This window comes from Sphingobium fuliginis (genome assembly GCF_015074805.1).
GTDB classification, from domain to species: Bacteria; Pseudomonadota; Alphaproteobacteria; order Sphingomonadales; family Sphingomonadaceae; genus Sphingobium; species Sphingobium fuliginis.
The window spans coordinates 2036133-2260489 of sequence record NZ_CP060035.1; the positions used below are offsets into that span (position 1 = coordinate 2036133).

A 224357-nucleotide genomic window follows, 5' to 3' on the forward strand; every position below is an offset into this window, starting at 1 on the left:
CTGGGCAAGGCAAACGCCCTGACTGACAAGGTCGTTTTTTCCGAAGAAACAGGACAGTTTATCATCTACTTTTCCAGGGTTCGGAAATAGCGACAGTGGATGTTTCCTGATTTGCGTCAGCATCGCATATCCGAAGGAACTTCGCTCCATTTGTAGAGGCCGCCTCTATAAATGCAGGTGGTAGCGCGCCCAACGACCCCCGTCCGACATGGCGCCATGGCCGATGCAACCTTATACCGCCGTTGATCTGTCGCGCCTCGGCGCACGGGCACCGGCTCCCGTGGTGGCGCTACCCAGCGGTGGAGCCTGGACTTCGTCCATGATCAGCTGGCTACGGGACGCTGGTTCCGGGTGCTCAACATCATCGACGATGTAACCCGCGAGTGCCTGCGCGCGGTGCCGGACACTTCGATCCCGGGGCGTCGGGTGGTGCGCGAGCTCAGCGATCTGATCGCCCAACGCGGCAAGCCTGGGATGATTGTCAACGACAACGGCACCGAACTAACCTCGAACGCCGTCCTCGCCTGGTGCGGGGAAGTCGGGGTGGAATGGCACTGTATCGCCCCGGACAAGCCGACGCAGAATGGCCATGGCGAGAGCTTTAACGGCCGCATTTGCGACGAGCTGCTCAACGAGACCCTGTTCCTGAGCCTGGACCATGCCCGCATGGTGATCTTCGCCTGGGCAGAGGACTACAACCAGGAGAGGCCGCACTCATCCCTTGGATACCAAACCCCTGTGGCCTTCGCCGCTGAACTGCGCAGGCCATTGCTCAACCCGCGCTCATGCGCAACAAAGCTGCCCGGCTCCAACCCGCGCTGATGGAAACCTGGGGGTCACCTCAAGAGCGCCAAGGCCACGCACGCCGCCCGAGCAGAAATACAGCGATCGCAGGCTTAGCTCGCGACGCTGAGCCGGAAGCTGGGGATCAACCCAAGACGGTGGCGAAGTAGCGTAAGCGGAAGACGGTCGAGGATTTGAAGACCAAGCCGAAAGCCCCTCATTCAACAACCCTGACCAAGGCGGAGGAAGCGATAGTGGTCGCGTTCCGGCGCGACACGCTGCTGCCGCTGGACGACTGCCTCTATGCGCTGCAACCATCGATCCTGCACCTGACGCGATCTGCATTGCACCGCTGTCTCCAATTTCGGTCGCAGGCTCAAGACCCCCAGTGATCTCACACCCCACGAATATATCGCCAAGATCTGGACTTCAGAGCCAGACCGCTTCATCCTCAATCCGAGCCACCAGATGCCGAGACTGAACGCCTAGAGGCGCAGCGGCATGGACATGACGGACACGATCTGCTCCATCGTATCTTCAAGCGCCTCCGCGAACGTCTCGCCGAATATCTCCTCTTCGGCGCCATGATGGCGCACCAATATGTTGAGGAACATGAGGCTGATGCTGATCAGCCGTCGTTGAGCGACATAGGGCGGCAGATAATCGACCCTGTCGCGCAACAGGCGAAGCGCGCGCGTGAGATTGGGCGGCTCCGATCCGCTGAAATCGCCGAATTCGGGCGACCGGCTTTGCAACAGATATTGGCTGAGGAAGCTTGCATAGCTGTGGTTCCCGTCCGCATCCTGCAGATCAAGCTGGGGAAGCAGCACGATTTCAAGCAAGGTGCGCGCATCCTTTAGCCGTCCGGCCACCTCCGCATCGCGTAACATCGCACCGCGCGCCTCTTCCATCTGCTCCATGCGATAGTCGAATATGGCCCGCACCAGTCCTTCTCGCGAACCGAAATGATATTGCACCGCCGCATGATTGCCTTGCCCGGCTTGCGCCGCAATCTCGCGCATGGATGCGCCATGGATGCCGCCTTTGGCGAACAGCCGCTCCCCGGCCAGAATCAGCCGCGTTTTGCCGTCGAGAGTCTCCGACGGTTCATGTTCAAAGCACTCATCCACCATTGAGCAACGATCCTAAATGTTACAATTGTTTTAAAATTACCTTCTCGCTCGAACGAGATCATTTGCATGAGACATCGGCTTCTCAGGCAACCTTTTCCGCCAAAGTGACGGTTTTACACAGAATTCGCAAGCGGGAAGGATGAAGTTTCCGATGACACCCCTTTCCCCAAAGCAGGCCTGCCTCCGCCGATCTGGCGGTTGAGGCCGTGGAAAAAATTTACACTTGACTTAAAATCTACTGCGCCGCTATTCCCTAATCACCATTAGACAGCCATCGGCTCCTATGCCGCGCAAAGACGGCGGCCATGGTTCTATACTGCAAGGAGAGACTTTCATGGCGATGGAAACCGGGCTTATCTTCCACCCCTATATGCGGCCGGGGCGCACCGCCCGGCAGACGTTCGAATGGGGCGTCCAGAATTCGGTGGCCTGCGACAAGGCGGGCTTCACGTCGATGATGATCTCTGAACATGCGTCGCAAATCTGGGAAAATATTCCCAATCCCGAATTGATCATGGCCGCCGCGGCGCTGCAGACCAAGAATATCAAATTCGCACCGATGGCGCACATCCTGCCGCACCAGCATCCTGCCAAGCTCGCGATCATGGTCGGCTGGCTGTCGCAGATCCTGGAAGGCCGCTATTTCATGGGAATCGGCGCCGGCGCCTATCCGCAGGCATCCTATATCCACGGCATCAAGGACGCAGAGCCGCAGATGCTGAACGATATGGTGCGCGAGTCGCTGACCATCATGGAAAAGATCTGGAAGCGCGAACCCTTCTTCTATGAAGGTAAATATTGGGATGCGGGCTATCCCGAAGAGGCCCCCGCAGAAACCGAGGACGATGAACAGCATATGCTCGCCGACTTCTCGCCCTGGAACGGCGCCTTCCCCGAATTCGCCGTTACCGGCTTCAGCCAGAATTCTCCATCGATGAAACTGGCGGGCGAGAAGAATTTCAAGCCGGTGTCGATCTTCTCCGGCCTTGACGCGCTCAAGCGCCACTGGGAAATCTACTCGGAAGCCAATATCAAGGCAGGCTTCACCCCGGATCGCCAGCGCCACGCCGTCTCACAGACCGTCTTCTGTGCCGACACCGACGCAGAGGCCAAGCGGCTCGTCATGGAAGGTCCAATCGGCTATTGCTTCAGCAAGTATCTTATCCCGATCTGGCACCGCTTCGGCATGATGGATGGTTTCGCCAAGGATGCGGGCATCGATCCCAAGGACGCGGATCTGGAATTCCTGGTCGACAATGTCTTCGTCGTCGGATCGCCCGATACGGTCGTCGACAAGCTCAACACGCTGTTCGAACAATGCGGCGGTTGGGGCACGCTCCAGGTCGAAGCCCATGATTATTATGACGACCCGTCGCCCTGGTTCTATTCCCTCGAACTGCTGGCGAAGGAGGTCGCCCCACGCGTCAAGCTGCCGGGCACGCGGGAGGCCGTTCCGGCCTGACCCAAGGTCGCATCCAGCCTATTATAGACAAGGGCGGAGGATCGTCGATCCTCCGCCCTTTTCCTTGAAACCGACTAGCGAAAAAGCACGGGTCATGGCCGCTCGGCGGCAAACCCGTTGAGCAGAAGGTCGGCGGCCTGTTCCGCGATCTGCATGGGGCCGAGCTTGCCGGGACGATACCAAGACGCGCAGGAATCAAGCATGGCGATCAGGAACTTGCGCACAACCGTGGCGTCCAGCGCCTGGCTCGCCGATCCGTCCGCCTGCGCGGCGACGATCAGGTCGCGCCAGTAATTGTCGAAGCTGGAATAGGCGGCCAGCACCCGCTTGCGCATCTCTTCAGGCAAGTCGTCGAAGATGCGCGATACCGCCGATGAATAGTCATCGCCGGTCAGCAGGAAGTCGACATGAGCGACGATCGCCGCGCGCAGCCGCACAATCGGCGCGGTGGCGGCGCCCAGCCCTTCGACCCGCGCCATGATGTGACGATTGTTGCGGTAGATACCCTCCATCATCACCTCCTCGACCAGATGGTCCTTGGACGGAAAATGATGATAGATGCTGGGCGCGAGCATGCCTGCGCGCTGTGCGATCTCGCTGAGCTTTGCGCCTGCAAGCCCTTTTTGCCGAAGAACTGCGGCGGCCGAATCCAGAATGCGCGTTCGGCCGTTATCTGCTTGTGCCATGCGCCCTCTTTAGCTGGATCGGCGGGGAAGAAAAGCCCTCGCGCAACAATCGCCTAACCGGCGAAAGGCACGGTCGGCGCGCCCGCCGCAGGCGGATCGAGGATTTCGAACAGTCCGCCGGCCAACGGCTCGCGCGCAAAGGCCTCCGCGCCATAGCCCTGAGAGCCGGTGATCAGGAACAGGCGGCTATGGTCCGTCCCCCCAAAGGCCGGACGCAGGCCGCGCCGCACCGGGAGCTTGCGTTCCTCCATCAGGGTCGCGTCGGGCGCGAAGCGGCGCAGCATCCAGCTTTCGTAGAAGGCCATCCAGATGCAGCCTTCCACATCCACCGCCATCCCGTCGGGATAGCCGTCCTCCGGCCTGAAGGTCAGGAAGTCGCGGCGATTGGATAGCTGCCCGTCCTCCGCCACGTCATAGACCCAGCTGACCAATGGCATGCTATCGTTGACATAGGCGGTGCGCCCGTCCGGGCTGAAGGCGGGGCCGTTGGCGGTGACGATATTGCGCTCCTGCGTGCTGACGCTGCCGTCCGCGTCCAGCCGGTAGAGTTCGCCCGTGCTGCGCGTGCCGAAGTCGCCGAGCGTGCTTTCCTTGTCTTCCGCCGTGGTACTCTCGTCCCACTGGCTCGAATCGCAGGAGCCCGACCAGTAGCGCCCCTTGCGATCGGTGACGCCGTCGTTGAGCCGCGCAACCTTGGGATTGGAAATGGGGTGGACGATCGGCCGATAGACCTGCGCCCCGGGATCGACATGAGCGAAACCGTCCGCGCAGGAAGCGATAAATCCGCCGGACGCGCGCGGGGCGATCGCGCTGATCCAGGTGGGCGCCGTCCAGCTTCCCTTGGCGCCGCTGTCGAGGTGATACCAGTTGACGCTGGGTGCTTCGATATCGACCCAATAGATGCAGCCGTCGCGCGCATCCCAGATGGTGCTTTCGCCCAGGATTGCTTTGGCGTCCCACAAGCAGCGCCAGCCTTCGCCTTCCATCATCGCTCCATCCTCGCCCTATAGTTTCACGACCGGATCGCCGAACGGTTCGTCCCGCTGACGCACCGCTTCCTTCAGCCCCTGCGTGCGCACCGTTTCGTTGAACTGGCTGCGGCTGGCCGACAGATGGCCCCGCGCGTCCATTTCCGCCGCCATGCGCTGGATGGTGCGCGCGCCCATCAGTTCGAGGCCCAGATTGACGATCCGCTTGTTGGCGCTGAGCAGATCGGCGTCGATCAGCGCCAGCCGCGCCGCCAGCGCCTCGACTTCCGCGTCCAACTGGTCGGCGGGCACGGCCTTCATCGCAAGGCCGATCTTCACGGCATCGTCACCCCGAATGGAATCGCCGGTCAGCAGCAACCGCTTGGCCCATTGCGGCCCGACCAGATAAAGCCACATATGGCTGGGCAGCGACCCCTGCGAACGCGCCGGCGGAAAACCGAACAGCGCGTTGTCCGCACAAATCACCATGTCGCACAGCAGCGCCAGATCGGTGCCCCCGGCCAGACAGCGGCCATGCACCTGCGCGATCACCGGCTTATGCATGTCGAACAAGGCCATGCGCAGCCGCTGCGCCCGCTCCTGATGCCAGGCATCGTCGTCGAACTTCGCCCGGCCGCGCCGATGGTCTACTTGGCCCGGGATCGGCTGGTCATATTTCTGGAGGTCGTAACCCGCACAGAAGTCCGGCCCTGCCGCGCGCAGAACGACGGCATGGACGCGATTATCCTCGTCCGCCTCCCACAGTCGCGCGTTCAGCTCCTCCTGCAAAGGCTCGCTCAGCGCATTGCGCTTTTCCGGTCGGTTCAGCGTGATCCAGGCCGTTCCATCGCGCACCTCGTACAGAAGCAATGACGCCTCGTCCGTCATGCCGCCCTCCTCTCCCTATGCCGGCTTGAGCCGATCCTCTCAGGCCACGGTCTGCACGCCCATGGGCGGCGCGACCGGCGCAGAAACGTCGATATCCTTGAGATGGGGCAGCACCTTGCGCGCGAACAGTTCGTAATTTTCGCGCCCCACCTCGAAGGGCATGTCGCCGAACTGGGTGTAAATGATGAAGCTGCCGACGTCGAACCGTTCGACCATCGATTTCAGCTTTTCCAGCACCTCTTCCGGACGCCCCCATATCTGCAGGTCGGCGAGGAAGTTGTTGAACTTGTCGATGCCGTTCTTCTCGACGCTGGCGGCCAGTGCGCCATAATATTCATAACCTTCGATCGACGCGAATTCCTTGTTGCCGAACTGGTAGAAGGAGGATGTCGAGCGGGCATATTCGACCAGATATTTGTCGCGCATCTCCTGTGCCTTGGCCGCATCCTCATGGACCGCGCAAAAGGCGACGACCACGGGCTTGGGCGCGGGCCGCCCCTGCATCGCGAAGAAGCGCTCGCGATAGCTGTTGATGTCTTCCTCGACCCGGTTCCAGGGCTTTTGCGCGATGATCATCAGGCCGACATCCAGATTGGCCATCAGCTTGACCGATTCCGGCGACACGGCCGACGCGAACACCCGGCCGCGATAGCTGGCATAGGGGCGTGGACGCAGTTCGACGCGGGGTTGCTTGAGATAGGCGCCGTCATATTCCATGACGCCGGTTTCCAGCGCATCGAGCAGCGCCTCGGCATATTCGCGGAAGCGCTGGCGCGCTTCGCCCATGGGCACGCCGAAGCCATCGAACTCCTCCTTGCCCAAGCCCCGGCCGATACCCAGGATCGCCCGGCCTTCGGACAACTGGTCGAGCAGCAGGAAGCTCTCGGCGATCCGCACAGGATTCTGCCAGGGCAGCACGGTCACGGTCGTGCCCAGCTTGATCCGCTGCGTCTTGGCCGCGACCCAGGACAGAAACTGCGGCACGTTGGGCGTCATCATATAGCCGGTGAAATGATGCTCGGGCGTCCATACGGAATCGAAGCCCTGATCCTCCGCGCGGGCCGCGAGCGACAATTCGTGCCGAAACACATCGATATCGCTGACCCGGTCCTTCAGATTCTGGAACGTCAGTCCCAATCCCACGTCCATATTCGCCTCCAACAAGCATCGCTTAAGCGCAGACTAATTGTAATTAGGTTCATTTGGCAAGCCCTTCGCTTCAGTTCCTCCCCAAAAATAGGTCGCGGCACTCGGTCGCAATGGCGGATAGCGGGAATGAATAAAACTTAAACTGTTGTAAGTTAATGATATATTCCTTCTTCTGATCAGTGAACAACGGCACTTAGCCGAGCATGGCGAAAATGGAAAATTCCGGGAGACTTGACGCCGATCAAACAAATTTGCATCATAATAAAAATTAGGCAGAGGAGAATCTGAGGGGTGAACGACAGCATTGCGGTTCGGCGCCAAGCCATGGCCGACCGGCACCCAGCCTGGACCGAGATGACGCTCGACGCCTATCTGACCCGGATTCAGGCCGATTTTGCAGCGCGTCCCTTGGTCATCACTGACGCGCAGACCCTGACCTATGGGGACGTCGAGGCGCAGGCGACGCGCATAGCGGGTGGCCTGTCGGCGCTCGGCGTGGGCCATGGCGACCGGGTTGGGCTTTTGATGGCCAATTACCCCATCACCGTGCCGCTGCTGTTCGGCATCTGGCGCGCGGGCGCGGTCGCCGTGGCGATCAACACGCTCTACGGGATCGCGGAGGTCGATTATGTACTGCGCGAGTCCGGTTGCTCCCTGCTCATCAGCATGGCGGCTTTTGGATCGCGACGGTTCGATCGCGATCTCGATGCACAGCTGCCCGGTTGGCGTGAAGGGCGATGCGCGGTGCTACCGGAACTCAAGGCTGGCTTCATTTATGACGACGCTGAGCCATCGCTTTTTCTCGCCGCCCTGCCGCATGGGACGGCGCCGGCCAATCCGGCGCAACCGCATGATCCGGCCGTCATCATGTTCACCTCGGGCACTACGGGATCGCCCAAGGGCGTCATGCAGACGCACGATAATCTCCTGCGCGCGGCTTATGCCGGCGCCTATCATCAGGCTTTTGCGGACGGGCGACGCGCAGTCTTCTCGCTGCCGCTCTACCATGGGTTCGGGCTCGTCGTCGGGCTGCTCTCCGGCATGGTCGTCGGCGGTTCCATCGTGCCATTGCTGCGTTTCGATCCGCATGCGCTGCTGACCGCCACCGAGCGGCACCGCGCCACCTATCTCATGGGCGTGCCGACCATGACGATCGCGATGATGGAGCAGGCCAAGCAGCAATCCTACGACCTGTCCTCCCTGACCGCCGTACATAGCGCCGCCGCGCCGACGCCCAGTTGGGTCTGGCGCGACATCCAGCAGACCTTTGGCTGCCAGGAAATATTCACCAGCTACGGTCAGACCGAAGTCACGGCGACGATCGTCTGCACCCAGCCGGGCGATCCTATTGACGTGGTGGCTGAAACCCAGGGTTGCATCGTCATGGCGGGCGTTGCCGGCCTGCCCGAGCAGGATGGCCGCATCTGCGAATTCAAGACGATCGACCCGGAAACCGGCGCCGACCTTCCCCATGGGGCATCGGGCGAACTCTGCACGCGCGGACCGATGAACAGCCTGGGCTATTTCCGCCGCCCCGAGGAGACAGCGAAGCTGTTCCTGCCGGGTGGCTGGATCCGCACCGGCGACCTCGGCCAGTTCCGCCCCGACGGCAATCTGTTCCTGACCGGCCGGTCGAAGGAACTGTACAAGAGCCGGGGCGAACTGGTGTCGCCCAAGGAACTGGAACAGCTCGTCACCACCCATCCCGCGGTAGCGCAGGCCTTTTTCATCGGCATGCCCGACGACCGCTGGGGCGAGACCGGATGCGCCTGGATCGTCCGCACGGAGGATGGCGCAGTCGACGAAAAGGACTTGCGCGACTGGCTGGCCCCGAAGCTCGCCGGCTACAAGATGCCGCGCGACATATGGTTCATCGCGGAAAGCGATCTGCCCAAAACCGGCACCGGCAAGGTGCAGAAGAACATATTGAAGGAGATGGCGCTCGCGATGGTCGCGGCGCAGGCGGAATGACGGAAAAGAGAAGAACCATGACGACCGACGGCATTTCCTCGATCGAGGACATCATCCAGGACGCGATCGACGGCCTGCCCTACATTCTGGTCGACGCCGACGACCGGGAGAATGAAGGCGACGTCATCATCCCCGCCCAATTCGCGACCCCCCGCCAGATCAATTTCATGGCGAAACATGCGCGCGGCCTCATCTGCCTCGCCATGACGCAGGCGCGCGCCGAGCAACTGAAGCTGCCGCCGATGACGGTCAACAACCAGTCAGGCCACGGCACCGCCTTCACCATTTCGATCGAGGCGCGCGAGGGCGTGACCACCGGCATCTCGGCGCAGGACCGGGCTCATACGATCGCCGTCGCGGTCGATCCGACCAAGACGGCGGATGATATTGTTTCCCCCGGACATGTCTTTCCGCTGACGGCGCGCGACGGCGGCGTGCTGGTGCGCGCCGGGCATACCGAAGCGGCGGTCGACATCTCCCGCCTCGCCGGCCTGACCCCGGCAGGCGTCATCTGCGAGGTGATGAACGACGATGGCACCATGGCGCGCCTGCCCGAACTGCTCATCTTCGCGAAGGAACATGGCCTCAAGGTCGGCACCATCGCCGACCTCATCGCCTATCGCCGCCGTTCGGAAAAGCTGGTGCGGAAGGTGGCGAGCGCCCCTTTCCACAGCTTCTATGGCGGCGAGCTCACCATCCATGTCTATCGCAACCAGATCGACGGCGGCGAGCATGTCGCGCTGGTCAAAGGCGAGGTACGGCCCGACCGCGAGACGCTGGTGCGCGTCCATCAGGTGGACATGACCGCCGACATGCTCGGCTGGTCGCAGGCCCATCCCGAATATGTGCCGCAGGCGCTTCAGGCGATCGCTGCACATGAGGGGCAGGCTGTCGCCGTGTTCGTGCGCGATCCGAGCCCGGATTCCATCTCGAAGCGGATCGAGGGGGGACGCAAGACCTATCACGACACCAACGCGACGCGCGACTACGGCATCGGCGCACAGATACTGCTGGACCTTGGCGTGCGCGAGATGACGCTGCTGACGTCGAGCACGGCGAAGTTGGCGGCGCTGGAGGGGTTCGGCCTGTCGGTGGTGGGACGTCGCCCCTTGCGCGATCCGGTCGAGCAGCGGGAAACCGTGGCTTTTGCCGAATAAGGCCTGCCCGTGCAGCAGCCGCGTCGACCGGCACACCGGCCGTTCAGGGCGGTTCTTGTCACGTCTTCAGCATGGCACAGGAGATATCGTTCATGCAGCTGGCTAATAGGAAAATCATCGTCACGGGCGCTTCGCAGGGAATCGGCGCATCCACGCTTCGCGCCTATGTCGCAGCGGGCGCGCGGGTCTGCGCCATGGATATCGATGTCGAACGCGGAGCGGCCCTCGCCGAGGAAGTGACAGCGACCGGCCCCGGATCGGCATTCTTCCTGCCCTGCGATGTCGGCAACCGTCGCGACGTGGATGCAGCCTTTGATGAGGCGGCGGAACGACTGGGCGGCCTTGACGTGCTGGCGCATATCGCGGGCGTTCATCGCCATGCCGAAACGCATGCCGTGCCCGATGACACGCTTGCATGGCTGATGACCATCAATGTCAACGGCACGATCTATACCAATGGCGCAGCCTATCGCCACATGCCCGATGGCGGCGCGATCATCAATTTCGGATCGGAATCGGGACTGACCGCGGAGATCAACAACGCCGTCTACGGCGCGTCCAAGGCGGCGGTACATACATGGACCCGGAGCGTGGCGCGCGAATGGGGGGCGCGGGGTATCCGCGTCAACGCCGTGCTGCCATATATGGTCACGCCCATGTACGAGCGCTTCCGCGAGGCGCTCACCCCGGAGGATCTCGCCGCGCACGACAAGGCGACGGCGGAGCAGATCCCGCTGGGCGGCAAGTTCGGCAATGCGGATCGCGACTTGGCCCCGGTCATGGTCTTTCTGGCGGGCGAAGGGTCCCGTTTCATCACCGGGCAGCTACTTCCGGTGGATGGAGGGCTTGTCTCCGTGCGCTGATCGGCGCGCGACCCTCCGCATCGATCCTAGCGCCGCGCCGCCTATTTCGTGGAAGGCGCGGCACTGGGGTTTGAAGTGCTTGCGATGATATCCGCGTCTAAAGCGGCGTCACCCGGCCATAGCTGCCTTTGTGGAACAGCAAGGGCGCGCCGGGATGATGCACGTCCAACGCATGGACCGCGCCCAGAACGATATGATGGTCGCCCGCATCATGCACCGCATGGATGGTGCAGTCGATCCAGGCGAGCGCCCCGTCCAGCACCGGCGATCCCAGCGCGGACAGATGGTGCGGTACATTGTCGAACTTGTTCGCGTCCTTCGACGCCAGCACCCGGCACAGCCCTTCCTGCGCGTCGCCCAGCACATTGACGCAGAAGCGCCCCGCCGCTTCGATCTTAGGCCAACTGGACGATCCCTTGTCCGGGAAGAAGGCGACCAGCGGCGGATCGAGCGACACTGACGTGAACGATCCCACGATCATCGCCGCGGGGTTGCCGTCCGGTTGCACGGCAGTGATGGCGCAGACGCCGGTGGGATAATGGCCCAGGATCTGACGGAAGGCGGCCGGTTCGATGGCGACGGTCATGACAGTATCAGGCTTTCCAGACGAGTGGGATATTTTCCACGGCGGCGACGATGCCGGAATGATAGATGGGCGCCGCGCCCTCCGCCAGCTCGAAGACGGGGATGCGCGCCAGCCACTCCTGCAGCGTCACCAGCACCTCCATCCGCGCCAGGTGCATGCCGGCACAGCGATGCGGCCCCTGCGCAAAGGTGGAATGGGCGGCGACATTGCGGCGCGACAGATCGACCTTCATCGGATCGACATGCTGCGTGTCGTCGAGCCCATGCAGCGCAGTGGGGAGCAGGATCAGGTCGCCCGCCTTCAGCTGCGCGCCGTGAAATTCCATGTCCGTCACGACATAGCGCGCGTCCGATACCACCGCGAAACGGCGGAACAGTTCCTCGACGCCCCGCTGCAGCTTCATGGGGTCGGACCGCATCTCCGCGACCGTTTCGGGATGGCGTGCCAGATAGATCATCATGAAGCTCAGGAGGTTGACCACCGTGTCCAGTCCGCCCAGCAGCAGCAGCGAGACCAGCCCCAGCATTTTGTCCTGCGGCATCGGCGCACCATCGATCTCGGTGTTGACCATCATGGTGATCAGGTCGGTGCCGGTTCCGCCGCGCCGCGCCGCGATGATCGGCGCGACATAGTCGAAAAAGCCCTTGTTCGCGGCCTGAAGCGAACGCCCCTGCTCCTCGGGCGTGTCGCCCGATGGCCGCGTCATCTCCTTGGCCAGCGCGTTTAGCATCGGCGCGTCATCCATCGGCAGCCCAGCGAGCGCCAGGAACACCTTGACGGGAAAAACGCCAGCGAAATCGCGTGCGAAATCGCACCCGCCCCTGTCCGCGAACCCTTCGATCAACTCGATCGCGACGGCGCGGACCTCGCCTTCGATCTTGCGAATCTGGGCCAGGTTCAATCCCTTGTCGATCGCCTTGCGATAAGGGGTATGTTCAGGCGGATCCATCTTGGTCGGGACCATTTCATAGGCTTCGCCTGCCTCGCGAGGCACCCAGATCACCCGGCTGGAGAAGCGGTCGGGGTGGCGGTAGACCTCGTCAATCACCACACCGCGCGTCGCCACCCAATGGCCGCCGGTCAGCGGCGTCCATACCAGCGGCGGCGTGTCGGGCGTCTGCACCCGCTTCCAGGCTTCGTGGAAGCCCTCCTCGATACCGTCCAGGGCATAGATGTCGATCTCCCGCACCTGATCCGGCGCGACATGGTCCGGCAGCGCGGCGCGCGGCTTGGCGGGTGGTGGGGTCAGCGTATCCGTGTTCATGGGTGGCGCTCCTCCTTCAGCGGATGGTGGGATCGATCACTGCCTTGGTGGCGGCCCCGGTCTTCGTGACGTGCAGCGCCTCGGCTGCCTGGTGGATGCCGAAACGGTGGCTGACCAGCTCGGCAAGCGGCACGTCGTCCTGCACCCGGGCAGCGAACTGCATCGCCTGATAATAGTTTTTCGGCGCCGGGAAGGACGCCCCGCCGATCGTGAGATTCTTGAGCGTGAGGTCGCGTGGGCTGATAGGCTGGGTCCCGATCGCACCCCACAGGCCAAGGATGATGTAGCGGCTGTGAATGCCGCTGATGTCCACGCCCTCCGGGAAAGCCGGCAGCGCGCCCGCCGCCTCGATCACGATGTCGGGGCCTTGCCGGCCGATCCGATCGTAGATCGTCCGCTTGCGTTCCTCTGCCGGCAAGTCGAGCGACACCGTCGCGGTCGCGCCGAGCTTCACCGCCGCGTCCAGCCGTGCCGGCGCGCCGTCGATCACGATCACCTCGCGCGCGCCGGCCTGTGCCGCTACCAGCACGGATGACAGACCGACCGGGCCGGCCCCCTGCACCACCACCGTGTCGCCGAACCGCACCGGCCCGCAGCGATCGAAGCCGCGGAGCACCGTGGGCAGCGCGCAGCCCAGCGCTGCGACTGCCTCGGGCTTGGCATGGTCGGGCAGACGATAGAAGGGCATGTCGTTGGGCAGCCAGGCAAAGTCGGCATAGCTGCCCCAGTTGGGCTTGGCTGCATCCTCGAAATATCGGCTGTTCTCGCAAGGTGTCTGCTCCAGCACGGTGCAGCTATAGCAGCGGTGGCAGAGCGCGATCGGGGACCAGACGACCAGGTCGCCCGGCTTCACCGGTACGCCGGCATAATCGGTGGAAACCCCCGCACCCAGTTGCTCGATCTGACCGACGCCCTCATGACCCAGGATGATCGGGAAGGGCATCTCGCCCGCCTCCCCGGTCATGATATGCACGTCGCTGCCGCACACCCCACCCAGGATCGTGCGCACCAGCGCGCCGCCCGGTTCCGGCGCATGGATATCGACGTCCCATGTTTCCAGCCGGTTCTTTTCCACCAGCACGGTCGCCCTGCCTTGCATATTTCATCCTCCGCCATCGTCACGCGCTGCCGATTTTCGGCAAACTAATCACTATTAGCCTATCGGCGCAACCCATCACAGCGATCCGATGCCTTTTTCCGAGTCCTCGAGGATCGCAAACATCTCTTCATATCGTTGATTTTAGATATTTTATTACTAAAATTAGATTTGCTATCGCCTCATGAACGAGCCTCGATCGGCCGACATCTATTGACAGGATCGACCGAAGGATATTCAATAATCTCTATTAGGTTGTGATCATGAACATGTCCAAGGAGAGAATATGGGCCGTCTTGCAGGCAAAGTTGCCATCGTCACCGGCGCGGCACGCGGCATGGGCGAATCGCACGCGCTGACCTTCGCGCGGGAAGGCGCCAAAGTCGTCCTCACCGATCTCAACGCTGAAAAGGGCGAGGCGCTAGCCAGGCAGATCGGCGACGCGGCGATCTTCATCACCCACGATGTCACGAAGCCCGACCAGTGGGCGACCGTTGTGGAAAAAGCCGTGGCAACGTTCGGCACCATCGACATCCTCGTCAATAATGCCGGCATCCTGGGGCCGATGGCGAACACCGTCGACCTGACGGAAGAAGGCTATCAGCAGGTCTGCGCGATCAATCAGCATTCGGTCTTCTACGGCATGCAAGCCGTGCTGCCCACCATGGTGAAGGCCAATAGGGGTTCGATCGTCAACATCTCGTCGATCGCGGGCATGGCCGCCAATTACGGCTTCCCCAGCCTCGCCTATGTCGCCAGCAAATTCGCGGTGCGCGGCATGACCAAGGCGACGGCAATGGAGTATGGCAAGAACAATATCCGTGTAAATTCTGTGCATCCCGGCTTCATCCAGACGCCGATGATGGTCGAGGCGACCGACGAGGTCGGCGGCGAAGCGCTGGCGCAGATCCCACTCGGCCGCATCGCCGATCCGGTCGAGGTATCCAACCTCGTTCTGTTCCTGGCGTCGGACGAGTCCTCCTACATCACCGCTTCGGAACATCTGGTGGATGCCGGCATGCTGGCGCACTGATCGGGCGCGGTGATGGCCCAAATCGAACCGGCCCCAGTCGAACTGGACATCCGCGGCCATGTCGCGCGGGTTCGGCTGAACCGGCCCGCCGCGCTCAACGCCATCGACCGCGAGATGGACCGGGCGCTCGGCCGAATCTGGACGCAAGTGGACGACGACCCGGAGATCCGGGTCGTCATTCTATCGGGCGCCGGCGACCGGGCATTCTGCGCGGGTGGCGACATGAACGATCCGCCGACCGGCCATGACGGCCTGTCCTTCGGCGGCGGCCTGACCGGTATCGGGGGGCAATGGCGTCCTCTGCGCAAGCCGATGATCTGTGCCGTGCATGGGTATGTCCTGGGCCTGGGCTTCGAACTGGCCATGTGTGCGGACATCGTCCTGGCCGCCGACGACGCGATATTCCGCCTGCCCGAGGCGAAGGCCGGCGTGATCGACCATTGCGGCGTCGTGCATCGCGCCATCCGCCAGCTGCCCTATCATGTCGCGATGGCGATGATCGTCGCCAGCGAGCCGCTAACCGCTCAGGATGCGCTACGGCACGGCCTGGTCAACGCCTGTTTCGCGCGCGCCGATCTGGCGAAAGGCGTGGACCAGTGGATCGATAAGCTGCTGGCCTGTGCCCCCTTGGTATCCCAGGCGGCCAGAGCCGCGGCGCTCGATGGTCTCGACAGACCGCTGGGCGAAGCTTTGGCCGCCTCCTACCCGCTGATATCGGCCTATCGCGACACCGCCGACCAAGCGGAAGCGCGAAGCGCATGGCGTGAGCGGCGGGCGCCGCTCTGGTCCGGCCACTGACGCAGCGCTCCTGAGGCTCTTCCACCGCGCCCATCTGCCTCCCGATCCCTATCACCGTCACCGGACACGAAAAAGGGCATGAAGGTCGCCCCTCATGCCCTTTTCGCAATGTTCCACCTTAGAATTTATACGTCACTTCCGCCCCGAAGGTCTGCGGCTCGCCCCAGATGGCGGTGTTGAAGCCGCCGCTCGCCCCCTCGACATAGCCGGAGTTGTAATAGAGCTTGTCGAACAGGTTCTTGGCATAGGCGGCAACGCTGAAGTTGCTGCCGCTGATATTGTCCCAGCTCAGCCGCATGTCGACCGTCACATAGCCGGGCAGCTGGGTACGCGGCGTGATCGAGCCTTCATTGTTCGAGAAATAGGTCCTCTTCTGCCCGAACACGTCGGTACGCAGTTTCACTTCGCCCAAGTCCTGCGGCACGGGCAGGCTGATCACCGTGTAGACCGAACCCGCCCATTTGGGCGCGTCCGTATAGGTATCGAACGGGATGGTCAGCCCGGCCACACCCGTCGCGGCGGACAGGTCCACCACATTCTTCGTGAACTTGGCGTCGGTATAGGCGCCCGAGAAGCCGAATTCGAACCAGGGCGCCAGCTGGAAATTGCCGTCGAATTCGACGCCCTGGATCCGCTTCTCCGGCACATTCACGGTGAACGCCGCCGGATTTCCATTGACCAGCGCATAGATGGAATGCTGCGCATCCTTCACGATCTGGCGATAAAGCGCGATGTTGAACCGGGACCGTACATCACCGAGATTGCCGGCGAACTTGTACCCTAGCTCGAAATCGTAGGTGGTTTCGTTCTTGAAGAAGTTGGTGTCGTTGAACGGAACCACCGCGCCGTTGAAACCGCCCGCGCGGAAGCTGCCGCGCTGCGCGAAATAGACCATGTTCTGCGGATCGATCTGATATTGGATGTTGAAGGTCCAGCTCGGGTCGTGCAGCTTGGCCTTCTGCTTGAGGGGCATGCTGCCGTTGAGGTTGAACAAGCTGCCGGTAATCTGGTCGAGACCCGCCGTCTCCCAGGTATAGCGTCCGCCTGCCGCGATCTTCAGCTGGTCGGTGACGTTGTAGGTCAGCTGCGCGAACACTGCCTTCGATTCAGAGCGCTGATGGTAGAAATAGGCGATGTCGGCCAGCGGCGGGGTCAGTTCGTCACCCACGATGACCGGGATATATTCCTTCTTCCTCGTCTTCGAATAGAAGGCACCGACGATATATTCCAGCGCGCCGGACTGGCCCTGTAGCTGGATTTCGTTGGAGACCGCCTTCGTGCTGAACTCCTCGCCGCCCGGACGGCCATTGCCCAAGCCCGTGCGGTTATAAAGGTTCAATGAACCGAAGGGCGAGCCCGACAGGATGCCCGGCGTGCGGGCGAAGGCATCCGCATAGTTGAAGATGTTCTTGAGCTTGAGGTCGTCGCCCAGTTCGATCTCGGTCGTGTTGGTGACGAATGCGGCATGCGCCTTGTGCGGCAGGTCATAGCTCAGCCAGACTTGGTAAGGATGCTGCTGTTGCCAGGCAAGATAGCCCGGAACCGCCCCCGGCCATGTTCCAGGCCCCATGGGGCCATCGCCCAGCGTCGGCGCGAACGGGCTGTTCATGCCGTAGACGCAATCGAGCGTCGCAGTCAGCGTGTAGCCATTATTGGTCTCGCCGCAGGCATGGTAGGAATAAAGCCCCCCCGCCCCTTCGGTGCCCCCGAAGTCGCTATATTGCGCGACAATGCTATTCTTGAACGAAGAGGAAGGTTCGAAGACGACGGTGATGCGCCCGGACAGCGCGTCCGTATCGCCCAATGTATTGCCGGTATTGGCATTGCGGATATAACCGTCCTGCTTATTGTAATCGCCGGTAAGGCGAATTTTCAGCGAATCCGAAACGGGGATGTCGATCGCGCCCTGGACCTGGATATAGTTGCGCTCGCCCCCTTTGACCGTGAGGTAGCCGCCATAGACGTCGCCGGGTTTGGTGGTTTCGTACAGGATTGCGCCGCCAGTCGCGTTGCGCCCGAAGAGCGTGCCTTGCGGCCCCTTCAGCACCTGCACCGAACTGAAGTCGAAGAAGGCGGTCGAGGTATTGCCGGCGCTCTGCGGCGCTTCGTTGATATAGGTCAGCACGGCCGGGCTGGAACCGGAGAAGGGATCGAGCGTCTGGCCACGTAGGGTGAAGCTGATCTGGTTGGAATTCTGGCCGCTCTTCACGATCAGACCGGGCACTAGCGCTGCAAGATCCTGCTCGCTCGACACGTTGCGCTCCTGCAGCATGTCGGCATTGAAAGCCGAAACCGACACCGGCACCTTGGACAGGGATTCCGAACGACGCTGCGCTGTCACGATGATGTCATTGTTGTTCGACGGGCTATCCACGGACGTACCGCCGGACTGTTCGGCCGCATCCTGTCCGAATGCGGGCATTCCGGCGGCAAGCGCCATAACCCCCACGCCGACCGCTAGATGCCGTTTCAGATTCATCGCCTTCTCCCATGTGCTTGCCCACCGCTCAGCCGGTGATTGCCCCATCAAACTAATTATTATTAGGCTGATGTCAAGCCGCAGGATCGGCAAATCAGTACCAGTGTCACAAACGCCGATCGCGATTCATATTCAATTTATATACATGATTTTATTCAATATTATTATTTTACGTTCCCGATTTGTTGCACACAGACTTGGCTAATCAGTAAGATGAAAGACGCATGCCGCGCGCCTGCCAATCATCTAATTATAATTGAAATTAGGCAAATTTGGCGATCATCGAAAATAATTCCGCGCTGCGGCCGGGGCTGCATTGAACGGAAGAAAGCGGCAGCCAGTTACCAAAAGAGACAGCCTCATTTTGATGAGAAAATGGCTTGCCGGTTCCGGCACAGGACGAATTCGCTATCGAGCCGCCACCAGAATTCGCGTCCGATCGCGTCCCGCCGATAAACTGTGCTAAATTCAGCAACGCAGATGCGGTGATCCAGCTTGCCAAGCGCGTGTCTCACTTCGACACTCCCTCATCCGTCATGGAGCGGCAAAATATGAGGAGGGATGCATGCAGATCACCGTTCTGCGATATTTCCTGGAGGTCATCGAGCAGGGCTCGGTAAGAGGCGCAGCCGAAAGGATGAACATCACGCCTTATGCCATAAGCCGGCATATCGGCATATTGGAACGCACCGTGTCATAATCGATGGGCAGCACCGCTGGGCGGCGGCCACCATGCGAGGTGATCTGCTCCAGCTTCCATGTTGCCTATATTCCTACGATAGCCTTGAAGAAGAAGCCCGGATGTTCATCGTCGCCAACCGCGCGCGGAAGGCTATGAACCGGCTGGATGACTTCCATGCAGCTATTGCCGCAGGCGATGAGGACGCGCTGGAGATACGCGCATTGTTGAATGACGCTGGCTTGTCCGTGGCGCGGGACACCTCCAGTGGGGCGACCACGCCGGGTGCAGTAATGTTCACAGCCGCGCTCACGTCGGCACTTCGCAAACATGGCGCGCCGATCGTGTCGGCTGCGTTGACTAACATTGCAGAGGCTTTCCCCAATCAGCGTCTCACCTCAGGCGGTGCTATCTTCTCAGCATTGGTATCGATCTTTGCTCATCCTCCTGCTGAGTTTGATCCGGATGAACTGGTCCCTGCGCTCAGGACGTTCGACGTCGCAGGATGGGGTGATTTTGTTGCCGGAATAAAGGGTGGGGAAAGGCGCGGTGCGGCGATGAAGTCGGCGATACTAGAAGCCTTGTCTGGGCCGATTCTCGCGATCCCCGGCAAGCTTACCGAGAAGCGCGAGGTCCATTTTCTGTCGCGCCCGGAGATCGACGCGATCCTCGCCGCGCCCGATCGAACAGGCTGGCTGGGCCGCCGCGATCATATGCTGCTGCTCTTCGCGATCCAGACGGGCCTGGCGGGAAAGCTCCGGCAGGCGGGGATCGGAGGGACTGACAAGAAAGCCCCGAGCCTCAGCCAGGAGCAAGGATTCTTCAGTCCATTCTTCCAGGACGCCTTCAAGGTCCCCGCTGGCTTTCAGAGCCTTGCGGGAGGTCAGCGCGGCCTCTTGCGTTTCCCTCGTCTTTGCTGCCCAGCGCGAGCGCTCCGAGCCTGCCCAGGAGTTCACCCCTCCGGCCTCATCCACGCGGACGGCGATGGCCTTGAACTGCTCCCGCTCCTCGGCATCCCACCGGGCCTGATCGTCCTCCTCCAAAGCCTCAGCGTAAAAAGCGGCCGCAAGGTGCAGTATGGTGGGACCGTCGAGGGCCACAAAGGCCCCCGAGTGCTTCCTTTCTGCAAGTGCGACGTCTTCCTCCCATTGGCGAGCTGCTTTGGCATACCGCTCGTGGAAGTCCGGCGAATCAGGGCGACCCAAAGAGACCCTCAATTGCGTCCCAGAAAGATAAGGACGGAGGTGCGGAGGGTATTGACGGCGGAAGGATTTTCTGCCTCCCGGATGTTCCTGGATATGCTTCACGAGCCATCCCATAGCAGCTTCCTTGTACCCATGCCATGTACCTTGGCGGGCACTGAAACCGCAGAAATCCGTGTTTTCCTGAAAAAATCAACCCCTTAGAGGGGGCTGGTGCCGCTTACGTGACTCGAACACGTGACCCTCGCATTACGAATGCGATGCTCTACCGACTGAGCTAAAGCGGCGTTGGGGCGGGCAGATAACAGCGCTTGGCGGGAAGGACAAGCGGGCAAATGCGATTTGCCATGCCCATCCAGCGTCAAACCGCTTCGGATCATCATTTCACCCCGCCTTTACGCCATCTTTACCATCCAATGGCACTGTCGATTCTCAAGGAAAAGCTTTTACCTGAACCAAGGACCGATGGGATGGACACTCTGCGGGGGCATGAAATCGCCGATGACGAGGACGATTTCGGTCCGGCCGACGATGCAGCGATCGAGACGCCGCCGCTTGTCGGCGCCGATGAGCGCCGGATGCAGGTGCGTGCCTATAATTATTGGGCGTCCCTGCTGGGCGACCGCAGCCTGCCGTCCATTGAGGATCTGGCGCCCCAGGATCTGGAAGATTTCGGCCCCTTCAGCGTCCTGCTCGACTTCAGCACCGGGCTGGAGAATCCCGCCATCGTCTATCTTGGCACCGCGCTGCGCGAAGAGTGTGAGATCGACGGGCCCATCCAGTATATCAACGACGTCCCCGCCCGCTCGCTGCTGTCGCGGCTGACCGACCATTATCTCCAGATCATCGCCAATGCCGCGCCGATCGGGTTCGAGGCGGGCTTCGTCAACCAGCGCGACGCGGAAATCCTCTATCGCGGCATTTTGATGCCCTTCTCCTCCGATGACGAGACGATCGACTTCGTCTTCGGCGTCATCAACTGGAAAGAAGCGGCGAGCCAGGCCGTCACGGCGGAGATCGACCGGGAGGTGGAAGCCGCCCTGCTCTCCAGCCCCGCCGCGCCGCCCGTCGCGCCGATCTGGGCGGACGGTCCGGCGGTCGAGGATTTCGACACGCTCGACCTTGGCGGCATGGAAAGCCCTGATGAGGACGCTCCGCTGGCCGATTGGCTGGCCCTCGCCCGCGACAGCGCGGAGCAGGCGCGCACCAGCGAAGCGCGCAGCCATGCGGCGCTCTATCGCGCCATCGGGCTCAGCTACGACTTCGCGCTGGTTACGCTCGCCCGGCCGGAGGAATATGCCGAACTGCTGGAGAATAGCGGCCTCAAGGTCCAGGCCCGAGCGCCGATGACCGCCGTGGTGAAGCTGGTCTTCGGCTCCAGCTACGACAAGACGCGCATCACCGAATATGCTACTGCGCTGGATCATGCCCGCGCCAACGGCATCGCCCTGGGCAGCTTCGGCGACTATCTCGCCAATTATGACGGCGGGCTGAAAGCGCTGGTCCGCGACGAACGCGCCCAGCGCCGCACCGACGGCCCGGCCAAGCCCGATCGCCAGCAGACCGCCCGCGCCGCGATGAAGGCGGCCGCCGCGCTCGATCCCTTCACTGTCGCCACCGATGGCGACGGGCTGGCGGTGGTCATCGCCCGGCGGGAGAAGGACGGATCGCTCGCCATTGTCGGCGCGCTGCCGGAAGGGTCGGAAATCGGCCAGAGGGCGATCGTCGCCGCTGCGAATTAGGCGTTGTCGCCCGGCCTGCTCCCGCGCGGGAGCAGGGTGCATTCAACCGGGGCGCATCCTTAATCGCGGCCCAGGCCCCTCCCATCGGCAGAAACGGCCGCGCCGGATTGACAGAACGGGATCATGGGCCGATTTCGTGGCTTACTCTCCAGGGCGTTCGTCCCATGCTGCGCTGCATCATATTATTTCAATTTTACGTAACTTTATTTCCCATTCTGGGTTGAGCCTCAAGACGCAGTGGCGCATAGTGGACGGCATCGGTTTGAGAAGTCGCGTGGCGGTTCTCCGGCGCCTTCTCCGTTCACAGAAGCGGGGCTGAACCCGCGGGCAAGAGGCAGGCGCATGACGGCATTGGCTGAATCGAGGCAAGTTGACCACAGCATAAGCGAAGCGCTGGAGGCGGCGCTGGCTCGGGGCGCCCTGCCCGGCGAAAGCGAAGGATTCGACCAGAAGGCGATGCTGGCGGCGGCGGCCTTCATCGCCGGCACCGCCGCGACCCGCCGGCCCGGCCATGTCGCCATCGCCATGGAAACGCTGGGCGAAGGCGCGACGGGGCGCTACATGCGGATCGCCATCGTCAATGACGACATGCCCTTTCTGGTCGATTCCATCGCCAATGCGCTGGCCACGGCCGACATCATCATCCATCGCCTGCTTCATCCCGTCCTGTCGGTCGAGCGCGACGGCGATGGCCATTTGAAGGCGATACTCGACAATGAAGCCGCCGGGGCGCGCCGGGAATCGATGATCTATATCGAGGCGGACCGCGCCGACGCCAAGGCCCGCCGCGCGCTGGAAAAGGCGCTGGAGGAAACGCTGGCGGACGTCCGCGCCGCCGTGTCCGACTGGCCGAAGATGCGGGAGGCGATGGCGGCCGATGCCGATGCCGTACCCGACGAGGAAGGGGCGGCGCTGCTGCGCTGGTTCCTGGCCCGCCACTTCACCCAGATCGGCCATGAGGTTCGCCACCGCGACGGAAAGGCGGACGCCGGCATCGGCATCTGCGGCCTGCGCGACCAGCCCCTGCTGGCCCCCGCGACGCTGGAGGCGGCCTTCAACTGGTTCGAGGAAGGCAAGCGCACGCCGCTCATCATCAAGTCCAACCGCCTCTCCCGCGTCCACCGCCCCGTCCTGCTGGACCTGATCATCGTGCCGGTCCGGGACGGCAAGCAGGTGACGGCGCTGTCCATCCACGCCGGCATGTGGACCAGCGCCGGGCTGGCGACCACGCCGGACAGGGTGCCGCTGCTGCGGTCTGCGCTGTCGGCGCTTATGGACAAGTTCGATTTCGATCCGCACGGCCATGCGGGCAAGGTGCTGACCCATGCGCTGACCGCCCTGCCCCACGACATCCTCATCGGCTTCGACCGCGAGACGCTGGAGCGGCTGGTGCTGACCTTCATGTCGCTGACCGACCGGCCGCGGCCGAAACTGGTGCTGGGCACCAGTGCGCTGGCCCGCCATCTCTATGCCTTCGCCTGGCTGCCGCGCGAGGAGCTGACCACGGCGCGGCGCGTCGCGGTGCAGGACATGCTGAGCCAGGCCTGCAACGGCCCGGTGCTGAGCTGGTCGATCGCTCTGGAGGAAAGCGGCCTGGCGCTGCTGCGCATCACGCTCGACCTGCGCGACGGCGGCGTGGTGCCCGATGAACAGCCGCTCGACCGGCAGTTGAAGCAAATGGTGCGCGGCTGGCTGCCCGCTGTCGAGGAGGCGCTGGCCGAAAGCGAGGAGGCCGGCCGGGCCGCGACGCTGGCGCAGCGCTACGCCCCCGGCTTTCCCATGGGCTATCGAAACGGCGCCGGCCCGGCCGAGGCGGCGATCGACATCCGCCTGCTGCACAGCCTGTCCGCCCCCGGCGACAAGTCGATCCGCATCTATCGCAACGAAGAGGATGCGCCCGAACGGCTGCGGCTGAAGCTCTACAGCCATGACGCCATCGCCCTGTCCGAAGTGGTCCCCGCCTTCGAGAATTTCGGCTTTCGCGTGATCGACGAGATGCTGACAGCGGTCGAGGCCAGGGGACAGGCGGGGGCGCTGGGCCATGTCCAGCGCTTCGTCCTGGAACTGCCGGCGGGAGGCGATGCCGAAACCGTGATTGCCCGCGCCAACATCGTGACGGAGGCGATCGCGCAGGTCACCGAAGGCGTGGCGGAAAATGACCGGTTCAACGAGTTGATCGTCACCGCCGGGCTGGACCAGCGATCGGTCGTGCTGCTGCGCGCGCTGTTCCGCTATCTGCGCCAGACCGGCATGGCCTATGGCATGGCGACCTTTGCCGAAACGCTGCGGCGTGAGCAGGGCATCGCCCGCCAGCTCATCGAGCTGTTCGAGGCGCTGCACGATCCGGAGGCCAAGGATGGACCGGCGCGCGCCGCCGCCGCGCAACAGGCGATCGAGGCGGGGCTGGAGAAGGTCACGGCCATAGACGAGGATCGCGTGCTGCGCCTGCTGCGCGCCGTGATCACCGCGACGCTGCGCACCAATTTCTACAGCCCGGCCGCGCAGGAGGCGCTGGCCTTCAAGCTGGACAGCGCGCAGGTCCCCGGCCTGCCCGCGCCGCTGCCATGGCGGGAAATCTGGGTCTATTCGCCCCGCGTCGAGGGCATCCATCTGCGCGCGGGGCCCGTGGCGCGCGGCGGACTGCGCTGGTCCGACCGCCGGGACGATTTCCGCACCGAAATATTGGGCCTGATGAAGGCGCAGCGAGTGAAGAATGCCGTCATCGTGCCGACAGGCGCCAAGGGCGGCTTCTATCCCAAGCAGCTTCCCAACCCGCAGGTCGACCGCGACGCCTGGTTCGCGGAAGGCACGGAAAGCTACCGCATCTTCATCCGCGCCCTGCTTTCGGTCACCGACAATATCGTCAAGGGCAAGGTGAAGCACCCGGCGCAGGTCGTCATCCACGACGGCGACGATCCCTATTTCGTCGTCGCCGCCGACAAGGGCACGGCCACCTTCTCCGACGTCGCCAACGCCCTTGCACTGGAACGCGACTTCTGGCTGGGTGACGCCTTCGCCAGCGGCGGCTCCCACGGCTATGACCACAAGGCGATGGGCATTACCGCCAGGGGCGCGTGGATCAGCGTGAAGCGGCATTTCGCGGAAATGGGCGTCGACGTGCAAAGCGAGCCGGTGCGCGTCGTCGGCTGCGGCGATATGTCGGGCGATGTGTTCGGCAACGGCATGCTGCTGTCGAAGGCGATCAAGCTGGTCGCCGCCTTCGATCACCGCCACATCTTCCTCGACCCCAATCCCGATCCGGCGAAAAGCTGGGAAGAACGCAACCGCCTGTTCCAGTTGCCGCGCTCAAGCTGGGACGATTATGACAAGACGCTGATCTCCAGGGGCGGCGGCGTCTTCCCGCGCAGCCTCAAGAGCATCCGCCTCACCCCGGAGGTGCAGGCGATATTGGGCGTCACCGACACCGAAATGGAGCCGACCGCGCTGATCTCCGCGATCCTGAAAAGCCCCAACGACCTGCTCTGGTTCGGCGGCATCGGCACCTATGTGAAGGCCGCCGCACAGAGCCATGGCGATGTGGGCGACCCCGCCAACGACCGCCTGCGCGTCAATGCCGAGCAGCTTCGCGTGAAGGTGGTGGGCGAAGGCGCCAATCTGGGCGTCACCCAGGCGGGCCGCATCGCCTTCTCCCTGCGCAGCGGGCGGATCAACACCGACTTCATTGACAATTCGGCCGGCGTCGACTGTTCGGACAATGAGGTCAACATCAAGATCGCGCTCAACAAGGAAATGGCGGAAGGCCGCCTCTCCTTCGACGACCGCAACAGGCTGCTGGTCGGCATGACGGACGCGGTGGCCGACATCGTGCTGGAGGACAATCGACTCCAGGCGCTCGGCCTTTCCATCGCGGAGGCGGGCGGCGCGGCGGAACTGGCGAGCTATGTGCGGCTGATCGAAACCTTCGAGGAGACAGGCCGGCTCGACCGGCAGGTGGAAGGGCTTGCCGCCAACGACCAGTTGCTGCGGCGCGGTCAGGAGGGGCTGGGCCTCACCCGGCCTGAACTCGCGGTGCTGCTGTCGACCGCCAAGCTCGCCTTGCAGGACGCCATCGAGCATGGCGACCTGGCCACCGACCCCAGCATGGACGACGAACTCGCCCAGGCCTTCCCGCCCGCGATGCGGAAGAAGGAGGCCGACGCCATCGCCGCCCATGCGCTGAAGAGGGAGATCATCGCCACCAAGGTCGCGAACCGCATTGTCAACCGGCTCGGCCTGATCCATCCGTTCGAACTGGCGGAGGAGGAGGGCTGCTCGCTGGCCGACCTCGCCAGCGCCTTCCTGATCGCGGAAAGGCTCTACGACATCCGCCGGCTATGGGATGACATCGACGCGGCGGAGATGTCCGAAGCCGCCCGGCTCGCCCTGTTCGGGGACATCGCCAACGGCATGCGGGCGCAGATCGCGGACATATTGCGCAGCCTGCCGTCCGGCACGCTGCCGCAGGCGGGCCATGGCGCGCTGGCCAAGGGCGTGGGCATGCTGGCGAAGCAGGTGGACGACCTGCTCACCAGCGAGGCGCTGCGCCGGGTCACGGCCGCGACCGACCGGCTGCTGTCGCTGGGCGCGCCGGAAGCGCTGACCCGCCGGACCGCCGGCCTGTTCAAGCTGGACGGCGCGGTGGGCATCGCCGCGCTGGCCGGGCGCCTGTCGGTGGATGAAGTCGCCCTGACCCGCGCCTTCACCCATCTGGGTGAAGCGGTCGGCATCGACTGGGTGCAGTCCACCGCCGCGCGCATGGCGCCGTCCGATCCGTGGGAGCGGCTGCTGATCTCCGGCGTGGCGCGCGACATGCAGCAGGTGCGGCTCGACTTCCTGGCGCAGGGGACGGGCAAGGACATCGCCCATCATGTCGAGGCATGGCTGAAGGAAAGGGGCGCCCGCATCCAGCAGTTCCGCGCCCTCGTCCAGCGCGCCAAGACGGCGGCGACGCCCAATGTCGCGATGCTGGCGGAGATCGCGGGTCAGGCGCGGGGATTGTTGGGGCGGTAGGAGGCTTTACGCTCTCTCCAACCCCCGTCATTCCCGCACAGGCGGGAATGACGATTATGGGGTGGGGGTGGAAATCGGCTCCGGCGCAGGGACCGTTTCCGGCGGCGGCGCCTTCCCCAGCCCCGGCCCATAGACCGGCGTCACCGGTTCCTCCACCGTGCGTCCGTGCAGCGCCTCGATCTCCGCCTTGCGCTGTTTCAGATACAGCTCGCGATAATAGGCATAGGGATTTTCCTCGCTGCGGATCTGCTGGATCGTCTCGTCGAAGGCGGCGCGTTCGCCCAGCTGGTTCAGGATCGTCGCGGGAATCACATATTTCGGCTCGTTGAACGGCTTGCCGACGGCGAAGGGCACGACCAGCTTGTCCACCGTATCCCCCACAATGTCGCGCAGCGTCGTCGGCCCGACGATCGGCAGATACATATAGGGGCCCGGCCCCACGCCATAATAGCCCAGCACATTGGCAAGGCCGTTGGGCCGATAGGGCAGGAAGAAGGGCTTGCGCTTCGCCACGTCGAACAGGCCGGCCACGCCCAGGGTGGTGTTGATGGTGAAGCGTCCGACCGTCTCCATCGCCTTGCCCGGCTTGAACTGGAGCATATAGGCCAGGAAGACCACCGGCTCCTGCAAGTTGGAGAAGAAGTTGCGCAGCCCCTTGCGCGCGGGCTTTGGCAGACCCTTGTTATAGGCCTTGGCGACCGGTTCCAACACGGCCTTGTCGACCGCCTGCACCGTCTGGAAACTCTTCTCGTTCAGCCGCTCCAGCGGATCGCCCGGCGGCGGGCGGCTATGGCCCGTCACGACGATCTCGCCCGGTTGCGGCGCGGCAGCCGCAGGCGCGTCCGTGCCCGGCAGGTTCGGCATTACCGGCGGCGGCGGGACGACCAGCACCTGCGGCGTTCCTTCGGCGGCGGCCTGCGGAGCGGCAGGCGCATCGGGCGCTGGCGCGGCAACGGCGGCAGGGTCGGACGCCGCCGCCCCCTCCGTTCCCGCTTGCGCGCCCATCATCAGCATTCCAGCGGCTATGGCCGGCGTCAGCATATCGTCATTCCTTGCAGGCAGGCCCTTTGGAGCGGATGACATTTTCATGTCACGCCCGTTTCATTAAGGCGGCTAATTGCGATGGGGTCACCCGTCAATAGCATGACGCCGCCATCCTGCGCCGGCCGCCGCTCCATGGAAACGATCCGGCTTTGCCTCGCATATTTTGATACAAATTTTGCAACGCCCATAGTTTGCAATTGCGAGTCGTTCGCGTTATGCAGCCTGCCTCATCTCCCACAGGACTCGTCCCGCTTCCGATGCACGCCCCCGCCCGCACCCAGCCGAACAACAGGAAGAAGAGCCCGAAGGCCTTCTGGCTGAAACAGCTCCATACCTGGCATTGGGTGAGTTCCGCGATCAGCCTGATCGGCCTGCTGCTGTTCGCCTTCACCGGCATCACGCTGAACCACGCCGCCGATGTCGAGGGTTCGCCGCAGACGGTGACCAGGTCCGCCACCCTGCCCCCCACCTTGCTGAAGCAGGTCGCGGCGGACGAGGCGCCCGACGCCAAGAGGCCCCTCCCCGCCCCGATCGCCCGATGGGTGGAACAGGAAATCGGCCAAAGCGGCGCGGGCGAAGCGGAATGGTCGGCGGACGAGGTCTATCTTGCCCTGCCCCGCCCCGGCGGCGACGGCTGGGTATCGATCGACCGGCATAGCGGCGAAGTCACCAGCGAGGCGACGAGCCGGGGCTGGATCAGCTATCTCAACGACCTGCACAAGGGCCGCAACGCCGGCAATATATGGAAGTGGTTCATCGACATCTTCGCCGTCGCCTGCTTCCTCTTCGCCTTCACCGGCCTGCTCCTGCTGTGGCTCCATGCCAAGAAGCGCCCGACCACCTGGCCGCTGGTCGCCGCGGGCCTCGCCATACCGGCCGTCCTGGCCATCATCTTCATCCATTAAGGGGGAATTCTTCACCTCATGCAGATCAGCCACAAGATCGTCCTGACCGGCGCGGCTATGGGCGCCAGCGCCGTCGCCATGCCCGCCACGGCCCAGACCCTGGACGTCACGCTTGCCCTGCCGCGCCTGTCGGTGGCGGAATATCACCGTCCCTATGTCGCGATCTGGCTGGAGAAGGAGGGCGCGCCCGCCCGCACTTTGTCGGTTCTCTACGATGTCGACAAGCGCAACAATGGCGGCGTCAAATGGCTGCGCGACATTCGCATGTGGTGGCGCGCCTCCGGCCGCTCGCTCGCCCTGCCCGCCGACGGCATTTCCGGCGCCACCCGCGCCCCCGGCACCCATAAGCTGAGCTTTACCGCCGGCAAGGGCGGCATGCCGGTCCTGACCCCCGGCAAATATACGCTGGTGGTGGAGGCTGCGCGTGAATCCGGCGGGCGCGAGGTGGTTCGCGTGCCGCTCAACGTAACGGCGACCGGGGCCAGAGGCAGCGCCGGCGGCCAGTTCGAACTGGGCGCGGTCAGCGCCGTGCTGTCGCGCTGAGGAGGGAAGCCATGATGACGTTCCGCAAGACGCTGGTGCTGCTCGCCGCCACCGCTGCCATGGCTCTGCCGCAAATGGCGGGCGCGGCGCGGCCCTGGATGCTGCCGTCCGAAACCATGTTCGCCGGCTCCGGCAATGAATGGCTGACGGTGGACGCCGCCATTTCCAGCGATCTCTATTATTTCGACCATCCGGGGCAGGACTGGCAGCCGGTCGTGACCGCACCGGACGGCAGCACGGCGCAGGTGGAAAACCGCGCCATCGGCAAGCTGCGCCAGACCTTCGACCTCGGCATCAGGACCAAGGGCACGTACAAGATCGCCATCGTCAACGAGATGCTGATGGGCAATTACATGCTGAACGGCGAGCGCAGGATGCTGCCGCGCGGCACCACCGCCGCGACGCTGGCGACCGCCGTGCCGCAGGGCGCGACGGACGTGCAGACAGCGACGGCGCGCACCCGGATCGAAACCTTCGTGACGGCGGGCGAGCCGGACCGAAAGGTCTTCACGACCACGGGCAAGGGGCTGGAGATGGTGCCCGTCACCCACCCCAACGACCTTGCCGTGGGCGAAGCCGCCACCTTCCAGTTCCTGTTGAACGGCAAGCCCGCGGCAGGGCTGGACGTGGTCGCCATCCCGGGCGGCATCCGCTACCGGTCGGACCTCAAGCAGATGGATGCGAAGACCGATGCCGAAGGGAAGGTCAGCTTCACCTGGCCGGAAGCGGGCATGTATTGGGTCAGCATCAGTTCCGGTGGGCGGCGCGGACCGGGCGGCGAAGGCCCCGGCGGTGCGCCGGGCGCAGCCGGGCCCCAGGGCCAGCCGCAGGGTGAAGGCGGGCCCCGTCCGCCCATGGGTCCGCCCCAGGACCGCGCCACCTATGCCATGACGGTGGAGGTGCAGGGCTGACCGCCCGCCCGATCCGCATCGCCATCCCGCCCTGCCTCTCGCCCGACATCTTCGGGCCAGACAAGCAGGCGGGCAGGATCAGCGACTTTGGCGGTCCGACCATGGGCACGAGCTGGTCCGCCCGCATCGTCGACGCCCCGCCCGGCAGCGCGGCGGCGATGGAAACGGTGCTGGGCCGCATCATCGCGCAGATGAGCAATTGGGAAGCGGCTTCCGCCATCAGCCGTTTCAATGCCGCGCCGGTCGGCCAATGGATGCCGCTGCCCGGCGAGATGCTGACCGTGCTGCGCGCCGGACTGGAGATGGCCCGGCTGTCGGGCGGCGCGTTCGATCCGGCGGTGGGCCGGCTGGTGGCGAAATGGGGCTTCGGTCCGGACGGGCTGACGGGCCTTTCCGAAGGCCCCCATCATCCCTCGCCCTGGACCGCCATCGCGATCGAGGGCGACCGCGCCCGGCGCACGGCCGACGTGACGCTGGACTTTTCAGGCATCGCCAAGGGCTTTGCCGTGGATGCAATGGCGGCCGCCCTGCGCGGCCTCGGCGCTGCGCATTTCCTGGTCGAGATCGGCGGCGAATTGCAGGGGCAAGGGGTCAAGCCCGACCTCCAGCCCTGGTGGGTGGACGTGGAGGCTCCGCCGGGCCTTGCGCTCCCTACGCTCCGGATAGCGCTTTGCGGCCTGTCGGTCGCGACATCCGGAGACTATCGCCGCTTCCGCCAGGAAGGCGGCGTCCGCCTTTCCCACAGCATGGACCCCGCCACTGGCGCGCCCATCACCAACGATGTGGCTTCCGTAACGGTGCTCCACGAAAGCGCGATGCTGGCGGACGCCTGGGCGACCGCGATCACGATAATGGGGCATGAACGTGGCATGGCCCTCGCCACACGGCACGGCATTGCCGCATGCCTGATCCGGCGGGTTGATGATCGCGGGCAGGAATATATGACGCCTGCCCTGGCCGCGATGCTGGATTGAACCCGAACGGGTGGCGAGCGGAAGATCTGCCCCGCACGCCTGCGAAGGCAGCGGCTTGGCGTGCTGGCAGCGGCGATTTGGCCACCCAAACCGCGCCTCAACCCCAACCGCGCCTCGACAGCCGAGTATCGATAGGCCAAAGGCGAGCGCATGATCGCTGCCATGGCTTCCCTTCTCTTCGTGCTGATCTGGTCGACCGGCTTCATCGTCGCGCGGGCGATGGTGCCGCATGCCGCGCCGGAGCTGGTCCTGGCGGTGCGGCTGGCGCTGACGACGACCTTGCTCGCCGGGGCGGCGCTCTATGCGCGGCAGGCGCTGCCGCGTGGACGGCGGCTGGGGCTGCATCTGGCGGCTGGCGCGATGCTGCATGGCTTCTACCTGACGCTCAGCTGGTGGGCGGTGAACAACGGCATGCCGGCGGGCGTCATGGCGCTGCTGGGTTCGCTGCAACCGCTGATGGTGGCGGTGGCGAGCGTCGCCTTTCTGGGCGACCGGCTGCCCGGACGCGCCTGGGTCGGTCTGGCGATCGCGATCGGAGGGGTCGGTTGCGTGCTATTGCCGGCGATCGAGCGGTCGGGCGCCGGATCGATCGCGACAGGACCGGCTCTCGCCGGCGTGCTCGCCGTGCTCGGCATGGCGGGGGGCACGCTGATCCAGCGCGGATCGATAGCAGGCGACGGCATCGCGATTTCCGGGGCGGTGCAGAATGGGGGCGGCGCGCTGCTCGCCATCGCGGCCACGCTGTTCGCCGGGGAATATCGCTGGGACGGCACGCCTGTGCTGTGGATCGGCCTCGCCTGGTCGGTGCTGGGGCTGTCGGCGGGCGGACTGTCGCTGCTGGTGTGGCTGGTGCGGCATCAGGGGCCGACGCGCATGTCGATGCTGTTGCTGCTGGTGCCGCCGCTTGCCGCGGTCGAGGCATGGCTGCTGTTCGGGGAACGGCTGGGTCCGGTGCAGCTCATCGGCTTCGGGCTGGCGCTGGGTGGGGTGATGCTGGGCCGGTCGACGCAACCGACGCGCAATCAGGACATCGCCGAACTGGCCTGAACTCAGCCCTGCCTTTCCCGCAGCCGTTCATGGTGGCGGATGACCTCATCGATGATGAAGCGCAGGAATTTCTCGGTGAAATCGGGGTCCAGATTGGCATCGGTAGCAAGCTGGCGCAGCCGGGCGATCTGGCGTTCCTCCCGGCCGGGATCGGCGGGAGGCAGGTCGTGGGTCGCCTTATGCTCCCCGACGGCCTGGGTGATCTTGAACCGCTCCGCCAGCATGAAGACGAGCGCCGCGTCGATATTGTCGATGCTCTCGCGATAGCGCTTCAGGGTCTCGTCCACTTTGGTCCTCCGCAGAGCATCGCCGGCGAAAATGGACGCGGGTTTTGCGCCCTGACGATGCGTCGATCAAATATCGCGCGCTTTTTGCCGCTTCCGGACGCCCGCGCAAGCTATTCCCGCTTGCCTTTAGCATTTTGCGCCGCCACATGGCGCTTGTCATGACAGCATCCGCCACCGGCAATGTCCACCCCATCGGCCGCGCCAGCAGCGCGCCTTCGCTCGCCCCCATGATGGCGCTGGTCGCTGAGGGCATGAATCAGGTGAACGCCGTCATTCTGGACCGGATGCAGTCGCGCATTCCGCTGATCCCGGAACTCGCCGGGCATCTGATCGCGGGCGGCGGCAAGCGGATGCGGCCGATGCTGACGCTCGCCTGCGCCGATCTGGTCGGTTATGCCGGGTCGCGCCATTACAAGCTGGCCGCCGCGGTCGAATTCATCCACACCGCGACCCTGCTGCATGACGATGTGGTCGACGGATCGGGGCTGCGCCGGGGCCGCAAGACCGCCAATATCATCTGGGGCAACAGCGCCAGCGTGCTGGTGGGCGACTTCCTCTTTTCCCGCTCCTTCGAACTGATGGTCGAGGCGGAATCGCTGAAGGTGCTGAAGATCCTCTCCAATGCGTCCGCCGTGATCGCGGAGGGGGAGGTCAACCAACTCACCGCCCAGCGCAAGATCGACACCAGCGAAGAGCAGTATCTCGACATCATCGGCGCGAAGACCGCTGCCCTGTTCGCCGCCGCCTGCCGCATTTCCGCCGTGGTCGCCGACCGCACGGAGGCCGAGGAGCAGGCTCTGGACGTCTATGGCCGCAACCTCGGCATCGCCTTCCAGCTTATCGACGACGCCATCGACTATGAATCGGACGGCGCGACCATGGGCAAGGATGCGGGTGACGATTTCCGCGACGGCAAGGTGACGTTGCCCGTGATCCTCGCCTATGCCCGGGGTTCGGAAGATGACCGCGCCTTCTGGAAGCAGGCCATTGCAGGCAACCGGGTGAGCGACGAGGATCTGGCGCATGCTACGGGCCTGCTGCGCAAGACGGGCGCGATCGCGGATACGCTGGCGCGGGCGCGGCATTATGGGCAGAGAGCCATCGATGCGCTGGGCATGTTCGACAATGGCAAGGCCAAGGCCGCGCTGACCGAAGCGGTCGGGTTCGCCATCGCGCGGGCTTATTGAGGGTCTGGCAGGCCGGTTCGTTTCCATCGTCGTGTTCGTGCGCAGACAGGTGCACTTAGCGCTTCCTTCCGCCAAGACCTCCTGCCGATCATGATCCCTTCTCCTGAAACCATCGCCTTCCTCATGGCCGCCGCGCTTATGGCGGGATGCATCGACGCAATGGCGGGCGGCGGCGGGCTGATCGCCCTGCCTGCCTTGCTCGCCGCCGGAATCCCGCCCGTTCCGGCGGTCGCCACCAACAAGCTGCAATCCTCGCTCGGCACCTTCGGCGCCTGCGTCGCCTATGCGCGGGCGGGACATATGGATCTGAAGGCCTATCGCTGGCCGATATTCGCCGCCTTCGCAGGATCGGTCGGCGGGGCGTGGCTGGTGCAGCGGGTCGATCCATCCATCCTCGCGGGGCTTATGCCTGCGCTGCTGATCGCGCTGGCGGCCTATTTCACCTTTTCGCCCAAGATGAGCGAGATCGACCGGCACCAGCGCATCGGCATGGTGCTGCTGAGCCTGCTGATCGGCGTCATCGGCTTTTACGACGGCTTTTTCGGACCGGGTGCGGGCGCCTTCTACACCAGCATCTTCATTGCGCTGGGCGGCCTGGGCCTCGTGCGCGCCACCGCGCAGACCAAGGCAGCCAATTTCGCCAGCAACCTCGCCGGCCTGCTTACCATGATCGCGGGCGGGCATGTGATCTGGATCGTCGGCCTCGCCATGGCGGTGGGCAGCATCGCCGGCGGGCAGATCGGATCGCGCCTCGCCATGCGCTTCGGCAGCCGCCTGATCCGGCCGCTGCTGATCGTCATGTCGCTGGCGCTGACGGCGAAGATGCTGCTCGATCCTGAAAACCCCATCCACGCGCTGCTGTTCGGCTGATCCTTGCACTCGGCCGGGAATGGCGCGAGAGGGACAGCCATGACTGCCCTGCCCATCGATGCCGTGCTGCCCGACCTGCTTGCCGCCCTGCGCGAAGGCAGCAACGCCGTGCTGGTGGCGCCGCCGGGCGCGGGCAAGACGACGGCAGTGGCCCCGGCGCTGCTGAACGAACCCTGGTGCACCGGGCAGGTGCTGCTGCTCTCCCCTCGCCGGCTTGCGGCCCGCGCAGCGGCGGAACGGATTGCCGAACTGATGGGCGAACAGCCCGGCGGCACGGTGGGCTATGCGACGCGGATGGATTCGCGGATGTCGGCCCGGACCCGCCTGCTGGTCCTGACCGAAGGCATTTTCGTGCGGCGGATCCAGGACGATCCGGAGCTTTCGGGCGTTTCCGCGGTCCTCTTCGACGAAGTGCATGAGCGCAGCCTGGACAGCGATTTCGGACTGGCGCTGGCGCTGGACGCCCAGGGCGCGCTGCGGCCGGACCTGCGGATCGTGCCGATGTCCGCGACCCTGGACGGAGCGCGTTTTGCCGCGCTGCTCGCCCATGGCGGGAAGGACGCGCCGGTGGTGGAGAGCGAAGGCCGCATCCAGCCGCTGGAACTGCGCCATGTCGGACGCGCTGCCGAAAAGCGGATAGAGGATGCAATGGCGGCCACCATCCGCCGGGCGCTCAACGAAGAGGCGGAAGGCGACCTGCTCGCCTTCCTGCCCGGCGTGGCGGAAATCGAACGGACGGCGGAACGGCTGGAGGACGCCGGGGCGGAGGTTCACAAACTCCACGGGTCGCTCGATCCGGCGGCGCAGCGCGCGGCGATCCGCCCCTCGCGGGAGGGACGGCGGAAAGTCATCCTCGCCACCTCCATTGCGGAGACCAGCCTGACCATCGACGGCGTGCGGATCGTGGTCGACAGCGGGCTGGCGCGGCGGCCACGCTACGACCGGGCGGCGGGGGTGACGCGGCTGGTGACGGAGCGGGCGAGCCAGGCGGCGGCGACCCAGCGGGCGGGGCGGGCCGCGCGGCAGCGGCCGGGTGTCGCCTATCGGCTATGGGAAGCGGCTGCGACGGCCGGGATGCCGCCCTTCGACCCGCCGGAAATATTGGAGAGCGACCTGTCGAGCCTGATGCTGGACTGCGCGCTTTGGGGGGTGAGCGATCCGGGCGAGCTGCGTTGGCTGGACCCGCCGCCCGCTGCCGCCGTGGCGGAGGCGCGCAAGCGGCTGACGGTGCTGGAGGCGCTGGACGAGGGTGGACGCATCACCGCCCATGGCAAGACGCTCGCCACCCTGCCGCTGGAGCCGCGCATCGGCCATATGCTGGTGCGGGCAGGCGGAATGGGTCTGGCGGAGATCGCGGCGGAGGTTGCCGTGCTGCTGGGCGAGCGGGGAATCGGCGGACAGGACACGGACCTGTCGCAGCGGCGGATGCGCTGGCGGCGGGAAAGCGGCAAGCGCGCCGATGCGGCGCGGGCGATGGCGAAGCGATGGGCGAAGCTGGCCCCTACGGATTCATCCGGCGCAATCCCTGTCAGTGCGGCGGGAGGCCATGAAACCGGCCTCTGCCTTGCCCTCGCTTTCCCGGACCGAGTCGCAAGGCGCCGCTCTGCGGACGGAGCCGATTGGGCAAGCGTCGGGGGACGCGGCTTCCGGCTCGACCCGCTCAGCCCCCTGGCGCGGGAGGAATGGCTGGCGGTGGGCGAAGTGCAGGGCAGCGCCGCGGGCGCCCGCATCCTTTCCGCCGCACCGGTCGGCGAGGCGGAGGTGATCGCCCTGTTCAGCGCTCGCGTCGCGGAACATCGCACCGTGCGCTTCCGGGCCGCCAATGGCGGGATAGAGGCGCTGCGCGAAAGGCGGTTGGGCGCGGTGCGGCTCTCTTCCGGTTCCGACGACCGGCCCGATCCGACCGCCGTGGTCGCCGCCCTGACCGACGGCGTGCGGCAGGGCGGGCTGGACCTGCTTCCCTGGTCCGACGCCGCGCGGTCGCTCAGGATGCGCGCTGCCTTTGCCGGGGTGGAGGCGCTGTCAGATAGCGCGCTGATGGAAACGTTGGACGAATGGCTGCCCCCGCTGCTGCAGGGCAGGCGCCGCCTTTCCGACATCGACCGCTCGCAGCTTTCTGGCGTGCTGGAAGGGCTGATCGGCTGGGACGGGAAGCAGCAGGTCGACCGGCTGGCCCCGCCCGAATTCCGTTCCCCCGCCGGCAGCGGCCATGAGATCGACTATGCGGCGGAGGGCGGCCCCCGCGTCGAACTGCGCGTCCAGGCCCTGTTCGGCCTCAACGAGCATCCGGTGGTCGGCAGCGGGCGCATTCCGCTGGTCCTCTCCCTCACCTCGCCCGCCGGCCGGCCGATCCAGACGACGCGCGACCTGCCGGGCTTCTGGAAGGGCAGTTGGAGCGCCGTGGCGAAGGAGATGCGCGGCCGCTATCCCAAACATCCCTGGCCGGACGACCCGGCAGCCGCCGGCGCCACGCTGCGCACGAAACGCGCCGACGCCAAGGGGAAGCCTTGACTTCGATCCAGTCGCTGGTGCAACGCAACCCGATCTTCCCTCAGGAGTCTCTATCGCGATGAGCGCGCGCATCTATCAGATCCAGAAGAACGCCCTGCAGTCCGGCAAGGCGCTGACCCGCAAATGGGTGCTGGAATATGTGGCGGCCGAAGCGAAGAAGCCCGATCCCCTGACCGGCTGGGCGGGTTCCGGCGACACGAAGCAGCAGATCAGGCTGACCTTCTCCTCCGAGGAAGCCGCCCGCGCCTATGCGGAGCGGGAGGGGATTCCCTATACGGTCATTCCGACCGCGCCGAAGACGCTGAAGATTCAGGCTTACGCGGACAATTTCCGCTAAGCCGCCCGGCAGGACAGGCCTGCGCCTTCAGCGTCACCTGAGCGCCAGATCCGCCATCAACGCCGCGAAACTCGCCACCACGCCTGCCAGAAACAGCCGGTAGGCATAGCCCAGCCAGCGATATTTCCGCCGCTGGAGCACCTGCCCGTTCTGGTACATGTCGCGCAGCATCGCCCGGCACAGCGCGTCGTCATCCGCGACAAGCCGCATCATCCGATCGCTGAACTCCACTTCGCCGAGACTGGTGAAGACGCCGAAGAACAAGAGATTATCCCCGTCTCCCACGCCGCCGCGTGGCTGGCTCACGCTCGGCAGCACCGCCAGGATCGCGCAGGTCGCGGCCAGGAACACGCCCACCGCCAGCACCGCCACCGGCCAGACCAGCGCGCCCGAGCGCAACTGCGCGACGCAAAGCGTGAAGATCACCATCGACGCGCCGATCAGCATGTTCGCCTTCTGGTCGGCCATCTGGCTGAGTTGCATATTGGTCTGCACCGCCGTGCGCAGCAGGTGGATCGCATTGGGCACCGGCGCATTCGCCCCATCGGCCATAGTCCCCCTTCCCCTTTTTTCGCGACAGTCATGCCCGATTGCCGCCTTATTCCCTTGCCAAAGAGCGACGCTTAAGGGCAAAAGCCGCTCTTTCACGGAAAGCACCACGGATAATGACGGATCGCCAGCCAATTTTCGACAGCGTTTTGAGCCAGATCGCGCCTTTCAACAAAAAGGGCATCGAACTGACCGAAGCCACCACCTTCGCCGGCGATCTGGAATGGGACAGCCTGACGGTGATGGATTTCGTCGCCGCGATCGAGGATGAGTTCGACATCATCATCACCATGAACATGCAGGCTGAGATCGAGACCATCGGCCAGCTCGTGGACGCCGTGGCGAAGCTGAAGGGCTGATCCGCCTGAGACTTTAACCGCCGTTCGGGCTGAGCGAAGTCGAAGCCCTTTGCTGAGCCAGGGCGAAGCATGGAGCCGCGGCTCCGCTCGGCAAGAAGCTTCGACTTCGCTCAGCCCGAACGGTTTTGGGACGATTGAGACAATGACCGACGCCACGCAAGCCCGCGACCTCTTCTCCAAATTCGATGCCCTGATCGCAGAGCGCGAGGCGCTGCTGGCGACCGGCGTGCGCGATCCCTTCGCCATCGTGATGGACGAGGTGAAGTCCCCGACCCAGGCGGTGATCAAGGGCAAGGACACGATCCTGCTCGGCACCTATAACTATATGGGCATGACCTTCGACCCGGACGTGGTCGCCGCGGGCAAGAAGGCGCTGGACGATTTCGGCGCTGGCACCACCGGCAGCCGCGTGCTGAACGGCACCTATCAGGGTCACAGGCAAGTCGAGGAAGCGCTCAGGGACTTCTACGGCACCAGCGGCGCGATGGTCTTCTCGACCGGCTATCAGGCCAATCTCGGCATGATCTCCACCCTCGCGGGCAAGGGCGACTATGTCGTTCTGGACGCCGACAGCCACGCCTCCATCTACGACGGCTGCTTCCTGGGCGATGCGGAGATCGTCCGCTTCCGCCACAACAGCGTGGAGGATCTGGACAAGCGCCTGGGCCGCCTGCCCGCCGACGCGCTGAAGCTGGTGGTGCTGGAGGGCGTCTATTCGATGCTGGGCGACGTCGCCCCCCTGCCGGACATGGTGGCGGCGGTCCGCAAGCATCCCAATTGCATGATCCTGGTCGACGAGGCCCACGGCATGGGCTTTTTCGGCCCCAACGGCCGCGGCGTCTATGAAGAGCAGGGCGTCGAGAAGGATGTGGACTTCGTCGTCGGCACCTTCTCCAAGTCGGTCGGCACGGTGGGCGGCTTCTGCGTCTCCAACCATCCGAAGTTCGAGGTGCTGCGCCTCGTCTGCCGTCCCTATGTCTTCACCGCGTCCCTGCCGCCCAGCGTCGTCGCCACCGCCGCGACGTCGATCCGCAAACTGATGCATGCCGGCGAGAAGCGCGCCCATCTGTGGAAGAACAGCCAGCGGCTGCACAAGGGCCTGACCGACCTCGGCTTCAGGCTGGGCACGGAAACGCCGCAATCCGCGATCATCGCCGTCATCCTGACCGACCAGACGCAGGCGGTCGCCATGTGGCAGGCGCTGCTGGAACTGGGGCTCTACGTCAACATGGCGCGCCCCCCGGCAACTCCCGCGGGAACCTTCCTGCTGCGCTGCTCGCTTTGCGCGGAACATAGCGATGAACAGGTCGGCCAGATCATCGCGATGTTCGAGGCCGCGGGCAAGGCGACGGGGGCGATCGGCTGATCGCGCCTTCCCGTCGCCGCCGCGACCGGACGGGCATTTAACGCGACGGAATTTGCGGCGAAATCGGAACCTTTCACCTGCGGCATTTCTCCATTAATATTGTTCATCTAGTGTAACTGTCGATGGCGGACGGGTTTTTCATGGATGAACATGCGACAGGGTGGCGAGCGTTCGTTGCACGCTTCCTGCCGCTGGTGCTCGTCGTCCTGCTGGTGGGTTCTCTCGGCACGCTGCTCTACAGCGCCAGCCATGCGGCCCGCGACCATGAGCGCGCGCTGAAGGAACAGCGCCGCAGTTTCGAGATCATCGCCCTCGCCCGCGCGTTCGAGGCGAAGACCGCCCGCGCCGAAGTGACGCTGGCCCGCTATGTCATCAGCCTTGACCCCGATACCGGCCGCCTGTTCCAGGACCAGTGGCGCACCGCCGCAAGCCAGCTCAAGACGCTGAACTACACCACCCGCCATTCCGACTGGCAGCGCGGCAACGTCATGGCGTTGCAGGCGGCGTTCGACCAGCGCGGCAAGACGCTGAGCGAGATCGGCCTGCGTACCACCTACGACCAGAAGATGGCGGCGCTCGCGCAATTCCATCAGGCGGGCAGGTCCCGCGACCTGATGCGCATCACGGCGCTGCTGGACCGCGTCATCCAGGCGGAGAATGCCCGCTTGCAGGAGCGCAGCCAGGCCGTGTCGCTGGCCGGGGATCGCAACGCCTGGTTCGGCAAGACATCGCAGCTTTTCGGGCTGGTGCTGCTCGTCTGCGTGCTGTTCGCGCTCTGGTTCGCCAATGCCGCCTATAGCGAGCGGCGCAATGCCCGCAGGCAGGCGGATGACGAGGCGGAGCGCGCCGACCGGCTGGAGGAGGCCGTCGCCACCCGCACCGCCGAATTGTCGGACGCCTATGAACGGCTCAAGAAGGAGACCGCCGAACGCGCCGCCGCCGAGGAAAATCTGCGCCAGATGCAGAAGATGGACGCCGTTGGCCAGTTGACCGGCGGCATCGCCCACGACTTCAACAACATGCTGGCGGTGGTGGTCGGCGGTCTGGAACTCGCCAAGCGCAAGCTGCGGCTGAAACCGCAGGAGGCGAACCGCCATCTCGACAATGCGATGGAGGGCGCCAATCGCGCCGCCGCGCTGACCCGCCGCCTGCTGGCCTTCGCCCGGTCGGAACCGCTGCTGCCCAGCCCGGTCGATCCCGATGCGCTGGTGGCCGGCCTGTCCGACCTGATCGACCGGTCCATCGGGGACCAGATCACCATGGCCTTCGAAAATGAGGCGAAGGGCTGGCGGATCTTCGTCGACCAGCATCAGATGGAAAATGCGATATTGAACCTGTGCGTCAACGCCCGCGATGCGATGGACGGGCGGGGTCGGCTGATCATCAGGACAGGGCAGGCCGAACTCGCGCAGCATGAGATCGGGGAATGCGCCGGCGGGGAATATGTGACGCTCAGCGTCAGCGACGACGGCTGCGGCATGACGCCCGACATCCTCTCCCGCGTGTTCGAACCCTTCTTCACCACCAAGCCGGTCGGCAAGGGCACGGGGCTTGGCCTCAGCCAGATTTTCGGCTTCGTGCACCAGAGCGAGGGAGAGATCCGCATCGAATCCGAACCCGGCAAGGGCACGAGCGTCCACCTCTATCTGCCCCGTCATATCGGTGCGGAAGGCGAAGACGCGATGGATGCGTCTGCGCCGGACCGGGAACCCGTTCTCCACCCGCCGATGCGCATCCTGGTGGTGGAAGACGATCCGCGCGTCCTCAACCAGACGATGGCGGCGCTCTCGGAACTGGGCCACCTGCCGGTCGCCTGCGATCATCCGTCGAAGGCGGCGAAGCTGCTCACCAGCCATCGGGACATCGGCCTGATCGTCAGCGACGTGCTGATGCCCGACATGACCGGGCCGGAGATGATCCGCACCCTGCCCCCCATCTATGCGCATCTGCCGGTGCTGTTCGTCACGGGCTATGCCGGCGATACCGCTGAAAGCGCCGATTTCGGGGGTCATGAGGTGTTGCGCAAACCCTATACGCTGACAGGGCTGGCACAGGCGCTGTCGAATGCGCTCAGCGGATCGCACCACCCCGGAACAGCCGCGGCAGCAGAGTAAGCGCGCCGATCAGCGGCCAGCGGCGCTGCCAGGGCTTGATCTGGATAGCGGTGCCGGCGTGGCGGTTGATCTTCCAAGCCAGATAATCGATGCCGCCGGCATAGGTGAAGCTCGCCTTGGCGAGGCGGACGATCGACAGCCATTTGCCGCGCCTTTGCAGCCGCCGCCAGAGGGCGGCCGCCTGATCCGGCTCCGGCGACGGGGGCAGGCCCTGGGCCAGCGCGGCTTCCCCGAAGCGCCGGTAACGATCCGGATCGGCATCGACGATGGAAAGGGAGCGGCCCTTGCGCTCGGCCCGCAGTTCCGCGCCATAGGTCAGGGTGAAGCCGGTCTTCCACAGCGACAGCGCGTCCTGCTCCCGCACCATCGGGCGAGCGAGCGAAAGCAGCGTCGGGGCGGCGCCGGCAACGGCGGCGATGGCGCGCTGGCGGGCAAGGTCGTCCGCCGCCCAGAGCAGCCGCGCAGGCTGGGCAAAGCGCGCCCAGACCGACACATTGTCGGCGGCAGGGCTGTTGAGGCGCGCGAAGTCGGCCTCTGAAAGCACCGCATATTTGGCGATCAGGCCGTTATGTTCGAAGGGAAAGACATTGGGCGGGATCAGCCGGTTGGCGGTCGCGAGCCAGCGCTTTCCATAAGCTGTGCGATAGTCCGATACGATCAGGTAGAAATCCAGCATCAAGCCGTCGAGATTCTCCTCCCGCAGGCAGGAGCCGTAGAAGAGCACCGCCCGCGAAGCGTCGGGATATTGGGCCGCCAACGCGCCCGCCATCGCCGCCGCGCGCGGATCGGCGGGCGCGGCCAGTTCGGCGGTGACGAGGGAGAGGAGAGTGTGGGGCATCGGTCCTTGGGCTCCCCCTTCGCAGGAGCGCGGCAGTCTTTCAATCCCGCCGCCGGAATATCAAGGACAGATTGTTCGCGGGCATTTCGACCAGTCGCTGAAATGCCAGCCCCTCGCCCTCCGCAATCGCAATGACATCCTCGACCCGACGCAGGCCCCACTCGGGATCGCGCGCCCGAAGGGATGCGTCGAAGGCAAGATTGCCTGGCGCGGTTTCGACATCCTCCCGCAGATAGGGCCCATAGAGATAGAGCAGGCCACCCGGCGGCAGCGCGGCCCCCGCCGCCTTCATCAAACCGAGCGTCGCTTCCCAGGGGCTGATGTGCACCATGTTGATGCACAGGATCGCGTCCGTCCTTTCCACCGGCCAGCCGGCGCTGGCATCGAGCCTGAGTGGCCGACGCACATTGGGGAGCCCCGCTTCCTGCCGCCACGCTTCTATGGATGCCAGCGCAGCCGGATCGGAATCGCTCGGTTGCCAATCGAGCGCGGGCAGGGCGGCGGCGAAGTACATCGCATGCTCGCCGCTGCCGCTCGCCACTTCCAGCACCAGGCCGGAGGATGGCAGTTCCTCCCGAAGCACCGCCAATATGGCGTCGCGATTGCGCTCCGTCGCGGGGGCGTGGCGCTTGCCCGCGGCGGCCAGGCCGGAACCGGGTTCCCACGGCTCCGGCCCGTCCGTCATTCGGCCGCTTCCGCCAGCGCCGGCTCGGTCCATGTGAGGACCGGCTTGCGCGCAGCCAGCGTTTCGTCCAGGCGGCGGCGCGGGGCGAAATAGGGCGCGCCTTTCAGCGCCTCGTCACCTGCCTTGGCGCGTTCGGCCAGGCTGCGCAGCGCCAGGATGAACTGGTCGAGCGCGGCCTTGCTCTCCGTCTCCGTAGGTTCGACCAGCATCGCGCCATGCACCACCAGCGGGAAATACATGGTCATGGGGTGGAAGCCCTCGTCGATCAGCCCCTTCGCGATGTCGAGCGTGGTGAAGCCTTCGGCCAGCCCCTTGTCGCTGAACAGCGCCTCATGCATGCAGGGGCCGCTGTCGCCGAAGGGCGCGTCCAGCACATCGTCCAGGCTGCGAAGGATATAGTTGGCGTTCAGCACCGCATCGCTCGCGACCTGCCGCAGGCCGTCCGCGCCATGGCTGAGGATGTAGGTCAGGGCGCGGGTGAACATGCCCATCTGGCCATGGAAGGCGACCATGCGGCCAAAGGTCTGGCCGTGATGGTCTTCCGCCGTCTCTTCCTCGACCAGCACGAATTTGTCGCCCTGCTTTTCGACGAAGGGCAGCGGCGCGAAAGGGGCGAGCGCTTCGGACAGCACCACCGGGCCGGAGCCGGGACCGCCGCCGCCATGCGGCGTGGAGAAGGTCTTGTGCAGGTTGATGTGCATCGCGTCGACGCCCAGATCGCCGGGGCGGACCCGCCCGACGATGGCGTTGAAGTTCGCGCCGTCGCAATAGACGAAGGCCCCGGCGGCATGCACCGCGTCGGAGATCGTCTTCATGTCCCGCTCGAACAGGCCGCAGGTATTGGGATTGGTGATCATCACCGCCGCGACGTCGGGGCCGAGGCGGGCCTTGAGCGCTTCCAGATCGACCCGGCCGTCCGGTGTCGCCGGAATATCCTCGACCTTATAGCCGCAGAAGGCGGCGGTCGCAGGGTTGGTGCCATGAGCGCTTTCCGGCACCAGGATGACGCTGCGCGCATCGCCCCGCGCTTCCAGCGCCGCGCGGATCGCAAGCAGGCCGCATAATTCGCCATGCGCGCCCGCCTTGGGGCTCATTGCGACGGAATGCATGCCGGTCAGAGTCACCAGCCAGGCGGCCAGTTCATGGATCACCGCCAGCGCGCCCTGCACCGTCGATTGGGGTGCAAGCGGGTGAAGGTCCGCGAAACCGGGCATCCGCGCCACCTTCTCGTTCAGGCGCGGGTTATGCTTCATCGTGCAGGAGCCGAGCGGGAACAGGCCAAGGTCGATGGCGTAGTTCTGGCGGCTGAGACGGGTGTAATGGCGCACCGTTTCCTGCTCCGACAGGCCGGGCAGGCCAATGCTGTCAGTGCGGGCCAGATCGCCGAGACGGCTGGCGACCTCCGGCGCTTCGGCAAAGTCGACGCCAGTTGTCTCGGTCGAACCGATTTCGAAGATCAGCGCTTCCTCCAGCATCAGCGCACGGTTGCCCGTGGCGGTCGCGGGCGCGCTGTCGGCTTTAGTCAGAGCCTGCGGCGTGGTCGGCCGGCCTTCCTTGAGCATGGTCATGCCAGTTCCTCCTCCAGCGCCTTCGCAAAGATTTCGATGTCCTCCACCGTCACGGTTTCGGTGACGGCAACGACCAGTCCGTTGCCGATTGCCGGCGCGTCCGGGAACAGGCGACCGAGCGAGACGCCGCCCAGCACGCCCTTGTCCGCCAGGTTGCGGACGACTTCGCGGGCGTCCTTCGACAGGATCAGGGTGAATTCGTTGAAGAAACTGTCGTTGAGCAGCGTGACGCCGGGCACCTGGGCCAGCCGGTCGGCCGCCTGAACGGCCAGCCCATGGTTGAGCGCCGCCAGTTCCCGCAATCCCCTTTCGCCCAGCAGCGTCATATGGATGCTGAACGCCAGCGCGCAGAGGCCGGAATTGGTGCAGATGTTCGACGTCGCCTTTTCACGGCGGATATGCTGCTCGCGCGTGGAAAGCGTCAGCACGAAGCCGCGCTTGCCCGCCGCGTCCACCGTCTCGCCGCAAAGGCGGCCCGGCATCTGGCGGACATATTTCTGCTTGCACGCGAACAGGCCCAGATAAGGCCCGCCAAATTGCAGGCCGACGCCGATGGACTGCCCTTCGCCCACGACGATGTCCGCGTCCATATGGCCCGGCGCCCTGATCGCTCCGAGCGCGACGGGTTCCGTCACCACCGCGACCAGCAGCGCGCCCGCCGCATGGGCGGCATCGGCCAGCGGCGTCAGGTCGGCGATGCGGCCGAGAATGTCGGGATATTGGACGACGACGCAGCTTGTATCCTTGTCGATCCCGGCGATCAGCGCGTCGATGTCGGTGGCGGCGTCCAGCGTCGGCGCCTGATGCACGAGCGCGTCGCCGGTGAATTTCGCCATGGTGTTGGCGACCGAGACATAATGGGGGTGCAGGCCGGAGGACAGGATCGCCTTGCCGCGCTTGGTGATGCGGCGGGCCATGCCGATCGCTTCCCAGCAGGCGGTCGACCCGTCATACATGGAGGCGTTGGCGACGTCGCAGCCCAGCAGGCGCGCCACCTGCGTCTGGAATTCGAACAGCACCTGCAAGGTGCCCTGCGCAATTTCCGGCTGATAGGGGGTGTAGGCCGTCAGGAACTCGCCGCGCTGGATCAGATGATCGACGCTGGCGGGGACATGATGCCTGTACGCGCCCGCACCCAGGAAGAAGGGCGCTTCCCCCGCCGACAGATTCTTCCGCGCAAGGGCCGCCATGTGGCGCTCGACCGCCAGTTCGCTGGCATGGTCGGGCAGGCCGGCGATCTTGTCCGAAAGGCGGGCCTCGGCAGGGACGTCCACGAACAGGTCGTCAATGGAGGACGCCCCGATGACGGACAGCATGTCCTGCCGGTCGGTGTCGGTAAGGGGTAGGTAGCGCATTTTACATATCTCCTCTCCCCTCCCCTTCAGGGGAAGGGCCGGGGGTGAGGACTATCCACCAGACGCGGCGCCTGGGGCGGTCCCCAACCCCTCCCCCGAAAGGGAGGGGCTATTGGCTTCTCAAAGGCTCGCGACGAACTTCTTATAGGCGGCTTCGTTCATCAGGCCTTCCAGTTCGCTGGCATCCGTGACGCGCAGCTTGAAGAACCAGCCATCCTCCTCAGCATCGCTGTTCACCAGCGCAGGCTCGTCTTCCAGCGCGCTGTTGGTTTCCACGACCTCGCCGGAAATCGGCGCATAGACGTCCGAGGCGGCCTTGACCGACTCCACCACGGCCGCGTCGTCGCCCTTTTCGAAGGTCGTGCCCTCCGCAGGCAATTCGACGAAGACGATGTCGCCCAACTGCTCCTGCGCATAATCGGTGATGCCGACCGTGGCGATCTCGCCCTCGACATCGATCCATTCATGTTCGTCGGTGAAATAACGGCTCATAAATCAATCCCCTTCCGAAAAGGACTCAGGCTTTGCGGCGATAACGGTGCGGAACGAACGGCATCGGCGCAACCTCCGCCGCGATGCGCTTGCCGCGCACTTCGATTTCGAGCGCCGTGCCGATCGCGCTGTGGGGCAGGCTGACCCAGCCCATCGCGATCGGCGCGCCCACCGTGGGCGCGAAGCCGCCGGACGTGACCTCGCCCACCTGCGCGCCGCCGGCATGGATCGTCGCGCCCTCCCGCGCCGGCAGGCGGCCCTCGATCCTCAGGCCCACGCGCTTCGAACCCGGTCCGTCCGCCAATTCCTTCATCACCCGCGCATGGCCGATGAAGCCGCCTTCTTCCCGCCTGCGCTTCTGGATGGCGAAGCCCAGATCGGCGCCGATGGTGCTGACGGCAGGCGTCAGGTCATGTCCGTAAAGCGGCAGCCCGGCCTCCAGGCGCAGGGAATCGCGTGCCCCAAGGCCGATCGGCTTCACCTGCGGCAACGCGCAGAGCGCATCGGCCAGCAGCGTCACATCCGCGGCGGGCACGCTGATCTCGAAGCCATCCTCGCCGGTATAGCCCGACCGGCTGATCCACAGCGGAACGCCGCGCCAGGTGAAGAGGCCGGACTGCATGAAGATCAGATCCGCGGTTTCCGGGACCAGCGCGGCCATCGCCTCCCCCGCTTCCGGCCCCTGCAAGGCGAGCAGGGCCTGATCGTCCATGTGATTCATCACCACTTCATCGGGCAGATGCTCGATCATCCAGCCGATGTCGTCATATTTGGTCGCGCCGTTGACCACCATATAGATGTCCGCGCCGTCGAAGGCGCCGTCCCCCAGGCGGGAGACCATCAGGTCGTCCAATATGCCGCCTTCTTCATCGAGCAGCATCGAATAGCGCTGGCGAAAGGGCTTCAGCCCCTTGATGTCGCTCGGCAACAGGATTTCCAGCGCGTCGTCCACGCCTTCGCCGGAAAAGCCGATCTGGCCCATATGGCTGACGTCGAACAGCCCGGCATGTTCGCGGGTCCAGGCATGTTCGGCCATGATGCCTTCATATTGGATCGGCATGTGATAGCCCGCGAAGCCGACCATGCGCGCGCCCCTGGCGCGGTGCCAGCCATCCAGCGGCAGGTCCTGCAACGGCAATTCTTCTTCGAGATGGGCGATGTCGTCATTGCCGGACATGAGGGGCGGCCTTTCCGTGCGAGGGTCATTGGCGACAGACGCGCCCGTCCGGAGTCGGACTCATCGCGTTTGCCACCCCCTCTGTCACGGAACCTGAGAGCTTTGACCACCAGTCAGGCGACCAGATGGCTTACCCCTTCGGTGGGACGGCGCGAACCGTCCGCTTTCCAGAGTGCCTGCCCATGATGCGGTCCTTTGGCCTGAGAGATTCCGGGGCGGTTGCTCCTTCGGCGACGGGGTGGCCTGAAAGGCTTCCCATGCTCTCCCGCATCAAGTCCGATGACCGAATCCACGGCACCGGCGACAGTTCCGCATTGCGTGAAACGCGCCGCGCCGTCAATCGCTCAATCGGCGCCTTCCTCTTTTGCCAGCCGTTCGGCCAATATGCGCGCGGCCTGCCGCCGTTCGATCAGCCGCCGGTTGGCCGATGCGTCGTTCAGGACCAGGGCGCCAAGCCCCTCCTCCCCTTCGAACAGGCGCAGAAAGCGTTCGACGCCGGCGAAATTGGAGTCCGCGACCAGATGTCGCACCAGGTCGATCCGCCCCGACCAGAGCCGGTCGCCCTGCGCGCGCAGCAGGTCGGCAAGATCCTCAAGCTGGGCCGCGAGCGCGGCGATCTGCGGATGAAGGGCCATGACCCGATGCGTAGAGCGGTTTCAGGGCAAAGGGAATGCCGGACCGTCGCGAATCTCCGGACAATGGCTCAGGCCAGCGCCAGTTCACCGAAAATCTCGGCATGCCGCTTTTCGGCATAGCGGTCGGTCATGCCCGCGATGAAGTCCGCTATATGGCGGCTGCGCCTGGGTTCCAGCGTCGCGCAATCGTCGCGCCACTCCTGCGGCATCAGTTTCGGGTCCGCCTGATAGGCGCGAAACAGATCGGTCACGATCACGCGCGCCCGGTCGGCGGCCGCCAGTTGCGATGGGTGGTGATAGAGCGTCGCATACATGAACCGCTTGAGATCGCGCTCCTGCGCGGCGAGTTCGGGCGAGAAGCCGACCAGCGGGCGTCCGGCCCGGCGAACGTCGTCGGCTGTCTCCACGCCCGCCGCAAGGATGTTGGCGCGGGTGGCGGCGATCAGGTCGTTCGCCATCACGCCGATCTGTTCCCGCACCAGTTCGCGCAGCAGGCGATCCTCCGGCACATCGGGATAGCGCGCGCGAACCCGGTCCCAGCAGCCTTTCACCAGCGGCACGCCCAAAAGCTGGTCCAGCGTCAGCAGGCCCGCGCGCAGCCCGTCGTCGATGTCGTGATTGTCATAGGCGATGTCGTCCGCGATCGCCGCGAGCTGCGCCTCCAGCGAGGCATGGCTGGCAAGGTCGAGCGGGAACAGCGCATCCACCTCCCGCATGGCCCAGCCGGGCCGCGTGACCGGGCCATTATGCTTGGCCAGCCCCTCCAGCATCTCCCAGCTCAGATTGAGGCCGCGGAACAGCGGGTAGGGACTTTCCAGCAGCATCAGCGTGCGCAGCGTATGCGCATTATGGTCGAAGCCGCCATGCGCGTCGAGCGCCGCCTCCAGCGCATCCTCCCCTGCATGACCGAAAGGCGGATGGCCGATGTCGTGCGCCAGGCAAAGCGCTTCGGTAAGGTCTTCGTTGAGGCCCAGTGTCCGCGCCGTCGTGCGGCCGATCTGCGCCACCTCCAGGCTGTGGGTCAGCCGGACGCGGAAATGATCGCCGTCGGGCGACACGAACACCTGCGTCTTGTGGCGCAGGCGGCGAAAGGCGATGCTGTGGATGATGCGGTCGCGGTCCCGCTGGAACATGTCGCGGGGCCCCCGCACCTCCCCGCCGGGTTCGGCATGGAGGCGGCCCCGGCTCCGGCCGGGATGCGAGGCATAGGATGCAAGCAGCGTCATGCCGCGCCCTTTAATGCCGTTTTCGACCATTGCCGAGTCGTTCGATGTTCCGATCGATGGGAAATCGCCCTATTTCGCCGGAAGCCGCTCAACCACTTCCCCGGCATCGCTTTTCCAGGCGAACACGTCCGCGCCCGCCGCCTTCAGCTTGTCCTCCAGCGCCCTGGCCCGCGCGAAGCTGCTGAACGGCCCGACAAGCAGGCGATTGGTGCGGCCCCAGCTCGCCACCCAGGCGTCCTGCGGTTCGAGCGAGTCATATTTCTTGCGCAATCCCTTCATGGTGAAGGCCAGTGCGCCCTTGTTCGCACCCGTACCGACCTGAAGCCAGTTGCGCGAGGGATTGGCGGCAAGGCGGGCCTTTTCCTCGGCCGCCTTCTTCTTTTCCTCGGCCAGTTGCCTGGCCTTGGCATCCGCTTCGGCCTTCGCCTTGGCGGCGGCGGCCTTCTTCGCCTTTTCCGCGGCAGCGGCGGCGGATGCCTCCCGCTCCGCGCGGCGGGCGGCCTGAATCCGGGCGACCTCCGACAGGTCGACCGCGACGACGCTCGACTGGCGTTCGGATTCCGGCACATCGATGGCGTGGATGATGTCCGCCAGCGAATGGGTGACGGCCGGATCGATCTGCTGCTGCGGCGCAGGCGTTGCGGTTGGTGGCGGAGCGGCCGGCTGAGCCGACGGCGCGTCCACCCCGCCCTGTGGCGGGCTGGACGTGGGGGGCGCCGATGCCTGCGCCAGCGTGATCGCGTTGAGCTGGCTCGGCGGCGGGCTGGCGGGCGCCGGGCTTTGCGCCGGGACGGATTCGAAGCCGGGCGCCGGCGGGCCCTGCACATTGGAAGTGGCGGGAGCGGCGGCGGAGGCGGCAGCTTGCGGCGCGCGCTGCGGCGGAGGCGGCGTCTGGGTCTGGGTCTGTGGAATGGTGGAGGTGGGAACGGGCTGACCTGGCGCTGGCACGTTACGGGCCGGCGCTTCGGCCTGCGCAAGCCTCGTGGCGGTTTCGGTACGGCGCGAACGACGATCCTGCTGCGCGGATCGGGCCGGCGGCGGCGCCCCCGCGGCGGGTTGGCTGGCCGGCGGTGCGGCAGGCGTGGCGGCCGCGAAAGCGGGCGGCGTGGGCGTGATGGCGGCGACGGTCGAACCGACATTGGCCGGGAAATGCCCGAAATGCACCGCCGCCGCCTTCTGGGCAGCGGTCAGATAGGGCATTTTCTGCATATAGGGCAGGATCGCCGTGGCAAGCTGCGACGGCATGGTCTGCTCCGCGATCTTCCTGGCGTCGGCCTGTCGGTTGTTCATCGCCAGGATGAACGCCCGGTAGCGCCAGGCCGCCCGGTCGCTCTTGTAGAGCAGCGGTTTCAGCACTCGTTCCGCCGCGTCGACCTGGCCGGAAATGCCAAGCGAGGCGGCATAGCGGTGCGTGAGTTCGACATCGTCCGGTGTCCGCTGGAGCGCCGCCTGATAGTCGCGCTGCGCCCCCGCCTGATCGCCGGTCATATCCTTGGCAAGGCCCCGGTCGGACAACAGGGTCGCTTCGGGAAAGCCCAGCCGCGTCGCCTGATCGAACAGGCGCAGCGCTTCGGCGGGGTTCTGGTTCTTCAGCATGACGCGGCCAAGGCCCGCCTTCACCTTGCCGTTGTTCGGCGCCAGCGTGTCGGCCCGGGCAAAGAAACCCGCCGCCGCCCGCGCGTCGTCCATGTCCAGCGCAGCCTCGCCCGCGCCGATCAGCGCCGTCACGTCACGCGGATTGGACGCCAGCCGCGCCAGATGATTGTTGAGGTTTTCCGCGCTGGAGGGACGCATCGCCTGCACCTGGGCGGGCTGCGCCAGAACCGGTTGCGCCAACGCGGTGCCCGCTAGAAGCAGTCCGCGGAGAATCCATATGTCATAACGTCTCACAGACAGCCCTTTAGCGGATGGAGGCGGGACAAGGGAATATGTCGAAAGAAAAAGCGCGCCCGGTTGCCCATGGCAGCCGATGGCGCGCTTATCAGTATGCCCCGGGGCGAACCCCGCAGCCGATTACTGGTTGCTCTGGCGGTTCAGGAAACGCGGAATGTCGGGCGTCGGCGCGCCCTCATCGCTGGCGGCGGCGCCCTTGTCGGCGCCGCGGGTCAGGCCCGCCATCCGCTCGAACAGCGTGCCACCGGTGGCGACGCGCGGCGCGGCCTGCGGCGCCGGAGCGGGCTGAGCCGGCGCTTCTTCAGCCGCATCCTCACCCAGCAGCAACTCGTCCTGCGAAGGGTCTTCATCCGAAAACACTGCGGCAGGACGCTGCGGACTGAAAGGCGCAGGCTTCGCCGCCGCTGGCGCTGCGGCAGGCGGGGTCAGCGGAGCCGGGGCCGGCGCGGCGGGCACGTCGAGTTCCAGCGTTTCAGGCTCGGCTTCCGGCGCGGGCGCAGGAGCCGCGACCGGAGCCGGCGCAGGCTGCGGCGCGGGCTTGGACGCGGCGGCGGTCGGCACCGCGACGGCTGGACGGCTGGCGAAGCTGAACGGCTGGGTCAGCGGCGCGGCATTGGCTCCCGCATCGCTGTCGATGCCGGTGGCGACCACCGATACGCGGATCTTGCCGTTCAGATTGTCGTTGAAGGCCGACCCCCAGATGATGTTCGCATCGGGATCGACCAGTTCGCGGATGTGGTTGGCGGCCTCGTCCACTTCCATCAGGCGCATGTCGTCGCCGCCCACGATGGAGACGATCACGCCCTTGGCGCCACGCATCGACACGCCGTCCAGCAGCGGATTGGCGATGGCCTTTTCAGCAGCCTGCAGAGCGCGGCCGTCGCCTTCGGCTTCACCGGTGCCCATCATCGCCTTGCCCATTTCGCCCATCACGGAACGGACGTCCGCGAAGTCGAGGTTGATGAGGCCCGGCATGACCATCAGGTCGGTGATGCCGCGCACGCCCTGCTGCAGCACCTCGTCCGCCATCTGGAAGGCTTCCTTGAAGGTGGTGTTCGGGTTGGCGATCAGGAACAGATTCTGGTTCGGGATGACGATGAGGGTATCGACATGCTTCTGCAGTTCCTCGATGCCCGCCTCCGCCGACTTCATGCGGCGATTGCCCTCGAAGGTGAAGGGCTTGGTCACCACGCCGACGGTCAGGATGCCGCGGTCGCGGGCGGCCTTGGCAATGACCGGCGCGGCGCCGGTGCCGGTGCCGCCGCCCATGCCGGCGGCGATGAAGCACATATGCGCGCCGTCCAGCGCCTGCTCGACCGAGGCGATGGTCTCTTCAGCGGCGGCCTTGCCGATTTCCGGGCGAGAGCCGGCGCCCAGCCCTTCGGTGATCTGCGGGCCAAGCTGGATGCGCCGTTCCGCGGGCGAGGCATTCAGCGCCTGCGCGTCGGTATTGGCGACGATGAAATCCACGCCCTCGACGGAGGCGGCGATCATGTTCGCGATGGCGTTGCCGCCCGCGCCGCCGACGCCGATCACCGCGATGCGTGGCTTCAACTCGTCCACATGCGGCGGGCTGATTTCAATGCTCATAAATTCTAGCTCCCTCCAGCTTCGGTGACGTGAGCGAAACTGTCATCGAAGGTTAATGCAACAGATGATGGCGTATTTCACCAGTAAAATTCGTCTGACCTGTGTTTATTTCAATAGTTCGTCTTCATCGCCTTCACCATTCTCTGCCACCATGCTGGCGCGCCGATACGATGAACGGTCTGGGGAGCGGGCGCTATCGTTCTAAGATCAACCGGGTTCGAAGCGCCGTAAAGCGCAAGTCCGGCCAGCGTCGCGAAGGCCGGGCCGCTATGCGCCTCCGGCATCGCGGCCAGGCCGCGCGGCCGTCCGATCCGCACCGCGCGGCCCAGCGCGCCCTGGGCATAGTCGGCAATGCCCTTCATTTCCGCGCCGCCGCCAGTCAGCACGACCTGCCGTCCGGTAGGCGTGTTGAAGCCCATGCCGGCGAGCGCCGCATTCACCTCCACCATGATCTGGTTCAACCGTTCGCAGATCACCGCCACCAAAGCGGCGCGGGTGATCTTGCCGCCATCGGCATTGGGGCCGGCGCTTTGCCCCGGAATGGCGACGTCGCCATGGGGCGCCGCGATCTCTATCATGTCGCGGAAGTCGCGGCGGTTCTGCATGGCGGACCCATAGAAGCATTTGATCCGCTCCGCCTGGCTGCGGCGGATGCCGAAGGCGGAGGCGATGTCGTCCGTGATGTCGGACGCGCCGATCGGAATGCTGTGCAGCCCGACCAGCATGCCGCCCGCATAGAGCGAGACATTGGTGACGCCGGCGCCCAGTTCGACCAACGCCACGCCCAGGTCCCGCTCCTCTTCCGACAGGCACGCGAGGCCTGTGGCAATGGGGGAAGCCACGATGGAGTTGACGTTGAGATAGGCGCCGCGCACGCAGAGGTCGAGATTGGCGAGCGGCGCCCCGTCTGCCAGCACGACATGGATGTCGACGCCGAGCAGGTCTGCATGCATGCCTAGCGGCTTCTTCACCGGCACGCGGCCGTTGATGGTGAAACAGGTCGGCTGGGCATGCAGAACCACGCGCCCGTCCGGATCGATCCCCTGCTGGCCGGTGGTCAGAAGGTCATCGATGTCCGCCTGTTCGACGCGATAGCCGCCCATGTCGCGCTCGACCGTGACGACATCGCTGACCAGCGAGCCGCCGGAGAAGCTGACCCACACATCCTCGATATTCGTGCCCGCGACGCGTTCCGCCTGCTCCACGGTTTCCCGGACGGCGAGTTCGGTCCGCTCCATGTCCGCGATGAAGCCGCGCCGCACCCCCCGGCTTTCGCGCTGGCCGGTGCCCAGGATCGCCAGTTCGCCATTTTCGGTGCGCCCCGCAATCAGCGCGGACACCTTCCACGATCCGATGTCGATCGCGGTGACGAACTTCTCGACCTTGGGTTGAGCCATGGGGGTTCAGCCTTCCTCGCCCTTGGCGGGCGCTTCGGCGCTCGCATCGGGCTTGTCGCCGGACGAACCGCTTCCCTGGCCCTGCGGCAGGCGCAGCACGAAACGGTCGGGATCGCGCATGTCGAACTTGACGATGCCCCGGCCCAGCAGGCGGTTCACCCCGTCCATCCGCGCGAAGTTGACCAGCGCCGTGGCCGACGGCTTGTCGCCTTCGGGCAGGGAAAGCGTCTCCCCCGACTGAAAGCGCAAGTCCCAGCGCCGGTTCCCGACCCAGGTGGCGCCCGCCAGCATGGGTTTGAGCGCGGGCGCATTTTCCATCAGCCTGTTGAGGCCCGCGGTCTGGCGATTGGCGTTGGGACCGACCACAAGCGGCAGGTCCGGCATCGCCCCGGCGGACACCGATTGCAGCACCACGCCGGCCACGTCGATCAGGTGAAGCTGTCCATCATGCTGCCACACCGCGACAGGATCGCGTTCGACGATGTCGACCACCAGCGTATCGGGCAGGCGGCGGGAAATGCGCGCATCCTTGACCCAGCCGAGCTTCAGCATGTCGGCCCGCACCTTGGGCAGGTCGAGCGAAAGCATGGACCGGCTCACCTGGCCCAGGGCGATATTGTAGATGGGCAGTTCGTCCATCCGCTCGACGCCGCGCACTTCGACCTTCTCGACTTCGAAACCGGCCTGGGCGGCAAGTTCGGACGCCTTCTGCCCGGCCATGGCGGGAACGCCCATCAGCATGGCGATGCCGACCAGCGCGGCCAGCACGATGCCGACGATGGTCCAGCTCGCCATGCGCTGGAGCGTTTCCTCGCTTACCGGCAGCAGGTCGATCAGGCCGTCGATCCAGCTCCGCTGCTTGACCGAACGCCCTCGCCCCCCGCTGCGGCCGCGCGCGCCGGTCGTTCGCGTCAGCCGCGCCGTTCCGCCACGCCGGATGCGTGCTTCAGCCATGCTTCGCCCCCCCATTGGCTGCAATTCGGGCGCCGTTCAGCGCGTCCTCGACTATACGCTCCACCAGCTCGGCATAGTCAATGCCCAGCCTGGCCGCCTGTTCGGGCACGAGGCTGAGCGGCGTCATGCCCGGCTGGGTGTTCACTTCCAGCAGGAACAGCCCGTCGATCCCCTGTTCGTCGTCCCAACGGAAATCGGCGCGCGACGCCCCCTTGCAGCCCAGCAACCGATGCGCGCGCAACGCGATTGCCTTGCAGGCTTCGCTGATCTCCTGCGGAATATCGGCGGGACACACATGCTCGGTCATGCCGTCGGTATATTTGGCGTCGAAATCGTAGAAGCCGCTTTTCGGGCGCAATTCCGTAACCAGCAGCGCTTCGTCGCCCAGCACGGCGGTCGTGAGTTCCCGGCCGCGAATATAGGGCTCGGCCAGCAATTCCTCGAAATGCAGCCACGGTCCCTCGACATCCCGGCCGATGGGCGATCCATAATTGCCGTCCCGGGTCACGATGGCGACGCCGACCGAACTGCCCTCATTGACCGGCTTCACCACATAGGGGCGCGGCAGGGGATCGCCCTCGAACAGGCTTTCGCTGGGCACGATATGACCGCCGGGCATGGGGATGCCATGGGGCACCAGCGCCTGCTTGGTAAGCTGCTTGTCGATGGCGATGACCGAGGTGGCTAGGCCGGAATGGGTGTAGGTGAGGCCCATCAGGTCCATCATGCCCTGCACCGTGCCATCCTCGCCGGGCACGCCGTGAAGGGCGTTGAACACGACATCGGGCCTGGCCTCCGCAAGGCGCAGCGCGACGTCGCGGTCCATGTCGATCCGCGTAACCCTGTGGCCGCGGGATTCCAGCGCCTTGGCGACACCCTCGCCCGACGAAAGCGAAACAGGCCGTTCGGCGGACCAGCCCCCCATCAGGACGGCAACATGCCAGGGGCCACGAGTCATGTATCTGTTCCTTCAACCAGCTGAACGCCCACCCTTTGAATTTCCCATTCGAGGTCAATGCCGCTCTTTTCCTTCACCCGGCGGCGTACCTCCTCGCCCAGCGCCTCTATATCCGCGCTGGTCGCATCGCCCAGGTTGAGGAGGAAATTGGTGTGCTTTTCCGAAACCTGCGCGCCCCCCCGTTGCAGCCCCCGGCACCCGGCCTCATCCACCAACTGCCAGGCCTTGTGACCGGCCGGGTTCTTGAAGGTGGAGCCTCCGGTCTTGCTGCGGAGCGGCTGGCTTTCCTCACGGGCGGTCGCGATGCGGTCCATCTCCGCCTGGATGGCCGCGGGCTCGCCGGGAAAGCCCCGGAAAACTGCGCTCACCACGACAGCGCCGTCGGGAAGAGTGCTGTGGCGGTAAGTGTAGCCCAATGCATCGACCGGCAATGTCACCCGCTCGCCGGACCGCAGCACAACCCCGCATTCCACAAGAATATCGCAGGTCTCACGACCATAGGCGCCCCCGTTCATCCGCACGAAGCCGCCGACCGTGCCCGGAATGGAGCGCAGGAATTCAAGCCCGGCGATCCCTGCATCCCGCGCGGTCGATGAAACGAGGATGCCCGAGGCCCCTCCCCCGCAGCGCAGGCTGGTCGCATCGACCTGCTCCACCTTGGCAAAGGGCTTGCCAAGACGCACCACAACGCCCGGAACGCCGCCGTCCCGCACGATCAGGTTGGAGCCGAGCCCCAGCGCCATCACCGGGATCGCCGGGTCCAGCCGGGTGAGGAAATCGGAAAGATCGTCCGCGTCCTTCGGCTCGAACAGCCATTGCGCGACGCCGCCCGCCTTGAACCAGACGAGCGGCGCCAACGGCGCATCGGCCTTGAGCGAACCGCGAACCGGAGGAAGGGACGTCGCCGCCAGCGTCAATCGCGCATCCCCCAAAGCCGCATCCAGCCCTTCATCGCCTTCATGCCCGCCTCGCCCGCGCGGGTCGCGGCGAGGCCCGCATCCACATTGCGCTGGGCGGCGTCGACCATCTGCTGCGCCGCTTCGACGCCCTGCATCTGGATGTCGATCATCCGTTTCTGCATTTCCAGCCCGACATTGAGCAGTTCGAACATCAGGCGGCTTCCCTCTCCGCAACGGCGGAGGCCAACCCCGCCGCCCATTTGGTAATATCGCCCGCGCCCAGGCAGATGATCATGTCATCCGCCTGCACATCGGCGGCGATCAGGCGGGCAAGATCGTCCGCGCCCTCGACCGTCGCGGCGTTGCGATGGCCCCGGCGCTTGAGGCCCGCGACCAGTTCCGCGCTGTCCACGCCCTCGATCGGCTGCTCGCCGGCTGGATAGACCGGGGCGGCATAGACGATGTCGGCATCGTTGAAGGCCTGCTGGAACTCGTCCATCAGGTCGCGCAGGCGGGTGAAGCGATGCGGTTGCACCACGGCGATGACCCGGCCTTTCGCCCCTTCGCGGGCGGCAGCCAGCACCGCCTTGATCTCGACCGGATGGTGGCCGTAATCGTCGATCACCGTCGCGGCGCCGCCACCGACCGCGATTTCCCCGACCTTGGTGAAGCGCCGCTTGACGCCGCCGAACTTGGCGAAGCCGGTCTGGATCGTCGCGTCATCGATGCCCATCTGCAACGCCACGCCGATCGCCGCCATGGCGTTCAGCACATTGTGGCGGCCCGGCATCGGCATTTCGATACCCTCGATCCGGCGGAGCGAACCGTCGCGCTCCCGGATCTGCACGTCGAAGCGGTTGCCGCCGGGAATCGGCTGCACATTTTCGCCGCGAATATCGGCCTGGGCGGAGAAGCCATAGGTGACGATGCGCCGGTCCTGCACGCGCGGCAGGATCGCCTGCACCTCCGGATGATCGAGGCACAGCATCGCCGCGCCGTAGAAAGGCACATTCTCGACGAATTCGACGAATGCGTCCTTCACCTTGTCGAAACTGCCATAATGGTCGAGATGCTCGGGATCGATATTGGTGACGACCGCCAGCGTGCCGTCCAGGCGCAGGAAGCTGCCGTCGCTCTCGTCGGCTTCCACCACCATCCATTCGCTATTGCCGAGGCGGGCGTTGGAGCCGTAGCTGTTGATGATGCCGCCATTGATGACGGTCGGGTCCACCCCGCCCGCATCCAGCAACGCCGCGACCATCGATGTGGTCGTGGTCTTGCCATGCGTGCCCGCGACCGCGACGGTCGATTTGAGGCGCATCAGTTCCGCCAGCATTTCGGCCCGGCGGATGACGGGGACGCGGCGCTCCAGCGCCAGATCGACCTCCGGATTGCCCTTCTTGATCGCGGTGGAGGTCACGACCACGGCGGCATCGCCCAGATTTTCAGCCTTGTGGCCGATCATCACGGGGATGCCCTTCTTGCGCAGCCCCTCGACCACATAGCCTTCGGCGACGTCGCTGCCCTGAACCCTGTAGCCCAGATTATGCATCACCTCAGCGATGCCGGACATGCCGATGCCGCCGATGCCGATGAAATGGATCGTGCCGATGTCGGTGCCGACACCCTTCATGCGTGGGATTCCTTGCTGACAGAATAGAGAGAGCCGTGGGGGGAGAGTTTGGCGTTCTTCATGCAGGAACACCCTGCAAATTGAGGCTGGTGGGCGTCGGGCCGACACGCAGCGGGTCATTGATGATGGGCGCCGGGCCAATGCTTTCCAGCAGATCGGCCATGTCTCGGGCCGCATTCGGGCGACCGCAGGCGCGGGCGCGCTTGGCCGCATTCTGGAGCGCCCCGGGTTCCAGCGCCATCTTCTGCATCTGCTTGGCAAGTTCCACAGCCGTGAAGCGCGCCTGCGGAATGGTGCGGGCGCCCCCGGCCTCGGTCATCTCGCGGGCATTGGCGGTCTGGTGGTCGTCCATCGCGCTCGGCAGCGGTATCAGGATCGCCGGACGCCCCGCACAGGTCAGTTCCGCCAGCGTCGAAGCGCCCGCCCGCGCGATGACAAGATGCGACCAGCCCAGTTTTTCCGGGACATCGTTGAAATAAGTCGCCAGGTCCGCCGGGATTTCGAGATCGGCATAGAGCCGGCGCACCCGCTCAATATCCTCCGCCCGGCATTGCTGCGTCACCTGCAGGCGCCGGCGCAGGCTGAGCGGCAGCATGCCCAGGCCATCGGGCACGACGCTGGAAAGGATCGTCGCCCCCTGGCTGCCGCCGATGACCAGCACACGGAACACGCTCTCGTCGGTCAGCGCGGGAAAATCCTCCTCGCGAAGCTGCTTCACCTCCTCGCGCACCGGATTGCCGACGAGGTGGACCTTGCCGGCATATCTGTCCTTGAGCCGCTCGACATCCGGATAGGCGGTCGCGATGGCATCCACCCGTCCCGCCAGATAGCGGTTCACCCGGCCAAGCACGGCATTCTGTTCGTGAATGGCGGTCGGAATGCCATCGGCCAGTGCGCCCAGCAACGCGGGCATGGCCGGATAGCCGCCAAAACCCACAACGGCCGTCGGGCGGAACGTCTCGTTCAGACGCCGCGCCATCGCCCGGCCCGCCAAAATCGCCTTCAACGCGCCCGGCCAGCTCCTGGGATTCCGGGTCATCCGCCCGGCGGGCATGACATGGACCTGTGCCCGGTTGTCAGGGGCCTTGTCGAAAATGCCAGGTATCTTGGCGCCGCGCTCATCCGTCACCAGCGCGACATGATGGCCGCGCAGCATCAGCTCTTCAGCAACGGCATGCGCCGGAATCATATGACCACCCGTCCCGCCGGCGGCGAGGACGAAGTGTCGGGAAATGCTCATCGACCACTCCATTTGACGACCGTGTGCCGACCCATGAAGGGGTTGCGCCGCGTGAATGCGAGCAACAGGCCGACGCCGATACAAAGCGCCAGCATAGAGGAGCCGCCATAGCTGATAAAGGGCAGCGTCATGCCCTTGGACGGAAATATCTGGGCGTTGACGCCCATGTTGATGATCGCCTGAAGCCCGAACTGGGTGGTAAGACCCGCCGCGGCGAGAATGGTGAAATTATCGTCCTCGTCCAGCATGCGCAGGAACACCCGCACGACGATCGCCAGATAGACGCAGGCGATGCCGATGCAGGCGAGCAGGCCGAACTCCTCCCCGATGACCGAGAAGATATAGTCGGTATGCGCTTCGGGCAGGCGGAACTTGTTCTGCCCGCCGCCCGGCCCGACGCCTAGGAAGCCGCCATGGGTGATGGTGCGGAAGGCCAGTTCGGTCTGGTCCGGCCCGACATCCTGCGCAACGCCGATGCCCAGGAAGTCGTTGATGCGCTGACGCCCGTTCTCATAGAACATGTACATCAGCACCAGCCCGCCAAGCCCCGCGCCCGCCATCCCGCCGATGAAGCGCATGGACACGCCCGACAGCAGCAGCAGGCCGCCCCAGCAGGCGAGGAAGATCACCGTCTGGCCGAAGTCCGGCTGCTTCATCAGGATCGCCGCGATCAGCAGCGTCAGCACGCCGGTCAGCGGGATCACGGGCAACGTCATGTCCTTGCCGCGCAGCGACAGCAACCAGGCCATGGTGACGACATAGACGGGCTTGAGGAATTCCGACGGCTGGAACCGGAAACCCGGCAGGTCGATCCAGCGCTTGGCGCCGTTCACCACCGAACCCAGCACCGGCACCAGCAGCAGCGCCACGGCAAAGACGATGCACAGGATAAAGGCCAGCCGGCGCGCCTGCGTCCGGGGCAGCATGGAAATAACCAGCATGATCGGCAGGCCGATGAACACCCACATCAACTGACGGTAGAAATAGATGAGCGGCGTCACCGAAACCGTGCTGGTCGACCGGTCGATCGCCGCCACCGGGGAGGCCGCCGCCACGGCGACCAGCCCGATCGCCATCAACGCGACGATCAGCGACAGCAGCACGCGGTCGATTTCCCAGAACCAGATAGCCAGCGCCGTACGCTCACGCGGGACGGTGCGGTTCCTGAACTCCTTTACAAGATCGCCTGCCCTCGACATGCCCCCCAAAGCTCCTCCGATTCCCTTTATTCCAGCGCGGCGACGGCAGCGGCGAAGGCATCGCCCCTCGCCTCGAAATCGCGGAACTGGTCGAAACTCGCGCAGGCTGGCGACAGCAGCACCACGTCACCCGGCTGCGCCACCCGCGCAGCGCGGCGAACGGCGGCCGATAGCATTTCCGAATCGTCCACCGCCATATGCGGGCGCAACAGCTCAGCGAACATGGGGCCCGCTTCGCCGATGGTATAGGCCTGGGCCACATTGGCGAACCAGGGCGCGCACTCGTCCAGATTGTCGGTCTTGGCCAGGCCGCCGACGATCCAGTGCAGCCGCTTGCGGCCATCGACCGGCGGATAGGCGGCCAGCGCCGGCGCGGTCGAGGCGGCATTGGTCGCCTTGCTGTCGTTGACGTAGAGGACGCCGTTCAGTTCCCGCACCCGCTGCATTCGGTGGGGAAGGCTGGCATAGCTTTGCAGGCCCTGTTCGATTGTCGCTTCGCCGATACCCAGCGCGCGGGCGACCGCGATGGCGACGGCAGCGTTCTGGGCGTTATGCGGGCCTTGCAATGCGGGCCAGCCGGCCTGAGCGGAGGGAGCGATGTCGCCCGATCGCACCTCCACAACCCCGTCATTCCCGCCTTGCCGGGAATGACGGACGGAATAGAATATCCCCCGGCTCGGCTCATCTTCCGTCGCGATTACCGCGACATGCCCGGCCGACTGCATCGCGAACAGCCGCGCCTTGGAGGCTACATAGCCTTCAAAGCCATTATAACGGTCGAGATGATCCGGCGTGATGTTGAGCAGCACCGCCACATCGCAATCCAGGCTGCCCGTCAGGTCGATCTGGTAGCTCGACAGCTCCAGCACATAGACGCCGCCCTCCGGCAACGGGTCCTGTCCCAGGATCGGCAGCCCGATATTGCCGCCCATCCGCGTGGGAATGCCCGCCGTCTCGACGATATGATGGACCAGAGCGGTCGTGGTGGACTTGCCGTTGGTTCCGGTGATCCCCACCACCCGATGCCTGGGCAGGCTGGGCCGGGCGAGCGCGAACAGCTCTATGTCGCCAATGACCGGCACCCCCGCGAGCTTCGCATGCATGGCGATGGGGTGCTTGTTGAGCGGCACGCCGGGCGACACCACCACGCCGTCGAAGCCCTTGAGGTCGATTTCGGTGGGATCGGCCAACTCCGCCTTGCCCTTAACGGAGGCGCGCGCCTCGTCCCGGCTGTCCCATGCCACGACCTCAGCCCCGCTCGCCGCCAGGCACTCGACCGTGGCGAGGCCGGACCGCGCCAGCCCCAGCACCGCATATTTCCTGCCTGCAAAGACGTCGGAAACGATCCCCATGGCGCTCACCGCAGCTTCAGCGTGGCGAGGCCGGCCAGCGCCAGCACGAAGGAAATGATCCAGAAGCGGATCACGACGGTCGGCTCGGCCCAGCCCAATTGTTCGAAATGATGGTGGATCGGCGCCATCTTGAACACGCGCTTGCCGGTGCGCTTGTAGAAGAAGACCTGGATGATGACGGACATCGCCTCCACCACGAACAGCCCGCCGATCACGCCCAGCACGATCTCATGATGCGCGGTGACGGCGATCACGCCGATCGTGCCGCCGAGCGCCAGGCTGCCGGTGTCGCCCATGAAGACGGCGGCGGGCGGCGCGTTGAACCAGAGGAAGGCGAGGCCCGCCCCGATGATCGCGCCGCACAATATGGTGAGGTTGCCCGCCCCCGGCACATGCGGAATGCCAAGATAGCCCGCAAAGTCGGCGCGCCCGACCAGATAGACGATGGCCATGAACGCCATGCAGGCGATGATGACCGGCATCGTCGCAAGCCCGTCCAGACCGTCGGTCAGGTTCACCGCATTGCCGAACGCCACGATCACGAAGGCCGCGAAGAGGAAATAGAACGGCCCCAGTTCGATGGCCGGACCGTTGTAGAAGGGCACGTACAGCGCGGTATTGCCATGCTGGCTGACGATCAGCCACGCCGCGAAACCGGCGATCAGGAACTCGAAGGCCAGGCGCATCTTGCCCGAAAGCCCCTTGTGGCTGGCTTTCGTCACCTTGTCATAATCGTCGAGGAAACCGATGGCGCCGAAACCCAGCGTCACGAACAGGCAGGCCCAGACATAGATGGAGGAAAGGTCCATCCACAGCAGCACCGACGACACCATGGACGTCAGGATCATGAGGCCGCCCATCGTCGGCGTGCCGCGCTTGGCGAGGTGCGTCTGCGGGCCGTCGTCGCGGATCGGCTGCCCCTTGCCCTGCCGCACGCGCAGCCATCCGATGAAGCGCGGCCCGATCAGCAGGCCGATGATGAGCGCGGTCGCGATCGCCGCGCCCGCCCGGAAGCTCAAATAGCGGATGAGGTTGAACACACCCGCGAAATCCATGGTCTGGGCAAGCCAGTAGAGCATCAGTTCTTTGCTTCCTGTAGCGCGGCGACGAGGCGCGAGAGGCCGATGCCGTTCGATCCCTTCACCAGGACCGCATCGCCCGCGCGTATTTCATGTCGAATGAGGTCGGTGGCGCTGGCTGCGTCGGATACATGGTCGAAGGCGATGACGCCGCCCAGCGCCTGCGCCAGCGGCTCCATCTCCTCGCCCACCAGCACCGCATAATCCACCTGGCCCGCCGTCAGCGGTTCGACCAGCCCGGCATGCAATTCGCGGCTGCGGTCGCCCAGTTCGCGCATCCCGCCCAGCACGGCAATGCGGCGCTCCGCCTGCTCCCGGCCCAATTGCCTGAGCGTCGCCGTCATGCTCAACGGATTGGCGTTATAGCTTTCGTCGATCAGCAACGCCTCGCCGCCCTCGACAGGCAGGATGCTCCGCTGACCCCGACCCGGAAGGCCCGGCATTTCCGCCAGCGCCAGTCCCGCCGCCGCCAGATCGCCGCCCAGCGCCTCCACCGTCGCCAGCACCGCCAGAGCGTTGGAAACCCAATGTTCGCCCGGAGCCCCCACGGTGAAGCACAGTTCGACGCCCGGCAGCGCCGCCGTTACCAGCGTGCCGCCGCCCACCGCAGGCACGGTTTCGCGGGCGCGGACATCGGCCTCCGGATCGAAGCCGAAGGTCAGGATTCGTGCCGCATGCTTCTCCGCCTTGGCATAAAGGGTCGCGACATGCGGGCTGTCATAGGGGATGACCGCCGTGCCGCCCGGCTCCAGCCCCTCGAAAATCTCGGCCTTGGCCTCCGCGATCTTCTCCTCGGTGCCGAAAAATTCGATATGGGCCGGCGCGATGGCGGTGACGATGGCGACATGAGGCCGTACCTGCCGGGTCAGCGCCGCCAGTTCGCCGGCATGGTTCATGCCCATTTCGAACACGCCAAAGGCGGATTGGCGCGGCATGCGCGACAGGCTCAGCGGCACGCCGACATGGTTATTGTAGCTCTTGACGGAGCGGTGGACCTCCCCCGGACAGATGCGGTCGAGCGCATGGAACAGCGCCTCCTTGGTGCCGGTCTTGCCCACCGATCCGGTGACGCCGACCACCTTGCCCTGCATCCGCGCGCGGGAGGCGCGACCAATATCCTCCAGCGCCGCCGCGCTGTCGGGGACCAGCACATGCGGCTGCGCGATCGGCTGGCTGACGATGGCGCCCGCCGCGCCCTGACAGAACGCCTTGTCGACGAAGCGATGGCCATCCGTGGCCTCGCCCTTCATCGCGACGAACAGGTCGCCGCCCGTCACTTCGCGGCTGTCGAACGCCACGCCAGAAACGGCGAAGGGCGCCGAAGCGACGCCCCCCGTGGCCTGCGCAATCTCTTCGGAGGTCCAGAGTGCGCTCATCCGGCGCATTCCCGCGCCACGGTCACATCGTCGAAGGGCAGCACCCGGTCCCCGATGATCTGGCCCTGCTCATGCCCCTTGCCTGCCAGGAGGACAATGTCGTCCGCGCCTGCCTGAGCGATGGCGGCGGCGATGGCGGCGCGGCGACCGCCAATCTCCTCCGCGCCCGGCGCGCCCGCCATGACGGCGGCGCGGATGGCGGAGGGCTCCTCCGAACGCGGATTGTCGTCGGTGACGATGACATGGTCGGCAAGGTCCGCCGCCACCTTGCCCATTTGCGGCCGCTTGCCCGCGTCGCGATCCCCGCCCGCGCCGAACAGCGCGATCAGCCGACCCCGCGTATGCGGCCGCAGCGCCTCGATGGCGGCACGCAACCCGTCGGGCGTATGGGCATAGTCGACATAGACCGGCGCGCCCGTCCGGGTGATGACGGCCCGCTCCAGCCGCCCGCGCACGGGCTGCACCCGGCCCAGCAGTTCCAGCACCTTGCCCGCATTCTCGCCGCCGGCAATCACCAGGCCGGCGGCGGTGAGCGCATTGGCCGCCTGATAGGCGCCGATCAGCGGCAGGTTGACCTTGTGGCTTTTGCCTTCAACCTCGACGTCCAGCGTCTGGCCCAACTGGGTCGGGGTGCGGTTGGCAAGGCGCAATGCCTGCCCCTGCACCCCGACGCTCAGCACACGAAGCCCCCGCTTCGTAGCCCGCTGGATAACCTTTTCCGACCATGCGTCATCGGCCCAGACGACCGCCGCGCCCTGCGGCTCGACCACCTCGTCGAACAGCCGCATCTTGGCATCGAAATAGCTGTCCATGTCGCCATGATAATCGAGATGATCCCGCGACAGGTTGGTGAAGGCTGCTGCCGACACGGGCAGCCCTTCAGTGCGATATTGCGCCAGCCCGTGGCTCGACGCCTCGAACGCGGCATGGGTGATGCCCTCGCGCTTCAGGCCCGACATGTTGGCGAGGAAGGTCACGATGTCCGGCGTGGTGAGCCCGGTGGAAACCTGATCCACGGAGGTGGTCACGCCCAGGGTGCCGATGGAGGCGGATTTATGCCCCAGCATCCGCCAGAGCTGCCGGGTCAGTTCGACGGTGGAGGTCTTGCCGTTGGTCCCGGTGACGGCAACGGTCACCTCCGGAAACGGCGCGAAATAGCGCGCGGCAAGCTGCGCGAACAGGCGGCGGGGGTTGTCCGAGGCGATATGGATCGCGCCGTCCACCCGCGCCTCCGGCCGGGCGACGACCGCCACTGCCCCTGCCTGCACGGCGGCGGGAATGAAGTCCTCGCCATTGACCCGCGCTCCCTGGAAGGCCCCGAACACCGTGCCCGGCGCGACCTTCCGGTTATCGATCGCGAAGCCCGATACCGGCAGGTCCAGCGACGCGCCTGTATCGAGCTTCGCATCCAGCCCCTCGATAAGCGACCCGAGGCGCATTATTCTTTCTCCTTGTCGCCGTGCAGCAGCGGCATGAGGTCGGAAATGTCGACGTCGCGCCGCTCGTCGGGCAGCACGCCCAGCATCGGCCCGGTGCGTTCCACCACCCGCTTCACGACCGGCGCCGCCGTCCAGGCGGCCGTGCGCAGGCCATATTGACCCGTCGCCTCGTCCATGGTGACGAGGACCACATAGCGCGGATTGTCCATCGGGAAGGCAGAAGCGAAAGTCGTCACCAGCGAAGTCTTGTTATACCGGCCCTCTTGGGGCTTTTCGGCGGAACCCGTCTTGCCGCCCACCCGGTATCCCTTGGCGTCGGCGCTGCGACCTGTACCCGCCGCCACGATCATGCGCAACAGTTGGCGCATGCGCGCGCTGGTCGCGGCGGAGAAGACGCGGCGGCCCTCCGGCACCTCGTCCGCCTTCAATTTGCGCAGGGTAGCGGGCCGCCACAGTCCGCCGTTCACCAACGCCGCATAAGCCGAAGCGAGATGCAAAGGCGTTACGGCGATGCCATGGCCATAGGAAACGGTCAGCGTCGTGATGCGCCCCCAATTGGCCGGCCAGAGCGTGCCTGCCCGTTCATTGAGCTCGATCGGCGCGCGCTGATCGAAGTGCAACTCCCGGAAAAGATGCTGCAAAGGCTCCGCGCCCATCTGGTCGGCGATCCGCGCCGTACCGATGTTGGAACTGTGCACCAGGATTTCCGGCACGTTGATCCAGCGGCCGAGCGGATGGTCGTCCTTGATCCGGAAGCCCGCAATGGCGAGCGGCGCCGTCGCGTCATAGGTCTTCGACATGGAAGTGACGACGCCGCGATCCATCGCCGCGGCGATGGACAGCGGCTTGAACGCCGATCCCAGTTCATAGCGCGCCTGCACCATATGATTGCAGAGCGGCGATTCGCTGCAACTCTTGCCCGCATAATTTTGCAGCTTGTTGGGATCGAACACGGGAATCGACGCCATGGCGATCACCTCGCCGGTATTGGCGTCCAGTATCACGCCGCCCGCCCCCTTTGCGCGGGTCTGGACGAGCTGCGCGTACAGCTCGCTTTCCAGCGCGCCCTGCACGCGGCTGTCGATGGACATGGCGAAGGGCTGACCGCGCAGCGCCGCATCGGTCAGCCGGTCGTTGAACGCCGCTTCCACGCCCATGCCGCCCTTGCCGTCCGTATTGGGCGCAAAGCCCATCACATGCGCCGCCAAGGTGCGCTGCGGATAGAGCCGCTCCTTCTCGCGCGGGAATTCGATGCCGATCTCGCCCAGGGCGTTCACGGCCGCCACCTCTTCCGGCAACGCGCGACGGCGCAGATAGGCCCAGCCGCGCCCGGTCAACTTCTTGTGGAAGGCGGCTTCCGGTTCGTCGGGGAATATCTCGTGCAGCTTGCGCGCCAGTTCGGACGGGTCGCCGATCAGCCGCGAAGGCCGCACCGCAATCGAATAGGCATCCATGGTGCGTGCCAGCGGCACGCCGTTGCGGTCGACAATGTCGGCCCGCGCAGGAAGGCCGCCCATCGCGTCGCCGCCCCGCCCGTTGCCGGCGAAGACCCCCACCCAGGTCAGGCGCAGGATCAATACCGCCGTGATCGCCATGAACAGGATCAGCAGCAACATCAGCCGGTTATGCGCGATCGCCGTCAGGTCGACGCGCTGCTTGCCCGCTCTCGCGCCGCCCGGCTGAACGATGATCGTCGCCATCTAGCGATCCCCCTTGGCGCGCTCGCGCTTCGCCTTGGCGCTGATGTCCCCCAGCGTGCTGTCGTCGAGCAGCTTCGCGTCCAGCATCGCCATCCGCTCCGCGCGGCGGGCGACAGGATTGGGCTTCGTCGTGTCGGCGTCCTCCTTCGCCTTTTCCTTGGGCGTCTTGACGGGCGGCGCCTTGGCGATCTTGTCGACATTGTCCGCCGCATGCGCCTCCCGGATCACGGCGATGTCGCTGCGGATCTGGGTCGGCGCGGGGCTGGCGGGTGCGGCCTGCGGCGCCGACGGAAGATCGGCGGGCGTCTGCACCATCGCCACCATCACCGGCGGCGCGACATAATCGGGCCCGTTGGGCTGCACCCCGTCGAGATGCGCCAGCGCCCGCTCGCCCGCCAGATATTGCTGGGCGGTGGGCGTCGCATACATGAAATCGTCCTGGTTCCAGCGCTCAAGCTGCCGCATGTTCGCCCGCGCGCTGAACTCGGTCTCCAGATAGCGGATGTCGGCCTTCGCCCGCGCAATCTGCGCCCGCACCTTCATCAACTCATTACGCTCGGTCGCGACCTTGAGCGACACCAGATAAGCGCCCAGCGCCCCCAGCGCGACCAGAAGGATCCAGATCAGGCTCTGCAATCTCTTGACCGCGATCATGAGCGGGGTTTCCTGTCTTGGGTTCGGCGGGGGGAAACAGGGGCGGACGTGCGAACGGCGCTGCGCAGCGTGGCGGATCGGGAGCGGGGGTTGCGCGCCAGTTCCGCCATGCCGGGCCGCACCGCCTTGGCTGGCCTTTCGAAAGTCGGCGCGGGACCGGACTGGAGCTGGGGCAAATGGCGCGATCCGCTCGCCTCGCTGCCGCTGCGGTTGCGCAGGAACTGCTTGACGATGCGGTCCTCCAGGCTGTGGAAGGTGACGACCGCCAGCCGGCCGCCTTCCTCCAGCATCGCCTCGGCCGCTTCCAGCCCCCGCTCCAGTTCTTCCAGCTCGCGATTCACATGGATGCGGATCGCCTGGAAGGTGCGGGTCGCGGGGTCCTTCTTGTCATGCGGCTTGTGGCCAAGCGCCTTGCGCACGACGCCGGCAAGCTGCCCGGTACGCTCCAGCGGCCGCGCCTCGACGATCGCCTTCGCCACGCGGCGCGAGCGGGGCTCCTCGCCATAGCGATAGAGGATGTCGGCAATCTCCTGCTCGGGGGCATTGTTCAGGAAATCGGCGGCGCTCATCCCGCTCTGGCTCATCGTCATGTCGAGCGGCCCGTCGCCCTGAAAGGAAAAGCCCCGCTCCGGCCGGTCGAGCTGCATGGACGAAACGCCGATGTCCAGCGTGACGCCGGAAACCGATGTCACGCCCCGGTCCGCCAGCAGTTGCTCCATCCGCGAAAATTCGCCCGCTATCAGGGTGATGCCCTTTGCGTCGGCCAGCGCCTGCCCTTCGCGAATCGCGTCGGGGTCGCGGTCGAAGGCGAAGACCCTCGCCCCCTTGTCCGCCATGGCGCCCGAATAGCCGCCCGCGCCGAACGTGCCGTCGACATGGACCTCGCCGGGGTTGATGGCGAGGGCGTCGAGCACTTCGTCGATGAGCACCGGAATATGGCGCTCGGGGTCCTTGGCATGATCGGCGGAAGCGCTCACCTAGCCCCTCCAGCCGTCCGCTGGTCCAGCCAGCGGCGAACCTTGTTGCGGATCAGTTCCGGCCGGTCCTTGCTGTCGACCAGCGTTTCCGGCTTCCAGATCTGGATGTAGCGACCCACGCCATAGAAGAAGACGGCGTCGGCGATGCCATATTCCTCCTTGATGTCGGGATGCATGGCGAAGCGGCCGCCGTCATCGAAATTGACCTCCTCGATCGTGCCGAGGCGGCGCTCCAGTTCCAGATCGGCATCATAGTCGCGCCCCGCGGCGCGCGCTTCGCGGGCCAGTTCCTCGACTTCGGTGAACAGATGGCGGCGGTGCGATTCGCCAAAGCCAGTGGCGCAGGGGTTGCCGCCATGGACCGAGAGGAAAAGCCGGGTTTCATTGCCGCTGGACAGCTTGACCTGCCGGCGCATCTCCAGGGGCAGCACGAAACGGCCCTTGCCGTCCGCGACGCTGAATGCGTTGCCCGTATAGAGAATGACTTCCGACACTTTTGGACTGCTGCCCCTCTGTTCCCGGGGCGCAGGCTATCGCCAGCCGGATTCGCGCAGAGACGAACCGGCTCACAGGACTAGCAAAGCCTGACAAACCCCTATGGCTTTCAAATACCAAGCCACGGGGTGCAAGAAAAGGGATATTTTGGGAAAAGCCGGGAAATCCTGTTTTGTTCTGGTAATTAACCCTCTTTAAATGGCGTTGGCCGGGCAGGACGTGGCGAAGAAAGGTCCAAGGGAGCCGCCCCGCGCCGCCGGAAAAACACGGTTCCCAAGGCCGCCCAGAAAATCCCGACGAGGACCGCCCAGCGAACGGCGTTGACCAGCGCGTCACCCGACCGGACCCAGCGCCGCCCTGCCGGAAGCGTGGCGCCCAAAGCTTCCGCCACGAACTGCGGGGTATCGGCGGTCCATTGTCCGGGCTCCAACGACGCGGCGGCATCCGCGAGCCAGAGCCTATCGTCGATCAGATCGGCATCCGCGACGATGGTTACGCTGCCCTTCCCCACCATGCAGCGCGCCACCAACCCCCGCCCCACGATGCGGCACTCCGGCCCAGCATCCTCGAAACCGGAGGCGGAATAGACGGTCAACACCCGCCCATCGCCCAGAAAATGACGCTTTTCGCCCGCGCTGGGGGGCGTCAGCCTGACGCCCCAATATTCGATCATCGCCGCGAGCAAGGTGACGGCCGGCGGTCGCCGCCGGTCGCCCAACGGCAGGTCCATCGGCCAACGCAGTTCCGGATCGGCCAGGACCAGCGCCTTGCCGCCCCGGCCGATCCATCCGTTCAACGCGACCAGTTCATCCATCGAAAAAGCCCGCGGCTGGGCGAGGAGGAGCGTCTTGGCAGGGCTGTTTTCCAGAACGAGCGGCGAATCGAGGGGGCTCAGGTCGAATCGCTGGCGGAGGACGGTGACGATGGGCGCATCCACCTGGGCGCCATCGCGCCAGAACAGCGGCAGTCCGGTGATGATGGACAATTTGGGAGGATGAGGCGCGCGCTGAACAGCCGGCTCCTGAGCCAGCCAGCACGCCGCGAGAGCCAGCAAGGCCAGGCCCATCGCAGCAATCCGCCCTGTTCCTGCGAAGGCAGGAACCCAGTCCCGCCATTTGGACGGGGCGGTCGCAAGCCATTCGTCTCTCTCAAGCGCCTTGGTGGGAACACGGAACATCAATCCCGCAAACGTGGCCGCCAGCACCACCGCAAGCAACCAAAGCACGGGCAGCAAAGCCGGCACGCGCCAAGCCGCCAGAAACGCGCAGGACAACACCGTCCCAACCGTTCCCAGCCCGGCCCACCACGCCGCCCCGTCCCCCCGCCGCGCCTTCAGCACAGCGGCCATCGGGATCGCCAGCAATGCCGGAACCATCCAGCCCCGAGGATCGACCTGCCCGGTCCGCAGCAGCGCGGGCAACCCGCCGAGCAGCACCAGGAGCCCGGGCAGAGCCAGCATCAAAAATGTCCGAAGCGCAGCCTTCAAGCCGAACCCGCCAGCATCAGCGCGAAGCCGGCGGAATCTCGCGATCCATGGGTTTCTTGAGATTGGGGTCGGGTTGCAGGTCCGGCACGATCGGCGCCTGCTCCGGCGCGGGCTGCACGCCCAGTTCCGCCAGCGGCTCCTTGGGCGATACCGCATTCACGTCCAGCGTGGGCACGGTCGGCGGCGGCACCGCCGGATCGTCTATCCGCGCCTTGTCGATCACGATATTCGCCAGACCCACGAGCAACACCACGCCCGCCAGCCCGGTGAGGCCAATCTGGACACGCTGCAACCCTTCCTGTTGGCGGGGTGTTTCAGCCATGAAGCGCTCTTTTTTATCGCCGCCGCGACCTGTGTCGGCGGTCAACGAGTTTGCGCGAGCCAGGGGAAGACAGTCAAGCCCTTCAATTCCAGCCATTCGCGATTATAAAGCGTTGAAAGATAACGAAATCCGGTATCGCACAGGATCGTGACGATCCGCTTGCCGGGCCCAAGGCGCTTCGCCAGCGCCACCGCGCCCGCGACATTGATGCCCGACGACAGGCCCAGGCACAGCCCTTCCTCGGCCAGCAGACGCCGTACCCAGAGCAGCCCTTCCTCATCGGAAATGCGGAACTGGGTATCGATCGGCGCGCCCTCCAGATTGGCGGTGATGCGTCCCTGCCCGATGCCCTCGGCCACCGAAGACCCTTCCGCCTTCAGCTCGCCATGGGCATAATAATTGTAAAGCGCCGCGCCATGCGGATCGCTGAGCGCGATGGTGATATTCTCGTCATGCGCCTTCAGGCCCAGCCCCACGCCCGCGATCGTCCCGCCCGTGCCCGCCGCGCAGGTGAAACCGTCGATCTGCCCGTCCATCTGGGTCCAGATCTCCTCGGCGGTGCCAATGATATGCGCCTTGCGGTTGGCGATATTGTCGAACTGGTTGGCCCAGATCGCGCCTTCCGTCTCCTCCGCCAGGCGGCGGGAGGTGTGGACGAAATGGCCGGGATTGGAATAGGGCGCCGCCGGCACCGTCACCAGCTCGGCGCCCAGCGCGCGCAGCGTGTCCATCTTCTCGCGGCTCTGCGTCTCGGGCATGACGATGATCGTCCGATAGCCCTTGGCGTTGGCAACCAGCGCCAGCCCGATGCCGGTATTTCCCGCCGTCCCCTCGACGATGGTGCCGCCGGGCTTCAACAGCCCCTTTTCCTCCGCATCGTTGACGATGAACAGCGCCGCGCGATCCTTTACCGAAGCGCCGGGATTGGCGAATTCGCATTTGGCGTAAATGTCGCAACCCGTCTCTTCCGAAGGGCCGGCAAGGCGCACCAACGGCGTGTTGCCAATCAGGGCGAGACTATCTTTCTGAACCAGCATGGCTTCCGCATAGCGGACCAGATACGCGCTTGCCAAGCAACGGATTGATGGCCGCACGAAAGTCGGGATTGTCGCTGGACTCGTTAAGCTTTGCATCCTCCACCGTCTCAGAGCGGGACAGGCCGGATTCCGCGGGGGAACTGGCGAGGCTTTTCCCCTATGATAAGCGCCAACATGCGGATTTTCGGGGGAAACGGGGCTTTGAAGGGCCAGCGGACAGGGGTGAGGCACGGTGTCGTCGCCGCGCTGGCGCTGCTCGCCCTCGCCGCGCCGCGCCTGATCACAGCGGCACCGCTTGACCTGCTGGCCGCCAACCATGCGCAGGATGATCCCGCGGAGAAGCCCGGTGAGAATTTCCCCGGATCCGCCTTCTTCTTCGCGCAGGGCGCCTTCGATCCCGCGCCCGGCGCCGCAACGCTGCGAAGCGAGCATGTACTTGGGCTTGATGCCGTGCAGGCTGCTCCCGCCATGGCTTTCCGGGGCCTGACCGCGCTCGACAGCTATCGGGCGCTCAACTGCCTGACATCCGCCGTCTATTATGAGGCGGGGAGCGAGCCGGAGGACGGGCAACGCGCCGTGGCGCAGGTGGTGCTGAACCGCGTCCGCAACCCCGCCTGGCCCAAGAGCGTGTGCGGCGTCATCTACCAGGGGTCGGAACGCACCGACTATCGCTGCCAGTTCACCTTCAGCTGCGACGGCTCCATGGCGCGCGGCGCGAGCGCGGACGGATGGGCGCGCGCCCGCCGCATCGCCGCTCAGGCGCTTTCCGGCATGGTCTATCGGCCCGTCGGCCTTGCCACCTATTATCATACGCTGGCGGTGCGACCCGAATGGGCCGGCGCGATGCGGCCGGTTGCCGTGATCGGCGCGCATATCTTCTACCGCCCGCCCGGTGCCGGTGGCACGGCCGCCGCTTTCCGCATGGCTTATTCGGGGCGCGAAACACAGTCGGGGCCTGCCCGACTGGCATTGACCGCGAAGTCCCCGATGTTCGATCCCATGGTGGCGGAACCCGTCACGGCATCCCCCGCGCCCGCCGTGCCCGTCACCGGGCCTTTTGTCCCTCTGTCCCCCGATGCGCCGGGCCTTCCCCAATCGACGATCCGCCCCGAATATCGCAACAGCGGCCGACCGCTGATCTGACGAGCGTTTTTTGCGGAAAAATGCCGATTATTTTATGGTTACCGTTTTAGAAACCAATCAAACCGTTGAAAAATAACGAAATAAATTTCTCATCATTTTTTCGGACCTGGGGAACCTAATCCTTCCTTCATGGGTTCTGCACTGCGGATAGCAAATCTTTTGCCCCCCGCTCTTGCTATCCAAAAAAACATGAGCCCGGAACGCATCTCCCCCCCCCGACGCGTTCCGGGCTCAGAATTTTTTAGCCAACTCCCGGAAATCAGAGATATTTTCGCTCTCGGAACGCTTTTCCGGGCAGCGGGTTGTTCAGTGGTCACCGGCATGACGCCCGGTTGAAGCATTTCCTGCCAGCTATGCAGGACAAAGGCTCTGAAAAGGAGACGATGATGACCAGGAAGATATTGGCCGCCCTTCTATTGACCGGTTCGTTGATGGTCGCGGCCTGCAACACGGTCGAAGGCGCCGGCAAGGACGTGCAAAGCGCCGGCCAGGCGGTCGAAAACGCCGCCAACTGATCCGATGGAAAGGCTCGCTTCACAGCGAGCCTTTTTTCAACCCGCAGCGTCCGCCGCTTCGCTGGTGGCCAGATCCTTGGCCTGCTTCCGGTCGGTGAACCAGATGGCGACGATGGTGATTTCATAAAGCGCCAGCAGCGGAATCGCCAACATGAGCTGCGAGACCACGTCCGGCGGCGTCAGCACCGCCGCCAGCACGAAGGCGGCCACGATCATGTAGCGGCGCAGGCCAATCAACTGCGCCCGGCTCACAAAACCGGCGCGGTTGAGCAGCATCAGCAGCACCGGCATCAGGAAGCTGATGCCGAAGGCGAGGATGAACTGCATCACCAGCCCCAGATAACTGTCCGCGCTCGGCAACGCCTCCACCTGCAGGCCGCTGCTGTTGCCCTGAAATTCCAGGAAGAAGTGGAAGGCCGTGGGCATCACCACGAAATAGGCCAGCGATGCGCCCATGGCGAAGAGGAAGGGCGTGGCGATGAGGAACGGCAGCAGCGCCTTCTTTTCCTTCGCATAGAGCCCCGGCGCGACAAAGGCCCAGAGCTGGTTCGCGATGATCGGAAAGGACAGGCAGAAAGCGCCGAAGACCGCGATCTTCACCTGAACGAAAAAGGCTTCATACAGCTTGGTGTAGACCAGCCGCCCGCCATCGTCGCCAAAGGCTTCCTTCAGCGGATGGACCAGGATCGCGAACAACTGCTCGGAGAAATAGAAACAGATCGCGCCCGTTATGAACAGCGCATAGACGCATTTGAGCAGCCGTCCGCGCAGCTCGATCAGATGGTCGAGCAAAGGCGCCTTGCTGTCGTCGATGTCCTTCATGCCGCCGCGTCGTCCTTCCGCACCGGTTCCTGCGCCACATAGGGCGGTCCGTCCGTCGCTGGCGGGGCGACATAGGGGGGCGCTTCGCTCGCCGGGGCCGATTCAGCGACGAAGGGCGGCACCTCTCCGGCTGCCGCTGCGGCGGCGGGTGCCGGCAAGGCTCCGGTTTCACCGGCGGTTTCAGGCGCAAGCGTCTCCGGCGGATGCTCTTCCATGATCCGCTTGTTCTGCGCGGCCCATTTCTTCTCCAGTTCCTCCAGCTCCACCTCGCGGACCATCGCATCGATGCCGGTGCGGAAATGGCGCGCCATGGACTGCGCCTTGCCCACGATCTGCCCCACCTTGTAGAGCGCGCGCGGCAGGTCCTTCGGGCCGATGACGATCACCGCGATGATGACGATCACCAGAAGTTCAGACGAATCGATACCAAACATGCGTGCCTACCGCCCCGGCCGAAGGAAAAATCAGGCCTTGGTCTTTTCTTCCGTCGCGGTGGGCGCGTCCTGTTCGGGCACGCGATGGCCCTCGATACGCGTGGCGGGCTTGGTGGGCACGTCGTCGTCCTCCATGCCCTTCTTGAAGCTCTTGATGCCCTTGGCAACGTCGCCCATCAACCCGGAGATGCGGCCGCCGCCGAACAGCAGCATGACCACCAGGAGAACGATGACCCAGTGCATCAGCGAAAAGGAACCCATTTGAACACACTCCTGAAACTGCGTCTTATCTAGAGTGATTTCGCGTGAAATGGAAATATTTCACGGCCCGGAAATCACGGCGAACAAACCCGCAGATCATGTTTCGGCCCGGCAGGGGCCCAAGCATGATCTAGGCGTCTTCCTCATCATTTTCCACAACGGATTGGGCGCCCAGACCCTCAAGCGCCAAATCGACGGGATCGAGCAGGCCGGCGGCCCGCAAGTCGTCGATACCCGGCAGGTCCCTGCGGCTGCTAAGGCCGAAATGTGACAGAAATTCTACCGTGGTGGCGTAGATCAGCGGCCTTCCCGGCACCTCCCGGCGTCCGGCGGGCCTGACCCAGCCCGCCTCCATCAGCACGTCCAGCGTGCCTTTCGCCACCTGAACGCCGCGAATGGCCTCTATCTCGGCCCGGCTGACAGGCTCATGATAGGCGATGATCGCCAGCGTCTCCATGGCGGCGCGCGACAGCTTGCGCGTCTCGTCCTTCTCCCGGCGAAGGATATGGGAAAGGTCGGCCGCCGTCTGGAAATGCCAGCGCCCGCCCCGCTCGACCAGATTGACGCCGCGCCCCGCATAATGACCGCTGATCGTCGCCAGCGCGGCGGCAAGATCGCCCGCCTCCCCCACATGCAGCTTGATTTCGCCCAGGGTCAGCGGCTGTTCCGATACGAACAGCACGGCCTCCACCGCACGAAGGAAATCGTCCTGTTCCTCGATCACAATAGGCGCCCCGCATTCGGTTCCGGCACGGCGGCCCGCAGGAAAATGGGTTCGAAAATCCCGTCCTGCTGGATTTCCAGCCGCCCCTGCCGCGCCAGTTCCAGCGCGGCGACGAAACTGCTGGCCAATGCCGATCGTGCCATCGGCCCATCCTGCCCGCTCGGCAGGAAGGCTTCAAGCGCGGTCCAGTCGATCGCCGCCCCCACCAGCGCGCCGACGCGCTGTATCGCCTCGTCCAGGGTCATGACCGGCCGCACCGCGACCATATGCACCACCGGCTGCGTCCGCGCACGGACCTGGCCGTAGGACTGGATCAGGTCGAACAGGCTGGCCGCCCATTTCGCCTTGCGGACGAGGCGCAGGCCTTCGGGCCTTTCGCGGACGAACACGTCGCGGCCGATGCGGTCGCGCGCCATCAGCCGGGCGCCCGCCTCCCGCATCGCCTGAAGCCGCTGGAGCCGCAATTGCAGACGCAGCGCCAGTTCCTCGGGGCTGGGTTCGGGCTGCGCCTCCCTCGGCAGCAGCAGCGAGGATTTGAGATAGGCCAGCCACGCCGCCATCACCAGATAGTCGGCCGCCAGTTCCAGCTTCAGCTTCCGCGCGCCCTCTATATAGGCGAGATATTGTTCGACCAGCGCGAGGATGGAGATTTCGCGCAGGTCGACCTTCTGCGTCCGCGCCAGCGCCAGCAACAGGTCGAGCGGCCCCTCCCAGCTTTCGAAACTGACGGTCAGCATGTCGGGCCGGGCCGCGGCGGCAGGGGCGAAGAGGTCGTCCATCGCTAGCAGGGCGCTTTCCGGCAATCGGCGCCCCGCCTCACGCCGGCACCATCGCCAGCAAGGCGTCGCGGGTGGCGAGCAGTTCCTCCAGCGGCGGTCCCCCGGGCGGTGCGCCGCTCGACGCCATCGCCCGGTCCAGCCTTGCCTTCGCCTCGGTCCCGATGTCCGGCAGCAGGCGGGCAATGCCGACCATATCGTCCATCCGCCCCCAGCAATTGAGCGCCAGATCGCAGCCTGCCGCCACCGTTGCCGCCGCCAGTTCCGGGATGCTGCCCTTCAACGCCTTCATGTCCAGATCGTCGGACATCAGCAGCCCGGCGAAGCCGATCCGCCCACGGATGATCGTGTCGATCACGGAACGGGAGAGGCTGGCCGGCAGGTCGGGGTCCCAGGCCGTATAGACGACATGCGCCGTCATCCCCATGGGCGCATCCTTCAACGCCTGGAACGGCGCCAGATCGATCGCCAGCGCATCCTCGTCGGCGGTGACGATGGGCAGTTCATGATGGCTGTCGACCATCGCCCGGCCATGCCCGGGCATATGCTTGACGATGCCGACCACGCCGCCATCGGCCAGCCCTTCGATCACCGCCCGCCCCAGCGCGGCGACCCGCATCGGCTCCGCGCCAAGGGTGCGGTCACCCATGATGTCGCTTGCCCCTTCCTGCCGCACGTCGAGCAACGGCAGCGCATCGACGGTAATGCCGACTTCCGCCAATGTGATGGCAATGGCCCGCGCATTGGCATGGGCCGCCGCGATGGCGCTGGACGGAGCGATTTCGTAGAGCTTGTCGAACACCGCGCCAGGAGGAAAGCTGGGCCAGACCGGCGCCTGCATCCGCGCGACCCGGCCGCCTTCCTGATCGATCATGATGAGCAGATCGTCCCGGCCATGCAGCGCGCGCAGATCGTCGGTCAACGCGCGAAGTTGCCCCCGATCCAAGATATTGCGGCGGAAGAGGATGTAACCCGCCGGATCGGCCTCCGCGAAGAAGGCGCGTTCATCGGAAGTCAGTGTCTCGCCGGAAAGGCCGAAGATAACGGGTTTCATGCGGAGCGATGGTAGCGGCTGAAAGCGGCTCTGTCGAAGGGGTTGTTCCGGCCTTGCCGCAGGATCGGTGGGATTTGGCCGAGGGACATAAATGGGCGGGTCCAAGACATTCCCCCTCCCGCCTGCGGGAGGAGGAATGCCTCAGGACGGCCATTCCCGGCCAAGTCCCCATTCCCCTAATTCACCACCATGCAGCTTTCGCCCGCGACCTTGAGCTTGCCGCAGAGCGTACTCGCCTGCCCGCCCGCCGCCGCGCGCAGGCGGTAGACGGTGCTGCCGCCCACCTCGGCCTGCTCGATCGACATGGGCAACGGCTCCAGATAGGTGAAGCGCTTGGACAGCCGCTTCCATGCATCCTTGGCGAAAGCCTGGTTGCCATAGGCGCCAAGCTGGATCATGCCGCCGCCCGCCGGCCGGGCCGCCGCCGTCGCCGGCCTGGCGCTGGTCTCGTCCGCCACGCGCGCCGTGACGCTCTGCGACGGCTTGCCTTGCACCGCAGGGCGCGCATTATCCGCTGTCCCGGTCGGCGTGATCGGCGCCTCCGGCACGCGGGTCGGATCGATTCGCCCGTCACGCGCCACGCCCTCGCTCGCGGCATAGCTGGCATCGCCCTCACCATCGAACTTCTTGGCGTCGGCTTCCTTGGCCGGAATCTTATAGTCGCCGGCAGGCGCGGCGATCAGCTTACCCTCGCCCCCGGCGCCGCCCGTCCGGTTCTGGATCAGCCAGACCCCCGCGACGACCGCGCCGATCAGCACCAGGCCAAAGAGAATGAAGCCCAGCAGCCGCAGCGGCGACAGCCCCGGCTCCTCCTCATCCTCGATGGCGGGTTCCAGCCAGGGCAGACGCTCCTCATCGTCCAGGTCCAGCCTTCCCCGCGCATAATCGCCCATCTCGATCAAACTCCGCCGGTCATTGCATCTCGTTCAGGGCCGCAACGCCCATCAGCGCCAACCCGTTGCGGATGATCTGCCCGATTCCCCGGCTCAAGAAAAGCCGCGCGGAAGTGGTGGCCGGGTCGTCCGTCAGGATGACCCGCGCCCGCGGATTGTCGTTGCCCAGATTCCACCAGCTATGGAAGGCCGAAGCCAAGTCATTGAGATAGAAGGCAATGCGATGCGGTTCACGGGCCGAAGCCGCCCCCTCCACCACACGCGGGAACTGCGCGGCGAGCTTCACCAGCCCCAGCTCCTCCGTCCCAAGGCGGGACAGGTCGGGCACGGGCAGGTCGATCCCCGCCTCCTCCGCCCGCCGTCCGAGCGAGGAAATGCGCGCATGGGCATATTGCACATAGAAGACCGGATTGTCCTTCGACGCCTCCACCACCTTGGCGAAGTCGAAGTCCATCTGCGCGTCGGCCTTGCGCGTCAGCATGGTGAAGCGGACCACATCCTTGCCCACTTCGCGAACCACATCGGCCAGCGTCACGAAATTGCCGGCGCGCTTGGACATCTTCACCGGCTCGCCGTCGCGCAGCAGGCGGACCATCTGGATCAGCTTGACGTCGAAGCGCGCCTTGCCCTCCGTCAGCGCGGCGACGGCGGCCTGGATGCGCTTCACCGTGCCGCCATGGTCCGCGCCCCAGATGTCGATCAACTGGTCGGCCGTCTGCGCCTTCTGGAAATGATAGGCCATGTCGGCGCCGAAATAGGTCCAGCTTCCGTTCGACTTCCTGATCGGCCGGTCCTGATCGTCCCCGAATTTCGTCGAGCGGAACAGCGGCAGTTCGACGGGCTCCCAATCCTCCGGCGTCTCGCCCTTGGGCGCTTCCAGCACGCCGTCATAGACGAGGTCGTGCGCCCGCAGCCATTTTTCGGCCGCTTCGGGCTTGCCTGCCGCCTGCAACTCGGCCTCGGAAGAGAATATGTCATGATGGATGCCCAGCAGCGCCAGATCGCTGCGGATCATCTCCATCATCGCCGCGACCGCTCTGGTGCGGAACGGCATCAGCCATTCGCTTTCCGGCGCACCGACATATTTGTCGCCATATTCGGCGGCCAGCGCCTGCCCCACCGGTACCAGATAATCACCGGGATAAAGACCCTCGGGAATCTCTCCTACCGCCTCGCCCAATGCCTCGCGATAGCGCACATGCGCCGACCGGGCGAGCACGTCCACCTGCCCGCCGGCATCGTTGATATAATATTCGCGGATCACCTTGTGCCCGACATGCTCCAGCAGCGTGGCGAGCGCGTCGCCCACCACCGCGCCCCGGCAATGGCCCATATGCATCGGGCCGGTCGGATTGGCGGAGACATATTCGACGTTGACCGTCACGCCCTCGCCCGTCGAGGAGCGGCCATATTCCTCCGCCTCCGCATGGATCGCGGCGAGTTCCGCCCGCCAGGTGGCGTCGGTCAGCTTCAGGTTGATGAAGCCTGGGCCGGCAATCGATGCGCTCTCTACCTCGTCCAGCCTTTCCAGGCCCGCGACGATCTTCTCCGCCAGTGCGCGCGGATTGCTGCCGGCGGGCTTGGCCAGCACCATGGCGGCGTTGGTGGCAAGGTCGCCATGGCCTGGATCGCGCGGCGGTTCGACCGTCACCGGCTTGCGGTTGAGGCCGGCGGGCAGCGTGCCGTCAGCCTCCAGCGCGTCGAGCACGGCATCGAGATGGGCGGTGAAGCGGTTGTAAAGAGACACTGGGCGAACTTTCTACCAGGACCCGTTCACCCTGAGCCTGTCGAAGGGTCGCCCTTTTTCTTCAAGAAACAAGGGCTTCGACAAGCTCGGCCCGAACGGGGAAATGAACTGAGCTAAGCTTAGCGGGTCGCGTTGTAACGGAGCTGATCCTGGGTCAGGTTGAAACCCACGAGCAGCTCGAAGCTGGTTCGCTGCAAGGCCGCCTTGACGTCCGGCTGCGCGAAGGGGTCGATCGCCGCGTCGGCATCCCCCGCCTTGCGCTTCTCCGTGATCTTGCGCTGGATGTCGGCCGGCAGCGTCGCGGCGGCCCTGTTCACATAGGAGCCGGCCTTGGCGGTCGTGGTGGCGCGATATTGCCCGGCCGGAAAGTCGAGCACCACCTGGCCCACACGCTTGGCGACGACGGCGTTGCCGCCCCGCACCACGGCGGAATAATAAGGCAGCGTCACCTGCCGCGCCGCGCCCGCATCGCTGCGGCGGGCGTTCACGGTGAAGGTCGCCTCCGTGTAAAGCTGGTCCCCTTCCGAGCAGGTGGAGCGCAGGTTGGTGATCTCCGCCACCACGTCGATCGCACGGGCATCCGTGCTGCCCGCCGGATTGAACAGGGTGACGTCGCCGGTCTGCGCCGGGATCGCCGCGACGGGACAGGCCGATCGCACGGCCACGATGCCGCCGGTGGGATCGATTTCGCCCCGCTGGGAACAGCCCGCAAGGGCCATGGCGATCATTCCGGTCAGCGCAAATCGAGAAAAGGTCACAGGCAATCCCTTGGGAACAGGCGTTGGGCTTCTTATCCATAGCCCGTCCCCCACGCAACTCAAACTGCACAGGGCGGCAAGGAAGCGGCTTTCCTCCAAAGCCACATTGGCCTAAGCGGCAGGCATGACCGATCTTCCGCCCATGAAGCTGCTGATCGCCGCCCCGCGCGGCTTTTGCGCCGGTGTCGACCGCGCCATCGTCATCGTCGAAAGGGCGATCGAGAAATATGGCGCGCCTGTCTATGTCCGGCACGAGATCGTCCACAACAAATATGTGGTCGACGGGCTGAAGGCGAAGGGCGCGATCTTCGTCGAGGAACTGGACCAGGTTCCCGACGGCTTGCCCGTGGTCTTTTCCGCCCACGGCGTTCCCAAGACGGTCCCGGCCAAGGCGGAGGAGCGCGGGCTCGACTATCTGGACGCCACCTGCCCGCTGGTCAGCAAGGTCCACCGCCAGGCCGAACGGCAGGTGGAAGCGGGGCGCCATATCCTCTTCATCGGCCATAAGGGCCATCCGGAGGTGATCGGCACCTTCGGTCAGGTCGAGGCGGGGCATATGACCCTTGTCGAAACGGTGGAGGATGCAGAGGCCTTTACCCCTGCCGATCCCGACAATCTCGCCTTCCTGACGCAGACGACGCTGTCCGTCGACGACACCGCCGCGATCGTCGCCACGCTCCAGCGCCGCTTCCCCACCATTCATGCGCCCAAGGGGGAGGACATCTGCTACGCCACCTCCAACCGGCAGGCGGCGGTGAAGGCCATTGCCGCCCGGTGCGACGCCGTCTATGTGATCGGCGCGCCCAACAGCTCCAACTCGCTGCGGCTGGTCGAGGTTGCGGAGCGCGAAGGCACGCCCGCTCGCCTGATCCAGCGCGCGGACGAGATCGACTTCGCCTGGCTGAAGGGCGTGAACACGCTGGGCCTTACCGCCGGCGCATCCGCCCCCGAAGTGCTGGTGCGGGAAGTGGTGGACCGGATCGGCGAAAGATTTTCCGTGGCGGAGGAACAGGTCGAAACCGCGCGGGAAAGCATTGCGTTCAAACTCCCCCGCGGACTGGAGGCCGCATAACTCCATGGCCGTCTATACCCAGGTTCCCGCCGAAGAGATCGACGCTTTCCTCACCCGCTACGACGCCGGACGCCTCGTTTCCGCCAAGGGCATTGCGGAGGGAGTAGAGAACAGCAATTATCTGCTGGAGACCACCGGCCCGGACGGCAATGGTCATCGCTATATCCTCACCCTCTACGAAAAGCGGGTGAACGAGGCGGACCTGCCCTTCTTCATGGACCTGCTCGACCATCTGGGCGCACGCGGTTGCCTCGTCCCCCGTTTCATCGCGGACCGGGAAGGCAGGCGGCTTCAACAGCTTGCCGGTCGCCCCGCCTGCCTGATCGAGTTCCTGACCGGCATCTCCGTGACCGAACCGACCGCGGGCCAGGCCCGGGCCGCGGGCGCGGCGCTGGGCGCGATGCACCGGGCGGCGGAGGGCTTTGCCGGCACGCGCCGCAATGCCCTCGATCTCCCCGGCTGGCATGATCTGGCCGCCAGATGCGGCGCGGACTTCGACCGGATCGCGCCGGGTCTCAAGGCCCGCGTGGCGGAGGAACTCGCTTTCCTCGACGCCCACTGGCCCGCCGAGCTGCCTCGCTCCGTGATCCATGCCGACCTCTTCCCGGACAATGTGCTGATGCTGGGCGATCGGGTGACGGGCCTCATCGACTTCTATTTCAGTTGCACCGATATCCGCGCCTATGATCTGGCCGTCACCCACAGCGCCTGGGTGTTCAGCAATGACGGCGCGACATGGCACGGCGATCGGGCGGCGGCGCTGGCTGCCGGCTATCGGGAAACGCACGGCCTGACCGAAGCCGAACGGGCCGCCTTTCCCGTCCTCTGCCGGGGTGCGGCGCTCCGCTTCCTGCTGACGCGCGCCTATGACTGGATCAATACGCCCGCCGATGCGCTGGTGACGCGCAAGGACCCGCTGGCCTATCTGCGCCGCCTGGAATTCTACGCCGCTGCCGATCCGGCCATGCTGCTCGGCGCATGAGCACCCTTCCCCAGGTCGAGATCTTCACCGACGGCGCGTGCAAGGGCAATCCCGGCCCCGGCGGCTGGGGCGCCGTGCTGCGCTTTGGCGAGACGGAGAAGGAAATCTCCGGCGGTGAAGCGCAGACGACCAACAATCGCATGGAGATGATGGCGGCCATGCAGGCGTTGGAGACGTTGAAGCGCCCATGCCAGGTGACGCTCTATACCGACAGCAAATATGTGATGGACGGCATCACAAAATGGGTGTTCGGCTGGCAGAAGAATGGATGGAAGACGGCCGACAGGAAGCCGGTGAAGAATGCGGAACTCTGGCAGGAGCTGGTCAGGGCCGCAGCCCGCCACAAGGTGACGTGGCAATGGGTGAAAGGCCATGCCGGCCACCCCGAAAATGAGCGGGCCGATCAACTCGCCTGCGCGGCGGCGGAGCAATTCCGCAAGTAAATGGGTTGACCCAACCGACGGGCGGCGCCGCTGGCCCCCTCGACTGGCTCCATCCCGTCAGGATTGGACGCCATCCTCCCCATCCAGGGGGTTGCGGCCGAATATATTGCCCGCCGGATAATAGCGGCAGACGAGATAGTCGTAGCTCTGCCCCTCCGCCAGGGCGCAGCCGACCTTGCGGGTGCCGCGCCAGATGATCTGGGTATAATGGCCGACATCTTCCCATCGGCCGGTGACGCTGAGGTCGGGCAGCTTGCCGCTCCGCCGGAACAGCCGCTTCTCATCGATGAAGGAGCCCACCATCAGCTGATAATCATAGAGGCCGCGCGATCCCATCCAGAGATTCTCGCCGCTGGGAACGGCGCGGCTGGCGCGGGCGGAATGGCGGAAGATGTTGGTCTGCGCCATCTGCCGGGCATAGCGGGCCGCATCGGCGGCCAGGGCGCTATCCCAGGCCAAGGGCGAAAGCCCCAGCGATTCCCGTTCCTCATTGTGCATGCCCAGCACGACGTCGCGCATCAGACCCTCGTCCCGATCCGCTTCCTCAAGACCGTAATAGGAAGCGGGCCGGGCGGGAGGCAATTGCCGCGCCCCGGGCGACGGCTCCGCGCCGCCCTGCCCCGGCGCTGCCGCCAACAGGCCGAGCAGCGCTAGCCGCGCAGGCCAAAGCCGTTTAAGAAGGCCCCCATTCATGTCGCCCGACCCCTTTATCCCCGCTGCCGCGCCCGATGAGCCCCTGGCCTTATATGTGCATTGGCCATTTTGCGTTTCCAAATGTCCTTATTGCGATTTTAACAGTCATGTTCGGGCCGAGATCGACAGCGATGCCTGGCGCGCGGCGCTGCTGAGCGACCTTGCCCATGAAGCGGCGCTGAGCGGCGGCCGGCCGCTCTCCTCGATCTTCTTCGGCGGCGGCACGCCGTCGCTGATGCCGCCCGACATCGTGGAGGCGCTGATCGACGCGGCCACGCGCCATTGGCGGCCGACGAGCGACATCGAGATCACGCTGGAGGCCAATCCCAGTTCGGTCGAGGCCGCCCGCTTCGCGGATCTGGCGGCGGCCGGGGTGAACCGTGTGTCTCTGGGCCTTCAGGCGCTGGAGGATGAGGCGCTACATTTCCTCGGCCGCGCCCATGACGTGCGGGAGGGGCTGGCCGCGCTAGACGTGGCGCAATCGGTGTTCGGCCGGGTGAATTTCGACCTGATCTATGCCCGTCCCGGCCAGAGCCTGGCGGATTGGGAAAGCGAACTGGCGCGCGGACTGTCCTTCGGCACCGATCATCTCTCGCTCTATCAGCTCACCATCGAACCTGGCACCCGCTTTGCGACGCTGGTGGCGCGGGGCGAGTTGAATCCCGCCGATCCGGACCATGCCGCCGACCTTTACGAACGGACGCAGGCGATGACGGCCGCCGCCGGCATTCCCGCCTATGAGATCAGCAACCACGCCCGGCCGGGGCAGGAAAGCCGGCATAACCTTACCTATTGGCGCTATGGCGACTATGTCGGCATAGGCCCCGGCGCCCATGGCCGGCGCGATGGGCTGGCGACGCTGCGGCACAGGAAACCGGAAAACTGGATGAACGCCGTCGCGCGCAATGGCCATGGCCTGCAAAGCGAAGACCCGCTCGACGGGCATGACAGGGCCAGGGAAGCGCTGCTGATGGGGCTGCGGCTGGGCGAAGGCGTAGAGCTGGAGAGGATTGCGCGGATGTCGAGGATGGCGGTCGAGGCTCTGGTGGATGCCGAGGCGGTGACGCGGCTGGCCAGCCATGGGCTCGTGCGGCGAGAGGGTCAGCGGCTCCGCATCGAGCCTGCCGGGATGCTGCTGCTCGACGCCATCCTGCCGGAGATCGTGGCGGTCTGAACGAGGGGCGCGGCATCCGCTACAAACGCGTCATGCTGAACCCGTTTTCAGCATCCATCCTGCCTTCAGGCAGCTTATGCCTGCGGAGAGAAATGGATGCCGGAACAATCCGAGGAGGCCGGCGCATGGGATAGTGGCGGCGGCGCCCTCCGGATCTCGCCCGTCAATCCTCGCCATCCATATGCGCGATCTCCTTGTCCAGATCGCGCAACACCTCGGCCCGGACCTTGTCCGACATCCGCGCAGCCGCAGCGATCTGGGCGCGGGCGGCCATCAATCCGGCCCGGGCGGCGCGATGGGCCTGCGCCTCGATCTGGTCCTGGCAGATGCGGACGCGGATATGGCGGCGGCCATCGGCATCCACCGTCTCCCGCTGGCTTACGCTCTTGCCGTTCTCGCAGCCATTGGCGACGTCGACATGCGGCACCATGCGGCGGATTTCAGCCTCGCTCGGCATGGCGTGGCTCAAGGCGCGGTCGCCCTCGTCGCGCAGGCCGGCGGGCGGCGCCGGGGGAACCGGCGGCGCCGGCAGCGCCATGTCGGCAACGGGCGCCGGAGGAGCAGGCGGAGCAGGAGGCGCCGGCGGCAGGACGGCCATCTCCTCAGCATCTCTCGCATCGGACGAGGACGGGGACGGGGGCGTGGCCGCGGCTTTCGGCGCTTCGGTCAGGGCGATCTCGCTGGCGGAGGCAGGCTGGGCGACCAGATCGGCCAGCCTGCCGAAGTTCATCGAATCCACCTTGTCGGTGATCGCGGCGACCTGCTGCGCCGCCCGGCTGCCGGACGCGGTCAGCGCCAAGCCGGACGCGGTCACCAGGGCGACCGCCGCCATGCCCCAGCTGATGCGGCGCAGCGACACTTCATGGGCAGAGAGCATTTTCAGCCTCCCTTTGAGTGCGGTTATGCGATTGAGATGACAGGCGCCGGCAAACTGGCGGCCGCCCGCAGCCTTCAAGATGGCGCGGCCATAGGCATGCGCCTGATCCCGGCCGTAGAGCGACAGGACCCGGGCATCGCAGGCCTGTTCCTGATCCGCCCGATAGGCGCGATAGGCAATCCACGCGACGGGATTGCACCAGTGCAGGCCCAGCAGCAACAGCGCGACCATATTGGCGACTAGGTCGCCGCCCTGATGATGGGCGCGCTCATGGGCGATGGCCATGGCCTGTTCCTGGGGATCGAAACGCAACGCAAAATCAACGGGCAGCACGATGACGGGGCGGAACACTCCGAAGGCGAGCGGTCCGCCCGCCCGTGGGCCGGTGACGATGCGGATGCGGCCTTCTTCCCCGATCGGCGTGGCGCCCTTCAGGATGAAACGCCGGAAGCGGACATAGCCGACCGCCTGGACGATCAGAAAAAGGACCACGCCCAGCAGCCAGATCGACACCGCGATCTCCAGCCAGGGAATGCTCCAGTCCGACCTGACCGGAAGCGCCACCGGCGCCGCATCCAGCAAGGTCGGCAAGCCCGCCTGGTCAACCGCCCGTTGCAGGGGCGAAGGGCTGGCGACCTCTCGCGGCAGGGCCGGCAAGCCCATGCGAGCGAAGGGCAGCAGCCATAGCCAATAGGCCGCCCCTGCACCCAGCCAGCGCGCCACCGGCTGCCGCAGCAGCATGACCAGCGCCATCAGCAGGGTCATGGCGATCAGCGTTTCCGCGATCCAGACGCTCATGATTTCAACCCCTTCAAAATTTCCTCAAGCTGGGCAATATCTTCCGCCGTCAACTGGTCCTGGCTGGCGAGCTGAGCCACCAGCGGCGACACGCGTCCGCCGAACAGCCGGTTCACCAACCGCCCCGACTCGCTGGCAACATACTCCTCCCGCGCGACGAGCGGGCGATATAAAAAGCGGCGGCCATCCTGATCGGCGGCGATGACGTCCTTGGCCATCAGCCGGGACAGCAGCGTCTTGACGGTCTGGACGCTCCAGTCGCGCCCGGCGGCGACGCGGTCCGCAACATCAGCGGCGGTCTGCGGCGCACGTTCCCACAGCGCCTCCATCACCACCAGTTCCGCTTCGCTGATCTTCTCGCTCAAGGGACTCGTCCGCATCAGAATCGACTACAGACGTAATCGCATTGATTACATCTGTAGTCAAGTGCATGTCATGAACTGTCGGTGCGGTTTACAGCGCCGGTATCGGCCGGACAGGCATTAACCTTTTCAAAGCGCGGGAACGGGCTATTCGCGATGGTTGGCACAGGCTTTGCGTCGTTTCAGACATACCCGATCGTTCGACTACCCGGGAGGATGCGGCACCAGTCTCCGCCGCATCCTCCCACCCGGGTTTCCCGTGCAGCGCCAGGCCTTAAACCAGACCTGTCGACTGCCTTGCCTCGATGGCGGCCGAACTCGTCGAAGAAGGACCGGTCTCGACGGCCATGTTCCCATACGGCCTTCGACAAGCTCCGTCCCCTCTCAGCATCCCGTCATCCGAAGGGCCGCATCAGGACCTGACAGGCATGAAAAAGGCGGCCCGGATGACCGAACCGCCCGCTCCATTCGCTTTAGCCAGCGCTCAATTGGCCGCGGCGACGCCCTGATCGGCCATCAACTGCTGCAACTCGCCGGCCTCGTACATTTCCATCATGATGTCGCTGCCGCCGACGAATTCGCCCTTCACATAGAGCTGGGGAATGGTCGGCCAGTCGGAAAATGCTTTGATCCCCTGGCGAACCGCCTGATCCTGCAAGACGTCGACGCTTTCATAGGCGACGCCCAGATGTTCCAGGATCGCAATGGCGCGGCTGGAAAAGCCGCATTGCGGGAATAGTGGCGTGCCCTTCATGAAAAGCACGACATCATTGCCGTTGACGATCTCCGCAATCCGCTGCTGCACGGCGTCGGTCATTATCTGGGTCCATTCCTGTCAGGCGCCGCTATCAAGGCGCATTTCGTCCAATGGCCGTTAATTGGGAACGGCGGTGGTCAGTTGCAAGGCGTGGAGCACGCCGCCCATGCGGCCGCCCAGCGCGGCATAGACCGCCCGCTGCTGCGCAATGCGGCTCATGCCCCGGAAACTCTCCGCCACGACACGCGCCGCATAATGATCGCCATCACCGGCAAGGTCGGTGATCTCGACCTCCGCATCGGGGATCGCGGCGCGGATCATGTCCGCTATTTCCTCGGCTGCCATCGGCATGGCGAAAGGGTCCTGACGCTTATTGGGCTTCGATGAACATGCGGCGGGCGATGACCTGCTGCTCGTCCAAGGCGGCGCGAACGCCTGCCTCGTCGATGTCGATGCCCGCCTGCGTCATGTCGCCCAGCAGCTTGCGGATCACATCCTCGTCGCCCGCTTCCTCGAAATCGGCCTGCACGACCGCTTTGGCATAGGCGTCCGTTTCTTCGGGGGTCAGGCCCATCTTCGCCGCCGCCCATTCGCCGAGCAGGCGGTTGCGCCGCGCCTGGATGCGGAACTGCATCTCCTGATCGTGCGCGAACATGTTTTCAAAGGCCTTTTCGCGGTCGTCGAAGGTTGTCATGCCTGTGCCCTGTAAAAGGTGAAATGGATCATCCGATCCGAAATAGGAAGATCGGGACGCTTACGCAACGGCGGGGACGAGCCAGGGACGCGTTCCGGCGTCCTTCGCCTCGAACGCGCCGATCGCGTCCGCCTGCCCCAATGTCAGCCCGATCTCGTCCAGACCGCCGAGCAGGCAATGCTTGCGGAAGGGATCGATCTCGAACTGAAAGCGGTCCTGAAACTGTGTCGTGACGGTCTGATGCTCCAGATCGACATGGATGGGGTCCGTCCTGGCCACCTCCATCAGCCGGTCTATCGCCTCCTGCGGCAGGACGACCGTCAATATGCCGTTCTTGAAGGCATTGCCGGAGAAAATGTCCGAGAAGCTGGGCGCGATCACCACCTTGATGCCAAGGTCGGCCAGCGCCCAGGCGGCATGCTCGCGGCTGGACCCGCACCCGAAATTGTCGCCCGCGATCAGGATCGGGCTGCCCGCATAGTCGGGATCGTCGAAGACATTGCCCGGTTCCTTGCGTAGCACTTCGAAGGCGCCCTTGCCCAGGCCCGCACGGGAAATGGTCTTGAGCCAATGCGCCGGGATGACGATGTCGGTGTCGACATTCTTCATCCCGAACGGATAGGCCCGGCCGTCGACGATATTCAGCTTTTCCATCAATGCGCCTGCTTGCTCGCCGGGCGCGGCGTGTCTTCCGCGCGCCCCAGGGTCGCCGCCATGGCGGCACTTGCCAGCGCGCCCAGCGCCAGCAGCCAGAATACCTTCTTCATGCGACCGCCTCTCCCCTTTTTTCACCCATCAGTTCGCGTACGTCCGTGAGATGTCCGGTGATCGCGGCAGCGGCGGCCATGACGGGCGAGACGAGATGCGTCCGCGACCCCGGCCCCTGCCGGCCCATGAAATTGCGGTTGCTGGTGGATGCGCAGCGCTCGCCGGCGGGCACCTTGTCCGGGTTCATGCCCAGGCAGGCGGAGCAGCCCGGCTCCCGCCATTCGAAACCGGCTTCGGTGAAGATGCGGTCCAGGCCTTCGGCTTCCGCCTGGCGCTTGACCAGCCCGGAACCGGGCACGACCATGGCATGCTTGATGCCGCTGGCGATCCGGCGGCCCTTCAGCAGGCCAGCGGCGGCGCGCAGATCCTCGATCCGGCTGTTGGTGCAACTGCCGATGAAGACATGTTCGATCGCCACATCCTCCATCCGCTGTCCGGCGGAGAGGCCCATATAGTCGAGGGACTTCTGCGCGGCCGCGCGCTTGGAGGCGTCGGCAAAGCTTTCCGGATCGGGCACCACGCCAGTGACCGGCACGACATCTTCGGGGCTGGTGCCCCAGGTGACGCTCGGCACGATGTCGGCGGCGTCGATGACCACGCTCTTGTCGAAAACCGCGCCTTCGTCCGTCGCCAGCGTCTTCCAATAGGCGACGGCGGCATCCCACTCCGCGCCCCTGGGGGCCATCGGGCGGCCTTCCAGATAAGTGAAAGTCTTTTCGTCAGGCGCGAACAGGCCGGAACGCGCGCCGGCCTCGATCGACATGTTGGCGACGGTCAGCCGTCCCTCGATCGACATGTCGCGGAACACCGATCCGCGATATTCCATGACATAGCCGGTGCCGCCCGCCGTGCCGATCCGCCCGCAGATCGCCAGCGCGACATCCTTGGGCGTGACGCCATAGCCCAATTCGCCCTCGACCACGACTTCCATGGTCTTGGACTGCTTCAGGAGCAGCGTCTGGGTGGCGAGCACATGCTCGACCTCCGACGTGCCGATGCCGAAGGCCAACGCCCCCAGCGCGCCGTGCGAGCTGGTATGGCTGTCGCCGCAGACCAAAGTCGTCCCCGGCAGGGTGAAGCCCTGCTCCGGCCCGACGACATGCACGATGCCCTGTTCGGGGTCCGCATCCCCGATCAGGCGGACGCCGAATTCCGGCGCGTTCCGCTCCAGCGCCGCAAGCTGCTGCGCGCTTTCCGGATCGGCAATGGGAATGCGGCGGCCCGCGGCGTCGCGCCGCGCCGTGGTCGGCAGGTTGTGATCCGGCACCGCCAGCGTCAGTTCGGGACGGCGCACCTTGCGCCCGGCGATCCGCAGCCCCTCGAACGCCTGGGGACTCGTCACCTCATGCACGAGATGGCGATCGATGTAGATCAGGCAGGTTCCATCGGGACGGCGCTCGACGACATGCGCGTCCCAGATCTTCTCATAGAGTGTGCGGGGCTTGACCATAGTGATTTCCCCCTAGACCCAGACAGGACAGGGGAAAAGGGGAAAAGCGGCCATTTTTTGCTGACGCTGGAGATAGCCCGACCGCAGGACGCCGCGCCAACGGGTTAGCCGGACGCGGCGTGCACGCTGGACATCGGGCTCAAATCGCCCGGTCGTCCCGCACGATGCGCCCCGCAGCGCCGAGTTCCGCTTCATGGCTTTCCTCGCGCCAGGTTTCGGCCAGCGCCGCGCTTTCCCATTCGCGCATCGCGGGCAGCGCCAGCATATGATCGACCCAGCCAAGCGCCACCGGACCGACATCGAGGCCATAGGTGCGCACCCGGAAAACGACCGGTGCATAGAAGGCGTCGGCGGCAGTGAAGGCGGGCCCGGCCAGGAACGGCCCACCGAAGCGGGACAACCCCTCCCCCCATAATTCGGTGAGCCGGGCGATGTTGCGGTTCAGGGAGGGCGAAGGCAGGTGCGGTTCCACCCGCACGCCGACATTCATCGGGCAATCATTGCGCAGGGCGGCGAAACCGCTGTGCATTTCCGCCACGGCCGATTGCGCCCACGCCCGCGCCGCTTCTTCCTTCGGCCAGACTTCCGCATGCCTGTCCGCCAGATAGAGCGTGATGCCCAGCGAATCCCAGACGGTCCGGTCCCCGTCGATCAGGGCAGGCACCTGGCCCGTTGGCGAAAATTCGCGGAAGGCAGCGTAGTTTTCGGCGGCGGCGAATGGCGCCATCCGGTCTTCGAAGGCTATGCCCAGCGCCTTCATCAGCACCCAGGGGCGCAGCGACCAGCTCGAATAATTCCGGTTGGCGGTGACGAGGGTGTAGGACATCGGCTTCTCCCGGTGGAACGGAGCGTCCGGAATAGACCTGCCTGCCGCCCGGCGAAAGCCGGAACGGGACAAGGGTTTCACAAGCTGGCCTTATGCAAAAAAACGGCCCGGAGCGCGAGGCTCCGGGCCGCCAAGTCCTTCCACCCTGATCACGGGAACTGCACTCCCGCGATCCGGACCGTTCGGCAGCCTTCGGGCTGCAAACTGGTTCCCGCCGCAGCCCCTAGGCTGCGAACTGATTCATCGTGTTGTGCGCGCCGCCGGCCTTCAGCGCCGCTTCACCCGCGAAATATTCCTTATGGTCGTCGCCAATGTCCGAACCGGCCATGTTCTGATGCTTGACGCAGGCGATACCCTGGCGGATTTCCTTGCGCTGAACACCCTCGACATAGCCGAGCATGCCTGCCTCACCGAAATATTCCCTGGCAAGATTGTCGGTCGACAGAGCGGCAGTGTGATAGGTCGGCAGGGTGATGAGGTGATGGAAGATGCCGGCCCGCGCCGCCGCATCCTTCTGGAAGGTGCGGATCTTCTCATCGGCCTCGCGGCCCAGGTCCGTCGCGTCGTAATCGGCGCTCATCAGCTTCGCCCGGTCATAGGCGCTGACATCCTTGCCCTCGGCGGTCCAGGCGTCGAAGACCTGCTGGCGGAAGTTCAGCGTCCAGTTGAACGAGGGCGAGTTGTTGTAGACCAGCTTCGCATTGGGCACGACTTCGCGGATGCGGTCGACCATGCCGGCGATCTGCTCGACATGCGGCTTTTCGGTTTCGATCCACAGCAGGTCCGCGCCGTTCTGGAGCGAGGTGATGCAGTCGAGCACGACGCGGTCCTCGCCGGTTCCGGTGCGGAACTGGAAGAGGTTCGACGGCAGGCGCTTGGGACGGAACAGCTTGCCGCCGCGGGCCAGGACGACATCGCCGCGCAGGCTGCCCAAGTCGGTGACCTCCTCGACGTCGAGGAAGCTGTTATACTGGTCGCCCAGGTCGCCATCTTCCTTGCTGTAGGCGATCTGCTTGGTGAGGCCGGCGCCCAGCGAGTCGGTGCGGGCGACGATGATGCCGTCGTCGACGCCCAGCTCCAGGAAGGCGTAGCGGACCGCGCGGATCTTCGCGAGGAAGTCCTCATGCGGAACCGTGACCTTGCCGTCCTGGTGGCCGCACTGCTTTTCGTCCGAAACCTGATTCTCGATCTGGATGCAGCAGGCGCCCGCCTCGATGAACTTCCTGGCCAGCAGGTAGGTCGCCTCGGCATTGCCGAAGCCCGCGTCGATGTCCGCGATGATCGGGACGACATGGGTTTCGTAATTGTCGATGTCATGGCTGATCTTCTGCGCCTTGACTTCGTCGCCGGCTTCGCGGGCGGCGTCGAGGTCGCGGAACATCATGCCCAGTTCGCGGGCGTCGGCCTGGCGGAGGAAGGTGTAGAGTTCCTCGATCAGCGCGGGGACGCTGGTCTTCTCATGCATCGACTGGTCGGGCAGCGGGCCGAATTCGCTGCGCAGCGCGGCGACCATCCAGCCGGAGAGGTAGAGGTAGCGGCCCTTGGTCGTGCCGAAATGCTTCTTGATGCTGATCATTTTCTGCTGGCCGATGAAGCCGTGCCAGCAGCCCAGCGACTGGGTGTAGTTGGCCGGATCGGCGTCATAGGCGGCCATGTCGCGGCGCATGATGCCGGCGGTGTAGCGCGCGATGTCGAGGCCGGTGTGGAAACGGTTCTGGAGACGCATGCGGGCGACCGATTCGGCCGCGATGCCGTCCCAATGGCCCTGACCCCCGATGGTGGCGCCAGCCTTCGTGATTTCCTGTTGGTAGGTCATGACAGCTCGATCCCATGAACGATGTGGTGAATGAATGGCGTTTTTCTAATCGGGCTTTCGCGGGTGCGGCAGGGGGCGTGAAGTTCAGTTGTAGAACTTTACAAGAATTGCGTGTAAAGTTGTAAAGGCTGCACAGGAGCGCTTGACGAATGGCCAAGGATCGACCGGTTTACATGGGGCCGCGGCTGCGCAGGCTGCGGCGCGAACTGGGTCTGACGCAGGCGGACATGGCGGCGGATCTGGAGATTTCCGCCAGCTATGTGGCGTTGCTGGAGCGCAACCAGCGGCCGCTGACCGCCGACATGCTGTTGCGCCTTGCCCGCACCTACAAGATGGACATGAGCGAGCTGGCGGGCGACGGCGGCGCCGAGCAGACCGCGCGATTGCAGGCGGTGCTGAGGGACCCGATGTTCGCGGACATCGACCTGCCGGTGCTGGCGACCGGGGATGTCGCGGTCAATTATCCGGGGATCACAGAGGCTTTGCTGCGGCTGCACACCGCCTATCGCGAGGAGCAACTGGCGCTGGCGGACCGGGGCGTGGAGCGGGAAGATGCCGCCGAGGCGCCCGATCCGGTGGCCGAATCGCGGCGATTCCTGGGCGCGCGGCGCAACAGCTTTCCGCTGCTGGACGATGCGGGGGAAAAGCTGGCGCAGGAGGTGGAGGCGGCGGGGAGCCTGTCGGCATGGCTGAAGGCGAAGCATAATCTGCGGGTCCGGCGCCTGCCGCCCGACGTCATGGCGGGATCGATGCGGCGGCTGGACCGGCACCGCGACGCTGTGCTGCTGGACGACGCGCTGGACGGGGCGAGCACCCAGTTCCAACTGGCGTTGCAGATCGCCTATCTGGAGATGCGCCGCGATTTCGACGCGGTGCTGAAGGACGGCCAGTTCGCGAGCGAGAGCGGGCGGCGGCTGACCCGGCGGGCGCTGGCCAGCTATGGCGCGGCGGCGATCCTGATGCCCTATACCGCCTTCGCCAAGGCGGTGGAGGCGCGGCGTTACGATGTGGAGGCGCTGGCCCGTCAGTTCGGCGCGAGCTTCGAGCAGACGGCCCACCGCCTCACCACGCTGCAAAAGCCGGGGCAGGAGCGCGTTCCCTTCTTCTTCCTGCGCGTCGACCATGCGGGCAATGTCAGCAAGCGGCTGGACAGCGCGGGCTTTCCCTTTGCGCGCCATGGCGGCTCCTGCCCGCTCTGGTCGGTGCATCATGCGTTCGAGCGGCCCAGGGAACTGCTGACGCAATGGCTAGAACTGCCCGACGGGCAGCGATTCTTTTCCATCGCGCGGACGGTGACGGCGGGCGGCGGCGGCTGGGGCGCGCCGAAGATCGAGCGGGCGATCGCGCTATGCTGCGCGGCGGAGCACGCCCATCGGCTGATCTACACGACCGGCGAGGCCACGCCCGAACCCACGCCGATCGGCGTCACCTGCCGCCTGTGCCATCGCAGCCAGTGCATGGCGCGATCCGCCCCGCCCATCGGGCGCGACATGCTGCCGGAGGATTTCCGGCGAACCCACGCGCCCTTCGGTTTCGCCGACGGGTGAGCGCGGCGGCGGCGGATCGTGGCGGGTCCGGCTGACCTGCGCCGGACCCGTCCGCCCCTTTTTGGCTTCAGCGCGAATCAGGCCCGCGCACATCGTCCTGCCTCAGCCGCGAGACCGAAGGCGCCATGCGGTGATCGACCGGCTCATGCACCAGATCGTCGAACAGCGCGCGATAATGGATCATGGCGCGGCGCAGGTCTTCGGTATCCGCGTCGCCCCGCGCATGGCGCAGGGCGATGTCATGGGCCGCGCGATAATTCTGGACGACTTCGGGATGGTCCACCGACAGGTCGGCCGAACGCTGCTCGAAGTCCACGACGGGATAGCCGCGCACCTCCATCACCTCGGCCAGCAGCACGTCGGCCCGCGAGACCGCGCCCTGCGGATCGTCGACGAACTGCGCCTGCACCCGCACCCAGGCGTCGGTGAAGGCATCGGCCTGTTGCGGCGAAAGCGGACGGATGGGGAAGGCGGCGACGCGCTTCTCACGCTGTTGCAGTTCCGCCTCCGCCTTGCGCGCGCTGCCGGTCATTTCCACGGTCCGGCCATATTCCGGGCCGAACCGGGCGCGCAGATCGGCGCGGCGGCGATGGGCGACGGCCAAGACGGCGACCGCCACGACAAGAACAAGCGCCAGAAGCGCCAGGCCGACTTCCAGCGGGGTCAGAGTGACCATGACATCTCTCTCCTCCACGGCCTTCGCAAAGCCGCTGTCGACGCCCGCCGCCTGCACGGGATCAACCTGTTTTGCCGGGCTTTGTTCCGGGGTCGAGAGAGGCGCCGATGGCCCCGGAAAGCTAACCCTCCATAAGATCGAGATAAGCCACCACGTCATTGTCCGTGGCGAGGAAAAGGCCGTCCTGCACATCCTGCGGCTGCTGCTCCGCGATGCGCAGGGCTTCGCTCAACGGGCCGTAAAAGAGCGTCGTCGCCGCGCCGCCGCCGTCAGCGTCGCTAAGATGATAGAGGCGGACGGTGGCCGAGTTGTAGGTGGTGCGCATGGGCGGGGATTATCGGCGCGGCGGTCAGGCCATGCAAGTCGGATCGGATGCATTTCGGGGTGAGAAGCAACCTTTGCTCCTCAGATCGCAACCCGCCAGCCGTCGAGCGGCTGAATGGTGGCGCAGGACGGGCCGTCATCCCTGGCGCGGCCGGGCAAGTGACATTCCAGCGCCGCAGGCGGCGCAGCCTGTTCCAGAAGATCATGAGAAATATCGTGAACGTCGATCTTGGCACGGCGGCTCCACGGTGACGCAGGATCGCCGGCCTGACCGCCGATGGCGATATAGACGAAGCGGCGCTCTGGACCTTCCCGGCGGACGAACTCGCCGCTGAGCTTCGGCCCCGGAGCCAGCTGGACCGGCACATCGAAGCGAAGGGCTTCGTTGCGCGCGACCACAGGGCCTACCGGCGCACCCTTTCTGTCTTGCAGGCTATAGGTGACATCCGGAACCGGATTGTCGATCACCAGACGGAGAATGATCGTCCGCTTCGCCATGATCGCTTGCCCTCCAATCGCTTCGGAAAGGGTCAACCTATAGGAGAATGCGAGCCGATGGCGGAATTTGGCGCTGTCAGCGGCGATCGGTGATCCTGATGCCGCTTGCCAGACGGTTCGGGCCGATCTTCACCGCATCGTCGGTGAAATTGGCGACGAAGCTGCTGTTGCGCTGCAACCCCGGCACGAAGGAGGCGCGGTTGTTCGCGATGGAGAGGTTCGTGCTGTCCTGCTCCCGCCCCTCCGGCGCCACGGTGATGAAGGCGCTGTAATTGTCCTTGTCGCGGCCCTGCACCATTTCATTGCCGCTGATCGTCCCGCTCGCGCCGTTGGAAAGGTCGATCATATAGTTGGTGAGCCGCCCGCCGCTGTCGTCGAAGCTGTTGTCGGTGATAATGACGCGGGGCGTGCGGGTTTTCAGATAATGACCGCCATCGCCCTGGTCGAAGCGGGAGCGGGTGACGGTCAGGCTGCCGTAGCGGCCCGCATAGATGCCGTGGGCGCAGGCGAGGTCGCGGTCGCAGCGCCCCAGATGGCGGAAGGTCGACCTGTCGATGCTGATCGCGTTGCCCGGCGCGTCGCCCGTCAGAATGCCTTCCTCGCTGTTGCGGAACAGGCTGTTGGCGACGGTCAGGTTGCCGCTTTCCAGCCGGATGCCCGCACCATTGCCATCGGGCACGCGCAGATTCTGGAAGATGAGGCCGTCTATGGTGCTCGACCGGCCGCGCAGCACCAGCGCCGCCTTCTGCTCGCAGGCCACGCCGTCGAGGATGGCGGTGCCCGGCTTCTGCGCGCGGATGGTGACGTCGCCGCCCTGCTGCACCGCGCATTGCGCATAGCTGCCCGGCGCCACCAGCACCGTGCCGCGGCCATTGCCGATCGCCCTGATCGCGTCCCCCAGCGTTGCATAGCTTCGCCCGCTTTCCGCCACGGTGAAGGGCGACGTCACCCCCTGCGCCAGCGCGGTTGCCGTCACGGCGGCGGATACAAGCAGGAGAGTCGAAAAAAGGCGCATATCCAAGGATATAGAGGAGCGCCTTTCTGCGGCCAATGCGGAGTCATGGTTAATGAAATATTGTTCCGCTATGGGACAGCGGGAAAACGCCCCCTTGCGCCCGGCTGGGTTCCCGCGATTTCGCGACTTTGAGCGGTCCCCGCACATGCCGCATCATGACGGTTGGCGCGGGCGCGGTTGCGGGTTAAGCCTTGTCCGGACATGGTTTCCGCCCCCTCCCGTCCCTTTCCCGCCTGGCTGACCCTTTGCGGAGCCGCCCTGATGGCGGCGATGACGGGCGGCTGCTCTGACGAGGGGAGTGGACCGGTGACGGTCAGCGTGATCGGCAGCCCCGCCGATTTCGCCACGCCCCTGGAGAATCTGCCGGACCCCGGATCGAAGCTGTTCCTGGAAACCACCGCGCAGGGGCTGGTGGCGTTCGATGCCGGCGGCGAGATCCTGCCCGCCCTCGCCCAGCGCTGGATCGTGGAGGACGATGGCCGCAGCTATATCTTCCGCCTGCGCCGCGCCTTCTGGCCCGATGGCAGCAAGGTGCTGGCGAAGGATGTCGGGCGGCTGTTGACCGCGCGGATAGAGGCGCTGCGCCGGCTGGACCCCGCCGGGCCGCTGGACGCGGTGCAGGACGTGGTGGCGATGACGGGCGAGGTGATCGAGATCAGGCTGGCGGCGCCGCGCCCCTATGTGTTGCAGATGCTGGCCCAGCCGCAGATGGCGATCCTGTCGCGGGAGGGGGGAACCGGCCCCTATCGGCGGGAGAAGCGGGGCGGCGTTCCGGGGAAGGCGCTGGTGCTGACGCCGGTGGAGCGGGCCACGAACGAATCCGGCGACGAACTGCCGGTGCCCGCCTGGCAGACCCGGATCGTCCGGGCGGAGCGGGCCGCGCTCGCCATCACCCGTTTCCAGCAGGGCAAGGCCGCGCTCGTGCTGGGCGGGCGCTTTTCCGACCTGCCGCTGCTGGTGCCGGCGGGGGTCGACCGCGACGATGTGCGGATCGATCCGGTGCAGGGGCTGCTGGGACTGGCGGTGACGGGCCGGAGCGGGGCGAGCGGCAAGCTGCTGGAGGATGACGGCGTGCGGCGGGCGATCAACATGGCGATCGACCGCAGCCGCCTGCCGGTGATGTTCCCCGTCGGCGGCTGGGCCACGACGGAGCAGATCGTGCCGGGCCAGCTCGACCTGCCCGCGCCGCCCGCCGTGCCGGATTGGTCCCGCCTGTCGCAGGATGAACGCTGGGCGCAGGGACAGGCGGTCATGAAACGCTGGCGCAGCGAGCATGGCGATCCGCCGGCGTTGCGCGTGGCACTGCCCAGGGGGCCGGGCTCCACCCTGCTGTTCGGGCTGGTGCGGCATGACCTGGGCATGATCGGCCTGGCTGTCGAGCGGGTCGACATGGCGGCCGATGCCGATCTGCGGCTGGTCGACGAGGTTGCGGCCTATGACAGCGCGCTCTGGTATCTGGGGCGGATCGGCTGCGCCCGGAAGGTGCATTGCTCGGCGGAGGCGGAGGCGCAATTGCAGGCGGCGAGCCTTTCCGCCAGCCTGGACGAGCGCATGGCCCGCGTGGCGCGGGCGGAGGCGCTGATGCAGGCGCATAACGGCTTCATCGCGCTGGGCGCGCCGGTGCGCTGGTCGCTGGTGGCGCGGCGGCTGACCGGCTTCATGGCTTCGCCCCGGGCGCGGCACCCATTGAACCATCTGTTCAGGAGCACCAACTAGAGCAACGAAAGCCGATGCTTGGAGGACGGATGATGGCGATTTCGCAGGACCAGTTCGACCGGATCGTGCGCGACATGCCCGGATTCGGCCGCGATCCGGCTTCGGTGCGCAGGCGGATCGAGATGATGGAGGCGATGCTGGAGGGGCTGTTCGTCCTTCCCGGCACCAACCGGCGGGTCGGGCTGGACAGTCTGGTGGGGCTGATCCCCGTGGTGGGCGATTTCGCCACGGCCGCCATGGGGGCGTGGATCGTGTGGGAAGCGCGGAACCTGGGCATGTCGAAATGGCAGCTCACGCGCATGGCGGCCAATGTCGGCTTCGATACGCTGATCGGCGCCATTCCCTTTGCCGGGGATGTTTTCGATTTCTTCTACAAGTCGAATACGAAGAATCTGCGCATCATCCGCAACCATCTGGACCGGCATCATCCATCGACCGTGATCGTCGAGGGTTAGGCTGTATCGACATGCAGCCCTGGCGGCCTGCAAATGCGCCCAGCGGCGGGCAAGCGCCGGGGCGCATGCGCGACTTCAGGCAAAGGCGAAATCAAGGCCGATGTCGGCGGCGGGGGCCGACTGGGTGAGGCGGCCGACGCTGATATAGGTGACGCCGGTTTCCGCCCTGGCGCGGATGGTGTCGAGCGTAACGCCGCCCGATGCTTCGGTGGGGACGCGGCCGCCGACCAGCGTGACCGCCCCGCGCAGGGTGGGCGCGTCCATATTGTCGAGCAGGAGGTGCGTGGCCCCGGCGGCGAGCGCGGGTTCGATCTGGTCGACGCGGTCCACCTCCACGATGATGCTGGCGATTCCGGCGGCGGCGGCGCGGCGGACGGCCTCCTCCACCGATCCGGCGACGGCGACGTGATTGTCCTTGATCATCGCCGCGTCCCACAGGCCCATGCGGTGATTGGTCGCGCCGCCCATGCGGGTCGCATATTTTTCCAGCACGCGAAGGCCCGGAATGGTCTTGCGCGTGTCGAGCAGCGTCGCGCCGGTACCGAGGATCGCGTCGACATAGGCGCGGGTCATGGTCGCGATGCCGGTCAGGTGCTGGACGGTGTTGAGGGCGGACCGCTCGGCCGTCAGCATGGCGCGGGCCTTGCCGCGGATGCGCATGATGTCGGTGCCCGCAGGCACGCGATCGCCGTCCTCCTTCAGCAGTTCGATCTCCACAGCCGGATCGAGCGCGCGGAAGAAGGCGGCAGCGATCGGCAGGCCCGCCAGCGTCACGGCGTCGCGGCTGTCCATCACCCCGTCGAAGACCGCGTCGGCGGGGATCACCGCCTCGCTGGTGACGTCGCGGCCATCGGGGCCAAGGTCTTCCGCCAGGGTCGAGGCGATGAAGGCGTCGAGATCGAAGCCGGGGAGAGCGAAGGTCATGCTGCCGCCAGCCTTTTTGCGATCATTTCCATCATGGCTGCCTGCTCGCTGCCGGCCGGGAACGTCCAGAAGTCGTGCTTGCGCCGCGGCCATGGCCAGTCGCGGCGCAGAATGCCGCGCAACCGCTTGTCCGATATATGGTGGCGGCGCGCGACTTCCACGGCCGTGACCATCCGTTCCATCAGCGCGTGCCCAGATCGCCCTGCCCGACCGTGCCGCTCGCCATTTCGAGCATGCGGTCGAGGCTCTTCTTGGCGGCGAGGCGCAGCCCCTCCTCCATCTCGATGCGCGGCTGCAGGTCGCGCAGCGCCAGATAGAGCTTCTCCATCGTGTTGAGCGCCATATAGGGGCAGATATTGCAGTTGCAGTTGCCGTCCGCGCCGGGCGCGCCGATGAAATTCTTTTCCGGCACCGCCTTCTGCATCTGGTGGATGATATGCGGTTCGGTGGCGACGATCAGCGTGTCGCCGGGCATGGTCTTGGAAAATTCCAATATGCCGCTGGTCGAGCCGATATAATCGGCATGGTCGACGATATGCGGCGGGCATTCCGGGTGCGCGGCGACAGGAGCGCCGGGATGCTGGGCCTTGAGCTTCAGCAGTTCCGTCTCGCTGAACGCCTCATGCACGATGCAGACGCCCGGCCAGAGCAGCATGTCGCGGCCCAGCTTGCGCTTCAGATAGCCGCCCAGATGCTTGTCGGGGCCGAAGATGATCTTCTGATCCTTCGGAATCTGCGCCAGGATCTTTTCCGCCGAGGAGGAGGTGACGATGATGTCGGAAAGCGCCTTCACCTCCGCCGAGCAGTTGATGTAGCTGAGCGCGATATGGTCGGGATGCGCCTCCCGAAAGGCCTTGAACTGGGCGGGCGGGCAACTGTCCTCCAGACTGCATCCCGCATCCATGTCCGGCAGCACCACGATCTTTTCCGGCGAGAGGATCTTCGCCGTTTCCGCCATGAAGCGCACGCCGCAGAAGGCGATGACATCGGCGTCCGTCTCCGCCGCCTTGCGCGAGAGTTCCAGCGAATCGCCCACGAAATCGGACAGGTCCTGGATCTCCGGCTTCTGGTAATAATGGCCGAGGATGACGGCGTTGCGTTCCTTGCGCAGCCGGTCGATCTCCGCGCGCAGGTCGATCCCCTGCGGGATTCCGGTGATGGCGTTCATGTCCCTACCCTGCTCCTTGAAGGGCCTTCGTCCAGCGCCCCCTAACGGGCGTTGCGGCTGTTGGCCAGTACATCGTTGATGGGCGTCGTCACGTCCCATCGATCCCGGTCGCGGTCGGCGCGTTCCGGCGGGAAGGTGACGATCACCCGCGCGTCGCCATAGCCCAGCGCCCCCAGCGGCGCGCCGAGCAGCCTGCCGAGCGCGGCGCGGCCATAATCGCGCGCCTGCGCCATGCGTTCGGGCGAGCGCGCTTCCCTGTCCGCGCGTCCCTGCGCGTGGAGCGAGGTGCGGCGGCTGAGTTCCTCCCCCGCCTGCCGGGTCACGAACAGGCCGTTGGTCTGCACCAGCGTCCGGCGGCTTTCGTCGATATTGGGCTGCCCCGGCTTCACGTCCGGCGCGTTGACGATGAGCGTCCGGGTCTTTTCATTCCATTCCAGATCGCCGGCGCCGATGCCGCCGACGTCGATGAAATAGGCGACCGAAAAGGGCATCTTCACCAGCTGGTCCGACTTCAGCAGCCCGAAGCCGCGCACATCCTGCGCCGTGCTCTGTATCGTGCCGGACAGTTCCGACACCTTGAGGCTGGAGGCGCCCGCGAAACGTTCCGCGATGACCCTGGTGACGGCCGAGCCGTCCTCCTCCACCGTCACCGCATAGTCGCGTTCATAGCGGTGCCAGCCGACCAGCATGGCCGCCCCCGCGGCGAGCAGGGCCAGGACGGCCAGAACGGGGCCGGCGAAGCGCTTCAGCGCAACTGCCATCGTCCGTCCCCCGTCGCGGCGGCGATGCCGCGCCCGTCGAGGTCGATGAGATGCGCCAGCACCGAACGCCCCGCCGCGCTGTGCAGCCGGGGATCGACGCCCCTGTACATTTCCGTGACCATGGCGGGGATTTCCGATGCGCCGTTGCGTTCCAGAAAGCGCAATATCTGGCCTTCGCGCTGCTTTCGGTGGCCCATCATGCCGCGCACCAGCCGCTGCGGATTGTCGACCGCATCGCCATGGGCCGGATAATAGACCGCGTCGGTCCGGTCGAGCAGCCGCTGCATCGAGGCCATATAGGCGGTCATGTCTCCGTCCGGCGGGGAAACCACGCTGGTGGACCAGCCCATCACATGATCGCCGGTGAACAGGGCATTTTCCTCCGCCAGCGCGAAGCAGAGATGGTTGGAGGTATGGCCCGGCGTCGCGACGGCCGTCAGCGTCCAGCCCCGGCCGCCAAGCTGTTCGCCATCCGCCAGCACCCGGTCCGGACGATAGGCGGCGTCGAAGGCGGCATCGGCGCGGGGTCCGTCGTCGTCCAGCGTCAGCGGCGCGCAGCCGACGACCGGAGCGCCGGTCCGGGCGCTGAGCGGCGCGGCGGCGGGGCTATGGTCGCGATGGGTGTGGGTGCAGAGGATCGCGCTGACCGGACGCCCGCCGATCGCGTCGAGCAGCGCGGCCAGATGCGCCGCGTCGTCGGGGCCGGGATCGATGACCGCCACATCCTCCACGCCCACCAGATAGGTCTGCGTGCCCGTATAGGTGAAGGGCGAGGGATTGGGCGCGAGCACGCGACCCACCAGCGTAGAAAGCCGCATCAGCGCGCCGGTGGGCAGGTCGGCCGGATCGAAGGGTGTTGCCATGTCCGATCCCATGTGCCCATTTCCGGGCGGTTTTCAAGGGCGATCCCCTGCCCTATCATGGCGCCATGGCGGCTTCGGACGATCTTTGCGAACAATGGCGGCGGCATCTGGCGCTGGACCGGCGGCGGTCGGTGCATACGGTGCGCGCCTATGTGGCGACCGCCGAACGGTTACTGGCCTTCCTGGAGGAGCATCGCGGCGAAGCGGTGACGGCGGCCATGCTGGCGGGCATCGAACAGGCCGATCTGCGCGCTTTCCTGACGGTGCGGCGGATGGACGGCATCGGCAACGTCTCGGCGGCGCGGGAATTGTCGGCGGTGCGCGGTTTCCTGCGGTTCGTGGGCGGCGAGGATGCCCGCGTCCCGATGCTGAAGGGGCCGCGGGTGAAGCGCGGCCTGCCCCGCCCCGTGTCGCCCGACGAGGCCGTGGCGCTGGCCGGGGACATAGCCGAAACCGCGCGGGAGCCGTGGATCGGCGCGCGGGACTGGGCGGTGCTGCTGCTGCTTTACGGGGCGGGACTGCGCATCGGGGAGGCGATGGGATTGACCGGCGCGGTGCTGCCCCTGGGGGAAACCCTGCGCGTCACGGGCAAGCGGGGCAAGACCCGGATCGTGCCGTTATTACCGCAGGTGCGGGAGGCGATGGAAGCCTATGTGTCGCTCTGTCCCTTTGGGCAGGAGAAGGACGGGCCGCTGTTCCGGGGCGCGCGGGGCGGGCCGCTTTCGCCGGCGCTGATCCGCCGCGCCGTGCAGGGCGCGAGGGGACGGCTGGGCCTGTCGGACCGGACGACGCCCCATGCGCTGCGCCACAGTTTCGCGACGCATCTGCTGGGGCGCGGGGCGGACCTGCGGTCGTTGCAGGAATTGCTGGGCCATGCCAGCCTGTCCTCGACGCAGATCTATACGCAGGTCGATGCGGCGCATCTGCTGGATATTTATCGCAACGCCCATCCCCGGGCGTGAAGCCGTTTCCTCGTCCGGACCGGGTTCCTGCCCGCGCGGGAGCATGACGATCCGGGATCACCCCCTCGGCTTCCAGGTGGCCAGCCGCCAGAGATAGAAGAGGACCGCCCCGACCACGCAGGCGGTCGCCACGGGTCCGACATATTTGTCGATGTCGCGGAAATTCTGGCCCAATATATAGCCCGCATAGGCAAGGACGATGTTCCACACCAGCGCGCCGCCGCTGGTCCAGAGCAGGAAGCGGACATGCCCCATGCGGAACAGGCCGGCGGGCAGCGAGATCATCGTGCGGAAGGCGGGCATGAAGCGGAACACGAACACCACGATCTGCCCATATTTGCCGAAGATATGATCGAGCGCCTCGACATCCTTCCACTCCAGCGTCGCCCAGCGGCCATAGCGGTCGACGATCGGCTTCAACCGGCCGAAGCCCAGCCGGTGGCCGATCATATACCAGAAATAATTGCCGATGGTGGTCCCGACGGTGCCCGCGAACAGCAGCCATCCCATCTCCATCCGGCCCTGCCCCACGCGGATGCCGCCAATGCCCATGATGAGTTCGGACGGGATCGGCGGGAAGACATTTTCCAGCACCATCAGGACGAATATGCCCCAATAGCCGCCCGCATCGATCAGGCGGAGAACCCAGTCGGTCATCCGATCGCCCATCCCGTCGCGCGGTCGGCCCTGCCGCACGGCGTCCCCGCCCCGGCCGGGATGACGCCATATCGATTCAAGCGGCTGCCCGCGCCGCCAGCCGGGCGTCGATCGCGTCCCAGATCATCCCGCCGGTGTCCGTGCCATTGAAGGCGTCGATGGAGACGATGCCGGTCGGGGACGTCACGTTGATTTCCGTCAGCCATTCGCCGCCGATCACGTCGATGCCGACGAACAGCAGGCCGCGCCGCCTGAGTTCCGGGCCCAGCGCTTCGCAGATTTCCAGTTCGCGTTCGGTCAGCACCGTCTTCGCGGCCGAACCGCCCACGGCGAGGTTGGAGCGGATCTCGCCCGCGCCGGGAATGCGGTTGACCGCGCCCGCGACTTCGCCGTCGACCAGCACGATCCGCTTGTCGCCTTCCGCGACGCCGGGGATGAAGGCCTGCACCATGAAGGGTTCGACCCAGGAGGATTTGAACAGTTCCACCAGCGCGGAGAGATTCGCGCCGGACCGCCCGACATGGAAGACGGCATTGCCCGCATTGCCGTAGAGCGGCTTCACCACGACTTCGCCATGCTGGGCGAGGAAGGACTTCACCTCCTCCAGGTCGCGGGTGATCATCGTCGGCGGCATGAAGCGCGCATAGTCGAGCACGAACAGCTTTTCCGGCGCATTGCGGACGGAGGCGGGATCGTTCACCACCAGCGTTTCTTCCTGCACGCGCTCCAGCAGGTGCGTGGCGGTGATGTAGCTGAGGTCGAAGGGCGGGTCCTGCCGCATCAGGACCACGTCGACGTCCCGGCCAAGGTCCAGCACCTCCGCCTCCCCGAAGGCGAAATGATCGCCCTCCACCTTCTGCACCCTGACCGGGCGCGCCCGCGCCAGCACGCGGCCGTCGCGATAGGTGAGGTCCGGGGCGAGATAATGATAGAGCCGGTGTCCCCGCGCCTGCGCCGCCAGCATGATGTGGAAGGTCGAATCGCCGCCGATCCTGATGCCCTCCATCGGGTCCATCTGCACGGCGACGGTGAGCGGGTTGAGTTCGGTCGTCATCGACTTGCTTTTCCTACCGTTCGGGTTGGGCCTGTCGAAGCCCATCCCTTTCCTGAAGAGAAGTTTCGCCGTTGAGCAAGCTCGGCCTTCGGGTCGACAGGCTCAGGGCGAACGGAACGGGAGGATCGGTTCAACCTACCCCCCGTGCCAGACATTGGCCAGATGGCGCGGCGGGCGGCCCGGCGCAAGGAGCATCACGTCGATTCGCATGTCGTCGCCCGGTTTTGCAAGGTCGTGGAACAGGATTTCCGCCGCCGCCGCGACGCGGGAGAGGCGGCGTTCGTCTATGGCGAGGTGAAGATCGGCATCCGTCGCCCTTGCCTTGACCTCGACGAAGGCCAGCATCCTGCCGCGCCGGGCGACGAGGTCGACCTCCCCCGCGGGCGTGCGCAGGCGGCGGCCGACGATCTGCCAGCCCTTGAGCCGCAGCCACCAGCCGGCGATGCGCTCCGCCTGTTTTCCGCGCTTTTCGGCTGCCCGGCGCTTCACCCCCCGAGTTCCCGTCACCCCCTGAGTTCCAGCGCGCGATCATAGAGGGCGCGGCGGTCGAGACCGAGCTTCTTCGCGACCTCCCCAGCCGCCTTGGACAGGGGGAGGCGTTCCATCGCCTCCAGCAGCGCCGCGTCGGCATCCTCGGCGCTGGCGGGCGGCGCCTCGCCGGGGGGGCCGACGGTGACGACGATCTCCCCCCTGGGCGGGGCGTCGGCATAGCGGGCGGAGAGTTCGCTCAGCGTGCCCGTGGCGGTTTCCTCGAAGGCCTTGCTGATCTCCCGCGAGACGGCGGCTTCGCGGTCGCCCAGATGCTCCGCCATGGCGGCAAGGCTTTCCGACAGGCGCGGGCCGCTTTCGTAGAAGACGAGCGTGGCGCGCAGGGCAGCGACTTCGGCGAGGACGTCGCCCCGCGCCTTCTGCTTCGACGGCAGGAAGCCCATGAAGAGGAAGCGGTCGGTGGGCAGGCCCGACAGGGTGAGCGCGGCGATGGCGGCGCTGGGGCCGGGCAGCGTCGTGATCCTGCGTCCGGCGGCGCGGGCGTCGCGCACCAGCTTGTAGCCCGGATCGGAGATCAGCGGGGTTCCCGCGTCCGAGAGAAGCGCCACCGATTCGCGCGCCATCCGCTCGATCAGGCGGGCCCGCACCCCCTCCGCACTGTGGTCGTGATAGGGGACCATCGGCCGGTCGGACCCGGCATGGCGCAGCAGTCGTGCGCTGACCCGTGTATCTTCCACGGCGATCACATCGGCCAGACGCAGGACTTCGGCCGCGCGGGGGGTTAGGTCTGCAAGGTTGCCGATCGGCCCCGCAACGATGTAAAGCCCCGGTTCAAGCCTAGACGGTTCAGTTTCCATAAGGATGCCAGATGACAGAGACGGATGCCCCCCGGCAAGCGGACTTGTTCGCTTCGATGCGACGCGCCGGGCGGATTTTGTTCGCCGCGACGGCTTTGCTGGTCGCCGCCTGTCAGTCGATCGTGCCCAAGGGCCCCGGTCCGGCGCAGCCCAGCGGGCCGGTGCAGACGGGCCCCGACGTCACCGAAGGCCTGCCCACCGACACGCTGCGCCATCGCGTCGCGCTGCTGGTGCCGATGAGCGGTCCCAATGCCGGGGTCGGCCAGTCCATCGCCAATGCGACCACGCTGGCGCTGCTGGACACCAAGGCCGACAAGGTGCGCATCACCACCTACGACACCGGGGTCGGCGCGGCGGCGGCGGCGAACAAGGCGCTGGCGGACGGCAACAAGCTGATCCTGGGGCCGTTGCTGGCGGAGGATGCGCGGATCGTCGGCCCCATCGCGGCGCGGGCCAATGTGCCGGTCATCAGCTTCTCCAACGACACCAGCGTCGCCGGGAACGGCGTCTACATCATGGGCTACAACCCCAACCAGTCGATCGAACGGGTGGTGGAATTCGCCAGGGGCAAGGGCCTGTCCAAATTCGCCGCGCTGGTGCCCAAGGGAACCTATGGCGAGCGGTCTGGCACCGCCCTGTTGCGCGCGGTCGAGGGTGCGGGCGGGACCGTGGTGTCGATGCAGACCTTCGACCGCAGCCCCGCCTCCATCACGGCGGCGGTCAGGAAATTGCAGGCCTCCTCCAGCTATGACGCGCTGCTGATCGCGGACAGCGGCCGGGTGGCGGTGCAGGTCGCGCCGATCGTGCGGAAGAATGGCGGCGCGACGGCGCGGCTGCTGGGCACCGAATTGTGGAATACGGACAGCGGCTTGGCGTCCAGCCCGGTGCTGCGCGGCGCCTGGTTCGCCAGCGTGTCGGATGGCCTCTACCGCCAGCTCGCGACCAAATATCGGGCGCGCTACGGCAATGCGCCGTTCCGGTTGTCGGCGCTCGGCTATGACGCGGTGCTGCTGACCGTGCGGATCGCGCGCGACTGGAAGCCGGGGACGACCTTCCCGGCGGCGCGGCTGCGCGATGCGGGGGGCTTTGCCGGGATCGACGGCGCGTTCCGCTTCGGCCGGGACGGCATTGCGGAACGGGCGCTTGAAGTGTCGGAGATCGGCGCGGGCACCTTCACGGTCGTCGCGCCCGCGCCACGCGCCTTTGCCGAATAGCGTGCCGCGTGCTCCTGCAACGGCGGAGCACGCGGCAGATGACGGTCAGGACGCGGTCCGCCCGGTCGGCAGGATCAATGGCCAGTCGCCGTCCGTTTCTATGCGCGCCGAAATGCCGTACACTTTGGCGAGATTCCCCGCCGTCAGCACGTCCAGCGGCGCGCCGTCGGCCACCGGCGAGCCGCGATCCATCAGCACCAGCCGGTCGCAATAGCGCGCCGCCATGCCCAGGTCGTGCAGCACGGTGACGACCAGCGATCCCGCCCGCGCCTCTGCCCTGAGCAGGTCCATGACGTCGATCTGATGCCCCGGATCGAGCGCGGCCAAGGGCTCGTCCGCGATCAGCGCGGGCGCGCCGACCGCCAGCGCCCGGGCCAGCAGCACGCGGGCGCGCTCGCCCCCCGACAATTCGGTCGCCACCCTGCCCTTCAGATGCAGTGCGTCGGCGCGCATCAGGGCGGCGTCGATCAGCGCCTCATCCTCCACGGAAAGGCGGGACAGCGGCCCCAGATGCGGCAGGCGGCCCAGCGCCACCAGCCGCTCCACCGCCAGCGGCCAGTGCAGCGTCTGTCCCTGCGGCAGATAGGCGATGCGCCGGGCGATCTGCTGCCGGCTGAGCCGCGCGCTATCGGCGCCGTCGATCAGGACGGAGCCGTTTTCCCGTTTCACAAGGCCCAGCATGGCGCGGATCAGCGTCGACTTCCCTGCGCCATTGGGACCGATGATGCCGACCAGCTCGCCCGGCCCGAGCGCAAGATCGACGCCGCTTACCGCCGGATGGCGGCCCAGCCTGACGGAAAGCCCCTGTGCGCGGATCGTCACCATAGCCGCCTCTCCCGCATCAGATGCATCAGGAACACCGGAACGCCCAGCAGCGCCGTCAGCACCCCCAGCTTGAGTTCGCTGCCGGTCGGTATCAGCCGCACGCCGATGTCCGCCAGCGTCAGCAGCGCCGCGCCGCCCAGCATGGAGGGCAGCAATATGGCGGAGGGGGAGCGGTCGGTCAGCGGCCGCACCAGATGCGGCACGATCAGGCCGACGAAGCCGATCGCCCCGGACACCGCCACCGCGCCGCCGACGCCGATGGCGACGCCCAGCATCAGGCGGATGCGCGCCCGGCGAAGGTCGATGCCGAGCGCCTGCGCCCCATCCTCCCCCAGCGTCAGCGCGTCCAGCGTCCGTCCGTCCGCGATCAGCAGCGCCGCCCCCACCACGACGCAGGGCAGCGCGATCCAGACATGGCCATAGGCGCGGTTTTCCAGGCTGCCCATCAGCCAGCTCATGATCTCCATGGCGGCGAAGGGATTGGGCGACAGGTTCAGCGACAGGCTGATCCCCGCCCCCGCCAGCGTCGCGATGGCGATGCCGGCGAGGATCAGCGTGAGCGGGCTTTCCGCGGGGCCCGCGAGCAGGAACAGCGCGGCGATGCCGATCAGGCCGGTCATGATGGCGAGCGCGGGAAGCGCCAGCGGATGCGCCTGCGCCAGCCCGAAATAGAGCGCGCCGACCGCGCCCAGCGCGGCGCAGTTGGATGCCCCCAGGACCGAAGGTTCGGCCAGCGGATTGCGCAGATAGCCCTGAAGCGCCGCGCCCGCCAGCCCGAGCATCGCGCCGACGATCAGGCCAAGCAGCATGCGGGGCAGGCGCAGGTCGAGAAGGATGGCGCGGGCGACGTCATCGCCGCCGCCGCCGAGGACGGCGAAGATGCGCGCCGGGGAGAGCGGAACCGCGCCAAGAGTGAGGGAAGCAAGGGCGGCCAGCAGCGCCAGCGCCGTCAGCGTGGGGATCAGCAGCGGATGGCGCCGGGCGCTCATGGCTTGCGCGTCCTTCCCTGCTTGCTACAGCGTGCCGTGCTCCTGCGAAGGAGGGAGCACGTTGGTTTGTTGAGGCACGATCCGGGAGCAGCAGCGTGCGGTGCAGAATGATCTTTACAACGTTCTGCGCCCTGGCCCTGACCGGCGCGGCGCCCGCCCAACCCCGGCGCATCGTGTCGCTCAACACCTGCGCCGACCAATATGTGCTCGCTCTGGCGGACCCGGCGCAGATCGCCGCGCTCAGCCCCTATGGGCACGACCCGGAACTGTCGGCGGCGGTCGGCAGGGCCCGCGCCTTCCGCACCCTCAAGCGCCCGGCGGAGGAAGTGCTGGCGATCCGCCCCGACCTGCTGATCGGCTTTCCTTCCGGCGGCAGCGTCGTCGGCGCGCCGCCGGGCGAGTGGCGGACCCTGGGGCTGGCGAGCGCGGACAGCTATGCCATGATCCTGACGCAGATCCGGCAGGTGGCGGCGGCGGTCGGCCATCCCGAACGGGGCGAAGCGATGATCGCCCGGATGAACAGCGACCTTGCCGCCCTGCCCCGCCCGAAGCGTCGCGGGGTTGCCGCCTATTATCAGCGGCGCGGCTATATGACCGGCACCGGCACGCTGGTCGACGACCTGATGCAGCGGGTGGGCCTGATCAATCTGGCCCGCAGGCTGGGCAAGCCGGCGCTGTCGCAACTGTCGCTGGAGGAGATGATCGCCGCCCATCCGGACTGGCTGATCGTGGAGACCGGCAGCGAGAAGGTGGTCGATCAGGGGACGGAAATGCTGCACCACCCCATACTGCGCGCCATCCCGCGCATCCGCGTGCCGCAGGCGTGGACGGTGTGCGGCGGCCCCGCCTATGTCGAGGCGGCGCGGGGCATCGCAGCGCAGCTTGACGGCGCTGCGCACAAGGGCACAGCGCAGCTTGACGGCGCTGCGCACAAGAGCACGGCGCAGCTTCACGGCGCTGCGCGCAAGGGCACAGCGCAGCGCAAGGGCGCGGCGCGGGTGAACGCCGCGCCGCGCCGCTAGGCTATTTTCAGAAGCGCGCACGCACGCCGCCGAAGGCCGACCGGCCATAAGTGCCATAGCCATAGACCGTGGCGTATTTCTCATCGGTCAGATTGTCGATGCGGCCGTAGATTTCCAGATTTTCCCGGATCGGGAAAGACGCCCGGACGTTCGCCGTCGCATAGCCGTCCAGCCGCACCATATTGGTCGCATCGTTGAAGCTGTCGCCTACCATCGTCACCGTCGCGCCGGTCGACAGGCCGAAGGGCCAGACATAGTCCGCCGAAACGCTGACCGCATTGGCGGCGCGGCGCGGCAGCCGGGCGCCCGTGTTGCGGTCCCGAGCATCGACATAGCTGTAGGCGGCGGTGACGGTCAGCGCATCGACGGGCCGCAGCGTCAGCATCGCCTCCACGCCCTTGGCGCGGGTGCGGTCCAGATTTCCGTAGAGCGAAGTCGCATAATCGAAATTGATCTGGTTGCGCGTAACGCGCCGGAACGCCGTCAGCGAGAGCATCGCCCGACTGCCCGCCAGGCTCTGGTCGAAACCGATGTCATAGCTTTTCGACCGCTCGGGCTTGAGTGCGCGGTTGCCGCTGAAGCTGTCGTAAAGCTGATAGAGGGAGGGTGCCTTGAAACCCTCACCATAGCTGGCCCGAAAATTGGTGGAGCCGCCATTGGGGGTGTAGTTCGCATTTGCACCGAAGGTCGTCGCGCCACCGAACTGGCTGTGATCGTCATGCCGGACGCCGCCGGTCAATGCGAGGCCCGCAAACGGCTTCACGACTGCGAGGGCATAGACGCTGTCGATGTCGGCCTTTGCCTTGCCCACGACTTTGTCGCCCGTGAAGAAATCATGATAGAAGAAATCATAGTCCGGCCGTTCATGCTCGTAACCGAAGATGAGCCGGGCCTGATCGACCGGTTGATAGACGCCTTCATATTCGAAGCGCAGATTGGTGCCGGAGAAGCCGTAATCCGGCGCCTCGCCCCGCTGGAGCATATAATCGCGGTCATTGCGGAACCAGGTGATGGCAGCGCGGTTGGCCAACTTGCCGTCGAACAAGGACAGGTTGAGACCCGCATAGCCGATATATTGGTCGAGCTTGCTGACATCGCTCGATTCCATCGGCGCACCGAAGAACAGGTCGGTGTTGAGATCGGCATGGATATAATAGCCGTGCAGGTCGAGGCTGAGATTGTCGGCAAAGGCCAGTTTCAGCTTCGCGTTGGTCGCGAGATTTTCGTAGCCGTCCTTTTCAGTGCCGTTGGCGGCGGCGGAAATTCCGTCGGTGTTGAAATAGGCGATGCCGATGCCGCCGGACACCATGCCAGTGGCACCGGAAATATCTGCCTTTGCATTCAGCGTGTCGGCATAGCCAAAGTCGACCGAGGCGTTGCCGGCCAAACCCTCTGCGGGCGCGCCCGTCATGATGTTGACGACACCGCCGATCGCCTGACTGCCATATACCACGGAATTGGAACCGCGCAGCACTTCGATCCGCCTTATGTTGCCGGTCAGCAGATTGCCAAAATCATAGGCATCGCCAATCCCGCTCGGATCGTTGACCTTTACGCCATCGATCAGCACCAGCGTCTGCGTCGTTTCCGCCCCCCGCAGTGAAACGCCAGTGACCCCGCCCACCGCATCGGCCCGGTTGAAGCGCACCCCCGGCGTGGTGGCCAGCAGGTCGACGACGCTGACGCTCTGGCGGGTGCGGATGGTGTCGGCGTCGATGACGGTGACCGCCTGGCCGACCTCGTCGCGCGGCTGTTCGATGCCCAGCGCGGTGACGATGATCTCATCCTCCGCCAGGGCGGGAGCGGCCGCGAGCAAGGCGGCGATGGAAATGGAAATCCTCAACATGTCTATATTCCCCCTGAGCGCCGGTGCAACATGGCTCAGGGCGTCCGCTCGCGCGGCCGGACGGGGGAAATGGCCGGCGCCCGTGCCCTCTCCCCGCACCGATGCGGCCCTGCGCCGCTTCGTCGCTCAGACGGAGAACACCGTGCCATGGCCATACCCTGGACCAAGGCAAGAGCGACCATGCGCCGGCAGGTCTCCTGGCTCGCGGGTCAATGCGGCGATGCACGCCTTCCCGGACTTGCGTCCAGTGGCCGGCCCCTGGGCCGAAGTGCATCGCGCTCACCGCTTACAGTTGCAGGGACAGCCGCGGAATAGGACGGTTTCCCGTCCGCACCGCATTCCCGTTTTCAGCCCCCTTCGGGGCACCGGCGCGATCTTCTTTTTGCGCGCGAAGGCATTGCCCCGCCCGCGTCCCGCGCCATAAGGGAAAGCGGCGGCCATGCCAAGAGGCAGCCATGGAAGGAGATTGCATGCCGTTCGCCATCAGCCCCGCCGATGTCGAGGATGCGGCGCGGGTCATCGCCCCTGCCGCCATCCGCACGCCGCTGCTGGAAAATGCGGCGCTCAACGCCCGCTGCGGCCGGCGCGTGCTGGTGAAGTTCGAAGGCGCGCAGCACAGCGGATCGTTCAAGTTCCGCGGCGCCTACAACCGGCTGGCCCGCCTGGACGCGGCGGAGCGAAAGGCGGGGGTCGTCGCCTGGTCTTCGGGCAATCATGCGCAGGGCGTGGCCCTTGCGGCGCGGTTGCTGGGCATGGCGGCGACGATCGTGATGCCGGCCGACGCGCCCGCGATCAAGACGGCGAATACGCGGGCGCTGGGCGCAGATGTCGTGCCCTATGACCGCTTCACCCAAAGCCGGGAGGAAATCGCCACGAGGCTGGCGAATGAACGGGGCGCGGTGCTGGTGCCGTCCTTCGACGATCCCTTCATCATGGCCGGCCAGGGGACGATCGGGCTGGAGATCATGGAACAGGCCGCCGAAGCGGGGGCGGAGATCGGCCAGATCCTCGTCAATTGCGGCGGCGGCGGCATGGTGTCGGGAATTGCGACCGCCGTGAAGGCGCGCCAGCCCGGCGTCGCGATCCTGGCGGTGGAGCCGGAAGCGTTCGACGATACGGCGCGCTCGCTGGCGAGCGGCGTGCGGGAAAGCGTATCGCCCGATGCGCGGTCGATCTGCGACGCCCTGCTGTCTCCCGCGCCGGGGGCGCTGACCTTTCCCATCAACCGGGCCTATCTGTCGGGCGGCCTTACGGTGAGCGACGATCAGGTGCGCGACGCGATGCGCTTTGCCTTTTCGGCCCTCAAGCTGGTGGTGGAGCCGGGCGGGGCCGCGTCGCTGGCGGCGATGCTGGCCGGGCTGGCTCCGGATGCCGACGGGGCGAGCGTCGTGGTGATCTCCGGCAGCAATGTCGATCCCGACAGCTATGCCCGGATCATCGCGGGCGGCGCATGATGCGGCTGATGGGGGCGGTTCTGGCCGGCGGGCGGTCCAGCCGGTTCGGCAGCGACAAGGCGCGGGCGATGCTGGATGGGCGCAGCCTGCTGGAGCATGCGGTGGCGGCGCTGGGGCGGCAGGTCGAAACCGTGGCGGTCTGCGGCCGGCAGGTGGAGGGGATGATCGGGCTGGCGGATCGGCCGGCTGCGGACATGGGGCCGCTGGGGGGCCTGAACGCGGCGCTGCATCATGCGCGGGCGCTGGGTTATGACGCGGTGCTGACGACCGGATGCGACGTGCCCGCCTATCCGGACGGGCTGGCGGAGGCGTTGATCGGACAGGGAGCCGCCATCCTCAAGGGGCAGCAGCTGATCGGCTTCTGGCCTGCTTCGCTGGCTGGCGAGCTGGACGCGCATCTGGCGGAGGAGAATAACCGGTCGATCCGTGGCTGGCTGGAGCGGGTGGGCGCGCGGATCGTGGAGCGGCCGGAGTTCGTGCTGCCCAACATCAACCGGCCCGAGGATCTGGAGAGACTCACCCGGCCGGGTCGAGACGGTCGTCAGGCGTGAAGGCCAACATGCGCGGCGAGGTCGGCAGGCGCATGCGTTCCGGCCACCGCCTCCCCGATCAGCAGCAGGGTCGGGTCGTCGTCGCTGATCGTCCGCACCAGAAAGGCGAGCGCCGACAGCTTGCCCCGGATCAGGCGTTCATTGGGCAGGGAGACGTTGACCGCCACCATCACCGGCGTTTCGGGATCGCGTCCGGCGGCGATCAGGCAGCGGCCGATCTCGCCCGCCGCCGCGCGGCCCATATAGATGCCGAGCGTGCCGCCCGGACGGGCCAGCGCTTCCCAGTCGAGCCGCAGCGGCTCGCCCGCCTTCAGATGCGCGGTCACCAGCGTCAATCCCCGCGCCACCCCGCGCAGCGTGAGCGAGGCATGGCCGCTCGCCGCCGCCGCGCTGGCCGTGGTGACGCCGGGGCAGATGCGCACGGCAACGCCCGCCTCCGCCAGATGGGCGATCTCCTCCGCCGAGCGGCCGAAGACCGAGGGGTCGCCGCCCTTGAGGCGGACGACGCGGCGGCCCGCCCTGGCGGCCGCGAGCAGCAGGTCGTTGATGCTGCCCTGCGCCTTCGAATGGCGGCCCGAACGCTTGCCGACGCTGACCCGCTCGACGCCTGAGGGGATGAGGTCGATCACGCCCGGCCCGACCAGCGCGTCGTGGAAGACGACATCCGCCGCCGCGATCAGCCTTTCGGCCTTGCGGGTGAGCAGGTCCGGATCGCCCGGCCCCGCGCCGACCAGCCAGACCTGTCCGGGGGCGATGAGATCATTCGGCTGCATGAAGCGTCTCCTGCATGTTTTGGGCAAGGATATTGGCGAGCGCGGGCCGGCACGATCCGCAATTGGTGCCCGCGCCCAGCGCCCTGCCGATGGCGGGCACATCGACCAGTTGCCGTTCGCGGATCGCGGCGACGATCTGGTTGAGGCCGATGTCGAAGCAGACGCAGACGGTCGCGCCCTTGTCTCCAGCCGCGCCCGGTCCCCGCGCCGCGAGGACGGAGCCGCCCACCCCCTCTGCCTGCAACTGGCCGATCAGCCAGTCGCGCGAGGGCAGCAGGCCGCTGCGCGTCACGAACAGCACGCCGTTCAGCCTGCCTTCGCCGATGGTCGCGATGCGGCGCGTGCCGCGCGATGCGTCCATCGCCTCGACGCGGTCGCCCTTCGGAAGAAAGGCGTCGAGTCGGGCTGGGTCGCCATTGCCGGCGATTTCGTAGAGCGCGCCGCCCGGCACGGCGATGCGGGTGGACCAGAGGCAGGGCAGCTTCACCGGCTGCCCGATCCCTTCCCGATCGCGCAGGATGAGGAAACCGCTCCACTCGGTCGCGACCTTCCCGATGCTGACCGGGGTGGATTTGAAGCCGGGCTGGCCCGAATGGGGATCGACCAGCGGACGCGGGAGCAGGCCGGTGCGGCCGCCGCTGGACGTCTGGTCCGTCCAGTGGATCGGGGTGAAGATTTCGCCGCGCCGCTGGCCTTCGTTCAGGCTGACGCGGAAGATGCTGTTGCCCTGCGCCGTCTCGACGCGGGCGAGGTCGCGGTCGGCAATCCCCAGCGCCGCGGCGTCCCGCGGGTGGATTTCCACCAGCGGCTCTTCGCGATGGCGGGCGAGTTTAGGGGACAGGCCGGTGCGGCTCATCGTGTGCCACTGGTCGCGATAACGGCCGGTGTTGAGCGTCATCGGCCACTGTTTCAGCGGCTCCTGCATGTCCATCTGCTTCGTCAGGACCAGCCGCGCCCGGCCGTCCGGCGTCGGGAAGCGGCCGTCGGCAAAGGGCGTGCCGCCCCAGCGGAAAGGCTCCATGGCGTCATAGGCATCATTGCCGATGGCGGCCCAGGCGCGCAGGTTCAGCACCCGCTGCCCATCATTGCCATAAGCGGTGAGCCGCGCATGTTCGCGCCAGATGTCGGCGGGCCGATCATAGGCGAAGGCATTGCGCCACCCCATGCGGCGCGCGACCTCCTTGACGATCCACCAGTCCGGCTTCGCCTCTCCGGGCAGCGGCAGGAAGGGGCGCTGGCGGCTGATCGTGCGGTCCGAATTGGTGACGGTGCCGTCCTTTTCCCCCCAGCCGGCGGCGGGCAGGCGGACATGGGCATGCGCGCCCGTATCGGTGTCGGCCATGATGTCCGACATGACGACGAAGGGACAGGCGGCCAGCGCGTCCCTGACCCGGTTCGCGTCGGGCATGGAGACGGCGGGGTTGGTCGCCATGATCCAGAGCGCCTTGATCCGGCCTTCATCCACGGCGCGGAACAGGTCGACGGCCTTCAGGCCCGCTTTGGTCGCCATTTTCGGCGCGGCCCAGAAGCGGCCCACCCGCGCCACATTGTCCGGCGCGAAGTCCATATGCGCGGCGAGCGTCGAGGCGAGGCCGCCGACTTCCCGCCCGCCCATGGCGTTGGGCTGGCCGGTGATCGAGAAGGGCGCCGCGCCCGGCTTGCCGATGCGGCCGGTGGCGAGGTGGACGTTGATGATCGCGTTCACCTGATCGGTGCCGCGGATCGACTGGTTGATGCCCTGGCTGAACAGCGTCACCGTGCGCGGCGTGGCGGCGAACAGCGTGTAGAACTGCTCCAGCAGCGCGGGCGCGACGTCGCAGGTCTCCGCGGTCGTCCAGAGATCGTGCCCGGTGCGGACATGTTCCCAGAAACCCTCGGGCGCGCTGACATGGTCAGCGAGGAAGGCCGGATCGGTGAGCCCCTGCTGCGCTATCCAAGCCAGCAGGCCGTTCATCAGGGCAACGTCGGTGCCGGGCTTCACCGGCAGATGCAGATCGGCCCCTTCGCAGGTTTCGGTGCGGCGCGGGTCGATGACGACCAGTTTCGTGCCGCGCGCGGCGCGGGCCGCCTGGATGCGCTGATAGACGATGGGGTGGCACCAGGCGGTGTTGGAACCCACCAGCACGATCAGGTCTGCCTGCTCCAGATCGTCATAGCTGGCGGGCACGACATCCTCGCCGAAGGCCCGGTTGTGTCCGGCGACGGCGCTGGACATGCAGAGGCGGCTGTTGGTGTCGATGTTGGAGGAGCCGATGAAGCCCTTCATCAGCTTGTTGGCGACATAATAATCCTCCGTCATGAGCTGACCGGAGACGTAGAAGGCCACGCTGTCCGGGCCATGACGATCCATGGTTTCGCGAAAGCGCCGGGCGACAAGGTCCAGCGCCTTGTCCCAGCCTGCACGCCTGTTGCCGATCATCGGGTGCAGCAGGCGGCCGGTCAGCCCTGTCGTCTCGCCCAGATGCGTGCCCTTGGAACAGAGGCGGCCGGCATTGGCGGGGTGAGTCTCGTCGCCCCTGATGGTGATCGAGCGGGGGCCGGTCGGCGTCGCGGAGATGCCGCAGCCGACGCCGCAATAGGCGCAGGTGGTGCGGATGGCGCGCTCCATTCACCCCTCCCCTTCGGGTTCGCCTGTCGGGGCTGCCCCGGCCCCTCCCCTGAAGGGAAGGGGGTTTTTGCTGTGCCGGTTCACGCCGCCGCCCTCGCCTGCTCCGGCGGTGCGATCAGGATGCGGTCTCCTTCCATCCGCACCGCTATGGTCGGGGTGCAGCCCTTATCCCCGCCCTGCGCCTCGCCCGTTCTGAGCGCGATGGTCCAGTTGTGCAGCGGGCAGGCGACGCTGTGGCCGTGGACGATGCCCTGACTGAGCGGGCCTTTTTTGTGCGGGCATTCATTGACCAGCGCGAAGACATGGTCGTCGCCGGTGCGGAACACCGCGATTTCCTTCTCTCCTGCGATCTGCACGGTACGGGCGCCGCGCTGGGGAATGTCGGCCAGCGTTCCGATGTCGATCCAGTCGGTCATGTCGTTCACTCCGCAGCGATGGCGCCAAAGGGCATTGGGGGTTCGAGGGGCTGGTGCAGTTCGCTGTCCGCACCGGCTGCGCGCTGCGCCCAGGGATCATCCTGGGAGAAGCTCTGCGAATAGAGGAAGCGGCTGCGCAGCGCCTCGCGGCCTGCTTCGTCCTCGACGATCCGGCTCTTCACATATTCCACGCCGACCCGCTCTATCCACGGCGCGGTGCGCTCCAGATAGCGGGCTTCCTCGCGGTAGAGCTGGATGAAGGCGGCGCAATGATCGAGCGCCTCCTGCTCGGTCGAAACCTTGCACAGCAGGTCGGTGGCGCGGACATGGATGCCGCCATTGCCGCCGACATGCAGTTCATAGCCCGAGTCGACGCAGACCACGCCGAAGTCCTTGATCGTCGCCTCCGCGCAGTTGCGGGGGCAGCCCGACGCCGCGATCTTGAACTTGTGGGGCATCCACGATCCCCAGGTCATCCGCTCGATCCTGACCCCCAAGCCCGTGGAATCCTGCGTGCCGAAGCGGCACCATTCGGACCCGACGCAGGTCTTCACGGTGCGCAGCGACTTGCCATAGGCATGGCCCGACACCATGCCGGCGGCGTTGAGATCGGCCCAGACGGCGGGCAGGTCTTCCTTCCTGATGCCGAAGATGTCGAGCCGCTGGCCGCCCGTCACCTTCACCATGGGCGCGTTGTACTTCTCGACCACGTCGGCGATGGCGCGCAGTTCCCTGGGGCTGGTGAGGCCGCCCCACATGCGCGGCACAACCGAATAGGTGCCGTCCTTCTGGATGTTGGCGTGCATCCGTTCGTTGACGAAGCGGCTCTGCTGGTCGTCCCGATATTCGCCGGGCAGCGCGCAGAGCAGATAATAGTTCAGCGCGGGGCGGCAGGAGGAACAGCCGTCCGGCGTCGACCAGTGCAGCAACTGCATGACTTCCGGGATGGAGCGCATATTCTGCGCCACGATCTCCCGCCGGACATCGTCATGGGTGAAGCTGGTGCATTTGCACAGGGTCTTCGGGCCGGACTGGACCTCATCGCCCAGCACCACGCTCAGCAGATTTTCGACAAGGCCCGTGCAGGAGCCGCAGCTTGCCGACGCCTTGCAGGTGGCGCGCACCGCGTCGAGGCTGCACGCGCCCTTTTCGATGCAGGCGACCACCTGGCCCTTGGCTACGCCGTTGCAGCCGCAGATCTCGGCATCGTCCGAGAGCGCCGCAACGGCCGCCTTAGGGTCCAGCGCGCCCCCTCCCGAGGCGCCAAGGGCGGCATAAGCCTGACCGAAGATCAGCAGGTCGCGAATGCCGCTGACATCCTCCTCGCGCTTCAGCAGGTCGAAATACCAGCCGCCATCGACCGTGTCGCCATAGAGCACCGCGCCGACGATCCTGTCGTTCCTGACGACGACGCGCTTGTAGATCCCGCGCGAGGCGTCGCGCAGGACGATGTCCTCGCACCCCTCTCCGCCCGAAAAGTCGCCGGCGGAGAAGACGTCCAGGCCCGCGACCTTGAGCTTGGTGGAGGTGACGGAACCCTTGTAGCCGCTATGCCGGTCGGTCAGGCCGTCAGCGAGGCTGCGGCACATCTCCCACAGCGGAGCGACGAGGCCGTAGACATTGCCGTCATGCTCGACGCATTCGCCGACAGCGAGAATATCGGGGTCGCTGGTGACCATATGGTCGTCGACCCTGATGCCGCGATCGACCTCCAGCCCGGCTTCGCGGGCGAGAGCGGTCGAGGGACGGATGCCCACCGCCATCACCACCAGACTGGCGGGGATGTCGCGGCCGTCCTTCAGCCGGACGCCCTCGACCTTGCCGTCGCCATAGATAGATTCGGTGTTGGCGCCGGTCAGGATGGTCTGGCCCCGGCCCTCCAGAGCCGACTTCAGCAGCCAGCCCGCCGCTTCGTCGAGCTGCCGCTCCATCAGCGTGTCCATGAGGTGGATGACGGTCACCTTCATGCCGCGCAGGGTCAGGCCATGTGCGGCTTCGAGGCCGAGCAGGCCGCCGCCGATCACCACCGCGTCGCCGCCCTTTCCGGCGGCCTCCAGCATGGCGTCGACATCCTTCATGTCGCGGAAGCTGATGACGCCGGGCAGGTCCTTCCCCGGAACCGGGATGATGAAGGGGTCCGACCCGGTGGCGATGAGCAGCTTGTCATAGCCGACGGTGCGACCCGATTGGCTCGTGACGGTCTTTCCGGCGCGGTCTATCGCCGTCACCGGATCGCCCGCGATCAGTTCGATATTGTTGTCGCTGTACCAGTCGCGGCTGTTGATGATGATGTCGTCGAAGCTCTTTTCCCCGGCCAGAACCGGCGAGAGCATGATGCGGTTATAATTTACATGGGGCTCCGCGCCGAAGATGGTGACGCGGTAACGGTCCCTGTCCCGCGCCAGCAGTTCCTCGACCGCGCGGCAGCCGGCCATGCCGTTGCCCACCACCACCAGATGTTCGCGAACATCGTCCGAAGGCATGAAGAGCGCCTCTTCACTGGCCGTTTCCGGTCCGGCGTTGTTCTGAAAATCCATCCTTCGACTCCAGAAAAGAAAAAGGCCGCCATCCGGACCCCCGGTCCTGAAACCGGAGGTCTGGATGGCGGCCTTGCCATCATAAGCGCCTTGATCGTCCGTCTGTGGACCACCGCGGCTATGGAAGAAGGACAACCCTGTCCCTTGCATTGCAGCATATGCTCTTGACGATTCGGGTCAAGCGGTTCCTCGCAGCACGATGTATTTTTGTTGCGGCGCCCCTGCGCCTTGCCGCAGGCGCGAAAAGGGCGGCGGCCTGTCGTGGGCCGCCGCCTCCCTCTCCTTGCCGTAAGCCGATCAGATGCGCGCCGCGCCGGTCCAGGTCGCGCGCCAGCGGGCGCGGACCAGCGTGATGCCGAGGAAGGCGGCCAGCGCAAGGCCCGCGAAGATCAGGAAGCCGGGCGCGAAGCTGCCGGTGAACTGCCGGGCGATGCCCAGCGACGAGGCGAGATAGAAGCCGCCAATGCCGCCCGCCATGCCGACCAGCCCGGTCATGACGCCGATTTCCGCCTGAAAGCGCTGCGGCACGAGCTGGAAGACCGCGCCGTTGCCGACGCCCAGCGCCAGCATCGCGGCGACGAAGAAGCCCAGGGCGGAGAGCAGCGTCGGCGCATAGGCGACGCCCGCCAGAGCCAGCGCGGCAGCGATATAGACCATCATCAGCGCCTTGACGCCGCCGATCCGGTCGGCCAGCGCGCCGCCCATCGGGCGCACCAGCGACCCGGCGAAGACGCAGCCGGCGGTGCAATAGCCCGCGACCACCGGGGTAAGGCCGAATTGATCGGTGAAGTAGATCGGCAGCGAGGCGGCCAGTCCCACGAAACCGCCGAAGGTCACCGAGTAGAAGCCCATCAGCCACCAGGCGTCGGCGCTTTTCAGCGGATGGAAATAATCGACCAGCCGCTTGGGCGCGGGCGCATCGGGCGCGTTACGGGCCATGACCATATAGAGGATGAAGACGATGGTCAGCGGAATGCAGGCAAGGCCCAGCACCGCGTTCCAGCCGAACAGCCTGGCCAGCATCGGCGCGAACAGCGACGCCAGCACCGTGCCGGAATTGCCCATGCCGGCAAGGCCCATCGCCTTGCCCTGATGTTCGGCGGGATACCAGCGGCTGGCGAGCGGCAGCGCGATCGCGAAGCTGGCCCCGGCAAAGCCCAGGATCACGCCCAGCGCCAGCGTGCCGCCGAAGCTGTCGACGCCGAGAAGCCATGCCGTGAAGAGGCCGAGGATGACGATCGCCTGGCTGATCGCCCCCGCCTGCTTGCAGCCGATCCGATCGACCAGCAGGCCGTTGACGACCCGCAGCACGGCGCCCGCCAAAGTCGGGACGGCGACCATCAGGCCCTTTTCGGCCGGCGTCAGGCCCAGGCTTTTGGAGATGGAGGGCGCCAGCGGCCCCAGCAGCACCCACACCATGAAGGCAAGGTCGAAATAGAGGAAAGCGGCGATGAGCGTGGGCGTGTGCCCGGCCTTCCAGAAACTGGTCTGGCCGGCTTCTCCTTCAACCCCCGGAGCCTGGTCCTCCGGACGCTCCCAATATGCAGTTGCCATGATGACGTCCCTCGAATCTTGTGAAATGGGCACGAAAAAAGCCGCTTCCGGACCTCGCTCCTGCGAAATTCGGCCAGCGGCTTTGCTGTATGATCGGAGGGAGAACGCGATCCCGACCTTGGGAAGGGCTCATCCCGGAAAACGCGCCTCGTCGCGCGACTCTCATCTTATCTCGCGATTCGATCCATGTTGCAAGGCACAAATTGGCGAGCGCGAGGGCGGGATTTCAGAAGCTGGCGAGGAAATCCTCGATCCGCTCCGGATCGAATATCCGGCCGTCGAAGAAACGGTCCGGCCCCAGCGTCAGTTCGCCCCGTTTCGATCCCACCGCGAGCGGAGAGGCCACCGCCCCTTCCACCTTCATGCTGGCGCCCGGCATCGCGACGTCGCTGTCCGCCAGCGCCCGGCGGAAGATGTCCGGCCGGAACACCGACGCGGCCCGGGCGGCATTGTCCGCGCTATGGTCCACCATCTTCCAGCGGACGAGCTGCGAATAGATCCACAGCGCCTGGCTGCGCCACGGAAAGGGCGTCGCCTCCCGCGAGAAGAGCATGAAATCGGGCATGGAGAGCGGCGCCATGTCGATGCGGGGCACGATCCTGCCCGACAGCGCGCGCAGGATCACCTCCGCAGGCTGGTCCACATATTGGGAGCGTGAGAGAAGATGCGCCAGCGCCTCCTGATTTTCCGGGTCGTCGCACCAGCCCGCCGCCCGCACCAACGCCCGCAGCAACCGGTCGACGCTGTCGGGATTCTCCTCCAGCCAGGGCGTGCGGAAAGCCAGCACCTTCTCCACCCCGCGCCGCCAGATGCGCTCGCCAATGGCCACGGCTTCGCCCAGCCCGGCATCCACGGCCGCGCTGCCCCAGGGTTCGCCCGCGATGAAGCCGTCAATCTCCCCCGCCCCGATCGCCTCCACCGTCAGCGAGGGGGGAAGCACGCGCAGGATGACGTCGCGATCCGGATCGACCCCCGCGCTCGCCAGCCAGTAGCGCAGCATGACGGAATGGCTGGAAAAGCGATGGACGACGCCGATCACCGGCTTGCGCTTCCAGAGGCCGATGGCCGCCGCGAAATCATGCGCGGTGCCCAGCGGATCGTCCAGCCGCGCCGCTATGTCCGGGTCCAGCGCCTGCGCGAACGCGCTCGCCATCACCAGCATGTTGCCGTTGACGTTGAGCTTGTAGGGCGCGGCAAGCGGCGCGGCCTGCTGGCTCAACCCCAGGGTCACGGCGACGGCGAGCGGCGCCAGCATATGGGCGGCCTGCACCTGGCCGAACACCAGCCGGTCGCGCAACGTCGCCCAGCTAGTCGTGCGGACGAGGTCGAGATGCAGCCCCTCCTCCTCCGCGAAGCCCCTTTCCCGCGCCACCGCCAATACGGCGGCGTCGGTCAGCGGCAGGAAGGCGATGCGCAGGTCGGTCGTCATCACATCCCTCCCAACAGGTCGCTGGCGGTGATGAGGGCCTGGGCGACGTCCACGATCTTCTTTCCCTGATTCATCGCGCTCGACCGCAGCAGCGCATAGGCGTCCGGCTCCGAAAGGCCGCGCTGGCTCATCAGGATGGACTTGGCGCGATCGACGATCCTGCGGTCGGACAGCGCGGTGCGCGCCTCGTCCAGTTCGGACTGCAATTTCGCGAAGGCGTTGAAGCGCCGCACCGCCAGTTCCAGCACCGGCTTCACCCTCTCCTTCCGCAGCCCGTCGACGACGTAGGCGGATACGCCCGCGTCGATGGCCGCGCCGATCATCGCCTCGTCGGACTGGTCGACGAACATGGCGATGGGACGGGCGAGCGCCCGGCTGACCGTCAGCATCTCCTCCAGCGTATCGCGGCTTGGGCTGCCCAGGTCCATCAGCACGACGTCCGGGGCCATGCGTTCCAGCCGCGCGACGAATCCGCCGCGCGGGGGGACGATATGAATATCGTCATAGCCCGCCTCGCGCAGCCCTTCCTCCAGAACCGTCGCGCGCAGGCCGCTGTCGTCGATGATGACGATTCGCATGAGACCCCAAGCCTTTTTCGCCACTCAGTGGCCGCGATGTTGCGCCGCGTCAATCGGGCGCGACCGACGACAATTGCCAAGGATGGCGCGCCGCTGTATGCCCGGTCCCGTTTCCCGGAGGATGACGTCATGGACAACTATCTGATCGCAAAGCCCAATCGCTCTGCCCTCAGGAAAGTTGCCGTCCATGCCCTCCATCGTCATTTCCCAGCTCGGCTGGTCCGCGCCTGACGGCACGGCCGTCCTTTCCGGGCTCGATTTTCGTTTCACCGCCGAACGACTCGGCCTTGTCGGACGCAATGGCGTCGGCAAGTCGACCTTGCTCGCCCTGATCGCCGGGCAACGCGCGCCCGCCAGCGGCACGATCCGCATCGACGGCGGCATCGCGACGCTGCGCCAGACCGTTCAGGTCGCCCCGGAGGAACGCATTGCCGACCTGTTCGGCGCGCGGGAGGCGCTGGCCCTGCTCGGCAAGGCGGAGCGCGGCGAGGCCGATATGGCGGAGCTGGAGGCCTGCGACTGGACGCTGCCCGGCCGGATCGAGGAAGCGCTGGCCTCCGTCGGGCTGGCGGCCGATCCCGACACGCCATTGCTGGCCTTGTCCGGCGGCCAGCGCAGCCGCGCCGCGCTGGCCGGAGCGGCCTTTGCCCGGCCCGACTTCCTGTTGCTGGACGAGCCGACCAACAATCTGGATGCCGAGGGGCGCGCTGCCCTGTCCGACCTGCTTTCGCGATGGAAGGCCGGCGCGATCGTCGTCAGCCACGACCGCGCGCTGCTGGAGCAGATGGAGGCGATTGCGGAACTGACGAGCCTTGGCATCCAGCGCTATGGCGGCAACTGGACCGCCTATCGCGAGCGCAAGGCGGTCGAACTCGCCGCGGCGGGCCAGCAACTGGAACAGGCCGAACGGCGCATGACGGACATCGCCCGCCGGACGCAGATCGCAGCCGAGCGCAAGCAGCGCCGGGACGCCGCCGGAGCGCGCAAGGGTGCGAAGGGCGACATGCCGCGCATCCTGATCGGCATGCGGAAGAACCGGGCGGAAGGGTCCGGCGGCGATGCCGCGCGATTGGCCGACCGCCTGCGCCGGGAGGCGGAGGAGGCGGCGCAGGCGGCGCGCAGCCGGATCGAGATCGTCGAAAGCCTGACCGTCGCCCTGCCCTCGACCGGATTGCAGGCGGACCGGCAGATCGTGCGGATCGACAGGGTGTCGGCGGGCTATCGCGCCGATGCGCCGGTGCTGCGCGACTTCAGCCTGCGGATCGACGGGCCGGAGCGGATTGCCGTCACCGGGCCCAATGGCGCGGGCAAATCGACGCTGCTGAAGCTGATTGCCGGTCTGATCCCGCCGCTGTCCGGCACGGTGCAGCTATCGGTCGATTGCGCGCTGCTGGACCAGGGCGTCGGCCTGCTCGACCCGCAGGCCAGCATTGCCGCCAATTTCGCCCGGCTGCACCCCCGCGCCACCGAAAATGCCGTGCGCGCGGCATTGGCGCGGTTCCGGTTCCGCGCCGATCTGGCGCTGCAGCGGGTGGGGACGCTCAGCGGCGGGCAGTTGTTGCGCGCCGGGCTCGCCTGCGTGCTTGGCGGCGACACATTGCCGCCGCTGCTGATGCTGGACGAGCCGACCAATCATCTCGATCTCGATTCCGTCGCGGCCATCGAGCAGGGGCTTGCCGCCTTCGACGGCGCGTTGATCGTGATCAGCCATGACGCCGCCTTTCTGGAAGCGGTCGGCATCGGCCGGGAGGTCAGCCTGGAATAGGCGCGCCGGTCAGTGCGCCGCCGAACGATCGACATTGCCGGTGGGGCGCGGGGCAAGCCACACCACGGCGGCGGCCAGGAACAGCACCAGCGCGGCGATGAAGAAGACATGGTTCATCGACACCACCTGCGACTGGGCGTCGACCAGATTGCCCACCGTCTGCCGCGCCTGTTCCTGCGTGAAGCCGCGGCTGGCCAGGTCGGCCATGGTCGCGTCGCCATGCAGCGTCCCGACCACCTCATTGCGCCACACCCGCTGCCCGTTCCCCCAGCCGGTCAGCACGATCGACGTGGAAATGGCGATGGCCAGCGTGCGCAGGAAATTCTGCATGCCCGCCGCAGAGGCGGTTTCCTCCGGCCGGACCGACCCCAGGGTCAGCGTCGTCAGCGGGATCATGAACAGGGGCATGCCGAAACCCTGGGCCAGTTGCGGAAGGGAGATCGTCCAGAAGTCCGCATCGGTGGTCCAGTGCGCCCGCCAAAGCGTCATCAGCCCGATCCAGGCGACGCCGGTCGAAATCATCAGGCGCACGTCGACCTTGCTCACCAGCCGCCCGACAATGGGCGCTACGAGCATGGCGGTCATCGCCGTGAACGCCGTCGCCAGCCCCGCCCAGGCGGCGGTATAGCCCATCGAAATCTGCAGCCATTGCGGGATGACGACGATACCCGCGAAATAGGCCCCGAAGCAGAGCGCGAGCGTGAACACCCCGGAGGTGAAGCCGATATGGCGGAACACGCGCAGGTCGACGATGGGATGTTCCTCGGTCAGTTCCCAGATCAGGAAGACGCAGAAGCCGATGGCCGCCAGCACCGCCAGCGCGACGATCAGCGGATCGCCGAACCAGTCATGGTCGCGCCCGATGTCCAGCATGATCTGAAGGCAGCCGATCCAGAAGATGAGCAGCGCAAGGCCGATATAGTCGATGGGCAGCTTCATCCGATCCGTCTCCACCGGGGGCAGCAGCACCATGGCGGCAAAGACGCACAGGGCCGCGATGGGCAGGTTGATGAAGAAGATCCAGTGCCAGCTCCAGTTGTCGCTGATATAGCCGCCGACGATGGGACCGAGCGCGGGGCCAAGCAGCGTCGTCATCGCCCACAGCCCCATGACGCGCCCGCGCTGTTCCGGCGGGAAGATGCGCATCAGCAGGGTCTGCGACATCGGCATCAGCGGCCCGCCGCACAGGCCCTGGCCGATGCGGCAGACGACGATCATGCCCAGCGTCATGGACAGGCCGCACAGCAGGGAGAACAGGCCGAAGCCCAGCATGCCGAAGGTGAACAGCCGCACGGCGCCGAAACGCTGCGCCAGCCAGCCGGTCAGCGGCACGCAGATCGCCTCCGCCACGGCGTAGCTGGTGATGATCCAGGTGCCCTGATCGGCGGAAATGCCCAGATTGCCCGCGATATGCGGCACCGAGACATTGGCGATGGTAAGGTCGAGCACGACCATGAAATTGCTGAGCGCCAGCGTCAGCCCCGCCAGCAGGCGATGACGGGGCGACAGTAGCGTGAAGGTTTCGGCCGGGCGGCTCACCACGGGCCTCCCTATTCGCCCGAAAGGTCGATTTCGGCTTCCATGGAAAGCCCGATGCGCAGGGGATGTTCGGCCAGTTCCCTGGGATCGAGCGCAATGCGCACGGGCAGGCGCTGCACCACCTTGATCCAGTTGCCGGTGGCGTTCTGCGCCGGGATCAGCGCCATCGACGCGCCGGTGCCGCCGGCGAAGCCGATCACCTTGCCATGATAGACGACGTCGCCGCCATAAAGGTCCGAAGTGACCGTGGCGGGCATGCCGACCTTCACCCGGCCGAGCTGGCGTTCCTTGAAATTGGCGTCGACATAGACCTGCGCGAGCGGCACGATGCTCATGATCGGGCTGCCCTGCGCGACGCGCTGGCCGACCTGCACCGACCGCCGGGTCACGACGCCGTCGATCGGGGCGCGGATGATGGAGCGGTCAAGGTCGAGCCGGGCATTGTCGAGCTTCGCCTTCGCGGCCAGCACGGCGGGATCGGTGTCGACGGTCGACCCGCGCACCAGCGCGTCATTGGCGGCAAGCTGGCCGCTGGCCGCGCCGCGTGTCGCCTCGGCCGTCGCCACCCCGGCCTTCGCCAGGTCGAGCGCCGCCTGCGCCGCGGCATAGGCCTTGCGCGCGCTGGTCAGTTCCTCGCCCGAGACGGCGCCGTTGGGGGCCAGCGCCTCCCGCCGACGGAGGTCGATGCGCGCCTTGTCGAAATCGGCCTGCGCCGTCGCGAGCTGGGCCCGCGCCTGGTTGATGTCGGCGCCGCGCGCCTCCACCTGCGCCGCCAGCGAGCCGCTGGTCGCGAGGGTCTGGCGGAAGCGGCGGCGGGCTTCGGCAAGGTCGGCCTCCGCCTGCGCCACGGCGATGCGGGCGTTGGTGGGGTCGAGCTTCACCAATATGTCGCCGCGCTTGACCGCCTGGGTATCCGTCACCAGCACTTCGACCGCCTGGGCGGAAATGAGCGGCGTCACCTGCGCCACTTCCGCATTCACATAGGCATTGTCGGTGCTGACATGATTGCGGCCGACCAGCAGGTACCAGAGGGCATAGGCCGCGCCGACGACCAATATGACCAGCGCCAGCCGCACGAGCCATTTCTTGCGGGTTTCCATGCGCCGGGCGGCGGCATCGGCCGCATCGTCGGCCTTGCTCGCTTCGGACGTGAATTCGGGCTTGGCGTCAGCCATGGGGCGTATCCTTGGGCAACTGGAGCGGGTTCTGCGCATCGCTGGCGGCAAAGCCGCCGCCCAGCGCGCGGATGAGGGCGATGTCGAGCGTGAAGGCGCTGGCCTCCAGCTCCGCGACGGTCTGGCGGGCGGCCAGAAGCTGGTCCTCCACGTTCAGCACGTCGAGATAGGTGTTGAGCCCGCCTTCATAGCGCTGGCGGGCGATGTCATAGGCTTCTTCCGACGCGGTCAGCGCCGCGCGGGCATCGGTCAGCCGCTGGTCCAGCGTCCGCCGTCCGGTCACGGCGTCGGCCACCTGCTGATAGGCGCCGAGCACGGTCCGGTCATAGCTGGCCACCGCCTCTTCATAGGCGGCGCGGACGCCGCGATACTGGCCGCTGAGCGCGCCGCCATGGAAGATCGGCAGGCTGACCGCCGGCCCCGCATTGCCGAACAGCGAATCCTTCTTGAACAGCGTGTCCGCGAAGGAGCTCGATCCGCCGGAGAAGGCGCCGTTCTGGAGCACCGTCTGATAGCCGAGCGATTGCACGCCGATCAGCGCGCTCAGGCGAATGGCCGGAAAGAAGTCGGCCCGCGCCACCTTGATCCGCTTGGCCGCCGCTTCGGTCCGGGCGAGCGCCGCGGCGACATCGGGGCGGCGGGCGACCAGATTGGTGGTGACGTCCGCCGGCAGGCCGAGCGGACCGGGTCTGCCGAGCCGGGGCCTTGCAATGGCGAGACCCCGGTCGGGTCCGGCGCCGATCAATGCGGCGATCTGATGCTGGCGGACGGCAATCGCCTGGTCGGCGGCGGCGAGCTGCGCCTTGGCGGAGAATAGGGTGGCGTCGGCCTGCCGCTCGCTGCCGCGCGTTTCCAGCCCGTTGGCGCGGCGGTCCGCCACCAGCTTCCGGCTGGCGGTGCGGATTTCCAGCGCGCGGGCCTGAATGTCACGCTCGTCATAGAGCCGGGCGAGATCGGCATAGGCATCGGCCACGCCGGCCGCCAGCGCCAGCCGGGCCTGCCGCGCATCGATCTCCGCCGCGCGGGCTTCCGAAGTCGCCGCCGCCAGCGCCGCCCGGTTCCTGCCCCACAGATCGAGGTCGAAGCCGAAATCCAGCGCCACGCGGCCGGTACCCAGCCAGCCCTTGGGAACGAACTCCTTGGGCATCCCCATATTATAGCTGGATTTGGTGACGCCGCTGCTGGCGTCCAGATCGACCGAAGGCAGCAACGGCGCGCCCGCCTGCTGCGCGGCGGCATTGGCCTGGGCGAAGCGGGCGGCGGCGGCGCTGACGTCCGGCGAACCCTTCAGCCCTTCCTCGATCAGCGCGTCCAGTTGCGGATCGCCATAGCCCTTCCACCAGCCTTCGGACGGCCATTGCGCGGAACCGTCGGCCTGAAGGCTGCGATCCGCCGCGATGCTGGCGGGCGCGCGCACGACCGGCTGGGGGCCAAGGTCGGGCACCGCCGCACAGGCCGACAGCAGCGCCACGCCCCCGGCAAGAAGCCCGGCGCGAGCGGAAGGGGGAAAGGGATTTGGAAGGCGACTCACGGGCATAAAACCGTACCAAATAGTATGAAATGAGCCTTTGCGCCTGATGCGAATCCTTGTCAACCAAAATAGCGTACTATATGGTACGATTTCATGACGGAGCCCATTCCCCCGATCAGCCGCCGCGAAGCGCGGCGCCGCGACCGGCGCAAGACCATATTGAAGGTCGCGTCGCGTTCCTTCATGGAAAAGGGCTATGCCGCGACGACCATGTCGGGGATCGCCGCGGCGCTGGGCGGATCGAAGGGCACCCTGTGGAGCTATTTCCCGTCCAAGGAAGAGCTGTTCGCCGCCGTTCTGGACGACGCGACCACCGCTTATCGATCCCGCCTCGCTGAAATCCTCGATCCCGACGGCGACCTTGCAGGCACGTTGCGGACCCTGGGCGTCAACCTGCTGACGAAGATCACATCGCCCGAAAGCGTCGCGCTATACCGGCTGGTGGCGTCCGAAGCGGGCCGCTTTCCCGAAATGGGGGCGATCTTCTACCAACATGCGCCGGGCAATACCCGGCGATTGGTGGCCGAATTCCTGGAAAGGGCGATGGATCGCGGCCTTTTGCGCCGGGCAGATCCCGAACTGGCGGCGCGCACCTTCACGATGCTGATGCTTACGGGCTGTCACCAGTCGCTGGTCTGGGGACAGATCGAGCGGGCGACGGCAGAGCAGATCGAGGCCGATGTCGACAATGGGCTGGACTGTTTCCTGCGCGCCTATGCGCCGGAGCCGCGTTAACCATTTCTTTGCCCGCCGATCCTATGCTGCGCGGTGGCAAGAGGTGGGACGTCATGCAATTCTGGAAACGCGACAGCATCAGCAGGCCGCAACAGGCGCAGGGTCCGGACGGCGGACGCGCGCCCCGGCGATTGCGCCTTCTGCTGGTCGATGAAGACGCCACGTCCCGCGGCGTCGTGGCGCGGCGGCTGTCGCATCTGGGCTATGACGTCGCGCTGGCGGAAAGCGGCTTCACCGCGCTCAACATGCTGGTCACGCGGCCGGTGGACATCATCCTGATCGACATGGGACTGGCGCTGCTGCCCGGCCTGACGACGATGCGGAAGATCCGCGCGGCGGGACTGGCCGAAAATGCCTGCTTCGTCATGATCGGCGGGCGGAACGACAGGGTGTCCGCGGTCGACGCGCTGGATGCGGGGGCCGACGACCATGTGGTGAAGCCCTTCGATTTCGACCTGCTGGATGCGCGGCTTCGCCATTTGTGCGCAAGGGCGGAGCAGGTCGGTGCGCTGGCGCGGCATAATGCGGAACTGGACGCGCGGATCGCCCGCCGCGCGCTGGAACTGGGCGAAACGCGCGATGCGCTGGCGGAGATGCAGGCGGACCGGGCGCGGCTGGTGTCCTCGATCCAGGCGCTGCATGACGAGATCGCCCGGCTCAACGCGGCACGGAACTAGGGCCTGAGGCCGTCATCCCGGCGCAGGCCGGAATGACGGGCCGGAATCACTTCAGCCACTGGGTCGCCGCGAACCAGCCGGCAATGCCGGCCGCCATGGCCATGCACACACCGACCACGCCCCAAAAGGCCCAGGGTTCATGGGCATAGGGTATGCCGTCCACATTCATCCCCAGCAGCCCGGTCAGGAAGGTCAGCGGCAGGAACACCAGCGCCACGACCGAGATGATCAGCGCCTGCCGGTTCATCTGCTCCGCGCGCAGGTCGGTCAGTTCTTCATGGGCGAGCGCCGACCGTTCGCGCACCGCTTCCAGCTCCTCCGCCATGCGGGCGCAGCGGTCGGCCGCTTCCTGGAGGTGCAACCGGTCGTCGGGTTCCAGCCATGACGCATCGGCGGCGGACAGTCTTTCCAATGCCTGCCGCTGCGGCGCGATGAAGCGGCGATAGCCGATCGCCGTCGCGCGGATTTCCGACACGCGCCGCCGCGCCTCCGCCGGGCCATGTTCGGTCAGCGCGCTTTCGATCTCGTCCAGGCCGTCGCCCAGCTCGCCAACTTCCGGGTCGAGCGCTTCGGTGATCTGCTGCGCGAAGGCGGCGATCAGGTCGCCCGGATCGCGGATCAGACCGCGCAGCATCTGCTGCATGACGGGCTCCATCGCCGCGAGCGGCCGATAGCTGACGGAAATGACCCGCGCCTCTTCGGCCCAGAGGCGGATCGACACCAGCGGGTCGCCCCCATCGTCATCCGCCGCGCCAAGCCCGCGCAGGTTCACCAGCGCGCCATGGGCCATCAGCGTGCAGCGCGGCCGGGTCTCCTGCGCCAGCAGCGCGGACAGCGCCGCTTCGGGCATATGGTCGCAGCGGGACGCGACGTGGCGGGCATCCTCCTTCCAGCCATCGGCATGGACCCAACTGAACGGCGCGTCCTGCGTCCGCGCGCAAAAATCGTCGAGCGAGATTTCCTGCGCCCGAGCGCCGTCGAAGAGGAAGACCCGGCTTATGGCGTCATCTCCATCCAGAGCGACAGGCCTGCCCCCGGATCGTCGGGCGGCGCGTCTGCCAGGATGCGCACGGCATCGGCCCGCGCCCGGTCCAATATCGCGGCAGGCACGTCCGGCGCGTGATAGACGCGATCCGCCTCGCCCAGCAGGCGGGCGGCGCGCAGGCTGAGATCGTCGGGATCGCCCGACAGCAGCCGGATGTTTTCCAGCCTGTCGGCCCCGGTCCCGAGCCCGGCCCCTTCGGAAAGCCAGTGCGGCACGGCGTCCACGGCTTTGTCGGACAGCGGATCGATCGGCCCGCGCACGGCAAGGCCGGCGTCGATCGCCCGCCGCCTTGCCGCGGCATCGGGCCAGCGCTGGCGGATCGCGGCGCGCGCATCGTGAAGCGCCGTCGCCAGCAGCCCCAGACGGGCCGGCAGCAAAGCTTCGATGCGTTGCCTGAGCGCCTTGGCGAGACCCGCCGAAGCGCCGCCCGTGCCGATGGCGATCAGCACCGGCCCCCGGTCGACAATGGCGGGCAGGGTGAAGTCGCAAAGTTCCGGCCTGTCGGTCGCGTTCACCAATATGCCCCGGGCCCGGAGCCGCTGCACGGTCGCCGCATCGCCATCCGAGACGATGGCGAGCGTGGCCTCAGCCGCCTCCCCCACGATCCGCGCCCCCGCCCGTTCGAGCAGGCGCCGCTTGGCGTCCGCCGCCTCCCCTTCGCCGGTCAGGATGACGGCCCGCCCTTGCAACCGCAGGAAGACGGGCAGGCTGTGCATCAGTCCTGCACATCCTTCGACGCTACCCAGGCCGGAATGCTGTCCCCCTCGATCAGCGCCTCTACCGGCGGACGGGCGCGGACAACGGCCCATTTGTCGCCCGACACCAGCACTTCGGGCGTCAGCGCGCGGCTGTTATAGGTGCTCGCCATGGTCGCCCCATAGGCCCCGGCGGTCATGAAGGCGACCAGATCGCCCGCCCCCACCACATCCATGTCGCGGTGCATGGCGAAGGTGTCGCCCGTCTCGCACACCGGGCCCACCACATTGGCGGCGGCGCGCTCGCCCTTCGGTTGCACGGCGCGGATGTCGTGCCAGGCGTCGTAGAGGCTGGGCCGCAGCAGGTCGTTCATCGCCGCGTCGACGATCACGAAGGGGGCCTGCGCGCCCTGCTTCACCCGCACCACCTGCGACAGCAGCACGCCCGCATTGCCGACGATCAGGCGGCCCGGCTCGAACATCAGGCGGACGTTCCAGCCCTGCGTCACCTTCGTCACCATCGCGCCATAATCGGCGGGGCTGGGCGGCAGCGGCTGCGAGGGATCATAGGGCACGCCCAGCCCGCCGCCGAGATCGGCGGTGCGGATGTCATGGCCTTCGCCGCGCAGCCTTTCGATCAGCGCGCCGACCTTGGCGAAGGCGGCTTCCAGGGGCGCGAGATCGGTGAGCTGGCTGCCGATATGCACCGCCACGCCCTGCACGTCGAGGCCGGGGAGGTCGCGCGCCGCGGCATAGCTGGCCAGCGCCCGGTCATAGGGGATGCCGAACTTGTTTTCCGACTTGCCGGTCGAGATCTTGGCATGGGTTCCCGCGTCGACATCGGGGTTGATGCGATAGGCGACCGGCGCCCTCTTCCCCATCGACAGGGCCACTTCGGAGAGCATTTCCGCTTCGGGCTCACTCTCCAGATTGAACTGGTAGATGCCCTTTTCCAGCGCGATGCGCATTTCGTCGGCCGTCTTGCCGACGCCGGAAAAGACGATGCGGTCCGCCGGAATGCCCGCCGCCATGGCGCGCAGCAGTTCGCCCACCGACACGACGTCGGCGCCGAGGCCCAGCTTCGCCAGCGTCGCCAGCACGGCGGCATTGGGATTGGCCTTCACCGCGAAGGCGATCAGCGGATCATGGAGCTGCGACAGTCCTTCGCGGAACACGCCGACATGGCGGGTCAGCGTCGCGGTCGAATAGATATAGACGGGCGTGCCGACCTGCGCGGCGATCTCCGCCATCGGCACCTGCTCCACCAGCATCGCGCCGTCGACATAGGTAAAATGGTCCAAGTCAGTCTATCCTAGAATCTGAGCGCCAAAATCAGCGGGGGTCGCTTTCGGGCGGCAGGTCGAACGGGTCGTCGCCGCGCACCTTCGATTGGGTCAGCAGTTCGACATTCCGTTCCGGCCGCGCCTGGATCGTGGGCGTGGTGAGCTGCGCTGCGGTGGGCGCCGTCGCCGCCCCCACCGGCACGGCGGGCAGGCGCTGCCCCTGCACCGGCTTCAGCGGCTGGCGACCGCCGCAGGACGCCAAGGCCAGCGCAAGCGCCGCCAGCGCAACTCCCTTGGCGATCCGTGCCGTCATCACTTCTTCTGCCCTTTCGCGTCGTTCCGGGCCTCAGCGATCCGCGCACGCACCTGATCGGGCGCGGTGCCGCCATGGCTCCTGCGGCTGGCGACCGAGGCGTCGACCGTCAGCACCGCATAGATACGCTCATCGATCCGCGCATCAATGGCCTTGAGCGTTTCGATGGGCAGATCGGCAAGCTGAACGCCCGCCGCCTCCGCCGCCGCGACCGCGCGGCCCGTGATATGATGCGCCTCGCGGAAGGGAATGTCGCCCTCCCGCACCAGCCAGTCGGCGAGGTCGGTCGCGGTGGCGAAGCCGCTCTCCGCCAGGCCGCGCATCCGGTCGGTGCGGAACGTCACCGTCTCGATCATGCCGGTCATCGCCGCGATGGACAGGCCCAGCAGGTCATGCGCCTCGAACACCGGCGGCTTGTCGTCCTGCATGTCCTTCGAATAGGCGAGCGGCAGGCCCTTCATCGTGACGCAGAGCGCATTCATGCAGCCCATGATCCGCCCGGCATGGCCGCGCACCAGTTCGGCGGCGTCGGGATTGCGCTTCTGCGGCATGATCGAGCTGCCGGTCGAATAGGCGTCGGGCAATTTCACGAAGCCGAAGGGCTGGCTAGCCCAGATGATGAACTCTTCGGCCAGCCGCGAGAGGTGCAGGCTGCACTGCGTCGCCGCCATCAGATAATCGAGCGCGAAGTCGCGGTCCGACACGCTGTCGAGGCTGTTGTCGGTCGGCTTGGCGAAACCGAGCGCCGCCGCCGTGGCGTGGCGGTCGATGGGAAAGCCGGTCCCGGCCAGCGCCGCCGCGCCCAGCGGGCACTCGTTCAGCCGCTCCCGCGCGTCGGCGAAGCGGCTGCGGTCGCGGCGGACCATCTCATGATAGGCCATCAGGTGATGACCGAGCGTCACCGGCTGCGCGGACTGGAGATGGGTGAAGCCGGGCATCACCGCGTCGGCATGCTCCTCGGCGCGGGTGAGCAGCATGGCGGACAGGCCCTGCAGGCCCGCCTCCACCTCATCGATGGCGTCGCGCACCCAGAGGCGGAAATCGGTCGCCACCTGATCGTTGCGCGAGCGCGCCGTGTGCAGCCGTCCCGCCGCAGGACCGATCAGTTCGGCCAGCCGCGACTCCGTGACCATGTGGATGTCTTCCAGGTCCAGATCGACCGGCACGCCGTCGGCTTCATATTCGGCGGCGATGCGGTTCAGCCCCTCGGTGATCGCCTGCGCGTCCTCTCCGTCGACGATGCCCTGTTTGGCGAGCATCGCGACATGGGCCTTGGACCCGGCGATGTCCTGCTTCCACAGGCGCTTGTCGAACGGGATCGACGCATTTATCTCCCGCATGACCGAAGCCGGACCGGCCGCGAAGCGTCCGCCCCACATGCTGTTGGAGCTTTTCCCCGTGCGATCATCCTTACGCTGCGTAATGACACTGCTCCTGCTGGCCGGCCTTGGCGCGTGCGATAAGCAATCCCCGCCCGCCGGGCAAGGCCAGAACGCCACCAGCGGCGAGGCGACGGGACCGGCGCAAAGCGGGAAAGGCGCGTTCAGCTACACGCTCGACAGGTCGAAGGCCGGAACCCCTGCCCCCGATTTCACCTTCCAGAATCCGGACGGCAGCGATGCCAGCCTCAAGGATTTCGCGGGCAAGCCGGTGCTGGTCAACCTCTGGGCGACCTGGTGCGCGCCCTGCGTGGCGGAAATGCCGACGCTGGATGCAGTGGCGGCGGATTATGGCAGGAAGGGGCTCGCCGTCCTCACCATCTCCCAGGACAGCCAGGGGGAGACGGTGATCAAGCCCTTCTTCGAGAAACATCCCCTGCCCCATCTGAAGGGCTGGATCGACCCGGAAAACCAGTTCGGCTTCCACTACAACACCGGCATGCTGCCGACGACCGTCATCTATGATGCGCAGGGCAAGGAAATGGTGCGGGTGGTCGGCGCGATGGATTGGGCCAGCAGGGAAGGCCGCGCGCTGATCGAAGCGGCGATGGCGAGCTGATCCCCTGCTCCCCCTGTCCACTCGTCATGTCGATAGGTTCGGCATGACGAACAGGGGCAAGGTTTCCCTGAAACGAACTTCCGTCAAAAATCCGCCATATGCGCTGCTTGCAAAATGCGCCGCGCCACATGCACCCTAATCAATTGCGATTCTGCCTCATGGCATCGCAATCTGGTCTGATTTTCCTCCCAGAAATAAAGAAGAAATATTTAATTTTTCTATTATTTTGTGCGATGCGGTAGAGGTTTCATCCTAAAAGTTCGTTGATCCCCCTGTCATGGATAAATGCAAAACAGGGGGCATAGATGACAAGATTATCCGCTCTTCGCCTTTCATTGGTGCTGGCCTCGTCCTGGTCGGCCTGTGCGATGGCGCAGGAGGCGCAGACCGCGCAAGCCGATGATGGCGCCGCCATCATCGTTACCGGCACCCGCGCCGTCGGCATGCAGGCGGCCGAAAGCGCCGCGCCGATCCAGGTGCTGAGCCAGGAGGCGATCAGCCATGTCGGCCAGCCGAATCTCAACCAGGTCCTGACCCAGATCGTACCGAGCTTCACCGCCCAGACGCAGGGCACCGACCTTTCCAGCTTCTCGCTCTCCGCCCGTCTGCGCGGCCTCAGCCCCAACCACACGCTGGTGCTGGTCAACGGCAAGCGCCGCCACGGCAACGGCATCCTCCAGGTGATCTCCGGCGCGTTCCAGGGTTCGGCGGCGCCCAGCATCGACCTGATCCCGCCGGACGCCATCGCCCGCGTCGAAGTGTTCCAGGAAGGCGCGGCCGCCGTCTATGGCACGGACGCCATCGCGGGCGTCATCAACTTCATCCTGAAGGACAATAACGAAGGCGGCAGCTTCAAGGTCACGGGCGGCCAATATTATGACAGCGAAGGCGAATTGTTCTCCGCCTCCGGCAATATGGGCTTCAAGCTGGGCGAGGACGGCTTCTTCAACCTGAGCCTGTTCCACCGCCGCCAGGATTACACCACGGTGGGCACCGGGCAGGTCCAGATCACCAGGCCGGACGGCACGCTTCAGCCCAACACGCCCGCCCAATGGTCGAACCTGGCGGGCGACGCGCTGTCGGGCATCAACGGCGGCCAGCCCAAGACCTATCTGACCGAAGCCTTCTACAATATGGGCTATGATTTCGGCGGCATCGAACTCTACAGCTTCGGCGATTATGCCCGCCGCATCGGCTATGCCAAGCAGGGCTACCGCCATCCCAAGCGCATCTGCTACGAAACCGGCAATCTGGGCGGCAGCATCACGCCCGCGGCATATAATCCCAATATCTGCTATGGCGACACCGGCACCTGGGGCATGGTGCCGCTCCAGCATGTGATCGAGGATGAATATAGCTTCACGGTCGGCGCCAAGGGCGATTTCGGCGGCGACTGGAATTACGACATCAGCACGACCTACGGCTATCAGAAGGACGACATCTGGACCGAAGCGTCGGCCCATCGCGAAGTCTGGCAGGAAAGCTATGCCGCCTCCCTGCAGGGCATCGGCAGGCCCAATACGGTTGACAAGGCCTATGACGGCGGCTTCCGCCTGAGCCAGACCACCGTCACCGCCGACATCCGCAAGGAATTCGACGCCGGCATGGCGGGGCCGCTGACCCTGGCGTTCGGCGGCGAATATCGCCGCGACACCTATGAGATCGTCGCGGGCGATTATTATTCGACCTACAAGACCGGCGTTCAGTCCTTCCCCGGATACAAGGCGACCGACGCGGGCAAGTTCCGCCGCAGTTCGCGCGCGGGCTACATCAACCTGATCGCGGAGCCGGTTGAAAACTGGTCCGTCGACCTTGCCGGCCGTTACGAGGATTATACCGACTTCGGCGACACCACCATCGGCAAGATCACCACGCGCTACGACTTCAGCCCCGCCTTCGCGATTCGCGGCACGGTCAGCACCGGCTTCCGCGCGCCGACGCTGGCGGAACAGAAATATTCGACCATCAACGTCGGTCCGACCAGCGCCGTCGCGCAGCTTCCCGCCGGCACGCCTGCCGCCGCGCTGCTGGGCTTCAACTCGCTGAAGCCTGAAAAGTCGAAGAACTTCTCGGCCGGCGTCGTGCTGCGGCCGGTGCCGAAGCTGGCCATCACGGTCGACGGCTATATCATCAAGATCAAGGACCGCATCACCGGCACGGCGGCCCGCAACGCCGTCCTGAACGGCGTGCCGCAACCGGGCGGCGCCGACATCCTGAACGCGCTGAACGCCGCCGGCATCGTCCTGGACAGCGCCCTGTTCACCAACGGCACCATCGGCGTGTCGAGCTTCACCAACGGCATCGACACCCGCACCTGGGGCATCGACTTCTCGGCCGCCTATCCGGTGGCGCTCGACTTCGGCACGCTGAACCTGTCGCTGACGGCGAACTACAACAAGACGAAGATCACCGACAACAAGGTCGGCTACCCCATCTTCAACGCGGCGTCGGAAAGCAATATCGAACGCTCCAACCCCGACTACAAGATCGTGGCCGGCGCATTGTTCAAGAGCGGGAAGTTCGCGCTCAACCTGCGTGAGACCTTTTACGGCAAGACCAGCGTCCTGGTCCGCCCGGCCTTCACACCCGGCGGCGGCTTCATCCCCAATGGCGGCTTCCTGATCGCGGACGGCGCCATCGTCAACGGGATCAACGCCAACCAGCTCTACTTCAACGGCGTGGTCAAGGCGACCGCGCTCACCGATCTGGAGGCAAGCTACGACTTCACCGATGCCGTCACCTTCTCTGTGGGTGCGAACAACCTGTTCAACAAGCGGCCGGAAGTGCCCGCGCTAATGCAAGGCGTCACGCCGGGCGCTGGCGTCTCGCCCTATATCAACGGCGCCGGGGCCTATAACAGCTATTATGGCCACGGACCCTACAGCACGTCGGGCGGCTATTATTACGCCCGGCTCGACTTCAAATTCTGACGCGTCACGAAGGAAGGGCCGGTCCGCCAAAGGACCGGCCCTTTTTGCATCGGGGAAATAGGCATATGAAGAAATGGTTCGCCCTGGTCCTGGCTGTTGGCGCCACTCCGCTGGCCGCGCAGCAGCCTCCCTTCTCCCCTGCCGTGCGGGCAGGCGATACCCTGTATCTTTCCGGCCAGATCGGCCGGGTGCCGGATGGCATGGACCCCCATAAGGAGGGCTTCGATGCCGCGGTCCGCAATTCCATGGATTCCATCGGCAAGATCCTGAAGGACAATGGCCTCGACTTCGGCCATGTCGTCAAATGCACGGTGATGCTGGACGACATGGCGGATTGGCCACGATTCAACGGCACCTATGTCAGCTATTTCCAGGGCAAGCGGCTGCCCGCCCGAAGCGCGTTCGGCGCGGACGGGCTGGCGATGGGCGCGCCGCTGGAGATCGAATGCATCGCGAGCTTCAAATAGGCGAAGGCCGTCCGGCTTTTGGGCCGCGTGGACAAGTTCGGAATGTCGGGAAATGGCCAATCCAAGACATTCCCCTCCCGCAGGCGGGAGGGGTTAGGGGTGGGCGCGAGCGCAGCGAGCTTCCAGCTCAGCCTTTGAAAATCCCCGCTGATGTCGCGCCAGCCCACCCCCTAGCCCCCTCCCGCCTGCGGGAGGGGGAATGAAAGGAAACCACCCAAATCACTCAGTCCGGCGAGTCTCGAATTTATCCACGCCGCCTAGAGATGGCGCGCCGCTCAAGGCTCGCCCTTGGACTCCTGCATCCGCCGCTCCGCGAACCATTGCTCCAGCGCCTTGGCGGTGCAGCCGGTGAAGCCGTTGCTGCCAATGGCGGAGCAACTGCCCGGCAGGGTCTGCCGCTGGACCTGCTCCATGGTCGCGACCTGGCTGCCCCAGCCGGGGCCGCCCGCCGGTTCAGGCTTTTCGCGCAACTTCTTGGGAATGCGATAGCGTTCGGATTCGGGCTTGCGGGCGCAGACGATGATCTCGTCGCCCTCGCCCTTTGGGCAAGGATCGTCGCCATAGACGACCAGGTTGAAGATTTTCTGCGGCGGCTCGGCATGGGCCGCGCCGCCGAAAATCAGGGGAGCCAGCGCGACGGCGGCGAGGGAAAGGGCAGTGAGGAGACGCATCGATCCATAATCCTTGTTCGTCCCCTGTCCCGCCGGCCGGATTGCCCGGTTTCCGGCAGCCTTCTTCCAGACGCCGCGCCGCGGCAAATGCCGTCACTGCTGCGGCGGCGTTCCCGGTTGCGGTCCCTGCGCCGGAGCCGGCTGCTGTTGCTGGGCGGCACGGGCCTTTTCCTCCGCCACGGCCTGCGCCTCGATCGCCTTGCTTTCCGCGTCGATGGTGGAAAGGCGCCGGGTCCGCTCCGCCTCGACCAGATCCTTCCAGCTTGCATTGTCCGCGGCCTGCCGCTCCGCCTTGGCGAGGCGCGCCAGTTGCGCGAAGCAGCCGGTGGCCCCGCCGCCGCCCACCGGCGAGCAGCTTTCGGTGCCGCTGCGCCCGACATATTCCATTGACTTCACCCGTTCGCCCCATGCCTGGTGGCTGGGCTGGTTCGGATCGCCGCGCAACGGCTCGGGAATGCGGTAGCGCTCCTCCTCGCCCTTGCGGGCGCAGACGACGATGTCGCTGCCCTGGCTCTGCGGGCAGGGATCGTCGCCATAGACGATGACCAGATTGACGCGTTCCGACCCCGCCTGCGCGGCGGGCGCCTGTTCCTGCGGCACGCTGGGCCCCTGCTGCGCCAGCACGGGGGAAGCCGTGCCCAGCAAAAGCATAGCGGCAATCAGGCTGGTCTTCATCATGCTTCTCCTCAGATACGCTTGGAAAGGGCGATGGCGGCACGACAGCCCAATCTGATGGCGCCCGACAATAGGGGATAGGCCGGAGCCTGCTCCGCCCCATGGGCGATGGCGGCGTCGCGATGCTCGACCTCCTCCGCCTGGAAATCCGCGATGACGGTGGAGAGTTCCGGATCGTCCTGACCCAATTGCTCGAGCTGCTCGGCATAGTGCCGGTCGATTTCGGTCTCGATCGCGGCGGTGCACGCCATGGCGGCGCGCGGCCCGATCGCCGCCGTCACCGCGCCCAGCGCAAAGCCGGCGACATTCCAGATCGGCTGCAACGCGGTCGGCCGCACCCCCCGGCGCGCGATCATCGCGTCGAAATGCTTGCGGTGCCGTTCCTCCTGCGCGGCCATGCCGGCGATCAGACGGGAATCGGGATGCCGATCCCCCATGACGGCCAGTTGCCCGGCATAGATGCGGGTCGCGCCGAACTCGCCCGCCTGATCGACGCGCAGCATGGAGGCGCGCTCCGCCCCGGTCACGCGGCGGCCGGGGCGTGGGAAGTCCTTTGCGCTCATGCCTTGCTCCCTTTCCTGAGCAGCAGCACCAAGATGAGGAGCGCCGCCGCCGCCGACAAGAGGCCGTTATAGCCTGCCATGGAAATGCCGAACAGGCTCCACGGCGCGACGTCGCAGCGGGTGATCGGCGTCGCCATGATCTGGTTGAGGATGTCCGCCGGATTGCCGCCGGCCGGGCTGGTCGAGCAGGCGGTGAGCCCCTGCCACCAGCCATATTCGACGCCCGCATGGAACAGGCCGATGCCGCCGCTGACGCCAATGGCAAGGCCGGCGAGTCCGGTGAACAGCGCGCTCACGCAGGCCTTGCCGCGCAGCGCATAGGCGATCAGCGCCAGCGGAATGGCCGCCATATGCGCATAACGCTGCCACCAGCACATTTCGCACGGGTGCAGGCCACCGAGGAACTGGAAGGCATAGGCGCCGCCCAGCATGACCAGCGGGACGATCAGCGCCAGGGCGCGGGCGAGAGGCAAGGATTTCATGTCGCTCGCTTAAACCGTCACGTGGCTTTCGTCATGCTGAACTTGCGGGGTGAAGGGAGCCGGCCTGAGGGCCGCGCGATCCCCTCACCCAGCTGCGACCAGGCAGCGAGCTGCCAAGTCTGCGCAGCCCCCTACCTCAAGGGAGAGGGATAAAGCGGGTGTCCGCTTCCCGTCCAACGCAATCCGGCAAGTCCCGAACTGGTCCCCGCCCGCCAGGCGCGGCACGTCGATCCGCAACGATCAATGCGTCGCCGGCTTGCGGACGGGAGCGGCCTGAGCCACCGCCCCGCCCGGCTTTGCCGCCAGGCGCGCTATGGTCTTCAGCGCATAGTCGAGCTGGAAATCCTCGATCCCCTTCTTCTTCAGCTCCTCCGCCGTGGCGGCGAAGCGGGGATCGTCCTTGCTGTCCTCTTCCAGCGCCGCATTGTCGGTCTTGATCTCGTTGATCAGGTGCCGGCGCAGGTCGCTTTCCCGGAATTTCGGACGATTTTTGTAATCGGGGTCGCTAAGCTGCGGCACCCTGACATCGGGTTCGATCCCGCCTTCCTGCACGGAGCGGCCCGACGGCGTGTAATAGCGCGCCGTCGTCAGCTTGAGCGCCGTGGTGTTGCTGAGCGGCAGCATGGTCTGGACGCTGCCCTTGCCGAAGCTGCGTTCCCCCATCACCAGCGCGCGATGCTGGTCCTGCAGCGCGCCCGCGACGATTTCCGATGCGGAGGCGGAGCCCGCGTCCACCAGCACGATCACCGGCAGACCCCTCGCATCGTCGCCGGGCTTGGCATAATAGCGCTCGACATCGCCCTTGTTGCGGCCGCGCTGCGACACGATCTCGCCGCGTTCCAGGAAGGTGTCGCTGACCGACACGGCTTCGTCCAGCAGCCCGCCCGGGTTGGACCGCAGGTCGAGGATGTAGCCGGTGGGCTTGCGGCCCAGCGACTTGTCGATGCTGCGGATCGCCTGGCGCACGTCGGCGCCGGTATTGGCCGAGAAGCTGACGATGTTGATGACGCCGATGCCGTTCTTCACCTCCCACTTCACCGGCTTCAACTGGATGATCTCACGCGTCAGGGTGAGGTCGATCGGCTTGTCGCGGCCGGGGCGGACGATGGTCAGCTTGATCTGCGTGCCCGGCGCGCCGCGCATCTTGTCGACCGCCTCGTCCAGCGTGCCGCCATAGATGAGCTGCCCGTCGAGATGGGTGATATAGTCGCCCGCCTTGATCCCCGCGCGCCAGGCCGGGGTATCCTGCGTCGGCGCGATCACCTTCACCGCGCCGTCCTCCTGCGTGACGGAAAGGCCAAGGCCGCCATAGCTGCCCTCCGTCTGCGTGCGGAGATTCTGGAAATCGCGGGCGTCGAGGAAGCTCGAATGCGGGTCCAGGCTGGCGAGCATGCCGTCGATGGCGCCCTTGATCAGCTTTTCGTCGTCGACCTTCTCGACATAGTCGCTGCGGACCTTCTGGAACACGTCCATGAACTCGTCGAGCGCCTTGTAGCTGCTTGCCTCCCCATCGGCGAGCGCCGCGGTGGTGGCAGGGATGAGCGCGAGCGCGCCAAGGGCGACGGCGCCCCGGAAGAAATTGGATTTCATGCGTGTCCTGAGTCCTGGCATCGAAGGGGCAATATAGGGCATTTCCGTGCAGACGCAAAAACCTTGGCTGGCGCCCCTTCCTAAACAGGCCGATGCCCCTTGCGCCATTTGGTGAACAGGTGCCGCGCCAGCATGGCGGGGGGCATTCTGAGCCAGTGGGAGCGCAGGTAGAAGGCGAAACGCAGCAGCCCGCGCCTTTCCCGTCCCCACCCGTCGCGCGCCAGCAGCCGGGCCTTGACGATCCGGTCCCGGAGCGTGAGCCGCGCCCCTTCGCCCCTCCCTTCGCCATAGAGCGCCATGGCGAGCCGCCGCGCCTGCCGCACATGGGGCAGCAGGCCATGGTGCGCCGCCCGCGCCTCCAGCGCCGTCCCGTCGACGCCATCGAGCAGGCAATATATGTCCCAGAGGTTGCGAAGCCCCCCGGCCAGATCGCCGTCGGCCAGCAGATGCGCCGCCGCGTGGCAGAGCCGGTCCTCGGGCGAGAGCATGGATAATTCGTTGGTGAGGGGAACCGCCTGCGCGATCATCGCCGCCGCGTCCGGCGTCTGCCGCGCCGTCAGCGGCAGGACGGTGTGATGCACGTCGATCATGCGGTCCCGCGCCGCGTGGATCATCGGCGGCAGCTCATGCATCCATCGCCGGTAATAGGCGTCGTCATAAGGGTCGTCCTTGACCCATTCCCATCCCGCGCCGATCAGCGCCCGTTCCACCCGATCCATCGCATCGCGCGGCACCAATATGTCGAGATCGCCGATGAAGCGCCCCTGCCCGGCGCGCAGCCCCGCCGCCGCATAGGCCGTGCCCTTGAGCAGCACGACCGGCACGTCCAGGCCGGCAAGCGCCTCTGCCGCGCGATCCGCCTCCCACAGGGCCTGCAGGGCTTCGCGCGCCGCATCCAGCCGGGCGTCCGCCAATATCGCGCCCACCGCCGGGGGCACGGGCCGCTCCCCCATCCGCAGGGCGAGCGTGCCGATCAGCCGCTCCGCCCTCGCCATGGCGATCAGCGCGTTCCACCCGTCCGCATCCAGCGCCGCCACCTCGTCAGGGTCGCGCAAGGCGCGCACCAGCAGCCGGGCGCTCATGCCAGTTCCTCCCAGAGCCGCTCGACAAGGGCGATGGCCTCGTCGCCCGATGGAAAGTCGATGGCGCGCGCGGGGACATTCCCGACGAAACCGCTCAACGCCGCGAAGCCCGCTTCGCCCAGGGCGACATAGTTGGTCGATGCCTGGGTCAGCCGCATGAAGACCTCCCCCTGGCCGACCGGGCGCACGTCCGCTTCATGGCCGAAACGCGGGAACAGCAGCAGCGCGGGCGGCGCGCCCTCCGCCATCCGCCCGATCGCCTCTCTGCGCGGGATCAGGTGGCGAATGTCCCCCTTGGCCGTGCCGGCGAGCAGCGGCCCCATGCGCTCCGCCGGGGCTTCCGCCGCGATGACGTCGATGGCGCGGTTCTTGAGGGAGACGAGGCGCGGAAAGGGAAAGATCGCCCCCGTTTCCAGGTCGAGCAGCGCGAACTCGTCGCCCATCAGCCGCCAGCCCCGCTCCCCCAGTTGCGCGGCCAGCGTCGACTTGCCGGAACCGGACTCGCCGGTCATCACCAGCGCCCGCCCGTCCTTTTCGACGCTGGAGGCATGGAGCAGCAGGTGCCGCCGCCAGCCGAGCGCCATTTGCAGGTTCATCCCCATTTCCGCCGCCAGCAGCCCATGGGCAAGGCTCATCGGCGCGGCGTCGGCCAGCCCATGATCGCCGGTGATGAAGATGGAGGGCCGGAACCAGCGCCGGAACGGCCCCGCAGGCTCCAGCCGCACGGTGAAATCGGCTATCGCGCCCGCCGGCATGGGATAATCGGCGTAGAGCCGCGCCAGCGCGTCCACCGGCTGGCGCCAGGCCGATCCGATGCGGAAGGTCGCCGGACCGATCTTCAGGGTCAGGGCATGGTTCACGCGATGCGGACCAGTCCAAGCGCGGCCAGTTCGGCCAGATGCGCCTCCACCAGCGGCAGGGCCTCCTCCGGCTCGCCCAGATCGTAAAGCTGGGCCAGCTGCCCTAACAGCTCGCCCGCCGTAAGCGCCGCGCCGTCATCCAGCGCCGCCAGGATCTCCGGCACCGGGGCGATCGCCATATGGGTCTGTCCCGACGGGCGGTGGTAGAGCAGCACCATATCCTCCAGCACGCAGGATGCGATGGCGTCCGGGCTGTCCTGGCAATAGCGGGCTGGCATGATCGCGAAACCTGGCCTTCGGATGGGAATGTCGCGCCATCCTTAAGACAAAGGGGTAGCCAAGTGCCTAACGGGACAGGCTATTTTGCGCGACGCCCCGCCACCGCATGCCGCCGGATCGCGCCAGCCGGACAAAGGCCCGCAAATAGGCGTCGAGCGCGCTTTCGACGCCATGTTCCTTCACCGCGTCCGCCAGGCGCGCAGCCGGCGCGGGATGGTCGAGCGCCCAGAGGATCGCATCGGCAAAGGCATCGGCGTCGCCCACCGGCACCGGCGCATGTTGGCCCGCCGCGGCGAGCACCGGGCGGATATTCGGCGTCGAATCGGTTGCGACGACCCCCGTGCCGCAACCGAGCGCTTCGATGAGGGTCGCGACCAGCCCTTCCCAGCGCGAGGGTTGCAGCAGCAGATCGGCATCCGCCATCAGGGCCGCCAGTTCCGCCGGATCACCGACGAAGCCCGGAAATTCGACCCGCCCGGCGATGCCAAGCCGCGTGCAAAGCGCCTCCAGATCGCGGCGCAGCGGCCCCTGCCCGACGATCTTCAGGCGCCAGTCGAGATGCTTCAGCCGGGCGAGCGCCAGAAGCGCCGTCGCTTGGTCCTTCTGCTCGACCAGCCGCCCGACCATCAGGAAATGCCATGGACCGCCGCCGGCTCTGGCGGCGCGCTGCCGCCGCAGCCGTTCCAGCAGCGGCGTGACCGTCGGGCGCGGCAGCAGCGTCACCTGCCGTCCCGCGAGCGGCCCGGCCTGCGTCAGCGTCATCCGGTCCGCCTCGCCCATCACGATGGTCATGGCGCTGGTCCGGGCGATGGCGCGGAAGCGGCTACGCCTGATCCAGGCGGACAGGCCGCGCTGGCCGGGCCGGATGATCGGGTTGGAAATCCTGCCGACCGCCCGCGTCGCCGTGCCCAGCGCCGCCAGCGCGCACAGCATGTTGCTCTGATTGCCCGCCGAATAGAGAATATCCGGGCGGAACCGCCGCACCATGGCGGCCAGCGCCGGGAATTGGGCGATCATCGACAGCCGCCGCGAAAAGGGCGGCGCCGGTACGCGACGGACCGGCACGGCGGGATGGATGAGGCCCGCCACCGGGCCGTCCGTCCGCGTCATCCACAGTTCCACGTCCACGCCGCGCAGCCGCAGATGGTTGGCGAGCAGGATCGCCACCCGATCCAGCCCGCCATCGCCGGGTTCATAGAGGTAGATCGCGACCGAACAATCTTGTTTCACCCAATGGGGTGTATGGAACATGGGGTCGCCCTTGCTGCGCCTGACCGGATCGTCGAAGGCTCGACGCCGTCAACGCTGGCGAACCGTATAAGTTCGGGTGGAAATAAAGCCCTCGGCTCAGCGGGGCATTTGCAGCGATGCGTAGCAGGTGAAGCCGCTCGTCCCCGACTGAAGCCGCCGGATATAGTTCAGATAGGCCTGGTTCTGCTCATAGCTGGCGCCCGGCAGCCGGCCGCCGCGCAGCGCCTGCCGGACCTGTTCCCCGCTGAAGTTCTTGCCGGCGGGGAAGGCGCCCTGCGTTCCCGCCGGCACCACCTGCCCGTTGGGCGCGATATAATTGCCGGCCCGGCCCTGGTCGGGAACGGGTATCGTGCAGTTGAGCACCGACGCGGCCGTGTTCGCCAGCGCCGGCCGGATGGATATGATCGCGGAGGCCGCGACGGCGCCGCCCATCAGCAACTGGCGGCGCGACGGCGCGGCAAGGCCGTCGTCCTGCGACTCGGCTTCCTTCTGGGGGGGCAACGGCTCGCTCATGTCATCCTGATCCGCTATCGCGCTTGCCAAACTGTAAAAATTGCCGGCTACTGCGGCCCTACTTTGCAGCAAATGCGTCAAATTTCCAGCATGGTAACCATGAATCGCCTGACCGCCTCCCAGATCACCGCCTCGCTGGCCGTTCTGCTGCTCGGCACCGGGGGCGCGTTGATGATAGGCGCGCGGCCGCTCGACATCCTCCTGCCGGTGCTGGCGACGCTGCTGGTGCTCGTCATCTGCGCGGCCAGTCCGGACCGTCCGGAACCGGCCGTGTCGCCGCTGCCGGCGGAGGTTCCCGACATCATCGCCCATCCCGATGCGCGCGGCCTGCTGGAGGGCATAGCCGACCCGCTGATGCTGATCGAACGGGGCCGCATCATCGCCGCCAACCGCGCCGCGCAGCGGCTGCTGGGCGCGCATATCGAGGGAGAGGACGCCCGCATCGCCATCCGCCATCCCGCCGCTGCCGAACGGCTCGCCAGCCAGGCGCCGCTGGCCGAACCGGTCATGATCGAGCTGGTGGGCCTGGGCACCCGCGACCAGCGCTGGCAGATGCGGATCGCGCCGGTGGGAGAGGACGGCCATGTCCGGCGGCTGGTCCATCTGGCCGATCATAGCGGCGCCCACGCGGCGGAGAAGATGCGCGTCGATTTCGTCGCCAATGCAAGCCATGAACTGCGCACGCCGCTGGCCGGCATATTGGGCTTCATCGAGACGCTGGCCGACCCCGATCTGGGCAAGGACGACGAAACGCGGCAGCGCTTCCTGAAGATCATGGACGGCGAGGCGCGGCGGATGCAGCGGCTGATCGACGACCTCATCTCCCTTTCCCGCATAGAGGCGGAGAAATATCGCCTGCCCGACAGCGCGGTCGACCTGTCCGGCCTGGTGGCCGAGGTGGTGGGCGTGTTCCGCACCAGCCATGGCGATCGCGGGCGGGAGGTGGAGATGGAGATCGCGCCCAGCCTGACCGACGTGCAGGGCGACCGGGCGCAACTGTCGCAACTGCTCCATAATCTGATCGGCAATTCGGTGAAATATGGCCGCGCGGGCACGCCGATCCACGTGTCCCTTTCCGACGGGCCGAGCGGCCTGTTGCGGCTGACCGTCGCGGATGAGGGGGAAGGCATCGGCCCCGATCACCTGCCGCGCCTCACCGAACGCTTTTACCGCGTCGATTCGGGGCGCAGCCGGGCGGTGGGCGGCACGGGACTGGGGCTGGCCATCGTCAAGCATATCGTGGAGCGGCATCGCGGCCGGCTGGACATCGCCAGCGTGCTGGGCAAGGGCACCACCATCTCCATCCTGCTGCCCCGCTTCGCCGTCGAGGAAAAGGCCGTCGCGGCAAAGGCTTGATCAAAAAAAGACAGCGACAGGCCGGGCTTCCGCCGTCAATGTCATAAAAGTGCAATCCCATTGTCACAAAGGCGCGACGTACCGCGGCTACGGCGCGTGCCCAGAGGGGGGCGGCGAGAAGCGAATCGCGGCCTTTGACGAAGGAGATTACCCGGTGAAGCATTTCGCTCTGATGGCCGCGACCGCTGCGGCGGCACTCACTCTCTCAGGCTGCGGCCAGCAGTCCGGCGGCGGGGCCGGCGGCACCCGCGACCAGATCCGCGCGGTCGGCTCCTCCACCGTCTATCCGTTCGCCACCGCGATTGCCGAGATGTTCGTTCAGGGCAATCCCGGCATGAAGTCGCCCATCGTCGAATCGACCGGCACCGGCGGGGGCATGAAGCTGTTCTGCGCGGGCGTCGGCGCCCAGCATCCCGACATCGCCGACGCCTCCCGCCGCATGAAGAAGTCGGAATATGAGGACTGCCGGAAGAATGGCGTCAAGGACATCATCGAAATCCAGATCGGCGTCGACGGTCTGGCCTTCGCGGAATCGAAGAACGGCCCGGGCCTGAAGCTGACCCCGAAGATCGTCTATGAGGCGCTGGCCGCCAATCCCTATGGCAAGGGTCCGAACAAGGCCCAGAGCTGGAAGGATGTCGACCCCAGCCTGCCCGCCACGCCGATCAGCGTCTTCGGCCCCCCGTCCACCAGCGGCACCCGCGATTCGCTGGCCGAACTGATCCTGACCAAGGGTTGCGAGACCGACCCGGCGATGGAAGCGCTCAAGAAGAAGAATGAGGACGAGTTCAAGGCGACCTGCACCCGCATCCGCGAGGACGGCAAATATGTGGACTCGGGCGAGAACGACAATCTGATCGTCCAGAAGCTGGGCGCCAATCCCAATGCGCTCGGCGTGTTCGGCTACAGCTTCCTGGAGGAAAACAAGGACACGCTGAAGGACGTTTCCATCAACGGCGTCGAGGCGACCTACGAAACCGTCTCCACCGGCCAATATCCCGGCGCGCGTCCGCTCTTCATCTATGTGAAGAAGGCGCATATGCAGGCCATTCCGGGCCTTCAGGCCTATCTCAACACCTTCGCCGCGAACTGGGACCCGAACGGCGCGCTGACCAAGCGCGGCATGGTCGCGGCGCCGGAAGGCGTGCGCAAGGCGAGCGCCGAGACCGTCAAGTCGCTGGCCGTGCTCGACGGTTCGCAGCTCAAATAAGACAGGCGATATGACAGGTCCTGCAATCCTTCTGCTGCTCGCCGGTCTGGGCGCCATCGCCTGGGTCAGCGCCCGCGCCCGCGCGATGCGGCTGCAAAGCGCCGCGCGGGCTTCGGGCCGCCGCGACGCCGTGCACAGCCTGCCGGGCTATCACGGCTGGTATGTCGCGCTCTGGACGCTGGTGCCCGCCGGCCTCTTCCTGGCGGTCTGGGCCAATGTCGCGCCCGGTCTCGTCACGCAGGACGTGCTGGGCAGTCCGGCGGCGCAGAGCCTGCCCGCCGACGATTTCTCACGCTCCGCCATATTGGGCGAGGCGCGGGCGATCGCCACGGGGATGCAGGCGGGGGCGTTCAATCCGCTCTCGCAGGGCCTGGTCGAACCCTATAAGCACGCCATCGGCCAATATGGCTTTGCCGGCGCCGCGCTGGCGCTGGTGCTGGCCTTTGCCGGCGGCGCCTATGCCTTCACCCGCGTCCGCCCGGATTTCCGGGCGCGCACGCGGGTCGAGCGGCTGGTGATGGCGACCCTGCTGATCGCATCGCTGCTGGCGATCATCACGACGCTGGGGATCGTCGCATCCCTGCTGTGGGAAAGCTTCCGCTTCTTTTCCATGGTCAGCCCCGTCGATTTCCTGTTCGGCGCGAAATGGAGCCCGCAATCGGCCGCGCTCGGCTATGGCAATGACGATGCCTTCGGCGCGGTGCCGCTGTTCTGGGGGACCATCTTCATCGGCGCGATCATCGCCATGGCCGTCGCCATCCCGCTGGGCCTGATGAGCGCTATCTACCTGACCCAATATGCCAGCCCCACCTTCCGCAAGTGGATGAAGCCGATATTGGAGGTGCTGGCGGGCGTGCCGACCGTCGTCTACGGCTATTTCGCGGCGCTCACCATCGCCCCGGCCCTGCGGGATTTCGCGGTCATGATCGGCATCCACGGCGCCTCTTCGGAAAGCGCGCTGGCGGCGGGACTTGTGATGGGCGTGATGATCATTCCCTTCGTCTCCTCCATGGCGGACGACAGCATCGCCGCCGTGCCGCAGTCGATGCGCGACGGCAGCCTGGCCATGGGCGCCACCACCAGCGAGACGATCCGCCGCGTGCTGATCCCTGCGGCGCTGCCCGGCGTGGTCGGCGGCGTGCTGCTGGCCGTCAGCCGCGCCATCGGCGAGACGATGATCGTGGTGATGGCGGCGGGTCTGGCGGCCAACCTCACCTTGAACCCCTTTGCCAGCGTGACGACGGTGACGACGCAGATCGTCCAGTTGCTGACCGGCGACCAGGAATTCGACAGCGCCAAGACGCTGGCGGCCTTCGCTTTGGGGCTGGTGCTGTTCATCGTGACGCTGCTGCTCAACATCGTGGCCCTGCGGGTCGTGAAGAAATATCGCGAGGCTTACGAATAATGAGTGCCGAACGCCTTCCCACCGACTGGAAGTCGGACGCGATGCGCCGGCGGATCGCCCGTCGCTATGCATCGGAACGCCGCTTCAAGGCGGCGGGCCTGCTCGCCGTCGCGCTCTCCGCCGCGTTCCTTGCCTTCCTGCTGTTCAGCATGCTGGGCAACGGCCTGCGCGGCTTCACCCGGACGGAAATCGCGGTGAAGGTCGACTTCCCCGCCTCCCCTCTGCTGCTCGACCCCAATGCCATCACGGATCAGGCGCTCGCCAATGCGAACCTGCCGATGGTGACGGGGGCGGTGGTGAAGAAGGCGCTGGGCGCGGATGCCGAGGAATGGGTGTCGCCCACCGCCTGGACCGTGCTGCGCGACGCGATCAAGGCCGATCCGAAGATCCTCGCCCAGACCGTGACGGTCAAGCTGCCCGCCGCCACCGCCATCGACCTTGCCGCCAAGAGCAACGGTTCGCCCGAGGCGGAAGCGGCGGTAGCGCGGCTCGACAAGGCGGGCCTGCTGACTACCGGCATCAACTGGGGATTCCTGACCGCGAGCGACGGCACCGATCCGACGCAGGTCGGCATCTGGGGCGCGTTCAAGGGATCGCTGCTGACCATGCTGGTGACGCTGGCGCTGAGCTTCCCGGTGGGCGTGGCGACGGCCGTCTATCTGGAGGAATATGCGCGCAAGAACTGGCTGACCGACATCATCGAAGTGTCGATCAACAATCTGGCCGCCGTCCCCTCCATCATCTTCGGCCTGCTGGGCCTGTCGATCTTCCTGAACTTCCTGCACCTGCCGCGTTCGGCGGCGCTGGTCGGCGGCATGACGCTGGCGCTGATGACCATGCCGGTCATCGTCATCGCGGGCCGCAACGCCATCAAGTCGGTGCCGCCCAGCATCCGAGACGCGGCGCTGGGCATCGGCGCCAGCCCGGTGCAGGTGGTGTTCCACCATGTCCTGCCGCTGGCCCTGCCCGGCATCCTGACCGGCACCATCATCGGCATGGCCCGCGCGCTGGGCGAGACCGCCCCGCTGCTGATGATCGGCATGCGCGCCTTCATCGCCACGCCGCCGGGGGGGATCACCGATCCGGCGACCGTGCTGCCGGTGCAGATTTTCCTCTGGTCCGACGAAGTCTCCAGGGGCTTCGTCGAAAAGACTTCCGCCGCCATCATCGTCCTGCTGGTCTTCCTGCTCGCGATGAACGGCATCGCCATCTACCTGCGCAACAAGTTCGAAAGGCGGTGGTGACCGCGATGACAGCCATGATGCATGAACAACAGACGCTGACCCCTGCGGTCGAAACCAAGATGACGGCCCGGGACGTCAAGGTCTTCTATGGCGAGAAGCAGGCGATCAAGGGCGTGTCGATCGATGTCGACATGGACAATGTCACCGCCTTCATCGGCCCGTCGGGCTGCGGCAAGTCGACCTTCCTGCGGACGCTCAATCGCATGAACGATACGGTCGCCTCCGCGCGGGTGGAAGGCACGATCACGCTGGACGGCGAGGACATCTACGCCCCCAGCATGGACGTGGTGCAACTGCGCGCCCGCGTCGGCATGGTGTTCCAGAAGCCCAATCCCTTCCCCAAGTCGATCTACGAGAATATCGCCTATGGCCCGCGCATCCATGGCCTGGCCCATGCGAAGGCGGACCTGGACGTGATCGTCGAGAAATCGCTGCGCCGCGCCGGCCTGTGGGACGAGGTGAAGGACCGCCTGCATGACAGCGGCACCGCGCTTTCGGGCGGGCAGCAGCAGCGCCTGTGCATCGGCCGCGCCATCGCCGTCGAACCGGAAGTGATCCTGATGGACGAGCCCTGCTCGGCGCTGGACCCCATCGCGACGGCGAAGATCGAGGAGCTGATCCACGAACTGCGCGGCCGCTACGCCATCGTGATCGTGACCCACAATATGCAGCAGGCTGCCCGCGTGTCGCAGCGGACCGCCTTTTTCCATCTGGGCGAGCTGGTCGAATATGGCGTGACGTCGGACATCTTCACCAATCCCCGTCAGGAACGGACAAAGGATTACATCACCGGACGCTACGGCTGATCCGGGGGAGGAAAGACATGGCAGAACATACGATCAAGGCGTTCGACCAGGAAATGGACAAGCTCCGCGGTCTGATCGCGGAAATGGGCGGTCGCGCTGAATCCGCCATTGAGAAGGCGATGCTCGCGCTGCAACGCCATGACAAGGTGCTGGCGGCGGAGGTCGTGGCGGAGGACAAGCGCATCGACGCGATCGAGGCGGAGGTCGAGAAGCTCGCCATCGAGATCATCGCCCTGCGCGCCCCGATGGCCAACGACCTGCGCGACGTGATCGCCGCGCTGAAGATCGTCGGCGTGGTGGAGCGGATCGGCGATTATGCCAAGAACATCGCCAAGCGCGTGCCGCTGATCGCCGCCAACCAGCGGACGCAGGAGCCGATCGCGCTTCTTCCCTCCATGGGCCAGGTCGCGGGCGAGATGGTGCAGGATGCGCTGAACGCCTTTGCCGCGCGGGATGCCGACCTGGCCGTCGCGGTGGTGGAGCGCGATACGGTGGTCGACGATTTCTACAATAGCGTCTTCCGCACGCTCGTCACCTTCATGGTCGAAAATCCCAAGACGATCAGCGAATGCGCCCATCTGCTGTTCATCGCCAAGAATATTGAGCGGATCGGCGACCATGCCACCAATGTGGCGGAGATGGTCTATTATGCCGCGACCGGCCAGACCCTGCCCGACCGCGAACGCGGCGGCGCGGCGGCGGAGGGCTGAGCATGGCGCGGGCCAGGATGCTGCTGGTGGAGGATGACGCGGCGCTGGCCGAACTGCTCATCTGGCACTTCAAGCGCGAGGATTTCGAGGTCGCGCACACGGTCGACGGCGAGGAAGCGCTGCTGCTGGCACAGGAGAATGTGCCCGACATCGTGCTGCTCGACTGGATGGTGGAAAGCCTGTCGGGCATAGAGGTCTGCCGCCGACTGCGCCGCATGAACGGCACGGCCAACGTGCCGATCATCATGCTGACGGCACGCGGCGAGGAGGAGGATCGCGTGCGCGGGCTGGAAACGGGCGCGGACGATTATGTGACCAAGCCCTTCTCGCCCCGCGAACTGGTGGCGCGCGTCGGCGCGGTGCTGCGGCGCGTGCGCCCGGCGCTGGCGGGCGAGACGCTGACCTTCGCGGATGTGGAGATGGACACGGTGGGGCACAAGGTCCGTCGCGGCGGCCAGGTGATCCCGCTCGGCCCCACGGAATTCCGCCTGCTCAAGCATTTCCTGGAGCATCCGGGCTGGGTCTTCTCCCGCGAGCGGCTGCTGGACAGCGTATGGGGGCAGGACAGCGACATCGAACTGCGCACGGTCGACGTGCATATCCGCCGCCTGCGCAAGGCGATCAATGCGGACGGCCGCTATCACGACATCATCCGCACGGTGCGTTCAGCGGGCTATGCGCTGGATACGGACGGGGTCGCGTAAAAGGCCGTCGCGGACAGACAGGGTCCGGTAGCGGTTCGTCACCCCGCTATGGACCGCGCCTCCCGCACGACCAGCACCGGGACGCCGTCGCGCACCGGAAAGGCGAGCCGCGCCGCCTCGGACAGCAATTCGCCCTGTTCCGCATCCCAGCGCAGGGGCGTGCGCGTCACCGGGCAGACCAGCTTCGCGAGCAGCGCCGGATCGATCCTGCCGCTCATTGCATCGTCGCCCCGCCGTCGCGTTCGATCCGCCCGACGATCTGCATCAGCTGGATGATCCGGTCGGCCCGTTCGCCCAGCGTATCCGCCTCCAGCAGGGTCTGCTTGGCCGCCGGATCGAACGGCACGATCTGCGCGATCCCGTTCACCAGCGCCATGTCGTCGAGCCGCGACACCGCCGTCCAGTCGACCACATAGCCCAGCGCATCGGCAAAGCGCCGCGATTCCTGCTCCAGCGCCGCCCGCTCCACGGCGGAGAGGATTTCATCCTCTTGCGCAATGGGCTCCACATCCGCCTCGATCTGGCGAAAGGCGGTGGGGACGTCCAGTTCCCGTACCACACGAAAGCGCGCAAGCCCCTTCAGCAGGATGTTGTACCGGCCGCCCTCCAACGCCTCGATATGGGTGATGTGGCCCAGGCAGCCCACATCGAACAGCGCGGGCTTGGTTCCTTCCTCCCGCGGCTGGATCATGCCGATGCGCCGGTCCCGCGCCATGGCGTCATGGATCATCGCCTGATAGCGCGGCTCGAAGATATGGAGCGGCAGTTCCATGCCCGGCAGCAGCAGCGCGCCCGGCAGGGGAAAGATCGAGACGCGCGACATGACGCCTGCGCCGGTTAGGAAAACAGGATCTGGGAAAGCTTGCGCCGCTGCCCCGCGACCCAGGGATCTTCCAGCCCCGTCGCCTCGAAAAGCTTGAGGAGCTGCGCCCGCGCCGCGCCGTCATTCCACGCCCGGTCGCGCCGCACCAGTTCCAGCAACTGCTCCGCCGCTCCATCGCGGTCGCCATTGGCCATCAGGCCGTTCGCCAGTTCGAAGCGCGCCTCATGATCGTCCGGATCGGCGGCGACCTTCGCCTCCACACCCGACAGGTCAGCCACCGGCCGGGCATCGCGCGCCAGCGCAATGGCGGCGCGTGCGCGCTCCACCGCCTGGTCCCTGGCCACATCGGCGGGCAGAGCGGCCAACGCCGCTTCGGCTTCGTCGAACTGTCCCAGCGCCACCAGCGCCCGCGCCGCGCCCGAAGCCACATCGGCATTGTCGGGCAGCATCTGATCGATCTGCCGGAACACGGACAGCGCCCGCTCCGCTTCGCCCCCGGCCAGCAATTCCTCGCCCATGGCGATCAGGGGCGCAATCTCCTCCAGCTGCGCCTTCTCCTCCGATTCGATCGGCAACTGGCCCAGCAACTGGTCGAGATATTGCTTGAACTGCCCCTCGGTCCGCGCCTGGCTGAGGTCGGCCACCGGCTGGCCCTGGAACACGGCATAGACGGTGGGGATCGACTGGACGCGGAACTGGGCGGCGATGAATTTGTCCTCATCGACGTTGATCTTGACCAGCTTGACGCCCTTGGCCGCATAGTCGGCGCAGACCTTCTCTATCACGGGCGCGAGCTGCTTGCAGGGGCCGCACCATTCGGCCCAGAAATCGACGATCACCAACTGGGTGCGCGAAGGATCCACCACATCGCGGCGGAAAGCCTCCACCGATGCCTTGTCGGCCTCGCTCAGTCCAAGGGTCGCCACTTCTCTTATCTCCTGCTGCAAACGCGGTTGCCAAGCCGCCCTCATACAGCGCCTTATGTGGGGCGTCACCCCATAGGAACAAGGGAGATCGGCCGGGGATCAACCGGAGATCAAAAGGTGTAGCCGATGCCGATCGCGCCGATCCACTGATTCCGGGAGCCCGCGACGGACACGATGGGCGAGGCGGCATAGTCGCCCAGAATCCGCGAATAGCTGGCCGCGGCGAAGATCGCCCAGCCATGGCGCAGGTCGCCCGACAGCGACTTGCCGCCCGCCAGGCTGAAATTCACCTTCTTGAACCCCGAACCATCGCCTGCCCCGCCATAGGCCGGCAGCCCCGATGCGGCGGCGCCCGCCGGATCGACGTCATAATAATAGCGGCCATATTTCCTGCCGACATAGTCCGCCGACACGCCCAGCCCGACGAAGGCCGTCTGCGACAGCGGCGTCATATATTCCACCGCGGGCGTGATGACATAGCTGCCATGCGCGCCCGCCACATCCCTGGTCACGGCGACGCGCGCCGACAGATTGTCATAGGCGCTGGTGATCACCCCGGTCTTGCCGATGCCGACGAAGCCGCCGACCTCCACCGCGATGTCGCGCTTGCCCAGCAGGCGCACGGCATCGTCCTTGATGTTCCTGCGGCTCGACCGGTCGAAGCGGACGTTGACCACCGGGCCCAGTTCGAAGTCGACGCCGTCGGGATCGCTGTTGGGGATCGCGTCGACATAAAGGCCCGGACCGCGCGTCCAGAAGGCGAAGTCCTTCACCTTGCCGCGAAGCTGCGGGATGGGCAGGACGCGATAGTCGTCGGACCCTTCATAGCTCGGCACGGCGGCCACGCCCACGCCGATGGTCAGGCTGCTGCGATCATCCTGCTGGGCGAAGGCCGATGGCGCAAGGCAAAGGGCCGCGACGGCGAACGCCGCGGAAAGGCGACAGCGATGATGCATGATGAGCCTGTTCAAAGAGATTGTCGGGCAAGATAATGTTTTTACGCCATTACCGTTCCGCACCGCGACATTCAGAGGAAATATTTGACCCTGATGTCCTGCCGCACCGCCGCCCCCGCCATGGCGAACTGCGCCGAGCGGAAGCTGGGCGCGCCGAAGCGGATCGCCGGATTGCGCGAAAAGCCCACCCCCTCGCGCGGGATGCCGGCCAGCGTGTCCAGCTTGCCATTGCCATTCTCGTCATGAATGATGGCGATCGCATAGGTTCCCGGCTCCATCCGGCCGAGGGGCACGATGCCGGCGGTCGCGGGGACGGTGAAATGCCGCCCGTCCGGATCGCCCCGGCAGTCGGGGAAATGGTCCGCCTGCCGCGTCACGCAGATCAGGAAATTGCCCCTGGAGGACCGCAGGCCCTGCACGTCCATGCTGAGCGGCTGCGCCTGGTCGGCCACCGCCGCGCCCATGACCAGCGGGACCGCCGCCATCATCGCTGCCCTGCCCTTCACGCCCATCCTTCCCTAAAAATGGCCCAATCCCCTGTCGGTCCCGCACAGCCGGTCCCAGATGCGGAAATACAGGCCGTAATTGCACGCATATTGTTCATGATGCCGCTGGTGATGGCTGGCGGTGATCAGCCAGCGGCCGGCCCGGCCCTGCACCATCCAGCGCGGAAACATTTCCCATCCCATATGGTTGCTGACGCCCATCACCGTCATGATCGTCAGCACCACGCCCAGCGCGCCGACATGGATCGGAATCAGGAAGACCAGCGCCGGGATCACCACCGCGCCGGTCACCGCCTCCCATGGATGGAAGCTCATCGCGGCCCAGGCCGTCGGCGGGCGGCTGGCATGATGCACGGCGTGGGCGATCCGGAACAGCCGGGGCCGGTGCATCCAGCGGTGGGTCCAGTAGAACCAGGCGTCATGGGCCGCAAGGTAAAGCAGCACGGACAGCGGCAGATACCAGAGGGGAAAGGCATGGACGTCGGCATAGACCCGCGTCCAGCCATGCGCCTGCCACCCCCAGGCGACGATGCCCGCCGGCACGCCGTAGATCAGCGCGGAGGCCAGCGACCAGGCGATTTCCCGCCTGACCTGCCGGTCCAGCCCGGCATAGAGGCCCGGCCTGCGATAACGGGTCGCCAGCGCGAAGGCGCCGCTCGCCAACAGATAGCGCACGCCCACGATCACGCTCATGGCAAGGGCCGACAGAAGGATCGCGGTGAACATCGCCCCGACCATAAGCGGTCTGGAGCCCGCCGTCACGCCCGGGCGCTCAGGTGCGCGGCCGCGCCTGCCGGTAGCTGCCGAGTATCCGCACCCATTTGGTGTGGAATTCCAGCTCCGCCAATGCCCGGTCGATGGCCGGATCGCCCGGCATCCCCTCTATGTCGCAGTAGAATTCCGTCGCGGCGAAGCTGGCGCCGCGCTGATAGCTTTCCAGCTTCGTCATGTTGACGCCATTGGTGGCGAAGCCGCCCATCGCCTTGTAGAGCGCGGCCGGGATGTTCTTCACCTCGAACAGGAAGGTGGTCATCACCGGGCCCACCCCCGCCGCCGGCATCTTCGGCTCACGCGAGAGCACCAGGAAGCGCGTCATATTGTCGGCGCTGTCCTCGATATTCTCCGCCACCAGCCGCAGGCCGTAGAGTTCCGCCGCCAGATAGGGGGCGATGGCCCCTTCCCCGGCCACCCGGGTTTCAGCGACCAGCGCGGCCGCGCCCGCCGTGTCGGCATAGCTGACCGGCTGGATGCCGCGTTCCCGCAGATAATGGCGGCACTGGCCCAGCGCCTGCGGGTGGCTGACCGCGCTTTTGACGGGGGTGCTGTCGACCGCCATCAGGCAGTGCCGGATGCGCAGGAAATATTCGTCGACGATATGCAGCCCGGATTCGGGCAGCAGGAAATGCATGTCGGCCACGCGGCCATGCAGGCTGTTCTCGATCGGAATGATCGCCCGCGCGGCGCGCCCTTCCCGAACCGCATCGATCGCATCCTCGAACGCGAAACAGGGCAAGGGAACGCAATCGGGCGCATAATCCAGCGCCGCCAGATGCGAATTGGCGCCCGGCGCGCCCTGGAAGGCGACGGCGCGAACGGGATCGACGGCAGCCTTCGCGGCGAGGTCCGCGACCAGATCGCGGGCGGGGGCGGGATAGTTTTCCATGGGCGCCTGCGCGCTTATTCACTTCATCGCGCCCGCGCAAGCATCCTCTCCGGCCGCAAAGCCATGAAAAGCGTGCGCGATCCCGTTCAAGGCCGCTTGCACGTTCGCGCTTGCGCCATTATGGCAGCGCGCTAGAGGGGACGCGAACCAAGCGGCCAGAACAGAAATCCAGGGGAATCCGAGCGAATGGGCGATCGTTTCAACACCGCTGCCGGTTGGGCTTTGTTCGCGGGTATCATCGCACTGGGCGGTGCCATCGTCAGTTCCAAATTCTTCCATGAGGAACGGCCCGAGAAAATGGGCTACGCCATTGAGGGCGTCGAAGCGGAAGGCGAAGGCGGCGCGGCCAGCGGCCCCGGCCTCAACACCCTGCTCGCCAGCGCGGACGTCGCGGCGGGCGAGAAGGTGTTCGCCAAGTGCGCGGCCTGCCACACCGTCAACCAGGGCGGCGCCAACGGCATCGGCCCGAATCTCTACGCCACGGTCGGGGAACCGATCGGCCAGGGCAAGGGCGGCTTCGCCTTCTCCGACGCGCTCAAGAGCAAGGGCGGCAACTGGACCTTCGAGAATCTCGATCACTGGCTGACTTCCCCGCGTGAATTCGCGCCCGGCACCAAGATGACCTTCGCCGGTCTCGGCAACCCGGCCGACCGCGCGAACCTGATCGCATGGCTGAACACCCAGGGTTCGAACCTGCCGCTGCCCGCCGCCGATGCGGCTCCGGCAGCCGGCGGCGGCAATGCCGCGGCCGAGGGTGGCAATGCCGCCGCCAACGCGGCAGAGGCGCCCGCCGCCAACGCCGCCGCCAGCGAGTAAGAACTGGACAGCGAACCCATTCGGGTCGATGATCTGACGGGCGCGGCCTTGCTGGCCGCGCTCGACGCCTTGGCGGACCTGCGCATCACGGTCTTCCGCGCCTTTCCCTACCTCTATGACGGGTCGGGCGAAGCGGGCCGCGCCTATGAGCGCGATTATCTCACCGCCTATGCGAACAGCCCCGGCGCGCTGATCGCCGGGGCTTTCGCGGGCGACCGGCTGGTCGGCGCCGCCACCGCCGCTCCCATGGCCGACCATGCCGCGGAATTCGCCGCTCCTTTCCGGGCATGCGGCATGGACATCGGCCAAATCTATTATTTTGGCGAATCGGTGCTGCTGCCGGAATGGCGCGGGCGCGGCATCGGCCACGCCTTTTTCGACCGGCGGGAAGCCAAGGCGCGGGAACTGGGATTCGCCATGACCAGCTTCTGCGCGGTGATTCGCCCGCCGGATCACCCTGCCCGCCCCGCCGGCTATGCCCCGCTCGATCCCTTCTGGCGCGCGCGCGGCTATGCCCCGGTCGAGGGGCTGATCGGCCATTTCGACTGGAAGGATCTGGGCGACGACGCGGAAAGCCGCCATCCCATGCAATTCTGGGTGAAGCGTCTCATGGCCTGACGGGCGCGCTCGTCTGCCGCTCCTCCGTTTGAGATGCCCTTTTGGTCATCCCGGACGCGATCCGGAATACTGCCTTTTTCTTTGACGGTGACTGAGAAGCAAGGGGGCCGGATCAAGTCCGAGGCGGCGAGCGCAGCAATGCCGGGCGTCAGCCGTTGCAAATCCCGATCACCCGCCGCATCTCGTCCAGCCTGATCGTCAGGTCCGCCCGGCCCGGCATCTCCTCCAGAATATGCCGGGTCAGCCGCTCATAATGCTGGACGAAGCGCGCAATCCGGGCATCCGGCATGCCGCCGCCAGCCTCCTTGCGCAGGTCATGCTCCTGCTGCGTCCGCCAGCACCGGACGATCCCGAAGTCCGGCGCGGCCAGCAGCACCAGCCGGTCCAGCCGCGCGAACAGCGCTTGATAATCCCCCGCCAGCGCCCGGTTTGCGAAGGCGCGCCAGACGCCGTCCGCATCCTCCTCCCGCTCCAGGGCATTGACCGGCTCCACCAGCGCCGCCGCGCCCTGCGGCAGCGCACCGACGCACCAGCCCTCCAGCAGCAGCAACCGCGTGCCAGTCGCCGCCTTTTCCCATCGCCCTTCCGGCAAAGGATCGTCCGACGCCTTGTCAAAACGCGGCAGCAAGGTCGCCTCTCCCCGCTCCAACGCATCGATCACCCGCAGCCCCAGCGCCACATCATGCGTCCCCGGCACCCCGCGCGTGCGCAGCAGCGGATGGATCGAACGGGCCATGGCCTCCCGCTCCGCCCGCGTGCGATACAGATCGTCGATGGAAAGGATCGCGGCCGGAATCCCGTCGCTCTGCAACCTCTGCCGCAAGCCCGCCGCCAGCGTCGACTTGCCGCTGCCCTGCGCCCCGCAGAGGCCGATCACCAGCAGGCGACCGCCAGCCTCCTCCAGCGCCCGCCGCGTCAATCCCTCGACCGCGTCCAGCGCATCGTTCCGCATCCTATCGCTCCGCGATCAGCAGCTTGTCGATCTTGCGCCCATCCATATCCACGATCTCGAACCGCCAGCCCTGATCGTCGATGAAATCGCCCACTTCCGGCAAGCGCTTGAGCAGCCACAGCGCATGGCCGGCGACCGTCGCATAGTCGCGATCCTCCGGCAGGTCGATGCCGATCCGGTCCGCGAGCAGGTCCACCGGCATCTGGCCCGACACCAGCAGGCTGCCGTCCTCCCGCTCGACCAGGTCCGGCTCATCCTCGCTGTCCAGGTCGGACACGAAATGGCCTGCAATGGCGGAGAGCAGGTCGGCAGGCGTCGCAATCCCCTCGAAATGCCCATATTCGTCATGCACCATGACCATCGGCACCTCGGCCCGCCGCAGCACCTCCAGCGCGTCCATGGCGTCGACCTGATCCGGCACGACCTCCACCTTGCGCATCAGCCTTTCCAGGCTCAGCCCCTCGCCCCGGAACAGCGCGGTCATGATGTCGCGCGCCTGCACCACGCCGATGATGTCCTCCACCGTCCCCCGGCCCACCGGCAGGCGGGTGTGCGGCGTATCGAGCAGCTTGGCGCGAATAGCCTCCTCATCGGCATGGATGTCGATCCAGTCGACATCCATGCGCTGGGTCATCACCTCGCGCACCGGGCGGTCGGCCAGCCGCACCACGCCGGAAATAATGGCCCGCTCGCTCTCCTCGATCACGCCGGACCTGCTCGCCTCGGCCACGATCAGGTGCAGTTCCTCGGCCGTGACCTGATTTTCCGATTCGCGGGTCAGCCCCAGCAGGCGGAAGATGAGGGCACTCGATCCGTCCAGCACCCAGACGATCGGGGCGGTGACCTTCGCCAGCCACAGCATCGGCCCGGCGACCAGCACGGCGATGGGCTCCGGCGCGCGCAGAGCGAACTGCTTGGGCACCAGTTCCCCGACGATCAGCGAGGCATAGGTGGTAAGGCCGATCACCAGGGCGAAACCGGCATTCTGCGCGGCATGGGGCGACAGGCCCAGCATCGCCAGCCGTTCCCCCGTCGGCCCGCCAAGGCTGGCGCCGGAATAGGCGCCCGCGACGATGCCGATCAGGGTGATGCCGATCTGCACGGTGGAAAGGAACTTGCCGGGATCGCTCGCCGCCGCCAGGGCGGAGCGCGCGCCGCGCCGCCCGGCCTTTTCCATTGCCTGGAGGCGCGGCTTGCGGGCGGACACGATCGCCAGTTCCGACATGGCGAACAGGCCGTTCAGCGCGACGAGCGCCAGGATGATGACGAGGTCGACCCAGGGAAAGGGCGTCGGAGCGTGCGGGGGGATATTGGCCATGGCGGTCGGCGGCCACCTATAACCCTGATTCTTACAATTTCACAACCGCCGCATCATCTGCAGTTCAGTTCGCTTGTGGAACAAAGGCCTCCTCTCATCCATTGGGGGTGCATCCGCTCCGTTCGGGCGCACGAGAAAGGGAAATATATCCATGCGGAATTTTCATCGCATCATCAGCGCCGCCGGCCTGGCTGCCATGCTGGCGACCACGGCCTGCACCACCGATCCCAACACCGGCAACCGCACCATTTCCAAGGCCGCAATCGGCGGCATCGGCGGCGCGCTGGGCGGTTATCTGCTGGGCGATCTGGTCGGCGGGCGGCATGACCGCACCGAAAAGATCCTGGGCGCGGGCATCGGCGCGGTCGCGGGCGCGGGCATCGGCGCCTATATGGACGCGCAGGAAAAGAAATTGCGCGAAGAAACCGCCGGCAGCGGCGTGGACGTGATCCGCGATGGCGACAATCTGGTGCTGCGCATGCCATCGGGCATCACCTTCGCCACCGACAGTTCCGCCGTGCAGCCCCAGTTCCAGCCGACGCTGAACGACGTCGCATCCGTACTGGCGCAATATCCCAAGACCTATATCGACGTGTACGGCCATACCGACAGCGACGGCACCGATGCCTATAACCAGGCCCTGTCGGAACGGCGCGCCCAGGCAGTGGGCGATTATCTGACGAGCCATGGCGTGCAGTCGGCCCGCATCGCCACGCGCGGTTTCGGGGAGACCCAGCCGATCGCATCCAACGCCACGGCGGAGGGCAAGGCGTCCAACCGCCGCGTCGAAATCAAGATCGCTCCCGTGACGGAGCAGGATGTGCGTAGCTGAGACGGGCTGCGGGGACCGGGAGGCCGGTCCCCGCCCGCTGTTCCTTCATGCCGCCCTATCCCTGCCAATCCAGGGCGAATTTCAGCAGCAGGGTGCGTTGGAAAAATTCGTGATTGTCGTCCGACGCGATCCAGACGATCCGGCGGCCGCCTTCCCGGCTCAGGGCCAATCCTTCGAAATTGTCGGCCAACAGGGGCGGCGCCAGCCGGGCGAGGACGCGCGCCTTCAGCCGGTCGCCGGAGCGCGGCTCTTCCGGCAGCTCGATGATCGCCAAGGTCGCCGTGAACAGTTCCTGCAAGGTCAGCCGCCGGTTGAGGACCAGCACATGCCTGTCGTCCAGCGCGACCGCGTCGGTCGGGCGATAACCGCGCGGCGGCACATAGCGCAGGTGCATGGGCGCCGCCGTGGCGGCTTCGGCCGGGTCGCCCGCGAACAGCAGCGTGTCGTGGCTGCCGTCGGCGGTCATCCCCATTTCCGCCAGGACGAGGAAGCGGCCGCCGGGCAGCCGCGCCAGGGATTCGACCGATCCCGTCTCCGGCCAGGCCTCGATCTCCGGCCAGGTGCGGCAGGCTTCGACGCGGGCGAAGCCGGGGGAATAACGGCAGATCATCTGTTGCAGTTCGAAGCCCACCCAATAGCGCCCTGTCGCCGGATCATGAGCCATCGCCTCCGAATCCCAGGCCCACCAGGGGCGCTCCCGATCCTGCGGGCGGATGGGAAGCGGGGCGATGAAGGGACGCCGTTCCGCCCTGCCCGGGCCGATGTGGAAACCCATCAGCGTGCCGGAATCGCTGAGCGCCAGAATCTGGCCGTCGGGTTCCGCCAGCAGCGAGGATATGCCGCCAAAGCCATGATGGGTGCTGCTGAGTTGCCATCCGCCCAGATAGTGCAGCATTCCAAGGTCGCGCTGGGCGGGATCGGCCGCGTTCAGGGACAAGGCGCGCGCCCGCACCAGCAATGGGCCGGGGCCGAAGGGTTCGGGCTTGTTCTTATGCGGCGCGGGGAGCAGCAGGATCGCGAGCAGCAGGACGATCAGGATTCGGCGCATCGCCCTTGCCATAGGGGATAATCGGCCCCTGTGCAGGGTTTTTCGCGGCGCTGGCATCGACCGCCGAAAAGCGCGATAAGCGTTCCCGCCGGTGGCTCCAATGCTGAACGGCGGCTGACATCGCCATTCAGGCTTGGCTCAATGCGAATCGGGCAAAAGGGTCTCAATCGATGGTGAGTCCTCCGTGGAAGACCTGCCGTGATCGATGGCAAATGAGGAGCAACGCCATGAAGACGAAGTTTCTGATCAATCTGGGGGCGGCGCTGGCGATGGGCGCTGCCTCTCTGGCCGTCACCGCAACGCCGGCCATGGCCCGCGACGGCTGGGGCCGCCATTACGACCGTGGCGACTATTATCGCGGCGACCGCGGGTATCGCGGCTATCGCGGCGATGGTTATTACCGGGGCGGCGGCTATTATCGCGGCGACGGCTATTACAGGGGCTATCGCGGCTATCGCGGTGGCTATCGCTGCCGGGACAATGGCACGGGCGGCACCATCATCGGCGCGATAGCCGGTGGCCTGCTCGGCAATGAAGTCGGCAAGGGCAGCGGCCGCTACGGTCGCCGCGGCGATGGCACCACGGGCGCCATCATCGGCGCGGGCGTGGGTGCGCTGGCCGGGCGGGCGATCGACCGGGATTGCTGATCCACCGTTGAAGGATGAACGAAAAGAGGGCCGCTCCATCGGGGCGGCCCTCTTTTTGCCTTCTGACGCATCCTGCCCCTGCAACGCCAGCGCAGGCTCAGGCTGACGGAACCGACCGACCGGCGCGAGCCAAAGAAAAAGGCCGCCCCGTTTCCGGCGCGGCCCATTCCAGACAATTCCCTTTTGGGAATTACATCGCGTTCGCGGCAGCGTTGCCGGCCGTGTTCGCAGCGTTCGAAGCGGCGTTCGAAGCATTGTCGGCAGCGTTCAGCGCGGCGTTCATGGCGTTGTCGGCAGCGTTCGAAGCGTTCTCTGCGGCATTGGCCGAAGCGTTGGCGGCATTTTCCGCACCGCCCGAGCAGGCGGCCAGGCCGAGCGACGCGGCGAGAACGAGCGAAAGAGCAATCGACTTGGTCATGGGTTAACCCCTCTCTGAGAATAATAACGGTGCAGACCACTCTCGGAGAAAAGTTCACCCCCCATTGCGTCTGCGCCGCGATTCGTAATGAATCCGGCGACTCATGGCAATCCCAATCATGCGTCAAGCCCGTGATTCGGGGCTGTCAGGGGTTGAACGGCGCGGTTCCGAACGACCATTGACGCATATAAAGATTTCTTTATATGATCCATGCATGAGCGCAGCAATCGACATTTTCCGGGCATTGGGCGACCCGACGCGGCTGCGCATCATCTATCTTCTGCGCGCCATGGAACTGGCCGTGGGCGAAATCGCGCAGGTCGTGGGGCAAAGCCAGCCGCGCGTGTCCCGCCATGTCCGCATCCTGGCCGAAGCCGGTCTGGTGGAGCGGCGCAAGGAAGGCAATTGGGTTTTTCTGCGGCTGGGCAAAGAGGCGGAAATCGGACCCTTTCTGACGCTTTTCGACCAACTCGTGCCGTCGGAGGGCGAGCTGTTGTGGCAGAAGGCCGACCTCGCCCGGCTGGCGGCGGTACGGGCGGATCGCGCCCAGGCGGCGGAAAGCTATTTTGCCGAACATGCCGAGGAATGGGACGCGATCCGGTCCCTGCATGTGCCGGAGGGCGATGTGGAGGCGGCGATGACCGCCCTGCTGGGGGCGGAACCGATCGGCCATCTGCTCGACATCGGCACCGGGACCGGGCGAATGATCGAATTGTTCGGTCCGTCGGCGGAGCAGGTGACGGCGCTGGACCGCAGCCCGGACATGCTGCGGCTGGCCCGCGCCAAGCTGCCCGAGGATGCGGGCGACAAATATGCGCTGGTGCTGGGCGATTTCAGCGCCCTGCCGCTGGAGCCGGGCAGCGCCGATACGGTGGTGCTGCATCAGGTGCTGCACTATGCCCAGGCGCCCGAGGCGGTGATCGAGGAAGCGGCCCGGGTGACGGCGGCGGGCGGCCGCGTCCTGATCGCCGATTTCGCGGCGCATGAACGGGAAGAACTCAGACTGCGCGACCAGCATGCGCGGCTGGGCTTTTCCGACGGGCAGATCGAAAGCTGGTTCGCGGATGCGGGCCTGGAACTGGAGCGGGTGGAGGTGCTGCCCGGCCAGGAACTGACGGTGCAATTATGGCTGGGCCGCCGCCGTGGCGCGCGCGTCCTGCCTATCGAAGGACGACTTTCCGCATGACCTTGAGCTTTCCCTCCGTCGAAGAGGCCACGCGGGCTTGGCAAGCGCCGCTCTATGCCGATCTGACGGGAGACATTAATGTGAGCTTCGAATTCTTCCCGCCCAAGACGGAGAAGATGGAGGAGCAGCTCTGGTCCGCGATCCAGACGCTGACGCCGCTGGCGCCGAAATTCGTGTCGGTGACTTACGGCGCAGGTGGGTCGACGCGGGAGCGGACGCATAACACGGTGGCGCGGATCGCGAAGGAGACGCCCCTGTCGGCGGCGGCGCACCTGACCTGCGTGGCGGCGAGCAAGGGTGAGATTGACGAGGTGATCGACGCCTATTGGGAAGCGGGCGTGCGGCATATCGTCGCCCTGCGCGGCGATCCGCCCGAGGCAGGCGCGAAGTTCGAGCCGCATCCGGACGGTTACAAGGGCGCGGCGGAGCTGGTCGAGGGGCTGGTGAAGCGGCATCCGTTCGAGATTTCGGTGGCGGCTTATCCGGAAACCCATCCTGATGCCTTGAGCGCGCAGAGCGACATCGACAATTTGAAGCGCAAGCTGGATGCGGGCGCGACGCGGGCGATCACGCAATTCTTCTTCGAGCCGGATACCTTCTTCCGTTTCCGCGATACGGTGGCGGCGGCAGGGATCGACGCGGACATCATTCCGGGCATCATGCCGGTCAGCAATTTCGCGGCGGTCCAGCGCATGTCGGCCATGTGCAATACCGATGTGCCGGGCTGGATGGGCAAGCTGTTCGAGGGGCTGGACGACCTGCCCGCCGCACGGCAGCTCGTGTCCGCGACGCTGGCGGCGGAACTGTGCCGCAAGCTTTATGCGGGCGGGGTGCGCGACTTTCATTTCTATACGCTCAACCGGGCGGAACTGAGCTATGCGATCTGTCATCTGCTCGGGCTGCGGCCGGCGACATTGGAGAAGACGGCATGACCGCCGAGGAACGCTTCCGCGCCGTGGCCGCGGAGAAAATCATGATATTCGACGGCGGCTACGGCACGTCGATCCAGAAACATGGGCTGACGGAGGCGGATTATCGCGGGTCGCTCGATCTGGCGAAGGACCAGAAGGGCAATAACGACCTGCTCTGCCTGACCCGGCCGGACATCGTGGAGGGCATCCACACCGCCTATCTCGACGCCGGTGCGGACATGATCGAGACGAACACCTTCTCCTCCACCAAGATCGCCATGGCCGATTATGGCTGCGAACATCTGGTGCGGGAGATCAACATCGCCGCCGCGAAGATCGCCCGCAAGGCCTGTGAGGCGGCGAGCGCGAAGGATGGGCGGCCACGCTTTGTCGCGGGGTCGATCGGGCCGACCAACAAGACGCTGTCGATCTCTCCGGACGTCAACGATCCGGCCTATCGCGAGGTCGATTACGATACGCTGAAGGCCGACTATCGCGAGCAGTGCGAGGCGCTGATCGAGGGCGGCGTGGACTTCCTGCTGGTCGAGACCTGCTTCGACACGCTGAACGCCAAGGCGGCGGGCATGGCGGCGCGGGAGGCAGAGGCGGCGGCGGGGCGGCCGGTGCCGCTGATGCTGAGCTTCACCATCACGGACATGTCGGGGCGGAACCTGTCCGGGCATACGATCAACGCCTTCTGGTATTCGCTGCGGCATTTGAAGCCGCTGACCATCGGGGTGAACTGCGCCTTCGGGGCGGATCTGCTGCGGCCTTATCTGAGTGAGCTGGCCAAGAATGCGGATACGTTGATCCTGGCCTATCCCAACGCGGGGCTGCCCAATGAACTGGGGCAATATGATGAGCTGCCGGAGACTACGGCGAACCTGATCCGCCAGTGGGTGGATGAGGGGCTGGTCAATATGGTCGGCGGTTGCTGCGGCACCACGCCCGCGCATATCGGCGCCGTGGCGAAGGCGCTGGCGGGGCACAAGCCGCGTCAGGTGCCGGAGCTGCCGGTGGTGACGCGGCTTGCGGGCCTCGAACCGATGCATATTGCGGCGTAAGATAATTGTTCCCCCTCCCGCAGGCGGGAGGGGGTTAGGGGGTGGGCCGATCCAGGCGCTGTCCCCTGAAAAGCCCACCCCCAGCCCCTCCCGCTTGCGGGAGGGGAGCAGGTAGTAAAATGACTGAGACCTCCCCCGATCTTTCCCGCGCCACTTTCGTCAATATCGGCGAGCGCACCAACGTCACCGGATCGGCCAAGTTCAAGAAGCTGATCATGGCGGGCGACTATGCCGCGGCCATCGACATCGCCCGCGATCAGGTGGAGAACGGCGCGCAGATCGTCGACGTCAACATGGACGAAGGCCTGCTCGACGCCGTGGAGGCGATGACGACCTTCCTGAAGCTGATGACGTCCGAACCGGACATTGCCCGCGTTCCGGTCATGATCGACAGTTCCAAATGGGAAGTGATCGAAGCCGGCCTGAAATGCGTGTCGGGCAAGCCCATCGTCAATTCGATCAGCATGAAGGAGGGTGAGGAAGCCTTCCTCCATCACGCCCGCCTCTGCATGGCCTATGGCGCGGCGGTGGTCGTCATGGCCTTTGACGAGACCGGTCAGGCGGACACGAAGGAGCGCAAGGTCGAGATCTGCGAGCGCGCCTACAAGCTGCTGATGTCCATCGGCTTCCCGCCGGAGGACATCATCTTCGACCCCAATATCTTCGCCGTGGCGACGGGGATCGAGGAACATAATAATTACGGCGTCGACTTCATCGAGGCCTGCCGCGAGATCAAGGCGCGCTGCCCCCATGTCCATATTTCGGGCGGCCTGTCGAACTTCTCCTTCTCCTTCCGCGGCAATGAGCCGGTGCGGCGGGCGATGCATTCGGTCTTCCTCTACCACGCCATCCCGGCGGGGCTGGACATGGCGATCGTCAATGCGGGCCAGCTCGACGTTTACGACGCCATCGACCCGGCGCTGCGCAAGGCGTGCGAGGATGTGCTGCTGAACAGCGATCCGGAGGCGGGCGAACGCCTGGTCGCGCTGGCGGAGAGCTTCAAGGGCAAGGATGCCGCTTCGGAAAAGGCGGCGCAGGAATGGCGCGGCTGGCCGGTCGCCAAGCGGCTGGAACATGCGCTGGTCAAGGGCATCGACATGTATGTGGTCGAGGATACGGAGGAAGCCCGCCTCGCTGCCGCAAAGCCCATCGAGGTGATCGAAGGCCCGCTGATGGACGGCATGAATGTCGTCGGCGACCTGTTCGGCGCGGGCAAGATGTTCCTGCCGCAGGTGGTGAAATCCGCCCGCGTCATGAAGAAGGCGGTCGCCCACCTCCTCCCCTTCATCGAGGCGGCGAAGGAGCCCGGCGCCAAGGGCAAGGGCAAGGTCGTGATGGCGACGGTCAAGGGCGACGTCCACGACATCGGCAAGAACATCGTCGGCGTCGTGCTTCAGTGCAACGGCTTCGAGGTGATCGACCTGGGCGTCATGGTGCCGTGGCAGGACATCATCAAGGCGGCGAACGAAAATGACGCCGACATGATCGGCCTCAGCGGCCTCATCACTCCCTCGCTGGACGAGATGGTGACGGTCGCCGCGGAAATGCAGCGCGCGGATATGACCATGCCGCTGCTGATCGGCGGCGCGACCACCTCCAAAGTGCATACCGCGCTGCGCATCGATCCGGCCTTCACCGGGCCGGTGGTGCATGTGCTGGACGCCAGCCGGGCGGTCGGCGTCGCGACGGCGCTCGTCTCCGAAACCCAGAAGACCGATTTCGTCCAGAAGACCAAGGATGATTATGCCCATGTCCGCGCCGCCCGAGAGGGCAAGGGGCAGAGCAAGCTGCTGTCCATCGAGGAAGCGCGGGCCAATGCCTTCGAGATCGACGAGAGCCTGAAGCCCGGCAAGCCGCGCCTGCCCGGCGTCCACCGCTTCCCGGACTGGGATCTGAAGGACCTGCGCAACTATATAGACTGGACGCCCTTCTTCCGCGCATGGGAACTGGCGGGCAATTATCCGGCGATCCTGGAGGACAGGGTGGTGGGCGAAAGCGCGACCAGCCTGTTCACCGATGCGCAGAAGATGCTCGACCGCATCGTGGACGAGAAATGGCTGACGGCGCGCGGCGTGGCCGGCCTGTGGCCCTGCCGCCGCGAAGGCGACGACATCATCGTCCATGTCGAGGATGAAAAGCATGTCCGCCTGCCGATGCTGCGCCAGCAGATCGCCAAGCGGGAGGGCCGGGCCAATATGTGCCTTGCCGACTTCATCAGCCATGATGGCGACTGGATGGGGGGGTTCGCCGTATCGATCCACGGCATCGAGCCGCATCTGGCGCGGTTCAAGAACGCTATCGACGATTATTCGGACATATTGCTCAAGGCGCTGGCGGATCGTCTGGCGGAGGCCTTTGCCGAACGGCTGCACCATTATGTGCGCACCGCGCTCTGGGGCTATGCCGAGGGCGAGCAGCTTACCAACGAGGCGCTGATCAAGGAGCAATATCGCGGCATCCGGCCCGCGCCCGGCTATCCCGCCTGTCCGGAGCATAGTCTGAAGCCGCTGCTGTTCGACATGCTGGACGCGCATCACGCGACGGGCATTTCGCTGACGGAAAGCTTCGCGATGCTGCCGACGGCGGCGGTCAGCGGCTTTTACTTCGGGCATCCGCAGGCGGAATATTTCGGCGTGGCGCGGGTGGGGCGCGACCAGCTGGAGGATTATGCCGGGCGGCGCGGGGTGGATCTGGAGACGGCCGAGCGCTGGCTGCGGCCCAATCTGGATTAGGACTTATTCCATAGTTCCCGCGCAGGTGAGCACTCATCTCCCATAAGAAGGTGCCTGATGCACGGTCAGGAGATGGATTGCCGCCTTCGCGGAAATGACGGGAAGCGAAAAACTTACCGCGCCTCGTGGTTGGCCGCCACCGCCTTCGCCACCGCCTGCATCAACTGCCAGCGCGTCGGGATCGGTTCCGTCGTGCTGCCGATCATCACCGCGACCGCATAGCTGGTGCCGTCGGGCGCGGTCATGATGCCGATGTCGTTGAACCCGGTCGAACGCGCGCCCAGTTCCTGACCCGTGCCGGTCTTGTGCAGATAATGCCATCCCGCCGGCACGCCGCCCTTGATCCGCTGCGGCCCCGTCTTCGCCTCGCCCATGATCGAAAGCAGCAGTTGCGACGATGCCGGGGAAAGCATGTCGTTCTGCTTGAGCTTCGCCAGCGCCTGCACGATGGAGGATGGCGCGGCGCCGTCCGGCGGGCTGGCGAGATAATTGTCCAGCGCCTTCTGCCGCACCGAGAGGGGCAGCCTGGCGCGGGCGGCGTAGAAGTTGCGGCCGATCGAATAATCCTGCCGCCATTCCAGGCCCGCCGTGGTGGATTGCAGCAGCCGTTCGCCGGGCCCGAAGCGGATGTCCCGGATATAGCGGCGCGCGAGATAGCTGCGCACCGCTTCCGGCCCGCCGACGGCGCGCAGCAGCGTGTCGTTGGCGGTATTATCGCTCTGCGTCATGGCGCGGCGCATCAGGTCGGAATAGGTGGTGGTCCAGCCGGCATTGCCCACCAGGGCGGCGGTCGGCTGGTGGAAGAGGGTCAGGTCCTTCTTCGTGATGGTGGTGCTGTCGCTGAGGCGGATCTTGCCCCGGTCGACCGCGTCGAGGAAGGTCATGGACACCCAGAGCTTCGAAACGCTCTGCTGCGGGAAGAGCAGATTGCCGTTCCATGCAACGGTCCAGTCGCTGCCGATGCGGCGCACGGCGATGCCGACCTTGCCGTTGAAGCTCTGGCCCAGGTTGCGGATCACGCTGACCAAAGCGGGCGGCGGCGTTTCCCTTTGGTCGACCTTCAGCGCTTCGAAGGGCTTGGGCGGATTGGCGACCGGCTTGATGGGGAAGGTCGCGGTGGAAGGCTGCGGCCGCTGCTGGACCGCCGCATAGGGTTGCTGCGGCGCGCTGACGCAGGCCGAAAGCGCCGCCATCAACAGGACGAGCCGGGCCGAGCCGCCATTGCCGCCGCCATTTGGGCGCTTGCCGCGCCCTCCCTTGAAATTGGTCATCGAAATCCCCGCACTCTCCTTTCGCATTAGGGTTCAGACCCGCGCCGGGTGACAAGAATCATGCGATGAACGATTCCACAAATGCGATGTAAGGAGGCTGAACGAGGCGCGCCTTAACTCAGTTGAGGTTCAGGCGAAGGCCTGCAAGGAAGCGCCGATGAACCACATGCCGATGAACCACATGATGAACAGACGGACGATGATGCGGGGCGCGACTGCGCTGCTGGCGGGCGGCATGTTGCCGGCACGGGCGTGGGCGGCGCCCTTCGCTTCGCGCCGCATTGCCGTGACGACTCGCGGCGCCGGTCGAGATGTCGTGCTGATCGCGGGGCTGGCGAGCGGGCCGGGGCTGTGGAACGGGGTGGTCGGCGCGCTTTCCGGTTATCGCTGGCATCTGGTCCACGTGCGGGGTTTTGCCGGCCTCGCGGCGGACGCCAATGCCAGCGGGCCGCTGGTCCAGCCTTTGGCGGACGAGATCGCCCGCTATATCGCGGCGGCAGGGCTGGAGCGGCCCGCCATCGTCGGCCACAGCATGGGCGGCACGCTGGCGATGATGCTGGGTTTGAAGGGGCTGGCGGGGCGGCTGATGGTGGTCGACATGCTGCCCGAGGGGGCAGCGATGGTCGGCGGCACGGCACAGGGCATGGGATTTCTGGCCGATCAACTGGGGCAATATTTCACCGGAACCAGGGCGGGCCGCGCCTATCTGGCGCGGATGCTGGCGGAAATGCCGGGCGCCCGGGGAAGCGATCCGGATGTCGTCGCCAATGCGCTGCGCGATCTCGCCAATGTCGACCTGGGGCCGCAACTGGCGCGGCTGACCGCGCCGATGGAGGTGGTCTATGCCGTCGGCAGCGATGCGGCGCAGGCGGGCGAGATCGGTCGAACCTTCCGCGCCGCCTATGCCGCCAAGCGCGGCGTGCGGCTGGTGCCCATCGGCCCCAGCGGCCATGTCGTCATGGCGGATCAGCCGGCCCGCTTCAACGCGGTCCTCGGCAATTTTCTGAAGACGGTTTGACGCCGATCAAAGGCGCGGCGGGACAGCAGGGGTAAAAGCAATCCGACGCCTTCCTCCGCGTCACTCCTCGACTCATGGCGCAGCGCGATGGACGCTGCGCCACCTTTTTTCAGCTTCTTTCAGGGCGCCAGCACCGTATCGACCGCCTGCGGCAGCATCGCCGGATAATCGAGCGTATAGTGCAGCCCCCTGCTCTCCTTGCGATGCAGGGCGGAGCGGACGACCAGACGCGCGACCTCCAGCAGGTTGCGCAGTTCGATGAGGTCCGGCGTCACGCGGAAATGGCCGTAATATTCGTCGACTTCCTTCGCCAGCAGGTCGATGCGGTGCTTGGCGCGCTCCAGCCGCTTGGTGGTGCGGACGATGCCGACATAGTCCCACATGAAGCGGCGGATTTCCTTCCAATTATGCTGGACGATGACCTCTTCGTCCGAATTGGTGACGCGGCTTTCGTCCCAGGGGCGGATCGGCGGCGGCGCGGGCAGTTCATCCCAATGGGCGCGGATGTGCCGGGCGGCGGCTTCCCCGAAGACGAAGCATTCCAGCAGCGAATTGGACGCGAGGCGGTTAGCGCCGTGCAGGCCGCTTTCGGTGACTTCGCCCGCCGCATAGAGCCCCGGCAGGTCGGTGCGACCGTCAAGGTCGATGACCACGCCGCCGCAGGTATAATGCTGTGCCGGGACGACCGGGATCGGTTCCTTCGTGATGTCGATGTCAAGATCCAGCAGGCGCGCATAGATGGTCGGGAAATGGGTGCGCACGAATTCCGGCGGCTTGTGGCTGATGTCGAGATGGACATAGTCGAGGCCGAGCCGCTTGATCTCATGGTCGATGGCGCGGGCCACCACGTCGCGGGGGGCGAGTTCGCCGCGCGGGTCGAACCGGGGCATGAAGCGTTCCCCGCCGCCGGGGACACCGGGGGGCAGCTTCAAATGACCGCCCTCCCCCCGAACCGCCTCCGTGATGAGGAAATTCTTGACCTCCAGATTGTAGAGGCAGGTAGGGTGGAACTGGTTCATCTCCATGTTGGAGACGCGGCAGCCCGCGCGCCAGGCCATGGCGATGCCGTCCCCGGTCGCGCCCCGGGGAGCTGTGGAGAAGAGATAGGTGCGGCCCGCGCCGCCGGTGCAGAGGATCGTCGCCTTGCCCAGGATCGCGTCGACATGGTCCGTCAGCCTGTTGAAGGCATAGACGCCCCATACATGCCCGTCGCCCGAATAGCGCTCGCCATGGCGGCTGGTGATGAGGTCGATGGCGACCCTGTCCTCCAGCAGCGTGATGTTGGGATTGGCGCGGGCGGCCTTCAGCAGCGCGACCTGCACGGCATGGCCGGTGGCGTCGTCGACATGGACGATGCGGCGGTGGCTGTGACCGCCTTCGCGGGTCAGGTGCCAGCGTTCGCCGAATTCCTCCCCTCCATTGAAGGGAACGCCAAGCTCCGCGAGCCGCTCTATCGCCGCAGGAGCCTCGGAGACGACGAATTCGACGGTACTGCGGTCGTTCAGGCCTGCGCCTGCGACCATCGTGTCTTCGATATGCGCCTCGAAACTGTCACCTGCGTCCAGTACGGCGGCGATGCCGCCCTGCGCCCAGTTGGTGGACCCGCCGTCCAGCGCTCCCTTGGCCAGCACCACGACCTTGCGGTCCTGCGCCAGGTTGATGGCGGCGGTCAGCCCCGCCGCGCCGGAGCCGATGATGACGACGTCATAGGTGGTGGTGGGCATATAGTCTTCTTACTCCCCTCCCGCAGGCGGGAGGGGTTGGGGGTGGGCTTGCGCGAGGGCTGCCATGATATGCGACAGCACGCCTTCGATATTCCCTATCACGTCGGCATTCTGAAAGCGCAAGACGGTAAAGCCTAGTTCGCGACAGTAGGCGTCGCGGCGGGCGTCATATTCCGCACTGTCGTCGTGGGTGGAGCCATCCAGTTCGATGATGAGCTTCGCCTCGCGACAAAGGAAGTCCGCGAAATAAGGGCCGATAGGGATTTGGCGGCTGAACTTGCGGCCGTCGAGTTGGCGGTTGCGCAGGCGCTGCCAAAGGAACCGCTCAGGCGGAGATGCCTCGTTTCTTAGCGACTTTGCGCGGGACGTATTCCTGCTTTTGAAAGGTCGCGCCAGCCCACCCCCCGGCCCCCTCCCGCCTGCGGGAGGGGGAGAGGCATCCCTCTCCCTCACGCCGCCGCGGTCAGGTTCAGGAACACATCCTCCAGATCAGGGTCGCGCGTCACCACGTCGACGATCGAAAGCCCGCTGGCCTGCACGGCGCTCAGCACCTGGCCCGCATTGGCGCGGTTCTTCATATAGGTGATCGTCAGCGTGCGTTCGTCCGACAGTTCGATCTTCTCGAAGCTGGGGTCGGCGGGGGGCGTCACCACATCGCGGTCGACCGTCACCTGCACCACCTTCTCCTGCGCCATGGCGATCAGTTCGCGAGTCGGCTTGTCGGTGATGACCTTGCCATGGTTGATGATGCCGATCCGGTCGCACAATTCCTCGGCCTCTTCGAGATAATGCGTGGTGAGGACGATGGTCACGCCCTGGCGGTTCAACTCCCGCACATAGGCCCAGAGCTGCTGGCGAAGCTGCACGTCGACGCCGGCGGTCGGTTCGTCCAGCACCAGGATCGGCGGGCTGTGCACCATCGCCTTGGCCACCAGCAGGCGGCGTTTCATGCCGCCCGACAGGGTCCGGGCATAGGCGTCGGCCTTGTCCTCCAGATGCACGGCGCGCAGCAATTCCATCGAGCGGCGGCGGTCCCGGGGTACGCCATAATAGCCCGCCTGGTTCTCCAGCGTCTCGAACGGGGTGAAGAAGGGATCGAAGACGATCTCCTGCGGGACGATGCCGATGCTGTTCTTGGCGTTGCGGGGGTTCTGGTCGATGTCGAAGCCCCAGATTTTCGCCGTGCCGCTGGTCTTGTTCACCAGCCCGGCGAGGATGTTGATGGTGGTCGACTTGCCCGCGCCATTCGGCCCCAGCAGGCCGTAAATCTGCCCGCGCGGGATGGTGAGGTTGATATTGTCGAGCGCCTGCTTGCCGCCCTTGTAAACCTTGGTGAGGTTGGCGATCTCTATGGCGGGAGTGGGGGAGGTGTCGGTCATGGCTGCCTATAGTGGGGTTGGGCCATTGGAAAGGAAAGAGCGGGGTTAAAATTCGTCGGCGGCGTCCATCAGGGCCGTGAGTTTGCGGGGCGCGACCTCCCGCCAGCTCCGCTCCAGCCGTTCGTTGATCTGGTCCCAGTCCGTGTCCCCCAGATCGAGGCGGATGCCGACCCAGCCATCCCCGAAATAGGGGGGGCGGTAATAGCGGGCGGGGTCGCTTTCGATCAGCATCGCCTGTTCTTCCGGCGCGGTCGTCTTGACGAGGATGGCGATAACGCCGTCGCCATGACGATCCTGCGTGAAATAGGCGAATTTCTTGCCCTTTTCGATGCCGAAGCAGGGCATGCCGTGGGACGTGACCTCATCCGCCTGCGGCAGGGCCAGGGCGCGCTCACGGACTTTGTTCAGCAGCCATTCGGGCTGGCGCTCGCGGGTGACGAAATCCGCCAGCGTGCGCGGATAGAGCTGATGTTCCGCCATCAATATGCGCGCGGCAAGGCTGTCGGCGGTGTCGCCGGGCAGGATCGCGACTTCGATCTGGCCAAGGACCGGCCCGTCGTCCAGTTCCGCCGTGACGATGTGGACCGAGCAGCCGGCATGGGTATCGCCTGCGTCCAAAGCCTTCCGATGGGTGTCGAGACCCTTATATTTGGGCAGCAGGCTGGGGTGGATGTTCAGCATCCGGCCTTCCCAGCCGGCGACGAATTCGGGCGAGAGGAGGCGCATATAGCCGGCCAGCGCGACATATTCCGCGCCCGCCCCGCGCAACGCCTTGTCGATAATGGCGTCGAATTCGGCGCGCTTCAGGCCCTTGTGGCTCTGCGCGAAGGTGGCGATGCCCTCGGCGGCGGCGAGGGTCAGGCCGGGGGCTTCGGGATCGTTGGCGGCGACCAGCACCAGCTCATAGGGGCAGGACGGATGCCTGGCGGCATAGAGCAACGCCGCCATGTTCGAGCCACGTCCGGAAATCAGAACGCCGACCTTTGCCTTCACTTGCAGTCCCCGTCCGGTTCGCGCGAAGTCGAGAACCCTTGTGACTTCGTTTCTCGACTTCGCTCGAAACGAACGGGTTTCAGTGACTTACCCCAGATGCGTGGCGGTCCAGTCGGCCCTGGCGCTCCATGTTTCCTGTGAGCCCTTGACCGTGCAGCCCTTTTCGCCCGCCTCCACGAGGCCGACGCGGACCACGGTTTCGCCCGCTGCTTCCAGATCCGCCGTCACGGCGTCCACCGCATCCGCATCCACCGCCAGCACCATGCCGACACCGCAATTGAAGGTGCGGGCCATTTCCTCCGGCTCGATATTGCCCTGCGCCTGGAGGAAAGCCATCAGGCGCGGCTGTTCCCAGCCGTCGGCGTCGATAACCGCATGACAGCCTTCGGGCAGCACGCGCGGGATATTCTCCAGCAGGCCGCCGCCGGTGATGTGGGCCAGCGCATTGATCCGGCCTGCCCGGACCAGCGGCAGCAGCGACTTCACATAGATGCGCGTCGGCGCCATCAGCGCGTCGATCAGCAGCACCTCATTATCGAAGATCGCCGGACGGTCGAGCTTCCAGCCCTTGTCGGCGGCAAGACGGCGCACCAGCGAGAAGCCGTTGCTGTGCACGCCCGAGGAAGTGAGACCCAGCAGCACGTCGCCCGCCTTGACCCGGTTGCCGGTCAGCGCTCTGGACCGCTCCACCGCGCCGACGCAGAAACCGGCGAGGTCATAGTCGCCCGGCCCGTACATGCCGGGCATTTCCGCCGTCTCTCCGCCGATAAGGGCGCAGCCGGCCTGTTTGCAGCCCTCCGCAATGCCCGCGATCACGCGTTCGGCGACGCCGCTCTCCAGCTTGCCGGTGGCATAATAGTCCAGGAAGAAGAGCGGTTCGGCGCCCTGCACGATCAGGTCGTTGGCGCACATGGCGACCAGGTCGATGCCGACGCCGTCATGGGCGTTGTGATCGATGGCGAGCTTCAGCTTGGTGCCGACGCCGTCATTGGCCGCGACCAGCAGCGGATCGTCGTATCCGGCCGCCTTCAGGTCGAAGAAACCGCCGAAGCCGCCCAGTTCCGCGTCGGCGCCGGGGCGACGGGTGGCCTTGGCAAGCGGGGCGATGGCGCGAACCAGCGCATTGCCCGCGGCGATGTCGACGCCAGCCTTGGCGTAGCTGTAGGATTCGGTGTCGCTCATGGCTGTGGCCCCTAAGCATTTTCAAGTCAGATGGAAACATCTGACGGCTTAAGAAAATGCGGCAAGCCAAATAACGCACATTGTGCGCGAAAACGGAACGGGAAATGGGTTGCCGCTTGGCAGCGCAGGCAAATCTCGCCAAAAGGACGCGCGTGAACGTGCCTTCTGTCCTTCGTGGCCTGTCCCTCCGGCCTTTGAACCTGTTCCGCGCAGCGTCGCGCCCGATCCAGATACTGGGCGCGATCATGCTTGGCCTCGCCGCTGCGGCGCTGGTCGCGCAGATGGAGGGGGAGCGCGGCGTGCCCCCCATCGCCAGCGGCGGCGATTTCCAGGTGAGCCATGTGAAGGTCGACGTCTTCGCCAAGGATGCCGACAGCGCGCGCAAGGCCGGCTGGCGGCTGGCGCAGCGGCGGGCGTGGCAGATGCTGTGGACCCGAACCCATGGCGGCAGCGGCGCGCCGGCCCTGTCCGATTCGCAGCTTGAAGGCATGATTTCGGGTATCGAGATCGAATATGAGCAGGCGGGCCCCACCCGCTATGTCGCCACGCTGGGCGTCATGTTCGACCGGGCGCGGACGGGCCAGTTGCTGGGCGTGACCGGCAATGTCATGCGGTCCCCGCCCCTGCTGGTGATCCCGGTGCTGTGGGACGGCGGGTCTGCCGTGTCCTATGAGCGGATCAACGAATGGCAGCGGGCCTGGGCGCGTTTCCGCACCGGCGACAGCGCGATCGACTATGTCCGCGTGGCCGGGTCGATCGCTGATCCGATCCTGCTGAATGCGGGGCAGACCGGGCGGCGCGGGCGGCTGTGGTGGCGCGTGCTGCTCGACCAATATGGCGCGGCGGACGTGGTGATCCCGATCGCACGGCTCGACCGTCAATATCCGGGCGGTCCGGTGACCGGCACCTTCACGGCGCGCTACGGCCCCGACAATTTCCTGATCGGCAGCTTTTCCCTGCGCGCCTCCAACGACAGCGCGATCCCGCAGATGCTGGACCAGGCGACGCAGCGGATCGACCAGCTTTATACCCAGGCGCTGAATGACGGCCGCCTGCGTCCCGATCCGTCGCTGATCATCGAGGAGCCGGTCGATCCCAATGCGCTGGAGATCGAAAATGCCGCCGATCTGCCGGTGGAAACGCTCGACATGCCGACGCCCGCCGCCACGACGGGCAGCTACGCGATCCAGTTCGACACCCCGGACGTCGGATCGGTGGCGCAGGGCGAAGCCGCCGTGCGTTCCATCGCGGGCGTGCGTTCAGCCGCGACCAGCAGCCTGGCGCTGGGCGGCACGTCGGTCATGCAGGTGAGCTTCGACGGCACGGTCGACATGTTGCGTGCAGCGCTGGCGGCGAAGGGCTATAACGTCGCCGTGTCCGGCAATACGCTGCGCATCCGCAGGGGTGGGACACCGGGAGCCGGCTCTGCGCAATGAAAGGCGCCATGAGACAGATCAGCCTGCCGTTCGACCGGCCTGATCGGGCGAGCGGCGAGGATTTCCTGGTCAGCGACGCCAACCGCATCGCCGTCCGCCATCTGGAGAACTGGCGGGGATGGCCGCTGGCGATCAGCGTGCTGAGCGGGCCGCCCCTGTCGGGCCGTTCGACTCTGGGCCGCCATTTCGTCGCGCAGAGCGGCGGGACGATGATCGACGATGCGCAGCGGCAGGATGAGCAGGCGCTGTTCAACGCCTGGAACGATGCGCAGACGGCGCAGCGCCCGCTGCTGCTGATCGCGGACGCGCCGCCCGTGCTATGGCAGGTGGCCCTTCCCGACCTGCGGTCCCGGCTGGCGGCGGCGCCGCATGTCGCGCTGGAGCAGCCGGACGAGGCGCTGGCCCGCGCCCTGATAGAGCGGTCCCTGGCGTCGGCCGGGGCAAGCTATGCCGCCGACCTGCCCGAATGGCTGCTGCGGCGGATCGAGCGCAGCTATGCCGCCATCGCCGCCGTGACCCGCCTGCTGGACGAGGCGGCTTTGTCATCGGGACGTAAGATTTCTACCGCTATGGCGAAAGATGTCCTGCAAGACGCGGGATTTTTGCCTATAGTCCCGGACTGATCCTCCGGTTCCGAACGATGAGAGAGATGTGGCCGAAGCCGACCCCTCCGCCAGCCTGACCCTGCCCAGCGACCGCTATTTCAACCGGGAACTGTCCTGGCTGGCGTTCAACCAGCGCGTGCTGGAAGAGGCGATGAACCGGGCGCATCCCCTGCTGGAGCGGTTGCGTTTCCTGTCGATTTCCGGCGCCAATCTGGACGAGTTCTTCTCCGTGCGCGTGGCGGGGCTGAAGGGGCAGCAGCTGCAGGATGTCGACATGCGCTCCGCCGACGGGCTGACCCCGGCGCAGCAACTGGCCGCCATCAGCGAGGAAACTGCCCGGCTGATGGGCGCGCAGCAGAAGGTGTGGGGGGCGCTGCACGGCGAACTGGCGCAGGTGGGGATAGAGGTGATCGGCCCGTCCACCGCGCTCGACCCCTCCTGCGAGAACTGGCTGCGCGATCATTTCCTGACGCAGGTCTTCCCGATCCTGACGCCGCAGGCGCTGGACCCGGCGCACCCCTTCCCCTTCATCCCCAATCAGGGGCTGTCGATTGTCTTCGACCTGGAGCGGCTGTCGGACAAGGAGCCGATTCGCGAGCTGGTGATGATACCGTCCTCACTCGCCCGCTTCGTGCGGATGCCGGGCGAAACGGCCCGCTATATGGCGCTGGAGGCGGTGATCCGGCGCTTCTCGGCCGATCTCTTTCCCGGCTATCGCGTCCGCAACAGCGGCGTTTTCCGCATCATCCGCGACAGCGACATAGAGATAGAGGAAGAGGCGGAGGATCTGGTCCGCTATTTCCGCAGCGCCATCAAGCGCCGCCGCCGGGGCCGCGTGATCCGCATGGAGATAGAGGAACGCATTCCCGAGCCGGTCGAGGAGATGTTGCAGGACATGCTCCAGGGCCATGAGGCGATCATCGCGGAGGTGGAAGGGTTCGTCGGCATCGGCGACCTGTCCGGCGTCGTCGAGGAGGATCGGCCGGACCTGAAGTTCGAGCCCTACGCCCCCCGCTTCCCGGAACGCATCCGCGAATATGGCGGGGATTGCTTTGCCGCGATCCGGGCGAAGGACATCGTCGTCCACCATCCCTATGAAGCCTTCGACGTGGTGGTGTCCTTCCTGAAGCAGGCGGCGTCCGACCCCGATGTCGTGGCGATCAAGCAGACGCTGTACCGCGCGGGCAAGCAGTCCGCGATCATCCGCGCGCTGATCGACGCGGCCGAGGCAGGCAAGTCCGTGACCGCAGTGGTGGAGCTGAAAGCCCGTTTCGACGAGGAGCAGAACCTGATGTGGGCCGACGCGCTGGAGCGCGCGGGCGTGCAGGTGGTCTATGGCTTCATCGACTGGAAGACCCATGCGAAAGTGTCGATGGTCGTCCGGCGGGAGGGGGAGGCGTTCCGCACCTACTGCCATTTCGGCACCGGCAACTATCATCCGGTGACGGCGCGCATCTACACCGACCTCAGCTTCTTCACCGCCGATCCGGCCTATGGGCGCGATGCGGCGGCGCTGTTCAATTACATCACCGGCTATGTCGAGCCGCAGCGGCTGGAAAAGCTGGTGATGTCGCCCCGCGACCTGCGCAACCGCCTGTGCGACCTGATCGATGCGGAGATAGAGCATGTCCGCGCCGGGCGGCCGGGAACCATCTGGGCGAAGATGAATTCGCTGGTGGACCCGGCGATCATGGAAAAGCTCTATGCGGCGAGCAATGCAGGCGTGCAGATCGAACTCATCGTGCGGGGCATCTGCTGCCTGCGGCCGGGCGTGCCGGGCATGTCGGAAAATATCCGGGTGAAGTCGGTGGTCGGCCGCTTTCTTGAACATAGCCGGATCACCGTCTTCGGCAATGGCAAGGCGCTGCCCAATAATGGCGCGAAGGTGTTCATCAGTTCGGCCGACTGGATGCCGCGCAATTTCGACCGGCGCGTGGAGTTCCTGGCGCCGGTCGAAAATCCGACCGTGCACGACCAGATTCTGGACCAGGTGATGGTCGCCAACCTGATCGACACCGAACAGAGCTGGGTGCTGGACAGCGACGGCCATTACAGCCGCGTCGAGGCGGGCGACCGGCCGTTCAACCTGCACCGCTATTTCATGACCAACCCGTCCCTTTCGGGCCGTGGCGCCGCGCTGGACAGCGAAGCGGTGCCGACGCTGCGCCTGCGCGGGCGGGCCTGATCGGCATGAATTCCATGTTGAGCCAGGTCCGGGCGCTCGCCCCCGGCATGGCGACGTCCCCGCATCAGGCGAAGGCGCGCACGGCGATCATCGACATCGGTTCCAACAGCGTGCGGCTGGTCGTCTATGACGGGCCGCGCCGCATCCCCTTCATCCTCTTCAACGAAAAGGTGATGGCGGGATTGGGCGCGTCCCTGGGGAAGACGGGCCGGATCGAGGCGGAAGCCATGGACAGGGGGCTGCGCGCGATCGGCCGCTTCGCCCATCTCTGCCGCGAGATGGAGGTGCAGGAGGTGCGCTGCGTCGCCACCGCCGCGGTGCGGGACGCGGAAAATGGCGACGAGTTCATCCGGCGCGCCCGCGACATGGGGCTGGAGGTCGAGCTGCTGTCCGGCGGGCAGGAGGCGGTCGCCGCGGCCTATGGCGTGTTGTCGGGCATTCCGGGCGCGGACGGCATCGTCGGCGACCTGGGCGGCGGCAGCCTTGAGCTGGCCCGAATCCGCGACGGCGCCGTGCATGAAACGGTGTCCTTGCCGCTGGGCGTGCTGCGCCTGCCGCAAATCCGCGCCAAGGGGCCGGCCGTGCTGGAACGAATGGTCAGGAAGATGCTGGCCAAGGCGGGCTGGGACGCGCCCGCCGGCCTGCCCTTCTATCTGGTCGGCGGGTCGTGGCGCGCGCTGGCCCGGTTCGACATGGAATTAACCCAGTTCCCGCTTCCCGTCGTGCACCAATATGAAATGCCTGCCGCGCGGGCCGAACAATTGACGCGCATCGTGTCCCATGTCGGCAAGGCGCGGTTCAAGGATATTCCCCAGATCACCGGATCGCGCGTGCCGACCCTGCCGGATGCGGCGGCGCTGCTGTCGGTGATCGTGCGCCAGTTGAGGTCGAGCAGGCTGGTCGTGTCGGCCTATGGCCTGCGCGAGGGGCTGCTGTTCAGCGATCTGCCCCCGGATATTCAGGCACATGATCCGCTGCTGATCGCGGCGGAGGCCGAAGGCGAAGCGCAGGCGCGCTTTACCGGCCATGGCGACATGATCGAGCGCTGGATCGCGCCGCTGTTCCTGGAGGACGGCAGCGCGTGGCGGCGGATTCGCCGGGCGGCCTGCCTGTTGGCCGATGTCGGGTGGCGCGCCAATCCCGATTTCCGGTCGGACCGGGGCGTCGAGATCGCGCTGCACAGCAATTGGGTCGGCATCAACGCGGCCGAGCGAGCCATGCTGGCCCAGGCGCTGCACAGCAATTTTGGCGGCGGCCTGTCGACGCCGCCCGGCATCGAGCGGCTGGCCCCGCCCGAAGCGCTTCAGCGAGCGACCTTATGGGGTCTGGCGATCAGATTGGGGCAGCGGTTGTCCGGCGGCGTGGAGGGGCCTTTGCTCGCCTCCCGCCTGGAGATGGAGGGCAATGTACTCGAACTGCGGCTGCGCAGCGTGGACGCCGATCTGTTCGGAGAAGCGGTCGAGCGGCGGCAGCGGCAACTGGCCCAGGCCATGGGCGTGAAGTACCGGCTGGCCTGGTAGGGGGCTGACTGAATGCGGTCAGGGAACGGAGCTTCTGCTTTCCCTGAAGCAAGCCTGCTCCTGCGCAGGCAGGCCCGGCCCTCCCTTCCGCGCATCATCGCCGCCCGATCCGGGCGCCTGCTTTCGCATGAGCATGCTGTGCCTTTAGAAAAGCGTCGCAATCGTCCGCTTCCCACCAGCCGAGCCAGCCGACCGGCTCAGGCAAAGATCAGCCGGGCCTCTTCGCCGGTCTGCTGCAAGAACCCCATCGGGCCGCCGACCTCAACGCCCTGCGGCAAATCATCGGCAGTCATTCCGCACAGCGCAAGTCCGCTCTGACAGGCAAGCAGGATCACGCCCAAGCCCAATGCCTCTTCGATCACCATCGCCAGCGAAGGCAGCCCCGATGCCCGATGCGCTTCGTCGCGGGGCGCTTCCGGAGGCGCTCGCAGCAAGCTCACCGCGTCCAGTTGCAGGAACAGCGCCGCGCCGCCGCCCAGCGCCGCCTGAGCCGCCGCGATCACCAACGCTCCGCGCAGCCGTTCCGCATCCGCCGTCGCGACGATGATCCTCAGCTCGCGCATAGTTCCACGGCGCAACCCTGGCAGGCGGGATCCTTCGGCACCGCCACGGTCCGAAACCGCATCGACAACAGATCGGCCAGCAGCAAGCGCCCCGCCATGTCATCGCCGAAGGGCACAAGCGCGCGGATCACCTCCAGCGCCGCCAGACTGCCGATCACCCCTGTCAGCGCCCCGATCACGCCGGTTTCGGAACAGTCCCGCTCCGGCGCATCCTGCGGCGACCCGACCAGGCAGCGATAGCAGGGCTTGCCCGCCTCCCAACCGCGATAGGTGGCCAATTGCCCCTCGAACGGCCCGACCGCCGCCGACACCAGCGGAATCCGCAGCTTCTGCGTGCAGTCCGCCACCGCCAGCCGCGTCGCGAAACTGTCGCAGCCATCCAGCACCGCATCGGCATCCCGCAGCATCAGCGCGGCATTGTCCGCATCGATGCGGGCGTTGATGGGGATCAGCTTCACGTCCGGATTGAGCCGCGCGACCGCCGCCATCGCGCTTTCGGCCTTGGGCGCTCCGATCTCGTCAGTGCCGAACAGCACCTGCCGCTGCAGATTGGAGAGGGCGACCGCATCGTCATCGATCACCCGAATCGTGCCCACGCCCGCCGCGGCGAGATAGAGGATGGCCGGGCTGCCGATCCCGCCCGCCCCCACGACGGCCACATCCGCCGACAGCAGCCGCGCCTGCCCCGCGCCGCCGATCTCCTTCAGCACGATATGGCGGGCATAGCGCTCAAGCTGATCGTCCGTGAGGGCCAAGGGCGTCATTGGGATCGAACCCCCGTCGATCCGAATCCCCCTGCGCCCCTGATCGTCTCGTCCAGTTCCTCGACTTCGGCAAAGCGCGCCATCTGCACCGGCGCGGCGACCAGCTGCGCGATCCGGTCGCCCCGCGCGATCACAAAGGGTTCTTCGCCCAGATTGATCAATATGACCTTCAGCTCGCCGCGATAATCGGCGTCAATCGTCCCCGGCGTATTGGGCAGGCTGATCCCATGTTTCAGCGCCAGGCCGGAACGCGGCCGCACCTGCACTTCATAGCCTTCGGGAATCGCCATGGCAAAGCCGGTCGCCACCGCATGCCGGCCGCCAGGCACAAGGATGATGTCCTCCGCCGACACGACGTCCATCCCCGCCGCATGCGCCGTGGCATAGGCCGGCGCCGGCAGGCCGGCGCCATGGGGCAGGCGCTTCAGGCGAATTTCAATGGGCGGGAGAGGAGAGGACATGGGCGACCTTTTCTATCAGGCGGGTGGCGACGGCGTCCTTGGGCAGATGGTCCCAGCTCTCGACGCCATCCTTCGAAACGATGTGCACGCTGTTGGAATCGCCGCCCATCACGCTTGAGCCGGGCGGCCCCGACACGTCATTCGCGACGATCCAGTCGGCGCCCTTGCGCGCCAGCTTCGCCTGCGCATGTTCAGCGATCTTCTGCGTCTCGGCGGCAAAGCCGACCAGCAGGGCGGGACGCTGCGCATGTTTGCCCAGCGTGGCGAGAATGTCCGGATTCTCGACCAGGGCCAAGGGCGCCGGCTTGCCCGATCCATCCTTCTTGAGCTTCTGATCCGCAGCGTCCGCCGTACGCCAGTCGGCCACCGCCGCCACCATGATCGCCGCGTCGGCGGGCAGGGCCGCCTCCACCGCGGCCAGCATCTCGCGCGCGGTTTCCACATCGACGCGGGTCACGCCGGCGGGCGTCGGCAGGTATACCGGCCCCGCCACCAATGTCACCCGCGCGCCGGCCCGCGCCGCCGCCGCCGCTATGGCGAAGCCCTGCTTGCCGGAGGACCGGTTGGCGATGTAACGGACCGGGTCGATCGGCTCATGCGTCGGGCCGGCCGTCACCAGCACATGCCGTCCGGCGAGCGGCGCGTCGGCCGTTTCGAAGTCCGGCTGCCCGGCCAGCGGATCGGCGGCGAGCGGCCGGGCGAGCAGCCGCGCCACCTCCGCCGCGATCGCTTCCGGATCGGGCAGACGGCCCTTGCCGAATTCCCCGCACGCCATTTCACCACTGTCCGGCTCCATCACATGCACGCCATCGGCCTTGAGCTGTGCGACATTCCGCCGGGTCGCGGCATGGTGCCACATCCGAACGTTCATGGCGGGAACGGCGAGCACCGGCTTGTCGGTCGCCAACAGCAGCGTCGTCGCCAGATCGTCGGCAATGCCGCCCGCCATCTTGGCCAGGATGTTCGCCGTCGCTGGCGCGACCACGACCAGATCGGCCTGCCGCGAAAGCTGGATATGGCCGATCTCGCGCTCTTCCTTGAGGTCGAACATGTCGCCATAGACATGATCCTCGGTCAGCACGCCCAGCGACAGCGGCGTCACGAATTTTTCCGCGCTTTCCGTCAGCACCGCCCGCACCGCGATGCCGCGCCTGCGCAGCAGCCGCACCAGTTCCAGCGACTTATAGGCGGCGATGCCGCCCGAAACGATGAGAAGGATGCGCTTGGTCATGACAGGCCCATCATTTGGGCAAGCGGCGGGCCCTTGTCCAGCCATTCCCATCGTCCCCATGCGCAATCATCGAAGGGCGGCGAAACGGCCCGGCCGGAACCGATCCGCCCCTTCATGCGATTATTCCAGGAGAGCGGCGCAACCGTATCGAAGGGGCATGCATGGCAAGAAGCCGGACCGTACCGAGCCAGATCGACCTCATCACCCGCTATCGCGAGGTCAGGGCGCTGAGCGAAGCGCTTGCCGCGCCGCTGTCCGATGCGGACGCGACGGTCCAGTCCATGCCCGACGCGTCCCCCGCCAAATGGCATCTGGCGCATGTAAGCTGGTTCTTCGAAACTTTCGTCCTGCGCGATCATGTGGCGGGCTATGCACCCTTCGATCCGCATTACGCCTATCTTTTCAACAGCTATTATGAGGCCGAAGGTCCACGGCATGCGCGGCCGATGCGGGGCATGCTGACACGGCCGACGCTGGAGGAAATCCGCGCCTATCGCGCCCAAGTCGACGAGGCGCTGACCACCGCCCTGCCGATGCTGATGCCCGATGTGCAGGCGCTGGTGTTGCTGGGCCTCCACCATGAGCAGCAGCATCAGGAACTGCTGCTGACCGACGTACAGCATCTTCTGTCGCTCAATCCGCTGGAACCGGCGCTGTACGACGCGCCCAATGCGCTGCCTGCGCCCGTCCCCGGCCCTCTCCACTGGATCGAGGGCCGGCAGGGGCTGGTGGAGATCGGCGATGACGGCAAAAGCGATTTTGCCTTCGATTGCGAGACCCCCCGCCACAAGACGGTGCTCCACCCGCATGCGCTGGCGCACAGGCCGATAACCAATGGCGAATGGATCGCCTTCATCGAGGATGGCGGCTATGCCGACGCCGCCCATTGGCTGTCCGACGGCTGGGCATGGGTGCAGGCCGAGCGGGTCGAGGCGCCGCTATACTGGCGGCGGGGCGAGCAAGGCTGGACGCGCTTCGGTCTGGACGGGCGCAAGCCGGTCAATACCGCCGCGCCCGTCAGTCATATCAGTCTTTATGAAGCGGATGCCTATGCCCGATGGGCGGGGGCGCGCCTTCCCACCGAGGCGGAATGGGAAAGCGCCGCCCTCAATGTCGCGCCGACCAGCGGGAACCAGTTGGACGGTCCGGCCTGCCCCCGCCCCCGCGCGGCGGATGGCGGCTCCACGCTGACGCAGATGTTCGGCGATGTGTGGGAATGGACAGGCAGCGCCTATCGCCCGCATCCCGGCTTCCGCGCGGCGGACGGCGCGGTGGGCGAATATAATGGCAAGTTCATGTCGGGGCAGTTCGTGCTGAAGGGCGGCAGTTGCGCCACGCCGCGCGGCCATATGCGGGCAAGCTACCGCAATTTCTTCTACCCCCATCAACGCTGGCAGTTCACCGGACTGCGGCTGGCAAAGGATCTTTGACGCGATGCTGCTGACCGAAGATGCCCCGCTGTCCCTGCGCGCGCCTGACCCGGCCTTCCGGCGGGACATTATCGAGGGCCTGTCCCGCGAGCCCAAGGCGACCCCGCCCATCTGGTTCTACGACCGGCGCGGGTCGGAACTGTTCGAAGCGATCACGGACCTGCCGGAATATTATCCGACGCGCACGGAAACCGCCCTGCTGGAACGGCATGGCGCGGATTTCGCCGCCGCCATCGGCGCGGGGCGGGCGGTGGTGGAGTTCGGTGCAGGCAGTTCGCGCAAGACCCCGCATCTGCTGCGCGCCATCGATCCAGCCGCCTATGTGCCGATCGACATCAGCGGCGACTTTCTTCGCGCGTCGAGCGCTGAATTGGCGTCGGCCTTTCCGGGGCTGCCGGTCTTGCCGGTGGTGGGCGACTTCAACGGCGAACTGGCCTTGCCGGCGGCGATAGAGGGGCTGCCGCGCCTCGGCTTCTTCCCCGGGTCGACCATCGGCAATATGGAACCCGATTCGGCGGTGGACCTGTTGCGGGCAATGCGGCGCCTGCTGGGCAAGGACGCGATGCTGCTGATCGGCATGGACCGGATCAAGGACCGTGACCGGCTGGTCGCCGCCTATGACGATGCCGCGGGGGTGACGGCTGCGTTCAACCTCAATCTGATCGCGCGCATCAATCGGGAACTGGAGGGCGACCTGCCGCTGGACGGCTTCCGCCATCGCGCCATCTGGAACGACGACAAGGCGCGGATCGAAATGCATCTGGAGGCGGTGCGGCCGCTTCACTTCCACGTCGCGGGCCAATGCTTCCGCATGGCCGCGGGCGAGACGATCCATACCGAAAGCAGCCACAAATATGGCGCGCGCGACGAAAGGCTGCTGCTGCGCGCCGGGGGATGGGAGCCGGTGCGCGAATGGAGCGATGCGGACGAGCTGTTCTCGCTGATATTGGCAGAAGCCTAAGGGGCGATTTCCAGGCGCGAAAAAAGAAGCCAGGGCGGCGGCACGGCGAATCGACAGGAAATTCCGGCCTTCAGTCCGTCACTTTGGCCGACCATGTGGTGATCCAGTGCCAGGCGCCGCGGCATTCCCCCATCGCACTCGCCTCTACCAGGCGGAAGCGCGAACCGTCCCAGACATAGGTTTCACTACCCCCGCAATCGCCCAGGCCCCGGCCCTTGGCATAGCTTTGCAAGGTGGAGGTCTCCGGCGCCCAGCCTGCATTGACCAGCATGGGATGGCCGGCCTCCTCGCTCCAGCCCGGCTGATAGTCGAAGCCGGCGAAGCGGAAGGTTCGGCGGCCGGGAATGCCGGTGGCGATCGCGGGGACGAATGTGAAATTATAGGCCCCGGCGCCGCAGGGCACCAGAACCAGCGTCTCGGTCTTCGACAGCCGGTGCAACTCGGGAGGAGAGGATGCGCCCCTCATCTCGTCGGCGCAACCCGTGAAGGTGCCGAGTGCCGTCAGTTCCTCCCGCCAGAGCGCGGGCGGCTGCGCGCCGCCGGGTACGGCTGCGCGCCGGATCGTGGGGATGGCAGGCGCGGGACGCACGGCGCTGCGTGCGAGCGGTCCCGTCGCGACGAGGGCCGCCATGGTGCCCGCCCTGCCCTGCTTCGCATCCATATAGCGGAGCGCAGCGGTCAAGCCGGCGAGCGACGGCCGGTCGATCGCCCTCGCGCCGGCGCGGATCTCCATGCGTCCGCCCTTCGCCATGGCAATGGCCAGTGCGGACGCCTGCGGTCCTTCCAGACTGGCCTCGCCGTCCACGCTCGCCACGCTGGCAAGCTTTCGCCCGTCGATCAGGAAGTCCAGCGCCTCCCGGCCCTTGGCGTCCCGGCTGACCCGGATTTCGGGATCGGCGTCGGCCCCCGCCCCTCGCGCGATCCCCAGCATGACCGGCGCATCGGGCCAGTCGCCGCCTTCTGGCAGCAGGGAGACGGCCTCGCACCGGTTGCCGTTGTCGCAACCGATGGTCCAGTCCTTGTAGCTTTCCAGCCTGCCCGGCTTCGGCGCTTGCGCCCCAGCCGGCGCCGCTGCCATCACCACCGACAGCATGGCCGTCAGTCCGAATATGCGTTTCGCCCCCATGCGTTAACCATAGCCGATCCTGCCAGCGACGGGTAGAACTTTCGTTATAGAATCGGAACGATCATCGCAGGCTGAGCATCAGGCCCGCCAGCGCCGCGCTCATCAGATTGGCGAGGCTGCCCGCCACCAGCGCCTTCAGCCCCAGCCGGGCGATCACCGGCCGCTGGTTGGGCGCGAGATTGCCGGTGACGGCCATCTGGATCGCGATCGAACTGAAATTGGCGAAGCCGCAGAGCGCGAAGGTGACGATGGCGACGGTCGCCGGCGACAGCGCGCCCTGCGCCTGGCCGAGATTGATATAGGCGACGAACTCGTTGAGCACGACCTTGGTGCCGAACAGCCCGCCCGCGATCTGCGCCTCATTCCAGGGAATGTTGAGCAGATACATGACCGGAGAGAAGAGATAGCCGAGCAGTTGCTGGAAGCTGAGGTCGGGATAGCCGAACCAGCCGCCGACGCCGCCGAGGATGCCGTTCGCCAGCGCCACCAGCGCTACGAAGGCCAGCACCATGGCGCCCACAGCGACGGCCAGCTTCACGCCGGTCTGCGCGCCCTGGGCTGCGGCCATGATGAGGTTGGCGGGCTTTTCCTCGTCATGGGTGGCGGGCGGCATCGGTTCGCCCGGCGTTCCCCCCGGCAGCAGCGCGGCGGGGCCGGTGTCGCCGATCCGGCTTTCGGGCAGGACGACTTCGGGATGATCGCCCAGGGGGAGTTCGGGTTCGCGCTCCGGCTCGTCGGGCATCATGATCTTCGCCATCAGCAGGCCGCCGGGCGCGGACATGAAGCTGGCCGCCAGCAGATAGTCGATCTTGATCCCCATCGAGGCATAGGCGGCCAGGATCGTGCCCGCGACGCCCGCCATGCCGCTGGTCATGACGGCGAAGAGTTGGGGCGGGGTGAGACCGGCGAGATAGGGGCGGATGACGAGCGGGCTCTCGCTCTGCCCCACGAAGATGTTGGCGGCGGCGCAGAGGCTTTCGACCTTGGACACGCCCGTCACCTTCTCGATCGCGCCGCCGACCCAGCGCACGATCTGCTGCATGATGCCCAGATGGTAGAGGATCGACACCAGGCTGGCGAAGAAGATGATGACCGGCAGCGCGGCGATGGCGAAGCTCGCGCCGCCGATCTCCGGTTTCGCGAGCGGGCCGAAGATGAAGTCCGTTCCCGCCTGCGCATAGCCGAGCAGATTGGCGACGCCGTGCGACATGCCGGCGATCACGGCGCGCCCGGCGGGGACATAGAGCACCAGCAGCGCAATGCCCGCCTGCAGCAGGAAAGCCGCGCCCACGACGCGAAGCCGGATGGCGCGGCGGTCGGAGGAAAGGGCGAAGGCAATGGCAAGGATCAGCGCGATGCCGGCTAGGCCAATGAGAAGATGCATGAAAAGCTTTCGCGGGAAGAACGAACGGCGCGACCATAGAGACGCCGTAGCGGCGAGGCCAGTAGCTTTACGCCAGTAACTTTACGATGGTGCAAATGCGTTTGGGCGAGATGTTCGGGTGGATTGCGGACATTCCCCCTCCCGCAGGCGGGAGGGGGCTAGGGGTGGGCTGGCGCGGCATCTGCGCTGTTTTGCAACGGCTAAGTCAGAAGCTCGCTACGCTCGCGCCCACCCCTAACCCCTCCCGTTTACGGGAGGGGAATGTCTTGGATTGGCCATCGTCAGACTCCCGAAGCAGAAAGGGCCGGCGTCTCGCGACGCCGGCCCTTTCTCATCCCTCGAAATCCGGTCAGGCGGCAGCCTTGGCCCGCGACATGCGCTTGCGCTCATTGGGATCGAGATAGCGCTTGCGCAGGCGGATGTTCTTGGGCGTCACCTCGACCATTTCATCGTCGTCGATATAGGCAATGGCCTGTTCCAGCGTCATCTTCCAGGGCGGGGTCAGGCGGATGCTGTCGTCCTTGCCGCTTGCGCGGAAGTTGGTCAGCGCCTTCGACTTCATCGGGTTGACCTCCAGATCTTCCGGCTTGGCGTTCTGGCCGATGATCATGCCTTCGTAGAGCGCCTCGCCCACCCCGACCATCAATATGCCACGTTCTTCCAGCGGGCCAAGGGCATAGGCCACCGCCTCGCCCGCGCCGTTGGAGATCAGCACGCCATTCTTGCGGCCTTCGATATTGCCCTTGTGCGGGCCGTATTTCTCGAAGAGCCGGTTCATGATGCCGGTGCCGCGCGTGTCCGACAGGAATTCGCCATGATAGCCGATCAGACCGCGCGAGGGCGCCGAGAAGGTGATGCGGGTCTTGCCGCCGCCCGACGGGCGCATGTCGGTCATTTCCGCCTTGCGCTGGTTCATCTTGTCGACGACCGTGCTGGAAAATTCATCGTCCACGTCGATGACGACGGTTTCATAGGGCTCGGTCTTGTTGCCGTTCTCATCCTCGCCGAACAGCACGCGGGGGCGGGAGATGCCGAGTTCGAAGCCTTCGCGGCGCATCGTCTCGATCAGCACGCCAAGCTGGAGTTCACCGCGACCGGCAACTTCGAAGCTGTCCTTGTCAGCCGATTCGGTCACCTTGATCGCGACGTTGGATTCGGCTTCGCGCATCAGGCGGTCGCGGATCATGCGGCTCGTCACCTTGCTGCCTTCGCGGCCCGCCATGGGCGAATCGTTCACCGCAAAGCGCATCGACAGGGTCGGCGGATCGATCGGCTGGGCCTTGATCGCGGTGTTGATCGACGGATCGGCGATGGTGTTCGCCACGGTGGCGACGGTCAGGCCCGCAAGGCTGATGATGTCGCCCGCCTTCGCCTCTTCCACCGGCACGCGGTCAAGCCCACGGAAGGACAGGATCTTCGAGGCACGGCCGGTTTCCAGCACATTGCCGTCGGCGTCGATGGCGTGGATCGGTTGGTTGACCTTCAGCGTGCCGGAATTGACGCGGCCGGTCAGGATGCGGCCCAGGAAGTTGTCGCGGTCGAGCAGCGTCACCAGGAAGCTGAACGGCGCATCTTCGTCCAGCGCCGGAGGCGGCACATGGTCGACGATCTTCTGGAACAGCGGCTCCAGCGTGCCCGAACGCAGCGACGGGTCTTCATTGGCATAGCCGTTGCGGCCAGACGCATAGAGCACCGGGAAGTCGAGCTGCTCGTCCGTGGCGTCCAGCGTCACGAACAGGTCGAACACCTCGTCCAGCACTTCCTGGATGCGTTCGTCCGGGCGGTCGATCTTGTTGACGACGACGATGGGGCGGAGACCCAGGGCCAGCGCCTTGCCGGTCACGAACTTGGTCTGCGGCATCGCGCCTTCCGACGAATCGACCAGCAGGATCACGCCGTCGACCATGGACAGGATGCGCTCCACCTCGCCGCCGAAGTCGGCGTGGCCGGGCGTGTCGACGATGTTGATGCGGGTGCCGTTCCATTCGACCGAGGTGGGCTTCGCCAGGATGGTGATGCCGCGTTCCTTTTCCAGGTCGTTCGAATCCATCGCCCGTTCCTCGACGCGCTGGTTGTCGCGGAAGGTGCCGGACTGGCGGAAAAGCTGGTCGACGAGCGTGGTCTTGCCATGGTCGACGTGCGCGATGATCGCGATGTTACGCAGGGACATGCAACTGCCTTCGGGATTTAAGGTTTCCCGGCCGGCACCGCGCCTGCTCAGGACTATCGGGCGCGCCCCTACAGGAAATGACGCGCTGCGGCAAGGGCGGCGCGACGGCCAGCGGAAGCGTTCAGTGGTCCGACGCGGCGAAGGCGCCGATCCCCGTTTCCGCCCGCACCCGCTGCGCCGCATAGCCCGCCTTGTCCACCGCCGCGCGGGGCGAGCGGTCGAGCAACGAGATCAGCCAGATCGAAAGGAAGCCCGCCGGGACGGAGAAGATCGCCGCGGAACTGTAGGGGAAGGGCGCGGGGCCGAGGTTGAAGGTGGTCGTCCACACGGCGGGCGACAGCAGCGTCAGCACGAAGGCGGTCAGCAGGCCGATGGTCCCGCCCCATGCCGCGCCGCGGGTGGTGCACCCGCTCCAGAGCAGCGAGAGGATCAGCACCGGGAAATTGCCCGACGCCGCCAGCGCGAAGGCAAGGCTGACCATGAACGCCACATTCTGCTTCTCGAACACCAGCCCCAGCAGCACCGCCAGCGCGCCCAGCGCCAGCGTGGTCAACCGCGACACGCGCAGTTCGTCCGCCGAACCCGCCCGGCCATGTTTGAACACCGTGGCGTAGAGATCATGGCTGACTGCCGACGCCGCCGAGAGCGTCAGCCCCGCCACCACGGCGAGGATGGTCGCGAAGGCCACCGCCGAAATGAAGCCCAGAAAGGCATTGCCGCCGATCGCATGCGCCAGATGGATCGCCGCCATGTTGCCGCCGCCGCGCAACGCGCCCTCCCCGTCCAGATAGCCGGGCTCCGTTCCCACCAGCACGATCGCGCCGAAACCGATGATGAAGGTCAGGATGTAGAAATAGCCGATCCACCCGGTCGCCCAGAGCACCGACTTGCGCGCTTCCTTCGCATCCGGAACGGTGAAGAAACGCATCAATATGTGCGGCAGGCCCGCCGTCCCCAGCATCAGCGCGAGGCCGAAGGAAATGGCCGAGACGGGGTCCTTGATGAAATTGCCCGGCGCCATGATGGACCGCCCCCGTTCCGCCGCTTCGGCCATGGTCGCCCCGCCGGACAGGGCGGCCTGGCGCTTCACCTCCACCGCGCGGGCGAACAGCGCTTCAAGGCTGAAGCCCATCTGCGCCAGCACCATCAGCGCCATGAAGCTGGCGCCGCCCAGCAGCAGCACCGCCTTGATGATCTGCACCCAGGTCGTCGCGCGCATGCCGCCGAACAGGACGTAGAGCATCATCAGCGCGCCGACGATCACCACCGCCACGGCATAGGGCAGGCCGAACAATAATTTGATGAGCTGCCCCGCCCCCACCATCTGCGCGATCAGGTAGAAGCTGACGACCAGCAGCGTGCTGACCGCCGCGAAGCTGCGCACCGGCGGCTGGGCGAAGCGGTAGGAGGCGACATCGGCAAAGGTGAAGCGCCCAAGATTGCGAAGCCGTTCCGCCATCAGGAACAGCAGGATCGGCCAGCCGACCAGAAATCCGGTGGAATAGATCAGACCGTCATAGCCGTCGTTGAAGATCTGCGCCGAAATGCCAAGGAAGGAGGCCGCCGACATATAGTCGCCTGCCATGGCGAGACCGTTCTGGAAACCGCTGATCCCGCCCCCCGCCGTATAGAAATCGGAAGCGGTACGGGTGCGCGCCGCCGCCGCCTTGGTGATCCAGAGCGTCAGCCCGACAAAGGCGACGAACATGAGGATCGCGACCCAGTTGACGGGCTGGCGCTGCGCCTCCCCCTCCAGCGCCGCTGCGAGCGCGGGGAGCGGGAGAAGCATGATGGAGGCGGTGGCAAGCGCGGCAAGCCAAGCCCTCATGCGACGCGATCCTGGAAGCCGTGGTCGATCAGGAGGGCCGCCATCCGGGCGTCATGGTGGCGGTTGGCATAGGCGACATAAACGCCGGTCAGCGCAATCGCGAGCAGGATGAGGCCAAGCCCGACCGGAATGCCGATCGACGTCACGCCCGGGCCGACGGGCATGCCCAGCAGCGCCTTGTCGAAGGCGATCAGCAACAGATAACCGACGAAAGCGAAGAAGATGATGGCGGACAACAGCCAGCCGATCTTCGCCCGACGCGCCACCAGCCGGGCATAGCGCGGATCGGCCGCCACGGCTGCGATCCTCTGTTCGTCCGGTCCGTCGCTCATGCGCCCTCCTTCGTCCTTTCGGCCATGCTAGCCGCGCGCCGGGCGATTGCAATGGCAAGCGCGGAGGCTTTATAGCTCGCATCATGGACTTGCGGGCCAACTGTTCTATGCACATATAACAGTTCGAACCGCCCCTGGCCCCTGGGAGATGACATGGCTTCGACCGCGCCGACCGCCACCGCCACGACCTCTGGCGACACGCTGAACCTGACGCCGCCCGATCCGGTGCCGCCGGTCGCGCCCGAAAAGGCCGCCGGGCTGGTGCCGCTGGATGACGAGAAACGGTCGAAGCTGGACGAGAAGGTCGATGCCTTCATCGACGATCTGGTCGCGCAGGACGCCAATTCGCCCGAATTCGGCCAGCGGGTCGACCAGCTCACCAATATGGGGCGCAAGGAAATCGCGGAGGCGGCCGGGCATTCGAACCGCTTCCTCGACCGGCCGGTGCGGGCGATGGACAGCGACAACAAGGTCGGCGTCGACCTGGCGGAGCTGCGCCGGACCATCGAGGATCTCGACCCCGGCAAGCGCGGCAGCCTGACCGCGCCGAAGAAGCTGTTCGGCCTCATCCCCTTCGGCAACCGGATGCGCGACTATTTCGACAGCTACAAGAGCGCGCAGAGCCATATCAATTCGATCCTGGGCTCCCTCGCCAGCGGCAAGGACGTGCTGATCAAGGACAATGCCGCGATCGATGTCGAGCGGCAGAATATGTGGCAGACGATGGGCCGTCTGGAGCAGATGATCCACATCAGCAAGACGCTCGACGCCCGGCTGGAAGCCAAGGCGCTGGAACTGGATTCGACCGACCCCGCGAAAGCCAAGGCGATCCGGGAGAGCGCGCTCTTCTACATCCGCCAGCGCACGCAGGACCTGCTGACGCAGATGGCGGTGACGGTGCAGGGCTATCTGGCGCTGGACCTCGTCAAGAAGAACAATGTCGAGCTGGTGAAGGGCGTCGACCGCGCCAGCACCACGACCGTCGCCGCGCTGCGCACCGCCGTCACCGTGGCGCAGGCGCTGGTCGGGCAGAAGCTGGTGCTGGAACAGATCACCGCGCTCAACACGACGACCGCGAACATGATCGATTCGACCGGCGAGATGCTGAAGAACCAGACGGCGCAGATTCATGAGCAGGCCGCATCCAGCACCATTCCCATCGAGACGCTGCAACGCGCCTTCCAGAATATCTACGACACGATGGACAATATCGACACGTTCAAGCTGAAGGCGCTGGAGAATATGAAGACGACGGTGAACACGCTGTCGAACGAGGTGGAGAAGTCCAAGGGCTATATCGCCCGCGCCGAAGGGCAGGCGCAGGCGGCAAGCCAGGCCCGTGCCGACAATCCGTTGCTGAGTTCCATCGAGGCGTGAGGGGATGAGCCGTTCCGACCGCGTGCTGGCCGATGCGGAGGCGGTTCTGCGCCGCCATAGCGAGCGCGGGCAAAGCCTGTCGGCGCGTGCCCGGCAGCGGCGCAACGCGGCGCTGATGCGGAAGGTCAAATATGCCTTCTGGGCGGTGACTGCGGTCCTGATCGGCAGCGCGGTGGCGGGTTTCGTGACCCCGCTGGGCACGACCGGGGTGATGATCGCGCTGGGGGCGATGCTGGCGGCCCTGCTGCTGGTCGCCATGCTTCCCGGCGAAAAAAGGGTGCGGACAGAGGCGCTGGCGGATACGGCGCTCACCGCCCTGCCCCTGCAAACCGAAATATGGCTGGAGAATCAGCGCAAGGCCCTGCCCGCACCGGCCGTCACGCTGGTCGACAGCATCGGCGTCAAGCTGGAAACCCTGGCGCCGCAACTCGAACGGCTGGGCGATCAGGACCCGGCGGCGCAGGAAATCCGCAAATTGCTGGCCGATCACCTGCCCGAACTCGTCACCGGCTACCAATCCATTCCCGAGCCGCTTCGGCGGGAGGAGCGCAATGGGCGCGTTCCCGAACGGCAATTGATCGACGGACTGGGCGTGATCGACGCGGAAATCGCGCGGATGAGCGAAAATCTGGCGAGCGGCGACCTGGACAAGCTGGCGGTGCAGAACCGCTTCCTGGAACTCAAATATCAGGAAGCGAAGGAACTTGGGCAGGACTGACGTCTTCCTACAGTGATGATCCATTTGACGCTGATCATCGTCGATTTCCTCACCGGACTGCTGGCGGCCGGCGCCTGGGCGCTGGCGAGCGCGGGAGGAGCCATTGCGGCGCTTGTCGGCGGCGGACTGCTGGGCGCGTCGCTGTTCCGGAAATGGCGGCAAAAGGGCTGAAGACAAGGGGTGTCAGACGCCTTCAATCAGCACATCCATGGCATGGCGGGTCAAAGGCTCGCTGAAACGTATGCCGAAGCGCTTGCCCTCGGCCCACATGACGCGACCGCTCGCCTGCACGCCCAATGCCTCGACCATGAGGTAGGTGCCGGTTGTCGGCGGGGTTTCGCAATGGGCCAGCGCGCCCGAGCTGGAAAGGTCCAGAAAATGGGCCCGCGCCGCCGTGCCGCCGAAACGCAGCGCAACCGGCCCGAACATCTTGTGGCGCGGGTCGAGCCGCCGCTGCCCTGCGGCGCCAGTCAGGTCTGTCATATCCTGCCCTCTCCCCAAGGCATCAGGTCGTCCAATGGTCAACGCATCATAGAATCGCTGGCAGCGCATTAACCATAATCCGCGCCAAGAAAAGCCTCCCGGCGACAGGAAGGTCAGGACCGAAGGGCGCAGGGAACGATGGAGGAAGGTTCGGGCCGGGCTGCGATGCGCTTGAACCGGGCGAAATAGCCCCCGGCCGTCGGCTTCGGGATGAGTTCCTCCAGCCGGAACCCCATGGCGGCCAGTTCGCAGGCGAGCAGGCGCGGCGGCGTTCCATGCTGGTCGGTCGGGCGGTTGGCGTCGACCACGATCAGTTCGCCATCCGGCTTGAGCGCGGGACTCAAATGCCAGAGAAAGGCGTAGGGCTCCGCGATCTCATGGTACATATGCACCATGAGGATGCGGTCGAAGCTGTTTTCCGGCAGCTTCGGGTCCTCCGGCGCGCCCAGGCGGACGCTGACATTGCGCCAGTCTTCCCGGGTGATGCGCCGGGACAGAGCCTCGATCACTTCGGGCATGATGTCCTCCGCCAAGACCCGGCCGCTGTCGCCCACCCTCCTGGCGAGGCGTACCGTATAATAGCCTTCGCCCGCGCCGATGTCCGCGACCGTCATGCCGGTGCGGATGCCGGCCCGGTTCATGATGTCCTCGGCCTCGTTCACCCGGTCGCGCGCCTCCTCGCTGGACCAGCGGGTGGACACGATCGGCGCGACCGGGCGGTCGGCGCGCGGAAAGGCGCGAGCGCCTGCCGGGCGGTCGCCATTGCTGTCCGACGAAAACGGGCCGCAGCCCGCCAGCAGGAACAGGCATGCTGTCAGTGTTCCGGCCGCCAGCGCCGGAGCTTTCATCAGTCGACGTCCTCCACATCGACCTTCTCGCCCGTCACCTTCTGGCTGAGCGCGGCGGCCATGAAGGGATCGAGCGCGCCGTCCAGCACATCGTCGGGCGAGGTGGAGGTGACGCCAGTGCGCAGATCCTTCACGAGCTGATAGGGCTGGAGCACATAGGAGCGGATCTGGTGGCCCCAGCCGATCTCCGTCTTGGCCTGATATTCGCCCGAGGCGGCTTCTTCGCGGCGGCGCAGTTCCGCTTCGTAAAGGCGCGCCTTCAGCATGTTCATGGCCGTGGCGCGGTTCTTGTGCTGCGACCGGTCGTTCTGGCTGGCGACGATGATGCCCGAGGGGACGTGGGTGATGCGGACGGCGGAGTCGGTGGTATTGACGTGCTGCCCGCCCGCGCCCGAGGCGCGATAAGTGTCGATCTTGAGGTCGCTTTCATTCACCTCGATCTCGATATTGTCGTCGATCACCGGATAGACCCAGACCGACGAGAAGCTGGTGTGGCGGCGCGCCGAACTGTCATAGGGGCTGATGCGCACCAGCCGGTGCACCCCGCTTTCGGTCTTGGCATAGCCATAGGCATTCTCGCCCTTGAACAGGAAGGTGGCGGACTTGATGCCCGCCTGATCGCCCGCCTGATAGTCGACCAGTTCGACCTTGTAGCCGCGCCGTTCGGCCCAGCGGCGGTACATGCGGCTGAGCATTTCGGCCCAGTCCTGGCTTTCCGTGCCGCCCGCGCCCGCGTGGATTTCCAGATAGGTGTCGCTGGCGTCGGCCTCGCCCGCCAGCAGCGCCTTGATCTTGTCCTCGTCCGCGCGGTCGGCCAGAGCCTTCAAGGACGCGATGGCTTCGGTCACCATATCCTCATCGCCTTCGGCGTCGGCCATTTCGATGAGTTCGGCGGTGTCGGTCTTCTCGCTCTCGATCGCGCGGGTGGCGCCGATGGCGGCGTCGAGCCGGGTGCGTTCGCGCATCACTTCCTGGGCAAGCTTCTGATTGTCCCAGAGGGTCGGGTCCTCGACGCGGGCGTTCAGTTCGTCGAGGCGACGCAGGGCGCGGTCCCAGTCGAGGAAGCGGCGCAGCAGGTCCAGCGCGGCGTCGATGCGGTCGATATATTGCTGCGCTTCGGCGCGCATGGGAACTCTCCAGAATGTCGGGGCGCTTGGTCGTAGGATCGACAAACGCATCAAGTGCCTGCCCCTATCCGAGGGCGGCGGATTTGGGAAGATTCAATCCTTGCCGGCGAATGCGCAAGGATCGGATGGAATCAGGCCGAATCCGCCGCTGTCGCAGCCCCGCCTGAAATCATCCCCGCCCATCACTCCGCCGCCATCGCATAGTTCGAGCGCGGCAGTTCATGCGCCAATGCATTCACCATGGCAGCCACCACCTGCTGCAAGCGGGCAAGCCCCGGTCCCGGCTGGTCCAGCGAGACGTCCAGATAGAGGCTCCGGTCGCATTCCACCTGGATCGCATAACAGCCATGCGTCGGCCTGCCGTGGCGTTCGACCATATGGTCGCCCGCATAAGGATGATTTTGCGCGACGGCGATGCCGTGGGCGGCGGCGACATCCGCTGCCAGCGTCATCAGCCGAGCCGAGGCGCTGCGGCCGAATCGGTCCCCCAGCACGAGTCCGGGAGCAACCTGCCCCGCGGTGGGCGGGGGAAGCGGCGGCATGGAATGCAGGTCGATCAGGATCGCATGGCCATGGGCATCGCGCGCCGTCCGCATCAATCGCGCGAGCGCCGCATGATAGGGCCTGTGGAACAATTCGATCCGGCGTTCGACCTCCGCCCAGCCCAGCGAGCGCTGCCATAGCTCATGCGCGCCCGGCAAGCGGCGCGGGATCAGGCCCAGCCCGCCCCGCAATTTGGCGCTGCTCTGCAAGGGAACGTCGCGCGGAATGCCGCTGACCATGCCTGCGTCGATCTCCCGCTCATGCCGGTTGAGGTCGATCGTCGCTCGCGGCACCCGCGCCACCAGCACCGGAACGCCCCGTTCGATCAGCGGATAGGCCAGCATGTCCGCCCAGCGATCCTCCAGCCTTTGCAGCACATCCCGCCGCACCCGCGCCTGTGCCAGCAGCCCCTCGTCATAATCCCGCCCCGCATGCGGCACGGAAACGACCACCGGCCCGGCGGGGACATCGGGTTCGTAAAGATCGTAGGCGGGCGTGGTTTCGGTCGGAACCGGCGGCGCGCTATGTCCCAAGCAAGATCCTTTCACAGGCCGCCGCCCAAAAATGGTTACTCGGCTGGATAATATTTACACCTTGTCGCATATATAGTCGCTTCACGCCATCCGCGAAGGGGGCGATCAGGGGTCGGCCGTCACAGGCCTGGGACGAGACGTACGGGGCAATGGTTCGAATTCTGCTGGCGGAAGATGATGAAAGCATGCGCGCCTATCTGGCCCGCGCGCTGGAACGTTCAGGATATGAAGTCGTCTCCGTCTCCACCGGAGCGCAGGCGGTGCCGCATATCGACAGCGACCGGTTCGACCTGCTGCTGACCGACATCGTCATGCCGGAAATGGACGGGATCGAACTGGCCCAGCATGCCGCCGCCGTGGCGCCCGACATGCGAATCATGTTCATCACCGGCTTTGCCGCCGTCACGCTGAAAGCGGGCAAGGCCGTGCCGCAGGCGAAGGTCCTGTCAAAGCCGTTTCACCTGCGCGACCTGGTGCTGGAGGTCGAGCGCATGTTCGGCACCGAAAGCCTGACCGGCCTCAGCTAGGCCGAGACAACCTCTTCCATATCGGGCGTCGGCGGCAGGGGCTGCCCGGCCATGGCGGCCGCGAACCGTTCCCGGTCCAGCCCCTTTTCCCAAACCGACACCACCACCGTCGCGACCGCATTGCCGATGAAATTGGTGAGGCTGCGGCATTCGCTCATGAAGCGGTCGACGCCCAGGATCAGCGTCATGCCCGCCACTGGCACCGACGGCACGATGGAAAGCGTCGCTGCGAGCGTGATGAACCCCGCCCCCGTGACGCCCGCGGCCCCCTTGCTGGAAAGCATGGCGACCAGCAGCAGCAATATCTGCTCCTCCAGGCTCAGATGCACATTGGTCGCCTGCGCGATGAACAGCGCCGCCAGCGTCATGTAGATATTCGTGCCGTCCAGGTTGAAGCTGTAGCCGGTCGGCACGACCAGCCCGACCACGGACTTGCGGCACCCGGCGCGCTCCATCTTCTCGATCAGGCTCGGCAGCGCCGCTTCGGAGGAGGAGGTGCCGAGCACCAGCAGCAGTTCCGCCTTCAGGTAGCGGATCAGATGCAGGATGTTGAACCCGGCGAGCCGCGCCACCACGCCCAGCACCACCAGCACGAACAATATCGATGTCAGATAGAAGGTCGCCACCAGCCCGGCCAGATTGGCGAGCGCCCCCACCCCATATTTTCCGATGGTGAAGGCCATCGCGCCGAAAGCACCCAGCGGCGCCGCCTTCATCAGGAAGGACACCAGCTTAAAGATCGCATGGCTGGCCGATTCGAGCACCGTCATCAGTGGATCGGCCCTTTCCCCGATCATGGTGAGCGCGATGCCGAACAGGATGGCGACGAACAACACCTGCAGGATATTGTGTCCATCCGCCACGGCGGAGACCAGCGTGCCGGGTATGATGTCCAGCAGGAAACCCGTGAGCGTCCGGTCATGCGCCTGCTGCTGATATTGCGCGACCTTCCCGGCATCCAGCGTCGCCGGGTCGATATCGAGGCCTGCCCCGGGATGGACGACATTGGCGACGATCAACCCGACGATCAGCGCCAGGGTGGAAAAGGTCAGGAAATAGGCGAAGGCCTTGGCCGCGACACGGCCGATCGCGCCCAGCTCCTTCATCCCCGCCACGCCGGTCACGATGGTGAGGAAGATGACGGGCGCGATGATCATCTTGACCAGCTTGATGAAGGCTTCCCCCAGGGGCTGCAGCGCGACGCCGGTTTCGGGAAAGAAATGCCCGATCCCAACGCCAAGGGCGATGGCGATCAGCACCTGAACATAAAGCTGGCGATAGAATGGCAGGCGGGCGATGGGCTGATCAGACGGCGTGGGCGATGGCAGCATGGCGTTTGGCGTCCCCTTTTCGCACCGCAACATATGACCTGCCGGGCTGCTGTCCAGAAGAATAGCGGCAAGGCTCAATTTCCCGCTTGCGCTCCCTTACACCCCCGGCTATTGGCCCACTCCACCGTGGGCGTGTAGCTCAGTGGTAGAGCACTGTGTTGACATCGCAGGGGTCGCAAGTTCAATCCTTGCCACGCCCACCATCGAAAACCCCGCCAAATCAACGGTTTGGCGGGGTTTTTGTTTGCCTGCCGCAAGCCGTAGAGCCTCGCCATGCCCATCAGTTTTTGGGCAAATTCTGGGCAAATCCTGGTCTCTTTGGGCAAATTCTGGGCATGCAAATGCCGGGCGATCGGAGCGAAATCCCGAGTCGCGCACGCCGCCGAAATTATCTCGGACTGCAAGCGATTCGCTTAGCTCGGGCTCCAAAAGGGTCGATCCCGCAGCCGCGCAGGAAGCATACAAACGCTGCTCGCCCATCACGGCCTTTGCCTGCCGACGCATCCGTGCACTGCCACGAAGCCGGGCACCTCCATGGAATGGATGATCACCTTGCTGTCGCTTGGCATGCTGTTTCAGTTCAGCATGCGCCCGTACCAATCAGGACGACAGCCTGCCCCAGACCTTCATAAAAGCTAACGCGCCTCACGCTGAAGCATTCGGAGCGAAACTCCCGGCGCAAGCGCGCGATCAGAGGGAACAGGAAGATAAGATGCTCTCCATTCGAACCCGTGGCAAGAACGGCATTTATTATATCCGAGGTACCGTCACGCTTGGCGACAAGCACATCGACGTCAAGGAGTTCAGTTCAGGAACGAGTGACCGCGATGCTGCGGCGCACCTGATGGCGGAACATGAGACGAAGCTGCGGCACCGGCTGATGTTCGGTCCGGCCGCGATCGTAGCGCAAGGCAAAATAGCCGACGCTTTTGAAAGCTACCTGACGAAAGCAAAGCCCCCCTGCCCGTCCGATGTCCTGCGCATCGGCAAGCTCAATGGCCTGATCGGAGACTTCAGCCTGCGCGAACCCAAGCAGGCCTGGGAGCATTTTCGCCGCGCCTATCTGACCGGCCATGACCCGGCGGGCCAGGATCGCTATCGCGCCGTGTTCCAGGCCGCGATCAACGTCCATCACGACCTGCACGACCTTCCGCCCCTGCGCATCAAGGCGATCCCGTTCGACAATGAACGGGTGCGCTTTCTCAGCAAGGAAGACCGCGACCGGCTGATCGAGGCCTACTCACCGCACATACAGCCGATCATCACCCTGCTCGCCTTCCATGGCCCACGCATCCAGACGGCATTGCAGCTCCCGTGGGGTGTCGAGGGCGTCGATATGGAGCAAGGATCGATCCGGCTTAACCACAGCAAGAATGCCGTCATCCGGTCCGTGCCGATGCATCCCCGCGTCATGGACGTCCTGCGTCCGATCTGGGAGAAGCGAGGGCAGCCGACAAAGGGGCATGTTTTCCTCAACCGGTTGGGCAAGCCCTATTCCGACACCCGCAAGGCGAAGATCCCCGGCGGCAACCCGATCAGGAATCAGCACGCCACTGCGTGCAAGCGCGCAGAGATAGAGGATTTCACCGTCCATGACTGGCGACACCACTGGGCATCGCACTGCGTCATGGCCGGGATCGACCTCATCACCATCATGAACATGGGCGGTTGGAAATCGCTCCGGATGGTGCAGCGCTATTCCAGCGTCAGTGTCGACCACATGCGCGAATCCATCAATAGGCTCAGCTAAAGCGAGCCGCACGTCCGAGAAGGATTTGGGGCAGACCGCACAGTCTGCTCCATTTCCTGCGAGAACCGATAGCCTAGCGAAGCCGCCCATAGGGTGCAGCGCAATCAGAGAAAGCGCCTCGAGAGGTTGTTCAGTGGTTGAGCGAGCGACTGATGGCGGCATGGATTGTAGCCTGCCTCGCGGTCGATACCAGTTGCGGGTGTGAAGCCAGGTCCCCGCGCCTGTTGCGGCGGCCTGATGCATCTCGACAAAGTTTCGGGGGGAATATGAGAGCGGGATACCGCTATCTTCGAACACTTAGAGCGGAATTCCGCTTGATCTTCGAAATTTTTCCTGTAGCGATATTCCGCATAGTATATATTTTTAGAGCGGAATTCCGCATGCAAATGGATATTTTTTCTATCCTGGGGGATCAATTGCGTCATTGGCGCGGCAGACGCTCCATGAGTCAACTTGGATTGGCCCGGCGGCTTGGTCGTGATCGCGCGCGCATCTCTGAACTCGAACGTGATCTGATCGGCGGCCGCCGGGGTCGCGACCGCCTGACCCTATTCGCCGAGATCTGCGACGCGCTGGATCTGGTGCCCGTCCTCGTGCCACGCGCCCAGGCTAGCGCAGTCCGTGATCAGGTCGAAGGCGCGCGCGGCATCGACTTCAACCACCCGGTGCGCTCGACGTTCGAGGAGTTGTTCGTCGATCTCGATGAGGACGAAGAGGAGAACCGCTAGATGGGGAAGGCTTCCGCGATCCTCGGCGTTCACCTGCTTGATGCGAAGCTTGGGCCAGTGAAGGTAGGAACGCTCACGCGCGATGCCGACGGCGCGGTCGCCTTCACAGTGTCCGAATCCTATCTCCGCGACACGGCACGGCCCGTACTCAGCCTTGGCTGGTATGATCCGACGTCTGACGCAGGCACCCGCGACCGGCTTTCCGCTCGTGGCGACAAGATTGGCCTGCACGGCTCGATCCCGCCCTGGTTTGCCGGGTTGCTTCCCGAAGGCGCGCTTCGCGAACTGGTGCTCACCGAAATGGGTCCCGGGGATCATGACCAGTTCGACGTGCTCACCCGGCTGGGCGCCGACCTTCCCGGCGCCGTGCTGGTTACAGCCGAAACCGACACACCAGCCTCCGCCGGCCCTCTGGATCTGATATCTATAAAAGGCTTCAAGGCGGCCGAACCCAAGGGTGTGGTTAAATTCTCACTCGCCGGAGTCCAACTCAAATTCACCGCCAATATCGACGGCGAACGGCTTACACTTCCCGCCCGGGGCGACACCGGCCGCTGCATCATCAAGGTAGCAAGCGATACCTATCGCGGGCTTCCGGAAGCTGAGCATGGCGCAATGACGCTGGCGGGCATGATCGGCGTCGAGACAGCGCCTTGTCGGCTGATGCCGCGCGCCGCCGTCGCGGGTATACCCGACGAAATGCTCGAACACGGCGAGCAGGTATTGGTGGTCGATCGGTTCGATCGCGCAGCCGACGACACGCGCATTCACATTGAGGACGCCGGGCAGGTCATCGGAGCGATCGGGGATCGCAAATATACCATGGCCACCACCGAAACCGTCATCAACATGATCAGCCGCTTCAGTACTGACCGCCGCGCCGACATCCTCGAGGCAATCCGCCGCATTGTCGCGGACGTGCTGATCGGCAACGGCGATAATCACCTCAAGAACTGGTCCTTCCGTTTCCCTGAACCGGGGCAGGTCCGCTTGTCACCAGCCTACGACATTGTTCCGACTGTCCTTTTTCAGCCGCGCGACACGCTCGCTCTACGGTTCGTACGCACCCACAGCTTCGACACTGTCAACCTCCACCGATTCGAACGAGTGGCGAGCTTTCTGCGGGTGGACCCCAAGTGGGTCGTTCGCGAGGTCAAGGCGACGGTGGAACGTGCGTTGGACACTTGGCCAGCTACGGCGCCGGAACTTCTGGGCGAGCGGTGGTCGGGAACACTTCTCGCAAGGCTCAACACGCTGGCGCTGGTCCAGGAAGTGCGAGGTTCGGCAAAGATACCGATCGGCTCTTGAAGTTCGAGAGATGGCTGGACACCGTCCACGACTGGCGCCACCAACTGGGCATCGCACTGCCTCATGGCCGGGATCGACCTCATCACCATCATGAACATGGGCGGCTGGAAATCGCTGGGCATGGTCCAGCGCTATTCCAGCGTCAGTGTCGACCACATGCGTGAATCCATCAACAAGCTGAACTGAAGCGGATCAGGTAACATCAAAGAAGAATGTGGGGCAGGCGACGGAGACCAGCTCCACTTTTTCAGTCATACCATGAAAATCCACTCGCCACTCTCTGGGGTGCTGACAGGTCCATGAAACCCTCAAGGGATCCACGCCGCCTGGCGCTGCACATTACAGATCATATTCCCTAAACTTTGCAAACCCCCAGATTCCTATTCACCTCGATACTCCAGCGCCATCAGCTGTGCCTCACCAGGCCAACCAACGAGAAGCGTACCGGCAGGACCGCCGACCCTGCCGGTTCTACTCAGAGACCTATCACGCCGGCAAGACCGCCGATATCCGCGATTTGGTGGGTGGCATAATGAGGTAGGCTAGGCTCATGTCCGCGCGCGACGAACACGCGCGCACCGTAACCCAGATCACAGGCGGACATGTGATCATACCGAAAACTGGAAGATACGTGCATGGCTTCTTCGGGGGAGCACCCGAGCTGGTCGAACATATATTCGAAAGCCTGCAGCCGCGGCTTGTACGCCTGCGCATCCTCTGCCGTGAAGACATGGGCGAACGGAGCGCCGAGCTTGGCGACGTTTTCATGTATCTGTGCGTTATCCGCGTTGGAAAGAATCACCAGGGGGATTTCCTTGGCGACCTTGGCTAGGCCCTCGGGGACATCGGGATGAGGACCCCAGGTTGGAATGCTATTATAGATTTTGGATGCGTCCGCCTCGCGAAATTCCACGCTCCACTTCCGGCAGAGACGTTCGACGGAGTTCCGGACTACCTCATGCAATGGCTTCCAGTCGCCAAGAACTTCGTCGAGCCGGTATGCTTTAAAGTCCGCGAGAAAGGCCTCCATCTGCTCCGAGGCAATACGATCGGCAAACAGCTGACGGCCCAACGGCCCCATCTCGTAATTGGTCAGGGTGCCATAACAATCGAATGTGATGTATTTGGGTCTAAATTGGCTCATTGGAAATCCTTCCCGTTGTTCGTTCCGCACCGCGAGAACGCGACGGCCCCGCTGGCCCAATACTGGTTCAGCCAAGCAGAAGAAGATTCCGATTAAAGGCGAAGTGTGCAGACTTGTAGCCGTTTTTAACCACGAAATAGGCAATAAACGTGCCTGTAGCATAGTAAGATCATGTCAGGGAGTTTTGAGACGAGGCGCGGATGCTTGACGATGACAAAGATGCCAGAAAGTCGAATGACAAAAAGGCGCTGCGCAGCGCACGCTGGTTCCGCAAGGATGATTTGCCGGGCTTCATTCACCGCTCCACGCTTGCGGCTGCCGGCTGGAGCCGTCAGGACCTGATGGAGCGTCCGGTCGTCGGGATCCTCAATACCTGGTCCGACATCAATCCATGCAACATGAACCTCCGCGTCCTTGCAGAAGATGTGCGGACCGGGATCATAGAGGCAGGCGGAATCCCATTCGAGACGCCGCTGATGTCGCTCAGCGAAAACATCATCAAGCCCACCTCGTTTCCGTTTCGCAACCTTCTGGCCATGGAAGTGGAAGAGTGCGTTCGCGCCTATCCCTTTGATGCGGTAGTCCTGCTGGGCGGATGCGATAAGACACAGCCGGCGCTCATCATGGGAGCGGTAAGTGCAGGCGTGCCGTTTATCTTTCTCGCGAGTGGCCCCGCGACGCCGCGCTCGGCGACCGGCGGGAATCTCGCCAATGCCACCGGCGTTTGGCGAATGGTCGACAAGTTGCGCGCTGGGGAGTTTGCGGAAGGGGAGTTCGCCGATTTTGAGCGCAATGTCATGGGAACGGTCGGACATTGTGCCGAAATGGGCACTGCATCGTCGATGGCGGTCATTTCCGAGGCACTGGGAATCTCCCTGCCGGGCAGCAGTCTTGTGCCTGCAGTCGATCGGCGCCGCAACCAATTTGCGCGGGAGGTGGGGCGCCGCAGCGTAATCCTCGCAAATGCTGCCGAAGCCGGGCTCACACTACTTGACGGGCGCGCATTCGACAATGCGATCACATTGCTCTGCGCCGTGGGCGGATCGACGAACGCGATCATCCACCTTCTGGCGCTTGCCGGGCGCGCCGGTGTGGACCTCTCGCTCGAACGTTTCGATGAGATTGGCCGCCGGGTGCCGCTGATTGCCAATGTTCAGCCGGCCGGCGAGCATCTGACCGAGCGATTGATGGCTGCGGGCGGGGTGCCGGCATTACTTAAGAGGCTCGCTCCCCTGCTCCATTTGGACGCCCGCAGCGTTAGCGGTCAAACGATCGGCGATGTCGTTTCGGCGGCCGAAATACTCGACGAAGACGTTATCCGTCCACTCGACAAGCCCGTTCGGATCGGAGAAACTCTAGCGGTTGTGCGGGGCAATCTTGCTCCCGATGGCGCCGTTATGAAGGTCTGCGCCGCGGAAGCCCGGCTGCTCAATCACCGTGGCCGGGCCGTCGTTTTCGAAGACGTTCAGACGATCGCCGATCGGATCGACGATCCCGCGCTCGGCATTGACGAGAACAGCATACTGATCCTGCGTAACGCCGGCCCCGTGGGTGCGGCCATGCCGGAATGGGGCATGCTGCCGCTGCCCCGCCATCTCCTGGCGCAAGGCGTACGGGACATGTTGCGCATATCCGATGCTCGGATGAGCGGCACGGCTTATGGGGCCGCCATATTGCACGTCTCTCCCGAAGCGGCAGTCGGTGGGCCGCTGGCGCTGGTTCGCGACGGGGACATGATCGAATTCAATCTTGCAGAACGGAGGCTCGATCTGCTGGTGGACAGCGACGAGCTCGAGCGTCGACGTGCCCAATGGCAGGCACCACAGCCTCGCCATAACCGCGGCTATCGCTCGCTATATAGTCGCCACATCGAGCAAGCCCATCGTGGCTGCGACTTCGACTTCCTGCGCGGTGCCGAAAAGGATTCACTCCCCGACGGGCTGTTCGACGGCTGGGTGGGGGGATGGTAAATGGCGATCCTCTATCGCTCCGACGCGCCTCGCGCCGCAGCTTGGTCCCAGTTTTTCGCCAAGCATGCTCCCGACCTCGACTTTCGCGTCTGGCCGGATGCTGGAAACCTCGATGAGATCGAGTATCTGATTGCCTGGCAGGCGCCGCGTGAGTTCCTGACATCCTTGCCGCGGCTGAAGGTCTTGTTCTCGTCGGGCGCCGGCGTCGATCATGTCGATCTTTCCGCAGTGCCTGATCACGTCCCCCTCGTCCGCATGGTCGAACCGGGCATCATCGACGGCATGGTCGAATATGTGAGTCTCGCGGTTCTCGCGGTTCACCGTGATTTCTTCGACTATGTCGAGGCCCAAACATCGCGAGAATGGAACCCGCTCGAGGTTCCACCGGCTTCTTCCCGTACAATTGGGGTGATGGGAATGGGGGTTCTGGGCCGCGCGGTACTCGAAAGGCTGCGCAGCTATGGTTTTCGCCTCCGGGGCTGGAACCGGTCCCCGCGCGCGATTATCGGTGTTGATAGCTATGCGGGGGCCGAACAATTCAACGAGTTCCTGAGTAGATGCGACGTTCTTGTGTGCCTGCTGCCACTCACGCCAAGCACCGTGGGTATATTGAACAGCAAGACATTCTCTGCCCTGCCTCATGGTGCGTCTATCATTAACGTCGGACGAGGGCCTCATCTGGTCGAAGCCGACCTTCTGGCTGCCTTGGACAGCGGACATTTGAGCAGGGCCATCCTTGATGTCACTGAAACCGAGCCGCTCCCGCCCGAACATCCGCTGTGGGCGCACCCGCGGGTGTTTGTAACACCGCATGTGGCGAGCATGACCCAACCGGAGACGGCCGCACCGATCCTGCTCGACAACATTCGTCGAGATCAACGCAACGAACCGCTCATCGGCGTGATAGACCGATCCCGCGGCTATTGATCCAAGGTGGTGGGGCCACCGCTGAATCCTGTCATAGACGGGGCGCCCGCTACCAATAAGCGACAGACTTGACGGAGCGGGCACGGGGCCGGCCCTCTCGCCTCTCTGCCTGTCTACTGAGTTTGCCTGTGGGCGCCGGGCCTGACTTCAGACCCGGCAGTCAGATCGCCGCGATATTCAGCTTCGATCCATCGACCAGTCGGGACAGCCGGAACGGTACGGGATCCACGCTAGGCGTGTCGTTCGCGACAAGCTCTGCAGCCAGATAGCCAAGACCCGGACCCAATCCAAATCCATGCCCGGAGCAGCCCGCCGCGAGGACAAGGCCATCCACCCCGTCCACCTTCGATACGACAGGCACTGCGTCCGGCGTGCAATCGACGAAGCCACCCCAGGCGCTATCAATCTCGATTTGGCCGAGTTGGGGGAAGGTCTTCCGTACACTCTCCACCACCTGGCTCACCAGCCATTTCAAAGGCGGAGGATCCAGCACGCGATTCTGTTCGAAAATCCGATCGTCGCCTGTCAGCAGGGCTTGCATTGAATCCGGCCCCGAAACGAACGATCGGCCGATGCCAAGCCTGACATTCTTCAGGCGACGGAAGAATTGCGGCATGAATTCACGGCTGTAACGGATAGCCTGCGGCGTGATTTCGAGGTTCGCCTTGCCACTGATCGCAAGCGTATAGCTGCCGTCCAGTCGGCGCGTGATCGTGCAGTAGGGTGTGGAGACCGCCTCGCCTATGTTGATCGTCGGGGTGGAACGTAGCGCGGTCTGTCGGATGCTCGCCTGAGGGAAGCTGATCCCGAGCGGCCTAAGGAATCGAGAGGACCAGGCGCCAGCGGCACACAGCACGGCGCTGGCCTTGATGTAGCCTTTCTCCGTGTGCACGCCCGCAATCTTTCCGTTGGCAAGCTCGATTGCCCGCGCCGCGCATTCCTGGTGGATCGTCGCGCCCAAAGCCCTGGCCCCCTCGGCAATAGCCGGCGCGGCAAGGGCAGGCTCGGCCTTGCCGTCTTGTTCCGAATAGGTCCCGCCGACCCACTTGCCGCGCGCTTCGGGGACGCGCTCGGCCACTTCCGCCCGGCTCAGCACCTGGGTATCGACGTCGTATTCCCGGGCGATCTCGCGCCACTTTTCCCAACCGGCGAGCACGGCCTCGTCATTAGTCGCATAGACAAGGCCGCACCGTCGGAAGCCTAGGTCTCGATTAATTTCGCGCGTGAGTTCGTCCCACAGTCGCATGGAGAGCACGGAGAGCGGCAGTTCGCGCCGGTCGCGGTTCTGCTGGCGGCACCAACCCCAATTTCGGCTCGACTGTTCGCAAGCGACGTGGCCCTTCTCGAGGAGCGCCACAGAGAGGCCGCGCTTCGCTAGATAATAGGCCGCTGTAGAGCCGAGGATGCCGCCGCCAACGATGACGACGTCAGCCTCAGACGGAAGACGCTCGTCACTATGAATGCGCTCGACCTGGGGTGACATGTTTCAACGGACCTCGATGCAAAGAGGTGGAAGCGGGGTTCCATCATTCTTCATTGCATCTTGCACTTGATAGAATGCACCGAAATCACGCTGGATTTCGGAAGATTTTCGGGATTTGGCCGCTTGATTGATCGGAAACGCTCTGCCTGGCATGCCGCACCGGCTAGTAAGGGTTGGAGGGCGAGCAGACCGTCCATTTTAGACCAAGCAGCGACGGTTCGAAAAAAGATGCCCGCTGTGAGCACTTTCGAGGCGGGGCTGGCGATGGTGTCGCCCACGGATGAGCGACTTTGCGGCCGCCGCCGACGCAACTGACGGCCACTGAAAATGGCCCCGCCTCAGTAGGGGGACAGAGGCGGGGCCAAGACTTCTTCCAAAGGGGGAGAAGAGCAATGATATTGCGCCTTTCTGACCGAGTCGTCCATCGCGCAGATGGAACGGCTTTGGATGCGGCGCTATGCATCCACCGACATAATCCTAAATTGCCACCCTGGCCCTTACCTCGCCAGCATATACGCATGCCAGCGACGAAATGGCTCCTTATCGCGCGAGTGCCGTAATATCTATCCGGAACGACCTTCATGAACAAAGTCATGCCAGTGGCGGCATGGCAGATGGATTGCCCGCCAAAATGCAAATCGGGTGGCCCTGATGAAAATTGTCCCGCCTCTTCGTGGAGGGAGGCACGAAGAGGCGGGAACGCGACCCTGTGGCTTCTTGGCTCGGGATAAATGAAGGATAGCGCTTATCCTTGGCCATGTCTCATCAGGAATCAAAGACTTGCTGAGAGATGGGTTCATATTGGTCACTCAAACTGGCAGCTATTACGGGGTTTGATGCTCCTCCCGCCCCTCGGCCACCAGAACAAGATAGTCGCGTATCCGAGAGCGGAACTCCTCCGCCAGATGAATATGCATCCGGCGGCCATCCACGGTATCCGGCGCCCGGATCACGGCCCCCTTCTCGCACAGCTGGTTGAGATAGCGCAGCGCCGTCGTATGCGGCGCTCCCGAAGCGATGCAGGCGCTGCTCACTGAAATGGCCTTTCCCTCTGTTTCGGCAGCGAAAAGGTCCAGCAGCATATGCCACGCCGGATCGATAGTGATGCCGAACGGTAACACCGCCTGCCGAGCATCGCTTTCTCGCAACAAGCGCCGCGCCAGAGAGCCAAGACGCTTCTCCGCCACGTCACCCATCGAAGAAGGGGTTTCCTGCCCCCCGGGATCGACAAGGATTTCGGAAGGTCCCGTCAGCGATCGAATGGTTTCGCTGAGGCGGGCAAGATCGTTTTCGATCGCCTTAAGATCTGTGGGGCGGAGCAGTGCTGCGCGTTGGCCGAACATGGCGGTCATCTTTGAATCCCCCCATTTTCGAGCCTTCTCGAGGCACGTTGATCCATCAGCACGCCGACGGCCATGACGATCAGGATGGGAATGCCCCAGGCGGTGGTCATGCTGTAATAGACCTTGGAAACCAGCTTGGGCGCTGCCCAGGCAACCAGGTGCGAACAGACGCCATTGAACTGGAAGGCCGCTGCCCAGATCGGCCACCATCGTGACGAGGTCAGCGCGAGATAGATGAACCCGATCAGCAGCAGCAGGTCGCCGCTGAACACCAGAGGGTTGGGCTTGCCGAATGGATGATGGCCACCCATTCCGATGTAGGTGAGCAGGCTCGCCAGCATGACGAGCAAGGCACCTGCTTTTCCTGCCCAGCCACCTTGGAGCCAGACATAAAGCGCTATGCAGATCAGAGCTGCATTGAAGGCGGCGGACAGATCCATTCGACTTCCCCGAGATAGGCGGTCTCTCAGGCGGCGGCACTGCCGGGTATATCGCCGAACAGCGACGGCACGCCCGCCTTGCCGCTCTGCATTTTCTCCCGGGGGCAGCCAAAAAGATTCTCGTCGGCGACCTCGGACCGCTTGCGGATGCGGTGCGCCTTGCTATGCGCCTCGACTAGGCTCTGGCGGCTTTGCAATATGGCGTTTGTGCAGCGCGTAAGGTCGGAAAAAATCTTCTGCCCGCTTAGAGGATCAAGTCCCATGGACCGGCCCACCTCGATCATGTTCGCGCTGGCCCGAAGCGTGTGGGCAAGTAAATCGTCGAGCTTGGCGTAAGCCATGTTCAGGTCGGTGACCACCGTCTGGGCGGCATTTTTGCTAAGCGGCATGGGGCTGTCAGCTTTGGACATGGGATCTCCTTGGACGACGAGCGTCGTCTTGAAAGTCGGATTGTCTGAACGCGCGACCGCTATGAAAAGAAAGACATGATCCACAGGCCGGCCGCGACAAGCGCGGCAACCGTTCCGCCGATCATGAGCGCCAGGCTCAGGATCCACTTCATGCGTTGCAACGCATCTAGGCTCAGGACCCATTGATTGGCTGAGAGCGATGTGATTCAGGCTCCGCGAGGAGACTGAGCATGAGCGACCTGTATTGGCTGACGGACGAGCAGATGGCGCGTTTGTCGCCGTATTTTCCCAAGAGTCACGGCAAGCCTCGGGTTGATGACCGGCGGGTGCTGAGCGGGATCATCTTCGTCAATCGCAACGGGCTGCGCTGGCGAGACGCGCCCAGGGAATACGGTCCGCACAAGACGCTCTACAACCGATGGAAACGGTGGGGCGAGATGGGCGTGTTTGGCCGGATGATGGAGGGTCTGTCCGCCCAGAAAGCCGAACCGCAGACCCTCATGATCGATGCGACCTATCTCAAGGCCCACCGCACGGCTTCCAGCCTTGGGGTAAAAAAGGGGATCTCGGCCGCCTGATCGGACGGACCAAGGGCGGCATGAACACCAAGCTTCACGCCGTCACCGATGCCAACGGCCGCCCCTTGAGCTTCTTCATCACGGCCGGCCAGATCAGCGATTACACCGGCGCGGCAGCCCTGCTCGATGATCTGCCCAAGGCGCAGTGGATGCTGGCTGACCGGGGCTATGACGCCGAATGGTTCAGGGACGCGCTCGAGCAAAAGGGCATCACGCCCTGCATCCCGGGCCGGAAATCCCGTTCCTTTCCAGTGAAATACGACAAGCGCCGATACAAACGCCGCAGCCGCATCGAGATCATGTTCGGCCGCCTGAAAGACTGGCGCCGTGTGGCAACCCGCTACGACCGCTGCCCAACCGTCTTCTTCTCCGCCATCGCTCTCGCAGCTACCGTGCTCTTCTGGCTGTGATCAACGAGTCCTGAGCCTAGATCATTGTCTCGGCCTCCCAGCGGAGGGATGCGCAGTGCTTGATGTTCGACCGGCATCTCCTGCCCCCCAACAATCGACATTTGCGGGGCGATGGCAACCTCTTCCGGTTGATATATCAATGGCTGATATGTCTGCCGTCCCTCCACTTCAGAGAGAATGCGGGCGGCTTCGAAACGATCGGCAACCCCCAGCGCGCGCAATGCCTGGCGCACCCGCTGGTTCACTGCATGATCTGATTTGCCGATCTGCCTGGCGATCTGCTTGGTGTTGAGATTCTGGGCGACCAAGCGAAGGCATTCTTTCTGCTTGTCAGTGAGGCGCGAGATGTCCGGGTCGCTCATGTGCTTATATCCGGCGCAGGGACGATGGCGCACAAATCGACCGGGGCGCCAAATTTCATTCGCATATTCATTCCGCCATGGTGCAAGGCTGCCCCTCCCTCAGCGCAGCGTGGGGCAAGCGATTCGACGCCAAATTAGATAGTATTGTGATTCATGAACAGGCCGGCTTGGTCTGCTCGACCGCACGAAAGACTGGCGTGCGTCATGGCTGGGGCGCTGCCTCTCGACATCTTCGAGCCCCCCTATCCCATTGCCGAACATGCGGGAGATGATGCAACACCATCAGGCACCCGGCCTCACCTGGTTGCGGCAACGGCTCAAGAAATCCGCATCGATGCAATGGGAAGGGCCGCCAAATCTTCCATAGACGGAAAGACGATGGTGATCACTCTAATCTATCGGGAAATGTCGATGCATATTGTCAGATGAAAACCCATCGGATAAATCCGATGCATGGATCCGAACCTCGCTCTCAAAGCTCTTGCGGCGCTCGCACACCCCACGCGGCTCGATGCCTTTCGCCTGCTCGTCCGGCATGAGCCCGACGGTCTGTCCACGGGGGCACTCGTCGAAGCCAGCGGGCTGAGCCAAAGCACCCTTTCCACCCATCTCGCTGTTCTGGCGAAGGCTGGCCTCGTCAGCGCCGACAAGCGCGGCCGGCATCAGATTCAGCGCGCCAATATCGACACGCTTCGCGGCCTCATGATCTTTCTCGCCAAGGATTGCTGTCAGGGCCGCGCTGAACTCTGCGAGCCGCTGCTCGCCGACCTCACTTGTTGCCGAAGGACCGGGCGCCCGTGACCACCATCGTCATCTATCACAATCCCGGCTGCGGAACTTCGCGGAACACGCTGGCGCTGATCCGCAATTCGGGGGTCGAGCCGCATGTCGTCGAATATCTGAGGGCACCGCCGTCGCGCGCACTGCTCATCGAAATGATCGAGCGGGCCGGCATGACGCCGCGCGCACTCCTGCGCGAGAAAGGCACGCCTTATGCCGACCTCGGCCTGGGTGACGATACATTATCCGATGAAACCTTGATCGATGCGATGATGGCGCACCCCATTCTCATCAATCGTCCGCTGGTGGTGACGCCGCTCGGCGTGAAGCTCTGCCGGCCGTCCGAGGCAGTGCTCGACATCCTGCCGGATGCGCAGCGCGGAGCCTTCGCAAAGGAGGACGGCGAGCAGGTCGTCGATGGGGCGGGGAACCGCATCACGGCCGCGTGACCCGACGTGCCGTCTTCGCCGAGGCGGCGGGCAGCTTCATGCTGTTCGCCACGGTCATCGGCTCGGGCATCATGGCCGAACGGCTTGCCGGCGGGAACCTCGCCATTGCCCTTCTCGGCAATACGCTCGCGACCGGCGCGATCCTGTTCGTCCTCATCACGATGTTCGGGCCGGTGTCCGGTTCCCATATGAACCCGGCCGTCACGCTGGTCATGCGGCTGCGCGGCCACATCCGCACCGATACGGCTATCGCTTACGTCGCTGCCCAACTCGTTGGCGGCATAGTTGGCGTCTGGCTCGCGCATCTGATGTTCGACCTGCCGATCCTCCAATTGTCGGGCAAGATCCGCAGCGGTCCCGGCCAGCTCGCGAGCGAAGCCATCGCGACATTCGGGCTGATCCTCGCCATCCTCGGAACGGCGAAGATGCGGCCCGAGAGCATCCCCATCAGCGTCGCGCTCTACATCACCGCAGCCTATTGGTTCACCTCGTCGACCAGCTTCGCCAATCCTGCAATCACCATCGCCCGGTCGTTGAGCAACAGCTTCGCCGGGATCGCCCCGGCCTGCGTGCCCGCCTTTATCGCTGCCCAGCTTGTCGGCGCGCTGGCCGCGCACTTCGTTGCCAGCACGATCTTCGCGAAACCGCATAGCGAGGCGGCTTAGATTGGATCTTCTTCGATACGATACTTACCAAGGAACCGTCATGACCCGCGTTCGCCTGCTTTACGATCCCGATCGCCTCCCGGCGCTTGACCCGGCCTATGTTATTTCCCGCCCGGCGCTGGGCCTTGGCGACGACCAGCCATCACCCCGCATCCTGCTACTCTAGGGTCGCTACGCGATCGATCCTTCTCGCGCTTCGCGGTCGAGGAAGCTGCCAGATTGCTTCAGCTATTCGGCGCTGAGACGCGCATATTCGACCCATCCGATCTACCGCTGCCCGATCAGGTCAAAGGCGACGATCATCCCGCTGTCCATGAACTGCGCGAGCTGTCGCTCTGGTCGGAAGGCCAGGTCTGGTGCAGCCCCGAGCGACACGGCGC

Annotated in this window: 219 protein-coding genes, 2 tRNA genes, 3 pseudogenes and 2 riboswitches (2 of these 226 cut by a window edge); of the genes and pseudogenes, 84 read left to right on the forward strand and 140 right to left on the reverse strand. The window is 65.8% G+C overall.

All coding sequences use genetic code 11. The annotated features are described in order from the left end of the window. From H5V43_RS09775 to H5V43_RS09785, 3 genes and pseudogenes are all read left to right on the forward strand, one after another. Nucleotides 1–90, forward strand: the 3' portion of a protein-coding gene (locus H5V43_RS09775; protein WP_146001615.1) for a hypothetical protein. 483 nt of this gene lie to the left of the window's left edge; only the last 90 of its 573 coding nucleotides appear in the window; its start codon lies beyond the left edge, outside the window; its stop codon occupies nucleotides 88–90. Between the two features lie 198 nt (nucleotides 91–288). Then, nucleotides 289–759: pseudogene (locus H5V43_RS09780) on the forward strand (integrase core domain-containing protein); the annotation flags it as partial. A 120-nt stretch (nucleotides 760–879) separates the two neighbouring features. After that, nucleotides 880–1145, forward strand: a pseudogene (locus H5V43_RS09785) (IS481 family transposase); the annotation flags it as partial. 123 nt (nucleotides 1146–1268) lie between these two features. Here the strand turns inward: H5V43_RS09785 and H5V43_RS09790 are convergent. Next, nucleotides 1269–1916 (reverse strand): TetR/AcrR family transcriptional regulator, encoded by a 648-nt coding sequence (locus tag H5V43_RS09790; protein WP_099186040.1) that lies wholly within the window; start codon nucleotides 1914–1916, stop codon nucleotides 1269–1271. Between the two features lie 334 nt (nucleotides 1917–2250). On the opposite strand from H5V43_RS09790, the gene H5V43_RS09795 reads away from it, so the two are divergent. Continuing rightward, nucleotides 2251–3378 (forward strand): LLM class flavin-dependent oxidoreductase, encoded by a 1128-nt coding sequence (locus H5V43_RS09795; protein WP_025550334.1) that lies wholly within the window; start codon nucleotides 2251–2253, stop codon nucleotides 3376–3378. A gap of 92 nt (nucleotides 3379–3470) precedes the next feature. Here the strand turns inward: H5V43_RS09795 and H5V43_RS09800 are convergent, their stop codons facing one another. Genes H5V43_RS09800 through H5V43_RS09815 form a run of 4 tightly spaced genes read right to left on the reverse strand, consistent with a single transcriptional unit; the run spans nucleotide 3471 to nucleotide 7069 of the window. After that, nucleotides 3471–4064 (reverse strand): TetR/AcrR family transcriptional regulator, encoded by a 594-nt coding sequence (locus H5V43_RS09800; RefSeq protein ID WP_025550332.1) that lies wholly within the window; start codon nucleotides 4062–4064, stop codon nucleotides 3471–3473. Nucleotides 4065–4117: 53 nt separating this feature from the next. Further along, on the reverse strand, nucleotides 4118–5053 hold the full coding sequence (locus H5V43_RS09805) for an SMP-30/gluconolactonase/LRE family protein (protein WP_099186041.1): 936 nt from the start codon (nucleotides 5051–5053) through the stop codon (nucleotides 4118–4120). A 15-nt stretch (nucleotides 5054–5068) separates the two neighbouring features. Further along, nucleotides 5069–5920 carry a crotonase/enoyl-CoA hydratase family protein gene (locus H5V43_RS09810; protein ID WP_025550331.1) on the reverse strand — a complete coding sequence of 284 codons (852 nt, stop codon included), beginning with the start codon at nucleotides 5918–5920 and terminating at the stop codon, nucleotides 5069–5071. 39 nt (nucleotides 5921–5959) lie between these two features. After that, the gene (locus H5V43_RS09815) at nucleotides 5960–7069 is read right to left on the reverse strand and encodes an LLM class flavin-dependent oxidoreductase (protein WP_048578655.1); all 1110 of its coding nucleotides are present in this window, start codon (nucleotides 7067–7069) and stop codon (nucleotides 5960–5962) included. A 291-nt stretch (nucleotides 7070–7360) separates the two neighbouring features. Between H5V43_RS09815 and H5V43_RS09820 the strand changes: the two genes are divergently transcribed. The 3 genes from H5V43_RS09820 (at nucleotide 7361) to H5V43_RS09830 (ending at nucleotide 11060) form a co-directional block, all read left to right on the forward strand. Then, nucleotides 7361–9040: a class I adenylate-forming enzyme family protein gene (locus H5V43_RS09820; RefSeq protein ID WP_025550329.1), complete on the forward strand. Its 1680-nt coding sequence runs from the start codon at nucleotides 7361–7363 to the stop codon at nucleotides 9038–9040. Between the two features lie 17 nt (nucleotides 9041–9057). Continuing rightward, nucleotides 9058–10197 (forward strand): 3,4-dihydroxy-2-butanone-4-phosphate synthase, encoded by a 1140-nt coding sequence (gene ribB / locus H5V43_RS09825; RefSeq protein WP_025550328.1) that lies wholly within the window; start codon nucleotides 9058–9060, stop codon nucleotides 10195–10197. 92 nt (nucleotides 10198–10289) lie between these two features. Continuing rightward, the gene (locus tag H5V43_RS09830; protein WP_025550327.1) at nucleotides 10290–11060 is read left to right on the forward strand and encodes an SDR family NAD(P)-dependent oxidoreductase; all 771 of its coding nucleotides are present in this window, start codon (nucleotides 10290–10292) and stop codon (nucleotides 11058–11060) included. Nucleotides 11061–11157: 97 nt separating this feature from the next. Here the strand turns inward: H5V43_RS09830 and H5V43_RS09835 are convergent, their stop codons facing one another. The 3 genes from H5V43_RS09835 to H5V43_RS09845 are packed head-to-tail and all read right to left on the reverse strand — an operon-like array spanning nucleotide 11158 to nucleotide 14009. Beyond that, on the reverse strand, nucleotides 11158–11646 hold the full coding sequence (locus H5V43_RS09835; RefSeq protein ID WP_025550325.1) for a flavin reductase family protein: 489 nt from the start codon (nucleotides 11644–11646) through the stop codon (nucleotides 11158–11160). Nucleotides 11647–11653: 7 nt separating this feature from the next. After that, a complete protein-coding gene (locus H5V43_RS09840; protein WP_048578742.1) occupies nucleotides 11654–12910 on the reverse strand; it encodes a cytochrome P450 in 1257 nt (418 codons plus the stop codon). Between the two features lie 16 nt (nucleotides 12911–12926). Further along, on the reverse strand, nucleotides 12927–14009 hold the full coding sequence (locus H5V43_RS09845; RefSeq protein ID WP_099186042.1) for a zinc-binding dehydrogenase: 1083 nt from the start codon (nucleotides 14007–14009) through the stop codon (nucleotides 12927–12929). Between the two features lie 283 nt (nucleotides 14010–14292). Here H5V43_RS09845 and H5V43_RS09850 point away from each other — a divergent pair, with 283 nt between their 5' ends. Continuing rightward, nucleotides 14293–15039 carry an SDR family NAD(P)-dependent oxidoreductase gene (locus tag H5V43_RS09850; RefSeq protein ID WP_025549601.1) on the forward strand — a complete coding sequence of 249 codons (747 nt, stop codon included), beginning with the start codon at nucleotides 14293–14295 and terminating at the stop codon, nucleotides 15037–15039. A 12-nt stretch (nucleotides 15040–15051) separates the two neighbouring features. Next, nucleotides 15052–15837, forward strand: a complete 786-nt coding sequence (locus H5V43_RS09855; protein ID WP_025549600.1) for an enoyl-CoA hydratase-related protein — start codon at nucleotides 15052–15054, stop codon at nucleotides 15835–15837. Between the two features lie 118 nt (nucleotides 15838–15955). Here the strand turns inward: H5V43_RS09855 and H5V43_RS09860 are convergent, their stop codons facing one another. Beyond that, nucleotides 15956–18316, reverse strand: a complete 2361-nt coding sequence (locus H5V43_RS09860) for a TonB-dependent receptor (RefSeq protein ID WP_037482850.1) — start codon at nucleotides 18314–18316, stop codon at nucleotides 15956–15958. 262 nt (nucleotides 18317–18578) lie between these two features. Next, entirely contained in the window at nucleotides 18579–18818 is a 240-nt protein-coding gene (locus H5V43_RS09865; RefSeq protein ID WP_128830773.1) for a hypothetical protein, read from the reverse strand. A 63-nt stretch (nucleotides 18819–18881) separates the two neighbouring features. Here H5V43_RS09865 and H5V43_RS09870 point away from each other — a divergent pair, with 63 nt between their 5' ends. Together H5V43_RS09870 and H5V43_RS23475 are read left to right on the forward strand one after the other, a co-directional pair. Beyond that, on the forward strand, nucleotides 18882–19016 hold the full coding sequence (locus H5V43_RS09870; RefSeq protein ID WP_099186044.1) for a helix-turn-helix domain-containing protein: 135 nt from the start codon (nucleotides 18882–18884) through the stop codon (nucleotides 19014–19016). Then, nucleotides 19016–20401: a DUF6551 family protein gene (locus H5V43_RS23475; RefSeq protein ID WP_338055816.1), complete on the forward strand. Its 1386-nt coding sequence runs from the start codon at nucleotides 19016–19018 to the stop codon at nucleotides 20399–20401. The genes H5V43_RS09870 and H5V43_RS23475 overlap by 1 nt, the downstream gene beginning before the upstream one ends. A gap of 7 nt (nucleotides 20402–20408) precedes the next feature. Here the strand turns inward: H5V43_RS23475 and H5V43_RS09880 are convergent. Then, nucleotides 20409–20484, reverse strand: a tRNA-Thr gene (locus H5V43_RS09880). Nucleotides 20485–20667: 183 nt separating this feature from the next. Here H5V43_RS09880 and H5V43_RS09885 point away from each other — a divergent pair. Then, nucleotides 20668–21939 carry a PAS domain-containing protein gene (locus H5V43_RS09885; RefSeq protein ID WP_025549597.1) on the forward strand — a complete coding sequence of 424 codons (1272 nt, stop codon included), beginning with the start codon at nucleotides 20668–20670 and terminating at the stop codon, nucleotides 21937–21939. A gap of 342 nt (nucleotides 21940–22281) precedes the next feature. Then, complete coding sequence (locus H5V43_RS09890; protein ID WP_025549596.1) at nucleotides 22282–26949, forward strand: NAD-glutamate dehydrogenase; 4668 nt, start codon at nucleotides 22282–22284, stop codon at nucleotides 26947–26949. 54 nt (nucleotides 26950–27003) lie between these two features. Here the strand turns inward: H5V43_RS09890 and H5V43_RS09895 are convergent, their stop codons facing one another. Continuing rightward, complete coding sequence (locus tag H5V43_RS09895) at nucleotides 27004–27990, reverse strand: MlaA family lipoprotein (protein WP_025549595.1); 987 nt, start codon at nucleotides 27988–27990, stop codon at nucleotides 27004–27006. A gap of 260 nt (nucleotides 27991–28250) precedes the next feature. Between H5V43_RS09895 and H5V43_RS09900 the strand changes: the two genes are divergently transcribed. From H5V43_RS09900 to H5V43_RS09920, 5 genes are all read left to right on the forward strand, one after another. Further along, the gene (locus H5V43_RS09900) at nucleotides 28251–28898 is read left to right on the forward strand and encodes a PepSY-associated TM helix domain-containing protein (protein ID WP_025549594.1); all 648 of its coding nucleotides are present in this window, start codon (nucleotides 28251–28253) and stop codon (nucleotides 28896–28898) included. 18 nt (nucleotides 28899–28916) lie between these two features. Continuing rightward, nucleotides 28917–29441: a DUF2271 domain-containing protein gene (locus H5V43_RS09905; protein WP_025549593.1), complete on the forward strand. Its 525-nt coding sequence runs from the start codon at nucleotides 28917–28919 to the stop codon at nucleotides 29439–29441. Between the two features lie 11 nt (nucleotides 29442–29452). Beyond that, complete coding sequence (locus H5V43_RS09910) at nucleotides 29453–30352, forward strand: DUF4198 domain-containing protein (protein WP_025549592.1); 900 nt, start codon at nucleotides 29453–29455, stop codon at nucleotides 30350–30352. Nucleotides 30353–30453: 101 nt separating this feature from the next. After that, nucleotides 30454–31326: an FAD:protein FMN transferase gene (locus H5V43_RS09915; protein WP_025549591.1), complete on the forward strand. Its 873-nt coding sequence runs from the start codon at nucleotides 30454–30456 to the stop codon at nucleotides 31324–31326. A gap of 150 nt (nucleotides 31327–31476) precedes the next feature. Then, nucleotides 31477–32373, forward strand: coding sequence for a DMT family transporter (locus H5V43_RS09920; RefSeq protein ID WP_025549590.1), 897 nt, complete (start codon nucleotides 31477–31479; stop codon nucleotides 32371–32373). Between the two features lie 2 nt (nucleotides 32374–32375). Here the strand turns inward: H5V43_RS09920 and H5V43_RS09925 are convergent, their stop codons facing one another. Continuing rightward, nucleotides 32376–32660: a chorismate mutase gene (locus H5V43_RS09925; protein ID WP_025549589.1), complete on the reverse strand. Its 285-nt coding sequence runs from the start codon at nucleotides 32658–32660 to the stop codon at nucleotides 32376–32378. A gap of 158 nt (nucleotides 32661–32818) precedes the next feature. Here H5V43_RS09925 and H5V43_RS09930 point away from each other — a divergent pair, with 158 nt between their 5' ends. The 4 genes from H5V43_RS09930 (at nucleotide 32819) to H5V43_RS09945 (ending at nucleotide 37565) form a co-directional block, all read left to right on the forward strand. Continuing rightward, nucleotides 32819–33847, forward strand: a complete 1029-nt coding sequence (locus H5V43_RS09930; RefSeq protein ID WP_025549588.1) for a polyprenyl synthetase family protein — start codon at nucleotides 32819–32821, stop codon at nucleotides 33845–33847. A gap of 90 nt (nucleotides 33848–33937) precedes the next feature. Next, nucleotides 33938–34717 (forward strand): TSUP family transporter, encoded by a 780-nt coding sequence (locus tag H5V43_RS09935; protein WP_044660117.1) that lies wholly within the window; start codon nucleotides 33938–33940, stop codon nucleotides 34715–34717. A gap of 39 nt (nucleotides 34718–34756) precedes the next feature. Next, nucleotides 34757–37228, forward strand: a complete 2472-nt coding sequence (gene hrpB / locus H5V43_RS09940; RefSeq protein ID WP_025549587.1) for an ATP-dependent helicase HrpB — start codon at nucleotides 34757–34759, stop codon at nucleotides 37226–37228. Between the two features lie 58 nt (nucleotides 37229–37286). Beyond that, nucleotides 37287–37565: an ETC complex I subunit gene (locus tag H5V43_RS09945; RefSeq protein WP_025549586.1), complete on the forward strand. Its 279-nt coding sequence runs from the start codon at nucleotides 37287–37289 to the stop codon at nucleotides 37563–37565. A 33-nt stretch (nucleotides 37566–37598) separates the two neighbouring features. On the opposite strand, the gene H5V43_RS09950 is transcribed toward H5V43_RS09945, so the two are convergent. Next, nucleotides 37599–38117 (reverse strand): Pycsar system effector family protein, encoded by a 519-nt coding sequence (locus H5V43_RS09950; RefSeq protein WP_037482846.1) that lies wholly within the window; start codon nucleotides 38115–38117, stop codon nucleotides 37599–37601. 113 nt (nucleotides 38118–38230) lie between these two features. Here H5V43_RS09950 and H5V43_RS09955 point away from each other — a divergent pair, with 113 nt between their 5' ends. The 3 genes from H5V43_RS09955 to H5V43_RS09965 all read left to right on the forward strand — a co-directional run bounded on the left by H5V43_RS09955 (nucleotide 38231) and on the right by H5V43_RS09965 (nucleotide 41953). Continuing rightward, nucleotides 38231–38473, forward strand: coding sequence for an acyl carrier protein (locus H5V43_RS09955; protein ID WP_099186118.1), 243 nt, complete (start codon nucleotides 38231–38233; stop codon nucleotides 38471–38473). A gap of 142 nt (nucleotides 38474–38615) precedes the next feature. Further along, nucleotides 38616–39839 (forward strand): serine palmitoyltransferase, encoded by a 1224-nt coding sequence (spt, locus tag H5V43_RS09960; protein ID WP_025549585.1) that lies wholly within the window; start codon nucleotides 38616–38618, stop codon nucleotides 39837–39839. Nucleotides 39840–39961: 122 nt separating this feature from the next. Beyond that, a complete protein-coding gene (locus H5V43_RS09965; protein WP_025549584.1) occupies nucleotides 39962–41953 on the forward strand; it encodes an ATP-binding protein in 1992 nt (663 codons plus the stop codon). Here the strand turns inward: H5V43_RS09965 and H5V43_RS09970 are convergent. The 29 genes from H5V43_RS09970 to H5V43_RS10110 all read right to left on the reverse strand — a co-directional run bounded on the left by H5V43_RS09970 (nucleotide 41910) and on the right by H5V43_RS10110 (nucleotide 73609). Beyond that, a complete protein-coding gene (locus H5V43_RS09970) occupies nucleotides 41910–42791 on the reverse strand; it encodes a hypothetical protein (RefSeq protein ID WP_025549583.1) in 882 nt (293 codons plus the stop codon). The two genes, H5V43_RS09965 and H5V43_RS09970, sit on opposite strands and share 44 nt — an antisense overlap. A 40-nt stretch (nucleotides 42792–42831) precedes the next feature. Then, nucleotides 42832–43476: a DUF938 domain-containing protein gene (locus H5V43_RS09975; protein ID WP_025549582.1), complete on the reverse strand. Its 645-nt coding sequence runs from the start codon at nucleotides 43474–43476 to the stop codon at nucleotides 42832–42834. Beyond that, nucleotides 43473–45044, reverse strand: coding sequence for an aminomethyl-transferring glycine dehydrogenase subunit GcvPB (gene gcvPB, locus H5V43_RS09980; RefSeq protein WP_025549581.1), 1572 nt, complete (start codon nucleotides 45042–45044; stop codon nucleotides 43473–43475). Before gcvPB ends, H5V43_RS09975 begins: the two co-directional genes overlap by 4 nt. After that, entirely contained in the window at nucleotides 45041–46399 is a 1359-nt protein-coding gene (gene gcvPA, locus H5V43_RS09985; RefSeq protein WP_025549580.1) for an aminomethyl-transferring glycine dehydrogenase subunit GcvPA, read from the reverse strand. The genes gcvPB and gcvPA overlap by 4 nt, the downstream gene beginning before the upstream one ends. Nucleotides 46400–46519: 120 nt before the next feature. Further along, nucleotides 46520–46891, reverse strand: coding sequence for a glycine cleavage system protein GcvH (gene gcvH / locus H5V43_RS09990; RefSeq protein ID WP_013040940.1), 372 nt, complete (start codon nucleotides 46889–46891; stop codon nucleotides 46520–46522). Between the two features lie 25 nt (nucleotides 46892–46916). Then, nucleotides 46917–48068 (reverse strand): glycine cleavage system aminomethyltransferase GcvT, encoded by a 1152-nt coding sequence (gcvT, locus tag H5V43_RS09995; protein WP_099186120.1) that lies wholly within the window; start codon nucleotides 48066–48068, stop codon nucleotides 46917–46919. Between the two features lie 178 nt (nucleotides 48069–48246). Further along, nucleotides 48247–48346: riboswitch (glycine riboswitch) on the reverse strand. 66 nt (nucleotides 48347–48412) lie between these two features. Further along, nucleotides 48413–48703 carry a hypothetical protein gene (locus tag H5V43_RS10000; protein ID WP_025549578.1) on the reverse strand — a complete coding sequence of 97 codons (291 nt, stop codon included), beginning with the start codon at nucleotides 48701–48703 and terminating at the stop codon, nucleotides 48413–48415. A gap of 68 nt (nucleotides 48704–48771) precedes the next feature. Further along, nucleotides 48772–49929: a deoxyguanosinetriphosphate triphosphohydrolase gene (locus tag H5V43_RS10005; protein WP_025549577.1), complete on the reverse strand. Its 1158-nt coding sequence runs from the start codon at nucleotides 49927–49929 to the stop codon at nucleotides 48772–48774. A gap of 69 nt (nucleotides 49930–49998) precedes the next feature. Further along, the gene (locus tag H5V43_RS10010) at nucleotides 49999–51819 is read right to left on the reverse strand and encodes an SPOR domain-containing protein (RefSeq protein ID WP_373886263.1); all 1821 of its coding nucleotides are present in this window, start codon (nucleotides 51817–51819) and stop codon (nucleotides 49999–50001) included. A 123-nt stretch (nucleotides 51820–51942) separates the two neighbouring features. Beyond that, nucleotides 51943–53412, reverse strand: coding sequence for a cell division protein FtsZ (gene ftsZ / locus H5V43_RS10015; RefSeq protein WP_025550637.1), 1470 nt, complete (start codon nucleotides 53410–53412; stop codon nucleotides 51943–51945). A 110-nt stretch (nucleotides 53413–53522) separates the two neighbouring features. Continuing rightward, nucleotides 53523–54809, reverse strand: coding sequence for a cell division protein FtsA (gene ftsA / locus H5V43_RS10020; protein ID WP_025550635.1), 1287 nt, complete (start codon nucleotides 54807–54809; stop codon nucleotides 53523–53525). 6 nt (nucleotides 54810–54815) lie between these two features. Continuing rightward, nucleotides 54816–55763 (reverse strand): cell division protein FtsQ/DivIB, encoded by a 948-nt coding sequence (locus H5V43_RS10025; RefSeq protein WP_025550633.1) that lies wholly within the window; start codon nucleotides 55761–55763, stop codon nucleotides 54816–54818. Continuing rightward, entirely contained in the window at nucleotides 55756–56721 is a 966-nt protein-coding gene (locus H5V43_RS10030) for a D-alanine--D-alanine ligase (RefSeq protein WP_025550631.1), read from the reverse strand. Before H5V43_RS10030 ends, H5V43_RS10025 begins: the two co-directional genes overlap by 8 nt. Beyond that, the gene (murB, locus tag H5V43_RS10035; RefSeq protein WP_099186123.1) at nucleotides 56718–57638 is read right to left on the reverse strand and encodes a UDP-N-acetylmuramate dehydrogenase; all 921 of its coding nucleotides are present in this window, start codon (nucleotides 57636–57638) and stop codon (nucleotides 56718–56720) included. Before murB ends, H5V43_RS10030 begins: the two co-directional genes overlap by 4 nt. Further along, nucleotides 57635–57832 (reverse strand): hypothetical protein, encoded by a 198-nt coding sequence (locus tag H5V43_RS10040; protein WP_025550630.1) that lies wholly within the window; start codon nucleotides 57830–57832, stop codon nucleotides 57635–57637. Before H5V43_RS10040 ends, murB begins: the two co-directional genes overlap by 4 nt. Further along, nucleotides 57832–59253, reverse strand: a complete 1422-nt coding sequence (murC, locus tag H5V43_RS10045) for a UDP-N-acetylmuramate--L-alanine ligase (protein ID WP_025550629.1) — start codon at nucleotides 59251–59253, stop codon at nucleotides 57832–57834. Before murC ends, H5V43_RS10040 begins: the two co-directional genes overlap by 1 nt. A 58-nt stretch (nucleotides 59254–59311) precedes the next feature. After that, entirely contained in the window at nucleotides 59312–60493 is a 1182-nt protein-coding gene (murG, locus tag H5V43_RS10050; protein WP_025550628.1) for an undecaprenyldiphospho-muramoylpentapeptide beta-N-acetylglucosaminyltransferase, read from the reverse strand. Beyond that, nucleotides 60490–61692: an FtsW/RodA/SpoVE family cell cycle protein gene (locus tag H5V43_RS10055; RefSeq protein ID WP_025550626.1), complete on the reverse strand. Its 1203-nt coding sequence runs from the start codon at nucleotides 61690–61692 to the stop codon at nucleotides 60490–60492. The genes murG and H5V43_RS10055 overlap by 4 nt, the downstream gene beginning before the upstream one ends. Nucleotides 61693–61718: 26 nt before the next feature. Then, nucleotides 61719–63044: a UDP-N-acetylmuramoyl-L-alanine--D-glutamate ligase gene (gene murD, locus H5V43_RS10060; RefSeq protein ID WP_025550624.1), complete on the reverse strand. Its 1326-nt coding sequence runs from the start codon at nucleotides 63042–63044 to the stop codon at nucleotides 61719–61721. Between the two features lie 5 nt (nucleotides 63045–63049). Further along, a complete protein-coding gene (mraY, locus tag H5V43_RS10065) occupies nucleotides 63050–64123 on the reverse strand; it encodes a phospho-N-acetylmuramoyl-pentapeptide-transferase (RefSeq protein WP_025550622.1) in 1074 nt (357 codons plus the stop codon). After that, the gene (locus H5V43_RS10070) at nucleotides 64123–65499 is read right to left on the reverse strand and encodes a UDP-N-acetylmuramoyl-tripeptide--D-alanyl-D-alanine ligase (RefSeq protein ID WP_025550620.1); all 1377 of its coding nucleotides are present in this window, start codon (nucleotides 65497–65499) and stop codon (nucleotides 64123–64125) included. Before H5V43_RS10070 ends, mraY begins: the two co-directional genes overlap by 1 nt. Further along, nucleotides 65496–66938, reverse strand: a complete 1443-nt coding sequence (locus tag H5V43_RS10075; RefSeq protein WP_025550618.1) for a UDP-N-acetylmuramoyl-L-alanyl-D-glutamate--2,6-diaminopimelate ligase — start codon at nucleotides 66936–66938, stop codon at nucleotides 65496–65498. The genes H5V43_RS10070 and H5V43_RS10075 overlap by 4 nt, the downstream gene beginning before the upstream one ends. Further along, nucleotides 66938–68638 carry a peptidoglycan D,D-transpeptidase FtsI family protein gene (locus H5V43_RS10080; RefSeq protein WP_025550616.1) on the reverse strand — a complete coding sequence of 567 codons (1701 nt, stop codon included), beginning with the start codon at nucleotides 68636–68638 and terminating at the stop codon, nucleotides 66938–66940. The genes H5V43_RS10075 and H5V43_RS10080 overlap by 1 nt, the downstream gene beginning before the upstream one ends. After that, entirely contained in the window at nucleotides 68639–69292 is a 654-nt protein-coding gene (locus tag H5V43_RS10085) for a hypothetical protein (RefSeq protein ID WP_025550614.1), read from the reverse strand. Then, nucleotides 69289–70269 (reverse strand): 16S rRNA (cytosine(1402)-N(4))-methyltransferase RsmH, encoded by a 981-nt coding sequence (gene rsmH, locus H5V43_RS10090; protein ID WP_099186124.1) that lies wholly within the window; start codon nucleotides 70267–70269, stop codon nucleotides 69289–69291. The genes H5V43_RS10085 and rsmH overlap by 4 nt, the downstream gene beginning before the upstream one ends. After that, nucleotides 70266–70763, reverse strand: coding sequence for a division/cell wall cluster transcriptional repressor MraZ (locus tag H5V43_RS10095; RefSeq protein WP_025546944.1), 498 nt, complete (start codon nucleotides 70761–70763; stop codon nucleotides 70266–70268). The genes rsmH and H5V43_RS10095 overlap by 4 nt, the downstream gene beginning before the upstream one ends. Before the next feature lie 185 nt (nucleotides 70764–70948). Beyond that, nucleotides 70949–72223, reverse strand: a complete 1275-nt coding sequence (locus H5V43_RS10100; protein ID WP_244968611.1) for a Gldg family protein — start codon at nucleotides 72221–72223, stop codon at nucleotides 70949–70951. Nucleotides 72224–72266: 43 nt separating this feature from the next. Further along, nucleotides 72267–72572, reverse strand: a complete 306-nt coding sequence (locus H5V43_RS10105) for a hypothetical protein (RefSeq protein ID WP_020821203.1) — start codon at nucleotides 72570–72572, stop codon at nucleotides 72267–72269. Between the two features lie 41 nt (nucleotides 72573–72613). Then, nucleotides 72614–73609: a cysteine synthase A gene (locus H5V43_RS10110; RefSeq protein ID WP_044662761.1), complete on the reverse strand. Its 996-nt coding sequence runs from the start codon at nucleotides 73607–73609 to the stop codon at nucleotides 72614–72616. A 174-nt stretch (nucleotides 73610–73783) separates the two neighbouring features. Between H5V43_RS10110 and H5V43_RS10115 the strand changes: the two genes are divergently transcribed. Then, nucleotides 73784–74752, forward strand: coding sequence for a cell wall hydrolase (locus H5V43_RS10115; protein ID WP_025546949.1), 969 nt, complete (start codon nucleotides 73784–73786; stop codon nucleotides 74750–74752). A 386-nt stretch (nucleotides 74753–75138) separates the two neighbouring features. Next, entirely contained in the window at nucleotides 75139–75267 is a 129-nt protein-coding gene (locus tag H5V43_RS10120) for an entericidin A/B family lipoprotein (RefSeq protein WP_025546951.1), read from the forward strand. A 36-nt stretch (nucleotides 75268–75303) separates the two neighbouring features. Here the strand turns inward: H5V43_RS10120 and tatC are convergent, their stop codons facing one another. From tatC to H5V43_RS10165, 9 genes are all read right to left on the reverse strand, one after another. Continuing rightward, a complete protein-coding gene (tatC, locus tag H5V43_RS10125) occupies nucleotides 75304–76089 on the reverse strand; it encodes a twin-arginine translocase subunit TatC (RefSeq protein WP_025546953.1) in 786 nt (261 codons plus the stop codon). Continuing rightward, on the reverse strand, nucleotides 76086–76523 hold the full coding sequence (gene tatB, locus H5V43_RS10130; RefSeq protein ID WP_025546955.1) for a Sec-independent protein translocase protein TatB: 438 nt from the start codon (nucleotides 76521–76523) through the stop codon (nucleotides 76086–76088). The genes tatC and tatB overlap by 4 nt, the downstream gene beginning before the upstream one ends. Before the next feature lie 30 nt (nucleotides 76524–76553). Next, nucleotides 76554–76784, reverse strand: a complete 231-nt coding sequence (locus H5V43_RS10135) for a twin-arginine translocase TatA/TatE family subunit (RefSeq protein WP_007685564.1) — start codon at nucleotides 76782–76784, stop codon at nucleotides 76554–76556. A gap of 130 nt (nucleotides 76785–76914) precedes the next feature. Continuing rightward, a complete protein-coding gene (gene scpB, locus H5V43_RS10140) occupies nucleotides 76915–77508 on the reverse strand; it encodes an SMC-Scp complex subunit ScpB (protein WP_025546958.1) in 594 nt (197 codons plus the stop codon). Then, nucleotides 77505–78287: a segregation and condensation protein A gene (locus H5V43_RS10145; RefSeq protein WP_025546960.1), complete on the reverse strand. Its 783-nt coding sequence runs from the start codon at nucleotides 78285–78287 to the stop codon at nucleotides 77505–77507. The genes scpB and H5V43_RS10145 overlap by 4 nt, the downstream gene beginning before the upstream one ends. A gap of 37 nt (nucleotides 78288–78324) precedes the next feature. Next, nucleotides 78325–79338 (reverse strand): beta-N-acetylhexosaminidase, encoded by a 1014-nt coding sequence (nagZ, locus tag H5V43_RS10150; RefSeq protein ID WP_025546962.1) that lies wholly within the window; start codon nucleotides 79336–79338, stop codon nucleotides 78325–78327. Between the two features lie 176 nt (nucleotides 79339–79514). Further along, nucleotides 79515–80231: an SPOR domain-containing protein gene (locus tag H5V43_RS10155; RefSeq protein WP_025546963.1), complete on the reverse strand. Its 717-nt coding sequence runs from the start codon at nucleotides 80229–80231 to the stop codon at nucleotides 79515–79517. 19 nt (nucleotides 80232–80250) lie between these two features. Continuing rightward, the gene (gene argS / locus H5V43_RS10160; RefSeq protein WP_025546965.1) at nucleotides 80251–81978 is read right to left on the reverse strand and encodes an arginine--tRNA ligase; all 1728 of its coding nucleotides are present in this window, start codon (nucleotides 81976–81978) and stop codon (nucleotides 80251–80253) included. Nucleotides 81979–82097: 119 nt separating this feature from the next. After that, nucleotides 82098–82706, reverse strand: a complete 609-nt coding sequence (locus H5V43_RS10165) for a hypothetical protein (RefSeq protein ID WP_037481428.1) — start codon at nucleotides 82704–82706, stop codon at nucleotides 82098–82100. Nucleotides 82707–82860: 154 nt separating this feature from the next. On the opposite strand from H5V43_RS10165, the gene ispH reads away from it, so the two are divergent. From ispH to rnhA, 3 genes are read left to right on the forward strand one after another with little or no spacing between them, the layout of a single operon-like run. Next, nucleotides 82861–83808, forward strand: a complete 948-nt coding sequence (gene ispH / locus H5V43_RS10170; RefSeq protein WP_025546969.1) for a 4-hydroxy-3-methylbut-2-enyl diphosphate reductase — start codon at nucleotides 82861–82863, stop codon at nucleotides 83806–83808. A gap of 4 nt (nucleotides 83809–83812) precedes the next feature. Continuing rightward, complete coding sequence (gene thrB / locus H5V43_RS10175; RefSeq protein WP_025546971.1) at nucleotides 83813–84790, forward strand: homoserine kinase; 978 nt, start codon at nucleotides 83813–83815, stop codon at nucleotides 84788–84790. Next, nucleotides 84787–85233 carry a ribonuclease HI gene (gene rnhA, locus H5V43_RS10180; protein WP_025546973.1) on the forward strand — a complete coding sequence of 149 codons (447 nt, stop codon included), beginning with the start codon at nucleotides 84787–84789 and terminating at the stop codon, nucleotides 85231–85233. Before thrB ends, rnhA begins: the two co-directional genes overlap by 4 nt. A 57-nt stretch (nucleotides 85234–85290) precedes the next feature. On the opposite strand, the gene H5V43_RS10185 is transcribed toward rnhA, so the two are convergent. Continuing rightward, the gene (locus H5V43_RS10185; protein ID WP_025546975.1) at nucleotides 85291–85926 is read right to left on the reverse strand and encodes a CAP domain-containing protein; all 636 of its coding nucleotides are present in this window, start codon (nucleotides 85924–85926) and stop codon (nucleotides 85291–85293) included. On the opposite strand from H5V43_RS10185, the gene hemW reads away from it, so the two are divergent. Next, nucleotides 85925–87100, forward strand: coding sequence for a radical SAM family heme chaperone HemW (gene hemW, locus H5V43_RS10190; RefSeq protein ID WP_025546977.1), 1176 nt, complete (start codon nucleotides 85925–85927; stop codon nucleotides 87098–87100). The genes H5V43_RS10185 and hemW overlap by 2 nt on opposite strands. 163 nt (nucleotides 87101–87263) lie before the next feature. Here hemW and H5V43_RS10195 read toward each other — a convergent pair whose 3' ends face one another. From H5V43_RS10195 to H5V43_RS10235, 9 genes are all read right to left on the reverse strand, one after another. Further along, on the reverse strand, nucleotides 87264–88775 hold the full coding sequence (locus tag H5V43_RS10195) for a M56 family metallopeptidase (protein ID WP_025546980.1): 1512 nt from the start codon (nucleotides 88773–88775) through the stop codon (nucleotides 87264–87266). Beyond that, nucleotides 88772–89140, reverse strand: coding sequence for a BlaI/MecI/CopY family transcriptional regulator (locus H5V43_RS10200; protein WP_025546982.1), 369 nt, complete (start codon nucleotides 89138–89140; stop codon nucleotides 88772–88774). Before H5V43_RS10200 ends, H5V43_RS10195 begins: the two co-directional genes overlap by 4 nt. 481 nt (nucleotides 89141–89621) lie before the next feature. Beyond that, the gene (gene grxD, locus H5V43_RS10205) at nucleotides 89622–89954 is read right to left on the reverse strand and encodes a Grx4 family monothiol glutaredoxin (RefSeq protein ID WP_025546984.1); all 333 of its coding nucleotides are present in this window, start codon (nucleotides 89952–89954) and stop codon (nucleotides 89622–89624) included. 57 nt (nucleotides 89955–90011) lie between these two features. Further along, on the reverse strand, nucleotides 90012–90245 hold the full coding sequence (locus tag H5V43_RS10210) for a BolA/IbaG family iron-sulfur metabolism protein (protein WP_025546986.1): 234 nt from the start codon (nucleotides 90243–90245) through the stop codon (nucleotides 90012–90014). A gap of 19 nt (nucleotides 90246–90264) precedes the next feature. Further along, a complete protein-coding gene (locus H5V43_RS10215) occupies nucleotides 90265–90588 on the reverse strand; it encodes a DUF1476 domain-containing protein (RefSeq protein WP_025546988.1) in 324 nt (107 codons plus the stop codon). A gap of 60 nt (nucleotides 90589–90648) precedes the next feature. Continuing rightward, a complete protein-coding gene (leuD, locus tag H5V43_RS10220; protein ID WP_048575443.1) occupies nucleotides 90649–91242 on the reverse strand; it encodes a 3-isopropylmalate dehydratase small subunit in 594 nt (197 codons plus the stop codon). Between the two features lie 109 nt (nucleotides 91243–91351). Continuing rightward, nucleotides 91352–92806 (reverse strand): 3-isopropylmalate dehydratase large subunit, encoded by a 1455-nt coding sequence (leuC, locus tag H5V43_RS10225; RefSeq protein WP_099186126.1) that lies wholly within the window; start codon nucleotides 92804–92806, stop codon nucleotides 91352–91354. 139 nt (nucleotides 92807–92945) lie between these two features. Further along, on the reverse strand, nucleotides 92946–93632 hold the full coding sequence (locus H5V43_RS10230) for a glutathione S-transferase family protein (RefSeq protein WP_025546990.1): 687 nt from the start codon (nucleotides 93630–93632) through the stop codon (nucleotides 92946–92948). A gap of 223 nt (nucleotides 93633–93855) precedes the next feature. After that, nucleotides 93856–95448 (reverse strand): isocitrate lyase, encoded by a 1593-nt coding sequence (locus H5V43_RS10235; protein ID WP_025546991.1) that lies wholly within the window; start codon nucleotides 95446–95448, stop codon nucleotides 93856–93858. 149 nt (nucleotides 95449–95597) lie between these two features. Here H5V43_RS10235 and H5V43_RS10240 point away from each other — a divergent pair, with 149 nt between their 5' ends. Further along, nucleotides 95598–96995, forward strand: a complete 1398-nt coding sequence (locus H5V43_RS10240) for a helix-turn-helix domain-containing protein (RefSeq protein ID WP_044660152.1) — start codon at nucleotides 95598–95600, stop codon at nucleotides 96993–96995. Between the two features lie 67 nt (nucleotides 96996–97062). Here H5V43_RS10240 and H5V43_RS10245 read toward each other — a convergent pair whose 3' ends face one another. The 4 genes from H5V43_RS10245 to H5V43_RS10260 all read right to left on the reverse strand — a co-directional run bounded on the left by H5V43_RS10245 (nucleotide 97063) and on the right by H5V43_RS10260 (nucleotide 99508). Further along, on the reverse strand, nucleotides 97063–97671 hold the full coding sequence (locus tag H5V43_RS10245) for a hypothetical protein (RefSeq protein ID WP_099186980.1): 609 nt from the start codon (nucleotides 97669–97671) through the stop codon (nucleotides 97063–97065). Nucleotides 97672–97792: 121 nt separating this feature from the next. Continuing rightward, the gene (locus tag H5V43_RS10250; protein WP_025546994.1) at nucleotides 97793–97996 is read right to left on the reverse strand and encodes a hypothetical protein; all 204 of its coding nucleotides are present in this window, start codon (nucleotides 97994–97996) and stop codon (nucleotides 97793–97795) included. An 80-nt stretch (nucleotides 97997–98076) separates the two neighbouring features. After that, nucleotides 98077–98493, reverse strand: coding sequence for a DUF5990 family protein (locus tag H5V43_RS10255; protein WP_025546996.1), 417 nt, complete (start codon nucleotides 98491–98493; stop codon nucleotides 98077–98079). A 76-nt stretch (nucleotides 98494–98569) separates the two neighbouring features. Next, complete coding sequence (locus H5V43_RS10260; protein ID WP_025546998.1) at nucleotides 98570–99508, reverse strand: polysaccharide lyase domain-containing protein; 939 nt, start codon at nucleotides 99506–99508, stop codon at nucleotides 98570–98572. Nucleotides 99509–99709: 201 nt separating this feature from the next. On the opposite strand from H5V43_RS10260, the gene H5V43_RS10265 reads away from it, so the two are divergent. Together H5V43_RS10265 and H5V43_RS10270 are read left to right on the forward strand one after the other, a co-directional pair. After that, complete coding sequence (locus tag H5V43_RS10265; RefSeq protein ID WP_020821201.1) at nucleotides 99710–101224, forward strand: ABC transporter substrate-binding protein; 1515 nt, start codon at nucleotides 99710–99712, stop codon at nucleotides 101222–101224. A 32-nt stretch (nucleotides 101225–101256) separates the two neighbouring features. Continuing rightward, entirely contained in the window at nucleotides 101257–101679 is a 423-nt protein-coding gene (locus H5V43_RS10270; protein ID WP_025547000.1) for a DUF4112 domain-containing protein, read from the forward strand. Nucleotides 101680–101754: 75 nt separating this feature from the next. Here H5V43_RS10270 and nadC read toward each other — a convergent pair whose 3' ends face one another. The 5 genes from nadC to H5V43_RS10295 are packed head-to-tail and all read right to left on the reverse strand — an operon-like array spanning nucleotide 101755 to nucleotide 105395. Continuing rightward, the gene (nadC, locus tag H5V43_RS10275) at nucleotides 101755–102603 is read right to left on the reverse strand and encodes a carboxylating nicotinate-nucleotide diphosphorylase (protein WP_025547002.1); all 849 of its coding nucleotides are present in this window, start codon (nucleotides 102601–102603) and stop codon (nucleotides 101755–101757) included. After that, nucleotides 102600–102785 (reverse strand): hypothetical protein, encoded by a 186-nt coding sequence (locus tag H5V43_RS10280; protein WP_025547004.1) that lies wholly within the window; start codon nucleotides 102783–102785, stop codon nucleotides 102600–102602. Before H5V43_RS10280 ends, nadC begins: the two co-directional genes overlap by 4 nt. Next, a complete protein-coding gene (nadA, locus tag H5V43_RS10285; protein WP_044660157.1) occupies nucleotides 102785–103771 on the reverse strand; it encodes a quinolinate synthase NadA in 987 nt (328 codons plus the stop codon). The genes H5V43_RS10280 and nadA overlap by 1 nt, the downstream gene beginning before the upstream one ends. A gap of 41 nt (nucleotides 103772–103812) precedes the next feature. After that, the gene (locus H5V43_RS10290; RefSeq protein ID WP_025547006.1) at nucleotides 103813–104532 is read right to left on the reverse strand and encodes a DUF4230 domain-containing protein; all 720 of its coding nucleotides are present in this window, start codon (nucleotides 104530–104532) and stop codon (nucleotides 103813–103815) included. Beyond that, on the reverse strand, nucleotides 104517–105395 hold the full coding sequence (locus H5V43_RS10295) for an MBL fold metallo-hydrolase (RefSeq protein WP_037481434.1): 879 nt from the start codon (nucleotides 105393–105395) through the stop codon (nucleotides 104517–104519). Before H5V43_RS10295 ends, H5V43_RS10290 begins: the two co-directional genes overlap by 16 nt. Nucleotides 105396–105460: 65 nt before the next feature. Here H5V43_RS10295 and H5V43_RS10300 point away from each other — a divergent pair, with 65 nt between their 5' ends. After that, on the forward strand, nucleotides 105461–106357 hold the full coding sequence (locus tag H5V43_RS10300; RefSeq protein ID WP_025547010.1) for a tyrosine recombinase XerC: 897 nt from the start codon (nucleotides 105461–105463) through the stop codon (nucleotides 106355–106357). 57 nt (nucleotides 106358–106414) lie between these two features. Here the strand turns inward: H5V43_RS10300 and H5V43_RS10305 are convergent, their stop codons facing one another. The 4 genes from H5V43_RS10305 to rsmI all read right to left on the reverse strand — a co-directional run bounded on the left by H5V43_RS10305 (nucleotide 106415) and on the right by rsmI (nucleotide 109414). Next, nucleotides 106415–107014, reverse strand: a complete 600-nt coding sequence (locus H5V43_RS10305) for a DedA family protein (protein ID WP_025547012.1) — start codon at nucleotides 107012–107014, stop codon at nucleotides 106415–106417. A gap of 76 nt (nucleotides 107015–107090) precedes the next feature. Next, complete coding sequence (gshB, locus tag H5V43_RS10310) at nucleotides 107091–108068, reverse strand: glutathione synthase (protein ID WP_025547014.1); 978 nt, start codon at nucleotides 108066–108068, stop codon at nucleotides 107091–107093. Between the two features lie 135 nt (nucleotides 108069–108203). Then, nucleotides 108204–108557 carry a YraN family protein gene (locus tag H5V43_RS10315; RefSeq protein ID WP_025547016.1) on the reverse strand — a complete coding sequence of 118 codons (354 nt, stop codon included), beginning with the start codon at nucleotides 108555–108557 and terminating at the stop codon, nucleotides 108204–108206. A 14-nt stretch (nucleotides 108558–108571) separates the two neighbouring features. Next, nucleotides 108572–109414: a 16S rRNA (cytidine(1402)-2'-O)-methyltransferase gene (gene rsmI, locus H5V43_RS10320; protein ID WP_025547019.1), complete on the reverse strand. Its 843-nt coding sequence runs from the start codon at nucleotides 109412–109414 to the stop codon at nucleotides 108572–108574. Nucleotides 109415–109425: 11 nt separating this feature from the next. Between rsmI and H5V43_RS10325 the strand changes: the two genes are divergently transcribed. Continuing rightward, nucleotides 109426–110628, forward strand: coding sequence for a penicillin-binding protein activator (locus tag H5V43_RS10325; RefSeq protein ID WP_025547021.1), 1203 nt, complete (start codon nucleotides 109426–109428; stop codon nucleotides 110626–110628). A 45-nt stretch (nucleotides 110629–110673) separates the two neighbouring features. Here H5V43_RS10325 and H5V43_RS10330 read toward each other — a convergent pair whose 3' ends face one another. Beyond that, nucleotides 110674–111453: an ABC transporter ATP-binding protein gene (locus H5V43_RS10330; RefSeq protein ID WP_025547022.1), complete on the reverse strand. Its 780-nt coding sequence runs from the start codon at nucleotides 111451–111453 to the stop codon at nucleotides 110674–110676. Continuing rightward, nucleotides 111447–112442: a FecCD family ABC transporter permease gene (locus H5V43_RS10335; RefSeq protein WP_025547024.1), complete on the reverse strand. Its 996-nt coding sequence runs from the start codon at nucleotides 112440–112442 to the stop codon at nucleotides 111447–111449. Before H5V43_RS10335 ends, H5V43_RS10330 begins: the two co-directional genes overlap by 7 nt. A 107-nt stretch (nucleotides 112443–112549) precedes the next feature. On the opposite strand from H5V43_RS10335, the gene H5V43_RS10340 reads away from it, so the two are divergent. Next, nucleotides 112550–113464: an ABC transporter substrate-binding protein gene (locus H5V43_RS10340; protein ID WP_052816640.1), complete on the forward strand. Its 915-nt coding sequence runs from the start codon at nucleotides 112550–112552 to the stop codon at nucleotides 113462–113464. A 7-nt stretch (nucleotides 113465–113471) separates the two neighbouring features. On the opposite strand, the gene H5V43_RS10345 is transcribed toward H5V43_RS10340, so the two are convergent. Next, nucleotides 113472–115310, reverse strand: a complete 1839-nt coding sequence (locus H5V43_RS10345; protein WP_193666647.1) for a TonB-dependent receptor plug domain-containing protein — start codon at nucleotides 115308–115310, stop codon at nucleotides 113472–113474. Between the two features lie 170 nt (nucleotides 115311–115480). Next, a riboswitch (cobalamin riboswitch) is annotated at nucleotides 115481–115695 on the reverse strand. An 85-nt stretch (nucleotides 115696–115780) separates the two neighbouring features. Here H5V43_RS10345 and H5V43_RS10350 point away from each other — a divergent pair. Both H5V43_RS10350 and mobA read left to right on the forward strand, forming a co-directional pair. Beyond that, complete coding sequence (locus H5V43_RS10350; RefSeq protein ID WP_025547028.1) at nucleotides 115781–116764, forward strand: threonine ammonia-lyase; 984 nt, start codon at nucleotides 115781–115783, stop codon at nucleotides 116762–116764. After that, complete coding sequence (mobA, locus tag H5V43_RS10355) at nucleotides 116764–117315, forward strand: molybdenum cofactor guanylyltransferase (RefSeq protein WP_082166005.1); 552 nt, start codon at nucleotides 116764–116766, stop codon at nucleotides 117313–117315. The genes H5V43_RS10350 and mobA overlap by 1 nt, the downstream gene beginning before the upstream one ends. On the opposite strand, the gene cobA is transcribed toward mobA, so the two are convergent. The 7 genes from cobA to H5V43_RS10390 form a co-directional block, all read right to left on the reverse strand. Then, nucleotides 117306–118088 (reverse strand): uroporphyrinogen-III C-methyltransferase, encoded by a 783-nt coding sequence (gene cobA, locus H5V43_RS10360; protein ID WP_025547031.1) that lies wholly within the window; start codon nucleotides 118086–118088, stop codon nucleotides 117306–117308. The two genes, mobA and cobA, sit on opposite strands and share 10 nt — an antisense overlap. Next, nucleotides 118075–120696, reverse strand: a complete 2622-nt coding sequence (locus H5V43_RS10365; RefSeq protein ID WP_025547033.1) for a nitrate reductase — start codon at nucleotides 120694–120696, stop codon at nucleotides 118075–118077. Before H5V43_RS10365 ends, cobA begins: the two co-directional genes overlap by 14 nt. 80 nt (nucleotides 120697–120776) lie before the next feature. Further along, a complete protein-coding gene (gene nirD, locus H5V43_RS10370) occupies nucleotides 120777–121112 on the reverse strand; it encodes a nitrite reductase small subunit NirD (RefSeq protein WP_025547035.1) in 336 nt (111 codons plus the stop codon). A 5-nt stretch (nucleotides 121113–121117) separates the two neighbouring features. Further along, entirely contained in the window at nucleotides 121118–123649 is a 2532-nt protein-coding gene (nirB, locus tag H5V43_RS10375) for a nitrite reductase large subunit NirB (RefSeq protein WP_193666648.1), read from the reverse strand. Nucleotides 123650–123946: 297 nt separating this feature from the next. Next, nucleotides 123947–125203 carry a nitrate/nitrite transporter gene (locus H5V43_RS10380; RefSeq protein ID WP_025547037.1) on the reverse strand — a complete coding sequence of 419 codons (1257 nt, stop codon included), beginning with the start codon at nucleotides 125201–125203 and terminating at the stop codon, nucleotides 123947–123949. Between the two features lie 226 nt (nucleotides 125204–125429). Continuing rightward, the gene (locus H5V43_RS10385; RefSeq protein WP_025547039.1) at nucleotides 125430–126632 is read right to left on the reverse strand and encodes an ABC transporter substrate-binding protein; all 1203 of its coding nucleotides are present in this window, start codon (nucleotides 126630–126632) and stop codon (nucleotides 125430–125432) included. Then, entirely contained in the window at nucleotides 126632–127210 is a 579-nt protein-coding gene (locus tag H5V43_RS10390) for an ANTAR domain-containing response regulator (RefSeq protein ID WP_025547041.1), read from the reverse strand. Before H5V43_RS10390 ends, H5V43_RS10385 begins: the two co-directional genes overlap by 1 nt. Nucleotides 127211–127397: 187 nt before the next feature. On the opposite strand from H5V43_RS10390, the gene H5V43_RS10395 reads away from it, so the two are divergent. Beyond that, nucleotides 127398–128975: an ABC-F family ATP-binding cassette domain-containing protein gene (locus H5V43_RS10395; protein ID WP_025547042.1), complete on the forward strand. Its 1578-nt coding sequence runs from the start codon at nucleotides 127398–127400 to the stop codon at nucleotides 128973–128975. 9 nt (nucleotides 128976–128984) lie between these two features. Here the strand turns inward: H5V43_RS10395 and H5V43_RS10400 are convergent, their stop codons facing one another. From H5V43_RS10400 to H5V43_RS10410, 3 genes are read right to left on the reverse strand one after another with little or no spacing between them, the layout of a single operon-like run. Beyond that, a complete protein-coding gene (locus H5V43_RS10400) occupies nucleotides 128985–130514 on the reverse strand; it encodes a DHA2 family efflux MFS transporter permease subunit (RefSeq protein ID WP_025547043.1) in 1530 nt (509 codons plus the stop codon). Nucleotides 130515–130525: 11 nt separating this feature from the next. Next, nucleotides 130526–131689 carry an EmrA/EmrK family multidrug efflux transporter periplasmic adaptor subunit gene (locus tag H5V43_RS10405; RefSeq protein ID WP_025547045.1) on the reverse strand — a complete coding sequence of 388 codons (1164 nt, stop codon included), beginning with the start codon at nucleotides 131687–131689 and terminating at the stop codon, nucleotides 130526–130528. Continuing rightward, the gene (locus tag H5V43_RS10410) at nucleotides 131682–133226 is read right to left on the reverse strand and encodes an efflux transporter outer membrane subunit (protein ID WP_025547047.1); all 1545 of its coding nucleotides are present in this window, start codon (nucleotides 133224–133226) and stop codon (nucleotides 131682–131684) included. The genes H5V43_RS10405 and H5V43_RS10410 overlap by 8 nt, the downstream gene beginning before the upstream one ends. Nucleotides 133227–133313: 87 nt before the next feature. Between H5V43_RS10410 and H5V43_RS10415 the strand changes: the two genes are divergently transcribed. Together H5V43_RS10415 and H5V43_RS10420 are read left to right on the forward strand one after the other, a co-directional pair. Then, nucleotides 133314–133955: a TetR/AcrR family transcriptional regulator gene (locus H5V43_RS10415; RefSeq protein ID WP_025547049.1), complete on the forward strand. Its 642-nt coding sequence runs from the start codon at nucleotides 133314–133316 to the stop codon at nucleotides 133953–133955. Nucleotides 133956–134008: 53 nt separating this feature from the next. Then, nucleotides 134009–134632: a response regulator transcription factor gene (locus tag H5V43_RS10420; protein WP_025547051.1), complete on the forward strand. Its 624-nt coding sequence runs from the start codon at nucleotides 134009–134011 to the stop codon at nucleotides 134630–134632. Between the two features lie 46 nt (nucleotides 134633–134678). Here H5V43_RS10420 and H5V43_RS10425 read toward each other — a convergent pair whose 3' ends face one another. From H5V43_RS10425 to argH, 5 genes are read right to left on the reverse strand one after another with little or no spacing between them, the layout of a single operon-like run. After that, nucleotides 134679–135632, reverse strand: a complete 954-nt coding sequence (locus H5V43_RS10425) for a zinc transporter ZntB (RefSeq protein WP_025547063.1) — start codon at nucleotides 135630–135632, stop codon at nucleotides 134679–134681. Next, nucleotides 135629–136393 (reverse strand): precorrin-2 dehydrogenase/sirohydrochlorin ferrochelatase family protein, encoded by a 765-nt coding sequence (locus tag H5V43_RS10430; protein WP_099186136.1) that lies wholly within the window; start codon nucleotides 136391–136393, stop codon nucleotides 135629–135631. The genes H5V43_RS10425 and H5V43_RS10430 overlap by 4 nt, the downstream gene beginning before the upstream one ends. Then, the gene (lysA, locus tag H5V43_RS10435; RefSeq protein ID WP_025547052.1) at nucleotides 136393–137673 is read right to left on the reverse strand and encodes a diaminopimelate decarboxylase; all 1281 of its coding nucleotides are present in this window, start codon (nucleotides 137671–137673) and stop codon (nucleotides 136393–136395) included. The genes H5V43_RS10430 and lysA overlap by 1 nt, the downstream gene beginning before the upstream one ends. Before the next feature lie 31 nt (nucleotides 137674–137704). Continuing rightward, nucleotides 137705–137968: a hypothetical protein gene (locus H5V43_RS10440; RefSeq protein ID WP_025547053.1), complete on the reverse strand. Its 264-nt coding sequence runs from the start codon at nucleotides 137966–137968 to the stop codon at nucleotides 137705–137707. After that, complete coding sequence (gene argH, locus H5V43_RS10445; protein WP_025547055.1) at nucleotides 137968–139347, reverse strand: argininosuccinate lyase; 1380 nt, start codon at nucleotides 139345–139347, stop codon at nucleotides 137968–137970. Before argH ends, H5V43_RS10440 begins: the two co-directional genes overlap by 1 nt. Nucleotides 139348–139390: 43 nt before the next feature. On the opposite strand from argH, the gene H5V43_RS10450 reads away from it, so the two are divergent. From H5V43_RS10450 to H5V43_RS10460, 3 genes are all read left to right on the forward strand, one after another. Then, entirely contained in the window at nucleotides 139391–139966 is a 576-nt protein-coding gene (locus H5V43_RS10450; protein WP_025547057.1) for a TlpA family protein disulfide reductase, read from the forward strand. Between the two features lie 305 nt (nucleotides 139967–140271). Next, nucleotides 140272–142896 carry a TonB-dependent receptor plug domain-containing protein gene (locus H5V43_RS10455; protein ID WP_025547059.1) on the forward strand — a complete coding sequence of 875 codons (2625 nt, stop codon included), beginning with the start codon at nucleotides 140272–140274 and terminating at the stop codon, nucleotides 142894–142896. A 65-nt stretch (nucleotides 142897–142961) separates the two neighbouring features. Beyond that, a complete protein-coding gene (locus H5V43_RS10460; protein ID WP_025547061.1) occupies nucleotides 142962–143363 on the forward strand; it encodes a RidA family protein in 402 nt (133 codons plus the stop codon). A 275-nt stretch (nucleotides 143364–143638) separates the two neighbouring features. Here H5V43_RS10460 and H5V43_RS10465 read toward each other — a convergent pair whose 3' ends face one another. The 10 genes from H5V43_RS10465 to H5V43_RS10510 form a co-directional block, all read right to left on the reverse strand. Then, a complete protein-coding gene (locus H5V43_RS10465; protein WP_025548608.1) occupies nucleotides 143639–144034 on the reverse strand; it encodes a hypothetical protein in 396 nt (131 codons plus the stop codon). 93 nt (nucleotides 144035–144127) lie between these two features. Next, nucleotides 144128–144712 (reverse strand): hypothetical protein, encoded by a 585-nt coding sequence (locus H5V43_RS10470; RefSeq protein WP_025548609.1) that lies wholly within the window; start codon nucleotides 144710–144712, stop codon nucleotides 144128–144130. 8 nt (nucleotides 144713–144720) lie between these two features. Continuing rightward, the gene (locus H5V43_RS10475; RefSeq protein WP_025548611.1) at nucleotides 144721–145272 is read right to left on the reverse strand and encodes a demethoxyubiquinone hydroxylase family protein; all 552 of its coding nucleotides are present in this window, start codon (nucleotides 145270–145272) and stop codon (nucleotides 144721–144723) included. Then, entirely contained in the window at nucleotides 145269–145754 is a 486-nt protein-coding gene (locus tag H5V43_RS10480; RefSeq protein ID WP_025548613.1) for a disulfide bond formation protein B, read from the reverse strand. The genes H5V43_RS10475 and H5V43_RS10480 overlap by 4 nt, the downstream gene beginning before the upstream one ends. Before the next feature lie 240 nt (nucleotides 145755–145994). Then, complete coding sequence (locus H5V43_RS10485; RefSeq protein WP_025548614.1) at nucleotides 145995–147344, reverse strand: S41 family peptidase; 1350 nt, start codon at nucleotides 147342–147344, stop codon at nucleotides 145995–145997. Nucleotides 147345–147424: 80 nt separating this feature from the next. Beyond that, entirely contained in the window at nucleotides 147425–148426 is a 1002-nt protein-coding gene (locus H5V43_RS10490) for a nucleotidyltransferase domain-containing protein (protein WP_025548616.1), read from the reverse strand. Further along, nucleotides 148423–149286 carry an HprK-related kinase A gene (locus tag H5V43_RS10495; RefSeq protein WP_025548617.1) on the reverse strand — a complete coding sequence of 288 codons (864 nt, stop codon included), beginning with the start codon at nucleotides 149284–149286 and terminating at the stop codon, nucleotides 148423–148425. Before H5V43_RS10495 ends, H5V43_RS10490 begins: the two co-directional genes overlap by 4 nt. Continuing rightward, nucleotides 149283–149564: an HPr-rel-A system PqqD family peptide chaperone gene (locus tag H5V43_RS10500; protein ID WP_025548619.1), complete on the reverse strand. Its 282-nt coding sequence runs from the start codon at nucleotides 149562–149564 to the stop codon at nucleotides 149283–149285. The genes H5V43_RS10495 and H5V43_RS10500 overlap by 4 nt, the downstream gene beginning before the upstream one ends. 67 nt (nucleotides 149565–149631) lie before the next feature. Next, nucleotides 149632–150816 carry a glycosyltransferase gene (locus H5V43_RS10505; protein WP_025548620.1) on the reverse strand — a complete coding sequence of 395 codons (1185 nt, stop codon included), beginning with the start codon at nucleotides 150814–150816 and terminating at the stop codon, nucleotides 149632–149634. A 96-nt stretch (nucleotides 150817–150912) separates the two neighbouring features. Next, nucleotides 150913–151329: a hypothetical protein gene (locus H5V43_RS10510; protein WP_025548622.1), complete on the reverse strand. Its 417-nt coding sequence runs from the start codon at nucleotides 151327–151329 to the stop codon at nucleotides 150913–150915. A 99-nt stretch (nucleotides 151330–151428) separates the two neighbouring features. On the opposite strand from H5V43_RS10510, the gene H5V43_RS10515 reads away from it, so the two are divergent. The 7 genes from H5V43_RS10515 (at nucleotide 151429) to phoB (ending at nucleotide 158764) form a co-directional block, all read left to right on the forward strand. Further along, a complete protein-coding gene (locus H5V43_RS10515) occupies nucleotides 151429–152685 on the forward strand; it encodes an ATP-binding protein (RefSeq protein ID WP_025548624.1) in 1257 nt (418 codons plus the stop codon). A gap of 154 nt (nucleotides 152686–152839) precedes the next feature. Then, nucleotides 152840–153895 carry a substrate-binding domain-containing protein gene (locus tag H5V43_RS10520; RefSeq protein ID WP_025548626.1) on the forward strand — a complete coding sequence of 352 codons (1056 nt, stop codon included), beginning with the start codon at nucleotides 152840–152842 and terminating at the stop codon, nucleotides 153893–153895. A 10-nt stretch (nucleotides 153896–153905) separates the two neighbouring features. Further along, complete coding sequence (gene pstC / locus H5V43_RS10525) at nucleotides 153906–155300, forward strand: phosphate ABC transporter permease subunit PstC (RefSeq protein ID WP_099186138.1); 1395 nt, start codon at nucleotides 153906–153908, stop codon at nucleotides 155298–155300. Further along, nucleotides 155300–156544 (forward strand): phosphate ABC transporter permease PstA, encoded by a 1245-nt coding sequence (gene pstA / locus H5V43_RS10530; protein WP_025548627.1) that lies wholly within the window; start codon nucleotides 155300–155302, stop codon nucleotides 156542–156544. The genes pstC and pstA overlap by 1 nt, the downstream gene beginning before the upstream one ends. A 14-nt stretch (nucleotides 156545–156558) precedes the next feature. Next, nucleotides 156559–157350 carry a phosphate ABC transporter ATP-binding protein PstB gene (pstB, locus tag H5V43_RS10535; protein ID WP_420854635.1) on the forward strand — a complete coding sequence of 264 codons (792 nt, stop codon included), beginning with the start codon at nucleotides 156559–156561 and terminating at the stop codon, nucleotides 157348–157350. A 17-nt stretch (nucleotides 157351–157367) separates the two neighbouring features. Next, the gene (phoU, locus tag H5V43_RS10540; RefSeq protein WP_025548630.1) at nucleotides 157368–158060 is read left to right on the forward strand and encodes a phosphate signaling complex protein PhoU; all 693 of its coding nucleotides are present in this window, start codon (nucleotides 157368–157370) and stop codon (nucleotides 158058–158060) included. Between the two features lie 2 nt (nucleotides 158061–158062). Beyond that, complete coding sequence (phoB, locus tag H5V43_RS10545) at nucleotides 158063–158764, forward strand: phosphate regulon transcriptional regulator PhoB (RefSeq protein WP_025548632.1); 702 nt, start codon at nucleotides 158063–158065, stop codon at nucleotides 158762–158764. A gap of 38 nt (nucleotides 158765–158802) precedes the next feature. On the opposite strand, the gene H5V43_RS10550 is transcribed toward phoB, so the two are convergent. The 7 genes from H5V43_RS10550 to H5V43_RS10580 all read right to left on the reverse strand — a co-directional run bounded on the left by H5V43_RS10550 (nucleotide 158803) and on the right by H5V43_RS10580 (nucleotide 163638). Next, entirely contained in the window at nucleotides 158803–158982 is a 180-nt protein-coding gene (locus H5V43_RS10550) for a Trm112 family protein (protein WP_025548634.1), read from the reverse strand. Continuing rightward, the gene (locus H5V43_RS10555) at nucleotides 158979–159587 is read right to left on the reverse strand and encodes an LON peptidase substrate-binding domain-containing protein (RefSeq protein WP_025548636.1); all 609 of its coding nucleotides are present in this window, start codon (nucleotides 159585–159587) and stop codon (nucleotides 158979–158981) included. Before H5V43_RS10555 ends, H5V43_RS10550 begins: the two co-directional genes overlap by 4 nt. A gap of 14 nt (nucleotides 159588–159601) precedes the next feature. Then, the gene (locus tag H5V43_RS10560) at nucleotides 159602–160513 is read right to left on the reverse strand and encodes a tetratricopeptide repeat protein (protein ID WP_025548637.1); all 912 of its coding nucleotides are present in this window, start codon (nucleotides 160511–160513) and stop codon (nucleotides 159602–159604) included. Between the two features lie 110 nt (nucleotides 160514–160623). Continuing rightward, a complete protein-coding gene (locus H5V43_RS10565; protein WP_037482221.1) occupies nucleotides 160624–161469 on the reverse strand; it encodes a MipA/OmpV family protein in 846 nt (281 codons plus the stop codon). A 71-nt stretch (nucleotides 161470–161540) separates the two neighbouring features. Further along, nucleotides 161541–161954 (reverse strand): DUF2141 domain-containing protein, encoded by a 414-nt coding sequence (locus H5V43_RS10570; RefSeq protein ID WP_371873074.1) that lies wholly within the window; start codon nucleotides 161952–161954, stop codon nucleotides 161541–161543. A 33-nt stretch (nucleotides 161955–161987) separates the two neighbouring features. Further along, entirely contained in the window at nucleotides 161988–162701 is a 714-nt protein-coding gene (locus H5V43_RS10575) for a sterol desaturase family protein (protein WP_037482224.1), read from the reverse strand. Nucleotides 162702–162747: 46 nt separating this feature from the next. Then, nucleotides 162748–163638, reverse strand: coding sequence for a prephenate dehydratase (locus tag H5V43_RS10580; protein ID WP_025548642.1), 891 nt, complete (start codon nucleotides 163636–163638; stop codon nucleotides 162748–162750). Nucleotides 163639–163824: 186 nt separating this feature from the next. Between H5V43_RS10580 and H5V43_RS10585 the strand changes: the two genes are divergently transcribed. Together H5V43_RS10585 and H5V43_RS10590 are read left to right on the forward strand one after the other, a co-directional pair. After that, complete coding sequence (locus tag H5V43_RS10585; protein WP_025548643.1) at nucleotides 163825–164454, forward strand: c-type cytochrome; 630 nt, start codon at nucleotides 163825–163827, stop codon at nucleotides 164452–164454. Nucleotides 164455–164487: 33 nt separating this feature from the next. Next, on the forward strand, nucleotides 164488–165072 hold the full coding sequence (locus H5V43_RS10590; protein ID WP_037482209.1) for a GNAT family N-acetyltransferase: 585 nt from the start codon (nucleotides 164488–164490) through the stop codon (nucleotides 165070–165072). Between the two features lie 148 nt (nucleotides 165073–165220). On the opposite strand, the gene H5V43_RS10595 is transcribed toward H5V43_RS10590, so the two are convergent. Next, nucleotides 165221–166024 carry a kinase gene (locus H5V43_RS10595; RefSeq protein ID WP_025548646.1) on the reverse strand — a complete coding sequence of 268 codons (804 nt, stop codon included), beginning with the start codon at nucleotides 166022–166024 and terminating at the stop codon, nucleotides 165221–165223. A 1-nt stretch (nucleotide 166025) separates the two neighbouring features. Beyond that, a complete protein-coding gene (locus tag H5V43_RS10600; RefSeq protein ID WP_025548648.1) occupies nucleotides 166026–167342 on the reverse strand; it encodes a hemolysin family protein in 1317 nt (438 codons plus the stop codon). 151 nt (nucleotides 167343–167493) lie between these two features. Here H5V43_RS10600 and H5V43_RS10605 point away from each other — a divergent pair, with 151 nt between their 5' ends. Further along, a complete protein-coding gene (locus H5V43_RS10605) occupies nucleotides 167494–168174 on the forward strand; it encodes a YiaD family glycine zipper/OmpA-like lipoprotein (RefSeq protein WP_025548649.1) in 681 nt (226 codons plus the stop codon). A 55-nt stretch (nucleotides 168175–168229) separates the two neighbouring features. Here H5V43_RS10605 and H5V43_RS10610 read toward each other — a convergent pair whose 3' ends face one another. After that, complete coding sequence (locus tag H5V43_RS10610) at nucleotides 168230–169222, reverse strand: esterase-like activity of phytase family protein (RefSeq protein WP_025548651.1); 993 nt, start codon at nucleotides 169220–169222, stop codon at nucleotides 168230–168232. 227 nt (nucleotides 169223–169449) lie between these two features. Between H5V43_RS10610 and H5V43_RS10615 the strand changes: the two genes are divergently transcribed. Beyond that, nucleotides 169450–169869, forward strand: a complete 420-nt coding sequence (locus H5V43_RS10615) for a glycine zipper 2TM domain-containing protein (RefSeq protein WP_025548652.1) — start codon at nucleotides 169450–169452, stop codon at nucleotides 169867–169869. A gap of 190 nt (nucleotides 169870–170059) precedes the next feature. On the opposite strand, the gene H5V43_RS10620 is transcribed toward H5V43_RS10615, so the two are convergent. Then, nucleotides 170060–170287, reverse strand: coding sequence for a hypothetical protein (locus H5V43_RS10620; RefSeq protein WP_025548654.1), 228 nt, complete (start codon nucleotides 170285–170287; stop codon nucleotides 170060–170062). A gap of 214 nt (nucleotides 170288–170501) precedes the next feature. Here H5V43_RS10620 and H5V43_RS10625 point away from each other — a divergent pair, with 214 nt between their 5' ends. The 4 genes from H5V43_RS10625 (at nucleotide 170502) to metH (ending at nucleotide 176180) form a co-directional block, all read left to right on the forward strand. Further along, complete coding sequence (locus H5V43_RS10625; RefSeq protein ID WP_025548655.1) at nucleotides 170502–171473, forward strand: ArsR/SmtB family transcription factor; 972 nt, start codon at nucleotides 170502–170504, stop codon at nucleotides 171471–171473. Then, nucleotides 171470–172405, forward strand: coding sequence for a methylenetetrahydrofolate reductase (gene metF / locus H5V43_RS10630; RefSeq protein WP_025548657.1), 936 nt, complete (start codon nucleotides 171470–171472; stop codon nucleotides 172403–172405). The genes H5V43_RS10625 and metF overlap by 4 nt, the downstream gene beginning before the upstream one ends. After that, nucleotides 172402–173448, forward strand: coding sequence for a homocysteine S-methyltransferase family protein (locus H5V43_RS10635; RefSeq protein ID WP_025548658.1), 1047 nt, complete (start codon nucleotides 172402–172404; stop codon nucleotides 173446–173448). Before metF ends, H5V43_RS10635 begins: the two co-directional genes overlap by 4 nt. A 119-nt stretch (nucleotides 173449–173567) precedes the next feature. Next, on the forward strand, nucleotides 173568–176180 hold the full coding sequence (metH, locus tag H5V43_RS10640; RefSeq protein WP_025548660.1) for a methionine synthase: 2613 nt from the start codon (nucleotides 173568–173570) through the stop codon (nucleotides 176178–176180). Between the two features lie 113 nt (nucleotides 176181–176293). Here the strand turns inward: metH and H5V43_RS10645 are convergent, their stop codons facing one another. Continuing rightward, nucleotides 176294–177451 carry a serine hydrolase gene (locus H5V43_RS10645; protein ID WP_025548661.1) on the reverse strand — a complete coding sequence of 386 codons (1158 nt, stop codon included), beginning with the start codon at nucleotides 177449–177451 and terminating at the stop codon, nucleotides 176294–176296. A gap of 181 nt (nucleotides 177452–177632) precedes the next feature. Here H5V43_RS10645 and H5V43_RS10650 point away from each other — a divergent pair, with 181 nt between their 5' ends. Then, nucleotides 177633–178469, forward strand: coding sequence for an alpha/beta fold hydrolase (locus H5V43_RS10650; RefSeq protein ID WP_099186984.1), 837 nt, complete (start codon nucleotides 177633–177635; stop codon nucleotides 178467–178469). A gap of 119 nt (nucleotides 178470–178588) precedes the next feature. Here H5V43_RS10650 and nadB read toward each other — a convergent pair whose 3' ends face one another. The 5 genes from nadB to purM form a co-directional block, all read right to left on the reverse strand. Beyond that, nucleotides 178589–180193 (reverse strand): L-aspartate oxidase, encoded by a 1605-nt coding sequence (gene nadB / locus H5V43_RS10655; protein WP_025548663.1) that lies wholly within the window; start codon nucleotides 180191–180193, stop codon nucleotides 178589–178591. A 9-nt stretch (nucleotides 180194–180202) separates the two neighbouring features. Further along, entirely contained in the window at nucleotides 180203–180646 is a 444-nt protein-coding gene (locus H5V43_RS10660; protein WP_244968612.1) for an endonuclease domain-containing protein, read from the reverse strand. Further along, nucleotides 180643–181572 (reverse strand): ABC transporter ATP-binding protein, encoded by a 930-nt coding sequence (locus H5V43_RS10665; protein WP_048577206.1) that lies wholly within the window; start codon nucleotides 181570–181572, stop codon nucleotides 180643–180645. Before H5V43_RS10665 ends, H5V43_RS10660 begins: the two co-directional genes overlap by 4 nt. 45 nt (nucleotides 181573–181617) lie before the next feature. Next, nucleotides 181618–182565: a phosphoribosylglycinamide formyltransferase gene (gene purN, locus H5V43_RS10670; RefSeq protein ID WP_025548665.1), complete on the reverse strand. Its 948-nt coding sequence runs from the start codon at nucleotides 182563–182565 to the stop codon at nucleotides 181618–181620. Nucleotides 182566–182652: 87 nt separating this feature from the next. Further along, nucleotides 182653–183747 (reverse strand): phosphoribosylformylglycinamidine cyclo-ligase, encoded by a 1095-nt coding sequence (gene purM / locus H5V43_RS10675; protein WP_025548666.1) that lies wholly within the window; start codon nucleotides 183745–183747, stop codon nucleotides 182653–182655. Nucleotides 183748–183899: 152 nt separating this feature from the next. Here purM and H5V43_RS10680 point away from each other — a divergent pair, with 152 nt between their 5' ends. Genes H5V43_RS10680 through H5V43_RS10695 form a run of 4 tightly spaced genes read left to right on the forward strand, consistent with a single transcriptional unit; the run spans nucleotide 183900 to nucleotide 189493 of the window. Beyond that, the gene (locus H5V43_RS10680; RefSeq protein ID WP_025548668.1) at nucleotides 183900–185183 is read left to right on the forward strand and encodes a hypothetical protein; all 1284 of its coding nucleotides are present in this window, start codon (nucleotides 183900–183902) and stop codon (nucleotides 185181–185183) included. Nucleotides 185184–185191: 8 nt separating this feature from the next. Continuing rightward, nucleotides 185192–185806 carry a P-loop NTPase family protein gene (locus tag H5V43_RS10685; protein WP_025548670.1) on the forward strand — a complete coding sequence of 205 codons (615 nt, stop codon included), beginning with the start codon at nucleotides 185192–185194 and terminating at the stop codon, nucleotides 185804–185806. Nucleotides 185807–185834: 28 nt separating this feature from the next. Further along, nucleotides 185835–187973 (forward strand): RNA degradosome polyphosphate kinase, encoded by a 2139-nt coding sequence (locus H5V43_RS10690; RefSeq protein ID WP_025548671.1) that lies wholly within the window; start codon nucleotides 185835–185837, stop codon nucleotides 187971–187973. A 5-nt stretch (nucleotides 187974–187978) separates the two neighbouring features. Then, nucleotides 187979–189493 carry a Ppx/GppA family phosphatase gene (locus H5V43_RS10695; protein ID WP_025548673.1) on the forward strand — a complete coding sequence of 505 codons (1515 nt, stop codon included), beginning with the start codon at nucleotides 187979–187981 and terminating at the stop codon, nucleotides 189491–189493. Nucleotides 189494–189690: 197 nt separating this feature from the next. Here H5V43_RS10695 and H5V43_RS10700 read toward each other — a convergent pair whose 3' ends face one another. From H5V43_RS10700 to coaBC, 4 genes are read right to left on the reverse strand one after another with little or no spacing between them, the layout of a single operon-like run. Continuing rightward, nucleotides 189691–190056, reverse strand: a complete 366-nt coding sequence (locus tag H5V43_RS10700; protein WP_025548674.1) for a DsrE family protein — start codon at nucleotides 190054–190056, stop codon at nucleotides 189691–189693. Then, complete coding sequence (locus tag H5V43_RS10705; protein WP_128830727.1) at nucleotides 190044–190820, reverse strand: HesA/MoeB/ThiF family protein; 777 nt, start codon at nucleotides 190818–190820, stop codon at nucleotides 190044–190046. The genes H5V43_RS10700 and H5V43_RS10705 overlap by 13 nt, the downstream gene beginning before the upstream one ends. Then, nucleotides 190817–191281, reverse strand: coding sequence for a dUTP diphosphatase (dut, locus tag H5V43_RS10710; RefSeq protein ID WP_025548678.1), 465 nt, complete (start codon nucleotides 191279–191281; stop codon nucleotides 190817–190819). Before dut ends, H5V43_RS10705 begins: the two co-directional genes overlap by 4 nt. Continuing rightward, nucleotides 191256–192512 (reverse strand): bifunctional phosphopantothenoylcysteine decarboxylase/phosphopantothenate--cysteine ligase CoaBC, encoded by a 1257-nt coding sequence (gene coaBC, locus H5V43_RS10715; protein ID WP_025548679.1) that lies wholly within the window; start codon nucleotides 192510–192512, stop codon nucleotides 191256–191258. The genes dut and coaBC overlap by 26 nt, the downstream gene beginning before the upstream one ends. Nucleotides 192513–192673: 161 nt before the next feature. Between coaBC and egtB the strand changes: the two genes are divergently transcribed. Together egtB and egtD are read left to right on the forward strand one after the other, a co-directional pair. Beyond that, nucleotides 192674–193942: an ergothioneine biosynthesis protein EgtB gene (gene egtB / locus H5V43_RS10720; RefSeq protein ID WP_025548681.1), complete on the forward strand. Its 1269-nt coding sequence runs from the start codon at nucleotides 192674–192676 to the stop codon at nucleotides 193940–193942. Nucleotides 193943–193946: 4 nt separating this feature from the next. Next, nucleotides 193947–194903, forward strand: a complete 957-nt coding sequence (gene egtD, locus H5V43_RS10725) for an L-histidine N(alpha)-methyltransferase (protein WP_025548682.1) — start codon at nucleotides 193947–193949, stop codon at nucleotides 194901–194903. A gap of 70 nt (nucleotides 194904–194973) precedes the next feature. Here the strand turns inward: egtD and H5V43_RS10730 are convergent, their stop codons facing one another. The 5 genes from H5V43_RS10730 to H5V43_RS10750 form a co-directional block, all read right to left on the reverse strand. Further along, entirely contained in the window at nucleotides 194974–196029 is a 1056-nt protein-coding gene (locus tag H5V43_RS10730; RefSeq protein WP_025548684.1) for a DUF1176 domain-containing protein, read from the reverse strand. Between the two features lie 61 nt (nucleotides 196030–196090). After that, nucleotides 196091–197413, reverse strand: a complete 1323-nt coding sequence (locus H5V43_RS10735; protein ID WP_025548685.1) for a NupC/NupG family nucleoside CNT transporter — start codon at nucleotides 197411–197413, stop codon at nucleotides 196091–196093. A gap of 349 nt (nucleotides 197414–197762) precedes the next feature. Then, nucleotides 197763–199583: a translational GTPase TypA gene (typA, locus tag H5V43_RS10740; RefSeq protein ID WP_025551654.1), complete on the reverse strand. Its 1821-nt coding sequence runs from the start codon at nucleotides 199581–199583 to the stop codon at nucleotides 197763–197765. 121 nt (nucleotides 199584–199704) lie between these two features. Then, a complete protein-coding gene (locus H5V43_RS10745; RefSeq protein WP_099186139.1) occupies nucleotides 199705–201411 on the reverse strand; it encodes a cation acetate symporter in 1707 nt (568 codons plus the stop codon). Then, on the reverse strand, nucleotides 201408–201743 hold the full coding sequence (locus H5V43_RS10750) for a DUF485 domain-containing protein (protein WP_025551652.1): 336 nt from the start codon (nucleotides 201741–201743) through the stop codon (nucleotides 201408–201410). Before H5V43_RS10750 ends, H5V43_RS10745 begins: the two co-directional genes overlap by 4 nt. Before the next feature lie 153 nt (nucleotides 201744–201896). Here H5V43_RS10750 and H5V43_RS10755 point away from each other — a divergent pair, with 153 nt between their 5' ends. Genes H5V43_RS10755 through H5V43_RS10765 form a run of 3 tightly spaced genes read left to right on the forward strand, consistent with a single transcriptional unit; the run spans nucleotide 201897 to nucleotide 204009 of the window. Further along, entirely contained in the window at nucleotides 201897–203120 is a 1224-nt protein-coding gene (locus H5V43_RS10755) for a toxic anion resistance protein (protein ID WP_025551650.1), read from the forward strand. A 4-nt stretch (nucleotides 203121–203124) separates the two neighbouring features. Then, nucleotides 203125–203838, forward strand: coding sequence for a hypothetical protein (locus tag H5V43_RS10760; RefSeq protein WP_025551648.1), 714 nt, complete (start codon nucleotides 203125–203127; stop codon nucleotides 203836–203838). A gap of 12 nt (nucleotides 203839–203850) precedes the next feature. After that, nucleotides 203851–204009, forward strand: coding sequence for a hypothetical protein (locus tag H5V43_RS10765; RefSeq protein WP_167706561.1), 159 nt, complete (start codon nucleotides 203851–203853; stop codon nucleotides 204007–204009). A gap of 12 nt (nucleotides 204010–204021) precedes the next feature. Here H5V43_RS10765 and H5V43_RS10770 read toward each other — a convergent pair whose 3' ends face one another. From H5V43_RS10770 to H5V43_RS10785, 4 genes are all read right to left on the reverse strand, one after another. Next, complete coding sequence (locus H5V43_RS10770) at nucleotides 204022–204321, reverse strand: PilZ domain-containing protein (protein WP_025551646.1); 300 nt, start codon at nucleotides 204319–204321, stop codon at nucleotides 204022–204024. Between the two features lie 113 nt (nucleotides 204322–204434). Then, nucleotides 204435–205169, reverse strand: a complete 735-nt coding sequence (locus H5V43_RS10775; protein WP_025551644.1) for a class I SAM-dependent methyltransferase — start codon at nucleotides 205167–205169, stop codon at nucleotides 204435–204437. Then, nucleotides 205169–206296, reverse strand: a complete 1128-nt coding sequence (prfB, locus tag H5V43_RS10780) for a peptide chain release factor 2 (protein ID WP_044660216.1) — start codon at nucleotides 206294–206296, stop codon at nucleotides 205169–205171. Before prfB ends, H5V43_RS10775 begins: the two co-directional genes overlap by 1 nt. Nucleotides 206297–206478: 182 nt before the next feature. After that, nucleotides 206479–207372: an N-formylglutamate amidohydrolase gene (locus H5V43_RS10785; RefSeq protein ID WP_025551643.1), complete on the reverse strand. Its 894-nt coding sequence runs from the start codon at nucleotides 207370–207372 to the stop codon at nucleotides 206479–206481. A 149-nt stretch (nucleotides 207373–207521) separates the two neighbouring features. Between H5V43_RS10785 and cpdR the strand changes: the two genes are divergently transcribed. After that, on the forward strand, nucleotides 207522–207899 hold the full coding sequence (gene cpdR / locus H5V43_RS10790; protein WP_025551641.1) for a cell cycle two-component system response regulator CpdR: 378 nt from the start codon (nucleotides 207522–207524) through the stop codon (nucleotides 207897–207899). Here the strand turns inward: cpdR and H5V43_RS10795 are convergent. Then, on the reverse strand, nucleotides 207896–209230 hold the full coding sequence (locus H5V43_RS10795) for a dicarboxylate/amino acid:cation symporter (RefSeq protein ID WP_099186986.1): 1335 nt from the start codon (nucleotides 209228–209230) through the stop codon (nucleotides 207896–207898). The genes cpdR and H5V43_RS10795 overlap by 4 nt on opposite strands. 128 nt (nucleotides 209231–209358) lie before the next feature. Between H5V43_RS10795 and H5V43_RS10800 the strand changes: the two genes are divergently transcribed. The 5 genes from H5V43_RS10800 (at nucleotide 209359) to H5V43_RS23770 (ending at nucleotide 213202) form a co-directional block, all read left to right on the forward strand. Next, nucleotides 209359–209433: transfer RNA gene (locus H5V43_RS10800), tRNA-Val, on the forward strand. A 509-nt stretch (nucleotides 209434–209942) separates the two neighbouring features. Then, complete coding sequence (locus tag H5V43_RS10805) at nucleotides 209943–210980, forward strand: tyrosine-type recombinase/integrase (protein WP_193666649.1); 1038 nt, start codon at nucleotides 209943–209945, stop codon at nucleotides 210978–210980. Between the two features lie 380 nt (nucleotides 210981–211360). Then, entirely contained in the window at nucleotides 211361–211708 is a 348-nt protein-coding gene (locus H5V43_RS10810; protein ID WP_025551779.1) for a helix-turn-helix domain-containing protein, read from the forward strand. Further along, nucleotides 211709–213016 (forward strand): type II toxin-antitoxin system HipA family toxin, encoded by a 1308-nt coding sequence (locus H5V43_RS10815; RefSeq protein WP_025551780.1) that lies wholly within the window; start codon nucleotides 211709–211711, stop codon nucleotides 213014–213016. It abuts the gene before it with no gap. A gap of 63 nt (nucleotides 213017–213079) precedes the next feature. Then, on the forward strand, nucleotides 213080–213202 hold the full coding sequence (locus tag H5V43_RS23770; RefSeq protein WP_257554349.1) for a hypothetical protein: 123 nt from the start codon (nucleotides 213080–213082) through the stop codon (nucleotides 213200–213202). Nucleotides 213203–213491: 289 nt separating this feature from the next. Here H5V43_RS23770 and H5V43_RS10825 read toward each other — a convergent pair whose 3' ends face one another. Next, on the reverse strand, nucleotides 213492–214160 hold the full coding sequence (locus H5V43_RS10825) for a haloacid dehalogenase type II (protein WP_025551782.1): 669 nt from the start codon (nucleotides 214158–214160) through the stop codon (nucleotides 213492–213494). 200 nt (nucleotides 214161–214360) lie between these two features. Between H5V43_RS10825 and H5V43_RS10830 the strand changes: the two genes are divergently transcribed. Next, nucleotides 214361–216130: a dihydroxy-acid dehydratase gene (locus H5V43_RS10830; protein ID WP_025551784.1), complete on the forward strand. Its 1770-nt coding sequence runs from the start codon at nucleotides 214361–214363 to the stop codon at nucleotides 216128–216130. After that, the gene (locus tag H5V43_RS10835) at nucleotides 216131–217057 is read left to right on the forward strand and encodes a 2-hydroxyacid dehydrogenase (protein ID WP_025551786.1); all 927 of its coding nucleotides are present in this window, start codon (nucleotides 216131–216133) and stop codon (nucleotides 217055–217057) included. Nucleotides 217058–217217: 160 nt separating this feature from the next. On the opposite strand, the gene H5V43_RS10840 is transcribed toward H5V43_RS10835, so the two are convergent. From H5V43_RS10840 to H5V43_RS10855, 4 genes are all read right to left on the reverse strand, one after another. Continuing rightward, complete coding sequence (locus H5V43_RS10840) at nucleotides 217218–218540, reverse strand: NAD(P)/FAD-dependent oxidoreductase (RefSeq protein ID WP_025551788.1); 1323 nt, start codon at nucleotides 218538–218540, stop codon at nucleotides 217218–217220. Between the two features lie 824 nt (nucleotides 218541–219364). Beyond that, on the reverse strand, nucleotides 219365–219892 hold the full coding sequence (locus H5V43_RS10845) for a helix-turn-helix domain-containing protein (RefSeq protein ID WP_025551790.1): 528 nt from the start codon (nucleotides 219890–219892) through the stop codon (nucleotides 219365–219367). Next, complete coding sequence (locus H5V43_RS10850) at nucleotides 219889–220323, reverse strand: hypothetical protein (protein ID WP_025551792.1); 435 nt, start codon at nucleotides 220321–220323, stop codon at nucleotides 219889–219891. The genes H5V43_RS10845 and H5V43_RS10850 overlap by 4 nt, the downstream gene beginning before the upstream one ends. Before the next feature lie 26 nt (nucleotides 220324–220349). Next, on the reverse strand, nucleotides 220350–220733 hold the full coding sequence (locus H5V43_RS10855; protein ID WP_025551794.1) for a hypothetical protein: 384 nt from the start codon (nucleotides 220731–220733) through the stop codon (nucleotides 220350–220352). A 230-nt stretch (nucleotides 220734–220963) separates the two neighbouring features. On the opposite strand from H5V43_RS10855, the gene H5V43_RS10860 reads away from it, so the two are divergent. After that, nucleotides 220964–221721, forward strand: a protein-coding gene (locus tag H5V43_RS10860; protein ID WP_128830903.1) for an IS5 family transposase whose coding sequence is annotated in 2 segments (ribosomal slippage) — nucleotides 220964–221297 and nucleotides 221297–221721 — 759 coding nt in all. Because the reading frame shifts where the segments join, the coding sequence is not laid out codon by codon here. On the opposite strand, the gene H5V43_RS10865 is transcribed toward H5V43_RS10860, so the two are convergent. Then, the gene (locus tag H5V43_RS10865; RefSeq protein WP_193666650.1) at nucleotides 221652–222083 is read right to left on the reverse strand and encodes a helix-turn-helix domain-containing protein; all 432 of its coding nucleotides are present in this window, start codon (nucleotides 222081–222083) and stop codon (nucleotides 221652–221654) included. The genes H5V43_RS10860 and H5V43_RS10865 overlap by 70 nt on opposite strands. 204 nt (nucleotides 222084–222287) lie before the next feature. Here H5V43_RS10865 and H5V43_RS10870 point away from each other — a divergent pair, with 204 nt between their 5' ends. The 5 genes and pseudogenes from H5V43_RS10870 to arsH form a co-directional block, all read left to right on the forward strand. Continuing rightward, nucleotides 222288–222512, forward strand: coding sequence for a hypothetical protein (locus H5V43_RS10870; RefSeq protein WP_128830708.1), 225 nt, complete (start codon nucleotides 222288–222290; stop codon nucleotides 222510–222512). A gap of 24 nt (nucleotides 222513–222536) precedes the next feature. After that, nucleotides 222537–222884, forward strand: coding sequence for an ArsR/SmtB family transcription factor (locus H5V43_RS10875; protein WP_193666651.1), 348 nt, complete (start codon nucleotides 222537–222539; stop codon nucleotides 222882–222884). Next, nucleotides 222881–223312 (forward strand): arsenate reductase (glutaredoxin), encoded by a 432-nt coding sequence (gene arsC, locus H5V43_RS10880; RefSeq protein ID WP_025548298.1) that lies wholly within the window; start codon nucleotides 222881–222883, stop codon nucleotides 223310–223312. Before H5V43_RS10875 ends, arsC begins: the two co-directional genes overlap by 4 nt. Continuing rightward, nucleotides 223309–223977 carry an aquaporin gene (locus tag H5V43_RS10885; RefSeq protein WP_025548300.1) on the forward strand — a complete coding sequence of 223 codons (669 nt, stop codon included), beginning with the start codon at nucleotides 223309–223311 and terminating at the stop codon, nucleotides 223975–223977. Before arsC ends, H5V43_RS10885 begins: the two co-directional genes overlap by 4 nt. A 40-nt stretch (nucleotides 223978–224017) precedes the next feature. Continuing rightward, nucleotides 224018–224357 (forward strand): annotated as a pseudogene (arsH, locus tag H5V43_RS10890) (arsenical resistance protein ArsH); it runs 412 nt beyond the window's last position.

Coding starts and splice junctions, on each gene's coding strand:
- H5V43_RS09790 (WP_099186040.1), bottom strand. CDS start 1,916: ATGGTGGATGAGTGCTTTGAACATGAACCGTCGGAGACTCTCGACGGC.
- H5V43_RS09795 (WP_025550334.1), top strand. CDS start 2,251: ATGGCGATGGAAACCGGGCTTATCTTCCACCCCTATATGCGGCCGGGG.
- H5V43_RS09800 (WP_025550332.1), bottom strand. CDS start 4,064: ATGGCACAAGCAGATAACGGCCGAACGCGCATTCTGGATTCGGCCGCC.
- H5V43_RS09805 (WP_099186041.1), bottom strand. CDS start 5,053: ATGATGGAAGGCGAAGGCTGGCGCTGCTTGTGGGACGCCAAAGCAATC.
- H5V43_RS09810 (WP_025550331.1), bottom strand. CDS start 5,920: ATGACGGACGAGGCGTCATTGCTTCTGTACGAGGTGCGCGATGGAACG.
- H5V43_RS09815 (WP_048578655.1), bottom strand. CDS start 7,069: ATGGACGTGGGATTGGGACTGACGTTCCAGAATCTGAAGGACCGGGTC.
- ribB (WP_025550328.1), top strand. CDS start 9,058: ATGACGACCGACGGCATTTCCTCGATCGAGGACATCATCCAGGACGCG.
- H5V43_RS09830 (WP_025550327.1), top strand. CDS start 10,290: ATGCAGCTGGCTAATAGGAAAATCATCGTCACGGGCGCTTCGCAGGGA.
- H5V43_RS09835 (WP_025550325.1), bottom strand. CDS start 11,646: ATGACCGTCGCCATCGAACCGGCCGCCTTCCGTCAGATCCTGGGCCAT.
- H5V43_RS09840 (WP_048578742.1), bottom strand. CDS start 12,910: ATGAACACGGATACGCTGACCCCACCACCCGCCAAGCCGCGCGCCGCG.
- H5V43_RS09845 (WP_099186042.1), bottom strand. CDS start 14,009: ATGCAAGGCAGGGCGACCGTGCTGGTGGAAAAGAACCGGCTGGAAACA.
- H5V43_RS09850 (WP_025549601.1), top strand. CDS start 14,293: ATGGGCCGTCTTGCAGGCAAAGTTGCCATCGTCACCGGCGCGGCACGC.
- H5V43_RS09855 (WP_025549600.1), top strand. CDS start 15,052: ATGGCCCAAATCGAACCGGCCCCAGTCGAACTGGACATCCGCGGCCAT.
- H5V43_RS09860 (WP_037482850.1), bottom strand. CDS start 18,316: ATGAATCTGAAACGGCATCTAGCGGTCGGCGTGGGGGTTATGGCGCTT.
- H5V43_RS09870 (WP_099186044.1), top strand. CDS start 18,882: ATGCAGATCACCGTTCTGCGATATTTCCTGGAGGTCATCGAGCAGGGC.
- H5V43_RS09885 (WP_025549597.1), top strand. CDS start 20,668: ATGGACACTCTGCGGGGGCATGAAATCGCCGATGACGAGGACGATTTC.
- H5V43_RS09890 (WP_025549596.1), top strand. CDS start 22,282: ATGACGGCATTGGCTGAATCGAGGCAAGTTGACCACAGCATAAGCGAA.
- H5V43_RS09895 (WP_025549595.1), bottom strand. CDS start 27,990: ATGCTGACGCCGGCCATAGCCGCTGGAATGCTGATGATGGGCGCGCAA.
- H5V43_RS09900 (WP_025549594.1), top strand. CDS start 28,251: ATGCACGCCCCCGCCCGCACCCAGCCGAACAACAGGAAGAAGAGCCCG.
- H5V43_RS09905 (WP_025549593.1), top strand. CDS start 28,917: ATGCAGATCAGCCACAAGATCGTCCTGACCGGCGCGGCTATGGGCGCC.
- H5V43_RS09910 (WP_025549592.1), top strand. CDS start 29,453: ATGATGACGTTCCGCAAGACGCTGGTGCTGCTCGCCGCCACCGCTGCC.
- H5V43_RS09915 (WP_025549591.1), top strand. CDS start 30,454: ATGGGCACGAGCTGGTCCGCCCGCATCGTCGACGCCCCGCCCGGCAGC.
- H5V43_RS09920 (WP_025549590.1), top strand. CDS start 31,477: ATGATCGCTGCCATGGCTTCCCTTCTCTTCGTGCTGATCTGGTCGACC.
- H5V43_RS09930 (WP_025549588.1), top strand. CDS start 32,819: ATGACAGCATCCGCCACCGGCAATGTCCACCCCATCGGCCGCGCCAGC.
- H5V43_RS09935 (WP_044660117.1), top strand. CDS start 33,938: ATGATCCCTTCTCCTGAAACCATCGCCTTCCTCATGGCCGCCGCGCTT.
- hrpB (WP_025549587.1), top strand. CDS start 34,757: ATGACTGCCCTGCCCATCGATGCCGTGCTGCCCGACCTGCTTGCCGCC.
- H5V43_RS09945 (WP_025549586.1), top strand. CDS start 37,287: ATGAGCGCGCGCATCTATCAGATCCAGAAGAACGCCCTGCAGTCCGGC.
- H5V43_RS09950 (WP_037482846.1), bottom strand. CDS start 38,117: ATGGCCGATGGGGCGAATGCGCCGGTGCCCAATGCGATCCACCTGCTG.
- H5V43_RS09955 (WP_099186118.1), top strand. CDS start 38,231: ATGACGGATCGCCAGCCAATTTTCGACAGCGTTTTGAGCCAGATCGCG.
- spt (WP_025549585.1), top strand. CDS start 38,616: ATGACCGACGCCACGCAAGCCCGCGACCTCTTCTCCAAATTCGATGCC.
- H5V43_RS09965 (WP_025549584.1), top strand. CDS start 39,962: ATGGCGGACGGGTTTTTCATGGATGAACATGCGACAGGGTGGCGAGCG.
- H5V43_RS09970 (WP_025549583.1), bottom strand. CDS start 42,791: ATGCCCCACACTCTCCTCTCCCTCGTCACCGCCGAACTGGCCGCGCCC.
- H5V43_RS09975 (WP_025549582.1), bottom strand. CDS start 43,476: ATGACGGACGGGCCGGAGCCGTGGGAACCCGGTTCCGGCCTGGCCGCC.
- gcvPB (WP_025549581.1), bottom strand. CDS start 45,044: ATGACCATGCTCAAGGAAGGCCGGCCGACCACGCCGCAGGCTCTGACT.
- gcvPA (WP_025549580.1), bottom strand. CDS start 46,399: ATGCGCTACCTACCCCTTACCGACACCGACCGGCAGGACATGCTGTCC.
- gcvH (WP_013040940.1), bottom strand. CDS start 46,891: ATGAGCCGTTATTTCACCGACGAACATGAATGGATCGATGTCGAGGGC.
- gcvT (WP_099186120.1), bottom strand. CDS start 48,068: ATGTCCGGCAATGACGACATCGCCCATCTCGAAGAAGAATTGCCGTTG.
- H5V43_RS10000 (WP_025549578.1), bottom strand. CDS start 48,703: ATGGCCCTTCATCCGCAGATCGCCGCGCTCGCGGCCCAGCTTGAGGAT.
- H5V43_RS10005 (WP_025549577.1), bottom strand. CDS start 49,929: ATGACGCTGCTTGCATCCTATGCCTCGCATCCCGGCCGGAGCCGGGGC.
- ftsZ (WP_025550637.1), bottom strand. CDS start 53,412: ATGAGCATTGAAATCAGCCCGCCGCATGTGGACGAGTTGAAGCCACGC.
- ftsA (WP_025550635.1), bottom strand. CDS start 54,809: ATGGCTCAACCCAAGGTCGAGAAGTTCGTCACCGCGATCGACATCGGA.
- H5V43_RS10025 (WP_025550633.1), bottom strand. CDS start 55,763: ATGGCTGAAGCACGCATCCGGCGTGGCGGAACGGCGCGGCTGACGCGA.
- H5V43_RS10030 (WP_025550631.1), bottom strand. CDS start 56,721: ATGACTCGTGGCCCCTGGCATGTTGCCGTCCTGATGGGGGGCTGGTCC.
- H5V43_RS10040 (WP_025550630.1), bottom strand. CDS start 57,832: ATGTTCGAACTGCTCAATGTCGGGCTGGAAATGCAGAAACGGATGATC.
- murC (WP_025550629.1), bottom strand. CDS start 59,253: ATGAAGGGTGTCGGCACCGACATCGGCACGATCCATTTCATCGGCATC.
- murG (WP_025550628.1), bottom strand. CDS start 60,493: ATGAGCATTTCCCGACACTTCGTCCTCGCCGCCGGCGGGACGGGTGGT.
- H5V43_RS10055 (WP_025550626.1), bottom strand. CDS start 61,692: ATGTCGAGGGCAGGCGATCTTGTAAAGGAGTTCAGGAACCGCACCGTC.
- murD (WP_025550624.1), bottom strand. CDS start 63,044: ATGGGGATCGTTTCCGACGTCTTTGCAGGCAGGAAATATGCGGTGCTG.
- mraY (WP_025550622.1), bottom strand. CDS start 64,123: ATGCTCTACTGGCTTGCCCAGACCATGGATTTCGCGGGTGTGTTCAAC.
- H5V43_RS10070 (WP_025550620.1), bottom strand. CDS start 65,499: ATGAGCGCACTCTGGACCTCCGAAGAGATTGCGCAGGCCACGGGGGGC.
- H5V43_RS10075 (WP_025550618.1), bottom strand. CDS start 66,938: ATGCGCCTCGGGTCGCTTATCGAGGGGCTGGATGCGAAGCTCGATACA.
- H5V43_RS10080 (WP_025550616.1), bottom strand. CDS start 68,638: ATGGCGACGATCATCGTTCAGCCGGGCGGCGCGAGAGCGGGCAAGCAG.
- H5V43_RS10085 (WP_025550614.1), bottom strand. CDS start 69,292: ATGATCGCGGTCAAGAGATTGCAGAGCCTGATCTGGATCCTTCTGGTC.
- H5V43_RS10100 (WP_244968611.1), bottom strand. CDS start 72,223: ATGCTGGCTCTGCCCGGGCTCCTGGTGCTGCTCGGCGGGTTGCCCGCG.
- H5V43_RS10105 (WP_020821203.1), bottom strand. CDS start 72,572: ATGGCTGAAACACCCCGCCAACAGGAAGGGTTGCAGCGTGTCCAGATT.
- H5V43_RS10110 (WP_044662761.1), bottom strand. CDS start 73,609: ATGCTGGTTCAGAAAGATAGTCTCGCCCTGATTGGCAACACGCCGTTG.
- H5V43_RS10115 (WP_025546949.1), top strand. CDS start 73,784: ATGCGGATTTTCGGGGGAAACGGGGCTTTGAAGGGCCAGCGGACAGGG.
- H5V43_RS10120 (WP_025546951.1), top strand. CDS start 75,139: ATGACCAGGAAGATATTGGCCGCCCTTCTATTGACCGGTTCGTTGATG.
- tatC (WP_025546953.1), bottom strand. CDS start 76,089: ATGAAGGACATCGACGACAGCAAGGCGCCTTTGCTCGACCATCTGATC.
- tatB (WP_025546955.1), bottom strand. CDS start 76,523: ATGTTTGGTATCGATTCGTCTGAACTTCTGGTGATCGTCATCATCGCG.
- H5V43_RS10135 (WP_007685564.1), bottom strand. CDS start 76,784: ATGGGTTCCTTTTCGCTGATGCACTGGGTCATCGTTCTCCTGGTGGTC.
- H5V43_RS10145 (WP_025546960.1), bottom strand. CDS start 78,287: ATGGACGACCTCTTCGCCCCTGCCGCCGCGGCCCGGCCCGACATGCTG.
- nagZ (WP_025546962.1), bottom strand. CDS start 79,338: ATGAAACCCGTTATCTTCGGCCTTTCCGGCGAGACACTGACTTCCGAT.
- H5V43_RS10155 (WP_025546963.1), bottom strand. CDS start 80,231: ATGGGCGATTATGCGCGGGGAAGGCTGGACCTGGACGATGAGGAGCGT.
- H5V43_RS10165 (WP_037481428.1), bottom strand. CDS start 82,706: ATGATCGCCATGGCCCTTGCGGGCTGTTCCCAGCGGGGCGAAATCGAT.
- ispH (WP_025546969.1), top strand. CDS start 82,861: ATGACCGATCTTCCGCCCATGAAGCTGCTGATCGCCGCCCCGCGCGGC.
- thrB (WP_025546971.1), top strand. CDS start 83,813: ATGGCCGTCTATACCCAGGTTCCCGCCGAAGAGATCGACGCTTTCCTC.
- rnhA (WP_025546973.1), top strand. CDS start 84,787: ATGAGCACCCTTCCCCAGGTCGAGATCTTCACCGACGGCGCGTGCAAG.
- hemW (WP_025546977.1), top strand. CDS start 85,925: ATGTCGCCCGACCCCTTTATCCCCGCTGCCGCGCCCGATGAGCCCCTG.
- H5V43_RS10185 (WP_025546975.1), bottom strand. CDS start 85,926: ATGAATGGGGGCCTTCTTAAACGGCTTTGGCCTGCGCGGCTAGCGCTG.
- H5V43_RS10195 (WP_025546980.1), bottom strand. CDS start 88,775: ATGAGCGTCTGGATCGCGGAAACGCTGATCGCCATGACCCTGCTGATG.
- grxD (WP_025546984.1), bottom strand. CDS start 89,954: ATGACCGACGCCGTGCAGCAGCGGATTGCGGAGATCGTCAACGGCAAT.
- H5V43_RS10210 (WP_025546986.1), bottom strand. CDS start 90,245: ATGCCGATGGCAGCCGAGGAAATAGCGGACATGATCCGCGCCGCGATC.
- H5V43_RS10215 (WP_025546988.1), bottom strand. CDS start 90,588: ATGACAACCTTCGACGACCGCGAAAAGGCCTTTGAAAACATGTTCGCG.
- leuD (WP_048575443.1), bottom strand. CDS start 91,242: ATGGAAAAGCTGAATATCGTCGACGGCCGGGCCTATCCGTTCGGGATG.
- leuC (WP_099186126.1), bottom strand. CDS start 92,806: ATGGTCAAGCCCCGCACACTCTATGAGAAGATCTGGGACGCGCATGTC.
- H5V43_RS10230 (WP_025546990.1), bottom strand. CDS start 93,632: ATGTCCTACACCCTCGTCACCGCCAACCGGAATTATTCGAGCTGGTCG.
- H5V43_RS10235 (WP_025546991.1), bottom strand. CDS start 95,448: ATGACCTACCAACAGGAAATCACGAAGGCTGGCGCCACCATCGGGGGT.
- H5V43_RS10240 (WP_044660152.1), top strand. CDS start 95,598: ATGGCCAAGGATCGACCGGTTTACATGGGGCCGCGGCTGCGCAGGCTG.
- H5V43_RS10245 (WP_099186980.1), bottom strand. CDS start 97,671: ATGGTCACTCTGACCCCGCTGGAAGTCGGCCTGGCGCTTCTGGCGCTT.
- H5V43_RS10250 (WP_025546994.1), bottom strand. CDS start 97,996: ATGCGCACCACCTACAACTCGGCCACCGTCCGCCTCTATCATCTTAGC.
- H5V43_RS10255 (WP_025546996.1), bottom strand. CDS start 98,493: ATGGCGAAGCGGACGATCATTCTCCGTCTGGTGATCGACAATCCGGTT.
- H5V43_RS10260 (WP_025546998.1), bottom strand. CDS start 99,508: ATGCGCCTTTTTTCGACTCTCCTGCTTGTATCCGCCGCCGTGACGGCA.
- H5V43_RS10265 (WP_020821201.1), top strand. CDS start 99,710: ATGGTTTCCGCCCCCTCCCGTCCCTTTCCCGCCTGGCTGACCCTTTGC.
- H5V43_RS10270 (WP_025547000.1), top strand. CDS start 101,257: ATGGCGATTTCGCAGGACCAGTTCGACCGGATCGTGCGCGACATGCCC.
- nadC (WP_025547002.1), bottom strand. CDS start 102,603: ATGACCTTCGCTCTCCCCGGCTTCGATCTCGACGCCTTCATCGCCTCG.
- H5V43_RS10280 (WP_025547004.1), bottom strand. CDS start 102,785: ATGGAACGGATGGTCACGGCCGTGGAAGTCGCGCGCCGCCACCATATA.
- nadA (WP_044660157.1), bottom strand. CDS start 103,771: ATGAACGCCATCACCGGAATCCCGCAGGGGATCGACCTGCGCGCGGAG.
- H5V43_RS10290 (WP_025547006.1), bottom strand. CDS start 104,532: ATGGCAGTTGCGCTGAAGCGCTTCGCCGGCCCCGTTCTGGCCGTCCTG.
- H5V43_RS10295 (WP_037481434.1), bottom strand. CDS start 105,395: ATGGCAACACCCTTCGATCCGGCCGACCTGCCCACCGGCGCGCTGATG.
- H5V43_RS10300 (WP_025547010.1), top strand. CDS start 105,461: ATGGCGGCTTCGGACGATCTTTGCGAACAATGGCGGCGGCATCTGGCG.
- H5V43_RS10305 (WP_025547012.1), bottom strand. CDS start 107,014: ATGACCGACTGGGTTCTCCGCCTGATCGATGCGGGCGGCTATTGGGGC.
- gshB (WP_025547014.1), bottom strand. CDS start 108,068: ATGACGACCGAACTCAACCCGCTCACCGTCGCCGTGCAGATGGACCCG.
- rsmI (WP_025547019.1), bottom strand. CDS start 109,414: ATGGAAACTGAACCGTCTAGGCTTGAACCGGGGCTTTACATCGTTGCG.
- H5V43_RS10325 (WP_025547021.1), top strand. CDS start 109,426: ATGACAGAGACGGATGCCCCCCGGCAAGCGGACTTGTTCGCTTCGATG.
- H5V43_RS10330 (WP_025547022.1), bottom strand. CDS start 111,453: ATGGTGACGATCCGCGCACAGGGGCTTTCCGTCAGGCTGGGCCGCCAT.
- H5V43_RS10335 (WP_025547024.1), bottom strand. CDS start 112,442: ATGAGCGCCCGGCGCCATCCGCTGCTGATCCCCACGCTGACGGCGCTG.
- H5V43_RS10340 (WP_052816640.1), top strand. CDS start 112,550: ATGATCTTTACAACGTTCTGCGCCCTGGCCCTGACCGGCGCGGCGCCC.
- H5V43_RS10345 (WP_193666647.1), bottom strand. CDS start 115,310: ATGTTGAGGATTTCCATTTCCATCGCCGCCTTGCTCGCGGCCGCTCCC.
- H5V43_RS10350 (WP_025547028.1), top strand. CDS start 115,781: ATGCCGTTCGCCATCAGCCCCGCCGATGTCGAGGATGCGGCGCGGGTC.
- mobA (WP_082166005.1), top strand. CDS start 116,764: ATGCGGCTGATGGGGGCGGTTCTGGCCGGCGGGCGGTCCAGCCGGTTC.
- cobA (WP_025547031.1), bottom strand. CDS start 118,088: ATGCAGCCGAATGATCTCATCGCCCCCGGACAGGTCTGGCTGGTCGGC.
- H5V43_RS10365 (WP_025547033.1), bottom strand. CDS start 120,696: ATGGAGCGCGCCATCCGCACCACCTGCGCCTATTGCGGCGTCGGCTGC.
- nirD (WP_025547035.1), bottom strand. CDS start 121,112: ATGACCGACTGGATCGACATCGGAACGCTGGCCGACATTCCCCAGCGC.
- nirB (WP_193666648.1), bottom strand. CDS start 123,649: ATGGATTTTCAGAACAACGCCGGACCGGAAACGGCCAGTGAAGAGGCG.
- H5V43_RS10380 (WP_025547037.1), bottom strand. CDS start 125,203: ATGGCAACTGCATATTGGGAGCGTCCGGAGGACCAGGCTCCGGGGGTT.
- H5V43_RS10385 (WP_025547039.1), bottom strand. CDS start 126,632: ATGACGACCGACCTGCGCATCGCCTTCCTGCCGCTGACCGACGCCGCC.
- H5V43_RS10390 (WP_025547041.1), bottom strand. CDS start 127,210: ATGCGAATCGTCATCATCGACGACAGCGGCCTGCGCGCGACGGTTCTG.
- H5V43_RS10395 (WP_025547042.1), top strand. CDS start 127,398: ATGCCCTCCATCGTCATTTCCCAGCTCGGCTGGTCCGCGCCTGACGGC.
- H5V43_RS10405 (WP_025547045.1), bottom strand. CDS start 131,689: ATGGCTGACGCCAAGCCCGAATTCACGTCCGAAGCGAGCAAGGCCGAC.
- H5V43_RS10410 (WP_025547047.1), bottom strand. CDS start 133,226: ATGCCCGTGAGTCGCCTTCCAAATCCCTTTCCCCCTTCCGCTCGCGCC.
- H5V43_RS10415 (WP_025547049.1), top strand. CDS start 133,314: ATGACGGAGCCCATTCCCCCGATCAGCCGCCGCGAAGCGCGGCGCCGC.
- H5V43_RS10420 (WP_025547051.1), top strand. CDS start 134,009: ATGCAATTCTGGAAACGCGACAGCATCAGCAGGCCGCAACAGGCGCAG.
- H5V43_RS10430 (WP_099186136.1), bottom strand. CDS start 136,393: ATGCACAGCCTGCCCGTCTTCCTGCGGTTGCAAGGGCGGGCCGTCATC.
- H5V43_RS10440 (WP_025547053.1), bottom strand. CDS start 137,968: ATGACGGCACGGATCGCCAAGGGAGTTGCGCTGGCGGCGCTTGCGCTG.
- argH (WP_025547055.1), bottom strand. CDS start 139,347: ATGTGGGGCGGACGCTTCGCGGCCGGTCCGGCTTCGGTCATGCGGGAG.
- H5V43_RS10450 (WP_025547057.1), top strand. CDS start 139,391: ATGACACTGCTCCTGCTGGCCGGCCTTGGCGCGTGCGATAAGCAATCC.
- H5V43_RS10455 (WP_025547059.1), top strand. CDS start 140,272: ATGACAAGATTATCCGCTCTTCGCCTTTCATTGGTGCTGGCCTCGTCC.
- H5V43_RS10460 (WP_025547061.1), top strand. CDS start 142,962: ATGAAGAAATGGTTCGCCCTGGTCCTGGCTGTTGGCGCCACTCCGCTG.
- H5V43_RS10465 (WP_025548608.1), bottom strand. CDS start 144,034: ATGCGTCTCCTCACTGCCCTTTCCCTCGCCGCCGTCGCGCTGGCTCCC.
- H5V43_RS10470 (WP_025548609.1), bottom strand. CDS start 144,712: ATGATGAAGACCAGCCTGATTGCCGCTATGCTTTTGCTGGGCACGGCT.
- H5V43_RS10475 (WP_025548611.1), bottom strand. CDS start 145,272: ATGAGCGCAAAGGACTTCCCACGCCCCGGCCGCCGCGTGACCGGGGCG.
- H5V43_RS10480 (WP_025548613.1), bottom strand. CDS start 145,754: ATGAAATCCTTGCCTCTCGCCCGCGCCCTGGCGCTGATCGTCCCGCTG.
- H5V43_RS10485 (WP_025548614.1), bottom strand. CDS start 147,344: ATGAAATCCAATTTCTTCCGGGGCGCCGTCGCCCTTGGCGCGCTCGCG.
- H5V43_RS10490 (WP_025548616.1), bottom strand. CDS start 148,426: ATGAGCGCCCGGCTGCTGGTGCGCGCCTTGCGCGACCCTGACGAGGTG.
- H5V43_RS10500 (WP_025548619.1), bottom strand. CDS start 149,564: ATGCCAGCCCGCTATTGCCAGGACAGCCCGGACGCCATCGCATCCTGC.
- H5V43_RS10505 (WP_025548620.1), bottom strand. CDS start 150,816: ATGTTCCATACACCCCATTGGGTGAAACAAGATTGTTCGGTCGCGATC.
- H5V43_RS10510 (WP_025548622.1), bottom strand. CDS start 151,329: ATGAGCGAGCCGTTGCCCCCCCAGAAGGAAGCCGAGTCGCAGGACGAC.
- H5V43_RS10515 (WP_025548624.1), top strand. CDS start 151,429: ATGAATCGCCTGACCGCCTCCCAGATCACCGCCTCGCTGGCCGTTCTG.
- pstC (WP_099186138.1), top strand. CDS start 153,906: ATGACAGGTCCTGCAATCCTTCTGCTGCTCGCCGGTCTGGGCGCCATC.
- pstA (WP_025548627.1), top strand. CDS start 155,300: ATGAGTGCCGAACGCCTTCCCACCGACTGGAAGTCGGACGCGATGCGC.
- pstB (WP_420854635.1), top strand. CDS start 156,559: ATGATGCATGAACAACAGACGCTGACCCCTGCGGTCGAAACCAAGATG.
- phoU (WP_025548630.1), top strand. CDS start 157,368: ATGGCAGAACATACGATCAAGGCGTTCGACCAGGAAATGGACAAGCTC.
- phoB (WP_025548632.1), top strand. CDS start 158,063: ATGGCGCGGGCCAGGATGCTGCTGGTGGAGGATGACGCGGCGCTGGCC.
- H5V43_RS10550 (WP_025548634.1), bottom strand. CDS start 158,982: ATGAGCGGCAGGATCGATCCGGCGCTGCTCGCGAAGCTGGTCTGCCCG.
- H5V43_RS10555 (WP_025548636.1), bottom strand. CDS start 159,587: ATGTCGCGCGTCTCGATCTTTCCCCTGCCGGGCGCGCTGCTGCTGCCG.
- H5V43_RS10565 (WP_037482221.1), bottom strand. CDS start 161,469: ATGCATCATCGCTGTCGCCTTTCCGCGGCGTTCGCCGTCGCGGCCCTT.
- H5V43_RS10570 (WP_371873074.1), bottom strand. CDS start 161,954: ATGGCGGCGGTCCCGCTGGTCATGGGCGCGGCGGTGGCCGACCAGGCG.
- H5V43_RS10575 (WP_037482224.1), bottom strand. CDS start 162,701: ATGTTCACCGCGATCCTTCTGTCGGCCCTTGCCATGAGCGTGATCGTG.
- H5V43_RS10580 (WP_025548642.1), bottom strand. CDS start 163,638: ATGGAAAACTATCCCGCCCCCGCCCGCGATCTGGTCGCGGACCTCGCC.
- H5V43_RS10585 (WP_025548643.1), top strand. CDS start 163,825: ATGGGCGATCGTTTCAACACCGCTGCCGGTTGGGCTTTGTTCGCGGGT.
- H5V43_RS10595 (WP_025548646.1), bottom strand. CDS start 166,024: ATGCGGAACGATGCGCTGGACGCGGTCGAGGGATTGACGCGGCGGGCG.
- H5V43_RS10600 (WP_025548648.1), bottom strand. CDS start 167,342: ATGGCCAATATCCCCCCGCACGCTCCGACGCCCTTTCCCTGGGTCGAC.
- H5V43_RS10605 (WP_025548649.1), top strand. CDS start 167,494: ATGCGGAATTTTCATCGCATCATCAGCGCCGCCGGCCTGGCTGCCATG.
- H5V43_RS10610 (WP_025548651.1), bottom strand. CDS start 169,222: ATGCGCCGAATCCTGATCGTCCTGCTGCTCGCGATCCTGCTGCTCCCC.
- H5V43_RS10615 (WP_025548652.1), top strand. CDS start 169,450: ATGAAGACGAAGTTTCTGATCAATCTGGGGGCGGCGCTGGCGATGGGC.
- H5V43_RS10620 (WP_025548654.1), bottom strand. CDS start 170,287: ATGACCAAGTCGATTGCTCTTTCGCTCGTTCTCGCCGCGTCGCTCGGC.
- H5V43_RS10625 (WP_025548655.1), top strand. CDS start 170,502: ATGAGCGCAGCAATCGACATTTTCCGGGCATTGGGCGACCCGACGCGG.
- metF (WP_025548657.1), top strand. CDS start 171,470: ATGACCTTGAGCTTTCCCTCCGTCGAAGAGGCCACGCGGGCTTGGCAA.
- H5V43_RS10635 (WP_025548658.1), top strand. CDS start 172,402: ATGACCGCCGAGGAACGCTTCCGCGCCGTGGCCGCGGAGAAAATCATG.
- metH (WP_025548660.1), top strand. CDS start 173,568: ATGACTGAGACCTCCCCCGATCTTTCCCGCGCCACTTTCGTCAATATC.
- H5V43_RS10645 (WP_025548661.1), bottom strand. CDS start 177,451: ATGACCAATTTCAAGGGAGGGCGCGGCAAGCGCCCAAATGGCGGCGGC.
- H5V43_RS10650 (WP_099186984.1), top strand. CDS start 177,633: ATGATGAACAGACGGACGATGATGCGGGGCGCGACTGCGCTGCTGGCG.
- nadB (WP_025548663.1), bottom strand. CDS start 180,193: ATGCCCACCACCACCTATGACGTCGTCATCATCGGCTCCGGCGCGGCG.
- H5V43_RS10665 (WP_048577206.1), bottom strand. CDS start 181,572: ATGACCGACACCTCCCCCACTCCCGCCATAGAGATCGCCAACCTCACC.
- purM (WP_025548666.1), bottom strand. CDS start 183,747: ATGAGCGACACCGAATCCTACAGCTACGCCAAGGCTGGCGTCGACATC.
- H5V43_RS10685 (WP_025548670.1), top strand. CDS start 185,192: ATGAGACAGATCAGCCTGCCGTTCGACCGGCCTGATCGGGCGAGCGGC.
- H5V43_RS10695 (WP_025548673.1), top strand. CDS start 187,979: ATGAATTCCATGTTGAGCCAGGTCCGGGCGCTCGCCCCCGGCATGGCG.
- H5V43_RS10700 (WP_025548674.1), bottom strand. CDS start 190,056: ATGCGCGAGCTGAGGATCATCGTCGCGACGGCGGATGCGGAACGGCTG.
- H5V43_RS10705 (WP_128830727.1), bottom strand. CDS start 190,820: ATGACGCCCTTGGCCCTCACGGACGATCAGCTTGAGCGCTATGCCCGC.
- dut (WP_025548678.1), bottom strand. CDS start 191,281: ATGTCCTCTCCTCTCCCGCCCATTGAAATTCGCCTGAAGCGCCTGCCC.
- coaBC (WP_025548679.1), bottom strand. CDS start 192,512: ATGACCAAGCGCATCCTTCTCATCGTTTCGGGCGGCATCGCCGCCTAT.
- egtB (WP_025548681.1), top strand. CDS start 192,674: ATGGCAAGAAGCCGGACCGTACCGAGCCAGATCGACCTCATCACCCGC.
- egtD (WP_025548682.1), top strand. CDS start 193,947: ATGCTGCTGACCGAAGATGCCCCGCTGTCCCTGCGCGCGCCTGACCCG.
- H5V43_RS10730 (WP_025548684.1), bottom strand. CDS start 196,029: ATGGGGGCGAAACGCATATTCGGACTGACGGCCATGCTGTCGGTGGTG.
- H5V43_RS10735 (WP_025548685.1), bottom strand. CDS start 197,413: ATGCATCTTCTCATTGGCCTAGCCGGCATCGCGCTGATCCTTGCCATT.
- typA (WP_025551654.1), bottom strand. CDS start 199,583: ATGTCCCTGCGTAACATCGCGATCATCGCGCACGTCGACCATGGCAAG.
- H5V43_RS10745 (WP_099186139.1), bottom strand. CDS start 201,411: ATGAGGGCTTGGCTTGCCGCGCTTGCCACCGCCTCCATCATGCTTCTC.
- H5V43_RS10750 (WP_025551652.1), bottom strand. CDS start 201,743: ATGAGCGACGGACCGGACGAACAGAGGATCGCAGCCGTGGCGGCCGAT.
- H5V43_RS10755 (WP_025551650.1), top strand. CDS start 201,897: ATGGCTTCGACCGCGCCGACCGCCACCGCCACGACCTCTGGCGACACG.
- H5V43_RS10760 (WP_025551648.1), top strand. CDS start 203,125: ATGAGCCGTTCCGACCGCGTGCTGGCCGATGCGGAGGCGGTTCTGCGC.
- H5V43_RS10770 (WP_025551646.1), bottom strand. CDS start 204,321: ATGACAGACCTGACTGGCGCCGCAGGGCAGCGGCGGCTCGACCCGCGC.
- H5V43_RS10775 (WP_025551644.1), bottom strand. CDS start 205,169: ATGAAAGCTCCGGCGCTGGCGGCCGGAACACTGACAGCATGCCTGTTC.
- prfB (WP_044660216.1), bottom strand. CDS start 206,296: ATGCGCGCCGAAGCGCAGCAATATATCGACCGCATCGACGCCGCGCTG.
- cpdR (WP_025551641.1), top strand. CDS start 207,522: ATGGTTCGAATTCTGCTGGCGGAAGATGATGAAAGCATGCGCGCCTAT.
- H5V43_RS10795 (WP_099186986.1), bottom strand. CDS start 209,230: ATGCTGCCATCGCCCACGCCGTCTGATCAGCCCATCGCCCGCCTGCCA.
- H5V43_RS10805 (WP_193666649.1), top strand. CDS start 209,943: ATGCTCTCCATTCGAACCCGTGGCAAGAACGGCATTTATTATATCCGA.
- H5V43_RS10810 (WP_025551779.1), top strand. CDS start 211,361: ATGCAAATGGATATTTTTTCTATCCTGGGGGATCAATTGCGTCATTGG.
- H5V43_RS10815 (WP_025551780.1), top strand. CDS start 211,709: ATGGGGAAGGCTTCCGCGATCCTCGGCGTTCACCTGCTTGATGCGAAG.
- H5V43_RS23770 (WP_257554349.1), top strand. CDS start 213,080: ATGGCCGGGATCGACCTCATCACCATCATGAACATGGGCGGCTGGAAA.
- H5V43_RS10825 (WP_025551782.1), bottom strand. CDS start 214,160: ATGAGCCAATTTAGACCCAAATACATCACATTCGATTGTTATGGCACC.
- H5V43_RS10830 (WP_025551784.1), top strand. CDS start 214,361: ATGCTTGACGATGACAAAGATGCCAGAAAGTCGAATGACAAAAAGGCG.
- H5V43_RS10835 (WP_025551786.1), top strand. CDS start 216,131: ATGGCGATCCTCTATCGCTCCGACGCGCCTCGCGCCGCAGCTTGGTCC.
- H5V43_RS10840 (WP_025551788.1), bottom strand. CDS start 218,540: ATGTCACCCCAGGTCGAGCGCATTCATAGTGACGAGCGTCTTCCGTCT.
- H5V43_RS10845 (WP_025551790.1), bottom strand. CDS start 219,892: ATGACCGCCATGTTCGGCCAACGCGCAGCACTGCTCCGCCCCACAGAT.
- H5V43_RS10850 (WP_025551792.1), bottom strand. CDS start 220,323: ATGGATCTGTCCGCCGCCTTCAATGCAGCTCTGATCTGCATAGCGCTT.
- H5V43_RS10855 (WP_025551794.1), bottom strand. CDS start 220,733: ATGTCCAAAGCTGACAGCCCCATGCCGCTTAGCAAAAATGCCGCCCAG.
- H5V43_RS10865 (WP_193666650.1), bottom strand. CDS start 222,083: ATGAGCGACCCGGACATCTCGCGCCTCACTGACAAGCAGAAAGAATGC.
- H5V43_RS10870 (WP_128830708.1), top strand. CDS start 222,288: ATGGCTGGGGCGCTGCCTCTCGACATCTTCGAGCCCCCCTATCCCATT.
- H5V43_RS10875 (WP_193666651.1), top strand. CDS start 222,537: ATGGATCCGAACCTCGCTCTCAAAGCTCTTGCGGCGCTCGCACACCCC.